A 230,686-nucleotide genomic window follows, 5' to 3' on the forward strand; every position below is an offset into this window, starting at 1 on the left:
GTTCGGTTTTGACAAAAGCCACTTAAATAACAAGGACAAAACAGACTGTGTCCTTAACTTCGGCAGAATCGCAGCATAAACTGTCCGAAGTATTGTAAGAAAACGGCCCCAAAACAGATTTTTTCAGCAGACTAGTAAATAACTTGAGCAGGAAATATGGGGAGTGGCAGAACATTAGGGAGGGTTTCTCCCGTAGAAGCGCCAAACACATTTCCCGCTGGTATCATTGTTTCGGCGCAGCCGATGGGAAATGCCAACATGTTTCTGTTTCTTGTAGACGTTCCCACTGGCCGTTTGCGAAAGGCACAAACAAGCGAGGAGCTTTTCTGAATTCCATGACCGCATCTATACACTTTCTGGTTACATCTCTTTTTAATAAAATAGGCAGGGGCGGGTTGCTGCTGCTTATTGGTTTGTACCTGGTAACTCCCCTGGGAGTCGCCGCCCAGGATGGGTTTGAAACCGAGAAACAGCTGAACTACTTCCGGATCTGGGGCTTCGTAAAATATTTCCACCCGGCTTCGGCCCTGGGGCAGGTACAGGCAGATTCCCTGTTTTTGGCGTATCTGCCCAAAGTAGATTCGGCGGCCAACCAGAAGCAGGCCAACTTGGTTTTCCGGCAGCTGCTACGGGCCGTGGGCGTGCCTCAGGGGGAGAAGGTGAAGGCGCAGAAAAATGAACCTAAGGGAGCCTTCCTGCTCAAGAACCTGGACGAGGCCTGGCGCACCAAAAACAAATTTCTCTCTTCTGAAAACCGCAAACTGCTGGACCAGATCTTTGAGCACCGGTTTACCGGGGAGAAGCATTACTACACCTACGTGCGCAACAACCCCTTCGGCGGCACCATGCCGCATGAGCCCGAATACGCTTATAAGCCTGAGGAGAACCTGCCTTACCCGCTGCGCATGCTGGCCTTGGCCAAACTCAAAGCCTTTATAGATTACCTGTACCCTTACAAGCACTTGCTGGACGAGAACTGGGATGCCGTAGTGGGCCAGTACATCCCGCTGTTTGCCCAGTGCAGCAGCCGTGAACAGTATGAGCGGCTGCTGCTGGCCGTGAACGCCCGGCTAGATGACACGCAGGCATATCCGTTCTTCCGGCAGCTGCACTACCGCGAGAAACTGTTTAAGAACCATTTCTTTCCGCCGTTTGACTACCAGCTTGCCCAGCAGAAGATTATTGTGACCGCAATTATAGACGAGGCGCTCTGCAAACGGTCCAATATCAGGCGGGGAGATGTGATAGAGGCGCTGGACAGTGTGGCGGTGGGCGAGTGGGGGCAGGCGTTGAATGCCGTGCTGTCAGTGTCTAATGAATCAGCGCTGTGGGCGCGGGTGGGGGAGTGGGGAGACAACCTGCTGTTCCGGTCAGAAGACCCGGTCATGCAGGTGCGGCTCACGCGGGGCGAAGAGCAACTGACCACTACCCTTCGGCTGATGGACCCCAGTGCTTCGGCCAAGGCCAAACTCATTGACAGCTACTTTAAGAAGAAGCTGGCACCGCCGGCCAAGAAGAACAAAGGCCTGGTGTATGCGGCCAAGGGCATTGCTTATTTCAGGATTGATGACACGTTCAGGATGATCAAAGACGAAACATCTGAGGAGGACTTCCGCCTGATGGATTCTCTTTTTACCCGGGCGGCCAAGGGCAAGGGTATGATCTTTGACATGCGCGGCGAACCCGACAACAGTGATTTTGTCTACTACTACGCGTTCAAGAAATTTGGGAGGCCTAACCACTATTTTGCCCGGTACTACCAGCTGAACCCGCACCACCTGGGTACGTACCGGCTGCTCACCCAGCCCGAGGTGTATTACCCCACCGAGATTACCCCAGAAGATGTTGTCTACCCTGGCAAGGTGGTGCTCCTGGTGAACGGGGCCACCCACAGCATTGGCGAATGGCATACCATGAGTCTGCAGCGGCTCTTCCCCGGCAGCATCACGCTGGGCCAGCCATCTGCCGGCGCCGACGGGGACGTGAAGAAAATCACCCTGCCCGGCAATTACACGGTTGGCGTGTCTGGCAATGGCGTGTACTACCCCAACAATGCCGTTACCCAGCGCCTGGGTGTGCGGGTAGACGAGGAGGTGCAACCTACCGTGAAAGGTATTCTCCAGCGGCGAGACGAACTGCTGGAAAAGGCGGTGGAGTTGATCAACGGCGAAGGGAAAAACGAAGTGAAGGAGTAATCCTGCTCCGCCTGCAAAAGTACTTCCTGTTTCTGGCCTGTTTTTGCAATAACAGGCCAGAAACAGGAAGTACTTTTTTTAAGCTTTTAACCGTATCTTGTTAGCGGCTGCTCCGCCTTCAGTACATTTTAGATGGGTACAAACGTAAGGTTCTGGCTAGGAGTGGTGGCGAGCAGGTCTCCACGTTGATTTTTTAGGCCGCACCACCTCATGTTACCGGCTCCTAAGAGCTTGTATAAATTTTGATTTTGCAAGCGAAAACGGGGAGCGAAAGGTTCTGGCGTAGCGTTTTTTGAGCAGCATAGCAGCGCGCTATGGTGCGAGTCAACCGCGAAGTCAGGTTCTTTTGATACCCGTTTGCAGCGCAAAAGGCAAATTTAAACATGCTCTAAAGAACGAGACCTAATAAGAGCCATTTTTCTGCCATGGGAGGTCTGTAAAACGTTAAAGGCCTGCCCATCTTCTTTAGGTAAGTCAGTTATTTGAATCATATCCATTAACCTTAAACCTTATCAACTTATGGGTTTCTTTTCAGCCATTATGGGCAATGCGGGTACCGTGCGTCAGGAAGAGTTAGTAAAAGACTATGGTAGGCTTTTAACGCCGGGTGAGGAAATAGAACTGGGTTTCCGGCTGCTGCGCGACACTTTTATATTTACTACCAAACGGCTGATTCTGGTTGACCGGCAGGGGCTCACCGGGAGCAAGGTAGAATACCTTTCTATTGCCTACAAAAACATCTCCCGCTTCAGCATTGAAACCGCTGGCACCTTTGATCTGGATGCCGAACTCAAGATCTGGATCTCCAGTGAGCTGGAGCCCAGCATCAGGAAGAAGTTCAACAAGTCAGTGAATGTCTATGATGTGCAGAATGTACTGGCCCAGCATGTGTTAGGGTAAAAGAAAAACCATTTTTCCCGCCTGGGGAACGTTTAAACAGAAACTCCCAAAACAGATATGCCACTCATTTCCAATAGTGAGTGGCGTATCTGTTTTGGGGCTGTTTTCTGAAAAACAGCCCCAAAACGCACGTGCCGTATTCTGCCGTATCTTTGCCCCCCTGGAGACAAAGTAACGAGAAGCGCTAAAATCCAGTACAAATAGGGAAAGCAATCTACTATCATGACAACCGAAGATAAAAATTACAACGAGCTCACCCCGGAGGAGGAGTATGTGATCCTGCACAAAGGCACTGAGCGCCCTTTCACCGGAAAACTGTACACCACCAAAGAGCCGGGCACCTACATCTGCCGCCGCTGCAATGCGCCGCTGTACCGTTCTGAAGACAAATTTGAGTCGCACTGCGGCTGGCCGAGTTTTGATGATGAGATTCCGGGGTCGGTCACCCGCGTACCAGATGCTGACGGTAGGCGCACCGAGATTGTCTGCTCAAACTGTGGGGGCCATTTGGGGCACGTGTTCCTGGGCGAGAGGTTTACCTCCAAAAACACCCGCCACTGCGTGAATTCCATCTCCATGGCGTTTGTGCCGGCTACACAGGAGTCTTAAGGCGGTTCCCGCTACAGAAAGGGAGAACACGTGCAGGCGGTCATCTTCATAGGGATACAGGCGGCGGGCAAGTCTACGTTTTACCAGCAGCGGTTCTTTCACACCCACGTGCGCATCAGCCTGGACCTGATGCGCACCCGCCACCGCGAAAGCCAGTTCCTGAAAACCTGCCTGCAGACCAGCGCCAGGTTTGTGGTAGACAACACCAATCCGTTGCCGCAGGAGCGGAAGAAATACATTGATTTGGCCAAAGAAAAACGCTATGAGGTGGTGGCGTATTATTTTCACACCAGCCTGCCAGATGCGCTGCTCAGAAACCGGCAGCGGGAAGGGAAGGAGCGCATCAAAGACGTGGGGCTGTATGACTGCCAGAAGAAACTCACCCCGCCCAGCTTTACAGAAGGCTTTGACCAGATTTTCATGGTAAGATTGGCGGGTACTACGTTTGAGGTAGAAGAGTGGGACCGGCCAGAACCCCCAGACCCCAGCCAGAAGCCCTATGTTTGAAAACCGGAAAATAGAGTGGGAGAGGCAGGGGCGCGGGCAGGGCACCTACCACTGCCGCCGCTGCGGAGAGGCGTTGTTTTCGGCGCAGCAGAAGTTTGACTCTAAAACAGGCTTCCCCAGTTTTTGGGCCCACCTGGACGAAAACGTGCAGCAGCAACTGCTAACCACCTATGGCCGCGAAAGGATCCAGCTGCTCTGCCACCGGTGCGGGCTTCATCTGGGGCATCTTTTTCAGGATGAAAGAACGCCCAGCCGGGTGCGCTACTGCATCAATACAGATGCTGTGCAATGCCAGAAAGAAGGGTGAACTGAGTGAAAAAATAGGGGCGCAGGAAGTTCCGAACACAGTCGTCCGGATTTCTGTTTTTGGCCTGTTTTTCAGAAAACAGGCCAAAAACAGAAATCCGGGGGCTTTAATAGTTAATTTTACCCGGTGCAGGGGCAGTGAGTGAAAGCTGCCGCCGCCGTTTAGGGCGGTTCTGAGAAGACTGCCAGGCATTCCCACCAGAAGAGATAGAAGTTGTGCATGAGGAAATCACGAGCTGAAAGCCCCTTTTACAGAGCCGGTAGGGCGGCCGTTATCTGGTTGCAGCGCAAGTTGCCCCGTACGCAGCTGCTGCTGGTATTCAGCGTGCTGGTGGGCATAACGGCGGGGTTGGCGGCGGTTATCCTGAAGAACCTGGTCCATGCCATCAGAGAGCTGGTGTTGACCAACAGGCCCAGCTATTTCCAGAACCAGATCTACCTGCTGCTACCCATGATGGGGATTCTGCTCACGGTGCTGGTGATCAGGGTTTTCTTCCGGAACAGGTTTGAGCGGGGGGTGGCACGGGTGCTGGTGGCTATTTCCAGGAGGTCCAGTAAACTTCGGCGCAGCCAAATGTTTTCACATGTGCTCACCAGCGGCATTACCGTAGGCTTTGGGGGATCTGCGGGGCTGGAGTCGCCCATTGTAGTGACGGGCGCGGCCATTGGCTCCAATATGGGCAAGGCTCCTTTTTTCTCTTACAAAGAGCGCACGGTGCTGTTAGCCTGTGGCGCCGCGGCAGGCATTGCCGCGGTCTTCAATGCGCCGGTAGCAGGCCTGCTCTTTGCGCTGGAGATTCTGCTTACAGATGTGACCATTTCGGCTTTCATCCCGCTAATTCTGGCGTCTGTGTCTGGGGTGCTCTGCTCTACCATTCTAATGCGCGAAGAGGTGCTGTTCAGTTTCAGGTCACTGCAGCCGTTTGACTACCACAACCTGCCGTACTTTCTGCTGCTGGGAATCTTCTGCGGTCTGGTCTCTGTGTATTATGCCCAGGTCACCCTCAAGGTAGAGAGCCTCTTTCACAGAATGGGCGAAGAAAGCAGATTCACCAAAGCGCTGATTGGCGGGGCCATCCTGGGGCTATTGATATTTATATTTCCGCCGTTGTTTGGTGAAGGGTATGAGAGCATCAAAGCCCTCTCCCAGGGCCAGCTGCACACCCTCTTCCAGCCCGAGCTGTATGAGCAGATGCAGGACAACCGGTGGTTTGTGCTGTTCTTTGTGGGAGCCATTGCCCTGGTGAAAGTGGTGGCCACCTCGGTCACCCTGGCCGGGGGCGGAAACGGGGGCAATTTTGCGCCTTCCCTATTTGTGGGTGGCTACGTGGGGTTCTTTTTTTCGCGGCTGGTGAACATGGTTTCTTCTGTGCGCCTGCCCGAAGATAATTTTACCGTGGTAGGCATGGCGGGCATTCTGGCCGGGGTGATGTACGCGCCGCTCACCGGGGTGTTCCTGATTGCCGAAATCACCAACGGCTATGATCTGATTGTTCCCCTCATGGTGGTGGCGGCCACCAGCTACGCGCTGGTGCGCTGGTTTGAGCAGTTCCCCATGGACACCCGGGAGCTGGCCAAAAAAGGGCAGATCCTCACCCAAAACCGTGATCTCAACATCTTGCGCTCCATTTCGCTGGAGCAGCTCATTGAACGGAATTTCCATGAGCTGAGTCCGCAGACTTCTTTGGGGAAAATTGTGGAGGCCGTAACGCATACCAAGCGAAGCCTTTTTCCGGTGGTGTCACCGGAAGACAAACACCTGCAAGGGATCATCCTGCTAGATGACCTGAAGGAGGTCATGTTCAAACCGGAACTCTATGATCAGCTTACTGCCAGGCAACTGATGAAGCTCCCGCCCGAGTTTGTAGACATGCACGAGGAGATGCCCAGTGTAATGCACAAATTTGACCACACCGGCGCCTGGAACCTGCCGGTGGTAGACCAGGGCCAGTATGTGGGGTTTGTCTCAAAATCTGGGGTTTTTATGGCGTATAGAAGGTTTTTGCTGATGCAGTCTGAGAAGTAAGAGGGAGGTTTTTCTGAGTCATCTGATTAATGGAGTGGTGCTGGTTCACTGAAGGTTTAGTTGCTTTTTGATTAGGTGTTTGCTTGGGTAATCTGGTAGTTTTGTCAGGTGATCACATGATTGGTGCTGTTGGAATGCGTGGTTTGCTGTTCCCCTGGCTTTGGTGTTTGCTGCAGTGCCTCACTAGCTGTTTTGTTGAATTGCTGCTGTTGGAATGCTTGGTTCGCTGATCCCCTGGCCTTGCCGTTTGCTCCGGGGCGACATCACTTTTCTGTTTCATCTTTTCCGGTAAGCGCTCACGGCCGCGGGGCCCCGTCGTGGCGATTCGCACTGCTGCTTCTCTAAACCTTCGGTTTTGCTGCTAAAGCAGCACCGATAACCAGAGGCGCTCATCCCCACGACTGGGTTCTGTTCCTTTCCTGATCAGCTTCTCTTGCTTTGTCTGTCTCTGCAAACTGGTGCAGATCCGCTAGCCTGAGACGAGCCCGTGCTGCGCACATCAGTCATGGGCAGAAGTGTTTGCTGCTGATAATCTATTGCTAATTATTTGTTGCCACTTGTCAAGCTGTAGGTGGCTTGAGAAACATAGCAGAAGGATAGATCAGTTGAAGCAAAAAAGAGAGGGTTCCTTTGCGTGAAGGAACCCTCTCTTTTTGACTTAGAAGCTGTTTAGAGTTTAGACAGAAAGATGTTTTGCAGAGAATTTAATTTCTGTTTTCGGGCTGTTTTTCAGAAAACAGCCCGAAAACAGAAACCACTGGAATATGAAATACCTTATCCGGTAGCCTTTGCCTGGCAGTTACCAAAACTCTAAACAGCTTCTTTGTTTTCTCACCAGAAGACTTCTACCGCATGGTCTGCGGTTGGGGCTTGTTTTTTACATACTTCTCCAGCCACTGGTCCATCTCCCAGAGCATGTGCATGATTGATTCTTTGGCTCCGTAGCCGTGGCTCTCAGCGGGCAGTACTACATAGCGGGTGGTGGCGCCATGGCCTTTTAAGGCATTGTAGAAGCGCTCACTTTGGATGGGGAAAGTGCCGGAGTTGTTGTCGGCTTCCCCGTGAATGAGCAGGAGCGGGGTTTTGATCTTGTCAGCATAATTAAACGGCGACATTTTCGCATACACCTCAGGCGCCTGCCAGAACGTGCGTTCCTCAGCCTGGAATCCGAAGGGCGTTAAGGTGCGGTTATAGGCACCGCTTCTGGCAATACCGGCGGCAAACAAGTTAGAGTGGGCCAGTAAGTTTGCGGTCATGAAGGCCCCGTATGAATGACCTCCCACGCCTACGCGGGCAGGGTCAGCAATTCCCATTTTGGTGACTTCATCAATTGCCGCTTTGGCACTGGCCACCAACTGCTCAACGTAGGTGTCATTCGGTTCGGCATTGCCTTCGCCCACAATAGGAATGTCTGTACGGTCTAAAACGGCATAGCCTCTGGTAACCCAGAACAAGGGGGAGCCATAGCTGATGCGGGTAAACTCATACGGTGAACTTTTCACCTGTCCGGCCGCCGCGGCGTCTTTGAATTCCCGTGGGTACGCCCAAAGGAGCATAGGCAGACGGCCCTGTTCTTTTTTGTAGCCTTTGGGGGTGTACAGGGTGGCCGTGAGGGTAACCCCGTCATTGCGTTTGTAGGTGAGCAGTTGTTTCTCTACCCCAATCAATTCTGGGGCCGGATGCGGGAATTTGGTTACCGCTGTCAGTTTCTTAGCGCCAACGGTGCGAAGGAAATAATTGGGCGGGTCATTTTCAGATTCGCGGCGGGTAATAAACAGCCCTTTCTCTGGGTCCAGCACATCAACCGGACGCTCATAGTACGGTGCCTCTGACCGCCATAGAATGTCATTCTTACGGGTATTCAGGTTGAACTTGCTCAGGAAAGGGCGGTTTCCCTGCGGAGAACCTCCCTCACTGATCATGAACAGGTTGCCAGACTTGTCTGTGAGAAGAACGTTGCGGCCGTACTGGTTCTTTACCATGACAGGTGAACCCGGGTCTGTGTAAAGGTCTTCATAGGAGCGTTCCAGAAGCAGGGAGGGCTGGGCATTGGGTTGGCTGGGCTTTATACGGGTGCGGCGCTCCTGGCGGGTTCGCCACCAACGCTCTGTGACAATAGCCAAATCATTGTTGCCCCAGGTAATTCCGCTGTAACGGAGTTTAGTACCCGCAATGGCCACCGGTGCGGCGGTAAACGGAGCGGGCTGGGTGTACACCAGGTCCCTTACAGGCACCTCTTTTTTATCATCACCGCCATCCTGGGCTTCTACCCAGTACAAGGAAGCAGGTTGGTCAGGGCGCCAGGCCACATTTCTGGGGCCGGCCGCCACCGCATTAAAACCTACCGGAATATTTTCCCCCAACGGAATATCAGCGATCTGTTTCACCAGTTTCCCCTGGCGGTCCAGCACCTGAACCGAGTAGGGGAACAGGTAGGAGGGCACCAGGTAAGAGTAGGGGCGGTGGGTGGTAGCCACCAGCAGGTACTGCCCGTCTGGCGACACATCAAAGGACCGGATCACCCCCTGCACGCCCACCGGTGTCTGCTTTCCGTCTAAACTCACCTGCACCAATTGGCTGTTGAGGTAATAGTCAAAGAGGGCTTCATCCTGTCTATTCTTGAGCAGGTCCTGATAGGTGCGGGAAGGGGCAGTCTTGCCCAGGTTTTCCTGGATCACGGGACCTGCCGGGGTGGTGTTTGACTTGGGAGCCTCGCCGCGGGAGGGGTTTACAAGTTTCACCAACAAGGCTTTGCTGTCTGGAGTCCAGGTAAAAGCGTTCCCATAGGCATCATTCACCTGCGCTGCGGTCAGCTTCTTCACGGCTCTGTCCTGCACATTCAACACCCAGAGCTCAATGCCGTTGTGTGCGGTGTTGAGAAACGCCACCTGCTTCTCATCTGGTGACCAGGTGACATCAGAAATCTTGGGGTTGGACGGAAGGCCCTGTACCGGGAACTCCTGCCCCCCCTTTACTTTCTTCAGTAGAAGGCTGTTGAACGAAGATCCCCGGCTGGCACCGTTTACCGCCGGATTGATCCGGAGTCCGCCAATGCGGGCTTCAGGGGCAGCAACCTCTTCTATGGAAGGATAGCCCGGCCGCTCCATGACCAGCATCCATTCGCCTTTGGCGTCAAAGGATACGGACGGGGTGGCGGGGGCTTCAATCAGTTTGGCAATTGCCTCAGCGGGACGCTGGTACGTCACGTTTAAATCTTTGGGGCCTTGGGCTACCACGGGGCTGGACAAGGAGAGCGCCAGCAGCCAAAGAGCCACCTTAGGCCGTTTAGATAAGACTAAGTTTTTCATAAAAGTTTGTTTGTGTTGTAAGTAATAAGGCAGCGTACAGTAAGCGGTAATGTGACTCTCTCGCATTTGCTGAAAACAAGGGTTTCATTTTCAGAGTAAGAAATTCCTTTTCTTTGCTGAGGTACTAATATAGGTATTGGTCCTGAAAGAATTGCAGCCTTCAAATGAAACAGCAGCTGTTGGGAAGTAGCTGCTGCAGGTTCAGAAAGATATAGGGGGGCAACCATGAACGATCTTGTTCGTAACACACCCATCTTCTAAGAGTGGTATAAAGACATAGTAACTTCATTTCTGGCTTTATTCTTGTGTCAGCTACTCTAAAGTAACCGTTTCACCCTATTGGCTTCTATTTATGAAAAAGCAGTTTTACGTGCAGGCAGTGGTTTTAATCCTGTTTCTGGTAAGTACGGTTGGCTGTTCCAGCTCCAGAAATACCAGCAGCTCCCGCACTCCCTCCTCAACCAGAACATCTAAGAGCCAGCACCCCGGAGTACGCACAACAGGAATCTATTTGCCTGGTTCAGAACCATCAACCGCCGGAATGCCCCCGGGGCAGGCAAAAAAAGTAGTAGGTGCGCAGTCTGCCAAGGAGTTTGCCCCGGGGCAGCAGAAAAAGGCTTTGAAAGAAGGGAAGTATAAAGGCAAAAAGGGCAAGAAGGGAAAGAAAAAGTAAGTCTATGATTTACCGGTTCGGCTCCAGCTACGGTTTTCCCTTTTCATTCTTCCGGTAGACCAGCGTGGTGTCTCTACCTCTGATTTAGAACCAGCCTTTCTGCTCTGCGTACATAAACCAGAAACTAACCACTAGAACTATGGACACCAGAGACGAAGATAGGCAAAACCCAGATAGCCCCGGCAATATCCATGATGAGAGCCATCAGCGCAATGCACCCGGCAACCATCCAGACCCTACCGCTAAACGCAACATTGGGCCCGGGGGAGACACCGAACGCAATGACCAGAAAGATAAGCTGGAGAACCTGCACATTGGCGGTAATGAGATCACCGGCTACGGCGCGAATGACCGTACAGACACTGAGTCTTTTGCCCAAGGCCCCGGTTTTGAATTTGAGGGGAGCTATGAGGAGATGGACGGCAGCGTTAACGGCGTGCGAAGCTCAGACCAGCCTTTTGGCAGTGATGAGACAGAACCCTCTGAAAACGATCCCACCCGTATTTAACACTACTGCCTAACAAGAAAGCCGGACTTGCCCAAAAGCAGGTCCGGCTTTCTTGTTTTGTAACTCCTGTTTTCGGGCTGTTTTCAGAAAAACAGCCCGAAAACAGGAGTCTGCTCCAGTACTGCTGGCGCGGTGGTACGTGTGTGTGGGTACGAAAGAGACTTTATTTCTCAGGATACCACTGTAGGAGCCTCACCTCTATTTTTTTCTTCCCGTCTGCCACCAGCTGCTTGAAAGCTGCTACGTCACTTAACCCGTTTTGCCCGCGATAGTGATAGGGAATGACTACGTTAGGTTTAAAAGCCAGCACGGCCGCGGCGGCCTGGTTGATATCCATGGTGTAGGGGAGGTTCATGCACACAAACGCCACGTCAATGTCTTTGAGGGAACGCATTTCTGGGATGTCTTCTGTGTCACCGGACAGATAGATGCGCTTGCCCCCCATTTCCAGCACGTACCCGTTTCCGCGCCCTTTGGGGTGGCGGGAGTCGGCGGTTTCCGGGAGGTTGTACATGGGCACCGCCGTGATGGGGATGGAGAGCTGAGTGGTTTTTTCGCCGTTGGTCAGTACCACCGCCTTGGCCTTCATGCTTTCAGGAAGCTGGTTCACAACTGCCTGAGGGGCTATGATTCTGGCTTTGCTGGTATTCAGGGCTTCCAGGGTTTTCAGGTCCAGGTGGTCCCCGTGAATGTCTGTGATCAGGATGAGGTCCGGGTCGGTCATCCCGGCAAATGCTTTGGCACCGCCTGTAGGGTCTACATAAATGGTTTTATTGTCCCATTGCAGCGCCAGGCTGGCGTGCAGGATAGGCTGAACAGTAAGGGTGCCTTTTTTGGTTTCTATTTTTTCAGCCGGTGCCAGTTGCTGGGCCTGGGCCGTTCCTGCCAGCAGCAGGAGCAGGCAGACAAAGTATTTTTGAATAGTCATAGGTTACTTCTGGTTCTGTTATAAAGACAACTTGTAAGGCATAAGGTTTTTGTGGCTGCTCTGTCTCCTTTAAAAGGGCTCAAACCGCACGTCTGTAAATTTGCCTCCCGTGATGGTTTTGATGGAGGTTTGGCTGTCATTTTCGCCAACAAACTCAAAGGTGCCGGAAATGGTTCTGCTGGATTTATCAAATTTGGTGACATTGATGAGACAGTCTCCGTTCAGGAAAGAGCTCCACTGCTCATTGGAGTTGCCGCTCAGGTAGGTGCCTACCACAATCCCGCTGGAGTTGCCGGTAAAGGTGCCCGTGCCGGTCACATTGTCAATGGCAAGGGAAATTCCTTCGCCGCTGGCGCTTTCGCCCCCTAAGAGCAAGTCCTGGTACGCTTCATTGTAAGCCGCCGACACCCGGACGGCTTTCCAGTCCTGGCCGTTTATCTGGGCCGTGATGGTGCCAGCGGGGCCATTCTCCTCATGGTCATCTTCACTGCAGGCATTCAACAGAAGGCAGCACAGAAGGAGGGAGTGGAGCAGTAGTAGTTTAACTTTCATACGGTGGAAGGGAAGAGATGGAAAAAAGCTTGGGTGATCTTTTTTTGCAGAAAGATCACCCAAACCGGGACTATTTTCTGGAATTCAAAAGACCAGCCGGTACAGAGAGTTCGCCGGTGTGGGGGTCTATCAAACCGTTTCGCTCGTCTTCAATGTTGGTGGCCTGGGTATACACATCACCGGCTATAGGGCGTTTGCGCATCTCCTCCTTGAAGACCCTGATGCGGTCAGCGCGTTCCTCCAGGTCATTGGGCCCGCCGTAGTCAGAGAACCCGAAACCTCCCCATTCGCTAATGATCACGGGGGTCTGGCCCCGGTAGAAATACTGGTCCCCCACCACCAGTGGGAAAGCGGCAACCCCTTCCATCTGGCCTTCGGTGATCTGGTCAAGCACTTCACACCAGCGGTCCACCTCTGGGGTGTACACGTGGGCGGTCAGCATGTCTGACTTCAGCTTGCCTTCATACGAGATGTGCTGCCACCCGTCATTGTCTACCACCAGAAACTGCGGATACCTGATCTTCATGTAATGGAAGGTGTCCATGATGTACTGGCGGGTTTCTGGGTTGGTGGCAATGTCCTGGGCACCCCAGTCTTCATTGTAAAGGGACCAGATGATCACAGACGGGTTGGTCTCAATCAGGGCCAGCATTCTGAGGAGCTCTGCGTAATGGTTTTCCCGGCTCTTCTGGGTGGAGCTGTGCGGACTGGGGACTTCCACCCAAAGCAGGAGGCCAATTTCATCTGCCAGGTTGTAGATGCGCGGGTCAACCCCGGCTATGTGCACCCGCACCAGGTTGCAACCCAGTTCTTTCATGGCGTACATGTGGCGGCGCATTTCCTCATAGGTGGCGGTGCCGGGCTGGTACAGAATTCCGTCAATGTAAATCTCCTGGTTGTTCAGGTAGATATGACGGCCCCGCGCCTCAATTTTACGCATGCCAAAATGGCCCTGAATTTCGGCGGTGTAGCCGTTGGCGTCTATGAGCTGGGCCACCAGCCGGTACAGCTTTGGGTGCTCAGGGCTCCAGAGCTGGGCGTTAGGAATCTGCATGACCACGTTCTGGAGCTTTTGCCCTTCACTGAGCTTTAACAGGTAATCTGAGGTGGCAAACGGTTCAGGGCTGTCACTGTCCTGTTCAAACACCTGCAGCCGGAGCGTGTACATGCCGGGGTCATGAATGCGGGAAGTGAAGGTAAAGCGCACCAAGGAGTCTTCAATAATGCTCTGCACCCCAATGCGTGACCGCAGACGGTTGCGCTCAACGGTTTCCATCCAGACGCTGCGTACGGCACCGGTATAGGTCTGATACCAGATACCGCCCCGTTTGTACACGTGTGACTCCTGCTTTCCGCGCGGTATCTCAGCGTCCATGGTGTCTGCTATGCGTACGGTGAGCCAGTTCACGGGGAGCAGGTGTTCTTCGTTCAGCTCATACGAAAAGGAGGTGTACTCACCGTAGTGCACATCTTCGCCCTCAACTGAGGTCAGGAGCCGACCGTTGAGCCAGACCCTGGTTTCATAGCCGCACGCACCAAAAGTGATTTGGAACATGGTGTTCTCATTCTTTTCACCGCGCTGGGGCCTGGGGAATTCCCGCTCATACCACACCACCACTTTGTCATGCCACGCCGGCCCTTCTTGTATCTGGCCTTTGGCCTGAGCCAGGTGCTCTTCCACAGATCCAGGCCAGTTGGCGGTATGGGCATAGTTGTGGCCCAGAAACCAGGACTCGCGCAGGCCTCTGTCGTCGGTATCCAGCTCAAACTTCCATTCCCCGTCTAGCAGGAAATAGTTGTTGGGCCTGAGGATTGCCCGGGGCAAAGGATTTTGGTCTGGTTTGGCAATAGCGGCTTCTTCAAAGCTTTTGGTGGTGCTTAAATTGGGTTGCTGCGAACTCATAGGTCAAAGGTTTGAAAACAGTTTCAAAACAGGTTTCCTGTCTTTAACGGGAATCTTTGATCTCAGGTCATCAGAAGTGCCGAATAGTGCGGAGGAACAGAAAAGCCCGGGGCCGGGGAGGTTTCTGTACGTTCTGTTTTTGGCCTGTTTTTTCAAAATCAGGCTAAAAACAGAATGTACGGGAAGGGCGGCTGGCTTTTATTTCATATCTGTTTTCGGCCTGTTTTTCTGAAAACAGCCTGAAAACAGAAAACCCTTTTGGACGCATTCCAAAAGGGTTTTCTTGGGGTGACTAGTTGAGAAACTGAGGTCTACTTCAGCTTTAGATCAGAAATGATCTGCTGTATTTTCTGGTCCAGTTTCTGGCCCACCTGCTCAAACTCACCCGCAGTGGCCAACGGCTCCCGCACGCTGAAGTAGAATTTGATCTTTGGCTCAGTGCCAGACGGCCTGGCCGAAACCTTGGTGCCGTCTTCGGTGAGGAATTGGAGCACGTTGGAGCTCTCCAGGCCGGTAGCGGTTTCCTGGCCAGTCTTCAGGTTCTTTCTGAAGCCGGTCTTGTAGTCAATCACCTCCTCCACGTCTGAACCTGCAATGGTCTGGGGCGGGTTCTCGCGCAGCTCCTGCATCATCTCCTGAATTTCCTGGGCACCGCGGTGGCCTTTCTTGGTCAGGGAGATCAGGTCTTCTTTGTAGAAGCCAAACTCCTGGTACATCTGGATCATGAGCTCAAACAGGCTCTTGCCCTGGTCTTTGGCAGACGCCACCATTTCAGCAATCATGGCACAGGAAGAAACGGCATCTTTGTCCCGCACAAAGTCTCCCACCAAGAAGCCGTAGCTCTCTTCACCGCCGCAAATATACTGGGCCTCGCCTTCTTTGTCACGCATGATGGTGGCAATGTACTTGAAGCCGGTGAGGGTCTCATAGCAGTCTACGCCAAAGCCCTCAGCTACGCGGTTGATAAGGTCTGTGGTCACAATGGTATTCACCACGTATTCTTTGCCCGTGAGTTTGCCTGCTTTTTTCCAGGCCTGCAAGATGTAGTAGGTGAGCAGGGCGGCGGTTTGGTTCCCGTTGAGCAGCACCCATTCTCCTTTCTGGTCTTTCACGGCAATGCCCACGCGGTCTGCGTCTGGGTCAGTGGCCAGCACTAAATCAGCATCCAGTTCCCTTGCTTTTTGCATGGCCAGGTTCATGGCGTCTTTTTCCTCGGGGTTGGGGTACACTACCGTCGGGAAATTTCCATCTGGGGTAGCCTGCGCCTCCAGCACGTGCACATTGGTAAACCCAAAACGCTCCAGCGCGCGCGGTACTAAGGTGATACCCGTGCCGTGAATAGGGGTGAAGACAATTTTGAGGTCTTTCTGGCGCTGAATCATGGCCGGGTCTACTGACAGCGTGGCCACTTTGTCCAGGTACGCCTGGTCTACTTCGTCCAGAATGAACTCTATGTTCGCCTCATTGCGCTCAAACTTCACCTGCTCAACGCTCTGGATCTTGTTCACCTCGGCAATGATGTTCTTGTCATGCGGGGCGGTTACCTGCCCGCCGTCATTCCAGTAGGCCTTGTAGCCGTTGTATTCTTTGGGGTTGTGTGAAGCCGTCAAGACAACGCCGCTCTGGCAACCTAAATGCCTGATGGCGAAAGACAGCTCGGGCGTGGGCCTAAGCTCTTTGAAGAAGTACACTTTTATGCCGTTGGCGCTGAACACATCTGCCACCACGTTGGCAAACACATCTGAGTTGTTGCGGCTGTCATGAGCAATGGCCACGCTGATCTGCTGCTCCGGGAACGACTTGAGCAGGTAGTTGCTCAGCCCCTGCGTGGCCATGCCCACGGTGTAGCGGTTCATGCGGTTGCTGCCCACGCCCATGATGCCGCGCAGACCGCCGGTGCCAAACTCCAGGTCTTTGTAGAAGGAATCGGTGAGGGTGTCGGCGTCACCGGCGTCAATGATCTTCTGTAATTCAGCTTTGGTGTCGGCGTCATAGCCGCCTTCCAGCCACGCGTTGATTTTGGTCTGTACCGCCGGTTCCAGTGAAAGATGGTTTTCCATAGTGATAGTAGAGAAAAGGAAATGCGTTTTAGGCCTGTTTTTACGAAACCAGCCCCAAAACAGCTTCGTGTTTTTTGTATTTAATGGTTCAATAATAGTAAATTCTTTTTTCCCATCCGCACAGCGGAATGGAATGCCTGCTTTTAAGGTTTGCCACCCGTCTTCTGCCTGGATTGGCCGGGAGGAGGGTTGCCCGCCAATTACCGGCCGCAGGTAAACGAAAGTGCGTTTTTGGCCTGTTTTCTGAAAACGAGGCCAAAAACGCACCTACTGGTACTACTCAAAAAAGCGGGTACGGGTTTTATAAATTTCCGCGCAGCGCCTGTTCGCGCTCAATAGACTCAAACAGGGCCTTGAAATTGCCTTTCCCGAAGGATTTGGCCCCTTTGCGCTGAATGATCTCATAGAACACCGTGGGTCTGTCTTCTACGGGTTTGGTAAAGATCTGGAGCAGGTACCCCTCATTGTCACGGTCTACCAGAATGTTCAGGTCCTGGAGCGGTTTGAGGTCTTCATCAATGTTGCCCACGCGCTCCAGCAGGTCTTCATAATAGGAGCCGGGCACACTCAGGAATTCTACGCCGCGCCGCCGCAGTTCCCCCACGGTGTGCACAATGTCATCTGTGGCAATGGCAATGTGCTGCACGCCGGGGCCGTGGTAGAAGTCAAGGTACTCCTCAATCTGCGATTTCTTCTTGCCCTCAGCGGGCTCGTTGATGGGGAATTTCACGTAGCCGTTGCCGTTGCTCATCACCTTGCTCATGAGCGCCGAATACTCAGTGGAAATATCTTCATCATCAAAGGTGAGCAGCAGCTGGAAGCCCATTACCTGCGCGTAGAAATCTACCCACTGGTTCATCTCGCCCCAGCCCACGTTGCCCACGCAGTGGTCTACGTGTTTGAAGCCCACCGGCGTGATGGGCATGTTGCTTTTGCGGGCCACATAGCCGGGCATGAAGGCGCCGGTATAGTTCTTGCGCTCCACAAACGTGTGCACGGTTTCGCCATAGGTGTAGATAGAGGCGATTTTTACCTCGCCAAACTCATCTGTGAGGGTCTGTGGCTCCCCCGCCGATTTGGCCCCGCGCCGGGTGGTTTCCTCGTAGGCTTTGTACGCGTCTTCTACCCACAGCGCCATGACCTTTACGCCGTCACCGTGCAGGCGCACGTGCTCAGAAATAGCAGAATCTGGTTGCAAAGACGTGGTGAGCACCAGCCGCACCTTGCCTTGCTGCAACACATAAGAAGCCCGGTCGCGCACGCCTGTCTCTGGCCCGGCATAGGCCACCAGCTCATACCCAAACGCGCTTTGGTAGTAGTAGGCGCTCTGCTTGGCGTTGCCTACGTAGAACTCCAGGTAATCTGTGCCGTTGAGCGGCAGAAAGTCTACGGGGGTGTCTTTTTTTAAATCAGTGGCTGTCTCCATATGGTTGGTTATTTTTGGATGTTTCTGGAATTGAATACGGTAATTCCTGTAAAAATAGAAGAATAGTTGGCAAAAGCAAACAAGTGTTAGGCGGCTGATTTGCCCCGGTTACTTGTAAATTGTGTAAGTTGTTCCCAACTTTGGGAAAAATAAGATAGGCATGAATACCCAAGACTTGAATACTTCCCTTGTGGCCCTTATCCGGAAAAAGCAGGAATTAGGCCAGCTCTCGTACAATGATGACCGCTATGATGATGTAGAAGAGGAGCTGCATGACCAGGAAGACGACTTCAACGACAACTTCGGGGAGTATCTGGAGGAGGTGCTGGGTGATGTGCACCAGAAGCATTGTCCAGACACTGATGTGCTGCTGCCCACGGCTTATCTGCCAGAGGCGCTGAGCCCAGAGGGGCAGGTAGACATTACCGGCAAAGAAGGGGTTTGGGTGGAGGCTGATGCCTACCCGAACAAAGAAGCCCGCCTTTTGCTGGTGCCTAACCCCGCCCGGTTGATTCTGAGCGTGGGCAAGAACGTGCGGGAAGAAGTTTGGAGAGCGGAGTAAATCGTATCAAGTAGCACGTAGCACGTAGCAAGACTTTCATGAAACGGCTCCCGTGCGGGTTTTCCCCGCGCCGGAGCCGTTTCCGTTTTGGCCTGTTTTGGCGAAAATAGGCTTAGAACAGGGGTTTCCTGTAGTTTATTTGGTGCTTGCTGATGAATGAAACGCCAGTTTTAGAGTTGTAGTGCTTAGTTTGTTCTTGCTTTGGCTGTGCGGCCTTTGCCGTTTGCAATGCGTTGTCTGCTGTTTTCTTGGCTGGTTGAGGCTGCCTTGGCTGTTGGATGAGGTGCCTTATAGTCATGCTGCTGCAGGGGTAATGCGTAGTTCGCTGTCCCCTTGGCTTTGGCGTTTGACGCGTTGGTTTAGTAACTGTGCTGTTTCATCTTTTCCGGTAAGCGCTCACGGCCGCGGGGCCCCGTCCTGGCGGTGAGCACTGCTGTTAAAACTAGGCCCTCCGGCCTTGCCGCTGAAGCGGCACCGTATTAACAGAGGCGCTCACCGTCAGGACTGGTTTCTGTTCCCCTCCTGATCAGCTTCTCTTGCTATGACCGCCTCTGCAGGTAACTGTTGCTGATCCGCTAGCCTGAGGCGAGCCCGTGCTGCGCACATCAGCCAGGGGCAGAAGTGCTAATTTAACTGAGGTGCCACTAGCAGAAGTGTTGATTGTTCATTGTTGTTTGTTGGTTTACATATTGCTGCTTGCCTGCCGCTTTCTCTGGTTCAAGTTTCCAACTTGGACCTGTGGTGGCGGAAGCTTTCAGCTTCCATGAGGCGGCAGCCTCACATTACTTCTGCTTCTTCTGCCCCCTATGGCGCGGAAGTTACTTCCGTGCCTTCTAACGCTGCCAGATACTCCCCCTTTGAAGGGGGCGAAGGGGGATGTTTACACAGGAGGACGCGCATTGCTGTAGGGGCGCGTAGCATACGCCCCCACGCATTCCCGAACACCCCCCCTTGGAGGCAGAGGGCTTTTACTTTCTCCGCTTTTCGCGATTTGCAATCCCGAATCAAAACTCCCCGCGGATTTGCAATCCGCAGTAATAGTTGTTCAAAGGCGGCGTAACGGGGATTACAAATCCCCTCAGTAGCTGCTTCCGGATTGTAAATCCGGAAGAGCGGCGTGATGGGCGGTCTCTGGCTGCCCTCGCGGCACGGCTGCGAGATCAGGCAAGGCATTACTGCCTCATTCGTGCTGAACTGCCTAAGAAGAAAAGAAAGGGCTCAGAACTCAAGACTCAGAACTCAGAACTCAGGACTCAGAACTCATGACTCAAGACCCAGGACTCACTCCGATATTCCCCCTTTGAAGGGGGCGAAGGGGGATGTTGACACCTGCCGGTCCACGTATGCCAGATACTCCTCTCCCGGGAGGGGTAGGGGTGGGTTCCACGCATGGCTGATCTTATCTCGGTTACCGGCCAGTCTGGAGCCTCGTCCCATCCTTTGGCGCGAGACGGGAGCCTCGCGCCAGTTCCTTCTTCCAATAAACAGCCACGTACCGTCAGCAATTTTTGGGAGCGTCTGAAGGACCTGGATCGACTGAAACATCTTCTTGGCTACCTCCATCCAGAAATCAATGGAATCTACTAAATCTAAGAGCAGACAGTTATGTGTCTTGACCAAAACCGATAAAAACAGAAAAGCTCCTGTTCTTAGCAAACAGGAGCTTTTTATCTTGATACGTGATACACGCTACGTGATACGCTGCTAAAACCCCAGCTTCTCCCGGACCTTCTTCAATACAGGGGCACCAATGGCGCGCGCTTTGGCGGCACCTTCGGCCAGTTTGGCGTCTAGTTCGGGGAGGTTGTTCATGTAGTAGTTGAAGCGCTCCCGGGGGGCTGCGTATTTCTCCAGAATCAGATCAAAGAGGGCTTGTTTTGCGTGACCGTACCCAAAGCCGCCCGCCAAATACTTCTGGCGCAGGTCCTCCACCTGCTCAGGCGAGCCTAGCAGCGAGTACAGCTTAAAGGTATTGTCCGTTTCAGGGTCTTTGGGCTCTTCCAGGGTTTTGCTGTCAGAAACAACGCTCATGACGCGCTTGCGCAGCTCCTTGTCTGGCAGGAAAATATCAAGGGTGTTGCCGTATGACTTGCTCATTTTGTCACCGTTAATGCCCGGTACCGTCATCACGTTCTCGTCTACCTTCGCCTCTGGCAGCACAAACACCTCGCCGTAGAGATGGTTAAACGTGCTGGCAATGTCACGGGTGATCTCCAGGTGCTGCACCTGGTCTTTGCCCACGGGTACAAACTCAGCGTCATAGAGCAGAATATCAGCGGCCATGAGCACAGGATAGGTGAACAGGCCGGCATTGACATCTGCCAGGCCGCGGCGCGCCGATTTGTCTTTGAACGAGTGAGCGTTGGCCAGCATGGGGTAAGGGGCGAAGCAGCTCAGATACCACGTCAGCTCGGTCACCTCCGGCACGTCACTCTGGCGGTAGAAAATATGCTTGTCTGTGTCCAGGCCAAATGCCAGCCAGGCCGCGGCCACCGCGTAGGTGTTCATTCTGCGTTCCTGCGCATCTCTGATAGAGGTGAGGGAGTGCAGGTCGGCAATGAAGTACAACGATTCGTTCTCAGCCTTCTTAGAAAGCTCAATCGCGGGGAGAATGGCACCCAGCAGGTTGCCCAGGTGCGGGCGGCCACTGCTTTGGATGCCGGTAAGGATTCTAGCCATGGGTTCAGTACTGTTAATTTGTACAAAGTAAGCAATTGCCGCCCAAACCCCGAAAGCCGATGCTGTTTTTGGCCTGTTTTTCAGAAAATAGGCCAAAAACAGCCTACCGCAGGTGCTGGTTGAGCAGGGCGCTTATTTCCGCCGCGCGGCTCATCACCATCAGGTGCTCCCCGCCCTCCATCAGGTGCACCCGGGGGACAAGCGGCACCGGCAAGATCTTGTCGCGGGTGCCGTGTATGATCACCAGCTGCTCAGACGCTTCTGCCCGGTGCTGCCAACCAAGAATGGCGGTGAGGGACCAGCGCAGAAAGTCAAGGTCGGTGTCCTGGATGATAGAGCGGAAGACCTGCTTCTCCAGCGGCGACTTCGCCCCAAAAAGCCATTCGCCGGGTGCCGGGAAGGATTTGGCCCATTGAAAAGGGAGCCACTTCTGTAGGCGCAGCAAGCCGCCCGCGCGGTAGTACCAGGGCAGCTGCGGGGTATGGGCCAGGCTGGAGAGCAGAATAACTTTTTGGGTGGGGATCAGCTTGGCCAGCTCCTGGGCCACCATGCCGCCAAAGCTCAGGCCAATGAGCACCGCCGGCGCTGAACGGTCCTGAATCTGGGGCAAAACCTGCTGGGCGTACTGCGCCAGCGTGGCATGCGGCGCCGGCGTAACCCATTTCACCACCACCGGGTTTGGGTGCTGCAACCGTAAAAACTGGAACAGCCGTTCATCTGCGCCCAGGCCGCTGAGCAGGTACAAAGGAGGGAAAGCCATGCACAAAGATAGCCACCCTTTGTTGATACCCCACTGCGGTTGCCTTGAGCGGTACCTTAGTTTTCTGTTTTGGGGCTGTTTTGAGAAAAACGGCTCCAAAACAGAAACCCCGGAGGGGGAGAAAGCCCACCGTGGCCACCAAACCCAGCGCCTCAGGTGCAGCAGCCATAGGGTTGGGTTGTGTTTCGGCCCAGGGCCGAAAAGAAAATGCCGCCGCGCATCTGCCGGGCCTACGCCAGCATCACTGCCGCGTCACCCACAGCCTTTGGTAGAACCTCACATCTGCCGCCGCAAAGGTTCCTTTTTCTGCTGCGCCGTATCTGCGTTTTTAGCCTGTTTTCAGAAAAATATGCCGGAAACAGAAATTAGTCTTTGGAGATGAAGGTGTCAAAAGGAACGTCTTGGTCGTTGGCCAGGTACCGGTCAATCACCCCGTGCGCCAGGTACAGCAGGGGCGTGAGCAGCACCGCCACCGTAAACTTGTACAGGTAGTTGATCACCGAGACAGACAGCACCAGCGTGAGGCTCCAGTCCCCGAAAAGATAGAACGCAATAAACAGCACCACCACCGTGTCTACCAGCTGGGAGACCAGGGTGGAGCCGGTGGCCCTGAGCCAGATCTTGCGGCTTCCGGTCAGGTGTTTGAGCCAATGGAACACGTGCGCGTCCAGCAGCTGCCCCACCAAAAAAGCGACCAGCGAACCCACTATGATTCCAAGGCCCTGCCGGAAAACCCTGTTGTACGCATAGTCCATGTCAAACGGCGCGCCGTTGGGGCCCTGGCTGTTCACCTCCTGCCAGAATGGTGCGGGTGGCAGCCAGGTGGCGGCTACAATCACTACAAAGGCGTAGGCAATTAAACCCGCCGTCAGGAAACTGATCCGTTTCACCCCGTCTTTCCCGAAGTACTCATTGATGATGTCGGTGGTGATGAACACAACCGGCCAGATGATGACCCCGGCGGTCAGGTTAAAGTCGAACTTGGTGCCGAGCACGGGGATCTGGGCGCCTGCCAGGCCAAACACGCCTTCGCCCGAGAAGATCTTTACCCCAATCAGTTCTGCCAGCAAGGCATTGGTTAAAAAAATGCCGCTCAGCACCATGAACAACTGGCGTTTCCTGAAACCCATTGAAGACTTGAATGTGCCGGAGTTTTGCATAAAGTTTAAATTGTGAACCGGTTGCGTGGTTCCTGTTTCCCTGGTGCCTGGCAAAGTGCCTCTGGCGCAAGCGCCCAGCCCTGCCAGCGTTTTAGGGCTACTTTTTAGAAAACAGCCCCAAAACAGGAGCTTAACATGATGCGCAGAGTTCTGCACCCATTACAAAAGGGAGCTCTCCACTGCTTCTGGCTCTAATCCAGTGCTAAAGTAAACAGGAGCACCGAAAGCAGAAAATTTCTAGCTAGGCGACAACTTTGTTTTCCTTCCCATGAGGAGGAACAGAAGTACCGCCTCTTGTGAGAAGTGGGCGAATGAAAAAGGAGTGGGGGCACGTTAAACCAGAAGGCTATTCCAGTACGCTCACCGTCTTGCCCTCAGTGGCCAGGTTGGTATTGGGGAAAATTGCCTGCGCTTCCTCCAGCAGGGGAGTGAGGTCTTTGTAGCGGGTGGAGAAATGGCCAAGCAGCAGCCGTTTCACCTGGGCTTTTGCGGCCAGGGTAGCGGCCTGGGCGGCGGTGCTGTGAAAGGTGTACTCGGCCCGGGCGGCCATCTCCTGGAGGAACGTAGACTCATGGTAGAGCAGGTCAACCCCAGAGATGTAAGGGAGAATATCTTCTTTGCACCTGGTGTCTGCGCAGTACGCGTAGCTGCGGCTGCGTTTGGGATCAGTGGTCACGTCAGCATTCCGCACCAGTACCTCGCCATTTTCAGTAAAGATGTCTTCTCCCCACTTGAGCCGCACCAGTTGCGGGGGCGTGAGAAAATCAGGCAGTTTGGACTTTAGTAAGTGGCGGGGCTTTTGTTTTTCCCTGAACAGATAGCCGCAGCAAGGCACCCGGTGCTGCATGGGCAGCGAGTGCACCGTCATGAACTTATCTTCAAAGATCTTGGTGAAGGCCGTGGTGTCTACCTCATTGAAATGGATGGGGTAGGTGAGTTGGGTGCCGCCGTACTTGAACTGAAGGGTAAGTATTTCAGCCAGGCCCCTGGGGCCGAAGAGGTGGAGGGGGCCTGTGCGCTGCTGCAGGTGCATGGTGGAAAGCAAACCTGCCAGCCCAAAGTAGTGGTCACCGTGCAGGTGACTGATGAAGATGTTACAAATGCGCTGATGCTTTACTTTGTATCGCATCAGCTGCATTTGTGTACCTTCGCCGCAATCAATCAGATTGATTTGGTTCCCAACCGTGAGCAGTTGGGCAGTATTGAAACGGTCTGGAGAGGGTAGGGCCGAAGCGGAACCAAGAATTTTCAGTTCAAAATCCAAGCTGTCTCCCCCTTAAACCTGAACTATTCTTCCTTGTTGGTAAGATCACTCTCAATCTCGTGCAGGAACACGCGGTCAATGCCTTCTTCAACGGTAGGCAGAATGTTCAACACAGACTCCAGCTTAGAGATGGTGATCAGCTTGGTCACGTGCTCCTGCAGGCCGGTCAGGATCAGAACCCCGCCAGAAGAGTTGCAAAGACGGTTGGCAATCAGGATTGAAGAAAGCCCTGATGAATCTGTATATTTTACGTTGGTAAGATCTAAGATCAAGTTAGTGATACCTTCTGCATTCAACTTCACAAATTCAGACTTCAAATCAGGGGCGATTGTGGTGTCGAGTTTCTTTTCATCTATGGTGATGATAGTGTAATTCTCTTTTTTATCAATTGTGTACTTCATAAGTAACAGCAAAAAGGTTTAGAATGCGAATTTACCAAAAATTGGTGGAATATCTCTAACAAAGTATGTTAAAAAATGTTTACGGCAATGCTCTGCTGCAGCGTATCTGGCTGGCTGGCATAATCTTGGGGAATGAACTTCTCCCCCAGCACCTGCTCGTACAATTCAATGTAACGCTGCGAGATCTCCGTTATTTTGTCATCAGTCATTTCAGGGACCTGCTGCCCCTCTTTTCCCTGAAAACCATTTTCAATCAACCATTGACGTACAAACTCCTTTGAAAGTTGCCGTTGCGGCTGCCCTGCATTTTGCCGGTCTTCATAACCTTCTGAATAAAAGAACCTTGAGGAGTCTGGGGTATGAATTTCATCAATCACCATAATCGTGCCATCGGCTTTGCCGAATTCATATTTGGTGTCCACCAGAATGAGCCCGCGCTCTGCGGCCAACTCAGAACCCCGCTTGAAGAGTGCCCGGGTGTAGGCTTCTAGCTGCAGGTAGTCTTCTTCTGACACAATACCCTGTCTCAGGATTTCCTCCCGGGAGATGTCTTCATCATGGCCTTCGGCAGCCTTGGTGGTGGGGGTGATGATGGGCTCCGGGAACGGATCGTTTTCGCGCAGGCCGTCTGGCATGGCCACCCCGCAGAGCAAGCGTTTCCCCGCGCTGTACTCCCGCCACGCATGGCCGGCTAAATAGCCCCTGATCACCATCTCTACTTTAAAGGTTTCGCACTGGCGGCCAATGGTTACGTTGGGCGCCGGCTGGCTTATGACCCAGTTGGGGACCACATTGGCGGTTGCCGCCAAGAACTTGGCCGCTATCTGGTTGAGCACCTGTCCTTTGTAGGGGATGGCCCGCGGCAATACCACATCAAACGCTGAGATGCGGTCTGTGGCCACCATGGCTAACTTGTCTTTGAAGTAATAAACATCCCGTACCTTGCCTCTGTAAAAGCCGGTCTGCTCAGGAAAGTGGAAGTTGGTTTCTTTTAACGCTTGCATACAAATGGGCTAACCCCGGCAAAGTTAGGAAAGGAACGGCACGGGGCAAGTGCCCTCCCGTCCTGTTTTCAGCGGCTGGGTGCATCTTCTATTTTCCGTTTTAGAGCTGTTTTTGAGAAAACAGGTCTAAAACGGAAGTTGTCGCAAACACCCGCGGTTCCTCCGGAGGCTACGGCGCCTGGTGGTAGTTCTGAGTCAAGTATGTGATTTTAGTTTATTATGGGAAAGCAACTTAATCATCATGAGAATCCACCCCAACAGGAGTATTAGGCATGGGTAGGGAAAGAGACGGGTGACCGAATCTCTGCAATGCGTGCGCTCCTGTGTCAACATCCCCCTTCGCCCCCTTCCAAGGGGGAGTGTCAAAGTGAGTTCTGAGTCTTGAGTTCTGAGTCCTTTCATTTTTTCCTTACGCAAATCAGTACGAATGAAGCAGCAATGCCTGGTTTCGCTGCCGCGCCGCGGGGGCAGCCGGAGACCGCCCGTCATCAGTAGGCACGCGTCTGGGGACTCGCGCCAGCGCGGGAGTATCTGCTGGCGTTAGAAGGCACGGAAGGAACTTCCGCGCCATATGGAGCTATAGAGGGCAGAGGTAATGTGAGGCGGCCGCCTCATGGAAGCTGAAAGCTTCCGCCATTATAGGTCCAAGTTGAAAACTTGAACCAGAGAAAGCAACAATGAACAACAACACTTCTGCCTCTGGCTGATGTGCGCAGCACGGGCTCGTCTCAGGCTAGCGGGGCAGCAGCAGCTACCTGCAGAGGCAGACATAACAGCACAAGCAGTTACAGGAGAGGAACAGCAACCAGTCGTGGGGGTGAGCGCCTCTGTTAATACGGTGCCGCTTCAGCGGCAAGGCCGGAGGGCCTAGTTTTAACAGCAGTGCTCACCGCCAGGACGGGGCCCCGCGGCCGTGAGCGCTTACCGGAAAAGATGAAACAATGCAGTGAGTGAGGCACCGGAGCAAACGCCACCGCCAAGGGGACAACTAACTTCGCATTTTAGCAGCAATGAAAGGAAACAACAGTACCAGCACCAGCTTTGGAACAGACAAAACGCTATCCCGTTCCCTCCCCTAAGATCAAAACAAATAACAACATGCTAATGAATGTTAGTTTCTGCTGTCAATATTGCAACCTTAACAACCCTTGGTTAAAGCCTTCGTAAAATTAATTTGTAAAATTTTTTATAAATTGTTTGCAGATGAACTTTCGGGCTTTACATTTGCAGTATCAAGTCAATTATTCCGGTAGTTGATTTATAAAGAAGAGCGGAGAGACAGGCTCAATGAAGCTCTAGCAACCTACTAAGAGGTAAGGTGCTAATTCCTGATCCCAGCGGACATATTGCCCTGGGGAATATAAATTGATACGAAGATGGAAATTACTATCCAACCCACTTCTAGCAATGCTTTGGCGCGCCAAACGGTGACGCTATTTGGTTACACCCCTTCTTTCTGCCCAACAGAAATGCGAATGTCCATTCAGGACTGTTGTTGCTGTTGTCGCTAATCTGAACCTTCTGGTTTTCTAGGGCTTACCGCGCTGCCGCGGGGAGACGCGCCTACGCGTAAGTTTTCCTAGTATCCTGTTTTTGTTCAATTTTTCAAGTGTAACCTAGAAGTACTATGTCTAATTCATATCGTTTTGAAACCCTTCAACTGCATGCCGGCCAGGAAATAGACCCTACCACCCGTTCCCGCGCCGTTCCTATCTACCAAACCACCTCGTATGTGTTTGAGAACGCAGAGCATGGCGCCAACCTGTTTGCCCTGAAGCAGTTCGGGAACATCTACACCCGCATCATGAACCCCACCACCGATGTGTTTGAGAAACGCATTGCGGCTTTAGAAGGCGGAGTGGCGGCCCTGGCCGTGGGCTCTGGGCAGGCGGCACAGTTCATTGCCCTGAACAATATTCTGCAGGCGGGTGACAATTTTGTGACCACCAGCAACCTGTACGGCGGTTCTTACAACCAATTTAAAGTAGCGTTCAAACGCCTTGGAATAGAGGTCAGATTCACCAAAGATGATGAGCCAGATACGTTTCAGGCGCTGATAGATGAAAATACCAAGGCTTTTTACCTGGAGACCATTGGTAACCCCCGCTTCAATATTCCTGACTTTGAGGCCATTGCCCAGGTAGCCAAGAAAAATGATATTCCGCTGATAGTAGACAATACCTTTGGCGCGGGCGGTTACCTGTTCCGGCCGCTGGAGCACGGTGCCAACGTGGTGACGGCGTCTGCCACCAAATGGATTGGCGGCCACGGTACCAGCGTGGGCGGCGTGATTGTAGACGGCGGTAACTTCAACTGGGGCAATGGCAAGTTTCCGCAGTTCAGTGAGCCGTCTGAAGGTTACCACGGACTGGTGTTCTGGGATGTTTTCGGCTCTGAAGGTCCTTTTGGGAACATTGCCTTCGCCATTAGGGCAAGGGTGGAGGGACTGCGGGATTTTGGCCCCGCCCTGAGCCCGTTCAACTCTTTTCAACTGATTCAAGGGCTGGAGACGCTTTCCTTGCGCGTTGACCGTACGGTGCAGAATGCCCAAGCCATAGCCGAATGGCTGGAACAGCACCCGCTGGTAGAAAGTGTGAATTATCCGGGATTGCCTTCTAACAAATACCATGCGCTGGCGAAAAAATACCTCAAGCGTGGGTTTGGCGGTGTATTAAGTTTTAACCTGAAAGGTGGAAAGGACGAGGCAGAAGTATTTGTCAACAGCCTGGAACTGGTGAGCCATCTGGCCAACGTGGGCGATGCCAAGACCCTGATCATTCACCCCGCCTCTACCACGCACCAGCAGTTGAATGAAGAGGAGCAGCGCGCGGCTGGGGTAGACCCTACCTTGCTTCGGGTTTCGCTGGGAATTGAGCACCTGGAGGATATCAAAGCAGATTTTGAGCAAGCCTTTGCCAAAGTGAAAGTTCGTGAACCGAAGCTGGAGGCTTCCCTAAACTAGTAGCTTGCCATGCTGAAAGGACGCGTCTTTACCTTTTATGATGAATTCCAACTGGAGTCTGGGCAATCTTTGCCCGGCTTCCAGCTTTTTTACACCACTTGGGGCACCCTGAATGCTGATAAAAGCAATGTAGTTTGGGTATGCCATGCTTTAACTGCCAATGCCTTTGTCAATGACTGGTGGGGCGGCCTGTTTGGGGAGGGCAAGGTGTTTGACCCGGCCAGGCACTTTATTGTCTGCGCCAACACCCTGGGCAGTTGCTATGGTTCTACCGGTCCGCTCTCCCTGAACCCAGATACAGGGAGGCCATATTACCACACTTTCCCCACCTTGACCAACCGTGATGTGGTGCGGGCCTTCAACTACCTGCGGGAGCACCTGGAGATTGAAGAGATAGAAGTGCTGGTGGGTGGCTCGGTGGGGGGGCAGCAGGCGCTGGAGTGGGCAGTGAGTAACCCAGAACTGGTAAACAAGCTGGTGCACGTGGCTTCTAACGCCCGCCAGACCCCATGGGGGGTGGCGTTTAACGAGAGCCAGCGTATGGCCATTGAGCAGGATGTGACCTGGCAGTTGAACACAGATGATGCCGGTTTGAACGGAATGAAAACTGCCCGGGCGGTTGCCCTGCTCTCTTACCGCAATTACCAGGCATACAACCGGTCTCAGCGGGAGACCAACATGAATAAGATAGATAATTTCAGGGCGGCTTCTTATCAGCAGTACCAGGGCGAGAAACTGGCCAGACGCTTCAATGCTTTCTCGTATTGGCACCTTACCAAAATGATGGATTCCCACAACGTGGGCAGGGAAAGAGGGTCAGTTGAAGAAGCGCTGGCGCAGGTGCAGGCAGAGACATTGGTCATTGGCGTAGATTCAGATGTGCTGTTCCCGCTCACTGAGCAGCGGCTAGTGGCCCGGCACATCCCAAACTCTACCTTTGAGGTGGTGCGCTCAGAATACGGACATGATGGATTCTTGCTGGAGTTTGCCCAGCTACAGGAAATATTAGAGACATTTTTACAGAAAAAACCAAAGAGAAAGACATGGATTCCAACCGTATTCTAAAGATAGGCTTGTTTGGGTTTGGGTGCGTAGGGCAGGGGCTGTATGATATTCTGGCGCGGGAGAAGAACTTGCCGTTTCAGATTGAGAAGATCTGCGTGAAAGATCCCGCTAAAGTCCGTCCGTTACCGGCAGAAGAGTTCTCTTTCAATCCGGAGGAAGTGTTGGCAGATGATCAGCTTGACCTGTTGGTGGAGGCCATTAGTGATGCCACAGAAGCCTACGGCATAGTGACCGCCGCCTTGCGTAAGGGCAGGCGGGTGGTGACCGCAAACAAAAAACTAGTAGCCTACCATCTGCCTGAATTGCTGGAACTGCAGGAGCAGTTTGGAGGTGTCTTGCTGTATGAAGCGGCTGTGGCCGGCGGTATCCCCATCATAAGAACCGTTGAGGAATATTTTTCAAATGAACCGCTGGAGCGCGTGCATGGCATTCTCAACGGCTCCTCAAATTATATATTAAGCCAGATTTTCCAGAAACAGAAGCCGTACGCAGATGCCCTCAAAGAGGCGCAGGACAAAGGCTTTGCCGAACTGGACCCCTGGTTAGACGTGGCTGGGGCTGACTCCCGCCACAAGCTGTGCATTCTCACTGCGCACGCTTTTGGCAGAACTTTGGCACCGCAGGAGGTGGCTTTCTTCGGGATTGACTCTCTAGGCAACCGGGATCTGGAGTTTGCCCGGCAGAATGGCAGTACCATCAAGTTAGTGGCATCTGTGCACCTAACACCAGAAGGGGAGATTGTGCCCCTGGTCTTGCCAAGCTTAGTAGGGGACGCTGACGACCTGAAAATGGTGGAACAGGAGTTTAATGGGGTGGTGGTGCAGGGTGGCTACTCCGGCCCGCAGCTTTTCAAAGGCAAAGGCGCGGGAGGGCACCCTACCGGGGCGGCTGTGCTGTCTGATGTTATCTCCATCAGCAACGGGTACCGCTACGGCTATAAGAAATTGCAGCAGCGTCAGGCAGAGCCTGCTTTGGCGCTTGATTTTCAGATTGAGGTGTACCTGCGTACCTCTGACCCCAACTTACTGGAGTCGCTGGACTTCTACCGCCAGCGCATTATTGAAAGCGCCGCCGACTCTGACTCTGTGGTAGGCATGGTCACCTTAGAGAGCCTGCTGCGCAACCAGGATAAAATAAGAGAGGCGGGTGCCTTCATCTTAGCTTTGTCTTCTGACTTTGCCTCGCCTAAGAATGTAAAAAAGTATGAGGCCGTGGAGCTTTCCTAGCTGAGAGGCGGCCAATTCTAAAGATAGTAGCTTGTTTAAATTAGTTTGTTTTAATCGCGCAAGACGCCTGGCTTTTAAAGCCGGGCGTTTTCGTTTTTGGGCTACTTTTTGAAAAACAGGCCGAAAACAGGAGTGGGGCTCATTGGTTAATGAAGGGGGCAGTTTTAGAGATTGACTAGAACGGGATAGCTTTTTGACGGCGGCTCCGGGTGGCTGGAGTACTCAGCTGTACCCTGCTATCTGCTGCTGGATTGCACGGTTCGCTGTTTCTTTTGACAATGGATAGTTTGCTGCTGCTGATCAGGTTTTCTTTGTCTGCAGTTCCCTTGGTTGGGTGAAGGTTGCTGTTTCCCTTGGCGGTGTTGCTGCAGTGGGAATGCGCGGTCTGCTGCTCCCGTGGCTGTGGCAGGAAGGTGTAATCTACTGTTTCCCATGGCTTTGGCGTTTGCTCCTGTGCGAAATCCCGTTGCTGTTGCATTGCCTCCGGTAAGCGCTCACGGCCGCGGGGCCCCGTCCTGGCGGCTCGCACTGCTGTTAAAACTAGGCCCTCCGGCCTTGCCGCTGAAGCGGCACCGTATTAACAGAGGCGCTCACCGCCAGGACTGGTTTGGGTTCCTCTCCTGCTACTTCCTTACTTGCTCTGTCTGTTTCTGCAGGTAACTGTTGCTTATCCGCTAGCCTGAGTCGAGCCCGTGCTGCGCACATCAGCCAGAGCAGAAGTGTTAAAAGAGGAGTAGCAATGGCAGAAGTGAGTACTGGGAGCAGAAGTGCCGGCATCTGAAGCAAATAGGAGCAATCTCGTAAGTAGAAGGATTGAAACAGTCGAAGGATTGAAACAGTCATTGTGTTTCTGGCCTGTTTTCAGGAAAACAGGTCAGAAACACAATGGCGTTTTCTCCCCCTATGGCGCGGAAGTTACTTCCGTGCCTTCTAACGCTACCTGATACTCCCTGCGCTGGCGCGAGTCTCCAGACTCGTGCCTACTGATGACGGGCGGTCTCTGGCTGCCCTCGCGGCGCGGCTGCGAGACCAGGCATTGCTGCTTCGTGCGTATTGAAGTGCCTAAAGAAAAAGGAAGGACTCAAGACTCAGGACTCAGAACTCACTCCGATACTCCCCCCTTGGTAGGGGGCGAAGGGGGATATTGACACTGGAGGGCACGCATGCCAGAACATGCTGAATTTTTAGGAGAAGGTTAGGGTAACAAAAATTCCCCTAGAAACTGACGTGGACACTCTTTTCCAATTCATTTCAACACCATTGATCTGGAATAAAGATTAGGAACCATTATCACTCATGGGAGAGATGAATGTGCAATTGGAGGGAGCTGCTAGCGCAATAAGACCTGTGAATTAGATTTTTACGCTTCAATGGCCATTAGAAGAACCTTGCTCACACTTTTCCCGCCCCGTAGCGCAGCTTCGCTATTCAAGAATTGCTTCTGAAGCCTTTCTCTGGTATTTCCGCCAGGGAATTCAAAATGTAAAAATGTTTTTCCCTGTTTTGGAGCTGTTTTTTGAAAAACAGCTCCAAAACAGGGAAAAGAAATAAAATAAGTACTAACTCAGGTAGAAGGACTGAACGGTGTCTCTGAGGTTGTAGTGGTTGGCCATGACTTCGCCGTAGGCACCTGCTGTTCTAATGGCCATGATGTCACCGCGTTTGGTCTCTGGGAGTGTCACTTCTTTAGAGAAACAATCTGTAGACTCGCAGATGGGACCTACCACATCATAAGTTTTCTCCGGAAGGGAACTGGTCAGGTTCTCAATTTTGTGGTACGCCTGGTATAGCGCGGGGCGCATCAGTTCGGTCATGCCGGCATCCAGAATGGCAAAGTTGGTTTTCTGCCCGTTCTTGATGTAGAGGACTTTGGTGATCAGGGTTCCCGCCTGGGCTACCAGCGCCCTGCCCAGTTCAAAATGCACCTGCTGCCCTTCCCGCTTGTCTAGCAGGCGGTTGAAAATCCCGAAGTACTCTTTGAAGTCGGGAATGGGCTGTTCTTCTGGCTGCTGGTAGTTCACCCCCAGGCCGCCCCCCACATTTAAGTGGGGAAATAGAATGCCTTGCTCCTCAAACCACTGCTGAATCTCATTTACCCTCACGCAGAGGTTCTCATACGCACGCAGATCAGTGATTTGGGAACCAATGTGAAAGTGCAGCCCTATCAGTTGCAGGTTGGGCCACTGCGCAAACTTAGGCAGCAGGCTTTCCAGCTCCCATAGGTTGATCCCGAACTTGTTTTCCTCCAGGCCGGTGGTGATGTGCTTGTGGGTGTAGGCATCTACGTTGGGGTTGATGCGCAATGCCACCTGGGCTACCTTCCCCTGGGCCGCCGCCAGCTCCTGAATTACCTCCAGCTCCTGGGTTGACTCGCAGTTAAAGCAGAAAATATTCGCCTGTAGGGCAAAGTTGATTTCGGCATCTGATTTGCCTACCCCGGCAAACACCACCTGGTCAGGGGTAAAACCAGCCTCCAGCGCCCGCTTTACCTCATTCCCGCTCACGCAGTCGGCCCCAAACCCTTGCTGCAGGATCTCTGCCAGAATAGGGGCGTTGGCATTGGCTTTCAAGGCGTAGTGCACGTGATAGCCGTATTGCTCGGCTTCCGCCCGGGCGGAAGAAAGTGTTTTTTTCAGCAGCTCCAGGTCATACAGGTAGAAGGGGGTTGGGTGGTGGGCAAACGCCGGCAGTTGCTCCTTAAGCATTGCTCGCCTCCTTCTTCTCCTGAAACACCCCCTCATTGATGGCGATGAGCGCCTCTTCTTTCTGCGCCGTATTCACCAAAAGGCTGATGTTGTTCTTGCTTCCGCCGTATGAGATCATCCGGAGCGGGATGTTGCGCAGCGACTGTACCACTTTGAGGGCGGCCCCCGGGCGGTCTTCCATAAAGTCACCCACCACGCAAATGATGGTCAGGTCAGAGTCAATCTCTACCGTGCCAAAACGCTGCAGCACCTCGGTAATTTCTGGCAGGAAAGCAGGGTTGTCAATGGTCAGGGACACGGCCACCTCAGAGGTGGTGATCATATCAATAGGCGTTTTAAAACGCTCAAAGACTTCAAACACGCTGCGCAGGAAACCATAGGCCAGCAACATGCGGCTAGATTTGATCTTGATGGCGGTGATGCCGTCTTTGGCCGCCACCGCTTTGATCTGGTTGCCGCTTCGCTTGGAGGAGATGATGGTACCGGCGGCCTCTGGCTGCATGGTATTCAATAACCTTACCGGAATATTCTGCTGCTGGGCAGGCAGAATGCTGGAGGGGTGCAGAATCTTTGCGCCAAAGTACGCCAGCTCGGCTGCCTCGTCAAACGAAAGCTCTGCAATGGGGTACGTATTCTTTACCACCCTGGGGTCATTGTTGTGCATGCCGTCAATGTCTGTCCAGATCTGGATCTCAGAGGCTTTCACGGCTGCCCCAATGAGGGAGGCGGAGTAGTCGCTGCCGCCCCGTTTCAGGTTGTCAATCTCATTCTTGGCGTTCCGGCAGATATAGCCCTGGGTAATGAACAGGTGGGTGTCTGGGTACTGGGCGAGTTGTTTCTGAATGTTTTCCCTGATGAAGGCCATGTCTGGTTCTTCATCCTGGGTGATTTTCATGAACTCCAGCGCCGGAAGCAGGACAGAGGCAATGCCCTGCTCTTCCTGAAAGATATGGAAGAGTTGGGTAGAAAGCAGTTCGCCCTGGGCCAGAATGATTTTTTCTATGGCGGGGGAAAACGGCTGCTCAAGGCATGTTCTAATATCAGTAAAAACGGTAGATAAAACCTGTTTGGCCTTGTCTTTAGATGCTTCCTGTTTATATAACTCGGCAACCACCTGTTTATAGCGTTGCTCCAGTTGATCTGTGAGAGATGCCGCTGGCGCTTTCTCTGCCTGCGCCAGCTGTTGCCCAATCTGCACCAGATGGTTGGTAGTACCAGACATTGCTGACAGTACCACAATCACCGGCTCCCGGGCAGGGATCAATTGTGAGACAGCACCCATCCGCTCCGCAGAGCCTACGGAGGTGCCTCCAAATTTCATGATTTTCATATTATTGAAATAAAACCTGCGAATTTACTAAATGAACTGCTAGTTACCTGACAGGAAGGTGATAAGGAGCGGTATTTTTTTTGCGTTCTTAAGAAACATGTGGTAACTCTATTCTGTCAGGCTGCCCCTGATGGGGGAAAAGGAGGACGCTGTTTCTGTTTTTGGCCTGTTTTTGCGAAAACAGGCCAAAAACAGAAACAAAAAAGGCCGGGAACTCCCGGCCTTTTAAAATTTACCTCCCGTGTTTGTGGGGCTTAATTGGTTTTTATCACTTTCTGCACCAGCCTTAACCCGTTGCCGGTTACATTAAGGAGGTACGTGCCAGCCGGCAGGTTGTCTGTGGTTAGAGGCAGATGGTTGTTTCCTTTTACCAACACGGCTTTTTGAGTTTTTACTACCCGGTTCTGCAGGTCACGTAGCTCAACGGTCACATTCATGGCCGTTTCACTGGTCAGACTGAGCGTGAACTCTTTTACAAACGGATTCGGGAAAACCAATGGTTGGGCAGGGGTTACGGTTTTACCCGCTGCTGCACTGATCACTCTGGAGTACTCAAACTTGCCGTCGTAATCCACCTGCTTCAACCTGTAGTATTGGGTTTTAGCAGTGGTGGTGGCATCTAAGTAGCCGTACTGTTTTACGGTATTGCTGTTGCCGTTCCCTTGCACTTTCCCAACTGCCGTGAACGTTCTGCCGTCCTGGCTACGCTCAATCTGGAAGAAGTCATTGTCTTTCTCAGAGGCAGTACTCCATTTCAGCTGTACACCGGCCACCGTTGGAGTGGCAGAGAAGGAAATCAGTTGCACCGGCAGCACTTCAATGCCTCCAGCGCGTTCGTAACCATCTGCATCGGCATCATTGATGGAGTAGGTCATGTAGGTGGTACGGGTAGCGCCCAACTGATCAGTGGCTAAAATTCTCAGGGTTCTGGTACCAGATTGCAGCGTGCTCATGGTGCTGGTTGAAACATACAGTTTCCCTGTTACCGGATCAACTGATGTGCCAGTCAAAGGCGTTCCTTCTATTACGGTATAGGTAAGGGGCCCGGTATAGGTCCAACCGGTTAAAACAGGCGTAGCGATAACCTCATTGGTGGTATAGGTTACTTTGGTATAGGGCGGCTCCACCTCATACATAATTGGGCATTCCGCCACTATCACTGAGGTCTCTCCCATCTCTGTTGTAAAGCCGCAGGTGCTATTCGTGGCGGTTACTTTTAAGTTATAGGTGCCGTCAACAGTGATGGCATCTGTGTACAGGAAAATCATAGAGCCGTTTCCTTTCACCGGTGTGCCGGTAGGCTCGTTGGTGGACAGATTAACTAGTTGGTACACCACCCCTTGCTCAGAACCAGCAATGGAAATAGTAGCTTTTGAACCTCTGCAAACATTCTGTGTGGCGGCGGAAGCCAATGCATAAGTAGAAGGAGCCTCAGATACCGTAAGAGTTGCCGTGTTGGAGGCCAGGCTTTCACAACCGCTAGAAGTTGCCACCACTTTGTACACACCAGCGGTGTTTACTGAGAAAGTGGCCGTACCGTTAGCGGCAGTGACAGAGAGGTTGGTATACACATTGTCTTTGTACAACTTATACACTACGCCGTTGGCAGGGTTGGTCACAGACAGAAGTGCTGAGTTCCCTTTACAAACAGTAGCGTTGTCTAAGGCAATGACAGGTGTTGCAAGGGTCACAGAAGTAATGGTGACTTCATCAGAAGTGGCGGGGGTACAGGTCCCATTGGTGGCTACCACGGTGAACTTTGTAGTGGCAGCACTTATGGCTGAGGTGAAAGAGATGGCGTTTGAACCGGTGTAAGTGATGGGGCTGTTTTGGGCCATCCCGTCTTTGTACAACTGGTAAGACACCCCGTTTACTAAGTTGCCCACTGTGAAGGTTACGTTACCGGTGCCGCAGAGCGTAGAGGCAGATGAGGTAACAGTTGGCTTGAGCGGCATTGGTGAAACCGTCACTGCGGAGAACCCATCCATGGTGGTATTGCCGCAGGCATTGGCAGATAGGGCTACCACTGTTAAAGTGGCGTTAGCTGTCAAAGCACCGGAGGTTAACGTAATGGCACTTCCAGTTCCTGCTACCTGCGCACCTGTGGCGGTATTCCCATTGTACAACTGATAATAAACTCCGCTCTGAGAACCTGACAGAGACACCTGCGCCGTTCCGTTGGCACAAATATTCTGTGAGGCTGGAGCAACTGTGAAAACGGTATTAGGCGTACCCACCGTAATGGTGTAGCTATTGGTCATGTCTACGTTGCTGCAGCCAGACTGGCTAGCCACTACCTTTAAGGTGGTGGTGCTTGTCAAAGGCGAAGTGGTCAATGAAATCTTTCCACCGTTACCTTGAACGGGTAAGCCTACGGCCACATTGTTGGCATAAATCTGATAGGTCACGCCTAGTTCAGATGCTGCTAAAGAAAGCGTGCTGGTGCTACCAGAGCAGATAGAGGCTGGCGTGTCTCTTGTTACCGTCTGTGCCGTTGGCGAAGCCACGGTTACTGTAAAGGTAGAAGATCCAAAGGCAGGGCAGCCGCTCGGTGTTACCAAGACACGCAGGGTATTGGTGCTGTTGGTGCTGAACGCCGCTGAGGTTAACGTAATGTCTCCACCAGTACCCGTCACTGATGCACCTGTGTTGGTGTAGGTTGGGGTAGTACCGGTTACGGTTTGTAACTGGTATATGGCACCATACTGTGAGTTCAGAATAGTGACTGATGCGGCAGAACCAGCACAGATCTTCTGGGTAGAAGTAGAGAAGGTCACCGTGGTGGAAGATACAGATACATCTACAGTATTCAGCATGTCCTTAGCACATGAACCTGAGGTAGCCACCACTTTTAGGGTAGTGTTGGCTGACAATGCCGGCGCAGTTAAGGTTAAGGCACCGCTTTGGGTGGAGGTATTGGTTTTTGATACCACCGGGCTGAAGTCTACAAAAGTTCTGGTGCCAGGATTGTAGTATTTCAGGGTATAGGTAGTGCTGGCGGTTGAGTTGGCCAGGGTCACGGTAAACGTACTGCCAGAACAGATAGACGCGCTGGTAGGTGATACGGTGTATGCCTGAATGGCGGTCACCGTAACGGCCACACCATTGCTTGTTAAGGTGTTCCCGCAGGTATTACTGGCTCTTACGGTTAAGGTAGTACTGGCCGTTAAGTTGGCAGAGGTAAGCACTATATCACCACCGGTACCCACTACCGCAGAACCGCTGGTATAATTGCCATTGTAAATCTGGTAAGTTACCCCTAATTGTGAGCTATTCACCCGTATGGTAGCTGTACCGCCATCACAAAGTGGGTTGGTGGAGGTGAGCGTGATATTGGGAGTAGTTAAGGCTGGTGTTACGGTTACTGCAAAGGTTTGGGTAAGTTCAACACTACAGGCAGGAGAAGAGGTGGTGCCCACTATTTTGAAGGTAGTAGTGCCTACAGTTGTCAAGGCGCCTGTGGTAAGGGTGAGATCTCCACCTGTACCGGCTACTGCACTGCCTGAGGCTGTGGTTCCGTTGAAAAGCTGGTACGTTACCCCCGCTTGAGACGACTTAATGGTCACCGATGCGGTGGCTCCGTTACAGATAGAGCGGGTGGCAGGCGTAAGGGTTAAATTGTTAGCAGGAACAAACACGGTGAAGGTGTTGCCCATGTCTACTGTACAAGACCCAGAGGTAGCAACTACCTTGAAAGTACCGCTGGTAGATAAAGCTGCGGTTGTTAAATGAATAGCACTACCCGTTCCTGTAACCGCTTCACCGCTATTCACATAAGTGTCAGTATTGGCGTCATACACCTGCACCCGATAGCTTGTGCCAGATTCAGATCCAGAAAGGGAGACCATGGCCGTGCTGCCGTTACACACATTTGAGCTGGTGGGGGTGACGTTAAAGGCAGTAGGCCCTGGGTTGACAGTGATCACTGATGAACCATTCAAGGTTACCGTGCAGGAGGCACTACCTACTCTAAAGGCTCTCACTTTTAAAGTAGTAGTGGCGGCCAGTGGTCCAGACGTTAAGGTGAGGGAAGTGCTGGCGGTCAAGTCACTCACAGCTGAGGGGCCAGTGGCGGTTTCACCATTGTATAATTGGTAAATAACCCCGTCTTCAACGCCTGTGATGGTGACAGTGGCCACATTGCCACGGCAAATGGTCTGGGAAGTGGTAGTGATTACCGGACTGGAGGAGGGAGCATAACAGGTGACCGTTTGAGCAGCTGTCTGCTGGCTTTCACAGATTCCGGCCGGAGCGCTTGGCAAAATAGAAGCCGTTACCTGAATGCCAGGGGACAGGTTCAACTGGTTGGCAGATGAAATGGAAACACTCCAGGTGGCGGCAGTTGTTCCGTTGGAGGAGACCGTTGCCGTACCAGCAATTTTAGTACCGTCAATGTAGAGATACACGGTACCTGTACCATTAATGGTAGAGGTACCCGTAATGGCAGTAGCACCTTCCTTGATAGGATTCAATACCAATCCATAGCTGGCCGCCGTGCCCGGGGTGGAAACTGTGGCCAGGTTGGAGATGGCACTTGCTGTTTTATTGGGAGCAGTAGCTACCGCGTACAAAATGCTCCCGGCAGAAGGGGCAAAACCTGTCAGAATATTGGCAGTCCAGGCACCGTTGACAACTTCTACTGCATTGGTGAGACGGGTGTCTGTTGTTGTATTGGCAGTTGTTCCAACTCTGCGATAGACTGTAACAAACGAACCATTCTCTGTGGAAGTACCAGAAATGCTGGCAGTAGTAGGGCAAGGGGACGTAGTGGTAATGACCGGGGCAGCCGCAGCGCAGGCACCAATTTCAAGTTCTGTGGTAGCCGCAGAAAGCCCTTCATAATTACTGGGATAGTTGGGTTTGTTCCCGTTTCCTACCGAATTGTTTGGAACAGCAGCCCTAAATGAAATTTTATCACCTGCCTGTAAGTTAAAGCTTGAAATATTGACTGTCCAGCTGGCGGTGTTAGATGCATCAGCATTCAAAGGTGTGCCGGCAGCGGTGGTCACCTGAGCCGTATAGGTAATGGGGGTTCTCCCGTTAACAGTTGTTTCACTGATTGTACCCAGGCCACCGTCAGCATTTGCGTTAATGGGGACCCCATTCACATACATGAAAATCAAAGCGCCAGGTTCAGCGGTTCCACTAATGATAGTGGCGCCGGAGCAAAGATTTGTGGTAGACAGCGAAGGCGAAAGGGTGGTTTGTGGTACGGTTGTAGTGTTAGGCGTTGAATGGTCAGCAGAGGTGGAGTTCATGTAGTAACTGTTTGACCGCTTTGACTGACAACCATTCACCGGAGTCACTGTGGCGTTAACCGTTGCATAGTCTTTTGAAGTACTCTCACTGCCGGCGTCTCTTGGATACCCGAAGTCACGCGAATATAGGGTGTTATTATACGTCCAGCTGTAAGTACTGCCGCCCGTGGTGGTAGGAGTGGTGCCGGAGGTAACTGTGGCAAAGTAGATACCATCCTTGTAAATCCTGATCTCTGCGCCAGGATAAATAGTGGTTCCATTTAAAACGTCTTTTCCACTAACACTTGTAATAATAGGTGCCGTGGTTGTGCAGGTTCCATACTGAATGGTGCCAACCGTTACAGTGGCAGAAGACACAGATGAAAGTTCAGGACAAGGAGATGCTGCCGCTCTTGTTACTTTAGCTGTTATTTTATCATTTAAGGCCAAGGAAGTACCGGCAGGCAAGGGGAAAGACCAAACACCATTGCTCACCGTTACTGGGTTAGTTGCAATGATCTCCACCCCATTCCTGTAGATTCTGAGGATACCACCATTCTCAGTAGAAGTACCCGTAATAGTAGTAGTGGTGGTTCTTACGCCACCTGAAGTAGAAATAACCGGCGCCTCAGGAGCGGCAGTTTGGCAAAAGTCGCCATTCTCTAAATCTTGCGGGGAGGTAGGGGGGAAATCAGGAATCAGTTCATTCCAGATTTTAAGTTTATCATTCCCGTACTTCTTGTCATCTACCCCGCCAATATCTGAGATGGTGCCTTCCAGACCTGTTTGGGCACTGGTTACGGTAGAACCACTGATCCGCATGGGAGTGGTAGGGGATATCCCAATGCTTCCGTCTGCACTGAACGCTGAAAGCGGAACATAAAAGTCAAAAAAGTAATCTGCATCCCCCCCAGCGGTGGTAGCTGCCAGTGATTTCTGAAAGAATTTGTTATAGCCTCCGTGCGCACTGCCCCGCCAGATTACATTGCTGGACATGGGGTCTCCCGTGTCGCCACTACCTTTATGACGGTACACAATAACATCAAAGTTCAGGGCAAGCACCACCTCATACTCAAAACCTAAGTTGGTTACCTTAGAGGGCGTGGTGTAATCTACCAGAGTGCCATCGGCCAATTTTTGCTTATTGAAGACACCGTCTGTATCTAACAAAAAGCTGTAGCCTTTTGAAGCCGTAGAGTTACCGCCTAACCTTACCCTGAACATAAGGTTACCATTGCTATAATACATGCCAAGGGGCACATTGGCTAAGTCTGTGTGGCCGCCGCTTGAACCCGTAACAAGGTCAGCTAGTGGCTCGGGCCCTGCCGGAGAGGGCATCTGAGGCAGAAAGCGGTAGGTGATTTCGCTGTGGGTTCCCATGTCATTGGTGCCCACAAAGCCTGTTTTGAATTTAGAAATGTAACCATCTCCGTTGGGATCCAGCACCGTTGGTCCCGGGCTGAGTGCCTTCTGGAAAATAAAGCCGGGGGTTTGGGCTTGTGCGTCTGGGGTGAAGCACAGGCACAGGATAAGCAGAACTACCAGCAAGGGCCATTTGCTGATGCAGTAGTGGTAGGGGGTAAAGGTTTTTCCCTGCATGTTCAAGTATTAGTTTAAAACAATCCCCTAAAATTAAATTGCTATAAACCTGGCACAGGGAGTGGTTCGATGAATGCCTTAATTTGGCAGATGAATGTTTTTTACTATTTGATTGTCTCTGTATAAGAAATATGGAGGTTTTAACATTTTAAATTTATATTTTTATATTAGAGTTTGGTATAATGGCAAGTATAAATTTGGTTCTTAAAATAAGAAGGAAGCCTATGTACCAAAACGTCTTTTTCGACGAATGATACATAGGCTTTCTCTAATTTATAACGCTGCAAACTTTCTGTTATGCTTCTTTTAATGCGCAATAACTATTTTAAGAGTTTGGTTTACACCTGACCCTATCACTCTAAGTAGGTATACCCCAGAAGGAAGCATTTGCCAGTTGCGGGTGAGTTGGTTGGTCCCTTTTTCAAGACGTATTTTCTCTGAATAGTACCGTTGGTTCTGCAAACTGACCAGTTCTAAAGTTACTTCTCCTCCAGAAAGATGTTGTAAACTGATAGTCGCTTTCCCATGAACGGGGTTTGGGGCAACTGTCACGGTGGCTGCACCTTGTGGCAAGTTTACCAGAGCAGATACTAATTTGCTGTATTCCTGTTTTCCGTCTGTATCTACTTGTTTCAGTCTATAGTAGGCTTTGCCCAAAGCGGGGTTATGATCTGTAAACGTGTAATGCTTGAGGGTATTGCTGGTCCCGGCCCCTGCAACTTCCCCAATTTTGGTATAGGTTTGAAGGTCAAGGGTTCTTTCTATCTCAAATCGGTCATTGTTTAATTCAGAGGAGGTACTCCATTTAAGCTGCACATACCCTTTAGAGGCGGTTGCGGTAAAGGCCGTCAGGGTGACTGGCAAAACCTCTGGGTCTAATGGGTGGGCAGCGGCGCTTGGGTTATTATCTGGGCTTACACTATACGTGACAGGCACAGAGATAACTTCTCCTGTTGCCGTGTTCGTGGCTAAAATGGTAGCTGTCCTGGAACCTGAAGTTAAGGTGTTGAGGTCAGAGACATAGATTTTACCAGTCTTAGAGTTAACTGCAGTACCAGGTAATAATCCGGTGCCAGAAAATGTGTAGGTCATGCCGCCAGGGTACACCGGGGTAGCAATCACTTCAGTGAGAAAATAATCACCTTTGCGGTAAGCAGGTTCCACCTGATAGCTTACGGTACAGGTAGACACGGTTGCGTTTTCAAGGTTTGAAAAGGCGCTTTCGCAGGCACCGGCAATTGCCTTCACCTTATAATACGTACTAGTGGTGACATTCACGAAGAACTCTACCGGGGCACTGTCTGCCAATATGCTGGCCACCAGTGTTGTGGCGGTGGTGGGTGAATCTCCGCGGTACAGCTGGTAGGTATAGCCATACACCGCGTTAGAAACAGCAACGGTAGTAGTACCGCTTCCGCAGACCGTGCTGGTGCCAAGGGTGATCACAGGCGTGGCAATACTCTGCCCTACGGTTACCGTGGTGGCACCCGTTAAAGTAATGACACTGCAGGTGCCCCCAACTTTATAAGCTTTCACCACCAGTTCATACACATTGGGGGTGGTGCCGCCCGTTAAGATGTCTGATGTTAACTCCAGCGCGCTTCCGTTCCCAAGTTTGGAAGAACCGGTGTAGGCGCTGGTGGTATTGTTATATAGCTGGTAAATTATTCCATCCTCAGAGCCTGACAGGGAAATGCTAACGGCAGAGCCACTGCAAATACTGCGGGAAGAAGGGGAGCTGATGGTATACGCCGTTGAAGGAGGGGTGCACAATACCACCACTGCTGCCGTTGGGGCACTTTCGCCGCCGCAGGCGGTGGCAGATGCATCCAGTACGGTAATGGTCACACTGGTTCCAGTGGCCAATTCTCTGCTCAGGGCGGCATTGGTGATAGACCAGGTGGTGTCGGTTGGGTACGTCACGGCCACTGGGGCAAAACCGGTGGCAGGGTCCAGCACGGGTGAACCTTCAACATAGATTTTGATCAGCTTGCCACTTGGGCGTTGCCCGGAAACAGTGGTGGCACTTTCATAGATTGGACCGGTAACACTTGCTCCTGTATTAGACGTGAGGGCGTTCACGGTGACAGGGTTTGAAGTGTTGCTGACCAGTTTATTGGCAGCGGTAGCGGTGGCATAGAAAGAAGAACCTGGGGTAAGCGTACCAGCGGGAATACTGGCTGACCATGCCCCTCCGGCCAACACCACCGCATTGCCAATAGCAGCCGTTTGGCCGGTCTTGTAAATTGTGATGGTGGTACCTTGAATTTCAGTAGAGGTACCTGTCACAGTAGTGATAGACGAAGCAGTACAGTACGTACCGGTAATAGCTGGGGTAGCAGTAACAGCCCCGTTGGTAGCCGTAATGGTAGCCGTTGCCTCTGCCACACAGGCACCTGTATTGGTGTTGCTGTACAAACCAACGGCTTCCACCAAGAGAATGTCACCCGCAGAAAAATTAGCAATCTGCGCTGCGGTAAGGGAAAAGGTGCTGGTAACGGGTGTCCCTGAGGCGGGATTGTTGATGGTTGATGAAGCCAGCTGGGTATAGCCGTAATTGGCGCTAGAGGTACCCGTACGTTTAACCAGTTTAAAAGTTAACTGGGTAAAGGTTTGGGCAGCGGGTATAGTAGCAGACACATTGATGTTAACCCAGGTATCAGTGTTCTTGATACTGGTGGGGCTCGTAGACGAGGAAGTAGTATAGGTAAAGGAAGGGGTAGGGGAAGCAATGGTTTTATTGCCTATACAGGCCGGGGCCGAATAAGGCGACTCACAACCCGTTCCCAGTTTAGCAGTGACCACAAAGGAGGCATCATGCAATGCTTGGCCATGCCCACCTCCAATAGAGTAAGAGTAGGAGCCAGTGGTAGAGGATACAGTTTGCGACGTTACGGTTCCCCCGGAAGCATATACATCACTAACCGCTGAACTGTAGGCACCGTTTGACATGACCCGGTACACGGTAAAAGTGATAGGCCCGGTATAGCCGCTGGGGGCAGTATAAGTTCCCTGGGCTCCCTTGTTCCCGCTAATAGAGACTGGGGCAGCAGGGGCGGGAGTGGCGCAAACCCCGGCTATGGTGTTGACAGCGGAAGAATAAGCCGACTCACACCCGGCCGTATACGTCGCTTTCGCCCGTAATACATCGTTTTCCACCAGGGCAGTGGTAAAAGTAGCCGTCCAGACACCGCCAGAGACGGTGGTGGTGGCAAGGAGGGTGGCTCCGGTGAGCACGCCATTTGACAACGTTCCCCCTTTATAAAGATGAATGGTGGTGCCGTTGGGTTCATTTGAAATACCAGAGACAGACGTGTCATAAGCTTTGGGAGCACCTGTAATAATAGGAGCAGAAGGTTTCGCACAGCCAAACTCCCCGTCTTTCAACTGGTTTAACGTTGTTTGGGGAAAGTTAGGAATCACATCTTTCCAGATTTTGATTTTATCATTCCCATACTTTTTATCATCTACCCCGCCCACATCTGAGATGGTTCCTTCCAGACCTGTCTGGGCGCTGGTAATGGTAGAGCCGCTTACTCTGAAAAGGGTTGTGGCGGCATTGATGCCGGGCGCATTATACTGGGCATTGGTGAAGGCAGACAAGGGAACGTAAAAATCATAGAAATAATCAGCGTTACCGCCGGCGGTGGTCCCCGCCACAGACTTCTGAGAATATTGAGTATAGCCTCCGTTGGCTGAGGCGCGCCAGATCACGTTACTGGAATACAAAACGGGGTCATTGTCATCCCCGCTTCCCCTATGGTAATAGACGGCCACATCAAAGTTAGAGGCGAACACAATTTCGTACTCAAAGCCCAGGTTTTTGACCTTTGAAGGGGTTACATAGGGAATAACGTTTCCGTTAGCGTCTGTTCTGGCATTGAAGATGCCATCAGTGTCTAACACAAAGCTATAGCCCTTTGAGGCAGTGGAGTGGCCCCCTAAACGAACCCTGAACATAACATTTTCGCCATCAAAATACATGCCCAGCGGCGCATTGGCTAAATCAGTGTGCCCCCCGTTAGAGCCGGTTGCCAGATCATTGAGTGGCTCTGGCCCCGCAAACTGCGGAAGCATCCTGAACGGGATTTCGCTTTTAGCGCCGGTGTCTTCCCCTAACGCAAAGCCGCTGGGAGAGAGGGAAACATACCCATCATTGTTCCTGTCAAGAATTGCCCTACCTGAACCAGAAGCTTTCTGGATGATCATTCCTCTGGTTTGCGCCACGGCGGAAGAGAAAAAATAGGAAAATGCCAGAAAAACTACAGATAGCACTAAGAGTGGCAGAATTCTAGACCCGTGATGAGGGAAACTTGGACTTGACATAAAGGATATCCAATGAAAATGTTGAATTGATCCAATTTCTTAAAAGGTTTCAGCGGGGATTTGGAAAATCGTTGAAAGGGATAAAAATCACGTTGAATGGCTGGGTTTTGGAGGATGAATAAACCCGTTATTCCTTTTGGAATTTTATATATTGAGAATGTATAATGTAGTAGCTGAAAATTTATAAAGGGAGAGACAGTTGGAAAAGGAGAGATTTGTGCTGGGAAATGGTAAAAGAAAAGGGTTGAAATAAGGATCTTTAGAAGTATTCATACCTTTTAACCACGCCACAGAAGGCATGCAAGAGAAAGCCAGGTGCTAACCAAGTAGCCTTTCTTTGCTAAGGCATTTGGTTAGCCAACTCTTGATTAGAAGAAGCGGTGCCGCCTCCTGTAAGTCCGGTATGGAGCTTACTAAGGATGGGGGCCGTTTTTGGCCTCTTTTTCGGAAAACAGCCCAAAAACAGCAAAGAAGAGGAGAGTAGGTCGCTTTGCCCCAGCAGGAACTGCATTAAAACCTCACCCTGGAGAGAAGTAAGCTGGCACTGTTGCCGCCAAAGCCAGCGCTGTTGATCAGGAGGTGCCGGAAAGGATTGGCCGCGGTAGAAACACCATCTGCCGGGGTAAGCGGTTCAAGGGGAATGTTCTGGAGTAACAGCAGAGCCATCTCAGCAGACAAAGCCCCCGAAGCCCCTAAGCTGTGGCCCATTCTGGTTTTGTTGCTATAAAGGGAAGGGAGTCTCTGGTGAAACACCTGGTTCAAGGCCGTCATTTCTGCTTTGTCTCCCGCTTTGGTACCAGGGGCATGCACCACCACCGCATCTATCTCTGCGGGGGAGCGTTGGGCCAGGGAAAGTGCCTGCTGAATGGCTTTTTGGAAATGTTGGCCATCTGGGGTCAGGCCCGTTTTAGATGGTGTTTGCTCCATGCCCAGACCTACAGCGCTCACTACCACCACTTCAGAGAGGCCTAAGGCCGCTATCTCATTTTCCGTCATCCGTTCCAGCGCAAAAACCGCGGCCCCTTCGCCCAGCACAAAGGTGTTCTGTTCCTGGTTCAAGGGCCGGCAAGGCCTATGTTCAGCGGCCAGCTTGGAATAAATGCCTATCCCTTTCATCTGGGCAACGGTGAACGGGGTCAGCGGAGCCTCCGCCCCGCCTACCAGAAACCTCTTCGCCATGCCTGATTTCAACCACGCCACCCCGTTGGCAAACGCCTGCAAGGCCGTACTGCACGTGACCGAGTGGCTGATGACAGGGCCAGTTGCCTGTAAATCCTGCGCCACCCAGCTGGCCACATTGCCCAGCGTGGTGCTGGGTGAGACGGAAGGGGAGAGCCGCAGCTCAGGTTTTGCCAGAAACTCTGCATGGAACTGCTCAAACAACCCGGTGGCGCCTCTAGAGGAGCCAATATTAATGCCAATAGGAAACTCAGAAGTATCTTCCCAACCTGCTTCCGCTACTGCCTGGCGGGCGGCTACCATGGCCATTTGCACCGTTCGGTCTAGCGTTCCATAGACAGGGTTCTCTTTTTGGAGCGCGTGCAAAGCGGCTTCGCCGGAAGGCGAAAGAGGGGCAACCGGGGTGTATAAACCTAGTTCAGGAAGATACGTGAAAGCGGTTCTGCCAGTGGTATACGCTTCTATCACTTCGGTGCGGGAACAACCTAAACCAGAGATGGAGCCCATGCCCCGAATCACAATCCATTCCTGCTCCTGCTTCTGCTGCATCTGTTTTTGAGCTGTTTTCTGAAAAAGAGGCCTAAAACGCACTATCATGACTGCCTTGCTGGCCCTTCATGTCGGCAAAGGTAAGACACAAATTGACGCAGTGCTTCCTTAAACCGGTTGCACCAAGCAGTCACGTGACTTTACATGAATTTACTGACTTTACCTGACTTTACCACCTACCTAACCTGACCCCCTCTTTGTCATCCTGAAAGGATCTTGTGGGCGAACTGTAATACCGTGATTTCTTTGCTCAAGTACTTGAGCAGTAAAACTGAAACAGCCATCTAATTAGAATGGCTCCAGCTTTTCTAGTTCGCCCACAAGATCCTTTCAGGAGGACAAAAGAGAATTTGGAAATGAAACCAGGCGCGTTCCCTCTCCTCAACAAGTATTTGCCGGTGCTGACTCTGCAGTATGGTAAGACATGAAGACATAAGCGGATACTTACGTCAAGCATTATGCTATTTCCTGTTTTTGACCTGTTTTTCCCAAAACAGCCTTAAAACGCACGGGCCACTATCAGCTGCCGCATGCCTTCCATGGTTTGATATACCTGCGCCAACTGCTCTGTCGTGATGCAATACGGCGGAAGCGCATAGACAATGTTCCCCAGCGGCCGCAGCAGCACTCCGTTTTCCAGAGAGAAGTTGTACAGCACGTCCCGCAGGTTGTGAAAGTAAGACGTCTCGCCCACCTCAAACTCCACGGCCAGAATGGTGCCCGTTTGCCGAACCTCTTTAATGCCTTCTTTCCCTGCCAACTCCTGGGCAAACGCCGCATGAGAAGCGGTAATGCGCTCCAGATTCTGCAGAAACTCCGGGGCCTCCACCAAATCAAGGCTGGCCAGAGAAGCGGCGCAGGCCACCGGATTAGCGGTGTAAGAATGGCCGTGGAAAAGGGCTTTGGTCTTGTCCTGGCTCAGAAAAGCGTTGTAAATTTCCTGGGTACAGGTGGTCACACCCAACGCCATGGTGCCGCCGGTGATGCCTTTGGAGAAACACATCACATCGGGTTGTTCCGTGAGGGAATCCATGGCAAACCGTTTGCCCGTGCGCCCGAAGCCCGTCATCACCTCATCGGCAATGGTCATCACCTTTTGTTTTCGGCAGAGCCGAAGCAATTCATTTAGCACCTCCGGCGAATACATCACCATACCGGCTGTACCTAGCACCAATGGCTCAAAGATGAAAGCGGCTATGTCTTCGTGCTGCAGCAACTCCTGCAAACGCGCTAGGGTTTGTTCTTCCTTTCCGGGCACCGGCACGGGCAGGAATTCCACGTCAAACAGATATTGCTGGAACGGACGCGTAAACACCGACCGCTCACTCACGCTCATCGCCCCGAAGGTGTCGCCGTGGTAGCTGCCTTCGAAGGCTATAATTTTGGTTTTCTCCACGCCTTGGTTGAACCAGTATTGCAGCACCATTTTCAGGGCCACTTCCACGGCGGTGGAGCCGTTATCCGTATAGAAAACGCGCGCTTGGTTGCTGGGCAAAAGCCTCAACAGTCGCTCGGCCAGCTGTACCGCCGGCTCATGGGTGAAGCCCGCAAATATCACGTGCTCCAGGGTCTGCAGCTGTTGGGAAACGCGCTGGGCAATGTGCGGGTGCGCGTGCCCGTGAATGTTCACCCACCAGGAAGAAACGGCGTCCAGATAGGTTTTCCCGTCTTCGGAAAAGAGTAATGCGCCTTCGCCGCGGGTGATGCCAATGGGCAGCGGGGCGGTCTGCATCTGGGTGTACGGGTGCCAAAGAATGGCTTTATCGCGCTGGGCTAAGCTCATGGGCAGACGGTAAAAAATGTTCCCTGAAAGTCTGGGCGTAGCCGGTAATCACGTCTGGGGTGAACTCGTCTTCCCAGAAAATGGTGGGCAGCCGCAGCAGTTTGGTGTAGTACAAGATAAAGTCCTCGGTAGACGCATTTGGCACGCCGTTGAAGATGATGCCCGCCACCGGAATCTTGCGGTACTTCAAGACCTCTACCGCCGACAGCGTGTGGTTGATGCTGCCCAGGTAATTTCTGGACACCAGAATCACCTCCAGGCCCAGCTGTTGAATGAGGTCAATGACCAAATCATTGTTGTTCAGCGGCACCATCAAGCCACCCGCGCCTTCTACCACCAAATGGTTTTTGGTGGCAGGGGCTTGGATCTCATCTAAGGAAATCCTGATGCCTTCGGCGGCGGCGGCCGTGTGGGGCGAAGCGGGCATCTGGAGCTTGTAGGCCTCCGGGTGAAAGGTAGAAACGGGGTTGGTGACCAAACGCTGCACCGCGTGCGTGTCTGAGTCTTCCAGGTTACCGGCCTGAATAGGTTTCCAATAGTCGGCTTGCAGGGCTTGGGTCAGGATGGCGGCGGCCACGGTTTTGCCCACGTCGGTGCCAATGCCGGTCACGAAGTAGCGTTTAGGGTCTAAAGGGTAAGCAGGTTCCATAGTTCTTGTACTTGGGCTTGGGTGTTGAAGGCGTGCAGCACTAACCGGAGCCGTTCTTTTCCGGCCGGAACGGTGGGGCTGAACACCGGGCGCACGTCAAAGCCCGCTTGTTGTATGTGTTGGGCTAACGCCCGAAGTGCCACCGGGTCCGGCAGTTGCCAGGCCTGGATGGGACTTGCGTTTTCGGCCTCTTTTCCAGAAAACAGGCCGAAAACAGGTTTCTCGTTTCGCGTGAGCGATTGGTAATAGTTGGCTAAGTCTTGCACTTGCTTCCGCGCAGCGGAAAGTTGGGGCAGCAGCCGGTACGCGTACTTAATGGCCGCCAATGACGCCAGCGGCAGCGCGGTGGTATAGACAAACGGACGGCTGAAGTTAAGCAGAAACTGCCGCAGTTCATTCGCACCCACCACGGCGGCCCCGTGGCAACCCACGGCTTTCCCGAAGGTCATGACCCGCGCAAACACTTTATCCTCCAGCCCCAGCGCCGACACCAAACCTTCGCCGTTTGATCCATACAGGCCGTTGCTGTGCGCCTCGTCTACCACCAGGTACAGCCCGTGCTCCTGACACAGCTCAGCCAACTCAGTCAATGGCGCGAAATCCCCGTCCATAGAATAGAGCGATTCTACGGCCACGTATACCTCGCCTTGGGCGCGGCCGAGTTTCTTCTTCAAGTCCTCCAGGTCATTGTGCTTAAACGGGAAACTCTGCGCGAAGCTGAGTTTAATGCCGTCTTTCATGGAAGCGTGGCTGGCCTCGTCATAGAAGATGGTATCGCCGCGCTGCGGCACCGAGGAGAAAAAACCGCAATTGGCCGCGTAACCAGAGGTGTACAGCAAGGCCGCCTCGGCGCGGTGAAAAGCGGCAATCTCAGTTTCCAGTTCCTCGGCGTACGCCGAATTGCCGCTCAACAACCTTGAGCCGGTGGCGCCGTGGGCGGGAATGCCGTCCAGTTCTTCTGCAATGAGCCGGGCCAGTTGCGTTGATTGTGCCAGGCCCAGGTAATCATTGGAACTGAAATCCACTAAGCCCGCGGGCGGGCACGTCAGCTGCCGAAGGATGCCGCGCTGGACACGGGTTTCCAGTTGCTGCAACAGACGTTCCGGCACCTTCATGGCAGTAAATTATTGGGCAGCTAGTTCAGCGGGAATAGCTTCTGCAGGGGCGGGCATGGTGCCACCGCAGGCGGTTTCGGTTTTGAAAGACTTGCGCGGGGTGAGGCCCAGCAGCTCAAACATGGCTTTGTCATCGGCGAAGCCAGGGTTGGGCGTGGTCAACAGCTTGTCACCGGAGAAAATGGAGTTGGCCCCGGCTAAGAAGCACAGCGCCTGCTCGCTCACCGGCATTTCCTGCCTCCCCGCCGACAGACGTACCATGGTTTTAGGCATGAGAATACGGGCGGTGGCAATCATGCGTACCATTTCCCAGACGCTCACGCGCGGCTGTTCGGCCAGCGGCGTGCCTTCAACGGGCACCAACGCATTTACCGGAACAGATTCTGGATGCTCGGCCAGGTTGGCCAGCACGTGGAGCATGGCAATGCGGTCATCATCGGTTTCGCCTAAGCCAATAATGCCGCCGCTGCAGACTGAGATACCGGCTTTGCGCACGTTGTCAATGGTGTTGAGGCGGTCGCCGTAGGTGCGGGTGGTGATGATGTTGCTGTAGTTTTCCTCAGACGTGTCCAGGTTATGGTTGTACGCGTAGAGACCAGCCTGTTTCAGACGCTCGGCCTGGTACTCGTTGACCATGCCCAGGGTGCAGCACACTTCCAGCCCCAGTTCGTTCACGCCTTCCACCATTTCCAGCACGCGGTCAAAATCGCGGTTGTCGCGCACTTCGCGCCAGGCGGCGCCCATGCAGAAGCGGGTGGAACCGCCTTCTTTGGCTTCCCGGGCGGCTTTTAGAACGGTTTCATTGCTCAACAGCTTGTGCACCGGCACATCTGTGTGGTAGCGCGCGGCCTGCGGACAGTAAGCGCAGTCCTCGGGGCAGCCGCCGGTTTTTACGCTCAGGAGCGTGCACACCTGCACTTCGCCAGTGGCCTGAAATTGCTTGTGCACCTGGCTGGCTTCTACAATGAGTTCCAACACGGGTTTATAGTAGATGGCGCGGATTTCCTCCATAGACCAATCGGTGCGGATTGGGGCGGTGTGCGTAGCGTCCGTCATAGTCAGTTCATGTCTGGTTTAGACGGCTAAAGTACGGCAGAAAACGCAATGCGGGAAATTTTAGGGCAGGAATCCGCAGGGCGGAAATTCTGTTTTTGGCTTGTTTTCTGAAAATCAGGCCGAAAACCAGAATTGTAGCGGCGTTACCCTGTAACGACGTGGTGCCACAATACAGCGTACGCTTCAATACCTACCAAGCGCCGTTGAGTAGATAATTTTAAGCTTTGAAGATGGTCTGTTCAGGAAGGGGCGGTTTTGTTGCATGGAGACACGGCGTTACAGGGTAACGCCGCTACGGCGTTTTCGGCCTGTTTTGGCCAAAATAGGCCGAAAACAGAAAATCAATCAGCAATTAACAATCAGCAATTCTAGTGCTTCTTCTCAGACTGCACCTGGCCGTTGCGGTACTCCACGGTTCTAAGAAGTTTGCCGCTCTCGTCGAAGAATTTCCAGGAGCCGGTCTCGCGGTTGTTGCGGTAGGCGCCGGCTTTTTCGGTTTTGCCGTTCTCGTAGAGCTGCTTGAACGTCCCGAATTTTAGGCCGTCTTTGTACAGGGCTTCTGACTTGACTTTGCCGCTGGGGTAGTAGGTGATTTCTGAGTTCAGGATTTTGTTGTTGAGGTAGGTGGCGCGGGTGGCTACCTGGCCGTTGTCATGGTAGGTGAGGCGCTCGCCGTTGATGCGGCCGTTCTTGTAGGGTTCAGAGAGCTTGAGCTGCTTGTTCTCGTAGAATTCCTGCCAGGTACTGAAGGGTTTGTTGTCTTTGAACTCCTGCTGCGCGGCCACGGCGCCGGAAGGGTAGTAGCGGGTGATTTTACGGTCCCGTTCGCCGTTGCTGTACTTGATTTCCTCTTTGAGCTTTCCGTTTTCGTCCCAGTACTGGGCCAGGCCTGTTTTAACGCCTTTGCTGAACGTGAGGGCGCTTCGTTTCTGGCCGTTCTCATAGTACGAGGTGGAAGGGCCTTCGGGCTTGCCCGCCAGTACGCTGCCCTCGGTCATGAGTTTGCCGGAGCGGTAGTAGCTTTTGAAGCGGGCGGGCTTGGTGGGGGCGGCGCTGAAGGTTTCGGTTTCCAGCTGGCCGTTGTCATAGTACGTTTTCACGTCGCCAATCAGCATGCCGTTTTTGTAGGTGGCCTCCGTTTCTTTCACGCCGTTGGGGTGGTAGGTGAGGGCCAGACCGCTCTGCTGCTTGTTCTGGTAAGTAATTTCTGACTTCAGTTTTCCGGAAGGGTAATACTCTTTCACCACCCCCTCAGGGAACCCGTCTTTCATGGTGGCCTCCTGCTTGAGCTGGCCGCTTTCATAGTAGTTTTTGAACAGGCCGCTCTGCACGTCATTCACGTACTGGCCTTCCTGCAGTTTGCTGCCGTTGGGGTAGGTGCTCACAAAGGTGCCGTTGCGTTTGCCGTCTTTGTACGGAATGATGAGCGAGGGTTTCCCGTCCTGGGAGAACTCGGTGTACAGGCTGTCGCGCTTGCCGTCTACCACTTTTACCAGGGCCAGGAGCTCGCCGGTGGTGTAATATTTGCGGTAATAGCCGTGCAGCACGGTATCTGGCTTGGTCTTGATGTAGTACTCCTCTTTGATGGCCGACTGCAGCGAGTCATAGTAGGTGACCACCCGCGTCTGCGCCTGCGCGGGGCGGGCAAGCCCGATGCCCAGCATCATACCAATACCTAGAAAGAGAAGTTTCTTCATGTCTGCAAAGCAATAACGGGATTTCATCTTTTCAAAACCAGGGCCGCGCCGTTTCCCGCTGGCCCATGGTCGCTTATGTATTCTGTTTTAGGCCTCTTTTTGCAAAAACAGCTCCAAAACAGAAATAATTTCTGGTAAGTGCTTTAACTGTTCCCCAAATCTGTTTCGTTAAGCCCACGCGTTTTACCCTCGCCTTTGCTGCTTGTGGGTACGCGCCAGCCGAAAGTCTCCCACGTCCGTTTGGTAGAGGAGAGTATCGCCTGGATTTGTAGCAACCAAGGCCGCTCTGATTTCAGGAAGGGCCTTTTCGCGTTTTCGGGCTGTTTTTGGAAAAACAGCCCGAAAACGCGAAAAGATCTGTCCGCCGCGCGGCCGGATTGCACTAAAACACAAAACCCTCGCTCAACTCCAGAAACCCTCGCTCAACTCCATAGATTGTATTACCAGTTGCATGCCGCCCATAATTAAGTTAGCAAAATAGGCGAGAACTCGGCCAGAGGCCGAAGACAGCCCACCTTCACCGGAAGGCGAGGGAGAGAGGTTCTCATTGGTTCCATAAAAAAAGCCTTACATAAAACGTAAGGCTTTTCAGGATTAGTATAGTTCTGCAGGCTGCTACATTTTCTCCAGCACAATGGCCGAGGCACCGCCGCCGCCGTTGCAGATGCCGGTCACGCCAATCTTGCCGCCTTTTTTCTCCAGCACGTTCAAGAGGGTGGTGACAATTCTAGCGCCTGAGGCTCCCAGCGGGTGACCCAGAGAAACCGCGCCGCCGTACACGTTCACGTTGCCGCCTTCCAGGCCTAGTTTCTGGTTGTTGGCCAGTGAAACCACCGAGAACGCCTCATTGATTTCATAGAAGTCTACTTCAGACGCCTCCACGCCGGCTACTTTCAACGCTTTGGGAATGGCCAGGGCGGGGGTGGTGGTGAACCATTTAGGCTCCTGCTCGGCATCGGCGAAGCCCCTGATTTTGGCAATGGGTTTCACGCCCAGTTCCTCGGCTTTCTCTTTGCTCATGAGCAAAATGGCCGCCGCGCCGTCATTCAGGGTAGAGGCGTTGGCCGCGGTCACGGTGCCTTCCTTGTCAAATACCGGACGCAGGCCCGGGATTTTCTCGAAGTTCACTTTGCTGTACTCTTCGTCTTCGGTGACCAGGATAGGGTCTTTTCCGCGCTGCGGAATCTCAACTGGCACAATCTCGTCTTTCAGGAAACCGCCTTTGGCTGCTTCGGCCGCCTTGCGGTATGAGCTGATGGCGTACTCGTCCTGCATTTCGCGGGTAATACCTAGCTCTTTGGCGGTATTCTCGGCGGCGTTGCCCATGTGGTAGTCGCCGTACACGTCCCAGAGGCCGTCTCTGATGAGGCCGTCAATCATCTGGCCGTGCCCCATTTTCGCCCCGAAGCGGGCTTTGTCCAGGTAATACGGCACGTTGCTCATGCTTTCCATGCCGCCCGCCACAATCACGTCTTTGTGACCCAGCATAATGGCCTGCGCCGCGAACATGATGGCCTTGGAGCCAGAGGCACACACTTTGTTCACCGTGGTGCACTCTACCTCGTAGCCCAGTCCGGCAAAAATAGCCGCCTGCCGCGCCGGGGCCTGGCCCAGGTTGGCCGACAGCACGTTGCCCATGATCACTTCCTGCACCTGGCTTTTGTCAACGCCGGCTTTCTCCAGCGCGCCTTTAATGGCAATGGCGCCCAGTTGCGTGGCAGATAAACTGGCCAATGCGCCGCCAAAGCTCCCGATGGGGGTACGCACCGCAGAAATGACATATACTTCTTTTACTTGCATATAAGTAGTGTTTTCTAGTTTGATGGTCTGAAATTACAGGTCTTGCTGTTAAAAAGCAAACGCTTGTTAGGCTGTGTTGGTTCTATTGTGCCCAAGTTTAAGAAAGATGCCCGTAAGGTGTAGCGTCTGTCGAGGTTTTTTCTGGCGGAATTGCCGGAGGAGGAACTTCTGTTTTGGGGCTGTTTTTCTGAAAACAGCCCCAAAACAGAATAGAAACTTTTGCACGGGTAGAGGCGGTGGGTTTTATAGGGCTGCAACAGCTGCTGGCGCAGACACTCCGGTCGCTACGAGGTCTTTTTGAAATAGCTGATTGCGTATGGCTGATTGTTCAAAGTACTGGCGCGAGACTCCAGACTCGTGCCTCCATGTGCCGGGTAGTCTCCAGCCTACCTTCGCGGGAACGCCGCGAAACCACAGATTTAGGGCATTTTTCCTGCTCTCGCTGCTGAACTAAAAAAAAGTTAATCCCGGCCCTGATTCCCGGCGGGTCTGGAGACTTGCGCCACTTCAAGGCACGAGTTGAAAACTCGCGACCGCACTTCTTTTCAGCAATCAACCATGAGCAAACGGCCTTTTCAAAAGACCTCGTAGCGTCTGGAGTGTCTGGGCCAGAAGCAACTGCAACTAAAAGACCTCACAGGTTTTCAAATCCTGTGAGGTCTGGCAAGAACTTCGGCTTTTGCCACTTGAGTAGCCTTTTCCCTCATCCTAACCTTCTCCCAGCGGGAGAAGGGACACCGCCTTTCCGTTTTCGGGCTGTTTTGGCCAAAACAGCCCGAAAACGCACGGAAGCATATTACCAGTCAGGGGAGCCGTCATCTTTTTTGGGGGCTCTGCGACGGGGGAGCTGCTGCAGGTACTGGGTTTCCTCCTGGCGCATGGCATCCAGGAGCTGACGGGCTTTCTCAGGGCTGAGGTTGATTTTCTGGAGGCGCTCGTAACGGGTCTGCAGCAGGGCGTCGTTCTGGCCGCCGGGGCGGTTGCCGCCGCTGCCGCCTGCGCCAGCACCATTCCCCTGGTTCTGGGTTTGTCCGCGTTGGGTGCCGGGGCTGTCTCCCTGGGCCCGTTGCTGATCTTGACCGGTTTGGCCGTTGTTGGCAGAAGCGGTCTTGCCCCCCGCTGGTTCCTGGCCGCTACCGCCCGCCTGTGTCTGGCCTTGTGAGGTGCCAGTAGAGGGGCTTCCGCTCTGCCTGCCTTTGCCGTTTTGGTTGCGCGGAGGCGGCAGCTGCTCCCCTTTTTCTGGGTGCAGCAACAGGTATTTCTGTAGGAGCTCATAATTGAAGCGGGCCTCCTGGTTCAGTTCATCGGCAATGAGGGCTTGTTTGCTGAAGGCCAGCGCCTTGGTGTAGTTCCCCTCTTCAGCCTCAATGACCGCCAGCTGGTTGGCCACCATAGATTTCAAACCCGGGTCTGAGGCGCTTTTAAGCAAGGCGCGGTAGAGGGGGGAGGCTTTGCTGAAATTGTGCAGCTGGAAATAACTGTGGGCAAGGTTCAACCGGACAGGAAGGAGCGGTGCGTCCCCTTCGGCCTTGGCCACTTTCTCATATAGGGCCGCCGCCTGCAGGTAATTTTTTCTTTGGAAGGCTGCCTCTGCCTGCCGGGCATACTGATTGCGGAGCGCAATGCGCTGCAGCCCCTCCAGCGGGGAGAAGGCGAGAAGCAGAACCAACCACCAGTAGCTCATATTTTAAGTACTTGTAACGTCCATAACACATCAACCACAATCAGGAACAGAGCCACCAGCAACGGGTACAGGTATTTGTTGGCCGCCACTTCTACCACCTTGGTCTGGCGCAGTTCGCTCTGGACGGCATTGACCGCACTGACCAGCCTGGGCAGCTCACTGATGCTCTGGTTGATCTCATAGTAGCTGCCGTTGGTTCGCTGGGCTATTTCCTGGAGCGCCTCGGGCACCAGCCTGGTGACCACGGTGTTCCCGTCCTGGTCCTGCTTAAATCCCCGCCCTTCGGGAATTTTGCCGCCTTCATAGGTGCCCGTCCCTACCGTGAACACATGTATTCCCTGGTTCACCAGGGGAGCGGTAGCCGCTTTCGTGTTTTCGCCAAAGGTTTCCCCATCTGTAAAAATGACCAGAATCTTAGACCTTTCTGTGCTCCTGCCGGTATCTGATTCCCTGAACTTTTGCGCGGCCAACTCCAGGGCCGGGGTGAGCCGGGCAGCCTCTGGGGGGGCCAGCGGCGTGCGCAGTGACTGCACAAACAGTTCCAGGGCGCTGTTGTCATAGGTAAACGGGGTGACCATGAAAGCTTCTGAGGAAAACCCGATCAGCCCCACCCGGTCAGCGTTGGACTGCACCAGAAACTCCCTTATTTCCTGTTTGACTTTCTCCAGCCGGGAGGGGGGCACGTCTGTGGCGTTCATAGACGGAGAAAGGTCTACGGCAATCAGCACATCTTTGCCGTTGGTTCTGATTTCTTTGGTCATGGCCCCAAAGGAAGGGCCCAGCAAGGCCACTATCAGCAACCCCATGTACAGGGTTCTGAGAACCGTCTTTACCCACAGCGCATTCGCCTTCTGGTGAAACTGGTGCGCCAGCCGTTTGATTCTGTAAAGATAGCCGCCATAGAGCACCACAAAGAAGAGGAGCAGGAAGAACTCTATAGAAGTAAACGGCAGGTACCAGGTCATTGGCGAAACGGTGGCAAACGTGAAGTGACGGGCTACCCGGGTAAGGGGCAGCTACGGTAAGAACCGGCAAGTTAAAAAGAAACCAGCTAACACAGCGCCCCGTTTGGGCCCGGTATGCCGCCCGCAGGTGTTTTGAGGTAAAACGGCAGGGGGGAAGGATTATTTTGCAAAAATAATTGAGCAGGTAAGCCCCTGGTAAAGAACAAAATGCTGGGGAAACGGGGCGGCGGGTATAAATTTTTTTGGCGGCGGCCTTGTTAAAGTGAAGCGGGTTCACCTATATTTGCACACTCTTTAACCGAAAGAGCTGCCCGGAGAGATGGGTGAGTGGCTGAAACCAGCAGTTTGCTAAACTGCCGTACCTCTAAAGGGTACCGGGGGTTCGAATCCCCCTCTCTCCGCGAAATTTTCCTGAAAATTTATTTTGACAAGAGAATTTCATTTCATATCTTTGCACCGCAATTCACCAGAAAGGTTAGGGTTAGGTTAGTTGGTTAACTGGTAATTGCAGGTTTCGGGGTGTAGCGTAGCCCGGTATCGCGCCACATTTGGGATGTGGAGGTCGTAGGTTCGAATCCTGCCACCCCGACGAAAAAAGATGAGTAATGTTGGATGTAGAAACATTCTCCATTACTCATTTTTGTTTCGATGGTCTCATAGCTCAGCTGGATAGAGCAACTGCCTTCTAAGCAGTAGGTCTTTGGTTCGAATCCAAATGGGATCACACCGGTTTATAAAAAAGCCTCTTCACAAGATGTGGAGAGGCTTTTTTGTTTTTTGACTCCTTGAAATAAACGTTTCTAACCGCTATTCAAATTCTGTTCTGAGGTATGTCCAAGCTTAGAAGTTGGGCAACCGCACCTCCCTTCTAAAATGGCTAATTTATTCCCGTAAACCTTTACCCGAACAGGGAGGAGCTCAAATACCGGTCTCCGCGGTCACAGACAATGAACACAATGAGCCCTTCCTCCAGTTCTTGCGCCAGCTGACAGGCCGCGTGCAAAGCCCCCCCGCTGCTCATGCCCGCCAGAATCCCTTCTTCTTTGGCCAGCCGCCGGGTCATGGTGACTGCTTCTGATTCGCTGATGTCCAGAAGCCGGTCTACGCGGGAAGGTTCATAGATCTGGGGCAGGTACTCTGGTGACCAGCGCCTGATTCCCGGTATGTTGGAACCCTCAGAGGGTTGCGTGCCCACAATCTGCACCTCAGGATTCTGTTCTTTCAGGTACCTGGACACGCCCATGATGGTTCCGGTGGTGCCCATGGCTGATACAAAATGGGTGACCTTCCCGTGGGTGCCCCGCCAGATCTCGGGGCCCGTGCTGGTATAGTGGGCCTGGTAATTATCTGGGTTGCCAAATTGGTTGAGCATATAATAGCCTTCTCGGGCGGCCATGTCTTCGGCTACCTCCCGGGAGTATTCAATGGTTTTGGCGGCAGGGGTTAAAATGAGGTTCGCCCCGTACGCCTCCATAGCCTTAACCCGTTCAGCCGTGGAGTTGTCTGGCATGATCAGCGTGATGTGCAGCCCCAACGTTTGTGCCACCATGGCCAGGGCAATGCCGGTGTTCCCGCTGGTGGCCTCTACCAGCTGGTTCCCCGGCTTGATGTCCCCGCGCGCCAGCGCATTCTTGATCATGGCATAGGCGGGACGGTCTTTAACGCTTCCGGCGGGGTTCTGGCCTTCCAGTTTCCCCAGGATCTTTACCTTGGGGTTGGGGTTTACCTGGCTTATGTCTACCAGCGGTGTGTTCCCTATGAGGTCAAATATATTCATCGTCAAAAATGTTTAGGTTACCGGCTGCGCCCATGGGGCGAAACTCATACATACCGTACAATAAACCAAAAGTTGGGTGGTAACGGTTGAGAAACTGGGTGGGTTTGCAAGGCGCAGGACTTCAAACACTACTATTTAAGTTAGCTGAAGTTTTAAAACACCTTCAAAAGGGATTTTAGCGGCTGGTAAGCGGCTGCCAACGAGGCTGGAGACCCAACCATTTTATGTTACAAGTCCACAGTCCCGCACCAGCATTACCCTTATTGCCAAAAGATAACCTGAGTAAGGCAGATGACAGAAAGATGCTGATTGATGTTTTTGAAACTGGCAGGTAAAGGCTGCCGGGTAAGTTTTTTTCCAGCCAGTGGTTTCTGTTTCCGGGCTATTTTTCTGAAAACAGCCCTAAAACAGAAATTAGAATCTTTGCCAGATGCTGTTCTATTATAACACTAAACAGCCTCTTACTGTGTAAATGTCATTTGCATAGCACTGGCATGAGTTTTCAAACTTGTGCTACAGGATTGATTCAGTCTTCAGGCTCCATGAAACGTTACCAGGTTCTTCATCAGCATGCGCCATAATCAGAGGCTAACGGTAGATGATTGCGGGCGAGAAATTTCCTGGCTGAAATGATGTTGCTCTTCAGGAAAAACTGCCGGATCAGGTGCCGTTATACCAATGGCAGCCGTTTTTTTTGTAACGTTGTAAAATGCGTTTTCGGCCTGTTTTTCTAAAAGTAAGCCAAAAACAGAAACAAGAGTTTTGGGGCAAACGGATGTGTGCTTGTTCCTGTATTTTTTAAATAGATGCAATATGATTACCCGTTCCGCCTGCCATGCCGCAGGAGTTTTCCTGTTGCTGCTTGTCTCTAGCACCAGTGCGTTTTCACAAAAAAACCGCACCTTCACCCGCCAGGACACCCTGCGCGGTTCCATCACCCCAGAGCGGGCGTGGTGGGATCTGGTACATTATGACCTGCGCATCAAAGTGAACCCCCAGGACAGTTCCATGCACGGGACCAACCTGGTGCGGTACAAAGTGCTAAAAGCACAGCAGGTCATGCAGCTGGACCTGCAGCCCCCCATGCGCATTACCCAGGTCACCCAGAACGGGCAGCAGCTGGCGGTAAAACAGGACGGAAACGCCTGGTACATCACCCTGCCCGGGAAGCAGGCGGTGGGGGCTTTGCATGCGGTGGAGGTGCAGTTCGGCGGCAAGCCCAAAGTGAGCCGGAACCCGCCCTGGAGCGGCGGGGTAACCTGGAAGAAAGACCCCGCCGGAAACCCTTTTATTGCCACTTCAGTGCAGGGGGAGGGGGCCAGCCTGTTCTGGCCTAACAAAGACCACATGTATGATGAGCCCGACAGCATGATGATTAGGGTGACGGTGCCCAAGAACCTGATGGATGTCTCCAACGGACGTCTGCGCCAGGTAGAAAACCACCCCGACGGCTCCAGAACCTTTCACTGGGCAGTGACCAACCCCATCAACAACTACGGGGTGAATGTGAACGTGGGGGATTACGTGCATTTCTCTGAGGTCTACCCCGGCGAAAAGGGCAACCTGGACTGTGACTATTATGTGCTGCGAGACAATCTGGACAAGGCTAAAGCGCAGTTCAAAGATGTACCGCGTATGCTCAAAGCCTTTGAGCACTGGTTTGGGCCGTACCCCTTCTATGAAGACGGCTTCAAGCTGGTAGAGGTGCCGTACCTGGGCATGGAGCACCAGAGCTCAGTCACCTACGGAAACAAATACCGCAACGGCTACCTGGGGCGCGACCTGAGCGGCTCTGGCTGGGGGCTTAAGTTTGACTACATCATCATCCATGAGAGTGGCCATGAGTGGTTCGCCAACAACATCACCTACAAAGACATTGCAGATATGTGGGTGCATGAGAGCTTCACCACGTATTCTGAGCCAATTTTTGTAGAATACCACTACGGCAAGCAGGCGGGGAGCGAGTACGCCATTGGGCTACGGCGAAACATTGCCAATGACAAACCTATTATTGGCCCCTACCACGTGAATGCCAGCGGCTCTGGAGACATGTACCCCAAAGGGGCGAACATGCTGCACACGCTCAGGCAGGTGGTACGGGATGACGAGAAATGGCGGAAGATCCTGCGCGGGCTGAACCAGGAGTTCTACCACCAGACCGTGACCTCTGCCCAGATTGAAAACTACCTGAGCCGGCAGATTGGCCGTGACCTGAACCCTTTCTTTGACCAGTACCTGCGTGATGTGCGCATTCCGGTGCTGGAGTACAGGCTGGAAGGCAACAGGCTCAGCTACCGCTGGACCAATACCGTGTCCGGGTTCAACCTGCCGGTGAAAGTGCAGGCCGGGGAGAAGGAGCTATGGCTGGAGCCGGTAACCACCAAATGGAAAACCACCAAAACCAAAGCGGCCGTCACAGACATAAAGGTAGACCCTAACTTTTATGTGAGTCAGAAAAAGGCAGAGTAGCTACCTGCTAACTATTGATTAATGCCCCTGTTTTAGGGCTGTTTTTCTGAAAACAGCCCTAAAACAGGGGCATTATATTTTGGCAGCCGGGCGTGAGGGTTCAGCAACAGATAGCGCCTTGGCTGCCAGCGGCAGCTGCACCACAAATGTGACCCCAGAGGAGGGATGGAGCTCAAACCAGATCTTTCCTTGTTGGGCCTCCACAAATTCCCGGCAAAGCACAAGGCCCAGGCCCACGCCTTTCTCCCTGCTGGTGCCGTAGGTTATTTTTCCGGAGAGCTTAAAAACGTCTGGGGAAAGCTGCAGCGGTTTGCCGTTGCCAGAATCTGTGACCCGCAGCAGGCAGGAACCGTTTTCTTCCGTGGCCGTGACCTGTACCGTGCCCCCGGGCAGAGTAAATTTAATGGCATTGTTTATCAGGTTGCGTACCACCAGCTGCACCATGTCAGTGTCTGCCATGACCACCAGGTGAGGGGCCAGGGAAGAGTGAAGGCTAATCCCCTTCCCAAGGGCAATGTCCCGGAAAAGGTCTACGGTAGGGGGGAGCAGGGAGGAGAGGGGCAACGGGGAAACCGCTATAGACACGCCCTCCATCTGGTTTTTAGACCAGGACAGCAGGTTAGTGAGCATTTCAAGGGTGTTCTGGGTGTTTCTGAGCAACTGGGCCTGAACCTCCCTGCGGGTATCCTGGGGCAGGTCCATCTGAAACAGGAACTGCAGGTAACCCTGAATATTGGCCAGTGGGGCCCTGAGGTCATGGGAGATGATGGAGAAAAGCTTGTTCTTCTCCTGGTTCAGCACCAGCAGATCAGCGGCGGCCTGCTCAGAGGCTACCCGGGCGGCATTGTAGCTTTTCACCAGAGACACCGTGCAGACTCTGACCAGAATGAAAACCATGATGTAGGAAGAGGCCACATCAATAAACTGCCTTTCACGGGTGGCGTAATGGCCGGAGATGCTGGCGGGGAAGAAATATTCCCAGCAGAGCAGCCCCGCCAGCAAAGTCAGGTTGAGCATAGACCAGGCCCATCCCTGCCGCATGGGAGCCACCGCAATAATAGGGAAGTAAGAAAGGGCCAGCAGCAGCAGCGTGGGGCCGTTAATCCCGGCATTGAAAAAATAATTCACCCCAAAGACCACCTGCACCGTGATGGCAGCCACGGTAAAACTGACCTGGTGCCGGTTTCTGAAGCGGGAGAGGTAGTAGGCAAAAGACAGCACCACCACCATGAACAGTGACAGGAAGGAGGACCAGTACAAGCCCACCGCGTAATTAAACGGTATGTTATAGGTGACGGCCAGTAGGGTGATCAGGCAGAACGTGTTGTAAATACGCTGCTCCAGCGAGAATTGGGCAGGAGACCCCACCAATTCCAGCCAAAAATCCTGTATCTGTGCCTTGAATGATTTGAAAAAACCTCCCAGCATGCGTGCCAGCTTTCTCTCTGTATATGGTCAGTAGTAACTTCTTGAGGGGTAGTGGGGGCTACAGAAAGTAAAGATACGGTTGAATCCAGAGAAAAAGGAAGAATGACGGGGACGGGGCAAAGATTTCTGTTTTCGGGCTGTTTTTCAAAAAACAGCCCGAAAACAGAAATCTGGCAGGAGGGGAAGGGTTTCACCGTGAAGTAGGACAACCTCTGTCAGGCAGGAACCCAGTGGTTAAGCCAGTGTTTAGGCCGCCTCTTCCTCAAAGTCATCGGCTTTGGGCAGGGTCAGGAACTGGCGGGCCAGGTCTTCTGGCAGGGCCGTCAGTTTCCGCTTTGCCACATCCATCCAGGCGCCGTCAACGTTGATGATGGCCGCTTTCACCCCATCTGACCGGTAGAGTTCATGCCTGATAGACCAGCGGGAGCCGTCTTTCCTGGTTTTGACCAGTAGCGAGTGAATTTTGACGGTGTCATTGATGCCTACCTCCCGCAGGTACTGCAGCTCTTCCCTAAATAAAATGGGGCCAAGCTGCAGCCGCTTGAGCGCCGAAAAATCCAGCCCCAGATCATTCAGCATGGCAATACGGGCCTGGGCGGCAAAGTCTGCGTAAGCAGAGTGGCGCAGGTGCATGTTGGCGTCTACCTGGGCCCAGATCACGTGCCCCTCATATACAGTACTCATAGTTTTTCCTTTGCAGATGAATTGATTCCCGCTTGCCTCTTTTTTAAGGGCAGGCGTGCCCGTGAATATACTGCGAAAATAGAAATCTGTTCAGAGACGCGCCGCCGCAAAGGGAGCAGGTGGGGCTGTGGCAAAAAAAAACATCGGCTGCGCCGGAATATTTTTGCTTCAAAACCCCCTGAGCGTGAAGAGCAAAGAACATCAGGGGGCCTTTTTGCGTTGAGAAATCTAAAAATAAACGGCACAAACTATATCCGTTTAACGCTATATTGAGTAAAATACCACAAAAAATTCCATCCCATGCCTCAATCCACTTCTGCCTCTCCTTATCTGCTTGAAATTGCCTGGGAAGCCTGCAACCAAGTTGGAGGTATTTATACGGTCATCAGATCTAAAGTACCCGCCATGATGGAATACTGGGGAGACCAGTATTGTCTGATTGGGCCTTATTTCCCTAGCCAGGCGGCGGCCGAGTTTGAGCCTACAGATGACTACTCAGACATTTACGGGCAGGCGGTGCTGGAACTGAGAGCCCAGGGGGTGGAGGTTTATTACGGCACCTGGCTGGTGACCGGTCGGCCGCGCATTGTGCTGATCAATCCGTACAGCGCGTTCAGTGACATTCCGGCTATCAAATATTTCCTGTGGGAGCACCACCGCATTCCTACCTCTAATGAAGACCTGTTGCACCAGGTGCTGGCCTTTGGCAGTATGGTGAAGCGGTACGTGTCTTTGCTGTCAAAGAAAACGAAGAAGCTGGTGGCGCATTTCCATGAATGGATGGTGGGTTCCTGCATTCCAGACTTGCGGCGGGAGCAGGTGCCGGTGAAGATTGTATTTACCACCCACGCCACGCTGCTTGGGCGCTACCTGGCCATGAACGACCCCAACTTCTATGACCAGCTCACCTCAGTTGACTGGCAGCAGGAGGCGCGGCATTTCAACATTGAGCCGGCCGTCTCCATTGAGCGGGCGGCGGCGCATGGGGCGCATGTGTTTACCACCGTGAGCGAGGTGACGGTGCGGGAATGTATCTACCTGCTGGACCGGATTCCGGATACCGTGCTGCCCAATGGATTGAATATCAGAAGGTTCACCGCCTTGCATGAGTTCCAGAACCTGCATTTGACGTACAAGAAGAAGATTCACCGGTTTGTGATGGGGCATTTTTTCCAGAGCTTTCCGTTCAACCTGGACAAAACCCTTTATTTCTTCACCTCAGGGCGTTACGAGTACCGGAACAAAGGCTTTGACCTTACCCTGGAAGCCCTGGCCCGCCTGAACTACCGCCTCAAAAAAGCCAAGTCAGACATGACCGTGGTGATGTTCTTTATCACTAAACGGCCTTTCCACTCTATCAACCCGCAGGTGTTGCATTCACGGGCACTCATGGAGGAGATACAGGAGACTTGCGAGTCTATCACGGAGCAGGTGGGGGAGCGGTTGTTTTATGAGGCGGCCGCCAGCAATGAGCACAAGGTGCCGGACCTGAACTCATTTGTTGAAGACTACTGGAAACTGCGCTACCGCCGTACCGTGCAATCCTGGAAAACCCACCAGTTGCCGCCGGTGGTAACCCACAACCTGGTAGAAGACCAGACAGATGATATTCTGCACTTCCTGCGCGCCTCTAATCTGGTGAACAATGCAGATGACCGGGTAAAGATTGTGTACCACCCAGATTTCGTCTCCCCGGCTAACCCGCTGTTCGGGATGGAGTATGGGCAGTTTGTGCGGGGCTGTCACCTGGGGGTTTTCCCAAGCTATTACGAGCCGTGGGGCTATACCCCGCTGGAGTGTGTGGCCAGCGGGATTCCGGCCGTGACCAGTGATTTGTCCGGCTTTGGTGATTATGTGAAGAAGCACGTGAAGAAGTACACTGAAAAAGGGATTTACGTGATTGACCGCCATGAAAAAGGCTTTAGTGAGTCAGCAGAGCAGTTGACCAATCACTTAATGGAGATTGTGGAGCTCAGCCGCAGAGAGCGAATTAACCAGCGTAACAAAGTGGAGAGTTCCTCTGAGATGTTTGACTGGAAAAAGCTGCTGGTGCATTACGAGCGGGCGTACCAGTTGGCGCTCAGTTCAAATATATAGCACCCTGAAACAGGTTCTGAAAACAAGCAAGAGGGGGCACCAGATGGGCCCCCTCTTGCTTGTTTTCAGAACCTGCTCATACGTACCCTTCCGGCAGCGGCGTGCCATTATTTTCTATTAAAATTTCCCTTAGGAATAGAAATGGGAGAAGGCTGATTTTTGAAACTATCGGCATTTTTATCTTTCCGGCCAATGCGTCTGCCCACATCTCAGGGCTTCTGTTTTTGGGCTGTTTTTCAGAAAACAGCCCAAAAACAGAAGCCCTGAAAGGCCCTTGTCCCAGTCATACACTCACAGGAGAAGAAAAGGGAAAATACGGATTTTGTTCTGGGGGGAGGTTGGTGAGTGCAGGTTCTGACTGCCCAGGGCAAGCTCTGTCTACCGCGTTGCGCCTCCCCTTTGTTCAAAAGAATGGTAGCGGGTTCTTTGGGGTTGCGCAGCGGTGGCATAAAAAACGCCCCATCAGACGTGTGCTGATGGAGCGTTGGGCGTTTTAGGGCTGTTTTCTGAAAAACAGCCCTAAAACAGGAAATTTAGGCAATACCGGTTACCGAGTGCAGGCTTATCTGGGTGAACCCGCTGGGGACGGTGACCACCAGCACACGTTGGTCAGCAGAGGCCTCCCAGACGGTTTCTTCGTTGTCTACCAGCACGGAGGCGGTAGGGGCAGGCAAACCGTGTATGATGATTCTGTAGCGCGGGTACGCGGCCGCCCCGCTGCCTTCTATCTGCTGGGAAATTGAGAAGGAGGCGGCAGAGGGTTCGGTCTGGAAAGTTTTGAGCTGGTAAGCCCCTTCAGTGTAGCCATAGCCCTCGCCGCCGTCTTCATACAGCGTGCTGATGTAGGGGAACTCACTGTAGTACACATGCAGGGTGGCTTCCTGAATCTCCAGCTCCCCCACATACTGCTGTACCGGGTACATGGGCAGCACCGCCCCCGCCCGCACAAACATGGGAATCCGGTCCAGCGGGGCGTCTGCCCAAACCTCCTGGCGGCCAAAGACCACCTCGTCTGACCAGAAGTTGTACCACTGCCCGTGGGGCAGGTAAAGGTTTCTTCCCTCCACACCCGGGGCCGTGATGGGGCACACCAGAAGATGGTCTCCCAGGCAGAATTCAGCCATGCGGTGGTAGCACTCAGGGTCATGCTGGTCCTGCAGAGACAGCGGCCTCAGCATGGGCGTACCCTGGGTGGCATATTGCCAGAAGGTGGTGTAAATGTAGGGCAGCAACTGGTAGCGCAACTCAATGAACTTGCGGGCCAGGCTGGTGAACGGCTCCCCAAACGACCAGGGCTCCTGATCACCGTGGTCACCAGAGGAGTGGGTGCGGCAGAACGGGTGGAACACAGCCAACTGGAGCCACCTGATGTACAGTTCCCCGTCTGGGGTTTCTATGAAACCGCCAATGTCTGAGCCTACAAATGAAATCCCGGAGATGCTCAAGCGCTGGCACTGGATGTTGGCCAGCCAGAGGTGATCCCAAGAGGCAATGTTATCTCCCGTCCAGGCAGAGGCGAACCGTTGCACACCGGCATACCCTGACCTGGTAATGGTGAACGGGCGGTCTGGGTAGGAGAACTGCTTCACCCCCTCATACGTGGCGCGGGCCATCTGCATGCCATACACGTTGTGGCCTTTGCGGTGGCTGCCGGGTTCCCCGTCCATGTGCAGGCGCACATCATTGGGGAACGTGCCAATCTCAAACACTGCCGGTTCGTTCATATCATTCCAGACACCTTTCACCCCCACGTCCTGTATCAGACCTTTAAACAGGCCAGACCACCAGGTACGTACATCTTGGCGGGTGAAATCCGGGAAGTGGCAGAGGCCGGGCCAGACGGTTCCCTTGTAGAGCGGGCCATCAGCGCGCCGGCAGAAATAATCATTTTGCACCCCTTCCTGGTAAACCCAGTAGTCATGGTCAATCTTAATACCGGGGTCAATGATAACCACGGTTTTAAACCCGTCTTCTTTGAGCTCCCGCACCATGCGGGCGGGTTCTGGAAAGTGCTCATTGCTCCAGGTGAAACACCGGAAGCCCTCCATGTAGTCAATGTCCAGGTACAGCGCATCACAGGGAATCTGGCGTTCCCTGAACCCCTGGGCCAGGTTTTTCACCACAGACTCTGGGTAGTAGCTCCATTTGCACTGGTGGTACCCCAAGGCCCACAGTGGGGGCAGCTCTGGGGTGCCGGTGAGCAGGGTGTAGCGCTGAATAACCTGGGTGAGCGTGGGGCCATAGATGAAGTAATAATCCATGCTTCCGCCCTGCGCCCAGAAGCTGGCCACCGTGTCGCGCTCCATGCCAAAGTCATAGAAATTCCGGAACGTGTTGTCAAAGAAGATCCCGTAGGCGTTGCGGTTGTGCAGGCCCATAAAAAAGTTGATGTTCTTGTAGAGCGGGTCTGTGCCTTTGGTATAGCCGTAGGTGTCAGTGCCCCAGTTCTCAAAGCGGCGGCCGCGCAGGTTCATGTTCTCGGCTTTGTCGCCCAGGCCATAGAAATATTCCCGTGGCTGCGCGCGCTTGCTCATCTTGACAATCTCCCCGCCGTACTCTTTGTGGTCTTCCCAGTGAAAGCCCTTCTCATCTTCATTGAGCAGGTTGCCAGATTTGTCCAGAATGCGGGTAAGCAGGCCCTTTTTTGAGATGGTGCAGATTAATTCTTTGGTGGTAAGGCGGTAATGATCAGAAAGTGCCTTAACTTTCAGCTTTACCGGGGTGGAGGCGTTGTTAGGGGCAATGGCGTAAGAAAAATCCCGGCCAAAGGTGCCGTCTGGCGCAAATCTAAAGCGTAAGATGGTCGCAGAAACAGCCTCTACCCGCAGGGCCACCCGGTTGTCACAGAGAAAGGTAGCGTAGCTGTTGTGGGTATCAACCTGAATGACAGAACCCGGAAAGAACTCTTCCCGTTTTGCCCCCAGGTCATTGATCATGTAATTAGTATCCTGAACTGAATTATCCATGCACAAAAGTAAATGATAAAGAAGAACGCACTACTGTAACTTTAAGTGTTTGTTCACCATATAAGCTGCATAAATACGGAAAGTTTAGTTCTTCTTATTTCTTATTGATAAAGTATCAAAAATAAATAGATTTACTTCGCCTATCTTTGTGAAGGCGAGTAGCGCTTTTGGTAATCTATACCTTTGGCCCCTGATAAAGTTGATTACGAGTTAAAAATGAAGAAACTGCGCGTACTAATGTTGGGCTGGGAAGATCAGCCTGTCTTAAATGGAGGTTTGGGGAAAGCCTGCTTTCATTTAGCTGAAGCGTTGGCAAAAGATGTTGAATTGACCATGATTGTTCCCCAGGCAGAAGAACAAGTGCTGGAGGAACAGGCGGAAGTGTTGGGGTTGGGATCATTGGACCTGTCATCTATCAAACAAGCCCCCGTTGAAAGATCTTTTGAACGCTTTGCGGATACGCACAGAGTTCCAGCTAATTTGTTCCCCTACAGTGAGTCTCTGGATCTGGAAGGGCAGGAGTACCAGCCTGAAGGGGAGGAGGAAGGAGAAGGAGTCACCGCCGCCGCCGCCGCCGCCCCGGTGGCAGAGGTAACCCCAGAAGAGGCCCCCAGGCAGCAACCAGAGATTAAATATGTGGCCGGCCCTAAAGGCACCCTGAATTTTGAAGTGATCCAGTTCGCCCGTTTTGCCGCGCGTCTGGCCTCGCACAAAGAGTTTGACGTGGTGTACGCCCATGACTGGATGACGTTCCTGGCCGGAATTGAAATCAAGACCCAGCGCAAAGTTCCGTTGGTGCTACACGTGCACAGCCTGTCTTTTGACCGCCAGATTGGGCACCCGTGGGGGTGGATCTACGAGCTGGAGGTGAAAGCATTGCAGGCGGCAGATTTAGTGATTGCCGTGAGTGAGCGTACCGCCCAGATGATGATCAAACGCTACGGCATCAGCCCTAAGAAAATTCGGGTGGTGTACAACGGCTTTTCGGGCCGGTTTATTCCCGTGTCTTCTGCTGAACCTAAAAAACAAGTAACGTTCCTGGGCCGCCTGGTGGCGCAGAAGGGGACTCTCCAGTTCCTGAAAGTGGCCAAAGAGGTGATGAAGCAGGACCCGGAAGTGAAGTTTGTGGTGGCAGGGCACGGCCCGCAGTTAGAGGAAGCCAAACACCAGGTCCAGAAATTGGGCATTGCCGAATCTGTTACGTTTACCGGCTTCCTTGATTCAGACGCGGCCGTAGATTTACTGAGAACCTCAGGGGTGTTCTGCCTCCCTGCCGTATCTGAGCCGTTTGGTTTAGCGGCGCTGGAGGCTACCCAGGCCGGGCTTCCGGTGGTATTGTCCAGCCAGACCGGGGCCGGAGAGGTCTTGCCCAAAGCCAGTATCAGTGACCCCAATGATGTGGCCGGCATGGCTGAACACATTCTGGAGCTTCTGAGGGATAATGCCTTGCGCCAGGAGATGGTGGAGGCCAACCAGGAAGCCATTCAGGAACTCACCTGGGAGGCGACCGCTGCCCAGGTGTATGAGGCCTTAACAGCTGTGCTCAAGGTGAAAGAAGACTAACACTTACGGACCAATTTTTAGTTTTAAAAGGCAGAGGCCTCCATTTATTGGAGGCCTCTGCCTTTTAAATTTTGTGCAGGTTGTTCAGCCTTCTGGAGGAGTACCCAAGCCTGCGCCAGAAGGGTACCCCTTTGTTTAACTGGAGAGAATAGCCTGCCTCTGGTTTGGGATTGTTTTCAGAAAACTAAGCCAGAAACAGCAGTGGGTCCAAAAAATGCCTGAGCCCTAAAAGTACGTTCAGCTCTGAGTAGGGGAAAGTGAAGCCGGTGCCAACCTGCCTTTGCTAGTACCTGACATGGCGTTTGGTGTTCCTGTTTTCGGGCTGTTTTGGCCAAAACAGCCTGAAAACAGGAAGATGTTAGTCTACCCGCCGTAACACCAGGGCTGTGCGGTTGGGGAGGTAAATGCTTAACCTGGGGCCGTAGGTGGTGGGTTGGGTGAAATATTTGATGCGGGTATCTACGCGGTCATGGCCGCCTGTCTCCGGGCTGTCAGAAGACAGCAGGATCTCATAGCTGCCGGCGTTTTGTACCGGGAACAGATAATCAGGCACTGAATTCTGGACATGGAAATTGAAAAGGAAGATCAGCCCGGCCCGTTCAAAGATCAGTACGTTGTTGAAGTTGTCCTGATGCAGCTTATGGGCTTGCCCCTGCTCCAGTAGGTGGTTTTCCTTGGCCAGGGCCAGCATCTCTTTTTCAAATTGCCACATGTGCCGGTAGCGCAACTGCTCGTTGTCTACCAGAGACCACTGCCGGCGGGCATACTGGTAACTCCAGTTATTGCCTTCCCGCGGGAAATCTACCCATTCAGGGTGCCCAAACTCATTGCCCATGAAGGTGAGGTACGCCTCGCCACCCAGGGCCATGGTAATAAGCCTGATCATTTTGTGGAGCGCAACGCCGCGGTCAATCACGGGGCTCTGGTCTGTGGTGCGCATGTGAAAGTACATGTCTTTGTCCATGAGCCAGAAGGCCAGGGTTTTGTCGCCCACCAGAGACTGGTCATGAGATTCAGCGTAGGCCACTGTTTTCTCCTGGGGGCGGCGGTTGGTGAGCTCGTGCCAGATTTCATCTAGGTTCCAGTCCTCGTCGCGCTTGTGTTTGAGGGTTTTGATCCAGTAGTCTGGGGTGCCCATGGCCAAACGGAAGTCAAACCCAATGCCGCCTTCTTTTATGGGGCGGCAGAGGCCGGGCATGCCGCTCATGTCCTCGGCAATGGAAATGCTGCCTTTTCTCACGGCATGGCTGAGCTCATTGGCCAGCTGCAGATACAGAATGGCATCTTCATCTACCCAGGAGTCAAAGTAGCGGTCATAATGCCCAAAGGCTACGCCTTCGCCGTGGTGGTGGTACAGAATAGAGGTGACGCCGTCAAACCGGAAGCCGTCAATATGGAACTCTTCCAGCCAGTAGCGCACGTTTGACAACAGGAACTGCCGCACTTCTGGCACCCCGTAATTGAAAAGCTTGGAATCCCACCCGGGGTGGTGCCCGCGTTTCCCTTTATGGAAGAACTGCCCCCCGGAGCCGTCAAAGTCTGCCAGTCCCTCTGCCACGTTCTTGACCGCATGGGCGTGAATGAGATCCATCACCACGGCAATGCCCATGCCATGCGCCTCGTTGACCAGGTACTTTAAGTCTTCGGGTGTGCCGAAACGGGAGGTAGGGGCAAAGAAGTTGGAGACGTGGTACCCAAAAGAACCGTAGTAGGGGTGCTCTGCCAACGCCATCAACTGAAGGCAGTTATAGCCCGTCTCTTTGATGCGGGGCAGAATTTGCTCTGCAAACTCCCGGTACGTACCCACCCCGTGCTTTTCCTGGGCCATGCCTACGTGGCATTCGTAGATAAGCGGTTCGGTGACCTCTGTGGGTTTAAAGTTCTTGTCCGTCCACTTGAATTTCTTGTCAGGGCACCATACCTGACCCGAGAAGTCATAGCTTTCAGGGTCCTGGACGGACCGGAAGGCGAAGGGGGAGATTCGGTCCCGGGCAGAGCCGTCGGCGCCTACCACGTGCACCTTGTACCGCTGCCCGTGCTGGATCTGGCACTCAGAAGCCGGAATGAATGCTTCCCAGGTTCCGTTCTCCTGCCGCCGGAGGGGGTGGCGCTGTCTGTCCCAGCCGTTGAAATCACCTATCAGAAAGAGGGCCTGGGCCGCCGGGGCCCATTCCCGGTACCGCCAGCCGTTGTTCTCCTTTTCATAGTGAAGGCCCATGTCGCGGTGCCAGTTGGCATAATTGGTCAGCGTTCCGGCAGACCTTTTAATAGCGGCTCTTTCTTCCTGAAAGCGTTCTAAGCGTTTGGTGAGCTGGGGGGCATACGGCGTGAGCCAGGGGTCTAGCTTAACAAGCGGTAATGAAGGGGATACCTTTGGCATAATCATTCAGTTGGACAGGCTTAAACTACATCTTCTTAGCTGAAGAAGCAATTTCAGGCCCCGTGGAATCTTCTTGTGTTGAAAGTTGATAAAAACACTAGGTATTTGACAGAAAGTTTTGATAATTTAGCAAGGAAATCGTTTTCCTTGATGCAGGGTCATCTTGATCTTTCCATCATCATAACTCTTAAAGCCTATTGCATGAAAACTACGTTCCGAATACTTGGCTTGTTGCTGCAACTGTTGGCGTATACGGCAAAAGCACAGGTTGTGACTTGGTCACCCGCCTATCCCACCCACAATGAAGCGGTCACCATCACGTTTGACGCCTCTAAAGGGACTGGCGGGCTGGCCGGTTTTACCGGTGACGTCTACGCCCACACCGGCGTACTGACCAACCTCAGCACCTCAGTGGGCGACTGGCGCTATGTGAAAGCCGGGTGGACCACCAACCTGGCTGCGGCCAAAATGCAGCCTCTGGGGAACAACCGGTACCAGATTACCCTCACCCCGCGCACTTACTACAACGTGCCGGCCAGCGAGGAAATCAAAGCCCTTATGTTTGTGTTCAGGAGCCCAGATGGCTCCCGTGAAGGAAAAGACACGGGGGCCAAAGACATACAGGTCCCTATTTATGCTGCGGGGAGCCTGAATGTGACCTTCAACCAACCTGTGTTGGGGAGCAACGGGCTTTTTGTAGATCAAAACCAGACCGTTCAGGTGAGTGGTACTGCGTCATTAACGGCTGACCTGGCGCTGTATGTGAATGGGGTGAAAATCAAAGAGGAGGCCCAGGCTACCACTATTTCAGCCTCATTCAATGGTACTACAGCCGGGCCAAACACCGTGAAACTGGTAGCCGTGAGTGGGGCCACCACTGCTGAGACCTCTTTCAATTTTGTGGTGCGCCCCCCTGTGCAGACGCAGGAACTCCCCGCCAATGCCAAAGACGGGGTTACGTACCTGAGCCCCACCAGTGTGCTCCTGAACCTGTATGCCCCCGGTAAGCAGAATGTGTATGCCATTGGTGACTTTAACAACTGGCAGGTAGGGGCCACCCCTATGAAACGTACACCAGACGGCACCAGGTATTGGGTGCAGCTAGATAACCTCACCCCCAGGCAGGAGTACGCGTACCAGTACCTGGTAGATGAAAGCATTAGAATAGGGGACCCGTACACCCAGAAGGTGTTAGACCCCAATGAAGACCGCTTTATCAGTGCAGAGACCTATCCTAACCTGAAGCCTTACCCAACCGGGAAAACCAGCGGCATGGTGTCTGTCTTCCAGACAGACCAGACCCCGTATGTGTGGCAGGTGCAGAATTTCCAGAAGCCCAAGAAAACCGATCTGGTGGTGTATGAGCTGCTGGTGCGTGACTTTATTGAGAAGCATGACTACCAGACCCTCACAGATACGCTGGCTTATTTAAGCAGGCTTGGGGTGAACGCTATTGAGCTGCTGCCCATTCAGGAGTATGAAGGCAACCTGAGCTGGGGCTACAACTCAGTGTATTATTTCGCGCCAGATAAATACTACGGGTCAAGAGAAATGCTGAAACGGTTCATTGATGCCGCCCACGCGCGGGGAATGGCCGTGATCCTGGATATTGCCCTGAACCACTCCTTCGGGCAGTCACCTATGGTACAGCTGTATTATAACCAGGCTACCGGAAAAACCACGCCTAACAGCCCCTGGTTTAACCCTGATCCCACCCATGACTACAACGTGGGGCATGACTTTAACCATGAGAGTGCCGCCACCAAATATTTTGTAGACCGCGTGACAGAGTTCTGGCTACGAGAGTACAACATTGACGGGTACCGCTTTGACCTCTCCAAGGGGTTCACCCAGAGACAGACCCTGGGCAATGTGAATGCTTGGGGGCAGTATGACCAGAGCCGCGTAGACATTCTCAAGCGTATGGCAGACCATGTCTGGAGCGTGAAGAATGATGCCTATGTCATCTTGGAGCATTTGGCAGACAACAGTGAAGAAACCGTGCTGGCCAATTACGGCATGATGCTCTGGGGCAACCTGCATTACAATTACAAACAGGCGGCGTTAGGGTATACCAGCAATGGCAACTTCAACTGGATCTCGTACAAGCAGCGGGGCTGGAACAGTCCGCACGTGGTGGGGTACATGGAAAGCCATGATGAGGAGCGGCTCATGTATGAGGCGCTGACCAACGGGAACAGGGTGAGCACCGCGCCGGGTGCTTACAGCATTAGAAACACCAATACCGCCCTGCAGCGTATGGAACTGGCCGCGGCGTTCTTCTTTACCGTTCCGGGCCCTAAAATGCTCTGGCAGTTTGGCGAAGTGGGGTATGATATCTCCATCAACCAGAATGGCCGCACCGGGAACAAGCCCATCTTGTGGAACTACTATTCGGTGGCCGAACGGCGGGAGCTCTACAACGTTTATGCCGGACTGATCAAGCTGAAAATCAACCAGCCGGTGTTTGAGACAGAAAACTTCACCCTGAACCTGGGAGACAACCTGAAGACCATCCATTTGCAGGATGCCAACATGAAAGTAGCCGTTCTGGGCAATTTCGGGATTACAGCGGGAACCATTGATCCAAGATTTCAGCAGACAGGCACCTGGTATGACTACATTACCGGCGAAGCCCTGAATGTGACCAACGTCAACCAAGCTATTACGCTACAGCCCGGCGAATACCGCTTGTACACCTCCAGCCGGTTGAACAGCAACGGTATTCTCCTGAGTGTGAAGGAAGACGTTGGGGCCGTGGCCCAGCGTCTAAACGCTTTCCCTAACCCGGTAGCCGCCAACCAGATCACCCTGCAGTACGAGCTGAAAAGCGCCACAGACGTGCGGGTACAGCTGTATGACCAGGTGGGTAGATTGGTGAAAGAGAAACATCTGGGGAAACAGGCCGCCGGAAGCCAACAGATCAGCCAGTCCTTAGCTGACAAGGGCGGGCGCTTGGCACCCGGGCTTTACCTGATCAGGCTGATCACGGGGGCCACCGCTTCTACTGCGCAGCTGATAGTGAAGTAAAAAGGAAGAAGTTTTTAGGCAGGAATCCGTTTTCGGGCTGTTTTTGAGAAAACAGCCCGAAAACGGATTCCTGTTTTTTTTAATAGCAATGAGAGCTTCAGAAGAGATTTTATTTCTGCAACACGTACTGGATGCCTCCTAACAGGTGCCGGAGGAAAAGAGGGTCCTGAAAACTTTCATTTGTATGGCCGCCGGCAGTGTAAAAAGCTCTGCCCCCGTCAAAGGCATGGCACCAGGCGACAGGGTGGTAGCCATTGGTGCCTCCCTTGTAACTTTTCTCATCAAGGGTAGCCAAAATCTGGAGCCCCGGCTGCAGGTTCTTGAAGTTGTACCATTCATCCCGGCGCTGCCAACGGTCTGGTAAGAAATGAGTGGCGGGGTGGTTTTTATCTACCACGTCAATGATGGCGGTCTGCACAGCGGGGTGGCTCTCAAAGTAGGCTCCTACCAACTGGTTATACCAGGGCCATTGGTACTCAGTATCTGTAGCCGCATGAATGCCCACAAAACCGTTTCCAGCTTTTATATACTGCTCAAAGGCCGTTTGCTGGGCGGGGTTCAGAACGTCTTGGGTGGTGCTCAGGAAAACCACGGCCTGGTATTTCTTCAGATTCTTCTGGGTAAACAGGGCTGCATTGTTGGTGGTGTCTACTGAAAAGCCATTTTCCTGCCCCAGCTTCTGCAGGGCCGCCAACCCCGCCGGAATGGATTTGTGGTAAAACCCGGCTGTTTTGTAAAATACCAGCAGATGTGCTTTGCGTGTAGCAAAAGGAGCGGCAGAGTGAGACGGGCTGCATTGGAAGACAATTCCACAGATGAATATCAACCCCCAAACGGCAGTAAAATTCTTGAACATGGCACCAGTTGTTTCAGGGAAAGTTACTGGAAATTCTTTTCTAGCAGCGATCTCACCACAAGAATGCCTGAAAAATCTGTTCTGTTTTTGACCTGCTTTCCCCAAAACAGCCCCAAAACAGACGCTGTCTTAAATGGCGCCCACAGACGCTTGCGCCGGTAATTAAAAAGAAAACGCTAAACAGCTTCTTTCCTTTTAGAGAGGTCTTTGGTAATGAATAAATGTTCTCCACCCCTCCTTCATGAGCGGGAATGGGAATGGAGTCAGTTCAGGAGACAGCACATGGCGAGCCCCCTTGGTGCAGGAAGAGGGTGAGCAACTTGTTTTGCAGGGGGTAGGAAAGCCCCAGAATAGGAAGCTCCTCTAGCAGCACCTCTTGCCTGCCTGAACCGCTGAGGAAGCCGTTCACCCTGGTCACCGCAGTAGACTGGTTAAAATCCCCAAAGTTTGGGTAATACTTCTGTAACGCCAGCATGAACTCAGGTGCCCGCCGGAGCTTCCACTTCTGGTGCCGCTCTTCGGCGTCATAAAAAGTCTGGTAGGGGAGGAGCTCCGTCAGCACAGGCAGGGCAAAGGTGGTTTCGGCCTGGGCCAGGGCTTTCTCCATCTGCTCCTTCTGCTGTTCAGAATGAAAGAAGAGGGCTGATGTGTACTGCCTTTTACGGGGAGGTTTGGTGGGAGTATGGTGAGCGAAGAAAACCTCCAGCAGCTGCCCCAAAGCAATCACCTCAGAGTCAAACGTAACCTGAACCGACTCTATATGGTCTGCCAGTTGGCGGTAGGTAGGGGCTGGCGTGGTGCCACCGGCATAGCCCACCTTGGTACGTATAACTCCCTCAAGGGCGCCAAACAGGCTTTCTGCGCCCCAGAAGCAGCCCATGGCCAGGGTAAACGTTTGGGTGGCGGCGCTGGGGTTCAAATCAATCTCCGGTAAATTTTGGTTCAGTAGCGGCTGTATCATCCAGATAGAGGAAGGTTGTAGAAAATGGGTTGAAAGGGGGAAAACAGAAACTGTCTGCGCAAAGGTGCACCCCCCAGATGAGGGCTTGGTGGCGTTTGGCGGGAGCAGTAGGTTTTTGCCAGCCCTCTCCTATATGACATTACCTGCTGCCTCCTGATCTGGTTTCTGTTTCTGGCCTGTTTTTCCAAAAACAGGCCAGAAACAGAAATCCGTTTAGAAGGGGAGACGCTTGCACGTTCCTGGCACCTTCCTTCGGCGCAGCCGAAAGGGAACGGTAGGTTTCTGATGAGGGGCTATTTCTTCTCCAGCCCGGGTCATGATTATATTTCAGGTTTGAAGAGGTGGACTTCATTAACTAATCCAAGGTTCCCGTGCATTCAGCTTAAAGCCACCCTGTTGCATACCTGAGGGAATAAAAGGCCCAGGGCAGCTTTTGCTGCTGGCGGTTGCAGCGTACGGGCACCATAAAACGTGAGAAAAGGACGCCCCAGACCGGTACTGGTTTGGGCGTGTTTTGGGAAAAACAGCCCGGAAACACCCAAAATAGGGAGAGCGGTTCTCACTGCAAAGCTTGCCTAATTAAAGTAGTACCCTTCTGGCGAACCTGCCGCCGCTTTAGGTGTTAGAGCCCGCGCCAGCGTCACAAAAAAATAATTTTCAGGAAGCCCTTGCAGAAGTGGAGATGGTTAGTACATTTGTAGTGTACTATATAACTAATACAGTAAAAGAGGGCTATGATTCAAATCAACAATTTGAGCTTCGGGTACCGGAAAAAGAACCTGCTTTTCCAGAACCTGAACCTGTCGCTCTCCAGGGGGCACATCTACGGGCTTCTGGGAAAGAACGGGGCCGGCAAGTCTACGCTGCTGAAAAACATGATCGGGTTGGCGTACCCCACCGCCGGTACCTGTACCATAGACGGTGCCGATGCCTCCAAAAGGTGGCCGCAGGTGCTGCAGAACCTATATTTCCTGCCAGAGGAGATCTACGTTCCCGCCCTCACCACCACGCAGTATGTTTCCCGCACCGCGTGCTTCTACCCCAGGTTCAGCGAGCAGGAGTTTTACCAGTACCTGGCGGAGTTTGAGGTACCCCGGGAGGCGGTGCTGGACAAGCTTTCTTTTGGGCAGCAGAAAAAAATGATGATTGCCTTTGGTCTGGCCACCAACACAGACCTGCTGGTCATGGATGAGCCTACCAATGGCCTGGACATTCCCTCAAAGGTGCAGTTCAGGAAAATTATTGCCTCGGCTTTGACAGAAGAGCGGTGCGTGATCATCTCCACCCACCAGGTGCGTGATCTGGAAAGCCTCATTGATACGCTGGTGGTGGTGCACAACCGCGAGATTGTGGTGAACCAGGAACTGGACCAGATCTCTGAGAAACTGCTGTTTACCACAGTGCCTTCCGCGCAAGACCATCAGTTGCTGTATGCAGAAGAGTCATTGAGAGGGGTAAATGTGATTTTGCCCAACCCAGAGGGCGTGTACAGCAAAGTAGACATGGAGCTCTTCTTCAACGCCATCATTAGCGGCAACCCGGCTATTCTCCAATTGTTAAACTCAAACCATCTGCAAAATGCAATTTAACCTGACCCGGTTCTGGCGGCTGTTCATGAAACATACCGCTGAGCATTACAAATATTACCTCATGGCTACAGCCGTGCTGATTGGTTTCGTTGCCTTGATCATGGGGTTTGTGATGTATGCCATGAGCGGACCTTTTTCATTACAGGGGCAGTCTGTTATGTTCTCCCTGGTCATGATCATAGCGGGAACAATTTTCACCAGCACCGTTTTTGCAGATCTGGGCGATAAGAAAAAGGCCATTGCCACCCTCACGCTGCCTGCCTCCCATTTAGAGAAATACCTGGTAGGGTGGGTGTACTCGTTCCTCATATTCCAGGTGGTGTATAGTGCCTGCTTTTACCTGGTGCTGTACTCTGTGCTGCCGTTAGATGACTGGGGCACCCAGGAGCCAGAGTACCTGCCGCTGTTCTCAGGGGATTATGACAAACTGGTATTCCTCATGCTCTTTCTATTTCTGCACGCCGTCTCTTTCTGGGGCTCCATCTTCTTTGCCAAATGGCATTTCATTAAAACGGCCTTCCTCTTTTTTGTGATTGCCGGTGTTCTCATGTTCCTGAACAAGCTTTTCATGGAACAGTTGCTGGGGGTGGAGTTAGAGAATGCCTCCCCCTTCTCCAACCTGGGGATCATGGAAGGCGAGCAGTATTATAAGGTGCTCTACCCAGAGGAGAAAGAAGGTTGGCTGGCCATTGTGCCCCTGGGCCTGGGTTTGCTCCTGTGGGCAACGGCCTACTTCAGGCTGAAAGAAAAAGATATTTAAGACCAGGAGGCGTTTCTATGGAATTTAAGAATAATGAAGCCATTTACCTGCAGATTGCCGCCTATGTGAGCGACCACATTCTGCTGGGCAAATGGCCGCCAGATGACAAGATACCGTCTGTCAGGGAGCTGGCAGTTGAGCTGCAGGTAAACCCGAACACGGTCATGCGCACCTATGAGTACCTGCAGAACCAGGAAGTGATCTACAACAAACGGGGGATTGGCTTCTTTGTGGCGCCAGACGCGGTGAAGAAAGTGAAGAAGCACCGCCGGGAGCGGTTCCTGCAGCAGGACCTCCCCGAGTTTTTCCGGAACATTTTCCTGCTGGAGATTCCGCTAGAGGAGCTGCAGGAACGCTATGAGCATTTTAAGACTGAGAATTTCACTTCAAAATAAGAGACCATGAAGAAAAGTAATATGCTGCTGGGGGTGGCCGCGGTGTTTTTCCTCACCTGCCTGCTGGCCTTTAATTTCGCCCTGAAGGCGGAATACGAAAGCGGTGCCTACAAAGACCGTTTCAAAGACTACATCTCCCTGAACTACCAGGGGTTTGAGGCGGTAAAGGTGAACGGGGCCACTAGCATCAGCGTTGACATCACCTCTGGGCCCTATGGTGTGCGGGTGCACAAAGACGCGCCTGCGTATTTAAGGTTCAGGGTGGAGAAGGACACCCTGGTGGTGGAGGTAGACCAGAAGAACGAGGAGGTGCGGTTTCAGGGCGAAGTTCTGATTTCGCTCCCGCGCCTGACCTGCCTCACCACTTCCTCTAACCATACCCTGGCGGGAAAACCGGAGAGCAGGGTGTACTCCAAGTACTATTATAATGAGGTGGAGGTAAAAGGTTTCCGGCAAGACAGTTTACAACTGGTTTTGGACCATGCCAGTGCTGTCAATTTAGCCAACAACCACCTCAACACGTTAAACGTGGTAGCGGGTGCCACTCCCGGGAGTAGCCCCAAGCTGTCTCTCTGGAAGTCAAACACCATTCAGAAGGCAAGCTTTGATATGCGAAATAGAAGCAATCTGGTTCTGAGCCATGTGGTGATCCCGAGTGTTCGCTACCATTTCTCAGACAGCGCCCAGGCCGAACTGTCTGGAGCCTCTCTGCAGTTGATGGGTGAAAAATAAACCAGGGGCTGCAGAAGAACGGCGATTTTTGCTTTTCCTGTCTTCTTCCTGCCAGTTGTAAGCCGTTGCGTTTTAGGGCTGTTTTTACAAAAACAGCCCTAAAACGCAACGGCTTCTCTGTTACCGGAGAAGTTGCGCCTTAACCCTATACCTGCGTTCTTGCGTTAAAAAGCCATCACCTTTACCCCTGCCGCATGAACACCCAGTTCCAGCCCTTGACCATTACCAACATCCGGGAGGAAGCGCCTGGGGTGAAAACGTTTGAGTTTGGGGCAGATGATGGAAAAAAAATTACGTATGAACCCGGCCAGTTTTTGACGCTGGTCTTTTGGGAGGGTGGGCAGGAGGTGCGGCGGTCTTATTCTATCACCTCTGCGCCGGCACTGGGGGAGCCGCTGACCATTGGGGTGAAGCGTATTGCCAACGGGTTGGTTTCCCGTATGTTGATTGACCAGGCCACCGTTGGGGAGCAGCTAATAACGGCCGGGGCTTCCGGTTTCTTTACCCTGCCTGCTAATTTCTCTCATTACCGACAGGTGTACTTTTGGGCCGCCGGGAGCGGAATTACCCCCATTTTTTCCCTGCTTAAAACGCTGCTCTTTACAGCCCCAGAAATATCAGTGGTGTTGGTGTACAGCAATCAGTCTCCTGAGGTGGCCTTGTTCCGGCAGGAGCTGGAGCAGCTGCATCAGCAGCATGGGGAGCGGTTTACGCTCATTCTGTTATTCAGCAATGCCCGCCGGTTAGACCAGGCGCGTCTGCACCGGGACCTGCTCAAGAAGCTGGTGCGGCAAACGCTGAAAGTGTCTGTAGCTGAAATATTATGTTATGTTTGTGGCCCGCTAGACTACCGCAGGCTGTGCCTGTACGGGCTGCGGGAACTGCAGGTGCCGCTGGAGAATATAAAGCAGGAAGTGTTTACCCCGCTAAGGGTGGCGTCTGTGTTGGCTCCCCCAGACACCCAGGCCCATGAGGTGACGCTCCGGGTGCGGGGGCAGGCCCACCAGTTCCTGGTGCAGTACCCGGAAACCATCTTACAGGCCGCCCGCCGGTTTGGGGTGGCCATGCCTTTCAGCTGCGAAGCCGGCATATGCGGGAACTGCTCTGCCCTCTGCGAGCAGGGCGAGGTCTGGATGGCGAACAATGAAGTACTCACACAGCGGCAGCTGGCTCAGGGAAAGGTGCTCACCTGCGTAGGGTACCCGTTGGGCGGGCCGGTGGTTTTGAGCATGTAAGTGCGGGGTAGGAGCCACCGGTACGTTAAATTTACACAGATCACCCGTGCATCTTTGCTATACAGGAGAATCTATCCCAATTTGCACGCGTATCTCTCAAAAACACTTTACCTCATTCTTATGAAAAAACTAGTACTTCTCTTAGTGGTCATATTGACAACGGGAGCCCTGGCGCAGGCCCAAATGTTTACGTTAGGTGTAAAGGCGGGACTCAGCTCGTCTAGCGTAGATTTTAAAGACATCAAAGGCACCACTTCTGATTTCAAAGAAGGCGACAACATCACAGGTTTCCATGCCGGCGCCTTTGCCCGGGTGAGTGTGATGGGTTTTCTGGTGCAGCCAGAGATGGTGTTTTCCTCTTCAGGCGGAAAGATTGAGAGTGCCGGAGATGTGCAGGATGTGAACTTCTCCCACCTGGATGTGCCTGTGCTTCTGGGGTACAGCTTCTTTAAAATTGCTCGGGTGTACGCCGGTCCGGTTGCCTCTATCTTGATTAACAGCGAGTTTGGCAATGAAAAAGCCAGCAAATATTTAGATACCGCAGACTGGGGCTTCCAGGTGGGGGCTGGGGTAGATATTTCGCGCCTAACCGCAGATCTCCGGTATGAGCGCCTCACCCGGTCCTATGCCAACTCAGGCGAAAGCTATGACATTGCCGGCCAGCAAGTGATCTTCAGCCTGGGCTATAAATTCATAGGTAAATAAACTGTCCCGTAGGTTCGGCCAACGGCCGAAGAAGAGGTGCCTGTTTCTCTTTCACTGGAGGAAACGGGCACCTTTTTTTATGAGCGGAAAAGCGGCATTGGGTGCTGCAAAGGATGTTTGCCAAAACCGGCCTTCACCGCTTCCCCGTCCCGGTTGCGCTGCTTATGGTTCAATCTGGCAGGACCAAAAAACTTGCACTGGCCCTTTTCAGGAGCAACTCCAGAAGCTACCCCTGTCAGGCCTTATTAAATCATAGTGTTTACTTGGGAAGGGATTCCCCCTGTTTTCGGCCTGTTTTTGAGAAAGTAAGCCAAAAACAGGATAGAGTTTTTATTCATGCTCTGCATGAGAGAGCTTCTAGTAAGTGAAGCTGGCTCTTAGCTGTTTTCGGCCTGTTTTTCAGAAAACAGGCCGAAAACAGAAATCAAGGTCCCCCATGTTTCTGAAAGGCAACTCTTTAACAGCAGATTTAAGGGAGTTCTCTAATAAATAGTTACTTTTGTTCTTCATGCTTTGCTGGTGTGTCAGGGAAAAGTGTTCACTCTCTGGCGGTTTTGTTCCCCCGCTAAACTGGCCAGCTTCAAATGTACCTTTATCAATATTAGTGACTTTTCCCCGCCGCCCACCACAGGGCTGGAGTGGGAAGCCACTGGTATGGCTGTCTTTTAACTTCCCACATGATACGAATTCTACTTTTCACTTTTGTCTGCCTGTTGAAGATAGGCCAGACAGTCGCGCAGGAGGTGCCGGTGGCGCCCGTACCCGTTGTGCCAGACAGTGCCGCGGCCGCCAAAGCCGCAGAGATAAAGATTCTGGCTGAAAAGATGTTCCAAAGCGGGCTGGTGCAGCTTGCCCAGAAAGACTACCGCGCCGCCTTGGCTGACCTTGATTCTGCCATTGCGGTGAAACCTGACTTTGAGCAGGCCTTGATGGGAAGGGCAACTGCCTGGCTGGAGTTGAAGGAGGTAGACCGCGCCATCACTGACTATGACAAAGTCATCAGCCTGAACAGTGCCCATGCCCAGGCCTACTTTCAGCGGGGCAGGGCTAAAGTGTTGTTGAAAGATAAAAAAGGGGCCGCCCAGGATTTCACCCAGACCATTGCCACAGACGCCAATCACTACCAGGCTTATTACCAGAGAGGCGGCCTGCGGTTTGAAGACGCAGATTATAAAGGAGCCATGGAAGACTTTTCGGCGGTGGTGAAGATCAATCCGCGCAACGGGTATGCCTACCATGACCGCGGCAGTGCCAAACGGCAGCTGAATGACCTGGAGGGAGCCCTGGCCGATTACAGGAAGGCTGTTGAGGTGAACCCTGATATTGCCGTGGCTTATGTGAACCTGGGGAGTCTAAAGCAGGGCAAAGGAGACTGGACGGGAGCCATTGAGGAATATTCAAGGGCCATTGAACGCAAGAAAGACTATTATCTTGCCTACAATAACCGGGGCCGGGCCAAGTTTGAAAAGGGCGATTTTGAAGGTGCCCTGGCTGATTTTACCAAAAGTATCCAGCTGAACCCCCAGTACGCCTTTGCCTTCAACAACCGGGCCGCCGCCAAATACAAACTGAAAGACTTTAAAGGCGCGGTAGAAGACTGCAACTTTGCCCTGCAGATTGATAGCGGCTATGGCTATGCCTACTTCAACCGGGGAAATGCCAAAGAAATGCTGCGTGACGCCACTGCCTGTCAGGATTGGGAAAAGGCCGCCGCCCTCCATGTGCCTGCCGCCAAAGCCTACCTTACCCATTGTCAGGAAAAATAACCCTGGATCAGTCTATCCCTTTCAGATATGAAAAAACACGCATTGTTATTGATCCTGTCCTGCGCCCTGGGGCAGGCAGTGGCCCAGAACGTTGATTTCAACAAAGACAACTTCAAGCAAGACAAAGACGGTTTCAGGGAGGCTAAGAAAAAACTGGACGCCGGTGATGACATCTTTGCCGCCACGTCAAAGAAAACAGATGATGCCTACCGGAAGAAGAACTACCGCAACGCCATAGCGCCCTATGTAGACGCCTATAAATTCAACCCCAACAGTGCCCTGCTTAATTACCGGCTGGGGGTAGCGTATCTTTTCTCTGATGAGAAGGACAAAGCGCTTCCCTATCTGGAGAAGGCGTTAAAACTGAACCCAGCCGTTGACCCAGAACTTGGTTTCTATTTAGGCAGAGCCTATCAGGTAAAGCTGGAGTGGCAGAAGGCCGTGACCGAGTACAGAAAGTACCTGGCCACCTTGCCTTCGGGCAACCATAAAACCAGAATGGAGGTGGTCAACAAGAGCATCAGGGAATGCCTTTCAGGGGAGAAACTGGAGAAAAAGCCTTTACGGGTATTCTTTGACAACGCCGGGGAGCAGATTAACAGCAAGTACGCAGACCTGCAGCCAGTCATTTCAGCAGATGAGACGGTCATGGTTTTTACTTCCCGCCGGCCCGCCGACCAGGAAGCCAAGGCGAAGGTAGACAAGGAGCCTAATGATGATGTGTACATCTCCTACAAGGTGAACGGCAAATGGTCAACGGCGAAGCAACTGCCTGAGGGGATCAACACAGAAAAGAACGAGGCGGCCATGGCGCTGTCAGCAGACGGCCAGCGTCTGATTTTTTCACGTGATGAGAACGGGGGCAACCTCTTTGAAACCGTGTTGAAGGGGAACGAATGGTCTAAGCCGGAGGAACTGGGCAGCGAAATCAATACCAAAGACCGGGAGTCTTCGGCTGCATATTCATATGACGGCAAAACCCTCTTCTTTGTGAGTGACCGGCCTAACGGCATTGGTAAAGGCGATATCTATTTCTCCACCCTGGACAGCAAAGGCAACTGGGGCAAAGCCATAAATGCCGGCCCTAAGCTTAACACCGTCTATGAGGAAGGCCATGTGTTTATGATGCCAGACGGCAAAACCCTTTACTTCACATCAGAAGGGCACAGCTCTATGGGTGGGTTTGATATTTTCAAAAGCGTTTTGGAAAACGGCCAGTGGTCAGAGCCTGAAAATGTAGGGTACCCGTTGAACACGCCAGATGATGACAGCTTTATCTCCTTGAGCGCCAATGGGCGTTACGGGTACATTGCCTCCAGCAGAAACGAGGGGGGTAAAATAGACCAGGACATAGTGCGCGTCACTTTTATTGGAGATGAAAAACCGGTGATCCTGAGTGCAGAAGATGACCTGGTGGCCTTTGCAGAAACGCGGGTGGCCCAGCCTGTGGCCATGCCGGTCATTGAATCTAAAACACCTAAAACCATTTTGGTGCAAGGCGTGGTGCTGGATGCCAGAACCCAGAAACCCCTGGAGGCGAAGGTGGAGTTGATTGACAATGTGAAAAAGGAGGTGATTGCCACTGTGACGTCTAACAGTGTGACCGGTAAGTATTTGATTGCCTTGCCCGCTGGGAAAAATTACAGTGTGTCTGTGCAAAAGAATGATTTTCTGGTGCACAGCCAGAACTTCAACCTGCCTGCCAATACCGCCTTCACTAAAATTGAGAAAGAAGTGAAACTCCAACCCCTGGATGCCGGGAGTGTCTGGGCCCTGCAGAATGTCTTCTTTGCAGAAGGGCAGGCGGTGCTGCTGCCAGAGTCTATGTATGAGCTGGAAACCCTGGTGGAGGTTCTAAAAGACAAAAAAAGCCTGAAGGCTGAAATGATAGGCTACACCGGTGAGCAGGCAGATCAACTTTTAGCGGGGAGCAGGGCCAAAGCCGTCGCAGATTTTCTGGCTTCCAGGGGAATAAACGCCAAGCGGCTTTCGTCAAAAGCCACCGAGGCTACCAGTACCAACGCCCTTTCCCAGGGTCTGGTTGAATTAAAACTGACCGGTAAATAAGAGCGGCCTGCCAGGCGCAGCGTCATGCCCTGCCCTGGTAGTTTATCTGCTGCTGGGAACGTCTTCTGCCTTAGGGCATAATCCTCATTTAGATTCGTCTAAATATATAAAATGCAGATTTTTCTTGACCATGTTCAGCCAGCCGGGTATCTTAGCTAAATCTACCCCCTGTTTTCAGGCAGAAAACCACTGCCTGAAAGTGCTATTGGTGCTTAACTATTGGGTGTAGCAGATGAAAAACCAGACAACCCTATGTTTATTGCGCTTAGTACCTTTACCATTGCCAATGATATGGCACCTGCTGTAAAAGAGGCATTTATGAACCGTCCCGGTTTAGTGAACAATGCCCCGGGCTTTGTGAGGCTGCAGGTAATCTCGCCCACAGACAACCCGCAGGAGATCTGGTTGATCACACAGTGGGTAGATGAGGAAAGTTACAAAACCTGGCACCACAGCCACCTCTACCATGAGTCACATGAAGGCATTCCCAAGGGGCTGAAACTGGTGCCCCGCTCGGCAAAAGTCAGGTTCTTTGAACACATTTGCGAGTAGGGAGGCGGTATGGCAGAAATCAGGAGAAAAACCGCCGCGCTGCTAAAACGCATGAGTGCTGAGCTGGCGCAGGAAACCACCCAGAAGTTCTTCCATCTTCACCCGGAGTTGGAGGAGAAGTACGGTGCCATGGGCCGTGAGAAATGCCGCCAAGACGCCCAGTACCACCTCTCGTACCTGATAGAAGCGGTGGGGGCGGGCTCCATGACCCTGTTCAGTGACTACGTGCTCTGGACGCAGGAGGTCCTGGAAACCCGTAAAGTTCCGGTGAAGGACCTGCATGAACACCTCATTATCCTGAAAGACGTCATTGCCCTGCACCTGCCCATTGACCAGTATGTGCGGGTGGCCAACCACTTGAACAACGCCCTGCAATTGCTGGAAGAGAAGAACGGCCTAGAACCGCAACCCGAGGAACCGTTGGAACCGCTGGCCCAGACCTATCTGGAGCTTCTTCTGGCAGGCAAGCGCAAAGAGGCCAATGATATGATTCTGCAGGAGGTGGCCCAGGGAATGGAGGTGAAGGAACTTTATCTCACCGTGTTTCAGCCGGTCCAGCACCGGGTGGGGAGGCTGTGGCAGACCAATAAAATCACCGTGGCCCAGGAGCACTTCTGCACGGCTATCACCCAGAGCATCATGTCGCAGCTGTACCCGTACATCTTTGGGTCAGAGCGCAACGGGTATAAATTGCTAGCCTCTTGCGTGGCCGGTGACTTGCACGAGCTGGGGCTGAGAATGGTGAGTGATTTCTTTGAGATGGAAGGCTGGGATACCTATTATCTGGGGGCCAATGTGCCCACGGCCAGCATCCTCAGTTCCCTGAGGGAGCATCAGCCAGACCTGCTTTTATTGTCTGCCACCATGACCTTTCACGTACAAGCCTTAAAAGACATCATCAGGGCGGTGCGGGCAGCAGAAGATCTGCAGGAGATTAAAATAATGGTAGGCGGATATCCGTTTAACCTGGAAGAGGAGCTTTGGAGGGAAGTTGGGGCAGACGGCTATGGTGCCAATGCCAAGGAAGCCATGGAATTAGCATTGGGGTTGGTATCTGTGAGGAAGTAAAAAAAGGAGGAAGCTTGGAGGCAGTAAGCAAAGGAATGGTTTGGCGGTGTGACCGCCGCGGTATTGTGCTGGAGGTGATCAGTTCAGATTTCCCTGAAATCAGCCACGCTGCCCTGGGGCAACCGTTTTCTTCTGTCTTAGAGGAGGCCGGCCAGGAACTGGCTGAGGAGTGGCTTCAACAAGTATCAAAGGACTCCCGCCTGCTGGCCAACCTTACAATCAAACAAAACCTTTCACCCCAACCTCTATCTTTAGGCGGAATCAGAAGCAGTGGCGAGTACTGGCTTTTCTGGACTACTGGCCGCGTAGGGCCCGCCTCTAATCTACCACAAATCGAAAAGGGGGAGAGTACTGAGTCTGCCCAGGTCTGGGAGCCAGATGCGCAACACGTAGAACTGCTGGAGGAACTCAGCCGGGTGAACAATGAACTGGTCAACGCCCGCCGCGAACTCATCAGGCAGAACATTGAACTGCACCGTGCGCATCAGAAGCTGACCAATGCCGGAGTCATGTGATAAGCTGTTTTAGACCTGTTTTTCTGAAAACAGGCCCAAAACAGCTCTTTGTATGTTCTTTAGCGGGAGGGAGAACCAGGCGCCTTAAATGCCGCGCTCTCGCATAATGGCCACAATTTTTTGGCGGGTGGTAAACAGCCGGGCCCCCATCACCCCCAGCAGAATGCAGAAGCTGAACGCAGTCAACACCGCCCCGTGCAGCCAAAACCCAAACAACCATTTCTTAGAGAAGGTAAAGACCAGGTAGCAGGCCAGCGTAATGAGGCTCACTTTGTCCATGGGGGCCACAATCAGATCCCTTTCATGGTGCCATTCCAGCTGGGAAAGCCGGCCCACCAGTAACCCTACCGCCAACCCAAACGCTACCCCAGAAAAAGCCAGGGCCATGCCAATATGGTGCGTCCAGAGGTTGTACCCCAGCAGCAGCAGCATACTGGTGGTGGCCATGCTGAACATGAACAGCCGTACCATGAGTTTCAGCTCTAAGTGCCGCCCCACGGGGAGCTGCATCTTTAACTGGTCAAGTCTGCGTTGAATATCCACTTCCTGTCAAAAGAGTTTTCGTGATAGATCAGGGGCCAGGAACCTCCTTCTTCCTGTAAAAAGCACCGGGGTAGCGGTGGCTTCTCCTGCAAAATTGCAAAACCATCTGTTGTGAAACGATGACCAATGGCAATTGGTGCCCCCTTGGGCTAGGGGGGCAGACCCCAAAAAGATGATTCTTGTCATTTTTGGAATCCTGGGGCGAAAATTTGCCCAGAAATTCCAAAAATAGTATGCATGCCAACTAATTTTTACTCATCTTCGTAATCTAAACCCATGAACTTGTTGTAAGCTTGCTGCAGCTCAGCAAAGGCATGTTGCTGACCTTGCTGCCTACTTACCTGCATGCCTTTCTGGTAAGCCTGCTTCGCCAGTTCGGGTTCGTCTAACTGCACATAGAGGCTGGCCGCGTGGTAGTACGTACCCACGTAGTCAGGGTGCTCTGCCAACAGCTTTTCATAGAAAAAGCGGGCTTTTTCTACCTGGGTAGCCCTATATTCCGTAGCAATGGCGTATAAGGTGAACGGGTCTGTTGGGTCCTCCTGGTAGAAGGCCAGGAGTTGGGTCAATCTGCTGTTAGGCGTTTCCATTTGTTCAATTATTCTTTAACTTGCCCACAAAATTAGTCTAAATCCGCTAACCCTAAGTCACATGAAGATCTTAGTTTGTATTAGCAACGTGCCTGATACCACCACCAAAATCACCTTTACCCCTGATGGCAAAGAGTTTAACACCGCCGGGGTACAGTTTGTGATCAACCCATATGACGAGTACGCCCTGACCCGCGCCATTGAGCTGAAAGAAGCCCAGGGCGGAACGGTGACCGTTCTGAACGTGGGGGAGGCAGATACTGAGCCAAATATCAGAAAGGCGCTGGCCATTGGCGCCGATGACGCCATCCGCGTAAATATAAAACCCACAGATGCCTTTTTGGTGTCTCAACAGATTGCCCACTACGCCAAAGAGGGCGGTTATGACCTGATCCTGATGGGCCGTGAGTCTATTGACTACAACGGTTTCCAGGTGCACGGTATGGTGGGTGAACTGCTGGGAATCCCTACCATTGCGCCAGCCATCAAATTAGACGTGAACGGATCTACCGCCACGGTAGAGCGCGAGATTGAAGGCGGAAAGGAAATCATTGACGTTGCCCTGCCGCTGGTAGCCAGTGCGCAGCAGCCCATGACCGAGCCCCGCATCCCTAACATGCGCGGCATCATGACCGCCCGCACCAAACCCCTGAAAGTAGTGGAACCGGTAGGGCAGGAGGCCAAAACCAGCGTGCAGCACTATGAATTGCCGCCAGCCAAGTCTGGCGTGAAAATGATAGACGCTGAGAACGCCGGTGACCTGATTAAATTATTACGTAACGAAGCTAAAGTTCTATAAGCATGTCAGTATTAGTAGTGATAGAATGCGCGAACGGCGAAGTGAAGAAATCCTCTCTGGAGGCAGCCTCGTACGGGAGCAAGGTGGCGGCGGCCCTGGGTACCTCGGCTACCGCCGTTGCCATAGGTGATGTACAAGCCAACGCCCTCTCTTCTCTGGGGGAGCAAGGCGTTACCAAAGTTTTGTTAGACAATGACGCCCGCCTGCATGATTTTGTGGGAGCCGCTTATGTGAAGGTGATTGCCAAGGCCGCTGAACAGGAAAACTCCAGCCTGATTGTGCTCTCCAACTCCAACATTGGGGCAGCCATTGGTTCCCGCCTGGCGGTGAAAATGGGGGCCTCCCTGGCCACCAACGTGGTGTCTCTGCCAGAAATATCCGGCGCTTCTTTCAAAGTGCGCCGCGGGGTGTTCTCCGGCAAAGCGTTCTCTGATGTGGAGCTCACCTCTGATAAAAAAATCATAGCCGTTAAGAAAAACGCACTGGACTTTGAGACCTCTGCCGGGGCTACCGCCACAGTAGAGAACTTCTCAGCAGACCTGTCTGACGCTGACTTCAGCACGGCCCCCAAAGAAACCATTAAACAGTCTGGTGACATTCTGCTGACCGAGGCTGATCTGGTGGTTTCTGGCGGAAGAGGCTTGAAAGGGCCTGAAAACTGGCATTTAATTGAAGATTTGGCTAAAGCGCTGGGCGCCGCCACTGCCTGTTCAAAGCCTGTTGCTGACATTGGTTGGAGACCTCACCACGAGCACGTAGGCCAGACCGGCATCACCGTGAGCCCTAACCTGTACATTGCCGTGGGTATCTCCGGAGCCATTCAGCATTTGGCAGGGGTCAACTCTTCTAAAGTAATTGTCGTTATCAATAAAGACCCGGAGGCGCCGTTCTTCAAAGCCGCAGATTACGGCATTGTGGGTGATGCGCTGGAGGTTGTTCCTAAATTGATAGAAGCCGCTAAAGCTTTATAGACGAATAGAAGAGAAATTGTGAAGAAAATTGAGCTAGAGATTCTGGGTTTGTCCTCCAGTCAGTCGCAGTCCGGTTCTTTTGCCCTGGTTTTGGGGGAGAAGGACGGTAGCAGAAGGTTGCCTATTATCATTGGCATGTTTGAGGCGCAGTCCATTGCCATCCAGATTGAGAAGATCAACCCTACCCGCCCGTTAACGCATGACTTGTTCAAGTCATTTGCGCAGCAGATGAGCGTGAGCGTGCAGGAGATTATGATTTCAGACCTGAAGGAAGGAGTTTTCTTCTCCAAGATTGTCTGCACAGACGGGGAGAAGGAGTTTGAGTTGGACGCTAGACCCTCAGACGCCATTGCCATTGGCCTCAGGTTTGGGGTTCCTATCTACACGGTGGAGTCAGTGCTCTCAGAAGCCGGTATTATCCTGAGCGATCTGGATGAGGAAGAGGCAGATGAGGAGACAGATGAAATTCCCACCTCTACCGGCAGCAGCGCCGGCGCGGCCGCGTCATCGGGCAAAAGCAACCTCAAGGAGGTGTCTGTAGAGGAGTTGAACACCATGTTGAATGAGGCCCTGGAGAAGGAGGACTATGAGCGGGCGGCCAAAATCAGAGACGAGCTGAACAAACGGGAATAAGCTTAATTTTTAATATTTACGGGAAAGTCTTGGGGGAACCCAAGACTTTTTCTTTTTCAATAGAATTTGGCTTATTTTTGACAAATTTGTCATCTATGTTATCTGTGTTCCAAGGCCTTCTCGGCTATATTATCCTGATTGGAATTGCCATTCTCTTCTCTGTGAACCGCAAAGCCATCAGCTGGAAGCTGGTGGGGGCCGGAATCCTGATCCAAATCGTGTTCGGGTTTCTGGTAACTGAGGTGGAAGTTGTAAAAAGAGGCTTTGAGGTGGTGAGTGAGGGCTTTGTGAAACTGCTGAGCTTCTCCAGTGCCGGAGCCTCTTTTCTGTTTGGGGAGTTGGCCAACCCCGCCTCTAAGACCGGGGTAGGGTATATCTTCGCCTTCAATGTACTCCCTACCGTTATTTTCTTCTCTACCGTTACCGCCGGCCTTTACTATCTGGGGGTACTGCAGAAGATCGTGTTCGGGATTGCCTGGATCATGTCAAAGAGTATGCGGTTATCTGGGGCAGAAAGCCTTTCTGCGGCCGGTAACATCTTCTTAGGGCAGACCGAGGCGCCCCTGCTGGTGCGTCCGTTCATTCAAACCATGACCCGCTCTGAGCTCATGTGCCTCATGACAGGCGGCATGGCCACCCTGGCAGGCGGGGTGCTGGCCGCCTATGTGGCTTTTCTGGGCGGCGGTGACCCGGCCCAGCAGGCAATTTTTGCCGCCCACCTCTTAACGGCTTCTATCATGAACGCGCCCGCCGGTATTGTGATGGCCAAGATTCTGGTGCCCGAAACCGAGGAAGACAAGATCAACACCCAGCTGAGTGTAAACAAAGAGTCACTGGGGGTGAACGTGATAGACGCCATGTCTACCGGCGCCGCAGACGGCTTGAAGCTGGCCCTGAACATTGGGGGCATGCTGTTGGCCTTTATTGCGGTAATTGCCCTGTTAAACTCCATCCTGCTCTGGATGGGAGGGTTAACTGGTTTAAATGAAATGATTGTGAGCTCCACAGACGGCCGGTTTGAAGGGCTCAATTTTCAGTACATTCTGGGGCAGATCTTCCGGGTGTTTGCCTTCCTGATGGGTTGCCCATGGCAGGACACCCTGCAGGTGGGGAGCTTGCTGGGCCAGAAAACCGCAGTTAATGAATTTGTGGCCTATCTGGATCTGGCAAATATGAAAGCCCAAGGCACCTTATCGCCTAAGTCAATTGTGCTGGCCACGTATGCCCTGTGCGGCTTCTCTAACTTCAGCTCCATTGCTATCCAGATTGGCGGTATTGGCGGTATGGCCCCAGCCCAGCAGGGTAATCTGTCTAAACTGGGGCTGAGGGCACTGCTTGGCGCATCTATAGCGTGTATGATGACGGCAACCATTGCCGGTATCTTATTTGAATTGTAGGCAGTTAAAAATAGTAAAAGCGCCCTTCCTGTTTTTGGCCTGTTTTTGAGAAAACAGGCCAAAAACAGGAAGGGCGCTTTTAGGCAAAGGGCTGGTTCAAAAGAGCTCAGGCAGCCGTGATATGGAAAAGAGCCTGTTTGTATTTTTTGCGCTGAAAATGAATAGCAAAGAAACCTGACTTCGCGGTTGCCTCGCCCCATAGTGCTGCCATGCTGCTCTAAAGACGCTCTGGACGCCCCATTTTCGCTGCCAGAGCAACGTCTAAACAAGCTCCCCGCCAGAGAATATGCTGGTGTTTTTCTTTCCTGTCAGTAAAGATTTTATGGGCGAGTGGCAATCTTCCCCTTACTATTGGCTTTCCCGGGTACACCGCGTTTTCCTGTGATATGATGAAGGATATGCTATTGTAGTGGATTCCTGAATTGGCAGCCCGTCTAATAGGCGTAGGGGGGACAAGAACAGCTGCATTCGTATTGATGGCGATAGGCGTGTAGAGTGGCAAATGGCCTCTCCGGCAATAGCAGAAGCTATTGCTTCCACTTCCCTCACTCACTCCACCTAGTTACTGCAGAGGCAAAAAAAAAGTCCTGTTTCCGGGCTGTTTTTTGAAAAACAGCCCGGAAACAGGATGATCAGGCAGTGGCAGGGATGGCTTATTTGTTCCGGTTTTTCTCCTCCTCCTGGCGTTGGTCTTCTTCACGCTGCTCTTCTTCTTCAATCTGCTCCACTTTCTTGGCATCACGCATTAAACGGTTGGAGAAGATGAAGTCGTTGAGTTCGCGTACCTTGGTGTCCATGATCTCGCTGCTGTGGCCTTCCCAGAGCTTTTTGCCCTGGTAAAGGAACATCACGTTGTCACCGTACTCCAGCACAGAGTTCATATCATGGGTCACCACAATGGTGGTAATGTCATATTCCTCTGTGATTTCTTTGATGAGCTCATCAATTTTGATGGCGGTAAGCGGGTCCAGGCCGGAGTTGGGCTCGTCACAGAAGAGGTAGGTGCAGTGCGGGGCAATGGCGCGGGCAATGCCTACGCGTTTCTTCATCCCGCCGCTGAGCTCAGAGGGCATCAGTTTTCCGGCCTGCTCCAACCCAACCCGCTTCAGGCAGAATTCTACCCGTTCGCGGCGTTCGGCACGGGTCATGTCTGTGAGCATTTTCAGGGGGAAATCAATGTTCTCGTTCACGTTCATGGAGTCAAAGAGGGCGCTGCCCTGAAACAGCATCCCTATCTTACGCCTAATCTCCTGTTTGATATCCAGCTTGTTGTTGGTGAAGATGCGCCCGTCATAGGTGATGCTGCCTACATCTGGCTTCACCAGCCCCACAATGCATTTGAGGAGCACGCTTTTACCCGTACCGCTGGCCCCCAGGAGCATGTTCATCTTTCCAGACTCAAACACACCGTCTATGCCATCTAGTACCTTTTTCCCGTTGAAGGATTTCTGTATGTTATGAATTTCAATCATGGCTAAATTTTAATGGCCGCCCCTCCGGTTCTGCCCCTCTTCCCTTTCTGCTACAGCAACACCTGGGCACACACGTAGTCGGCAATCAGGAGGGCTATGACACTGTTGGTTACGGCATTGGTGCTGGATTCGCCTACCTCTAACGCGCCGCCGGTGGTAAAATACCCTTTGTACGAAGAGATGGAGGAAATTATGAAGGCAAACACTACTGACTTGATCAACGCGAAGGTGATGTTAAACCCTATAAAGCTGGAACGAAGCCCGGTGATGTATTCCTGCCCAGACAGGGCACCGGTCAGCGTGCCGGCCACATACCCCCCCAGAATGGAAAGAAACATGGCAATGATCACCAGCATAGGGAACACCAGGATAGAGGCCAGCATCTTGGGCAGCACCAGGTAAGAGGCTGAGTTGATGCCCATCACCTCTAGCGCGTCTACCTGTTCAGTGATGCGCATGGTGCCCAGGCCGCCGGCAATGTTTGACCCCACTTTACCCGCCAACACAATTGAGGTGATGGTAGGGGCCATTTCCAGAATGGTCATCTCGCGCACCATAAAGCCAATGGTAGACCGCGGAATAAACGCATTGTTCAGGTTGTAGGAGATCTGCACGCAGGTCACCGCCCCAATAAACGTAGAAACCACCGCCACAATAAAGACCGAGTTGATCCCAATCAGGACCGCCTCCTCCATGGTGCGGTTAAAGAGTATTCTGGGTGATTCTGGCCTTCTGACAAGGCTGAAGAGAAAGAGGAGGTAAGAACCTAAGTTTTTCATGTAGAAGAGTACAAACCGAGTGTGCCGTAGCCCCAATACAGGAAAGTTGGGGCTTTTCTTGGTTTCAAATGCCTATATTACGTTGAAAAAAGAAAAAACATCTAGCGCATGCAAAAATATCTAGTGATCACGGGCGGAACCAAAGGCATTGGCAAGGCCATTGTGCACCGTTTCGCGGCCGAAGGATTCCACATCATCACCTGTTCCCGCCAGGAGAAAGACCTGCGGCAGCTCAAGCTGGACATTGAGCAAACCTACACATTTTCTAAGGTTTTCTACAAGGCCCTGGATGTAAGCCAGGAGGGCGAGGTGCGCCGGTTTGTAGACTATATCAAATCACTGCATGTAAAAGTAGATGTGCTGGTGAACAACGCCGGTTTCTTTATTCCCGGGTTTATTCATGAGGAAAGCGATACCGTGCTGCGCGAAATGATCAACACCAACCTCTACAGCGCCTATGACCTCACCAAAGGCCTGGTAGGGGACATGATCAAACGCCGTGACGGGCACATCTTCACCATCTGCTCTACGGCCAGCGTCACCGCTTACACCAACGGCGGCTCTTACTGCATTGCCAAGCACGCCCTTTACGGCATGACCCGCGTGCTGCGCGAAGAACTGAAAGAGCACCAGATACGCGTCACGGCCGTGTTGCCCGGCGCCACCTATACCGCCAGCTGGGAAGGCGTAGACCTGCCGCAGGACCGGTTCATGAAGCCCGAAGACGTGGCCGCCGCTATCTGGGGTGCCCACAGCGTCTCAAAGCAGACCGTGATAGAAGAGTTGTTGCTTAGGCCGCAGTTAGGCGATATTTAGTTTAGTTGTTGGTTGGTAGTTATTCGTTGTTTGAGATTTGAAGGAAAGTGAAGGATGCCTTGAACCCTGCGTTTTTGACCGGTTTTAGAGAATCTAGGTCAAAAACGGGAAATCAGAATTTCTTAAGGTAAAGCAAGTGGCTCAGTAAACTTTTTCTGTAAAAAGAACTTCTCCCTAACAACGAACAACCCATATCGAATAAGTTATTTATTTAAATTTGAGCAAAATCATTGATATGGAACTAGAAGGTAAAGTAGTTGTGATTACCGGGGCAAGCAGCGGGATAGGGCTGGCAGCCGCTAAACTGTTGCTGGAGCAAGGGGCTACCGTGGTAAGCTGGAGCAGATCCCGCCCTAAGATTTCGCACCCTGATTTCTATTTCTTTGAATGCGATGTGCGCCATGAGCAGTCGGTGCTGTTTGCCTATGAGCAGACGGTGGAGCGGCTTCGGCAGAACATCAGCGTCCTCATCAACAACGCCGGTCTGGGCATTCAGGGGGCCATTGACACCATGAGCCCGCGCGACTGGCACACCATGATGGACACCAACGTGAACGGCATCTTCTACTGTACCCGCCTGGTATTGCCCCAGATGAAAAAACAGCTGGAGGGCCACATCATCAACATCTCCTCTATTGCCGGCCTCACCGGGATAGAGAACATGAGCGGCTACTGCGCCACCAAGTTTGCGGTACGCGGTATTTCCCATTCCCTGTTCAAAGAAGTGCGGCCGCATGGCATTAAGGTTACCTGTATCTACCCGGGTTCTACCGCCACCCACTTCTTTGACGGCTTTGAAGGTACCGGCACCGCCCCAGAGAATATGATGCAACCAGAAGATATTGCCTCTACCATTCTGCACGTTCTTCAGTCTCCGCCCAACTACCACCACGTTGACATTGAGGTAAGACCTTTAATGCCCAAGGGGAGGCCAGAGAAAAAGCAAGCCTAAGCTTTCAGAATGGGAATTGAGATAAAAGACCTAACCAAAGTTTACGGGACCCAGCACGCCGTTGACCACGTTTCCTTTACCGTGGGCACCGGGGAGATTGTGGGTTTCTTAGGGCCCAACGGCGCCGGGAAATCTACCACCATGAAAATTGCCACCTGCTACCTGCCGCCCAGCAGCGGAACGGTGCTGGTGAACGGCCATGACGTGCTGGAGCAGCCCAAGGAGGTACGCCGGCAGGTAGGGTATCTGCCCGAGCACAACCCGCTCTACCTGGACATGTACGTGCGCGAGTACCTGCATTTTGTGGGCAAGCTGCACGGCCTGGGCGGGAGCCAGCTCCAGGCTAGAACCAATGAAATGATTCAGCTCTGCGGGCTTACCCGCGAAAGCCATAAAAAGATTGGCGCGCTGTCTAAAGGCTACCGGCAGCGGGTGGGGCTGGCGCAGGCCATGATCCATGACCCGGCGGTGCTCATTCTGGATGAACCCACTACCGGTCTTGACCCAAATCAGATTGTGGAGATTAGGCAGCTGATCAAGGAGGTGGGGCAGGCCAAGACCGTGTTGTTCTCTACCCATATCATGCAGGAGGTGAGCGCCCTCTGTGACCGCGTGCTGATCATTAACCAAGGTAAACTGGTGGCAGACAGTCCCGTGGCTGAGCTCAAGAACATGGGTCGGCAGGAGACAAGAATCTTAGCTGAATTTGAAGCAGACGTGAACCCGGAACCTATCCTGGCTTTACAGGGGGTGCAGCGGGTAGAGCCGGCGGGCGTGCATAAATACAGAATCATTGCTTCGGCCGGGGCCGATTTGCGATCCTCCATTTTCCGGTTGGCCAGTGACCACGGCTGGCCACTAGTAGGGTTGCAACAGGAAGAAAACACCTTGGAGAAACTGTTTCAGGATTTGACCAGGGCAGCAAAGTAGCCCTGTCCTGTTTTGGGGCTGTTTTCTGAAAAAGAGGCCAGAAACGGAAAAACTCTCTCTTTTCATCCTGAAAGGAACTTGGCGGCGAACGGTGATAATGGGTATTAAGCGCTTTTCTAGTTCACCCACAAGATTCTTACAGAATGACAATTGGGGAGTTGGAAGCTGAAAGATGTTTGCAAACATTTCTACCACATTCAAGTTGCCGCCCTTGTTGGTGTTCTCGCCAACAAGGGCAGCAGGGTGCAGTGAGAAAATGTTCTGTTTTTGGGCTGTTTTGGCCAAAACAAGCCGGAAACAGAGAGCATTAATCAAACCATTACAAGCACACTAGTACTCGCCACGAACAACAAAACACGAATAACTACCAACGAACAATGTTCGCCATACTTAGTAAAGAATTCAACTCCTACCTCAACTCCCTCATTGGCTATATTGTCATTGGGGTGTTTCTGGTGGCCACGGGGCTGTTCATGTGGGTGTTCCCAGACAGCAGCGTGCTGGACTACGGCTACGCCGATCTGCAGAGCGTGTTCGGGCTGGCGCCGTGGCTGTTCCTGTTCCTGATACCGGCCATCACCATGCGCACCTTTGCTGAGGAGCGCAAAGGCGGCACCATGGAGCTGCTGCTCACCAAACCGGTATCTGATGCCCAGCTGCTGCTGGGGAAATATTTTGCGTGTCTGTTGCTGGCGCTGTTTGCGCTGCTGCCCACGCTGCTGTACTACGTGAGCGTGTACCAGTTGGGGGATCCGGTGGGGAATATAGACTCGGCGGCCGTGGCAGGGTCTTACCTGGGGCTGGTGTTTCTGGCGGCGGTGTTTGTGGCCATGGGCGTGTTTGCCTCGTCGCTCACTGAGAACCAGATTGTGGCCTTTATTCTGGCGGTGTTCCTGTGCTACATGGTGTACACCGGCTTTGATCTGCTGGCCTCCATTGACGCCTGGGGAACCGCCTCTTACTACATTGCGCAACTGGGCATCTCGTACCACTACAGTTCCATCAGCAAGGGGCTGATTGACTCCAGAGATGTGCTGTATTTCCTGAGTGTGATCACGGTGATGTTATTGGCCACCAAATTAGTATTGGAGAGCAGAAAATGGTAGAGCAGAACCAACAAACCCCATCGGCGCAGCCGGTAGTGGAGAGCCGCCGCCGCCATGACTGGACCTTCTTTCTGGTGGCCGTGGGCCTGCTGCTGGTGCTCAACTTCGTGGCCAGCCGCTATTTCTTCCGGATTGATTTAACCCAGGATAAGCGGTACACCATCTCTAACCAGACCAAGCAACTGCTGGGCAACCTGCAGGAGCCGGTGCAGGTGACCGTGTACCTGGAAGGGGAGTTCCCTGCCGGTTTCAGGAGGCTGCAGAACAGCATCAGGGAAACACTGGAGGAGTTTAGGCTCTACTCAGACGGCAAGGTACAGTACACCTTCATAGATCCCAATGCCAACACCAATGAGCAGGCTAGGAATCAATTCTATCAGCAACTGGTGCAGAAAGGGCTGCAGCCCACCAACCTCTTTGCCACCGAAGGCGACAAGAAGGTAGAGAAAATCGTGTTCCCGGGGGCGCTGATTTCGGCGGGAAACAAAGAGACGGCCGCCATTCTGTTGAAAGGCAGCCAGGCGGCTACGCCAGATGAACGGTTGAACCAGTCTATTGAGGGGCTGGAGTACGAGCTGGCCACCGCCCTCCGGAAAGTGGCCTCCACCAGCTCCGGCAGGATTGGGGTGCTGCAAGGGCACGGGGAGCTGTGGCTGCCGCAGGCCGCCGACTTTCTGGGAACGATTTCAGAATACTACACGGTGAACCGCGTGCAGATCAGTCAGGTGCCCAACCTGAACAACTTCAACCTGGTGGTCATGATGAAGCCTACCCAGCCGTATTCAGAAGCAGATAAATACAAGCTGGACCAGTTCATCATGCGCGGGGGCAAGGTCCTGTTCCTGCTGGATGGCGTTCGCGCCTCTCTGGACAGTGTGCGGGAGAATGGCCTGCTGGCGTTCCCGTATGACCTGAACCTGCAGGACCTGCTCTTTAAATACGGCGTACGGGTGAACCCAGACCTGGTGCAGGATCTCAACGCCAGCTTTATTCCCATGGTGACCGGCTATATGGGCAACCAGCCGCAGACCCAGCTGGTGCCGTGGCGGTATTACCCGTTGATCAACAGTTTCAGCCAGCTTCCGGTGACCCGCAACCTGGACGTGGTGCAGACCAAGTTTGTGAGTTCCATTGACACCGTGAAAGCCGTAGGCATTAAGAAAAGCCCACTGCTCTGGACATCGCAGTACTCGCGCATCAGGGAGTCGCCGGTGTCCATTTCGCTGAACGACCCGCGCATTGACCGTGACCCTAAGCTGTTTGGGCAAAGCGCTATTCCGGTGGGCTATCTGTTGGAGGGCAGGTTTAAATCAGTCTTCACAAACAGGCCGGTGCCCGAAGGGGTCACAATCCCGTTTGAGGCCGAAGGGAAAGCCACCCAGCTAGTGGTTTTCTCTGACGGTGACCTGGCCGCCAACGATGTTGACCCGCGGTCTGGCAGGCCGTTAGAACTAGGCTTTGACCGCTTCTCCCGCTCCCGTTTCGCCAACAAGGAACTGCTGAAAAACGTGGTGGACTACCTGCTGGATGAGAAAGGACTGATTGAGCTTCGCGGAAAAGAAATTGAGATACGCCCGCTAGACAAGGCCAAGCTGCGCGATGAGCGAACCAAATGGCAGGCCATCAATCTGGGTGTGCCATTGGTGCTGCTGCTGCTGTTTGGCGTGATGAAATTCTGGTGGCGCAAGCGGAAATACGCACGTTAGGATTTTTATCTGGGTCTTTGAATGCCGTTTTTAGCCTGTTTTTCTGAAAACAGGCCAAAAACGGCATTTTTACCAATTCACCATTATTGATAGGGGCGGAAGTATTAAGCTGATGTTGATGTATTAGGATGTTGGTTTTTAATGTAAAGACCAGGCACCGCCTTGTCTCCCCCGTATTCCTGATATTCCCCTCCTGATAGGGGTAGGGCTGGATTTTACGCATCAATGGCTTTCTGCCAAGTATAATGAGATGGCCAGCGCATGGAGACGAGGCGGTGCCTAGTCTCTACCACGTCATCCTGAGCTTGCCGATGGATCTAAGGAAGACCAGTTTTAATCTAACCACCGCACTTGCCAAGCCTCTCCCTGCCCCTGTTTGTCGGGTTGATCCTTGATGCTCAACCTAACCAAAAGAACCGAGAACTCCCTAACGCGCTGCCGCTCAGACAGGAGGGGTTTCACCTACTTTACCACCACGCCGCCATACACAATTCCATAGCATTAGTGGCTACTGCTAAGTTGAGCAGTATATGCGTGTCTCTCTAAGTTCCTCTTCGGCTTCTTCGTTGCCCGCTCCCTCAGGTGAGGCTAAGGAGGAGGCGTTGCGTTTTGGGGCTTTTTTCCGGAAAACAGCCCCAAAACAGAAAGACCTGCTGAAGGGGTTTCAGCAGGTCTTTCTGTTTTTCAAGGAAGGGGAAGGAGCTTAGTGGCCTCCGCCGGCCTCCAGGTTCTCAATGTCATAGCCTTGTTTCTTCAAGATGCCGGAAACCTTCCAGGCGAAGAATGCCAGATACCCGAAACAGGCCACGGCCACCCAGTAAGAGGAATGGATGTCTATAAAATCGGCTAAGCCGCCTTGTAGGGGCGGGATAATGGCACCCCCCAGAATCATCATGATCAGGAGCGATGAACCCTGGCTGGTGTACTTGCCCAAACCGGTGATACTCAACGCGAAGATACTGGACCACATGATAGAGCAGATCAAACCACCGCTGATGAAGGCGAACAAACCCACTTTACCGGCAGTGAACAGGCCAATCACCATGGCAATCATTCCTAACAGGCCAAGGCCCATCAACAATTTGGCAGGTTTGCCCTGTGACCAGAAGTTGATGGCGATCAAGATGGCGATGCAGATGGCATATACAAAAAGGTCTTCAATCACGTTTCCGCTGATATAGTTGACCAACAACACTACCCCAAAAGCCAGGAAGGGAACCACCACGCTCAGAATAGTGCGGGTGCCTTTAGAGACATTGAAAATGGTGACCGCGCTCATCCAGCGGCCAATCATTAAACTACCCCAGTAGAGGGAGATGTACCGGGAGATTTGCGCCTCATTGTAGCCGCCGAACTCCGGTGTCTGTAATAGGGCACCCAGGTTGCTTTGAATGGTTACTTCCACGCCCACATACACAAAGATGGCAATCATACCCAAGGTTAACTGCGGGTACTGCATGGCGCCCCAGCCGCTGCTGTTTTTCTGGGCTGCCTTGGTAGACATAATCAAGATCAGGATCACGCTCACCAGAGCCACCACCAGCAGGATCAGGGTAGTGGTGCCTGTTTCACTTTCAGGCAACAGTTTGCCTATGGCAGACAGCACAATAATTACCCCGGTAATGGCGAGCAATGCCCGGGTAGCCTTCCCGCTACGCTCAGGCTCTTCATCTGAGGTGACCCGTGGCATGTTCCGGATGGAGAAAATACCGGCTACCAGCAGGAAAACACCCGCCAGAATGAGGTACAGGGTATTTATTGAACCAGTAGAGGCGGCGGCTATCTGCTCAGGGGTAGCCACCACGGCTCCAAACAAAACCAGGGTGATGATGATAGGCCCCAGGGTAGTGCCCAGGGAGTTCACCCCGCCCGTCAGGTTCAGGCGGTGCATACCGGTAGCCGGGTCACCCAGGGCCACCGCAAACGGGTTGGCGGCAGTCTGTTGCAACGAGAAGCCCAAGGCTATCACAAAAAAGGCCAGCAAAATGAACACGTACTGCCCGGAACCTACCGCAGGGATCATGAGCAGAGCGCCTGCCACGGAGACTAACAAGCCGTAGATGATGCCTTTTTTGTAGCCTATTTTGTTCAGGAAGTCATACCCTACGCTGGTGGAGTAGAGGTACAGGAGGAGGGAGCCAATAAAATATGCTCCGTAAAACGCTGAGTCAATCAACTGCGACTCAAACTGCGTCAGATCAAAATGGGTTTTGCAGAAGGGGATGAACACCCCGTTGGATGCGGCCAGGAAGCCCCAAAAAAAGAACACCATGGCCAGCGTGTACAATGCTGAGCCGTAACTTTTACTTGACTGTTGCTCCATAAAAGGATGAAAAGGATTAGTTGTAGGTTTGGTTGAAAGGGTAAGGTAATAAATTATTTGAAAATACCTCAAAAACGCTGTTTTTAGATGGTTTTCCTTTTTCAAATCACATGAAAAGAAGCGGGTACCGGTGAGATGGGACTAGCCGGAAAACTAATTGAAAACCAGAAGATTGTCTTAGGGTTTGCTCCTAATCAGCCTTTGTTCCTGCAAACTGCCCCACCCATTACCTGCTTTTGTGGTTTCATTGCCTAAGTGGCACCACCAAAAGGTACAGGAACCACGTTGGCTTTAACTTTCGCTGCTGCCTTTACTTGCGAAGGCAAAATTTAGAACTGCGCTTCTCCTGAAGGTGTACATAAAGAACCACGTCCGTTTTCGGGCTGTTTTTAGGAAAACAGCCCGAAAACAGACGTGGTTGAAAAATATATCCGGAAAAAAATCAGACGTGCTTGCGTTGCGAAGACTCCCTGATCACCAATACAGGGTCAAGGATGATTTTTGTGGGGGCCTCGGTTTCCTCTTCCACTATCTGGCCGTTTCCTTTTTTTGCCATGGCATTCAGGAAAAGTTGGAAAGACTCTTCGCCCATACGGGCCGGTTGCTGGTCTACAGAGGAGAGCGAAGGGGTGACATAGGGGCTGAATGACTCATTCCCGAAGCCGATCAGCCCTACCTGGCCCGGCATCTGGTAGCCTAACTGTTTAATACGCTGCAGCGCCCCCAGAGCCGTGATGTCAACTGCGGCAAAAATGGCATCAGGTTTACGGGGCGTCTGCATGAGCTGCTCGGCACACAACTGACCAGACTCAATAGAGGTTTTGCCATATTGGATCAGGTCATCATCAACGGGGAGATTGTACGCGCGGAGGGCATCTGCGTAGCCGCAAAGCCGGTCGTTGAAAATTTTGACATGCTGCGGGCCAGAGATGTGGGCAATACGGGAATAGCCCTGGCCAATCAAATGCTCAGTGGCCATGTAGGCCCCACGGTAGTCATCTACCACCACAGAAGGCGACTCCAGCTCATCTTTTACCCGGTCAAACAAGATCAGCGGCACTTTGCGTTTCTTCACATCATAGAAATGGTCCAGGTTGGGCGTGTCCTTTGCAATAGAAGCAATGATGCCGTCCACACTGGTCTGTAGCAGGGTTTCCACCCCCTCCACCTCATACTCGCCCGTCTCATGCGACTGGAACAGCAGGATGTTGTAGCCATTGCTCCTGGCAACCTTCTCAATTCCGTGAACCACCGCCCCAAAAAAGCCTATGTCTGAACTGGGAATGATGATGCCTATGATGTTGGTTTTGCCGGAACGCAGGGAGGAAGCCAGTCTGTTCTGCCGGTAATTCAGGTTCAATGCCGCGGCTTTAATCATTTCTTTGGTGGCGGCGCTTATAGAAGGGTGGTCATTCAGTGCCTTAGAAACAGTAGAGGGCGTACTGTTTACTTCTCTGGCAATGTCATGTATGGTTACTCTAGCCATAGGGCATTAAACGGTTTCGTACGCAATTAACTAACAATCTTTGAACCTGCACAGGGTATTGCAGAAACAATAATAATTGACCAAATACCAACGATTTCCTTAATAAAAAAGCAATAGAGGCTAACTTTACCTTAAAGGAATTGGCAGTCGTTTACCCAAAGCTAATTAAACATATCTTAAAAAGAAGCGGCTAAAACTCTATTTTATTGAAAAAGGGGTTTTTCAGCAGGTGCTTTTTAGAAAATCGTTAAAAATTATTCTTCTTTTGTTTGCCTGAAAGCTTTGAGATTTGATTGAAAATTCCTAAATCGCTATGGAAAACGATTTCCTAAAAAGAGTTATAATTTTAAAAGCTTGTTCTGTAGATAGTTACCACCTGGCATCTCTGCAAACAAAATTGTTAACCACTCCTAATTCTTCATCTATGTTAGACGTATTACAAAAAGATTTACCGCCTTCTAAAAAAAGTGCTGGTGAAATTTTTACCAGGAGGTTTTATGCCTGCCTCCTGTTTGCCCTGGCTTTGCTTGTAGCCAGCAGCGGAGCGGTCTCTGCCCAACAGAGGAATGTGAGCGGAACGGTAAGAGGGGAGGGCGGCACTCCCCTGATTGGCGTGACAGTTCTGGTAAAAGGAACCTCTACTGCCACTGCCACTGATGTGAACGGCGGGTTTACCCTGTCCGTACCGGGCAATAACGCCACCCTGGTGTTCTCATACATTGGTTATCTGAACCAGGAGGTGGCCGTGGGTAGCCAATCAAACGTTTCTGTAACGCTGTTAACTGACGCCAAGGCCCTGGAGGAAGTAGTAGTGGTTGGTTATGGTACCCAACGCCGCGAGGATGTTTCTGGTTCTATTGCCACCGTTGATTCAAAGGATTTCCAGAAAGGAAATGTTACAACCCCAGAGCAATTGATTACTGGCAAAGTGGCCGGGGTACAGATTACTTCCAATGGTGGTCAGCCTGGTGCTGGAAGTACAATAAGAATTAGAGGAGGTGCATCACTGAACGCAAGCAATGATCCTTTATTTGTTATTGATGGGGTTCCGCTAACTGGTTATGGTATTTCTGGGGCTACAAATCCTCTGAGCTTAATTAACCCCAATGACATAGAGTCTATGACTATTCTTAAAGATGCTTCCGCTACAGCTATTTATGGCTCTAGAGCATCTAACGGGGTAGTTTTGGTTACTACCAAAAAAGGAACTTCTGGTAAACCAACTGTTAACTTCAATACTCAATTTATTGTTTCTGAAGTAACTAAGAAAGTAGATGTGTTGAATGCAGATGAATTTAGGGCTTATGTGAATGCAAATGGCACAGATGCACAAAAAGCCTTGTTAGGGGGCTCTACTACTGATTGGCAGGATGAGATTTATCAGACAGCCATTGGTACTGATAATAACCTAAGTGTTTCCGGAGCTTTTAAAGATATGCCCTACAGAATCTCTGCAGGTTATCTGAACCAACAGGGAGTGTTGCGCACTGATAAATTTGAGAGAAAATCTGCAGCCATTAGTGTGACACCAAGATTCCTGGACGATCACCTGAAGGTGGATATTAACCTGAAAGGTTCTTTGACCAATACCCGTTTTGCAAACCAAGGGGCTATTGGAGCTGCCGTTGCTTTTGACCCAACCCAACCCGTAAGAACTGAAAACCAATTTGGAAATTTTTATGAGTGGGTAAGTAAAGATGACAAGGGCAATATTTTGTTAAACCCAAATGCTCCCCGCAACCCTGTGTCTCTGCTTGAGTTAAGAAATGATAGAAGTGAAGTACAGAGAAGCTTTGGTAATGCTCAGATTGACTACAGCTTTCATTTTTTGCCTGAGTTACATGCTAACCTAAACCTAGGGTATGATATTGCCAAAGGACAAGGCACTGTTTTTGTACCAGCTGAGGCGGCGCAGAGTTTCTCTGTGCGGGGGGTAAACAATCAGTATTTACAACGGGTGAATAATAAAGTTCTGGAGGGATATCTGAACTATAATAAGGATATAACCAGCATTAAAAGCAATGTAAATGCCACGGCAGGGTATGGTTACTATAACAACCAAACCAAGACGTATAATTACCCAAGTTACAATGCCGCGGGTGAGGTATTAGAAGGGTCTAACCCTAAATTCCCGTATGATATTCCAGAAAACACGTTGATCTCCTATTACGGACGTTTAATCTACACCCTAAATGATAAGTATATTTTCACAGGTACTATCAGGACAGATGGTTCTTCTAAATTCTCTCCAGATGTAAGGTGGGGTGTATTCCCGTCTGCCTCCTTAGCCTGGAGGGTAAGTGAAGAAGCTTTCCTTAAAAATTTCTCTTCACTTTCTGACCTGAAGTTAAGGGTAAGCTACGGGATCACTGGCCAGCAGGAAGGCATAGCCAATTATTCTTACCAGCCAGTGTATGGCTTAGGTGTTGAATCTGCCCAATACCAGTTTGGTGGCAACTACTATTACACATATGCACCCGTTGCTTATGATGCAGACATTAAATGGGAGCAAACCGCTACTACTAACGTTGGTATTGATTATGGTTTCTTCAACAACAGAATCAGCGGGTCACTTGATATCTATAAGAAGAAGACAAAGGATTTGCTGAATATTATTTCTATTCCTGTAGGTTCTAACTTTAGTAACTTGATTCTAACCAATGTTGGAAATATTGAAAACAGAGGGATAGAGTTTGCTATCAATGCTGTTCCTGTACAGAAAGAAAATTTGAGTTGGAGTGTAGGTGTAAACGTGACGGCCAATGAAAATGAGATCACCAATCTCACGGCAAACAATGATCCTAATTTCCCTGGTAATCTTACTGGTGGTATTTCAGGTGCAACAGGACAGAATATTCAAATTAATTCAGTTGGGTACCGCACGTATTCTTTCTATGTGTACAAGCAGATATACAATGAAAATGGAATGCCTTTAGAAGGAGTCTATGCTGATTTGAATGAAGATGGCATTATTAATGAGAAGGATCTTTACCGCTACAAAGCACCTGCTCCTCTGGTTACTCTTGGGTTTAATACTCAGGTTGATTATAAAAAGTGGAGTGTGAGCACCATTTTACGTGCTAATCTGGGGAACTACATGTATAACAACATCTCCTCAAACCTTGGTGTTACACGAAACATCCTGAACCCAGGCGGCTTCTTAGGAAACAGCACTACCGGTTTCTATGATACCAACTTCAATAATAACCAGTACAAATCTGATTATTACATAGAAAATGCTTCTTTCCTGCGCATGGACAACCTCACACTCGGTTACAATGCAGGACGTGTTTTCAATAGAGCCGACCTGCGTGTAAGCCTAACTTGCCAGAACGTATTCACAGTTACTAATTATTCTGGAGTAGATCCTGAGATCAGCAGCGGTATTGATAATAATTTCTATCTGAGACCAAGAACCTTTGTTGTAGGCTTAAATCTAGGTTTCTAATCTGTTTCCTAATTTTAAAAGAGATGAAAAGATATATTATAAAAGCAACAGGTATGTCAGCCATCATGCTAGGCTGTCTTACCTCCTGCCATGATGATTTAGATTTAACCCCCACCAATAGTACTACTTCCGCACAGGTCTATGCTACTCCTCAGGGATATAAGCAGGTGCTCGCAAAAGTATATGGTGCATTTGCCCTCACTGGGAACGGAGGTCCTGAATCATCAGACCTGGGAGGTATTGATGCAGGTACCTCAGATTTCCTGCGGTTGTACTGGAACGCCCAGGAGTTAACCACAGATGAGGCGCATGTTGTCTGGAATGACCCGGGTTTACCTGATTTTCATAACATGAACTGGTCCTCTAGCAATACCATGCTTACCGGGTTATACAACCGTATCTTTTACCAGATCACAATGGCCAATGTGTTCATTAGAGAATCATCAGATGACAGATTGAGCGAAAGAGGCATTACGGGGGCAGATGCAGACAATATCCGTAAATATCAGGCTGAAGCACGTTTCTTACGAGCCTACCAATATTGGGTAGCCATGGACTTGTTCGGAAATCCGCCGTTTGTGACAGAAAAGGATCCTATCGGGAAATACATTCCGCCACAGATTTCAAGAGCAGAGTTATTCAAATATGTTGAATCTGAATTATTGGCCATTGAGCCTTTAATGGTGGCGGCACGTCAAAATGAATACGGTCGTGCTGATCAAGCGGCAGTTCAGGCTTTACTGGCGCGTCTCTACCTGAATGCTCAGGTTTATACCGGTACAGCCAGATATAAAGATGCCGCTACGTATGCCAGCAAGGTGATTGGGTCTGGGTATGTTTTAGAGAACAACTACAAAGATCTATTCCTGGCAGATAACAACGTAGATAACACTGAAACCATTTTGTCTGTTAACTATGACGGAATCAATTCACAGAACTTCGGCGGAACTACTTTCCTTGTAAATGCTGCAATCAATGCTGATATGAATCCAGCTTCTTTTGGAGTGTCAAGCGGTGGATGGGGAGGTATCCGGTCAACGAAGGAGCTACCCTTACTGTTCCAGGATTATAGTGGAGCAACTGACAAGCGTGCTATGTTCTTCGGGAGCAAAATAGAAATTGATGATCCGTTGGCATTTGCAGAAGGTCTGAAAGTTACAAAATTCAAAAATGTTACTTCCAAAGGAGTAGCGGCGCCTTCTGTCAACAATGTATTTGTCTCCACAGACTTCCCATTGATTAGACTGGCTGAGATGTATTTGATCTATGCTGAGGCAGTGGCTAGAGATGCAGCGAACGGTAACATGGGAACAGCCATAGGATATGTGAATACTTTGCGTGAACGTGCCTATGGTAACAACTCGGGGAATGTAACTAGCATCTCACCAGATTTTATTCTAGATGAGAGAGGCCGTGAGCTCTACTGGGAAGCGTTCCGCAGAACTGATTTGATTCGGTTCGGAAAATTCACTTCTTCAACTTATCTGTGGCCTTGGAAGGGTGGTGTAAAAGGTGGAAGAGGGGTAAGCGACATTTATAGACTTTTCCCACTACCTGCTACAGATCTCATCGCCAACAGAAATTTAAAGCAGAATACTGGTTATTAAATAAAAGGTCAGGGCCAGCAATGGTCCTGACTTTCAAAAACTTTGTAATTAAGCAACATATGAAAACAAACTACACAAAGTTGTTGATGTTGACTCTTTTCTCCATGATTCTTTGGTCATGCGATAAAGATGAAGACATGATCATCTTGAAAGATGGTACCGAAGCAACATTAAGTGCCTCTCAGACAAACTTGATTTTAAAAGAAGAGGATAAAGCAAAAGATGCAGTCACTTTTAGCTGGACTAAATCTGACTTCGGCTATGATGCTGCCGTTACGTATTCCTTAGAGTTTGGAAAAAAAGGAGAAAATTTCGCTAAACCAGAAGTGATAGAGGTAGGCAATGTCATGATGAAAACCATGAAAGTCTCTGATTTAAATATGGTTGCCAACAAAATTGGGATGAAAGGATTTGAGGAGGGGGAGATGGAAGTTCGTGTGAAAGCTTCAGTAGGAGCTTCGGTGGCTTCTGTTTATTCAGCAGTTACCACGCTTGCTGTTACACCTTACTTAGCAGAGCCAGAATATCCAGTAATTTATTTAGTTGGGGCTGCCGCTGAAAATGATTGGAATAATTCTAAAGCCACTCCTTTTTTCAGAGATGAGACAGATCCTTTTGTTTATACCCTGACCAGTAAACTGAAAGCGGGAGATTTCAAACTTCTTGGAATGTTAGGGAAATGGGGACCAGCTTGGGGAATGGATGCTAAAATTAATGCTACTTCAGCCACTATAAAATTCAGACCTAAAGAAAGTGATCCAGATGTTCCTAATTTCACAGGTCTTATCCCTGCTGATGGCTATTACACAATTACCGTTAGCCTGAGAAATAACACCTTAACAGTTGAGCCTTATGGTGCTGGGGCAGGTGCCCCTACCTATAACTCTATTGGTATACTTGGAGAATTTAACGGGTGGGGCAATGATGTCATGATGACAAACTCTACTTTTAACCCCCATCTCTGGTATGGCGAAGTTACTCTTCCTGCAAAAGCAGACCCTAAAGCGTTGTCAGAGCTTAAATTTAGGGTTGATAAAGACTGGGGAACCAACTGGGGGGCCGGTGCAGACCAGACACTGTGGTATGGGAAGGGAACGCCCGGTTCACCAAATCTCAAAATGCAGCCCGGTACCTACAAAGTACAGTTCAATGACCTTACCGGGAATTATGTGCTGGTGAAACAAAAATAAGAAACGATGCTTCAGAACAGATAGCGTAGAGTGAAAAGGAATGAACCCGGTGTTTCTAATACCGGGTTCATTCCTTTTACTGCTGTTCATGTTCAATCAATTTCCTCATCACAGTCTGTGATCTATTCCTTAAAACTACATGAGTAAATCCTTTCAATTTCGCTTTACCTGTTGTTGGGCAGTATTATTTACATTGCTTTTTTCTTCATTATTTACAAACGCCCAACCTGCCCAAGCCAGCCAATGGCCCCGCGGCATCACCTATGAAATCTTTGTGCAGTCCTTCGCCGATTCCAACGGGGACGGGATTGGCGACATCAAAGGCATGACCTCCAAACTGGATTATCTCCAAAACCTGGGGGTAGGGGCGGTGTGGCTTATGCCCATCAATCCGTCGCCGTCTTACCACAAATATGACGTGACTGATTATTACGGCATCCACCCCGACTACGGCACCCTGGAAGATTTCAAGGAATTCACCAGGGAGGCGCACAAGCGCAACATCAAGGTGGTGATAGACATGGTGCTGAACCATTCCTCCAGCAAGCACCCTTGGTTCTTAGACGCGGTAAAGAATGAGAACAGCCCCTACCGCGAATACTATGTCTGGACGCACAAAGACGATCCGCAGACGCAGAAAGACGGAAGACCAACGGGTGCAGACTCAGACAATACCCGGCACTGGCACCAAGTGGAAGGCAGTGATTACCTGTACTACGGCTACTTTTACGGCGGCATGCCCGACCTCAACTTTGACAGCCCCAAACTACGGGCGGAGGTGTTTAAAATAGGGAAGTATTGGTTGACGGAGATGGGCGTAGACGGCTTCCGGTTAGACGCAGCCCGACATATTTTCCCAGATGAGCGTCCGCATGACAACCACCAGTGGTGGGTGTATTTTCTCAATGAAATGAAGAAAGCCAAGAAAGACGTGTATTTGGTTGGCGAGGTGTGGGCGCCGGCAGACATTGTGGGGCCTTACCTGAAGGGCTTGCCTGCGCTGTTCAACTTTGACATGGGCTTTGCCATCACCAAGGCGGTGAACGAGGAGCAGGCGGGAGACCTGGTGGCCAACCACAAAAAGATCAGAGCGTTCTACCAGAGCGTAAACCCAGAATACGTAGATGCCACCTTTCTCACCAACCACGACCAGAACCGCATCATGAGCGCCGTGAACGGTGACCTGCACAAAGCCAAAATGGCGGCGGCCCTGCTGCTCACCTTGCCGGGCTCCCCTTACCTGTATTATGGCGAAGAGATTGGCATGACCGGGAAAAAGCCCGATGAGAAGATAAGGGAGCCGTTCCTGTGGGACAGGAAAGCCAGGGATAAAGCCAGAACCTCCTGGATGACGCCCACCTACAACACTGAGGGCACCACCGTGCCTTTGGCGGCTCAACAGAAAGACAAGAACTCCTTGTTCAACCATTATAAATCCTTCATTGCGCTTCGCAACAGGAGCAAGGCGTTAACCTACGGTGAGCTTTCACCAATTGCCACGGAAACGGCCGGTTTGAGCGTTTTTGAAAGAAAGCACCAGGAGGAGTCTGTGCTGGTGTTGCACAATCTTTCCAAAGCTGCTGTGACTTACAAACTACCGCAGGAGGTGACCGGATTCCAAAAGGTACTTTTTAGCACCAACGGCGCCAGGCTAAAGGCAGGCGAAGTCACCATTCCTGCCTACAGTTCTCTGCTGTTAAGCAAATAAAGTTTTCCGTTTTCGGCCTGTTTTGAGCAAAACAGGCCGAAAACGGAACCCTGCTGCTGGCAGAACCCTGCCTGCCAGCTTTCTCTCATTCATCATTTACAACCGCTTACAGAACATGCGAAAACTTTCCATCCTCGCCCTCCTTCTGCTGTGCCTCCTGAACCTAGCCCTGGCGCAGGAGCTGAAATCGCCCAACGGGAAACTCCTCCTGAATTTCTCTTTGCAGAGCGGCGGCGTTCCCACCTACAGCCTCACCTACAAAGGCAAACCAGTGATCAAGCCCAGCAAGTTGGGTTTCGACCTGAAGACCAAGCCGCGCGATGAAGCTTCCGGTGGCTCAGACGCCAACATGGAGCAGAAGAACGTGAACCTGCAGGGCTCCCTGCACAGCAATTTTACGCTGGTCAGCAACCAGACTACCAATTATGATGAGACCTGGGCGCCCGTTTGGGGCGAAGTGAAAACCATCCGGAACCACTACAATGAACTGGCCGTGACCCTGAACCAGCAACAGACCAACCGCCAGATGGTGATCCGTTTCCGGTTGTTTGACGACGGCCTGGGCTTCCGCTACGAGTTCCCTACCCAGAAGAACCTGACTTACTTCGTGATCAAGGAGGAGCGGACGCAATTTGCCATGGCTGGTGACCACACCGCCTACTGGATTGCGGGCGATTATGACACGCAGGAGTACGACTACACCACCTCCAAGCTGTCAGAGATCAGAGGCATCATGGCCAAAGCGGTGACCGCCAATATCTCGCAGACGCCTTTCTCGCCCACCGGCGTGCAGACTTCGCTCATGATGAAGTCCAAAGATGGCCTGTACATTAACCTGCACGAGGCGGCGCTGATCAATTACCCGGTCATGCACCTAAACCTGGACGACAAGAACATGGTGTTTGAGTCCTGGCTCACGCCCGATGCCGTGGGTGACAAAGGCTACATGCAGGCCCCATGCACCACGCCCTGGCGCACCGTGCTGGTGAGCGATGACGCCCGCGAGATTCTGGCCTCTAAGATGACTTACAACCTCAACGAGCCCAACAAGATCAAAGACGCCGCCTCCTGGATTAAGCCTACCAAGTACGTGGGCGTTTGGTGGGAGATGATCACCGGCAAGAGTACCTGGTCCTATACCAATGATTATCCCACCATTCAGCTGGGCATCACAGATTACACCAAGGCCAAGCCGCACGGCAAGCACGGGGCCAACAACGCCAATGTGAAGCGCTACATTGATTTTGCGGCCCAACACGGTTTTGACGGAGTATTAGTTGAGGGCTGGAACCAGGGCTGGGAAGACTGGTTCGGGAACTCCAAAGACTACGTGTTTGATTTCGTGACGCCGTACCCAGATTTCAATGTGCAGGAGATCAGAGACTATGCCAAGTCCAAAGGCGTGAAAATGATCATGCACCATGAGACCTCCAGCTCGGTGCGCAACTATGAGCGCCACCTGGACAAAGCCTACCAGTTCATGAAAGACAACGGCTATGACGCCGTGAAAAGTGGCTACGTGGGCGATATTCTGCCGCGCGGCGAGAACCACTACAGCCAGTGGATTGTGAACCACTACCAGTACGCCCTGGAGAAAGCCGCCGAATACAAAATCATGGTCAATGCCCACGAAGCCGTTCGCCCTACCGGTATCGCCCGCACGTATCCCAACCTCATCGGGAATGAATCTGCGCGCGGCACGGAGTACCAGTCCTTCGGGGGTTCTAAGCCGAACCACGTGACGGTGTTGCCCTTCACCCGCCTGATTGGTGGCCCGATGGACTATACGCCTGGTATTTTCGAGATGGACCTGAGCAAGCTGAACCCCGACAACGGCTCGCACGTGAACAGCACGCTAGCCAATCAGCTGGCCCTGTACCTGACCCTGTACAGCCCCCTCCAGATGGCCGCGGATTTGCCCGAGAACTATGAGCGTTTCCCAGACGCGCTCCAGTTCATCAAAGACGTAGCCGTTGACTGGGACGACAGCAAGTACCTGGAGGCCGAACCCGGCGAATACGTGACTGTAGCCCGCAAGGCCAAAGGCACAGGCCAGTGGTTCCTGGGCAGCGTAGGCGGAGACAATTCCCGCACCTCCAACATCAAATTCGACTTCCTGGACAAAGGCAAAACCTTTGTAGCCACTATCTACTCAGATGCCAAAGACGCGCATTATAAAACCAATCCGCAGGCTTATACCATTAAGAAGGTAGTAGTGACCAATAAGTCTAAACTGTCTCAGTTCGTAGCCCCGGGCGGCGGATACGCCATCAGCTTTGAGGAAGCCACCAAAGACAAAACCAAAGGCTTGCCTAAGTTGTAGCTTTCATTTAACTCAGTATGAAAAAGCCCCGTCACAAAAATGTGGCGGGGCTTTTTGTTACAGATGTGCGCTTCAGCATGTTACCTCTTTACGCATTCCGTCCCCCTTTGAAGGGGGTAGGGGGAAGATTACGTGTGCTGAGTTAACTTTTTGCAGAATTACGCATTCCCGAGAATCTACTTTTCATTTCGTTTAATGAAATCTCACGTTTCCTCTACTGCCTTTGTCATCCCCCTACCCCCTTCAAAGGGGGACAGAATGCGTGCAAATGTACCTTTCTGTTTAGGGCCTCTTTTTCAAAAAACGGCTCCTAAACAGCAACGCCCGAGGGACTCCCTCGGGCGTTGTTTTTTTCAGAATGATCTAAGGTTAAGCTTCCTGCTCATCTACGTCCCGAACCACCAGCGTTAAGAAACCCGCCAGCACGAGGGAACAACCCGCCAGAACCAATGTATAGATAGACTCACCGTTGAAGAAGTGTTTGTTGATGCTATCCAGCACGCCCCCGGCAATGAGCTGCGGAATCACGATGAAGAAGTTGAACACGCCCATGTAGTAGCCCATTTTGTTGGCAGGAAGCGAGCCCGCCAGAATAGCGTAAGGCATGGACAAGATACTGGCCCAGGCAATACCCACGCCCACCATGGAGACCAGCAGCATCTTAGGGTCCTGGATAAAGTAAATCGAAATCAGGCCCAAGCCGCCAATCACCAAGCAGATCAGGTGCGTCATGCGGCGGCTGGTGGCTTTTGCAATTCTGGGGATCAGCAACGCGAAGATGGCAGACACCCCGTTGTAAACGGCAAAGCAGATGCCCACCCAGTCGGCGCCCTCGTTGTAGAGTTTGGAGGTGGTGTCTGAGGTGCCGTACACGTGGCTGGTGAGGGCAGGGGTGGTGAAGATCCACATGGCGTAGAGCGCAAACCAGGTAAAGAACTGCACGGCCGCCAGTTGTAACATGGTCTTCGGCATCTGGAAAATCCCGAAGAACGTTTCTTTCACGCCAGTCAGGAACGTGGTCTGGTTTTTCTCGGCTTCAAACGCAGCTAGGTCCTCCGGCGGATATTCCTTCGTCTTGAGCACGGTCCAGAGCACGGCCAAAAAGAACACTAAGCCACCGCAGTAGAACGCCCACTTCACCGAAGGCGGAATCTCACCCGCCGGAGCCGTGTTGGCCACGCCAAACCAGTTGTTGAGAATCCAGGGCAGGGCCGAGGCCACCACCGCGCCTATGCCAATGAAGAAGGTCTGGAACGCGAAGCCCGCCGTGCGCTGGCTTGACGGTAACAGATCACCTACCAGCGCCCGGAAAGGCTCCATGGAAACGTTGATGGAAGAATCCATGATCCAGAGCATGCCTACCGCCATCCAGAGCACCGAGGAGTTGGGCATGATGAGCAGGGAGATGGAGGCGAGGATGGCCCCAATCATGAAATAGGGCTTTCTGCGGCCAAACGTCGGTGACCAGGTGCGGTCAGACAAGTACCCAATGATGGGTTGCACCAGCATGCCGGTGGCGGGGGCGGCCAGCCAGTAAAGCGCGATTTCGGTGCCGCCAAGGGTTTCAAAAATGCGACTCACGTTGGCGTTCTGCAGCGCAAACCCGAACTGAATCCCCAGAAACCCGAAGTTCATGTTCCAGATCTGCCAGAAACTCAGGCGTGGTTTGGCTTGCGCCTGTATTGTTTGTGCCATGGGCAATTTGTTTGGGTGTAGGTTTTATTTTGGTTTCCGTTTAGGGGCTCTTTTCCGAAAAACGGCCCCTAAACGGAAATGGGTAGTAAGTGAAATTACGCTTTTCTCCTTGATTCTGCTCTTGTATTATTTCTTCTGCAACAGGAACACGTGCGCGCTCATAGGAGCCAATGTGATGCTGGTCTTCACGCTGGGCTGTAAGAACAACGGCGGCGTGTCAAAGAGCAAATCCTGTAGAATGAACGAGCCTTTAGCATCGGCGCCCACGGCGGCCAGCGCCGATGCCGGTAAGGACAACCCGTAGTTGGCGGCTTCGCGTTTAAAGTTGACCAGCACCAGCACCTGTTCCTTCTCTGTATGCCGAAGATACGCATAAACTCCAGCCGGTGCCGTACCAGATTCAGCGGTAAGCGCATAGAACTTTCCTTTCCTGATGGCTTCGCGGCTGGTGCTTAGGTTCAATAATTTGGTGTAGAACTCGCGGAGGCGCTGTTGGTCTTGGGTGAGTTTGCCGCCGTCAAATTTGCCGTTGTTCATCCAGGCCTGGTGCGCGGGAACGCCCCAATAGTCAAAGATAGTGGTGCGGCCGTCTTCGCCCTGAAAACCTTCGTGGCCTTTGCCGGATTCGCCTACTTCCTGGCCAAAATACACCATCACGGGGCCGCTGCCCAGGGTGGCGCTCACGGTCATAGCAGGCACGGCGGCCCACGGCGTACCGGCAAACTGCTCAGAGGCAATGCGCTGCTCGTCATGGTTCTCCAGAAAGCGCAGCATGTGGTGAGAGATGCCGCGGCTTTCCTCGCGCCATACTTTGGTGATGTCGGCGGTGTTGCCCTGGCCGCGGTTTTCCATCAATCGGCGTACGCCGTCATAGAGACCCACTTTGTCATAGAGGTAGTCAAAGCCACCGGTTTTAAGGTAGTTGCGGTACTCTGCCGGGTTGTAAATCTCCGCGATGAACTTGAGGTCTGGGTGTAGGGCTTTCACCTGCGGAATGACCCAGGCCCAGAACTCCACGGGCACCATTTCGGCCATGTCGCACCGGAAACCGTCCACGCCTTTGCCTGCCCAGAAGAGCAGAATGTCGCGCATTTTGAGCCAGGTGTCTGGGGTAGGCGAGAAGTGTTTGCTGCGGTTGCTCTGGTAATCTACCCCGTAGTTCAGTTTCACGGTCTCAAACCAATCGTCTACGCTGGGGCTGGCGCTGAACACATCGTTGCCCGAGGCCTTGGCCGGATTCTCCTGGAACTTACTGTCTTCCTGCGGACCTTTGAAAGCCGCGCTCAAGGGGTTGTACGCCGCCGGAACCTGCAACGGCTGCCCCGGTAGGTAATAAAAGTTGTTGCCGGGTTTGAACGGAACCGTGGTGTCATCCTTCGTTCCGAAATCTTCTACCCCGGCCGGTTTAGCGTCTGAACTGTACTTTCTGGCCACGTGGTTGGGTACGAAGTCAATAATGACTTTCAGACCATTACGGTGGGTGCGTTCTACTAATGCTTCAAATTCCTGTCGGCGCTTATCCACATTCACGGCCAGGTCTGGGTTCACGTCATAGTAGTCTTTGATGGCGTATGGCGAGCCCGCGCGTCCTTTCACCACGTCGGCGTCATCCAACGGAATGCCGTGCTTGGTATAGTCGGTCATGAGGGCGTGTTCCAGCACCCCGGTGTACCACACGTGCGTGGCGCCCAGCTTTTTGATTTCCTGCAGGGCCACCTCAGTGATGTCATTGAACTTGCCCACGCCGTTTTCCTGCACCGTGCCATAGGTTTTGTTCAGCGTCCTCTTGTTCCCGAACAGGCGCGTCATGATCTGGTAAATGACCAGCTTGTGGTCCTGCACTTCCTCCTGGGTAGTGTTGGGGTCAACGGGCGGGGTGGGTGTTTCCATAACGGGGGCCGAGGTTTTATTTTCCTGTACGTTGGGTGCCGTGGTTTTACACGCACCCGCCAGCGCCGCCAGCAGCAGGAAAGACAGAAAAGAACGGTTGGTCTGAGTCATTGTTTGTAATCGGTAGCAGATTTCCTTTTCTACTGGCGCGAGTCTAAAGACTCGTGCCTTGGGATGAATAGAGTCTCCAGACTCCTATGTTCCAACTGGTGGTTCCCGGCGAGTCTGGAGACTCGCATCATCCCTTGTCACGAGACTATAGTCTCGCGCCAGATTTAAACTACTGTTTTTGGCCTGTTTTCTTGAAAGTAGCCCAAAAACAGAACTATGGCTAACTATGACCTGGAAGTTACTTCCGTGACGAAAGATGAACTCAAATATGAAAGTCACAGAAGTAACTTCCGCGCCATAGAAGAAAATGAAGTTTGTTTCTCCTCTTCCGTTTTTGGCCTGTTTTCAGAAAAACAGGCCAAAAACGGAAAACCAGGATTAACCGCCTAAAGCAGTGGTTTACGCCAACTGGTGCGCAATCTCCGCTTTGCTGTGGGCGTCAATGGTCTGGGCCTGGTCAAACACCTGCAAGGTCAGCGGCTGCGCCGATTGGTTCTCAATCTGCACGTTGTCTTTGGTTACTTTGATGTTGAGCAAGTGACCTCTGAACCTGATCTTAAAGGAATAAGAACTCCAACCGGCGGGGATGAACGGATTGAAATGCAGTTGGTTATCGCGCACGCGCATGCCCCCGAAACCCTGCACCACGCTCACCCAGGTGCCGGCCATGCTGGTGATGTGGCAGCCGTCTTCGGTGTCGTTGTTGTAGTCGTCCAGGTCCAGGCGGGCGGTGCGCAGGTAGAACTCATAGGCACGTTCCTCATCGCCTAACTTGGCGGCCAGAATGGCGTGCACGCACGGCGACAGCGACGACTCATGCACCGTACGCGGCTCATAGAAGTCATAATTCCGCCGGATGGTCTCCAGGTCATAGCGGTCCTCGAAGAGGTAGATGCCTTGCAGCACATCGGCCTGCTTGATGAACACCGAGCGCAGGATTCTGTCCCAAGACCATTTCTGGTTCAGCGGTCGGTCAGATGCAGGCAGGTCTTTTACCAAGGTCTGCTCTTTGTCCAGAAACCCGTCCTGTTGCAGGAAAATGCCCAATTCCTCATCCACGGGGTAGTACATGTGGTCAATCACGTGCTGCCACTGCGCGGGTTCTTTTTCCTCGTTCAGGTTCAGTTTGGAAACCAGTTCCGCGTAGCGGGCGGCATTGGTTTCCTGCACGTGCTGGAGGGCTTTGAGCGTGTATTCCAGCGTCCAGGTGGCAATGGTAGAGGTGTACCAGTTGTTGTTGACGTTGTTCTCGTACTCGTTGGGACCGGTCACGCCCAGCATCACGTACTGGTTTTTAGCCCCCGACCAGTTCACGCGCTGCGCCCAGAAACGCGAGATGCCCACCAGCACCTCAATACCATATTCTGCTAAATAGGAATCATCGCCGGTGTACCGGATGTAGTCATGGATGGCGTGCGCGATGGCGCCGTTGCGGTGGACTTCCTCAAACGTGATTTCCCACTCGTTATGGCACTCCTCGCCGTTGATGGTCACCATGGGGTACAAGGCCGCGCCGCCAGTAAAGCCAAGTTTTTCGGCATTTTCAATGGCTTTTGGCAGGTGTTTATAGCGGTAAATGAGCAGATTGCGGGCCACCTGCGGATCGGCGGTGGCCAGGTAGAAGGGCAGGCAGTAGGCCTCGGTGTCCCAGTAGGTGGTTCCGCCGTATTTCTCGCCGGTGAAGCCCTTCGGGCCGATGTTCAGGCGTTCATCCTCACCCGTGTAGGTTTGGTTCAGTTGGAAAATGTTGAACCGAATGCCCTGCTGGGCGGCCGCATCGCCCTCAATCATGATGTCGCTTTCTTCCCATTTGGCGGCCCAGGCAGCGGCTTGTTCATGCAAGAGCTGCTCAAACCCTTTTTCGGCCGCCGCCGAAATCACATTCTTAGTATTGGCAAGCAAGTCTGCTTTGGAGTGATTCTCTGAGGAAAGGTTGGCGGCGTACTTGTACAGCACGGTCTCCTCGCCTTGCTGCACGGCCACGTCAAAGCGGGAGGCGATGTATTTGGTGCGCTCCGTTGGGGTGGCGTTCACGGCTACTTCCTGGCCGTTCTGCGTGACCACAAACTTCTGACCCGTGCACACGTGGAAGAAGGTTTTCTTGGTTTCGGCAATCACGTAGCCTTCGGTGGGTTGGGCTTCCTGCAACACCTCGTTCCAGAACTTCTCGTCATAGTTGGAGTCGGCGTTCATGATGTCAGCGTCCACGTAGGGGGTGAGGGTGAGCGTGCCGCTGAAATTGAGCGGGGTCACGCTGTACCTTATGGCACCCACCTCATCGTCCACGATGCTGGTGAACCTTTTGGCTTCCACGCGCACCTGTTTGCCGCTGGGCAGGGTGGCGGTGAAGCGTCGCTCCAGCCAGCCTTCGCGCATGTTCAGCTCCCGCCGGAAATCAGTCACTTCGCACTGGTGCAGGTCCAGGGTTTCGCCGTCTAATTGCACATCAATGCCAATCCAGTTGGCGGCGTTCAAGACCTTGGCGAAGTATTCGGGGTACCCGTTTTTCCACCAACCCACGCGGGTTTTATCTGGGTAATATACGCCCGCCACGTAGTTGCCCTGCAGGGTTTCGCCGGAGAAAGCCTCCTCAAAGTTGGCGCGCTGGCCCATGCGGCCGTTGCCCAGGCTGAAAACGCTCTCAGAGATTTGGTTATAGTCAGGATGGAAGCCTTCTTCAATGATAGACCACTCATCAACGGTCAGGTATTGTTTCATAGGTTGGTATCAAGTATCAAGACACACGTATCAAGATGGTTTTACTTCTATATTTTCTGTTTTTGGAAAAACAGGCCGAAAACGCGGTTTTCTTTTCAGGTACTCTTTCGTCCCCCTTTGAAGGGGGTAGGGGGATGATTACTCGTGCAGAGTGTAGCATTCCCGAGAATCATTCGGTTTTGGTTTTAGCTAAGGCTTTCGGTTCTTCGTCTGGCTTGGTCATCCCCCAACCCCCTTCAAAGGGGGACGGACCTGCCGGAACGTTTCTCTTTCCGTTTTTGGCTTGTTTTCTGAAAAACAGGCCAAAAACGCATTATCCTTTTTGCTCTAATTCTCTCAGGCGCGCCACCGACATTTGCGTGAGATCCTTTTCCACCACATCTGCCTGGGTGAGTACTTCGGGTTGGCCTACGCCTACGCAGAGCATATCGCCGTTTTTGGCGGCTTCTACCCCGGCCACGGCATCTTCAAAAACCACACATTCCTGGGGGGTAACCCCTAGGGCTTCGGCGCCTTTGAGGAATACCTCGGGGTCTGGTTTGCCGTTGGTCACGTGGCGGCCGTCAATGATGGCGTCAAAGTAGGGCAGAAGCTGGGTGCGCTCCAGAATGAGCTGGGCATTTTTACTGGCGGAGCCTAGGGCGATTTTGATGCCTTCGGCTTTGAGGGCTTTGAGGAAGTCCACCACGCCGGGCAGAATCTCCTCCGGGGTCATTTGGGCCACATCTAGCAGGTACTCGGTGTTTTTCTGTTCGCAGAGGGCCAGCATCTGTTCCTGCGGCAGCGTTTGGCCGCCAATCTCCAGAATGATTTCCAGGGAACGCACGCGGCTCACGCCCTTAAGGCGCTCGTTGTCGTGTTCGGTGAAGTCAATCCCCAGGGTCTGGGCCAGGCGGCGCCAGGCTTTGAAATGGTAAACCGCCGTGTCTACCAGCACTCCGTCTAAATCAAAAAGGCAGGCTTTAATGGTACGCATTGTATTTTGTTTTATGTCTTCGCCCGCTCAAGGGCTTTCTTCTTTTCTGGTTTAGGGCTTTTTTCTGAAAAAGAGCCGCTAAACCCGTTCGTTCTAATTCTCTCTGGGCCATGCTGGTGCGGGTTTCCGTTTAGCGGCTCTTTTTCCGGAATTGGCGCCAAACCAGGCTGCTCTATTTTCAGAAGCCGCCTACGGCTGAAGCTCCAGCACCAGCGCTGTTTTGGCGGGTATTTTAATGGTGGTCAGGGTGTTCAGGTGCTGGTCTGTGAGTACGTTTCTGGCTTTGCTGAACCCTTGCAGGCGCTCCTTATAACGCTCGGTTTTCAGTTCGGCTTCTTTGTCTGTGCTGTTGGTGGCCACCATCACGGTTTTCTTTTCATCATGGCGGAAATAGACGTAGATACCCTCCTGCGGCACAAACTGCGTGAGCTTACCGCTGTGCAGGGCGGGGGTGTTTTTGCGGTACTGGGCCAGTTTCTTTACAAAGTTGAAAGCCTCGTTCTCGCGCTCGGTACGGCCGGCGGCGGTGAATTTGTTCTCTTTGTCACCGGCAAAACCGCCGGGGAAATCTTTGCGCACCTCGGCGTCTGACGGGTCTTTGAAGTTCTTCATCAGAATCTCGGTGCCGTAGTAGAGCGAGGGGATTCCGCGCAGCGTGAGGAGCCAGGTCATGCCCATTTTGTACTTGTTCAGGTCTTCACCGATGACCGAGAAATAGCGGTTCATGTCATGGTTGTCCAGGAAGGTGACCAGTTTCATGGGATCCTGGTACACAGCGTCCTGCGCCAGGGTCTGGTGGATTTTGCTCACGCCCTCGTCCCACCCGAAGTTCTGATTGAGCGCGTCATTGATGGCATTGAACAAAACAAAGTCTAAGGTGCCGGGCTGGTTGCTCTTGAACGGGAAGTTGATGGTATTCTGCACAAAGCGCGCCTGCGCCAACACGTTGTTTACCCAAGATTCCCCGAAGATATGGATAGTAGGATATTCATTGAGCAGCGCCTGGTTGCAGCGGTTCATGAATTCGTCTTCATTGTAAAGATACGTATCAATGCGCCAGGCATCCACCCCGAAATGCTCCACCGTCCACAACGCGTGCTGAATGAGGTAGTTGGCCACGAAGGGGTTGTTTTGGTTCAGATCTGGCATGTGCGGCACAAACCAGCCCTTGCGGAGGACTTCATAGTCTGCCTGGGCGGCGTGCGGGTCTATGGTGGGCTGAAATTTGTGCGAAGTGTTGGTGTAGGCGGGCCATTGGTTCAGCCAGTCTTTAGACGGCAGGTCTTTGATAAACCAGTGGTTGCTGCCCACGTGGTTGTACACCGCATCCTGCACCACTTTCATGCCGCGGGTATGCGCCGCCTGAATAAGTTTTTTATACGCGTCATTTCCGCCCAGGCGGCGGTCTACCTGGTAATGGTCGGTGAAGGCGTAGCCGTGGTAGGCGCTGCGCTGGGTGCCGCCTTCCTCCGTGAGCGGTTGGTCATTTTCGATGATAGGGTTCAGCCAAAGTGCCGTGGCGCCCAGCTCTTCAAAATAGCCCAGGTGGTTCTGAATGCCCTTCAGGTCGCCGCCGTGGCGCAGGAACGGATTGCTGCGGTCGGCCTGGGTGTCGGCCATGTTCTTGAAAGCATCATTCTTGGGGTCGGCGTTCGCGAAGCGGTCGGGCAGGACCAGGTAGATGAAATCTGAGGTGTTCACGCCCTGCGCTTTGGGTTCATGGGTGCGGGCCTTCAGCTCATATTGGCGGGTGAGTTTCTGGTTGCCGTTGCGGCCCGTGAGGGTAAAAGTGCCCGCCTTAGTCTGGGGCGCGAGGGTGAGGTCCAGAAACGCATAGTTGGGGTTCTCCACGGTATGCGTCTTTACTAGCGTCACGCCCGGGTAGTCAATGGAATACCTAAAGGTGCCGGCGTTGGGACCGTACACCAACAGTTGCAGGTTCTGGTCTTTCATGCCCACCCACCAGAAGGTTGGATCTACGCGGGTGATGGCGGCTTTCTGCTGGGCACTGCCCGAAAGGGAAAGGAGAATACATACCAGCAGTGCCAGTGGTTTTGCCAACGAGAACGGAAAGGAATGCTGCTTCATGTTTACTTATGTCTGGTTTAGGAGCGTTTATGGTCTTCTCCTGTGCTTCCTGTTTCTAAATTTAGAAGGAGATACTTTTCTGTTTTCGGGCTGTTTTTTCAAAAACAGCCCGAAAACAGAAAATGCCCTGGATCATGGTTCAACCTCTGTGAGGGGCTTTGGAAATCGTTCGCCTGGAAACTGCTTGGCAACTATCCATGCCTCCTCTTTGAACGGCCTTTCCTGAGCCAATTCAGCCCTTCCGCAGATCAATTTCAGTAGATAATCTTCCACTCTTACAGCTGCTCTTTCTGGTTGATTGTTAATATTGTAAAATCAGTTGCTAAAATAGCTTTTTTTATGATTAGGAAAACGATTTCCCTTTATTTAAAATAAGAATTTATGAAAATATGTGGCAGACAAGCGACAGGATTCAAGTTTCTGCTTCTTATGCTGGCAAAATAAGTCAGGGGCAACTAGCGACTGAAGTAGGAAAGGTCTCGCAGCAACCCCTGCAACAGATACCCTGTTTCTGAAGGGAAGTTGTATTATCTGTACCCAGGGTAGCCTGAACCACGGGCACAGGAAAGTGAAACGCCCGCGGGCACTGGCGCCTTCAGGAGGTGGCGGGCTGGTGGTGATCCATGTCCCCCGTGGCTCCTGGTTTAAAGTTTGGTTATGGCCGGGGCCGTTCCTCCCAATAGCGTCTACAAGAATAAACCTGGGGCAGCTACCGCTTGGCTGGAAGTGATCCCAAAATCAACGTGAACTCGGGAATGGCAGATGGCCTGACAGCAAGGTTCATAAAGCAGAAAACGTCTAGCCACAGGGGTTCTTCCCTTCGCCCTCGTCTAAGAGGGCGAAAGTAGGGGCGTTAGAAGGCGCCAAAGTAACTTCCGCGCCAAAGAGGGTGGGGTAACGTTTGTAAAGTTTATTTATGGATTTGAACTTACCGGTCAGTTTTCCTGAGTTCCAGCAAGTCCCATTTGTTGCCGTAAAGGTCTTCAAACACAGCCACGGTACCGTAGGCTTCCTGTCTGGGCGCCTCCAGGAAACGCACCCCCCTGTTTTGCATTTGGGGATAATCGCGCCAGAAATCATCTGTGTGCAAAAAGAGGAAAACCCTGCCGCCGGTTTGGTTGCCCACCGCGTTTAGCTGCTCGGGGGAAGAAGCCTTGGCCAGAAGCAGGCAGGTTTCAGCTGCGCCGGGCGGCGAAAGCAAAACCCACCTTTTCCCATCGCCCAGGGGCGTGTCTTCTACCAAAGTGAAGGAAAGCTGCTGCGTGTAAAATGTAAGGGCCTCGTCATACTCCCGTACAACCATGGCCACATACCCAATTTTTTGACGGCTCACAGGACGATAGGGGGTGGCAGTTGAAAAGCTGTTTTCGGGCTGTTTTTCTGAAAACTACCCGAAAACAGAAAGACTTATCAATTCATCCAGCGCGGGCAAATCACCTTGGCGCTGTTGAACAGCTTGAGGCCCAGTACTATTTCATGGCTCCCGGAGTTGGCCACATTCAAATTAGAGGTGTTGTAATCATAGGCGTAGCTTACTTCCATAAGGTAGCTGATGTTGACGCCGGCCATGAGGGCAAATGCATCTTTGGTACGGTAGGTGCCTCCAAGCCAGAGGCGGTCAGCATAGACGGCCCGCAGGTTGGCATCTACCGTAGTGGGGCTGGGGGAGGCAAACTTCACCAGCACAGACGGGATCAGGGTGAGGTCCTGCGTAGGCCTGATCTTGTATCCTGCCGTGGCGAAGAAGTGTTTTTGAATGACACCCTCAATGGCCGTGCGTTCCTCTGAGCTTAACTCTGTGTTCAAAAGTTGGGCTCCGGACAACCCCAGGTAAAAGTTGGGGGCGTAAATCCAGGTGCCCAGTCCCATATCCAAAAAATTGCGGTTGGTGTGATTGCTGAATGCCGCCGGGTCTGTGCCATTGCCGCTGGCAAAACTGGCTTCATTGCTGTTGAAGCTGTTCCGTAAAATGCCCCCGTAAGCGCCCACAGACACTGTTACGAATCTGTTGATTGGCAAGTGATACGCGTAAGACAGGTTGACATTGGTGCGGCGCAGGGGACCGGCTTTGTCAGCAATGGCCATGATGCCCACCCCGTGGTGCGGATAAGCCGGCACAAAGCGGTTACGCCCAATGGTGCGGGTTCCTCCCCCTTTTTTCCGGACGCTGGACACCGCTTTGTTCAGCGGGGTGTGGGCGCTGAGGTAATAGGTTTCGGGCGCGCCCTCCAACCCCACCCACTGCTGGCGGGTTCCCAGCTTTACATCTGTATAGTCTTCAATGCCGGTGAGGGCGGGGTTAAGTAAGTACCCATTGATCATGTACTGGGTAAACTGCGGCCGCTGCTGTGCCCACAGCGGGGAAGACAAAAGCAGCAGAACCAAAAATGCGCCTATCTTTTTCATGCTGGGTTATCTGATAATGGTGACGCTGCCTTTCAGCGGGTTGTCATTTTTGTTAAGCCGAATGATGTAGTAGTAGGTGTCTATGGGCAGGGGTTTCCCGTTGAGTTTCCCGTCCCAGGGGGTGGCGTAGCCGTCTGACTTGAACACCTGCTGGCCCCAGCGGTTAAAGATCTCTACCGTGGCTTCTGGGAAGTTGGTGATGTTTTCAATTTCCCAGACATCATTCAGGTTGTCATTGTTCGGGCTGAAAGTGTTGAAGATTCTCACCCTTCCAATTACCGTGACAATCACCTCATCCAGGTCTGTACAGCCAAAGGCGTCTGTTACCTGGAGGGTATAGGTAAACTGTCCGGCCCTGGTGGGGGTCAGCACCGGATTGGCCACATTGGCATTGTTCAGGAACTCAGCGGGAGACCATTTATAGGTCACTCCCCCAGATCCTTTCAAGGTGGTAAACTGGCCTTCAGTGATGGTGATGTCCTCGCCCGCATTGGCCAGGGTAGAAGTAACATCTACTCTTACCTCGGTACGGGTTGGGCTAACGCAGCCGGCGCTAGTCACCGCCTCCACAAAGAAAGAGGTAGCGGCAGGCAGTGACTCGGTGGTGAAAGGGTTGCCTAACCCAACAGGGGTACCCCCAGTGGCCGTTTTGTACCATCTGAACTGGGCTGCTGAAGAAGTAACCTCCAGGGTTACAGATGAATTTACACAGGTGGTCACCTGAAACGCTTTGACGGTTGGCGCAGCAGGGGCGGCCTGGGTCTCTACCTTGACCACATTGGAATAAGAGGGCGAACAGTTGTTGCCGCGGTCAATTCTTCTTCTGAACCACGTTGGGGCCGTTATGGCTGCGGTGGTATAGCTGGCACTGCTGCTATTGCCTGGGGCGATTACATAAGCCGAACCGTTGCTGCTAATCTCCCACACATAGGTCATTCCCAGATCTGAACCGCCAATAGTGGTGCTGCTTCCCTCACAGATGGGCGAGGTGGGCGGCGTAATGGTGTTGTTGGTGACAACTGGTATTACCGTTACTCGTATTGCGGGAGAACTGGTACTAGGGGCGCAGTTCCTATCTTTTGATTCAACCACTCTTCTAAAGGATGCCGATTGATCTAAGTTGGTTAATTCTAAATCCTTTAACGTCCCTACCTCGACAATATCATTGAATGAGCCGGAGTAACTTCTCTGCCATTTATATATATAATTGGCACTCCCCCCACCTCCAACAGGTTCTGAGCCCGTAAACCTGACAGGGGCAGTGGTTGGGGCGCACACAGTTGGCGGGCTATTCAACGTGATGGTATTGTTGGTGATAGGGGCATTGACTTTTACCGCCACAGAACCAGAAACGCTTTCACAGGAACCAGATCTGATGAACCGTCTGAAAAGATAATCTCCCGCTGCCGCTGGTGTGTAAGACTTAGACGTGATGGTGGTTGTTCCACCAGTACCGGTAGAACTCCAGGTGCTGCCCCCGTTGGTGCTCATTTCCCACCTGAAATCAAAGGTTCCATTTCCACCGGCCGGTGCATTTCCTGATAAGGTGATGGCAGTGCCTTGGCAGATAACGCTGGCAGACGTTGTGATGGAACTGTTTCCTGTAATGGCAGGGGTTACCTCAATGGTTATAAAATCGCTGGTATGGCTGGGGCATGTGCCAGAGGTATATTCTACTATTCTCCTGAAGTAGGTGGTCCTGCTTAAAACTCCTGTATAAGTGAAGTTTCTGCTGTTAGAACCAGACAGGTTAGAAAAGCTAGTGCCGGTGGTACTGATCTGCCACGTGTATTTGAGACTGGCATTGGGCACCACCACACCCCCAGCCTTCGGCTCAGAGCCGTTTAATTGAACCGTGGTGCTGGCAGTGGAAGCGCAGAGGCCTGTACCGCTGGAAGTAGAGATCGTGTTAGAGCTAGCATCAATAGGCTCTACAACTGAAACCAATACTGGAGAAGAAACACTTTCGCAATCACCGCCCGTTCTAATGATTCTTCTAAACCAGGTAGATTGGGTGAGGGTGGCAGGGGTAAATGAATTGGTACCAATAGTGCCTACCGCGGTAGTATAGGTGCCAGATGCGCTAGGGCTGCTTTGCCATACAACCGTATAAGACGTGGGATCTCCATTGATGGTTGGGCCAGCAGAACCTTTGCAGACTGGGACGGGGCTGCTAAGGGTAAGTTGGTTGTTACCGGGGTTGGGATAGACCGTAATCATGACCACATTACTTGTGTCATTGTTACAGGCGGCCCCTGATCTTGCAATGCGTCTGAACCAGGTGGTGGCATTCAAGGAACCGGGTGGGTAGTCCTCTACATCTGAATTAGAGATGGTGGAGAAAACGGCGGTTTCACCAATGGTGTTTTTTTGCCAGTAGTAAGAAATACTTCCTGTTCCTCCGGTGGCAGAGAGGCCATTTATTGCTCCTGGTACTGCATTGCCCGCGCAAAGATCCTTCTGGTTAGCAGCCAGAGAAATAGTGTTATTGTTGATCCTGGGGGTAACTTTAATGGTAAAACTCTCCCTCTCACTTTCGCAGCCTTTATCAGAAACAGTGGCTACATAGAAGGTTTTGTCGCCATTTAATGGGTCTGTTTTATATTCCCTGTCAGTGCCAAGCGCTGTGCCTCCAGCTTTGACATCATAAAAGGCGAATTTGGTGCCTGGGCCGGAAGGGCGTATGGTATATTGCTGACCAAAGCAGACCAGCGGGGAAGTGGTGGTGAGGGTAGGCTTACTGGGGATAGGGTTAACTGTTATGGTAGCCTTCGCCATCTGTTGTTCTACTGCGTCTGAAGGACCACACTCGTTACTGACAACTACACTTACCGTATAAGTACCAGGATTTGGGAAACTGATGATAGGGTTACGGCTTGTGAAACTGGTACCATCAATAGGTTGAGCACCAGGGCCCGTTACCATCCAACGGTAAGTGGTAGGGTCAATTGTCCCAAGATTGGCATCATAATCAACTAAATCACCATTAAAGGAAATGGTTAACGGGCCGCAGTGGGTGGTATCAGCATCCAGCCTCACCTCTGGGTAAGCAATCAGCACACTGGAGGTGGCCGTATCCCTTCCGCAGGTGTTGGAGGCTATCATTTTGATAGTAAACCTTCCCATGGTTTTGAAACTAAAGACGGGTTTCTCTGAGGTGTTGGTGGTGCTTTCTAAGTACTCAAAGTCGCTGAAACCTACGTTTTGCCCTCTGTTATTCTGCACAATCCACTCATAGGAAAGGTTGCCCCCCCGGGTGCTGTCAGTGTCAACGGTTACTTTGACAGGAACGCAGGCTCCTGGGAGAATTCTGTCTTTCTGAGGGCTAAAGTGAGCGTACGGTATCCGGTTGACCTCAAAGTTCTTGGTATATACAGAGTCGCAGCCGTTAGCGCCAATGGCCCTGATGGTGATAGGGAAGGCCCCGGTGGTATCATAGGCAATGCTGTTTCTGATGGGGACAGTGGCGGTGAACTCGGCGGGGGTAAAGGTTGTTGGCCCGGCGCCATCGCCAAAGTCTACCACATAAGAAACAATGTCATTGGGCACGGGTGTATTATTCAACAAAGAAGCCTTCACCTTAATGGCTGGTTCACTTTCTGGTACACACACTGAGAAGGAACTGCTGTCTGTGGGCGGCACAAAGGCTGGCTTTTGGCTGACGGTAACCGTTTTGTTGACTACAGGGGAGAGGCAGCCAATAGAGGACCTGGCATATACCGCCACATTGAAACTAGCAGTGCTGGCACCGGTTGAAAAGAAAGAGTGGGAAACATTTGCCCCGGTTGTAGTGGTGCCGTCACCAAAATCCCATACATACTCTTCACTGGCCTGGGGGCTGACAATAGAAAACGCAATGGGGCTGCCGGCGCACCTAATGGTATTGGGATTGAAATTAAAATCAGGGGTGAACGGGTTAATGTTCAGGATAACCGGGTCAGATGTTTTGGTGTTACAGGCCCCGCTTACGGTCACGGTATAACTACCAGAAACTAACGCAGTATATGTATTCGTAGCACTGGGGCCTTGAACAGACACCCCGTCCCTGAACCATTCAAAGGTGGCTCCACCTGGGGCAGCGGTTAAAGTAATTGGCCCTGGTTGGCAGCCTGGCTGGGTGTTGGAGGCAGTTATGGTAGCGGGGCAATCTTGGGCATTAAGCAAAGAGGAGCTGCACAGATAAAGAAACGTTATCAGCAGGTAACTTTTGAGAGAGTGCATCAAGGTAGGTAAGTAAAGTTTTACTTCAGTAAGCAAAAGTGATTAGTGAAATCCTGGATTTTCTGCTGCTTCCTTCCTATTCTGGATAGTTAAACCCGGAAGTAACACAGAGAAGGCCTCTAAGATGTAATAATACAAAAATATGCCCTAACCTAATAGCATCAGAACCAGGTTTGTGCAAATCGTAAACGCTCCTGCCACCAAAAAATTTTATGGGTACTTAACATATTCTATAGTGCACGACAGACGGATAATCTAACGAAGGAAGCGTAATCTGTAATTGAAAAGTACAAGTTGATTTTCTGGGGAAATGGAGTGGGAAGATGAATCTGAATACTTTCTGCTCCGCGTTTCGAGAATTCTTCTGCTCTCTCCGTACAAGCTCAATGATGAGGGGGGAGTTTCTACCTGACCAGCGTGACAGTTCCGCTTTTGGTAATTCGCTGGCCGTTAATATCAATGGCCTCAAGCCTATAGAGATAGCCCCCAGGAGGGGCAGGTTTGCCGCCATAGGTGCCGTCCCAGCCCTGAGTGGGGGTGGTGGACTCAAAAATAATCTGCCCCCACCGGTTAAGGACCTGTAAGGTGAATTTAGAGGCATACGCTGGCCCCACAGCTCTGAACACATCATTTAAGCCATCATGGTTGGGGCTGAAGGCGGTAGGGAAGAAGAAGCCGAAGGGCTGGTCAACCGCCACGGTGTTAGAAAGACTCTGTTGCCGCTGGTCCTGAGACTGGAAAAGCAGCCGGTAGTGTAGCCGTTGAAATTTTTGGGGTGGCTGCAAGTCCAGGTAACTGCGCCCGGTGACTTGGGTGCTCCAGTACACGCTCCCTTGTTCATCCACCAGTTCCAGGGTTTGGCTTCCGTTTCCGGCGGTGAAACCCTCATAAGGTTCCCAGCTCAGTTGCACGCCCCCCTCCGGCTGCAGGCGGGCCGTTAAAATGGCAGGGCAGGCGGTATTGCTGCGGGCAGAGGTAAGGCTGCAGGAATCTGTATAAGTGGTCTGGTAGCAGGGCCTGGGCGAGAAGCTGGATAAGGAGGGATCAAGGGCGTTTCCGGGCTGTTTTTCTGAAATCAAGCTAAAAACGCCGCCCCCTTGGCTCCTGTAAAGCGCTTGTTCTTTAAAGGTTTCCTGGGCCGGGGCAACGGTGGTGGCCACCAGCCGGTTATGGGGGGTAAAACTCACCACCAGTTGGGGAGGTGCGGGCGGGGTGGTGCCCTGTGTTGTCACCTGAACGGGAAGGGAAACACTTTGACTTCCGTTAGGAAGGAGGGCCACCAGTTGGTATGTGTAAATTCGGCCGCAGGCTACCTGCTCATCTGTAAAAGTGGTTTGGGTGCCTGAAAGGTTCTGGTAAGGCTGACCGCCCCGCAGCAGCTGGTAGTTGGTGACTGCCCCCATGCTGGCGTTTAGAGCCCAGGAGAGAAGATTTCTACGGTCACCAGCAGTAACCTGCAGGGGTTGGGTACAGACGGTAGTAGATGTAATGGTTTCTTTCCCAGTGCACAGGTTGGTTACCCTTACCCTGACACAACCAGAAGGGGAAGCAAGCGGCACCGTATGTTCGCTTTGCCCCACGGCAACTGCTCTAAGCGTGGCGATGGCGGTAAAAGCCCCTCCAGAAGAATTTGCCTGCTCCACCACCAGGTCATTGATGGCACCTGATTGGATTTGGAGCTTAAGGCCGGTAGGTTCAAGCGTAAGTTTCTGGAGAACAGGGGCAGAGGCAGGTTCAGCGGCCTTTACGACAAAGGTGCGTTCCTTAAAGTTTCCTACCCCCTTTAGCTGGGTGATCCGGTATGTACCCGGTGTGGTAAAGGTAAAGGCCGTCTCTTTGGCAGAGAAATCAAGCCCGTTGTTCGCGTCAAAATCATAAAACTCGGTGACGTTGGTCTCCCCGGTATTGTCTCTGAACGTGATACGCTGGCCCACGCAAAAAGTCTCTACCACCTGATTCTGTTCATTATAGGCTAAAAAAGAAGGCACCTGCTGAGCCCATACGGCTGCTGCCATTCCTAACCAGGTGAACAAAAAGAGGAGCTGTTTTCTCACGCCATCAAATCTGCAAAGGGGTACTGCTGAATAAACTGGATGCTTTTGTCAATGTCTGGTTGCAACACGCGGTCCTGGTTCAGGGGGGCCACCTGTGAGCGGTATGCCTGCACCAGCTTTTCCAGGGCAGGTGACGTTTGGAGCGGCCTTCTGAATTCAAGCGCCTGCACGGCGGTCATCAGTTCAATGGCCAGGATGCGCTCCACGTTCTGCACTACCTGATACCCCTTGGTGGCCGCATTCGCCCCCATGCTCACGTGGTCTTCCTGCCCGTTAGACGAGACAATGGAATCAACGCTGGCCGGCGTGCAAAGCTGCTTATTCTGACTAACGATAGAAGCGGCCGTGTATTGCGGAATCATAAACCCGGAATTCAGCCCGGGCTCCTGGATCAGAAACTGCGGAAGACCCCGCTGCCCGGAGACCAGCTGAAAGGAGCGCCGCTCAGAAATGCTGCCCCACTCGGCCAGGGCGATGCTCAGGAAATCAAGGGCGAGGGCCAACGGCTGGCCGTGAAAATTTCCGCCAGACAGAATCAGGTCTTCCTCCGGGAAGACATTGGGATTGTCTGTCACAGAGTTCATTTCTGTGGTGAAGACCTGCTCTGCGTAGGCCAGTGCGTCCAGGCTTGCCCCGTGCACCTGCGGTACACACCTGAATGAATACGGGTCCTGCACCTGCGCCCTGGGTTTCTGCTGCATTTGGCTGCCCTGCAGCAACCCCAATATTCTGGCCGCCGACTGCTGCTGCCCGGGGTGGGGCCGCACCTGATGGATGTACGGCAGGAACGGGTCTGAAAGGCCCTCAAAGGCTTCCAGGGAAAGGGCGGCAATGGCGTCTGCGGCAAAGGAGAGGCGGCGGGCTTTGAGGCAGATCATGATCCCGTAGGCCGTCATGAACTGGGTGCCGTTCAGGAGCGCCAGCCCTTCTTTGGCCATAAGCGTGACCGGTTCCCAGCTGAAAATGTCCAGCACATCTTTTCCCTTCAACCTGAAATCCTGAAACGTCACTTCGCCTAAGCCCAGCAGCGGCAGGCAGAGATGGGCCAACGGGGCCAGATCGCCGCTGGCGCCTAATGACCCCTGCTGGTACACCACCGGGTAAATGTCTCGGTTGTAAAAAGCCAGCAGCCGCTGCACCGTTGATAGCTGCACGCCACTGTGCCCATACGCCAGGGACTGTACTTTGAGCAGCAGCATGAGCTTCACCACCTCAGCGGGAACCTCGGCCCCGGTACCGCAGGCATGCGACATCACCAGATTCTGTTGCAGCCTCTCCAGGTTCTCAGACGAGATGGTGGTGTTGCAGAGTGAGCCGAAGCCGGTGTTAATGCCGTACACCGGTTTGGTGGCTTCTTTCAGTTTCTGGTGCAGGTACTGGTGGCTGCGCCCTATCAACTGTTCTGCCTCTTCAGAAAGGGCCAGGGTGGCACCACTGCGCAATACCCGGTCCATCTGGGAGAGCGTAAAGGGGGCGGGGGAGATGAGGTGCTGCTCTGCCATTTTATGCGGGTAGGCTGTTTTGCAGTTCAGAAACAATCTCTGCCAATGGGAGACTCTTCTGCTCCCCCGTGCGCATGTTGCGCAGGTTCAACTGGCCGCTTTCCATTTCCTCTGAACCAATCAAGAGCACGTACGGGATGTTTTTCTGGTCAGCGTAGCCCATCTGTTTCTTCAGCTTGGTAGACTCTGGGAAAAGCTCAGCGGCTATGCCAGCTTTACGTAATGTCTGCAATACGGGCAGTGAATACCGCATTGCGGCATCATCAAAATTAGAGATCAGCACCTGCGTAATGGTCTGGCTGTCTTTCGGGAATAGGTTGAGCTCCTCCAGTACATCAAAAATGCGGTCCACGCCAAACGAGAAGCCCACCCCAGACACGCCCGGCAGCCCAAACATGCCGGTGAGGTTGTCATAGCGCCCGCCGCCGCTGATGCTGCCCATCTGCACGTTGTTCACTTTCACCTCAAAGATGCAGCCGGTGTAGTAGGAGAGGCCCCGGGCCAGGGTGACATCCAGCTGCAGTTTTGCCTTGTTTAGCGAAAAGGAGCCCAGAAACGCCAGCATCTGTCTGATGTCTCTCAGGCCGCGCTGGCCTTCTTCAGAGGTTTGCAGGAGCGCGTCTAGCTGGGGCAGCAGATCTTGCACGTCACCTGAGAGTTCCAGGATTGGCTGCAGCTGGGTCACCGCCTCTTCAGAAATGCCTTTCTCCCTGAGCTCGTTGTTTACGGCCTCCTGCCCAACTTTGTCCAGTTTGTCAATGGCCACGCATAAATCGGCCTCCCGGCCGAAGGCACCAATGGCTTCGGCAATGCCGGCCAACAGCCCGCGGTGGTTGAATTTGATGGTAAAATCGTCCAGCCCCAACGTGCTCAGCACCTCATCCATCATTAAGATGATTTCGGCTTCGCAGAGCAGGGAATTAGTGCCTACCACGTCGGCGTCACACTGGTAGAATTCACGGTACCGGCCTCTTTGCGGACGGTCTGCCCGCCACACCGGCTGAATCTGGTAACGCTTGAAGGGGAAGGAGATGTCATTGCGGTTCATGACCACGTACCGGGCAAAGGGTACGGTGAGGTCATAGCGCAGGGCTTTCTCAGAAATTTTACGGGTGAGCGGCTTGTAGCCCTGCTCCAGGTCCTGGGGGGTGATTTTATTCAGGAAATCACCGGAGTTGAGGATCTTGAAAATGAGTTGGTCCCCTTCGTCCCCGTATTTGCCGGTAAGCACTGAGAGGTTCTCCATGGCCGGGGTCTCCAGCGGCAGAAACCCAAATTTCTCAAAGGTGCGCTTGATGATGGAGAAGATATAATTGCGTTTCACCACCGTGGCCGGCCCAAAATCACGGGTGCCCTTGGGGATAGAAGGTTTGTCTTTGCTCATACTGAAGTTACTAATGCCGCGAAGATAGCAAATTCAGGAAAGACTTACGGTGGTTTGTGAGCAACTCAAACTTTCTGTTTTAGAGCTGTTTTTAGAAAAACAGCTCTAAAACAGACCTGAGGCTTTTTCAAGAGTATCTCTGAAAAACGGCATGGGAATGGGTTCTGTTTTCAGCCTGATTTTGCAAAAACAACCCGGAAACAGAAGGAGCGGGGCTTATACTTCTGAAGGTTTGGCAACAGATGCATGCTGGTTGCTTCTTCTGGGGGCAAACAGCAGGAGGGAGATGAGAAAGGAGAAGAGCAGGCTCCCGTCACGCCGTTGCAGCAGGGACTCTGTGAGGCAGCACAATGCAAAGATCAGGACAAAGCAAAACAGCAGGAAGTTTTGCTGTCTGTATGCCTTCCAGAGGGTGAAGAGGAGAAATAAGAGAAATAGCGCAACGCCAATAACCCCTATTTCCACCCCAAACATAAGGTATTGGTTGTGGGCGTCAAACCTGAAATTTACCCCTTCAGTGAAACCATTTTCTTTATACCTTTTCACCAACGCTTCTTCCCGGTCACCAGCGCCTACCCCCAACAATGGGTTTTCTTTGATCACTTCTAACGCCCCTTGCCACATCTGCCGGCGTTGGTCAACCCCTGCGTTCTCTGTGAATTTTATGCGGAGGTAGGTTACCTTCTGAACCAGGGTGATTCCGGTGACCAACGTGCCCAATAAGATGACCACCAGCATCCCAAACCTTCTTGCTTGTGCCGCCCGGTAGACCATTACCAGCGCTAATACCAACATAGTCACCACTAAAGACGTGCGGGAAGAAAGCAGGGCAAGCAGTGCAAAGAAAAACAAGCAGAAGAGCAGGTGGCCCCCCATGCTTTTCAAGTCACCACTTTTCTTTTTCTGATAGAGGAAATAGCAGTGGATTAAAAGGCTGGTACTTATGTACAGACTGTAATAGGGGGCATGAAAGTCTATTCGCTGGGGTAGAAAGTAAGAGAAATACGTCCAGTCTATCAGCCCCGCCCTGGTCAAATGTTCCGGGAACTTCCCAAAGTACTCTAAGAAGATAATAGTAATGGCGTATACGCTGAGTAAGAAGCAGCCAAAGCTGAAGGCAAACAAGGCGTTTTGCACCTGCTCCCGGGTCAGTTTCCGGTAAAACATGACCGCCAGCAGCGGGAGCGTGGCCAGCAGGTGCACAAAGTTGAGGGCTGCTTTCACATTAGAACTGTACAGCACAGACAGGAGCGTGAGACAGAAAAGGGCAAGCAGGGCCAAAAAAGTTTTTTCCCGTAGGATGGAGGAAAGGGCTGGCCTGGTCTTGACCGTGTGCCAGAGAAAGAAGCCCAGCAGGACAAAGAGAAGAATAGACTTCAGGTTGGTTCTGAGCGGAAGACAAAAAGCATACAAGTACACCAGGAAAGCAAAAAGGCTTTCCCCGGTCCTGATTTTAGTGAGAGAGGCTTTGCTGAAACCCATGAAATTTCTCTGTTACAAACTGCTGTATTTCTTCCTTAAAACGGTTATTGTTAAACCGTTGCACAGAGGCCTTGATTTTATGGGGGTCAAACTGGAACTGCGTATCTTCAAAAGTTGCTATGGCTTCCTGTAGGCTGGTTTTGGTCTGATTTCTGAAAAATAGCCCGGAAACAGGAGTGACCGTTTCAAGGGCGCCGCCCTTGCCATACGCAATGACAGGGGTGCCGCAGGCCTGCGCTTCTACCGGGGTGATGCCAAAATCTTCTTCGGCGGCAAAAATAAAGGCTTTTGCCCGCTGCAGGTAATCTTTCAGGACCTCAAAAGGCTGATAGCCCAGCAGGGTGACGTTCTTAGAGGCTAATTTCTTTATTTTCTGAAAATCTGGCCCGTCTCCAATCACCACCAGTTTTTTGTCAGGCATGTCCCTGAACGCCTCTACAATCAGATCAATCCGTTTGTAGGTGACCATGCGGGAGGCGGTAAAATAAAAGTCGCCATGCTGGGGCACGGTGGCAAAGCTGTCTACGTCTACCGGGGGATATATGACAGTAGATTGCCTTCCGTAGTTTTTAGAAATTCTACGGGCAATATAGTTAGAATTGGCTAAGAAATAATCAACCCGCTGCGTGGAGGCCAGGTCCCAGAGCCTGAACCGGTGCAGGATTATCTTGGCAAAAAAGCCTTTGATCCCCGTTTTCAACCCAGACTCCTGCAGGTACTGGTGGTACAGGTCCCAAGCATAGCGGGCGGGCGAATGGCAGTAGCAGATATGCAGTTGGTTGGCATGGGTCAGTACGCCTTTGGCTACGGCATGGCTGCTGGAGAGCACAACATCATACGCAGAGACATCTAGCTGCTCAATGGCCAGCGGCATCAGGGGCAAATAGTTTCTGTACTGTTTTCTGGCGAAGGGGAGATGCTGGATGAAGGTTGTAGTGGCTTTTTTGTGTAAAAGGTGCTTTCTGAAGGCATCAGGCATAAAGTCAATCACTGAGAACAGGTCTGCCTCCGGGAAAACCTGCAGCAGCTGTTCAATGACTCTTTCTGATCCAGAGAAATCAACAAACCATTCATGTACAATCGCAACTTTCACAAATTAGCCATTAAAATGTGTCCTTACCCATTACGTTCAAGAACCGCTTAACCCACTGTTTACCTCTAAACCGTCTCCAGAAGCTTTTTAAACAACTGAACGTGCTTTAAAGAAGATGCTTCCCAGGAGAATTTCAGACATCTTTCCCGCCCTTTCTGGATTAACTCAGCCTGTAAGGGTTGGTCCTGCAACACCCGCTCCATCTGCTGCCTAAGCTGATCTACATTCAACGCGTCAAAATATAACACGGCGTCTCCGCAAACTTCTGGGATACTGGCAGAAGTAGATGCCACCACTGGGCAGCCACAGGCCATAGACTCCAGTGGCGGCAGCCCAAACCCTTCATAAATAGAAGGAAAAACCGACAAAGATGCGCATTTATAGAGTAACGGCAAAAGAGAATCTGGCACAAAGCCGGTGAAATGAACAAAGTTTTTTAGTTCCGGCTGCCTCTCCAGCTGTTTAAACACCTCCTGGTCTGGGGTCAGAAAGCCCTGTTTCTGACCTACAATTACCAAGTGGAATTTTTGACGTAGCGCCAGGGGCAGTAGGGCATAGGCTGCCAGAAGCGTTTTGAGGTTCTTGTGGGGCTTTACATTGCCCACGTACAAAAGGTAGTCCTGTTTGGGCAGGGCAGGGAGCTGGCTACGCAGTTCTTTTATCTGCGTTGCACTGAAATCTTCATGAAAAATGCTTTTATCTACCCCACTGTGAATGACGGTAACTTTTTCAGGGGCACAATGGGTATAGTGGGTGATCTCTTTTTTAGAGAAATTTGAAACAGTTACCACCTGATCTGCCACCCTTACCGCGGCATTCAAAAACAAGGTAGCATATATTTTTTGCTTGAGGGTTAGGTTTTGCCTGTAGGCCAGGTGGTAGGTGTCATGTATAGTTACCAGCCTTCTTTTGGCCCTTATAGGAAGAAGTGGGGTAGTATAGTGAGGAGACCAGAAGACATCACAAGTTGGGATCTTCCAGCACAACTCCACCTGCTCTTTTATGGAATAGATGGGGGCTGATATAGGTATGATAGTAACTTGCGGGGCCCAGCTAAATTTTTGCAATTCCTCTTTCCTGCCAAGAACTATCACCTTGGCCAATGGGAGTAAGTACGGTATGGTCTGCTTTATGTAAACGCCAATTCCAGATGAGTTTACCATTCTGGCGTCAATTACGATGGAGGGCATTTTTGTTATTTTTAACAATGATCTGCTGAGCTAACAGAAAGCTAAACAGCAACCAGTACAAAAAGAAGTTTACTCTACTGCTCAAGGCAGAATTCAGTAGGCTGGCAGCAAAGAAGTAAGCTGAGAGTCCAATAAAAGTCAGGCAAAGCTGCTTTAGCCGTTGGTCTTCATACCTAAAGAAAAGCAGCAGGGAGTAGGCAACGCTGATCACGAAAAAGAGAAAATAGAGAGACCCTAATGGCAGGCCATTCTCCAGAAACAACTGAAACCAGTAGCCATCTGTGACAATTTTCTTCTCCGGATCACCACTCTGCCCTTGCGTACCTATTCCAGCGCCTGCAACAACGTGCTCTTTGAGGTAATCTATAGAATTAAAAATCTGCCTGAAATGCTCATCTGTAGAACCTATGGTGCCTACTTCCACCCCCGTCACCCTTCTGACCAAAAAAGAATCCTTAAAAAAATTGCCAATGCCAACCAGGGCCAGGACCAAAAGAGAAAAGCCCAGTATCAACTTGATAAGGTAATTCAAGGTAAACCGGCCATAACACAGAACATAGATGATGGCTCCTGACAAAATGGCTCCAAATAAGGCGGCGCGGGTATAGGTCAATACATTGGCCAGTAAAGTAATTCCTATATAAAACAGATCTATCTTTCTTTTCTGGTAGAGGTATTTAGGTAGTAGAATACAAAACAGGATAATGGTGAAGCTGGCGAAAATAATGGTGTTGCCCAATAAAGCGGTAGGCCTGACTATAGAAAATTCTACAAAACTAAAGGTCACTTCCCCTCTAAGTACCAGTAAGCTCATAGGAAGTTTGAAAGAGAAAATAAACTGGAAAATCGCAAACAAACAAAGCAGTATGCCTGCCAGATATAAGAGTCTGATGCTCCTGCCTATCTGTCGTTCTTTTCTGAAAAGAAGCGGGACATACAGTATGCTGGCAGCATATACGAGGTTGTTTCTTATTCCAAAAAGCCTTTCCAGAAGCGGGTTCACATCTAATGTAATGGTTTTAATCAAGGTGAGAACGAACAGGAAAAACCAAAATGCTGCAAAGAAAACATACGAGATGTTCATTTTTCCCGCTTGTAGGGTCAGCTCATAAAGGGTTAAGCCAGTATGGAGTAGTAAAAGGAAAATCAGAAGATCAAATACAATTGTACTTAAGCTTATCTCTGTAAAAGAGAGGAAATTGGTGATAAAACCACTAAACAGAAGCACCAGCAACAGCAGTGTTACCAACCAACTGGAAGCAGATATTTTATAGCTGGGGGCCATCCTTTATCTAGTTGTTAACATTAGGCGTAGCGTTGTCATTGCCCTTGAGAACTGAAACCTGGTCAATCTCAAAATAACAGAGGCCATTAAGAGGGAGAACAGCTGCAGGCGGCGTTCCGGATAAAATTTCTTAAAGAAGATGATTTTGCTTCTGATGCCGTGGTAGTCAGCTAACTCACTTTTTTTCTTTCCTGAAGAACTGGAGCCAATAGAACGTCCTTCTTTATGGAACACCTTACTCTGCCGGGCAAAACCAAGTGTAAAGCCTTTGCGCCTTCCCCTCTCAGCCCAATCCAGTTCTTCAAAGTATAAGAAGTAGCTCTCATCCAGTAAGCCAACCTGCTCAATGAAAGTCTTGCTTACAAACATTGAGGCACCCACAATATAATCTGGGGCTTGGATTCGTTCTGGTATTTCAGCCTCCTTTAGACCTTCTGCAATATGGCTGGAGGTAAAGGTTCTCAATGAAAGTTTGCCTCCTAAGGCCTGAATGGTGTCAGGGGCATGGTAGTACAGGATTTTTGATCCCCAGATGCCCACCTTCTTCTTTTTACTTTCAACTGATAACGCTTCTTTCACCAACTCAGATAGGCAGTTCTTGTCTACAACCGTGTCATTATTCAATAACCAAAGAAAGTCAGCGCTGTTTTGTTGTAAGGCAAATCTGATCCCTATATTATTGCCTGCGGCAAATCCTGCATTTTGATCTGATTGGTAGAAAAACAGCTTTGTTGTTGCTTCCAAAGCAACAGTGTCAACCTCGAGCACTTGCTTACGGGTAAGCACTGCAAAGGCAGAGGGTTCATTTTTAAAGTAAGAATCGGCCCAATTTATAAGATGCTGAAAGGAGTTATCAGGAGATGCATTGTCAACTACCATAATCTTGTTGTGAGGGTAGTCTAGCTTTAACAGGCTCTCCAAACATTCAATGGTGTCTTCCCATCCTTTATAATTCACGAGGACAGTATAAATCTGGGGCAGAAAAGACATACCTGAGTTTTGCTCTGTTAATGTAATATTATGCCCTTGCCAGCACATTAAGTGCTTTTTTGAAAGAGCTTCCAAAAAAGGAGAACTTCAAAATTAGAAATTTTCTCCTGAAGAAGTTTACCTTCTGCAGGGAGATAAACGCTTTAAGCACATTTTTTTTCTCAGGGAAGTAGTTGAGTTTTGAAGAGTACCTGTTATAAAAAACCGCTGCTTGTTCAATTTCAGCACCTAAAAGGGAAAAGTTGTTCCGGGAGATTTTACTTAAAGCGCTCTGGAATTTATTTTTCAGGCTACTTTGCCGGGCACCTACTACATTCTGGGGGTGTTGTCTGTACAGCACTGTTCGCTCTTGTAAAAAGGACACCTTCCCAAAACTGGCAGCCGTTAGAAGAAGCCATGTATCATGCATGAGCGCCTGGTTAGGGATAGGGAGTGCTATTTCAAGCAGTGGTTTATTCATAAGGGCTGTGCAACCCGTCATGACGTTTTCTACCAAAATTCTATTTAAATACCAATTAGAAGGATTAAGCTTCATAAACTCCCAGTAAGAGGGGTAGAGGGGCTGCAACTGTTCATCTACCACCTGCAGATCAGTAAAGACAAGGGCCGGTGTCAAAGGGGAGCTTTGCTTTTCTAGCAGCAGCAGTTTTTGAAGAGAGTTTTCAATTTTAGTGGGAAGCCACACGTCATCCTGATCGGCCAGCGCCACATAGTCACCGCTGGCCATACTGATTGCATTTGAAAAGTTCTGTACCACCCCCAGCCGTTCCCTGTTCACTGTATATTTTAAGTTGTGCGTGAGTGCGTACTGCTGAAGGATATCTATGGTTCTGTCTGTAGAAATGTCATCACAGACCACCACCTCCAGATTTGGGTGCGTCTGGTTAAAAATAGAAGCAAGCTGCTCCTCCAAGAACTTTTCTCCATTATAGGTGGCCATAGCTATGGAAACGAGAGGGGTAGTCATGCTTTTGGTCTGGATGGTAGTATTCTCTGGAGGAAAGAAATTTTAAGTTATTCTAACTCAATCAGAGTAAAGTTCTTTTTTTAACTTATATGTTTGGAGGCAAGAATGTCTTTTATTACCACACATCATTGTGCCTTCCTTTTACTTTTAGCGCTTGTTTAAATTTTGATTTTGCAAGCGAAAAAGGGGAGCGGAGGTTCTTCTATAGCGTTTTTTGAGCAGCATACGCCCCGCTATGGTGCCAGAAAAAGGCAAAGTCAGGTTCTTTTGATACCCGTTTGCAGCGCAAAAGACAAATTTAAACATGCTCTTAAAGCAATCTTAGATTTAGAAGATACTTCTATTCTTGATGTAAGCCCCAAAAATAGAAGCTCTGATGAAAGAAAAGGAATGAGAGCAAAAATACGTTAATAAAAAGAGAGGTTGAGATTGGAAAAGTAGAATCTTACACGGTTAGCAAGTTTTATAAAACTGAAAGCCTCCAACCTGGTAGCGAGTGACACTCTCCTAAATGGGGCCTCAGAAAAACTATTTCTGTTTTTGGCCTAGTTTTACAAAAACAGGCCAAAAACAGAAGCGGGGCCTTCCTGTGTAGAATAATAAAAGCATACCAGAAAGATTTTTGCTTCCCATACCTTTTGGAAAGGAAGCTGTTCAGAATTTTTCTTTCTTTCCCTGGCGCAAGCGTCTGCTAGTTTTTTTAGAAAAAGGAAGCTTCTGTTCTAGGGCTGTTTTTGTGAAACTAGACCTAAAACGTAGACACCAACACCGCTTGCGCCAGCCAAGACACTTTAAATCCAGAAAACAGAAAATTCAACGAAGCTTCTATGATCGGGAGCAATACCTCATAATGGCTTGGAACTATGAAAGAGAGTCCATTCGCAAAGATGCTGATTTCTGTTTTCGGGCTGTTTTTCAGAAAACAGCCCGAAAACAGAAACCAACGAAGGTTGAATAACTTACATAGCCGCCTTTTCCTTCAGTTTCAAAATTCTAAACAGCTCGCTCACTTACTTTCATCTTTCCCCAACTGTTTAAATTTTCAAGAACTTTTGGGGTACACGTGAACCAGGCACAAGTGTCAAAAACAGCCATACCGCCCATCTTTTTATGCTGGAGTTTGCTTGCAGGGCCTTGTAACTGTTCTGGACAGCTTCCTTTTTATTCTTCTCCTGTAAGTTGATCTTCACTAAGTGGAGATAAAACCCTGATATTGTCTGCTGTATGTTTTTATGGTAACTGTAGTTCAGGAAGGCATCCAGAGCCTGAAAGGTGGCAACATTCTTAGTCAACATGGTTTTTACCTTGGCGGTAGAAGCATAAGCGGTGGAGATGGCTCCCCCTGAATGCACTCTATACGTCGCCATTACCTCTGGCAAAAAGCCTATTTTACCTTTATGAGCGTTTAAAATATGGAGCGGCCAGTCACCAATGGCAGCTTTTAAAAGAAAAGCTGGGTAGGGCGCAACCAGATGATTTCTGAAAAGGCAGGTGGCTGTGAAAATGAAGTTTTCTCTAAAGAGGTCTTTTATGGTAGAAACAGGAGGTTGGTCTAAATTAGAGGTCTCTTCGTTGCCACTGGGCTCCATAACAATTCTTGCCCTGTGGAAGGAGATAGAAAAATCAGGGTTTTGATCTAAAAAGTCTACTTGCTTCTGTAGTTTTAGCTCGTCCGTCCAGTAATCGTCACCTTCGCATAAGGCAATGAACTCTCCTTTGCAGGCATCAAGGGTTTGGAGGAAATTTTTCATCATTCCTACATTGGTATCAGGAAGCAGAAGCCTTATTTTTTCCGGGAAAGTTTCTCCATATTTTTTGATAATGGAACGGGTCGCGTCTGTAGAGCAGTCTTCCCCAATGATTAACTCAAACGGAAAATCTGTTTTTTGCATGAGCACCCCTTCAATTGCCTGTACTATAAAGTCTGCATGGTTGTAGGCAATCATGCAGACGCTTACCTTAGGAGCCATTCGCTAGTATTCGTTTTAATTACCCGGGCTGGTACCCCCACCGCTACCGAATGGTCAGGTATGTCCTGGGTAACTACCGCCCCAGCCCCTATTACTACATTTATACCAATCTTCACCTTGGGCAGCACCGTAGAAGCCGCCCCTAGAAAAGAGAAATCACCTATGGTTGCCCCGCCATTTACTATAGTACCGGGTGACAGTTCTGTGTACTTCCCTACCACCACATCATGGTGCACTTGCACGCCAGCATTCAGTAAGGAGCCCTCCCCAATCTGCACACTATTAGAGACTAGAACCTTTGACATAACATTCAATCCCGTGCCAAGGGAAACCCCATACTGGCCAATGTCTGCCTTATGGTCAATAACAGAAACCAAAGAACCGCCTAACTCTGTGAATTTTTGACCTAAGGAGAACCGAATCTTAGGTTGGCCCACCCCCAGCGCAAAACGATTGTCATTCCTGAAAATCTGGCCTACTTCGTCTATAGACCTGAGGATAGGGAAGCGTCCGTAAAGCTGCGGGGGAAGGTCTCTGGTCACATCATCAAAAAAAGACAAGCCAGAAGTTTCGCCATTGGCTGTTAGAACCTGCAGCAGATCTTTTGCATGGCCGTTGGCTCCAATAATGATCATGGGCTAATAGTTTTGGGCTCTTAACAAGGCCCTTGAAATCATGTCTACTTCCTCAACAGAAAGCTCATGGTACAAAGGCAGGCAAAGGACCCGTTTAGAGATATCGCCAGATGTCTGCACCGGATAAGCTGTAGTGATGTACTCCAGTGTCTCCAGAGAAGGGTAGAAGTATCTTCTAGGGTAGACATAGACACCATGTAACGCCTCAATAGCCTTTAGCAAAGCTGGTTCGTCTTCAAAAATGACAGGGTAGTAAGCATGGTTTGCGGTATGGTTAGAAAGAACAGAAGGGCGTTGCACCTTTAGCCTACGAAGCATGTGGTCATACCGCTCTGACAGCTCTTTCCTTTTTTGAAGAATTTCATCAACATATTTTAAATTACAGAGCCCCATGGCGGCATGAAACTCACTGTTCTTGCCGTTGATGCCTATACCGGAGAATTTTTCTGGCCCATTGTGGCCAAAGTTTCTCATGAAGGCTATTTTTTTTGCGGTTTCAGGGTCTTTGGTGACAATGGCGCCCCCTTCAATGGTATGGAATAATTTAGTGGCATGGAAACTCAGCGTTGAAACATCACCAAAGTGGAAGACGGAACCCGTGCCTATTTTTGAACCGAAAGCATGGGCCCCATCATAAATGACGCGCAGGTTGTGTTTTGCGGCCACCGCTTCAATAGCTTCTGCATCACACGGGTTCCCGTACACATGCGTGGCTAGAATGGCAGTGGTACGGGGGGTGATGGCCTCCTCTATAAGCGCAGGGTTAATGTTGAGCGTGCCTGGGTGAATGTCAACAAAGACAGGGGTGCAGCCTTCCCAAACAATGCTACTGGTAGTGGCAACATAGGAGAACGGGGTGGTGATGACTTCCCCGGTCAGCCCTAGTGCTTTGATTGCTATCTGTAAGGCTATGGTGCCGTTGCTTACATAGAACAGATGAGGTACCTCAAAATATTCCTTTAGCCTTAGCTCCAACTCATTGACCAGCGGACCATTGTTCGTTAACCATTCCCTTTTCCAGATGCCCTGTAAATAGGTGTCATATTCTTCCTTAGGGGGCAGAAACGGTTTAGTTACATTAATCATTTTCTTTGGAAACTATGTACAGAACAGAACGTGGGCTGATGCCATTTTTTATAAACTCCTCTGGGGTGAAATCCTTCACCGTCCATTCTCTAACCTTGAAGCCAGCTCCTTTAAGTCTGCCCACGAAACCACTCTTAGAAAACTGGCGAATATGGTCATCCTGTCCAAAGCGTCGCCACCTCTCAGGTATAGACTCAAGGGTGGGTTCTTCATCAATTTGTTCAATAGATAAGAGAACAGGCACCATGGCAATTCCCCAACCCGCAGGTTTCAGGACCCGGTATAGTTCCTTCATTGCTTTTTGATCATCTGGCACATGTTCTATAACATGGGAGCAAATGAACGCATGGAAGCTACTGTCTTCATACAAATGCATATCAGTAAGATCTACCTGATCATCTACGTCATGCATATAAAGATCAGCCGACCTATACGTGATGTTAGGGAAGGATTTGATAAAGCTTCTTAAGGCCGGGGCGGGGGCAATATCCAGCAGTCTGTATGGCACCAGAGGGTCAATTACCTTCTTCATATAGAGCGCATACAGCCTGTCCCTGTCTGAGCAACCACACCGGGGGCATTGGTACTCCTGCACATTGAGAGTTTCAAAATCATCAAAAGAATAAGGCCACCCATACTCCTTCAGCTTTTGGGCGTAATGAGGTGATAAAGCCTTAAATGAAAATATTTTACTGTTGCAAACAATACATTGTCTTCTGGCTGGTAAAACACCTGTTATAACCCTATAAGCAAGGCTTTTTATCTTTTGTAGCATCTTAGCGGGGAGAGTCAGTGTTAGGAGAGGGTTCTTTTAATGAACTTCAAAAATGCTTGAACAAGAAGCAAATGGTGAAGGATATTGAATGTAAAGGTAAATTAGTTTAGGGTTACTTGCCTTTCTGGCTCAGAATATTTGAAAATTTTTCTTTGATAAGTAGTGACGCTTCCGTTCTAAAAATCAAATTAAGCCCTATATAAAGAAAAAGGATGGTAGACGCCTCCAGCCCCAACATTAAGATTCTGGGTAGCAAAAGGTACGTTTTAATCTGCATTGCCGCAAAACCAGAGATAAACGCCAGCAGGAAATAAGGAACAATCATTCTGGCCTGTGTGCCCATAGACAGACTGATATCTCTGCTCACAAACAACATATTCACTAAAACCGAAATAAAGTAAAAGATGACCATCCCGTACAGATAAGCTGTAATACCCATCTGGAACCCGATAATAAAAACCAGAAGCAGAATTGATTTTTTTATCATGTCTAGTTTAAGAAAGGCTGACGAATTTCCCCGGCCACTGATAAGGTTCACCATGATAGAGCTTAACGGGTAAGCAAACCCCCCTAACAGCATAATTCTGAAATAGACAATAGACTGACTCCATTTTGAGGTGAACAGGAGAAGAATGATATGGTCTGCAGAAACATATAAAATGCTTAACAGGATAAACGCTAAAAAGGAAACCGTTACTAGGGATTTCTTATAAACGGAGACCACTTTCCCTATATCATGCTGATGCCTGCTAATTACAGAGAAAAATACTTTTGTAATGCTCCCAGAACTGTAATGCACCACCAGGCTATTCAGGGATTGGGCCCGTGTATAATACCCCAGTGACGAAGCATTAAAAATCTTTCCAATGATAAAGACATCTAAACGGCTAAAGATATTCTCAAGCACCGTGGGCAGAAAGATTTTTGAACCGAAAGCCCATAACTCCCGCACAGAAGAAAGGTTGAAAGTCCATGTTGGCTGCCAGGGGGAGAAAAGCCATAGAAGCAGCGTGAAAATTATTGTATTGAGCAGGCTTTGTGCCACCAGGCTCCATACTCCATACCCCAGGTAAGCCATGGCAATGCCTATTGCCCCAGATACAGCCACTGCTATGCCCCTGTAAATGGCCAGGGGTTTTAAATCAATGGCTTTTAAGAGTTTAGAGGTCTGTATTAACGCAAAGGCATTGAGTAGAAAAACCGGGGAGATTCCTTGAATCAAGGGAGCCAAGGAAGGCTCTCCATAGAAATCTGAAACCATTCCTGAACTTGCAAATATCAATACAGACAGCAGCAAGCCAACCATTAGGTTTAAGTAGAAGACTGTGGAATACTGTTCCTCCGTGATTTCCTGCTTTTGCACAAGAGCGGTACTAAAGCCCATGTCCATAAACGCATTTGCAAAGGTTACAATCACCATGACCATGCTCAGGAAACCGAAGTCTTCAGGTGACAGGAGGCGGGCCAGGATAATTGAAACAATCAAACCAATTCCCTGGTTAAGGACCTTTTCTAAAAAATCCCAGTAAATTCCTTTTAAAAACATTAGAGAAAACGGGACACAAGATCAAAGCCGCACCTAGGCCTATTGGTCTTAATGATAAAAAAGAGAGGTTGGTTCTACTGTAACAAAGTAACCAAACAAATAGGCAACGTCAAAGGGCCAGAGCAACTTTAGCAGGAAGGGTACACCCAGGGAGAGCGGGCCAGGGGGGAGCAATCTGCTGTAGCCGGCTGTTCAGGAGGTCAAAAGCCAAGTACCGGTGAAAGTGTATCAGGGACTATGGTCAAATTTCTCTGTTATACCTGGTCAGCTGGGGTAGAACCACTTTTCTATTTAGCTAAAGCAGGATCAGCTTTTGGTTTTGCAGGCGAAAAAGAGCAGCGTCAGGTCTAGGTTAAGCTCTTTTTGCGCAGCCTAGGTGCGCTTTGGCTGGCAAATTGGAGAGAGGCAGGTGGGCGCTAGATTGATTTGCAGCACAAATGTCAATCTGCGCAATACCAGTACCTGTCACTAACCAAAGATGGGCCCAAGTTCATTTACTTTTGTTCATTTTCTTAAAATCCTCATCTTTACATTAGTTTTCTTCAGCATTTTATGGACAACAGTACTAGGGAGCCGTCTAAGCCCGCTTCCGTTTATTCAGATGAAATAGATCTCAGGTTGGTTTTGATAAAGCTCAACCAGCTTTACCACAGGCTTTTATCTGGCTTGAAACGTACTGCCATTATCAACTTTAACTATTTTTTCCTGCTTGTTCTTACACTCCTTCTTGGGATAGGGGCGGGGCAGCTGGTTTTTCAGGTAAAGCGGAAATATTTTATTAGTACCATGACCTTGGCGCCTGCTGAAATAAGAAATGACTATTTCAAGGGTGAAGTTGAAAGAATGAACAAATTAGTGATGGATGGGAATTTAGATGAGATTTCGGCCAACCTTAACATGAGCAAAGACAAAGCCTCTTTCATCAAGTCCCTCAAATTTTCTAACCTGGATCAATTCTCAGAAGAGGTAGATACCGTGATATATGGCGGACCTTTCAGCATAGAAGCAGAAGTCTATGACCAGACAATTTTTGTTCCTCTCCAGAAAGGGCTCGTGCATTATTTTAACAAAAATGATTTTTTCACCAAAAGTACCGGCGCAAAGAGGGAGTACATGGAACGGGTGCTTGCCAAACTGGAATATGATATTGCGTCCCTTGACAGTGCTAAACAGTCAACCATCTCCCTCAAAAGGCTTAAACAGCCGGTAAACGAACTGGTGAAGGGTGACTTGGTAGATCAGGCAGGTTTGTATGAGACAGGTTTGAATTTAGTTGAAAAGCAGGAATACCTTCGGTCAAGGTTAAAAACCTTGGAGATCGTGCAGGTAGTAGTAGGTTTCGCTCCTATCCAAAAGCCAACAAAGCCCGTTTTAAAAGAACACCTGATTATAGGAGGTATCATAGGCTACCTCATTGGCCTTCTTTTGGCCTTTTGGTATGATAACCATAAAAGAAGCAAGGCAAGTTTGATATAGGAAAAAAACTGGCACCGTGGTTGGCGTTTCAGTTTAACGTTTATAGCTAGTGGCGCAGAGCTAGGCAGGCGACGCTGTATCTGGCTTGTTTTCAGAAAAATAGCCCGAAAACAGCAGCGCCTTTTGTTAAGCAGGTCAAAAAGCTTTCGTTAAAGGAGATGTACCTTCTAAAACGTCTGCCGGTTTAAAATCTAAAGAACTTCCCTGGTATTACTTTTTCCGTTTGTCTTGGGTGGGAAAGGTTGAGCTGGTGGTGCCGTTTTTGGTCTATTTTTAAAAAAACAGCCCCAAAACAGAAGCTTTAGAGACAATCGCAGTCCTTGGCCAAAGATTGAAGTTAATGCACCAGCACCTAGTTCTTTGTTTTTAAGCTTTACCTGTAATACAAACCCCTCTCCACAAGCTCCCCAACGTCTCCTCTTGCAATGAACCGCTCAGAAACAGGAACGGCTGACCACGTGGCCAGCCGTTCCTGTTTCTGAGCTACTTTCTCTAAATCTCAGTTAAATCATCTTCTTTCTGGTGCAGCCAGCTCAGGTTGTAGAGATCCTTCCGGCGGTCACGCAGGTTACGCACGCTGCCGGTGGTGTTCAGGTCCTTCAGAAGCTCCAGGTCCAGGTCGGCGATCAGGGTCATCTCGGTGTTGGGTGTGGCCTCTGCAATGATGGCATCATGCGGGAAAGCAACGTCTGAGGGCGAAAATACCGCTGATTGGGAGTATTGGATGTCCATGTTCTCTACCCGGGGCAGGTTGCCCACGCTGCCGGTGATAGCCACATAGCATTCGTTTTCAATGGCACGGGCCTGGGCGCAGTGCCGTACCCGCAGGTACGCATTCTTGGTATCTGTCTGGTACGGAACAAACAGGATTTTCATCTCCTGGTCAGACAGCATACGGGCCAGCTCTGGGAACTCTACGTCATAGCAGATCAGAATCCCTATCTTCCCGAAGTCGGTGTCAAATACATTCAGTTTATTTCCGCCGCGCATTCCCCAGTAATGGGCCTCGTCTGGTGTAACGTGCAGCTTGTACTGTTTGTCCCAGGTGCCATCGCGGCGGCAGAGGTAGCTTACATTGTGGAGCTTGTTGTCTATGTACTCCGGCATACTCCCCGCAATGATGTTGATGTTGTACGAGAGGGCCAGGTGAATGAGGCGCTCCCGTATGCCGTCTGTATAATCGGCTAACTTTCTGATGGCCGCAGACGGGGTGGTCTCATCTGTGAGTGCCATGAGCGGGGCATTAAAGAACTCAGGGAACAGCACCATGTCTGCCTTGTAAGAGCTTACCGTGTCCACGAAGAACTCAATCTGCTGCTCAAAATCCTCCAGGGAGTTCATTTGGCGCATCTGCCACTGGATTACCCCAATGCGTACCACTTTCTTGGTGCCGCCTACCAGCGTCTCCTTTTCTTCATAGTACACGTTGATCCATTCCAGCAAGGAGGCATAGGCTTTAGACTCCTTATCCTGGGGCATGTAGCCTTTGATAATCTTCCGTACGTGAAAGCCGTTGCTCAGCTGGAACGTTAAGATAGGGTCATAGATCTCCTTGTTGCGCACCTGCTCAATGTACTTGCCCGGCGTCATCTTGTCAGAATGTTCCTTGTAGCCGGGTATGCGGCCGCCCAGGATGATGCCGCGCAGGTTCAGGTTTTCGCAGAGCTCCTTACGGGCGTCATACAAACGCCGTCCCAGGCGCAGGTTACGGTAGTCTGGGTGCACAAACACATCTACGCCGTACAGGGTGTCGCCGTCTGCGTCATGGGTGTCAAACTTGCCACCGCCCACAATCTGCTCATAGGTGTGCTTGTCGCCGTATTCAGAATAATCAACGATCAAGCTCAAGGCGGCTGCCACCACCCGTCCTTTATCCTCAATACACAGCTGCCCCTCTGGGAAGCGTTTGAGCAGGGAGTTGAATTCTTTTTGGGTCCAGGAGCCGCCCAGGTTGGTGTAGACCATTTCCATGATCTGCTTTACCTCTTTATAATCTGCCTGGGTAAGTTGTCTTAGTATTAATTTGTGTTCAGTTGTCTCACTCATATTGCTGGTTGCTTTTCTTTTCTGTGCCATAGCCAACACAGAAGAGGTGAAAAAGGAGGAAATCTTTATACCCAGCCCCCTCCCAGGATGGTTGCTGCTTTCCGCCGCAAGTTAGAGCTTGTTTAAAGAGTTATTGCACCGGCTTTAAAACAGAAGCAAAAGGTTCTGGCAAAGCCAGGTTCTTCTGGTGCCGTTTTAAAGCGCAAAAGACAATTTTAACATGCTCTAAGCACAAATGTAAGCTGGCACTTTTGTTTTAAGAACAAGTATCTATACGCTGTTTTTGGCCTGTTTTCTGAAAAACAGGTCAAAAACACAAAATTAGAGGTACGGCTTGCGCCGAAGTGGTAACAACTCTCAGGCAATTTTAATTTCAGGAATCTCCCCTTCTACCAGCAAACGGCCTTCAGTGGCGGCCTGAATCTGTTCTACCGTTACGCCCGGAGCCCTCTCCAGAAGCTTAAAGCCATCTGCTGTCACCTCCAGTACGGCCAGATCTGTGACTATTTTCTTAACGCACTGTAAACCGGTGATGGGCAGGGAGCACGTCTTGAGTAGTTTTGACTGACCGTCTTTTGAGGTATGCTGCATGGCTACAATGATGTTCTTGGCAGAGGCCACCAGATCCATGGCACCGCCCATGCCTTTCACCATTTTGCCCGGGATCTTCCAGTTGGCAATGTCTCCGCGTTCAGAGACTTCCATGGCGCCCAGCACGGTCAGCTGCACATGTTCGCCCCTGATCATGGCAAAGCTTTCTGCCGAGCTGAAAAGGGCAGAGCCGGGCAAGGTGGTCACGGTTTGCTTCCCGGCATTGATAAGGTCTGGGTCTACCTCACTGTCAGTAGGGAAGGGGCCCATGCCCAACAGGCCATTCTCACTCTGCAGCACCACATTCATTCCCTCGGGTATATAATTGGCCACTAACGTGGGAATTCCAATCCCCAGGTTCACATAAAACCCGTCTTCCAGTTCCTGGGCTATGCGTTTCGCTATTCCGTGTTTATCTAAAGGCATACTGTTCAAAATGAGTACTAGTTAAGACCGAATGGTACGTTGTTCAATGCGCTTCTCATAGTCCTTCCCCTGGAAAATGCGCTGCACGTAAATGCCGGGGGTATGGATCATGTTGGGGTCCAGCTCGCCCACAGGAACCAGTTCCTCTACTTCGGCAATGGTGATTTTGCCGGCGGCGGCCATCATGGGGTTAAAATTGCGGGCGGTGCCTTTGTAAATAAGGTTGCCGGCCGTGTCTCCTTTCCAGGCCTTGACCAGCGCGAAATCTGCCTTAAGCCAGGTTTCCATGAGATACATTTTGCCGTTGAACTCACGGCTCTCCTTGCCTTCCCCCACCTCAGTGCCATAGCCGGCGGGAGTGAAGAAGGCAGGAATGCCCGCGCCGCCGGCCCTGATGCGCTCGGCCAGCGTTCCCTGCGGGATCAGCTCCACCTCCAGCTCCCCGGAGAGCAGCTGGCGCTCAAACTCGGCATTTTCACCCACGTAGCTGGAGATCATTTTCTTAACCTGCCGTTTCTGCAGCAGCAGCCCAATCCCAAAATCATCTACCCCGGCGTTGTTGGAGATGCACGTAAGGTCTTTCACCCCCAACCGAAGGAGCTCTTGGATGGCGTTCTCAGGAATTCCGCAGAGCCCAAACCCCCCCAGCATGAGGGTGGCGCCAGAAGGGATGTCATGGCAGGCGGCAGCGGCGTCTTGTACTACTTTGTTGATCATGTGACTCTAAGTAGAGATGGAAAGTTATCTTATTTGAAAGGGCAGCTAGGGCCCAGTTTTCTCAGAATGTGCGTTTCAGACCTGTTTTCAGAAAAACAGCCTGAAAACAGAAATACCTATGGAATTCTCCTGGAGGACATCATGCCCCCAAAAAATGCCATGGGCAGGTACACCAGCAAAGAAACAATGCTAAACCAGAGTGGGTGCGGAATCACCAGCAGATTGGCAATTCCTGAAAGCATGAGCAGCAGCCCTACTGCCAGCGCATGTACCACCGGTTTTGCGGGGGCATATCGGGCGCCCACCATACCGCCAAACCAGGAACCGAGGGCGTAGGCCAGCAGCACCAGGAGGAGCGCGCCGGTTGGGGCAGTGGCAAGATAGGAGCCCACTGCCTGCGTGTCATCCAGGGAAAGGTTGCCGGGGGTGGGGTACCACTGGTGCCCAAGGTACTGGACCAGACCAATGGTGAAGACACCTACGGCTGCCCCGCCTAACACAGCGAGTATGCTTTTGAACATAGAACAGGAACGTTAGAACTGACAAACCTAATCTGGGCTGCCTTCTTCCCCTTTCTATCGTGAAAGCCCGTGGTGAAGTTACGGAAAAGACTGAATTATCCTAACAGTTGTAAGGCGGTGGCTTTGTCCTGGTGCAGCTGCCGGACCAGTAGGTCCAGGTTCTCATACTTCTCCTCAGGCCGCATGTAGGCAATAAAGGAGAGGGTGATTTCCTGGCTGTAGAGGTCCCCCTCAAAATCAAAGAGATGGACCTCAATGGTCTGGGAAGTGCCGTTCACGGTAGGGTTGGTACCAATGCTGAGCATGCCTTTGAAGCTGCCTGAAGCTGTTTTTACCATGACGGCGTAGATCCCAATGGCCGGGACCTGTTTCAGCTTGTCCTGGGGTTGCAGGTTGGCGGTGGGGTAGCCCAGGGTTCTGCCTAGTTTTTTCCCTTCCACCACCCGTCCTGAGAGGGTGTAGGGGCGCCCCAGGTAGCGGGCGGCGGTTTCTACATCGCCTTTCTCCAAAGCGGTTCTGATCTTACTGGAGCTCACGCCCACCTCGTCAATATCCTGCCTGGGAATCTCCTCTACCTCAAAGCCGTACCGGCGGGCGTTGGCCTGCAGGTAATCAAACCCGCCTTCCCTGTTTTTCCCGAAGCGGTGGTCATAGCCAATGACCAATTTTTTGGTGTGCAGCGTGTTGATCAGTATCTGCTGGATGTATTCCTCAGACGTGAGCTGTGCAAAATCTCTGGTGAACGGGAGTATCAGGAGATAGTCTACCCCAAACTGTTCCAGCGCCTCTATGCGCTCTTCAATGGTGGAGAGCAGACGCAGGGAGTCATCATGAGGGTTAAGGACCGTGCGCGGATGCGGCCAATACGTTATCACCACGCTCTGCCCGGTGCTTTGGCGGGCACTCTCAGTAAGCCGGGCCAGTATTTTCTGATGGCCCACGTGTACGCCGTCAAAGGTGCCAGAGGTCACCACCGCATGCGCAAGTAAAGGAAATTGGTTAAGCTCCCGGATGACGATCATGCTGGGCAAAAAGTTTATCGCGGAGTTCCTGTACTTGTTCCAGGCTCATGGCCTCTTCTAATTTGTAGTCGCCAATACGGGTGCGCACCAACTCAGATAAGTAAGCGCCGCACCCTAGTTTCCCGCCCAGGTCCCGGGCTAAACTCCTGATGTAGGTTCCTTTGGAGCAAACTACCTTAAACGCAATCTGGTTGCCGTCAACAGAGGTGATGGCAAACTGCTTGATGGTGATGCGCTTTGCTTTGATTTCGGCCTCGCCGCCCTTGCGGGCAATGGTGTAGGCGCGCTGCCCGTTTACTTTTACCGCCGAGTAAATAGGGGGCACCTGATCAATCTCCCCTTCAAACGAAGCCGCCGCTTCTCTGATCATCTGCTCTGTGAGATGGTCTGTGGGGGAGGTAGAGTCGATTTCGGTTTCCAGATCAAAGGAAGGGGTGGTGTGGCCCAGCACCATTTTACCGGTGTATTCCTTCTCCTGTGCCTGAATCTCCTCAATGCGTTTGGTGAATTTGCCAGTGCAGAGAATCAAGAGACCGGTGGCCAGGGGGTCTAACGTGCCGGCGTGGCCAATTTTTTTGATGCGCAGGGTGAACTTGGTTTTCTTCACCACGTCAAAAGACGTCCAGGTGAGGGGTTTGTTGATCAACAGGACCGCCCCTGCCTCAAAATCAAAATTGCGTTCTTCCTGCATTATACTACCTGAATGTCTACCCCAAAGGCCAACAGCATTAAAATCACCAGACCCACTATAATACGGTAGTACCCAAATAGTTTAAATCCGTATTTCGTCAGGAAGCCAACAAAGAATTTGATGGCGGCCATGGCCACAATGAAAGCCACCACATTGCCTATGAGAAGCGCCTGCCATTCCTGGGGGGTAATGGCGTTAAAACCCGCCTCAATTTTGGGGAGGTCAAACGTGAGCAGATCAGATATTTCAAGGTGCAGGAGGTCTGTCACCACTTTGTAACCGGCTGCGGCCAGCATGGTGGGCACTGCCATAAAGAACGAAAACTCGGCGGCCGCTTTTCTGGTCATGTTCTGCGTCATGCCGCCAATGATAGAGGAGGCAGACCTGGAAACCCCGGGAATCATGGCCAGGCACTGAAAAAAGCCTATCACCAGTGCGTTTTTATAACTGGGGGTGGTTACAGGGTTGGTCTTCTCCCTAAACCAGCGGTCAATGAAGATCAGGATGATCCCCCCCAGCACCAGGCTAATGGCCACCACCTCTACACGCTCCAGCATGGCGTCTACCACGTCTTTCAGCACAAAACCAATGGCCAAGGCCGGAACCACCGCTACCAGCAGCTTCTTGTAAAAATCAAAGGAGTTGATGAACCGCTTCCAGTACAGCACCACCACTGAGAGAATAGCCCCAAACTGAATGGTGACGGTAAACATTTTAGTAAACTCAAAGGCGCTGATCCCCATAAGGCTGGAGGCAATCACCATGTGGCCGGTAGAAGAAACCGGCAAAAACTCTGTCAATCCTTCTACAATGGCAAGGATAATGGCTTCCCAGATACTCATTAAGCGTCTTTTCTAGGTTTGGCCAGAATGGCAAAGAATTGAATGATAAACCCAACCACCAGTACAAGGGGGCCAAGCGTAAGGCCCAGGAAACCGTAACCGTAAGGTTCAGAATCAAGGGCCATGATGATAAAGCCAATGGCCATCACCAGCAGACCTAACAGCATGATCTGGTAATTTCTTTTTCCGAAGGAGAAAAGGTTGGTGTTCTTAGTATCCATGGGGTGTTGTTAATCCTAGTATAAATCGTCTAAAGAAGCTCTCAGGTATTTTTTTACTGAGCGGTAAGAGCTGAAAAAGCCCAGTAAACCACCCAGCACCAGCAGGGCCGCCATTAAAATCACCATCTGCCGCTCATCACGCAGCACGTACAGCTCACTTATTTCATGGTACGCATACTGGAGCAGGGCAAACAGCAGCAGGGAGGCCAACAGGCCGCTGATAATTCCCTGAAAAACCGCACGGTTCAGGAACGGCCTCTGAATGAAGAAGGAGGTGGCCCCCACCAGCTGCATGCTCCTGATCAGGAACCGCTGGGAGAACAAAGCCAGTTTGATGGTATTGTTGATGAGAATGATGACCACCAGCACCAGAATGCCCGCAAACGAGAGCAGCACAATGCTCAGGCGTCTCAGGTTCTGGTTAATGGAGTCAATCAGACTTTCTACGTACTCCACCTCATACACGCCCACCGTGTTCTGCAGGTCATGCTTTATTTTCTTGAGCTGGGCCGAGGTGGCAAATTCAGGGTTGATGCGCAAAATGAAGGCATCCCGCAACGGGTTCTCCCCCAGAAAGGTCAAAAAATCCTCCCCACTGTCTTCTATGAATTCACGGGCACCGTCTTCCTTTGAGAAAAACGTTACCTGCGCTTTGCCCTCCTGGTAGGCTATGTATTCTTTGCGGGCCAGCGTCTTTTTCAGCTTCTCTATTTCCAGGGGGGTAAGGTCACGGTCAAGGTACACCTGCACCTCCATATTCTCCTTTACCAGATTAGAGAGTTTACCGGCATGTATAAGCAGTAACCCAAACAAACCAATCACAAACAGCGCCAGCGTAATGCTGAAAATCACCATGGTGTGCGGGTAGTTGCCCAGCTTCTTCTTACGGGTATGTTTTAGCGGTTTTGCTGCCATAGGATGTATGCTCGCAAAAATAGCAATTATTTAGAACAAGACCGGATCCCTGAGCGTTTTTAGCCTGTTTTCAGAAAAATAGGTCAGAAACAGAACCGGGAAGTCCTTCTGCCAAAGCCAGATGTAGATACCGGTTCCTTATAAACGAAGCAAAAGGACTGGTATTACAGCAGGCTGGGAACAGGAGATGGGGCCGAAATCATATTGCCAGGAAGGCCAATGCTACTCTGCCTTACCGAGCCTCCCCTGGCTATTATATAACCTGGCATGGCCCATTTCCCTTGACCGCCCCGAACGCCAAAGCTGCTTTTACCTGCACCGCCTGGCGCTTGCCTCAACTGATCAACATGGTTGTTCGCAGTTCTTCAATTCCTCTTAGAAACCAGCATTCCTGTTTTCGGGCTGTTTTCTGAAAAACAGCCCGAAAACAGGAATGCAATTAATTTGGGTTGATAATTGGTACCCGCTCGTCTTCGTCAATAATCTGGCGGGCAGGTTCCTTGATCTTCTTGGGGAAGATGCTGCGCCAGAGTTCCCCCAGGTTGTCAAAGTTGGCCTGGTGCAGCACACTAATGGTTTGTCTGGTGGCGGTGGTGTTGGCCTCAAAATCCCGCGGGGTGGTCTGGTGGGTGACCCGTAACCGCAGCTGGCCGCTCTTGCTCAGGTAGAACTCACCAGAGAGGTCGCCAATGGCGGTGGTTCTGCCGCTGTTGCCCACCTGGTTGTTGTTGATGCTGCCTTCACGGGTAATGCGCAAACGGCCCTCCAAAAAGGTATAACTGAGGCGTAATTGAATGTCATCCAGCACCTGGTCACCGCTGCCGCTCACCCCAATGTCAACCTCCAGGTTGGGGTCTATCTGGGAAAGCCAGTAGCTGAACTGGTTGGAGAAGAGTTCCCCCACGCTGCTGCCCAAATCGCCCACGGCCACCTGGAATTCGTTCTGCGGCGACAGGCGTTTAAAGGCCAAGAGCGAGAAAACCTGCCGGTTTAGTTCCTGTTCGTCATTCCTGATGGTGTTCAGGTAGTTGGTGATCTGGTCTTCCAGCAGACTGGGAGTGTCATTGAACTCCAGGTTCAGCCTGATCTGCGGCGTGGTGAGGGGGCCGTCCAGGTCCATGACCGCCGTTACCGGATACCGGCCCCGGGTAATCCCAGACTGTGTTTGGGCAGATCCCAAGGCCAGAATTGGTTCTAACGACACCCGCTGGGTGTAGGTGGCCGTGATGTTGAGCAGACCTTCCAGTGGGTCTCCGTTCCAGGTCACGGTTCCCCCCGGCCTTATGTTGAATTCTTTGTTCACCAGCCCCAGCAGGGTGAAGTTGTACCGGCCCTGTATGATCTCATAGGTGCCGTACATGGAGAACTCACCGCGGGTATCAATGTCCATCCTGATATTCCCCCTTCCGCGGCCGCGGATGATGTCTTCTGTTTTTTCATCAAAGATGAGTTCCAGGTAGGCGTTTTCATCAATGTCTAGGTTAAAGTTGAGCCTGATGCCTGAGAGATCAAGGCCTTTCTTCTCTGGAGCAACCCCGGTAGCGGCGGCTGTGTCTCTGAGGGCCGGGTTGGTATTGATGAAACTGATAAAGTTCTGCTGCTCCAGTGAGGTGGCGTTGTCTAACGGAATAGAGATTTGGGTGTCTTTCTCACTTTTAGCCTTGATGTCTACCCGCATGTTTGAAGTGGGCCCCAACACGGTGACCTCTCCCGTGGCAAAGGCGGTACCAAAGTACATGGGGTTGTCTTCGCGGGTGGTGTTCAGTACCATGAAGCGGGTGAAGTTGGCTTTCAGATCCAGCACCATGTTGCTGAAGCCGTCATGGAAGACCCCGCCATTCAGAATGGCCGTGTTGTTGTAAATGTCCCGCAGCCGTACATTCCGGAAGGAGATGTCGTTCTCACTGAAGTAGACGCGGTCTGAGAACGTGTACTTGGTTTTGAGGTAGTTGAATACAAAAGAACCGTCTGTCACCATCACAGAACCTTTCAGGATTGGCCCGGAGAGTTTCCCAGAAATCCTAACTCTGCCCGCCATGGTACCGCTCATATCTGTCATGATGGTTTTAAGCAGGGGCTCCACAATTTTAATCTGGGCGTCATCCATGACCGCCATAAGATCCAGTTCCTGCGCCCCCCCGTCTGGGTTGTAGGTACCGGTGAGGGACAGCACTTTCTGGTTGTCGCGGCTAATTCCCACGTCTACATTCAGGAGTTCCCGGGTATTGTCCCAGGCGGTGGTGCCGGTAACGTTTCCTATCAGAAGATTGTCAACCATGAAAGAATCTACCGTCATGCGCGAAGACATGATGATGTTCTGGTAGAGGTCTCTGAGGAGCAGCTCCCCGTTCAGGCGACCGTTGATCTTGTCTGGCAGCAAAGGGTTCAGGTTTTCGAGCTGGAAATCCTGGATAGCAACGGTCAGCAGCTGCTGCGGATTTCTGGAGACCGCCCCGGTGAGGGTGATGCTTTGGGGCCCGTTTGAGAAGATGATGTTGTTGAAGTTGATGTCACTGTCTTCAAACACAATGGTGTTGTTGGGGGAGATGGTCCAGACGCGGTCCAGCACATTGATGTTGGAGCGGTTAAAGACAATCTGAATATCATCCTGGTGAAACGCCACATTTCCGCTGATGTTGGCGCGGTTGGTGGTGCCGGTTTGGGCAATGTTGCTGGAGAAACTGATCAAGCGGTCATTCCACACCCCTTCTACGTACAGGTTTTCTGTGTCACCGGCACCTTTCAGCCTCTGCCGTTCTGATGTCACCACCGCGTTGGCCAATACATCTGCACTGTTCCAAAGCTTAGACGAAGTGAAATCTACCCGGTTCTTGTAGAACTGGTTTTTGCCGTAGTACACCGTGTCAACCGTGCCCACCAGGGAGAGGATGGCGGTTGGCCCGTTTCTGAAGGAGCCTTCCATGTGGGTGAAGTCTGAAAGGGAAACCTCAGGGGCGAAGGCGTGCAGCAAGGGGTTCACCCTCCTGAAAAGCACATCCAGTTCCACCTCATACGGCGCGGGCGGTGTAGCCGGTTTGCGGCGGTAGTAATTGGCCAGGGCCACCGGGTCATTCCTGAAGTTCAGCCGGTACTCTTCATAGAGGGTCTTGAGGTCTGCAAAGAGGGTACTGTATTGAAAATCCCCCCCCGCCCGCAAGGCCAGCAGCTCTGAGCCTACATGCAGTTCCCTGATGCCGTCATGGAAATGGGAGACCACCTCCAGAGAGTCAATGGCCACTTTCTGGTCCTGGTAGCTCAGGAACGTGTTTTCAAAGGTGGCGGTACCGCTTATTTCATCCAGTTTCACACCGGTAAAGTCTACCTTTGCGTCTGTTTCCAGGTAGATCTGTTGATCAGTGAGCCCTAATGTTTTCAGGTTGGCGCGTTTCAACTGCACGCTCAGGTTAAAAATCTGGTTGTTGTTCTGCAGGTTGATCTTGCCATGGGCGGTGAGGGCAATGTTTGGGTCCTTAATGCTCAAATCACCGTTGAAGGTCTCCCGGCTCAGGTCTGCGTCTACTACAATGTTACGGTAGTTGTAGTTGTAGAGGTCAATGGCATTGATAGTGGCATCCAATTGCAGGTGAGCGGTTTCAAAGGAGAATCCGCTGCCTTTCACTCTGCCGTCTAGCGCCACCCGTCTAATGATGCTTCTGTCCCCAATGAGGCCACCAACGTCAAACCCGCCGGTCTTTACATACCCGCTGTAAGAGGAGTGGTTGGCGTTCTGCTTGTCAAACTTCAGGTTGATGTCAGACTGCAGATTTCCCAGCGGCGTCTTAAATGCCCCGTTGGCTACAAAGTCATTGTAGAAACCGGTAAAGTCTCCCTCCAGTTGAATGGTGCCCGCCCGTGCGGCTATGTCATAGGCGGGTTGCGGAATATACCGTTTCAGGTCACGGGCATTGAGGGTGCTGCCCTCCAGGTGCAGGTCAGCAAAGGTGTTCCTGAAATCTGGGAGGCCATCTGCACTTATATCTCCTTTGATATGGGTGTTTTTTCCGTATCTGATGTCAACGTTCTGAGCTCTGAAGCTGTTGGTTTTGCCTTTTACATTACCAGAGAGCAGGACCTTCTCGTCCCAGTCTTTGAGCACTTCGGCAAACATGGAGATGTCATCTGAGGTGACATAGGTGCTGTCAAAGTTGGCGGTGACTTCTATGCTGTCATTGAAGTGCACAAAATTACCGAAGCGCCGGTAATCAAACCGTACAAAGTTGGCCAGATGGCTGTTGTTCACCCGCAGGTTCAGTTTGCCCCATTCCCAGAAGGTGGGGGCGTAAACCATGCGGGTATCCAGTTCTTTGAGGAAGGTGCCGGAGCGCTTGTCCTGGGTGGTGAGGTTGGTGATTTGGCCGTACAAAGTGTCACCTTTGATATCCAGTTCAGAGAACCTGCCACTGATCCGTTCCAGGTCCAGATGGTCATAGTCCACTCCATAGTCAGAAAAAGGCTCATTGTAGTCATGGTAAGTGAAATGACCGTTTTTGAGCACCAGTTCATCAATCTTGAACTTGAACGGGTTCTTGGCCTGGGCGGTGTCTGTGGTTATGAGCTTGCCCAGGGAGCGGATGAACGTGCTCATGTTGAGCGAGTCAGAACCTTTGTACTGGATCAGGTTGGCCTCTGGTTGGGTGAGGGTGAGCGAGGAAATATAAAGGCTGTCTGGGGAGAAAGGGTTGAAGTGGCCAATGTCTGCCTCCAGTTCCCCCACATAGAAAAGGGTTTTCTTCTGGCGGTCCAGCACGCGTACCTTGTTCAGTACCACGCTCTTGAAGAACCTAATGTCAACCCCGCCAATAGTCACCTGGTGGTCAATGATTTCAGAGATGATTTCAGCGGCTTTTTGGGCCACCCGGGTCTGGACACTAGGAATCCGGAGGGCCATGAAGAGCACGCCCACCAGTACCATCACAAAGATTAGCGTGCCCAGAATTATTTTTAACAGAGCTTTTGCTATAACTTGCGGATAGTTTTTCTTTTTTTCTTGCGTCTCTTCTTGGTTTGGCGTCTCCAACGGATTATGAACCCTACAATATTAGCGATAGAATCATCTTGTGATGAGACCTCGGCGTCTGTCATTCAAAACGGCCATGTGCTGTCAAACATTGTGGCCACGCAGGCAATACATGAGCAATACGGTGGGGTAGTGCCAGAGTTAGCCTCCAGGGCACACCAGCAGAACATTATTCCCGTAGTTGCACAGGCCCTGCAAAAAGCAAATATAGCAAAATCAGAGTTAGATGCGGTGGCATTTACCCGCGGCCCGGGTTTGCTGGGGGCGCTTTTGGTGGGTTGCTCGTTTGCCAAATCTTTCGCGCTGGGTCTGGAGATCCCTTTGATAGAGGTGAACCACATGAAAGCGCATATCCTGGCGCATTTTATTGAAGCCCCCCGGCCAGCATTCCCGTTTCTCTGCCTCACCGTGAGCGGCGGACACACCCAGATTGTGCTGGTGCGAAGCCATCTGGACATGCAGGTGCTGGGCCAGACCACAGATGACGCCGTGGGCGAAGCCTTTGACAAATCTGCCAAACTGCTGGGGCTGCCGTACCCGGGCGGCCCGCTGCTAGACAAAAAAGCGGCGGCTGGAGACCCAAACCGTTTTCAGTTCCCCATTGTGAACATGGAGGGCTATGACTTCTCCTTCAGTGGCATCAAGACTTCCATCCTGAATTTTGTAAAAAAGAATTCTGCCGCTGACCCAGAGTTTGTTCAGCATAACCTGGCCGACATTTGCGCCAGCATCCAAAGCGCCTTGATCCAGACACTGATGAAGAAACTGGTGCTGGCGGCCAAGGAGCAAGGCATAAAAGAAATTGCCATTGCCGGCGGTGTCTCTGCCAATTCTGGGTTAAGGGCCACCTTGCAAGACTACTCTAAACGGTACGGCTGGAACGTTTACCTGCCTGCTTTCCAATATTGCACAGACAACGCCGCCATGATTGCCATGGCCGCCCATTACCAATTCCTGGCCGGAGACTTCACTGACCAGTACGCCAGCCCAGACCCAAGGCTGAAAGTATAAGGCATGTTCCTGTTTCTGGCTTGTTTTTAGGAAAACAGCCCGAAAACAGGAACAGCGGCGTTCCTTCCCCTTCAGGGAAAGGGGAGGAGGAGGGTAAGTCCGTTGCTTTTAGAATAGTAAAGGCCAAGCAGAGAAAAGTCACGGAAGTAACTTCCGCGCCATAGAAAAGATTGCGTCTATGCTCAGTCTAATCTGGCGCGAGTCTCCAGACTCGTGCCGATGGGTGGTTGGAGTCTCCAGACTCCTGTTATCACAAATTCCCAACTCTTGGTTCCCGGCGAGTCTGGAGACTCGCAGCACGGGTAGGTACGAGCTGCAAGGTCGCGCCAGCGCATTTATTCTTAACCATCAACAATGCGCAACAGCCATTTCAAAAAGACCTCGTAGCGTCCGGAGGACCTGCGAGCGTCTGGGCCAACTTCTAACCCAATCCTGAAAATTCACCTAATCCCGAAAATCCTGCTTCTGGCAATTGGAACCACCCTCATCCTACCCTTCTCCCAGCGGGAGAAGGGACACCGCTATTTGCGTTTTTAGCCTGTTTTTCAGAAAACAGGCCTAAAACAGCAAGAGCCGAAGGATTTCTCCCTCGGCTCTTGCTGATTTATAGTCCGACTAACAACGAAGAACAAACAACTAGCAACTAATTACACCAGCATGGTCACCGGGTTCTCCAGGAACGCTTTCAGGGTCTGCAGGAACGCAGAACCTACGGCGCCGTCTACCACGCGGTGGTCGCACGATAAAGTTACCTTCATCACATTGCCAATCTGGATCTGACCGTTTTTCACTACTGGCGTCTGCTTGATTCCGCCTACGGCTAAGATACAAGCGTCTGGCGGGTTGATGATGGCAGTGAATTCCTCAATGCCGAACATGCCCAGGTTAGAGATGGTGAACGTGCTGCCTTCCCAGTCGCTTGGCTGGAGTTTCTTAGACTTGGCTTTGCCACCCAGCTCTTTTACTTCGGCAGAGATGGTAGAAAGTGATTTCTGGTCAGCGTTGCGAACCACCGGTACCAACAGGCCTTCTTCCACGGCTACGGCCACGCCAATGTTCACCACATTGTTGTAGCGAATCTTGTCGCCTAACCACGAAGAGTTCACGGCTGGGTGTTTTTTCAGGGCAGCGGCGGCGGCTTTGATGACCATGTCGTTGAATGATACTTTCACCGGAGACACCTCGTTCATGGCGGTGCGCGCTTCCATGGCCTTGTCCATGTCAATTTCCATGGTGAGGTAGAAGTGCGGCGCGGTGAACAAGCTCTCTGACAGACGGCGGGCAATTACCTTGCGCATCTGTGAAACCGGAACCTCAGAGAACGCTTCACCAGACTGAGCCGGAGCGGCTTGCGCAGCCGGGGCTGCAGCTTGCGGTTGGGCAGCTTTAGGAGCGGCGGCGCCAGGGGTGAAGTTCTCCACGTCACGCAGCACAATACGGCCGTTCTCGCCAGAGCCTTTTACCTGAGCTAAGCTGATGCCTTTTTCCTGGGCCACTTTCTTCGCCAGCGGCGAGGCTAAAATACGGCCTTGGTTTTCTGAACCAGCGGGAGCACCTGAACCTTGGCTTGGAACCTGGCCACCGGCGGCTTGGTTTACACCGTCACCAGATTGGGTTTGGGCATCGGTTTTATGGTTTTCGGCGCGGGTGACTTCTTCAATAGAACCAGACAGAACATTGGCTCCTTTGTCTTCGGCTTTGCCGCCACCGTTCAATAAGGCCTGGTAATCTGCCCCGGCTTCACCAATGATGCAGAGCACACCGTCTACGGCCACTGAGGCACCGGCCTCTACGCCAATGTACAGCAGGGTTCCGTCTTCATAAGATTCCAGCTCCATGGTGGCTTTGTCGGTTTCCACCTCGGCCAGCAGGTCTCCGGATTTTACTTTGTCGCCCACTTTCTTGTGCCACGCCACAATGGTACCTTCCTGCATGGTGTCGCTCATTTTGGGCATTTTCACCAGTTCAGCGTTCACTTTAGCGGCAGGCGCCGATGGTGCGGCGGCAGGGGCGGCTTCCTGCTTAGCTTCGGCTTTAGGGGCCTCGGCTGGTTGAGGGGCTTCAGCAGCGGGGGCAGGGGCGCCGCCGCCGTTCACTTCGGCCAACAGGCCGGAAATATCTTCGCCTTGCTTGCCAATGATGGCCAGCACGCCGTCAACGGGCACCGACTCGCCGTCTTTGGGCCCGATGTATAACAAGGTTCCGTCTTCGTAAGACTCCAGTTCCATGGTGGCTTTGTCGGTTTCCACCTCGGCAAGAACGTCCCCAGATTTCACAGAATCACCAACTTTCTTCAACCATGAGGCAATGACCCCTTCGGTCATGGTGTCGCTCATCTTGGGCATTCTAATGATTTCGGCCATAGTATTTGCTCAGTTTTAAGGCTTCAAAAATAGAGGCAAAAATGCTCTAATACAAATATGGTGGTAAGAGAATGTAAAGTCGTTTTTGAGCTATTTTCAGAAAAACAGGCCGAAAACGGAAAAGTTGTTCCTGAAACTCAGCCCAGATGTGAGACATCGTCAAACTTCTCCACCCAGAACATGGTGCCGGTGTGGTTCAGCTCATAGAGGCAGAGGTTGTGGTGGGTGAAGCGGTCCATCTGGTGCAGCGGGTAGTGCAGGAGCCACGCCAGCAATACCCGCATGGCACGGCCGTGCATGCAGATGAGAATGGTTTGTTCCTCGGGCCGTGACAGAATCAATTCCATCACCGGTTTCTGCCGCTCGGCCACCTGTTCCGGGCTTTCGCCGCCCTCAATGGGCAGGTGGGTTTCGCCCTGGTTCCAGCGCTCCAGCATCTCATAGTAATAGGCGTCCTCCTCAGGGGTGATTCTGGTGCCCTCCCGGTGGCCCCAGCAAATTTCGTTCAGACCGGCGTGCTGCTCAAACGGAATGCCCAAGTCAATGAATGGCTGCACACTCTGTACGCTGCGCTGCAGCGCCGAGGTGTAGATTTTATCGAATTTCACGTGCTGGTACGCCTGGAAGAATTTTTCAGCTTGCCAGCGGCCGGTTTCATTGAGGGAACTGTCTACGCCGCTGCCTTGCACAATCCCTTGTAGGTTGAGGTCGGTTTGGCCGTGCCGAATGAGGTATATTTTTTTGAGGCTCAATTTTACGCTAATTTGCGGCCCAAGATATGCCATTATTCCCAATACTACCCATGAAAAAACGCCGCGAGGTCACCCTGGAGCAACTCAACGCCTGGAACAAGAATACGTTAGGAGAGCACTTGGGGATGGAATACACTGAAATTGGCGATGATTATTTAATTGGCCGCATGCCCGTTGACCACCGCACGCACCAACCCATGGGCCTGTTGCACGGCGGCGCCTCAGTGGCCCTGGCCGAAACACTGGGGAGTGTAGCTGCCACCATGTTCCTGGATTTGGAGAAGCAGTACTGCGTGGGGCTGGAAATCAACGCCAACCACATCAAGAGTGTGCGTAGCGGGTTTGTCTATGGCAAGGCCACGGCCGTGCATGTGGGGCGCAAGACCCAGGTCTGGGAAATACGTATTACCTCAGAGGCCGGCGATTTGGTGTGTATTAGCCGCATTACCATGGCCGTTTTGGATAGAGTGAAATAGATTTATGCGTTGCACCATTATTAAGCCTAGCTCATGCAGGAAGAACTGATTAACCGCATTACCATTGACCCGGAAATCTGCCACGGCAAGCCTACCATCAGGGGATTGCGCTACCCCGTGGAGAACATGCTGGAACTCTTGGCCGCAGGCATGACCATTGAAGAACTATTGGAAGATTACCCAGATTTGGAGCGTGAAGATTTTCTGGCGTGTCTGCAGTACGCCGCTAAAGTGTTGCAGGTGAAGGGCGTGTACCGCATTGCCTCATGAAGTTTTTGGTAGATGCTCAGCTGCCTAAAAGCCTTTCTGAGTTCTTTAAGAATCAAGGAGTTGATTCTGTGCATACGCTGGATTTACCCGAAAAGAATGCTACAAAAGACGGCTTGATTGCCCGTTTGGCAAAAGAGCAGGAGCGAATTGTCATCACCAAAGACACCGATTTTCTCAAATCCTATATCATTAAGAAAGAGCCACCAAAGCTACTCCTTTTGAAAACAGGGAACCTAAAGAACCAAGGACTGCTGGCTTTATTTGAGAAGAATCTTGCGTTGCTGCAGAGATTATTAAAACACCATGATTTAGTGGAAATGACCCGTGATGAAATTATTGTACATCAGTAAATAGATGCCGTAGAAACTAAAAATTTCAAAGCGCCTGTGCCCAACAAAACGGGCAGCAGAGCCAACCTTAACATTCCATGCCCGACGATATTTCTTCCTCAATCCACCAATCCACTGCCGGCCTTTCGCCGCAGGAGATTTCTTTTTCATTGTTTAAAGCTGCCGCTCAAACTGAACTCCCCACTGCTCTCTGGCGACTGCCCAATACGCCACACGTACAGGCACTGGTGGCCAAGGAAACGACGCATTCTTTGCCGCCGCTGGAAGGCCCGGCCAAAGGATTTGCTTTCCACCCGTTCCAGGTTTCCCCTACGTCTCCTATTAATTTCCTGCCCGCAGATATCTATTACTGCGGCAAAGCCGATGAAAAAGTAGAAGTCAACGCCGAAGAGTTAATGGAGCGTTTTCGGGCTGTTTTCTCGAAAACAGGCCAAAAACAGGAAATCCGGTCGCTCCAGAACTGGCCGCAGCACCCGGCGGGCCCGGTTTCCGCCATTAGGCGAGATGCGTTTGAGCAGACGGTGGCCACGGCGGTGAGTGCCATGCAGGCGGGCTGTCTGGAGAAGGTGGTGCTGTCCAGAACCAAAACGCTGCCGCTGTTTGAGGGGTTTGACCTGTTGCAGACCTTTGACCACCTCACCCAACTGTACCCCACGGCTTTCGTCTCGCTGGTGGCCATTCCGGGTGTGGGCACATGGCTGGGCGCTACGCCCGAGGTTTTGGTGCAGATAGACCGCCACCGCGTCTTCAGAACGGTGGCCCTGGCCGGAACCCAACCCATTACCGACGGCCTCACGCCCGCCGATGCCATCTGGCGGCAGAAAGAGATTGAGGAGCAGGCGCTGGTGCAGCGCTACATCATCAGCTGTTTCAAGCACCTCCGGCTGCGCGAATACGTGGAGGCGGGGCCCAGAACCATAGCCGCCGGGAACCTGCTGCACCTCAAAACCGAGTACAGCGCGGCCATGGATGAAGTCGGGTTCCAGCATCTGGGTACGCAGATGCTGGAGTTGTTGCACCCTACCTCCGCCGTGGGCGGAATGCCCAAAGCTGCCGCCTTGAAAATGATAAACGAACTGGAGCAGCATGACCGCCGGTACTACAGCGGGTTTCTGGGTCCGGTACAGCTGGGGCAGGAGACCAACCTGTTTGTGAACCTGCGCTGTGCGGAAGTGGGCCAGGATACCGTGACCGCCTACGCCGGCGCCGGCATGACCGCCGACTCCAACCCCGCCAAAGAATGGCAGGAAACCGAACTCAAAATGCAGACCGTGCTGCGCCTTTTCCAAGCCTCTGAATCATGATTCTACAAGCCGTCATTGACATAGCCGAAATCTGCGCCCGCAAAGGCGTGCAGGACGTGGTGCTTTCGCCAGGATCCAGGTGCGCGCCGTTGACTTTGGCCTTCGCCCGCCACCCGCAACTGCGGGTGCGCACCGTGCCAGATGAACGCAGCGCCGCCTTCATTGGCTTGGGCATCGCGCAACAGACGGGCAAACCGGTGGTGCTGGTCTGCACCTCTGGCACTGCCGCCTACAACTACGCGCCCGCCGTGGCCGAGGCTTTCTACCAGAACATTCCGCTGTTGGTGCTCACCGCTGATAGACCGCCCGAGTGGATTGACCAGCTGGACGGCCAAACCATCCGGCAGAGCCACATCTACGGCGGCCACGTGAAGCGCAGCCTGGATTTCCCGGTAGATACGTCGCACGCAGATTCCCAATGGCACGCCAACCGTTTAATCAATGAAGCCTTTAACGAAGCCACCGCTTTTCCGGAAGGTCCCGTGCATCTCAATATTCCGCTGCGCGAACCTTTTTACCCCGAGGAAGGGGAGGTGTTCGCGTTTTCCAGTGATGTGAAAATCATAGAGGAACTGCCTTCTGCTTTCGGCCTGCCGGCCGAGGTTTGGCAACAGTTGGCAACTGAATTGAAAACATACAAGCGCGTGCTGGTGGTGGCCGGGCAAGGCAGGAAAGACGATGCGCTGCACGCCGTCATCCAGAACTTCTGCCGCGCCACCGGAGCTGTGTTTGTGGCAGACACCATCAGCAACCAGCAAGCCGATGGCGAAACCATCAACTACCATGACGTGTTTCTGGGAGCCAAACACCTTCAAACCGAGGAGGCGCTCAAGCCAGATTTACTCATTACGTTCCATAAATCACTTATCTCCAAGAACCTGAAACTGTTCTTGCGCCAGCAGCAGGGAATGGCCCATTGGCACGTGCAACCGGCGGGCATGGTAGCCGATACCTTCCAGAAACTCACCCGCATTATCCGGACGCAGCCGCAGACGTTTTTTGAGCAGTTGACGCAGCAGGAAACAGGGTTGCAAGTAACTCCCGCGTTTACCCAAGCCTGGCATGAACTGAACGCTACCGCGAAGTCGGTTTTGGCGCGTTTTCAGGAAAACAGCCCATTTTCAGAGTTCAACGCGTGTTACCAGGTGTTGCGGAATCTGCCTCAGAACAGTCTTTTGCACCTGGCCAACAGCATGAGCGTGCGCTACGCCAACCTCATCGGCGTGGCCGAAAACCCAGGCGTGGAGGTCTTTGCCAACCGCGGCACCAGCGGCATTGACGGCAGCACCAGTACCGCGGTTGGCTCGGCGTTGAGCACCGACAAACTGGTGACGCTGGTGACGGGAGACATGGCGTTTCTGTATGACCGCAACGCGCTCTGGCATAATGACCTTCCGCAGAACCTGCGCATTGTTGTGCTCAACAACCACGGCGGCGGCATCTTTAGAATGATTGAAGGACCCAGAAGTCAGCCTGAGTTACGGCCCTTCTTTGAGACCGAGCAACGCCAAACCGCCCAGAAAACCGCCGAAGACATGGGGCTGGGTTATTTGAAAGTGACAGACTCGGTTTCACTGCAAGAAGCTTTGACCGGTTTCTTTGACCCATCGGCGGGGCCGCAACTCTTAGAGCTAGAAACCAGCAGCCCGGAGAACTACGAGATTTTTGCGGAGTACCGGAAAGCGGTACAGGGAATAAAGCTGGGATAAAGGTGATTTCCGTTTTCGGCCTCTTTTCCAGAAATGAGGGCAAAAACAGAAACCGTTTCACTAGGTTTTTCAACTATGGCGCGGAAGTCACTTCCTAACCGTAAGTCACGGAAGTAACTTCCGCGCCATATTCTGCTAAACGCTCTTCCGGATTTGTAATCCGGAAGCAAATAACTGGGGGATTTGTAATCCCCGTCTCGGCACTTTTGAACAGCACGCGCCGCGGATTGCAAATCCGCAGGTAATCAAATTCGGGATTGCAAATCCCGAATAGCGCAGAATAGCGGAGACAAAAGCAGATAATTGCGCTTTGGAGCATGACTTTTCCCCTTGTTCCTTCTGGAAGAATCTTGGCAGCAAACGGTAGTAGCGTTCAATAAATGACATCTAGTTCGCCCACCAGTTCCTTTCAGGAGGACAAAAGAAAGAGGGAAGGCGTGGTGAATGTTCAGAAATAGAATTGAAGCGCAGGATGAACGAACGGTGCACTACTTTCAAGGAACTGTTCCCCTGATTCCCGTTTTTGGCCTCGTTTTCAGAAATGAGGCCGAAAACAGAAATGCCCAGCTGCTGGTTTCAAGTTACGAAATGACCAATGCGTTCAATACCTTTGCGCCGGGGCGGCGGAAAACCGTTCGGTTTCGTACGTTCCTCAGAAGAACCAACTGTTAAATTTCGGGCGGGAGCCTGATTTATAAAAAACGAGTTATGGAAAGCAACTACACTTGGAGCACCATCAAAGAATATCAGGAGATTCTGTTCCAGTTCTACAACGGCATCGCCAAGATCAGCATCAACCGTCCGCAGGTGCACAACGCGTTCACGCCGCGCACCGTGGCCGAGATGATTGACGCCATGAACATCTGCCGCGACAACTCAGACATCGGGGTGATAATTTTGACTGGCGAGGGCGGGAAAGCCTTCTGTTCGGGCGGCGACCAGAGCGTACGCGGCCACGGCGGCTACGTGGGCGAAGACACCGTTCCGCGCCTGAACGTGCTGGACCTGCAGATGCAAATCAGACGCATTCCCAAGCCCGTGATTGCCATGGTGGCCGGTTGGGCCATTGGTGGCGGGCACGTGCTGCACGTGGTCTGTGACTTATCTATTGCCGCGGAGAACGCCCGCTTCGGACAGACAGGACCCAAAGTAGGTTCCTTTGACGGTGGTTTTGGGGCGTCTTACCTGGCCCGCATTGTAGGCCAGAAGAAAGCCCGCGAAATCTGGTACCTCTGCGACCAATACAACGCGCAGGAAGCCCTGGACATGGGCCTGGTGAACAAAGTGGTGCCGCTGGAGCAACTGGAGGAAACCACGGTAGAATGGTGCCAGAAGATTCTGGAGAAAAGCCCGCTGGCCCTGCGCATGCTCAAAGCCTCTTTCAACGCCGAACTAGACGGGCAGTCGGGTATTCAGCAGTTGGCCGGAGATGCTACCTTGCTATACTATCTTTCAGACGAAGCCAAGGAAGGCAAAAACGCATTCCTGGAGAAGCGCAAACCGGATTTCTCTAAGTATCCTAAGTTCCCTTAAGCGGAGCAAGTATCACGTATCACGTAGCAAGACTTTTTGTTTGAGTAGAGCGTAATGAGCCAGTGAAGTCATTTTCATGAAAATTAGGCACGCATTCCGTCCCCCTTTGAAGGGGGTAGGGGGATGATTACTCGTGCAGATTTACTCGTGCAGTGCCACGCATTTCCAAGAATTGATTTTCCATTCCGCTTGATTAAAGTTAGAGGGTCTAGAGCGGCCTTAGTCATCCCGGGCCTTCAAAGGGGGACGGAATGCGTGCCTAAAGTTTAGAAATTAGAAAACGGAGCAGTTCTAGGCTAAAACCTGAAAACTGCTCCGCTTTCTTTTACAGGTTTCTGTTTCTTTGCGTATAGCACTTGACAATTGAATTTATTCGTTTGTCTTGCTACTTGATACGCACTACTTGATACCCACCTATGCCAGACCACCTGCTGCTCAACCAGAAGAAGTTTTTCTTAGACGAAATCCAGCACTACTCGTTCCGGGAGAGCATTCCCATTGACGGGTATGAGGCCAAGACGCTGGAGTTCTGCAAAAACTGGCTGCAGGGCGTGCAGGAGTTTGCTATTCAGACGTCGGGGAGCACGGGCACGCCCAAGTGGCTGGAATTGAGCCGTGACCGCATGGAAGCCAGTGCCAAACGCACGCTTCGCCTGTTTGATTTGCAACCTGAAGACCGGGTGCTGGTTTGCCTGAACACTGAATACATTGCCGGCATGATGATGCTGGTGCGCGGGTTTGTGGGGCAGCTGCACATGACCATCGTAGAGCCATCGGGGAACCCGCTGGTGCGCGTGGACCCCGCGTCAGCCTTTGACTTTGTGGCCCTGGTGCCGCTGCAACTGCAGACCATTCTGGAACAGACGCCGGAGAAAGTGGGGCAGCTGAACCGTATGAAAGCAATTTTACTGGGTGGCGCACCAGTTTCAAAGCAGCTGGAAAAGGCGGTGCAGGCGCTGGAAGTGCCGGTGTACCAAAGCTACGGCATGACTGAAACGGTTTCGCACGTAGCGGTGCGGCGCTTGAATGGCGCTGAGAGAACAGACTCCTACACCGCCCCGGCGGAAGTTACGCTCGGCCAGGACGAACGCGGCTGCCTCACCATCATGGCTGATGTGACCGGCGGCGAGGTGCTGGTGACCAATGACCGCGTGGAGATGATAGATGCGCATTCGTTTAAATGGCTCGGCCGCGCCGATAATACTATCAACTCCGGCGGGGTGAAGGTGCAGCTGGAAAAGGTGGAAAGTGCGTTGGAAGATGCGCTGCACCAACTCGGCATGAGCCGCCGGTGCTTCGCCGCTGCCCTTCCAGATGAAAGTTTAGGCGAGCGGCTCATTGCTGTGTTGGAAGGAAGTCCGCTCGCGGATGAGGAGGAGCAGAACCTGAAAGGCATGTTGAGTGAACAGCTGGGCAAATATGAGATTCCCAAGCAGTTTGGTTACTTGCCAAGGTTGCCTGAGACGGCTACCGGCAAAATTGACCGCCGCGGCGGAATGGCATTGTTGTAATTGCCTTTTAAGTATATTTAAAATCTTGTAAGTGCCTTATGTAATAAGAGCCTTAGCTATAAACGCGGCATTACTTTTTTTCCTTATTGTAAACTACCATTGCCTCATAGTATTTCAGTACATTTAATTTTAGTTTTGATTTTTCATTGTCAGAAACCATATCTTTTAGTAATTCTGGAGAAAAAGGTTGGATAGGGCCGCCATCTTTTTGTATAAATTGAAAAAAAACTTCCCCTATTTTGCCTGTAAATGGTTTAGGTAGATAAGAATAAGCATTGATCCTCCCTTTTATGTTTGTGAAAAGCCATCAACTATCATTGGCTATACCTACTGAAGAGGCAACACCAGCGGGATCAACCGCTAAAATGGACAATGTTTGGTTTGGGTAAATACGCAGAGGCTTTTGTAATGTGTCTTTTTTTGCTTTTGACACAGCGGGCATTAGAAATACCTTCTTGTCCTCAAAATTTATCTTAGCGAGAACTTGCTTCTGGGTGCTGTCTTTAAAAGTAATGATGTAGGCTGACTCAGGGTTATAGGCCATTTTCTGCAGGATAGCCGGAAGATTAATTCCAACACCAACAGTAGTATTCATATGAAACTGCCGGGAGGAGTGCGTGGCATGCACCTTTGCCATATCATTTACATATTGCCTTGGAACATTTTGGGCAATTCCTGGTGTCATGGAAAAAAGCCAGGCCATAAAAAGCATCAAGTAGATAAGCCGCATAGCGTAATGTTAAAAGTCAGCCCAAAATGGTTATGCTAAGTAAAGATTTATAAATAAAATCATTCCGTACGTTCTGAATATCTTTTGCTTGTGTTTGATAAATAAATTAAGGTCTTACCTAATGATAGTAACTTTCACCTAATCTTTCATCTTAAAGAACCAGGTGTTAAATCTATTTTATGAGCCTGTTTAGTGTTTTCTGATCATAGGCGTAAGTTTCTGCTTTTTGGTAGTCTTTTGAAGTTGTTTGCTTCTGTTTCTGGCCTGTTTTCGCAAAAGAAGAGCCAAAACAGCGACACAAGCGGGTGCTGTCGCCAGTACAGAAGCTATCTAAAGCTCAGTTTTGGAAATGCTAAACAGGCTCTCTTTTTAATTAATCAACCCATCCTTTTTCTTTCTGTTTCATATCTGCTTTTTCAGGAATAAGATAAAAACACAAAGACCGGAGCAGCCAGGAGGCGGTTTGGTAAATGAGAGCCAATGCGTAATTTACGGCTTCAGACCATGACTGCAGCTATGATTCGCAATTCCCTCTTCTCTTTTCTGTGCCTGTTGGTGCTGGCAGGCTGCACGCCCAAGGTTAGTCCATTTCAGAAGTTTCTTCAGGCAAATTCCAGCAAAAGTTTTGACGTTCTCATTGATAACGGCCAGGTGGTGGACGGAACCGGCAAAGCAGGGTACACCGCTGATATTCTGGTGCGCGGTGATTCCATTGCTTTTATTGGTGAAGTAGACGAAAACCTGGTGCAGGTTGCCAAAACCATTGACGCCAAAGGCAAAGTAGTCACGCCCGGGTTCATTGATACCCACGCCCACGGCAACCCCACCGGCAAAAGAGGCTTCATGAACTTCCTGGCCATGGGTGCCACTACCATTACCCTGGGCAACGACGGCGACAGCCCCAGCCAAGATCTGGAAAGTTGGCTGCAACGGGTAGGTGCCACTGGGTCAGAAGTGAACATGGCCACGTTTGTAGGGCATGGCAGCATCAGAATGGCTTCGGGCATTAAATATGACTCCCTGCCCACCCAGGCGCAGTTGGAGAAAATGGGACAGCTGTTGCGGGAGCAACTGGATTTGGGTGCCATTGGCCTTTCCACCGGATTAGAATACCTGCCCGGTTTGTACGCGCCCGCTTATGAGATGGAGTATCTGGCCAAAGTGGTAGGGGAGAAGGGCAAGTTCATTACCAGCCACGTGCGCAATGAAGATGACAACGCCGTAGAGGCTTCTTTGGAGGAACTGCTCATGCAAGGCCAGCATTGCCCGGTGCACGTGTCGCACATAAAAGTGGTGTATGGCCAAGGCAAGGAACGCGCCGAGCAAATTTTGCAGCAGCTGGAACGGGCGCGGCAGCAGGGCATACGCGTCACCGCAGATGTGTACCCGTACACGGCCTCGTTTACGGGCATCAGCATTCTCTTCCCGGAGTGGGCCTTGCCGCCGCATGATTTCGGGCAGGTGGTCGCCGCACGGCGGAAAGAATTGGCCACCTATCTGCGTAACCGCGTCTTAAAGAGGAACGGCCCCGAGGCGACGCTGCTAGGTTCTGGGCCGTTTGCGGGCAAGACGTTGGCCCAACTGGCGCAGGAAAAGCAGAAGCCGTTTGAAGACGTGCTCATAGAGGACATCAAACCCGGCGGGGCCTCAGCGGCGTATTTTGTGATGGATCAGGAGTTGCAGGCCCGGTTTATCACAGACCCCAGCACCATGATCTGCTCAGATGGTGGCCCAGACATGCGCCACCCGCGCGGCTACGGCTCCTTCCCGCTCATCATTGAAGAATACGTGGTCAAGCAGAAACTGCTCACCCTGCCGCAGGCTATCCGTAAAATGACCTCCCTGCCTGCACAAACCATGGGCCTTACAGACAGGGGCGAGATTGCCATTGGTAAGAAGGCTGATATACTGGTTTTTGCCCCAGAGAAAGTAAAGGCTACCGCTACCTATGAAAACCCATTTCAGCTGGCTGAAGGGTTTGACACCATTCTGGTTAACGGGAAAGTGAGCAAGATGCAAGGCCAGTTTTTAGGGGTTAAAAACGGAGAGATGGTGCAAAGAAACTGATTTTTAGCGGATGATATATTGGTATTGTGCTATCAAAATTTATTTTAAGAAATATGGGGAGATAATGGGCTTGAATTAAGCCAATTCCGTAAGAGATGATTTTCTGTTTAATTTCTCTTACAATGAAAAAACTGCTATTCAAGATTTCTATACTGTTTGCGCTCCCCTTCCTGTTTTCCTGTGAAAAAGAAGTAGTAGATCCTTCAGAAGAGGCCCAGGCGCTTGCCTTGGTTTCAGAAAGCCGGGAAGCCAGCTGCCAGGACTTTTCCTACTTCCATAAATATGACGGCCGGGTTAGCCTGGGGAATGCTTGGGGCAAATTGGTGCTGGTGGGTTTTGCTGAAGGCGTGCCCCTACAGGCAAAAAAGTGGCTTTTATCACTGCACCCGCAGGTGGACAGCATTGAAGGGGAGACCTTCTTAGACTCAGGGGTGCTCACCATTGTTCGGCTAAAGCCAAACAGCACCTGCTTTGACGCCACTAAACTGATGAAGCGGCTGGAGAAGCACCCGAGCGTTCTATTTGCCAATCCCACCTTTTCTACTCCCTCTGAAGACCCGGCTGTAGATGCCTGGCTGGGTGTTTCAAATGAATTTTTGGTTTCTATTGAAGGAAGCGGCACTTTAGCCCAGTTAGAGCAGCTGGTACAGAAAACGAACACCAAAATAGTCTTCTCTTTGTCAGATGAAATTCATATTCTAAGTGCTGATAAAAAGGCGGCAGGCAGTGTTCTAGAGGTGGTTTCGCAATTTAATGAGCAATCTTTCATCACCTTGGCTGAGCCTAACCTGTTGTTCCAGTTCTCCCCCAGCGCTGCTAGCCCTGATAGGGCCCGCGCGGCACGTTCATTTTCTGATTCTAAGCAACGGTTCCTGAAAAAGGCGCGCAGGTAATAGGCAAACTGGCAAGCTCCTTTCAACTGGCAAGCTCCTTTCAATTAGAAAGGCTAGATCCATTTGTCTATAGGGTTAGAAGTGACGGCAGGGTCCCTTTCAGGCCAGATAGTTTGGTGTTCCGTTTCATCTTTAGGAAATGGGGCGGCTCAGTGCTGCATGCCCCTTGTGGGCTGTGGTGTCTATTGTACCAGAATACTTCAAGTTCCTGTTAAAGAAGACCACCTGTTTTAGGGCTGTTTTCTGAAAAACAGCCCTAAAACAGGAACAGGTACTAAAAGCTGGCGGGAGAGCTGAAGTTGCGGTGAAAACTGAAAAGCCGCCCTCGCTGCCGGTGATCAAAAAAAGGGGAGAATGGTGGCGGTGGCGGTAGGAAAAAATCCTTTTTTGGTTAACTTTGCCCTATTAAAGACCTTTCGCTAAACGACTATACCGCATGAAATTCATTGTATCTTCTACGGCGCTGCTCAAGCAGCTTACCAGCATTAACGGGGTAGTGGCCAACAACCCGGTAGTGCCTATTCTGGAAAACTTCCTGTTTGAGATCAACGACGGTGTTCTCACCATCACCGCCAGCGACTTGGAGACATCCATGATTACGGAGATACACGTGGAGGCCCGTGAGAACGGACGCATTGCCGCCCCGGCCCGTATCTTGATAGATACCCTGAAAAACCTGCCTGACCAGCCGGTGACGTTTACCATTGATGAAGAAACTTACACCATAGAGATCAGCTCTTCAAACGGACGTTACAAGCTGTCTGGTGAGAATGCCACTGATTTCCCTAAGGTACCGGTGGTGAGAGGCGGGAACGCCATTGAGATTCCCTCAAACGTGTTGAGCCGGGCTATCACCAAAACCATCTTTGCGGTGAGCAATGATGAGTTGCGGCCCGCCATGACCGGTATCTACATCCAGTTGAACAGCGACAACATCACGTTTGTGGCCACAGACGGGCACCGCCTGCTGCGTTACCGCCGCAAAGATATTGGCAGCGAAAACGCTACGTCAATTATCATTCCTAAAAAGGCATTCAACCTGCTCAAGTCTACTTTGCCAAGTGAGGCTACGGCGGTGCGGGTTGAGTTTAATACCTCAAACGCTTTCTTCAGCTTTGACAACATCAGAATGATCTGCCGTTTGATTGATGAGCGTTACCCAGACTATGAGAACGTGATTCCGGTGCAGAACCCTAACAAACTGAGCATTGACCGGTATGACTTCCTGAGCTCAGTGAAGCGTATCTCTATTTACTCAAATAAAACCACCCATCAGGTCCGTCTCAGAATTACTGGCAGTGAACTACAGATCTCTGCAGAAGATCTGGATTTCTCTAACGAAGCCAGCGAACGTCTTACGTGCCAGTATGACGGCGAGGACATGGAAATTGGTTTCAACGCGAAGTTCCTGACCGAGATGCTGAACAACATGGACTCAGACGAAATCACGCTGGAACTGTCTACCCCTAACCGAGCCGGTCTTTTGATGCCAGCCAACACAGATGAGGAGGAAAGCATCTTAATGCTGGTAATGCCGGTAATGCTGAACAATTACGTATAGTACTACTTCTCCATCCAGAAGAAAAGAAGCCTCCCCAGTGACTCTGGGGAGGCTTCTTTTTTAGGTCACGCCATTCGTGTTTTTTAGTAGCGGGGTACTACCAAAAGGAATGGCTCATCTGTTGGTTGTATAGCTATTTTTTTAAGGCAGGCCTCTTATCTAACCCTAACAGGGAAGGAGTAGGTGTCATCAATTCCCTTCTTCAAGAGCAGGAGCAAAATTGGGCAGCGTGTTCACAACTCTTAATACCTCCTCGTCAATATCTGGGTGAACATACTTTACAATTGACGGAGAATGGATCTTGCCTTCCTTTGTAACTATAAAATGTACGACGGTTGTTCCTGCGACCCTACTTCTACTGGTTTCCTGCGGCATTTTAAAACTGGTCATCACCAGTTTCATGAGGGTGCTTGGGCCTCCCGGAAAATCAGGAAAAGAAAAATGCGGATAATATGGGATGGTTGTTTTACCATCTTCAGCAAAACATTCACCTGTCACCAGCTCCCCTTTGCTGAATATTTCGCGCCTAAGCAACTTTCAGCTGGGTTAGTAGCCAACCGCCTCACCTTCCGGCTTGCCGTTCCTCTTTACACCCCTGTAGTAGAGCTGGCCGTTCTCATGCCATTTGCTTATTTGGACTTCTGCACTGGTATAGAGTTGTCCCTCTTTCACCTGGCCATTTTTATAATAGTACCTGGTAGGCCCTTGCTGTTTATATAAGTCTTTAGACACCTTGACAGCAGCATCTTCATAAAACTTTTGGCCTGACCTATAAAAAGTGTTTTGGAGCCTCCTCTCTTTTTTTGAACCTGTATAGGTGGTAACTCTTTAATAAACAGCCCCCTCTTTTTCTGCTGTAGCCTTGTACTACTGGTTTAAATATACCGTGTCAGTCTGGCTCTAGGCCGTTAAACCTGTAAAAGCCAGAAGAACAGTTAAACCTGGTTGTTTCATGTATAGTATCTTGAGTATAAGTAATCTTCAAATGAAAGATAGTTTTTAATAGAATTTAGGAAATGGTTAAAAGGCCTACTTTTAAATAGCTATGGGCCCGGAGTTTTTCAACTTTCTCCCAGAACTGAGAAAAACAGTTTACCTTTGCGCTTTCAGAAATCAGCGCCCCGGCGCGAAAGAACATGAAGCAGATGAAAAAATCAGAGATACATTTTAGTATTGCCCTGGATGACCAACGCGTACCAGAGGCCATCAGTTGGACCGCCACCGATGCCGGTACTGATATCCATTTCGCTAAGGCCATCAACATTGCCCTATGGGACAGAAATGATTCTGGAACCATGAAAATTGACCTCTGGACCAAAGACATGCCGGTAGATGAGATGAAGTATTTCTACATTGACACCCTTGGTGCTATGGCCCAGAGTTTAGAGACAGCCACCAGTGACAAGGTGATGGCTGAGAAAATGCGTACGCTTTGCCAGGAGTTAATGCAACACGTAGAAGAACAGCAAAAAAGAAACGCAGCCCAGAACCCCCAGTCCTAAATCACCAGATCAGACTTCTATAAAAGCAGAAAGCCGCCTGAATGGGCGGCTTTCTGCTTTTATAAATTAGTTGGCGTCTTAGTTCTTAGAAGGAGAAGCCTCTTTGATCACTGCCACCTCGGCGGCAGGGAAAGAACGTTTCGCATCTTCCTTGTCTTGGGCAACCAGGGTTTTGGCCACCTTGGAGTTCTGCTTCTGCAATTTTACAGCATATTCGCGGTCAAAACTATTGAAAGACTTGCGGGAGCTGTAGTATTGGGAGTACTGGGCAGTGCTCAGCAGATTGGCCAGCTCAACGTCCCGCTCCTTACACACCCCATTGATACATTTCTCCAGTTCAGCTTTGTCATTGGCGTGCTTGGCCTCAAACTCCACCATTTTTCTGGCTTTTTCCAGGTTTATCTGTCTGATCTTACGGGACTGATAGTTGTTCAACTGCAGTTCTCTGATCATTTTATCTGAAAGGTTCTGGGCGCGTTGCTCGGCGGTTCCGGTATTTTGGGCGAAAGAAACCACACTAGCTAACATCATCACTACCAATGCATATGCTAATCTTTTCATCGTCTTCAGGTTTTGGTTTATACTACACAACATCCGTGCCATCTATCTTAGAACAAAACTGAAGGGAAAATAGTTGGCTACCCTGTAAAAAAGAACGGGGGCAAGCGCCTTTTGTTGCTTTCTGCAAAGCGCTTTGCAGCTTTTACCTGAAATTCTTCCCCTGTTGCAACTGCCTTCACAGAATGGTGCAATGAAGATTGTTTGCACAGGGAAACTACGTTAAAAGTTGTTCTTCCACATCATAGACTCAACCGGGTACACGGTGCGGTCATTGTATTTGGCGTTGCTTTTCTGGTTGTAGTAGTTTTCAATACCGCCCTTAACCTCAAAGTAAATGAGCTGGCCAATAGGCATCTGGTGGTAAACCCGCACTTTCTGGCTGACAGAGATCTCTAAGGTCCAGTGGTTGCAGAAGCCTACATCACCTTTCCCGGCGGTGGCATGAATGTCTATGCCCAACCGGCCCACACTTGATTTGCCCTCTAAAAAAGGGACGTGGGCATGGGTTTCGGTGTATTCCTCGGTAACACCCAGGTACAATTTGCCGGGCTCCAACACAAACCCTTCGGCGGGGATTTCAAATGTTTCTATCTGATTGTGCTTGCGGGCATCAAGAACTTCATCTTTATAAGAGGCCAGGTATTTCCCAAGATGAACGTCATAGGAGTTGGTGCCCAGGCAGGTACGGTCATACGGCTCTATCAAAATGGTACCTTTTTCTATTTCTTCCAGTATCTGGCGGTCAGTGAGGATCATGCTGGTTATAAGCTAATTTTGGAGATGCAAGGTACACCTAAATTCTGTTTCTTGCCACGCAGAGGGCGTATTCTGTTTTGGGGCTGTTTTCTGAAAAACAGCCCCAAAACAGAATACGCCCATCAGGGGAAACCGGCATGGTTTACCCCAGACTAGAAGTGGACCAATGGAAAATCTTCTCTGACTGTCTTTCTATAAAAGTTACTTCTTTTGGGAAACTGAGAAGCTGTTTAACGTTTGCCGTTTTCTTCTTTAAAAGACTTTGGCTGGCATAAGCGTGCGCCCCGTTTTGGGCCTGCTTTCACAAAAACAGGCCAGAAACAGAAGCCCAAGTCATAGACGGACCCTCCTGGAGGAACTAGAAAAGAAAGCCCTACACCACATCTGATGATAAAAACCAGAACGAATCAGCAGTAAGAGAAAGAAATAGCTCAGCTCCCGGCAGGAGTTGCGCATTGTCTGTTCTAACCAGTATGGGCTGGGAGGCGCCTTTTAGAAGAACTTCCACTTCATAATAGGCACCGTAAAATACTTTCCCCACAATAGTGCCTCTAAGGCCTGATCTGCCATCCCTCAGGATGGTGAGCTGTTCTGGCCGCAGGAAGAGGGAATTCGCTTGACTATCTGAGACTATACCCTGTAAGAGTTCTGCTGGCACCAGATTGTACTTCCCAAAAAGGCCGGCCACGTATTCATCTTTCGGCTCATAATATACCTGCTGGGGTGAGCCCTGCTGAATAATTTCGCCTTGGCGCATGATCAGCAGGTGGTCTGCCCAGGAGAGGGTGTCCTGCGGATCATGGGAAATCAGGATACAGGTAATGCCCAAGGTTTCCCCCACTTCCTGAATAGTTGTTTTCAAGACGTTCTTATGGAGGGGGTCTAAGTTAGAGAATGGCTCATCCAGCAGAAGCAGGCCAGGGGAGGTGAGGAGGAGCCTGGCCAGCGCAATCCGCTGTTTTTCCCCGCCAGACAACTGGTCTGTGCGTCTCTTCAGCAAGTGCGAAATGCGGCACACCTCAAATAGCTGTTCGGCGTCCTGCGCGTCAAGGGTATTGGCATACCGCAGCACCTGTTCTACCCGCAAAAATTCCGGCAGCTCATGCTGCTGGGAGAGATAGGCAATGCGTTCGTGTCCCGCCACCAACTGCTCTGCTGGTCCAAACACCTTCTCCTTTTCAAAAAAGATGCTGCCTGTATCTGGCTGAACCAGCCCGGCTACCATTTTGAGGAGGGTGCTTTTCCCGGAGCCGGTTTCGCCGGCAATCGCAATTTTTTGGTGCTCGCGCTGGGAAAAAGAAACATCCTTCACCACCCATCCTTTCTCTTCCCGCTTACTGATGCCAGTGACCTGTAAAAAACTCATAGGCCCAAAGATACAACCTAGGGGCATCTAAGACCTTATCTCAACTTTTGTTTTCCTAGGTGATGCGTAAACCAGGTGCTGATGATATAGTTAAAATCAATAATTGAGATGGAGGTGGAGTGGAAAAGAAAGACTGCTTCAAAAGGCTTTAGGGCGTGTTTTTATTTATCTTTTGTACTACAAAGTGGTTTCAGAAGAACCTGTCTTTGCCTTTTCCTCTCACCGTAGCCCTGCTACGCTGCTCAAAAATGGCTTCGCCAGTACCTTTCGCTCCCCATTTTCCGCTGCAAAACAAAAATGTAAACAGGCTCTTAGTCAGTTCTATCCTTGGTTTAATGGGTATGAAATTGAGAAGCTGTTTAGGTTTTTCTTAGAAAGGCATTTTGCAAAGATTTAAGTTTCTGTTTTCGGGCTGTTTTTACAAAAACAGCCCGAAAACAGAAACCACTGGCTGGTGAAAAACCTTACCCGGCAGCCTTTGCCTCCCGGTTTCAAAAACTCTGAACAGCTTCTGACTTAAAACTTCTGACTTAAAAAAGAAAGCCCAGTTGTAGTGACAACTGGGCTTCAGAAATATTAGTTTGAAAAGACTAGCGTTCCATTTCTTTCCAGGCCAAAGCGGCGGCACCCATTACGGCGGTATTGTTTAGGCCAAGGCCTGACGGAAGGATTTTTACTTTTCCTTTGAAGATGCTTAACAGGTTCTTCTCCAGGTGGTATCTTACCGGGTCAAATAGCAACTCCTCGGCCCGTACCAGTCCGCCAAACAGGAAGATGGCTTCTGGGCTCAAATGTGCTACGGTATCGGCTAATTTCATGCCCAGCACCTTGCCCGTGTACTCAAAACAGTCAATGGCAATCTTGTCACCACGTTTGGCGGCTTGGGTGATCATCTCAGCGGTTAGGTCATTGAAGCTGACGCCGCGCAGTTCGCTGTAATCTGTATAATCAGCTAAGAATTTATAAACGGTGCGCTTGATGCCGGTGGCCGAAACATAGGTTTCTAAACAACCCCGGCGGCCGCAACCGCACACGCGGCCAGAGCCCTTCACGTTCACCAGGGTATGGCCTAATTCGCCGGCGTTGCCGTCTGCCCCATACACCAGTTCTCCGTTTACCACAATCCCGCTGCCCAGGCCAGTGCCCAATGTCACCACAACAAAGTTCTTCATGTTCTTGGCCCCGCCGTAGATCATTTCTCCAATGGCGGCTGCATTGGCATCATTGGTCAGGAAAACCGGCAGTTTGAAATATGACTGCAGCAGCTCTACCAGCGGTACTGAGCCATGCCACTTCAGGTTGGGCGCGTTTTCAATGGTACCGGTGTAGAAGTTGCCGTTAGGGGCACCCACGCCTACGCCAATAAGACGCGCCTCGTCTTCTATTTTTTTGAATTTGGCCTGCACCTCCTGGTAGAAGAGGCGGAGAAAGTCATGCACGGTTTCCCCTTCAGCGGTAGAAATCTCACCCTGGGTTAAGCTGATGCCGTCACGGTCTAAGAAACCGAACTTGGTGTTGGTACCCCCAATGTCAATACCTAAAATTACGTCCTTCATGAGTGTTTGTACAGATTGGTGCGATGAGGCGTTTGCGCATGGAATGCGGTATGCCCGGAAGCAATTGATTTTACGAGGTGGAAACTTAACAATAAACCCGCGAAACGCCAAAATATTCCCGCCACCTTACGCGTTTAATCCCATTTTTTGCCCGAGACTTCTGGAATAACCCCCAGCCTCAGCTTAAAAAGAGCGGATTTTCACCACCATTCTGAATTTGGTACTGATGTTTGGGGAGTCATTCTTCTGTTAAAATGTTATGTGGGCAGCCGGTGATGCCTGGGGCTTGGGGAGTAGGGCAGGGGGAAGACATCTGCCTTTCCAATACCCACGCCCCGCAGGTTGCCCCACCTAAACTTATACAATGGCCGCTTTTATTCTGGTTTTGCCCTGAATTCCAAAAAGTAGCCCGAAAACAGCACGGGGAAGTCAGAAATACAGGTATCTACAGGGAATGGAAGGGCTGAGAAATAGGGCTCAGGATCATTCAGCTTCTGCTATATTAATAGGCAAATCATTGGCAAATGCAGATAAAAATGCGTATTTTTGTATGTTAATAACCCACCGAATAAACTAGATGAGTGACATCGAACAAAACAACATGACCGCCTATTCCGCAGACAGTATCCAGGTGCTTGAAGGCTTGGAGGCAGTGCGTAAACGGCCAGCCATGTACATCGGCGATATAGGCATTAAAGGTCTGCACCACCTGGTCTGGGAGGTAGTAGACAACTCCATAGATGAAGCCCTTGCCGGGCATTGTGACGAAATCTCGGTCACTATTCACACAGACAATTCCATTTCAGTTTCTGATAACGGCCGCGGTATTCCGGTTGACTTCCACCAGAAAGAGGGCCGGTCGGCGCTGGAGGTGGTTATGACGGTTCTGCACGCGGGCGGTAAGTTTGACAAAGACTCATACAAGGTTTCAGGGGGGCTGCACGGCGTGGGGGTTTCCTGCGTGAACGCGCTGTCTACTGACCTGCACGTAACGGTTCACCGCAACGGCAAAATGTATGAGCAGCATTACAACATTGGGGTTCCGGCGTACCCGGTGCGTGAGATTGGCACCACTGAGAAAACCGGTACCACGGTGCACTTCCAGCCAGATGCCAGCATCTTTACGGTTACCGAATACAAATACGAAACCGTAGCCAGCCGCTTGCGCGAACTGGCGTTCCTGAACAAAGGCATCAGAATCAACCTCACAGACCTGCGTGAGATGAATGATGCGGGTGAGCCTCTCAATGAGTCTTTTTACTCAGAAGGCGGTCTGCAGGAGTTTGTGGCCTATCTGGAGGAAACCCGGGTGAACCTGATTCCTACGCCCATTTATGTGGAAAGCGAAAAAGGGGGAATTCCGGTAGAGATTGCGTTGAACTACAACACGTCTTACACAGAGAACATCTTCTCTTACGTGAACAACATCAACACCCATGAAGGCGGTACGCACGTGGCCGGTTTCCGCCGCGCGCTCACCCGTACCCTGAAAGCCTATGCAGAGCGATCTGGCATGCTGGAGAAAGCCAAGGTGGAGATTCAGGGAGACGACTTCAGGGAGGGGCTGACCGCGGTTATTTCTGTGAAGGTGCAGGAGCCGCAGTTTGAGGGCCAGACCAAAACCAAGCTGGGGAACTCAGACGTGATGGGCGCCGTGGACACCGTGGTGGGGGAAATCCTGAACCAGTTCCTGGAAGAAAACCCCAAAGAAGCCAAGATCATCATCCAGAAGGTGATCCTGGCGGCGCAGGCGCGCCTGGCGGCCCGTAAGGCCCGCGAGATGGTGCAGCGTAAGAACGTGATGGGCGGTTCCGGTTTGCCCGGTAAGCTGGCCGACTGCTCTGACAGTGATCCTGAGAACTGTGAGCTGTATCTGGTAGAGGGTGACTCAGCCGGTGGCTCAGCCAAGCAGGGCCGCGACCGTAAGTTCCAGGCCATTCTTCCGCTGCGCGGAAAAATCCTGAACGTAGAGAAGGCGCAGGAGCACCGCATCTATGAGAACGAGGAGATCAAGAACATGATCACCGCCCTGGGGGTGAGCTTTGGGACTCCGGAAGATGACAAGGCGTTGAACATGACCAAGCTGCGCTACCACAAAGTCATTATCATGACAGATGCTGACGTGGACGGTTCTCACATCAGGACCTTGATTCTGACGTTCTTCTTCCGGTACATGCGCGATCTGATTGACAACGGCTATATCTATATTGCATTGCCGCCGCTGTATCTGGTGAAGAAAGGCAAGGAAGAGCGTTACTGCTGGACAGAGCAGGACCGTGTAGAGGCCATTGCCGAACTGGGCAAAGGGAAAGACGAGAGCGTGGGCGTACAGCGCTACAAAGGTCTTGGGGAGATGAACCCTGAGCAGCTTTGGGAAACCACCATGCGCCCAGATACCCGCAGCTTAAAAAGAGTATCGGTAGAGTCGGCGGCTGAGGCAGACCACTTGTTCTCCATGCTGATGGGTGATGAGGTGGCGCCCCGCCGTGACTTTATTGAACGCAACGCCAAATACGCCAAAGTTGACGTGTAAGGCAAAATAAGTAACACTGGCTGTTTTCCGTTTTCGGGCTGTTTTTCCTAAAACAGGGCTAAAACAGATACCCATGTGCACCGTTAGTAACTAGAAACCATTAACAGAAAGGCCTGCAGGACGCAGGCTTTTCTGTTTTGAGTTGTGGCAGGCAACAAAAAGCTGTTAACTTAGCAAGGGGATATCCAGTAGGTGAGAATATCCCCGTTGAGGTTGAGCATCTCCTATGAATAACACTACCATCAAGGCATCGGAGCAAATCCGGAGAAGTAATTACATAAGCCGTGACCTGAGCTGGCTAAGGTTCAACTACCGGGTTCTGGACCTGGTACGCAACCCCGCTACGCCTCTGTTTGAGCGGCTAAAGTTTCTGGCCATTACGGCGTCAAATGCAGATGAGTTCTTCATGATCAGGGTGGGCAGCCTGTACAACTACATTGATTACGGCAAGGAGCGCATTGACTACTCCGGGCTGCGGGAACTGCCGTTCCGGAAGAAGCTGTTAGATTTTGCCCATAAGTTTGTCTCTGACCAGTACCAGACCTATGAGGAGCTGCGGCCGGAGTTTGAGAAGCAGGGCTTCAATATCTGCAAGGTGGGGGAGCTCACAGAGTCAGAGCAGTCTAAAGCCGAGGCTTTCTTCATGCACACAGTGTACCCGCTGCTCACCCCCATGGTGTATGACAGCTACCACGGTTTCCCGCTGATGATGAACCAGCTGCTCATCTTTGGCGTGGTGACCAGAACCACTGAGGAGACCAAGCAGCAGAGCCGTATTACGTTTGTGCAGATCCCAAACAACCTTTCCCGGTTCTATGAGATCCAGCGCAAGAACAAGATCATTTTTGTGCCCATTGAAGAAGTGATCAGGCACAACATGGGTAAGCTGTTCCGGAACGTGGAGATTGACTCAGTGAACCTCTTCAGGATTACCCGAAACGGAGATTTCACCCTGGAGGAAAGCGATGACATGGACCAGGACTTTGTGCAGGAGGTGAAGCAGAAGCTCAAGACCCGTAAAAAGGGGCGGGTGGTGCGCCTGGAGACAGAGCAGGCACCGTCTGGGTACATGATGAAGATCCTGAAGGAACGCTGGTCTATTGACAATGCCAATGTGTTCTCTGTTGACCAGCTGCTGGATTTCAAAGGGCTTTGGCAGATCATCAAACACCCGCAGTTCAGCAACAAGATCAAAAAATCTCCCGCGCCGGTGCCATCCCCCAGTCTCCCGCGCGGCGCAAGTGAGAACCTGTTTGAGTTCCTCAAAGACCATGACGTGCTGCTGCACCACCCGTACAACAGCATGGAACCTATTGTAAGCCTGCTGGAGAAAGCCGCCGAGGATCCCTATGTGTTGGGCATTAAGCAGACTATTTACCGGTTAGCAGATAATTCCCGCGTGACAGCCGCCCTGCTCAAGGCCGCTGAAAACGGGAAGCACGTCTCTGCCCTCTTTGAGGTGAAGGCCCGGTTTGACGAGGAGCGCAACATCAAGGAGGGGGAGAAGCTGGAGAAGGCGGGCTGCTTTGTGATTTACGGCATCAGCAAGTACAAGACCCACACCAAGATGATGATGATCATCCGGAAGGAAGGGGAGAAGGTGACGCGCTATATTCACATTGGTAGCGGGAACTACAATGAGCAGACCAGCCGCCAGTACACAGATATCAGCCTGCTGACCACAGATGAGGTGTATGCCCATGACGTGTCTGAGTTTTTCAACGTTATCACCGGCCATTCATATCCGGAGAACTATGAGTACCTGATCACGGCGCCCAAAGACATGCGCCAGCAGCTCATAGAACTGATCAGGAGGGAAACCCACAATGCCGCCCAGGGGCTGCCGGCCGGTATTGTGATCAAGATCAACTCCCTGGAAGACAAAGAGGTGATGGATGAGTTTTACAACGCCTCCCAGGCCGGGGTGCAGATACGGCTGATAGTGCGCGGCATCTGCTGTTTGCGTCCGGGGCGGGAAGGGCTGAGTGAGAATATTCAGGTGAGCTCTATTGTGGGGGAATACCTGGAGCATGCGCGCCTTTTCTACTTCCACAACAACGGGAACCCCACAGTGCTGGGCGGCAGCGCCGATATCATGGTGCGGAGTTTTGAACGCCGTATTGAGGCCCTGTTCCATATTGTAAATGATGAGCTCAAGCGGCAGGCCATCAATATTCTGCGCTACAACCTCATGGACAACCAGAATGCGTACATTATGCGCGAAGACGGGTCCTATATCAAGCGTCAGCCTGCCGAGGGGGAGGCCCCGTTCAACATTCACCGTGAGTTCTACAAGGTAGACCTGGAAATGAGGGAAGAGGTGAATCTTTTTTGATAGTTGTTTCTAAAGCAATCTTACTAACCCGCGCACTCACTCCTAAGCGCTGGTTTACATTTTGCTTTTGCAGGCGAACAAGGGGCGCAAAATTTTTCTATCCCGTTATTAGAGCAGCAAAGCGGCTCTCTGGTGTGAGGTCAGGTTTTTTTGAGGCCCGTTTGCAGCGCATAAGCTACCTGTTAAGATGCTCTAAAAACAGCAATCCCTCCTGCGGTCTACGCAGGAGGGATTGCTGTTTTTGGGCTGTTTTTCCAAAAACAGCCCAAAAACGGGTTTGATTACTCAGACCTGAACAGGTGCTGGGTGGTACCCTGGTGGCGTTCAAACAACATCTGCAGAATGCCGTCTTTCAACCCCACCTGCGGGACCAGCATGCTTTCAACGTGTGCCCATTTCATTGCCGAAAGATAGATCTCTGCGGCGGGAACAATCACATCGGCGCGGTCTGCGTTCAGCAGCAGCACTTTTACCCGTTCCTCCATAGAGAGGCAGGCAATCTGCTCCACTACTTCTTCAATCTGTTTCCTGAAAATGGGTTTGCCCACAGACTTACGGGCCATGTCATAAATCTTGTTGATGTTTCCGCCGGTGCCTATGGCTCTGGTGACGTGGTGCAGCTTGGCATTCTCAGTGACCCAGTTCTGCATGGCCAGCCACATCTCCTGTGAGTCGTCTCCCTGCATGTGCCGGATGGAGCCTTGCTCAAACGAGCGCGACGCCACTTTGAGCCGGTTTACATAGATGTTGAACTCAGTGCTGCCGCCACCAACATCAATGTGCAGGTAGTTGCGGTCATCCAGCTGCTGCCGGATGACCATGTTAATCAAATCAGCCTCGGTGGTGCCGTCAATCACCTGAATCTGCAACCCCAGCCGCCGCTGTACTTCGGCAATGATGTCTGGCGCGTTCTGGGCAGAGCGCATGGCGGAGGTGGCACAGATCATGAAATCATGCACCTCATGTACCTGCATCAGTAGTTTTAGGGCGTTGAGAAACGTGATGAATTTCTCGGCTTTGGGCTTGGAGATGATGCCGGTGGCAAACACATCTTCGCCCAGGCGCATGGGGTAGCGAATGTACTCCACCCGCTTAAACAGGGTGTGGTGCTCAAACTTGAAGACGTTGGAAATCTGGCATCTCACCGCGTTAGAGCCAATGTCTATGGCGGCCAGCTTTATGAATGGTTCAGTTGATTCAGACATAGGTAGTAGAACAAAGATAGCCATTAAATATATAGGTGGTAAAAAAGGGGTTCTGTTTTTGACGTGTTTTCAAGAAAACAGCTTAAAAACAGGAATTATGGGAATGGAACCAGCAGCCTCAGAGCCACCCTCTGCCTTCAAAATATTGGCGGGTTTGCTGTTGGTTCTGAAAAAATGTACTACCTTAGCATAAGAACGGTCTCCAAACGGAAGGCCGTTCTTCTTTTTTATTCATTGTACTAACCCATAAAAAACTATGGCATCAGTATCTTACTACACCCCAGAAGGACTGCAGAAGCTCAAAGACGAGTTACATGAACTGAAGACAAAAGGCCGTTCGGCAGTGGCGCATCAGCTGGCTGAGGCACGTGACAAAGGTGACTTGAGTGAGAACGCCGAATATGACGCCGCCAAAGATGCCCAGGGCCATTTGGAGCTGAAAATTTCAAAACTGGAGGAGGTGATTGGCAATGCCCGTATCATTGATGAGTCAAACCTGGACCTGTCTAAGGCGCTGATTCTCTCAAAAGTAAAGCTCAAAAACCTGAACAATAACATGGAGGTGGTCTACACCCTGGTAGCCGAAGAGGAGGCGAACCTGGCCGCCGGTAAGATTTCAGTCAAATCACCCATTGGCAAAGGCCTGCTAGGCAAATCAGTAGGAGAGGTGGCTGAGATCACCGTGCCTGCCGGTAAGTTACGCTTTGAGGTTCTGGATATTTCCCGCTAAGCCATGGAGACCATTTTCTCTAAGATCATAAGAGGCGACATCAGTGCCTACAAGATTCTGGAAGATGATCGTTTTCTGGCGTTCCTGGACGTGTTCCCTCTGGTGGAAGGCCACACGCTGGTAATCCCCAAAGAGCCGGTTGACTATATTTTTGACCTGGCCCCGGAGACCTTGGCCGACCTGCACAAGTTTGCGCAGAAAGTGGCACTGGCAGTGGGTAAGGCAATTCCTTGCAAAAAGGTAGGCGTGGCAGTAGTAGGTTTAGAAGTACCGCATGCCCATATTCACCTGGTGCCCATCAACCAGGTGGCAGATATGAACTTCGGTAACCCGAAACAGAAGTTTGAAGCCGCACAAATGGAGGAAATTGCCCAGCGCATCAGGCAGGAGCTATAAAACTCCCGCTTGCTGCTATTGGTGGTTTTTCCTGTTTTCGGGCTGTTTTCTCAAAAACAGCCCGAAAACAGGAAAACTTGTTTTAGAGGGGACAGCGGCCATAAGAAGGTTGGCGGTTAGAGGAGGTTTATGAAAATGATGCCCTCTGTAAAGGACCAGAAGTTGAACCTTTCCCTCCCCCTTAGGTTGCCTTCGCGGCCGGAATACAAGGTTCTGCAACCGCATAGGCAGAACCCCACCCAGACGCATTTTGCCTTGTAAAACTAAATTAAACCTGCGCCCCCAGTAAAGAATACTCCCTGGCGCCCTACCCTGTGCAGTTACTTGGACAAACGGTCAGGATTCTCGGTTAGGAAGGCTTTCCAGGATTTAGCGCCGGCTTTTTGGTTTCCGCCCTGGGTATAATGGTGGCAAAGGGCCACGGCCAGCGCATCTGTGGCATCAAGGAACTTGGGGGCTTCTTTAATTTTCAGGATCTGGAGCAGCATGGCGGCCACTTGTTCTTTTGAGGCATTGCCGTTGCCGGTCACTGATTGTTTTATTTTCTTTGGCGCATATTCCACGTACGGGATGTCGCGGGAGAGGGCGGCGGCAATGGCAACCCCCTGCGCCCGCCCCAACTTTAGCATAGACTGTACGTTACTGCCGTAGAAGGGTGCTTCAATGGCCATTTCATCTGGCAGGTATTCGGTGATGAGCCGTAAGGTGGCGTCAAATATCTTCTTGAGCTTAAGGGCGTGGTTTGAGTAACTCTTGAGGTGTAAAACTCCGTACTGGAGCACAGTAATTTTAGAACCGCTCACCTCAATGAGGCCATAGCCCATCACGTTGGTACCCGGGTCTACCCCTAGAATTAATTTGTTATTAGGAAGCGGCGCAGTTGAATGAATCATAAAGTGCAAAATTACGAACAATCCGGCAACATCCGGTTATCCAGACGCATCTTGGTGTGGGTGGGAAAATTGTTCGTATTTGCCTTAACCCTTTACTATCTGCGTCAGGCTGTGCACGATGCCAGCACCAACACGGTGTTTTCTGTTCAGACCTTACAGCTGGTTTGGCACCGGGGCTGGCCGGCGGTGCTGCTGGCGGCAGGGCTCCTGCCGGTCAACTGGGGCGCCGAAGCATATAAATGGCAGTATCTCTCCTCAAAAATTGAAAGAATCTCCTTCCTGAAGGCGTACCGGGCGGTGCTGGTGGGGCTTACGCTCGGCTTTATCACCCCCAACCGCGTGGGCGACTATGCCGGCCGCATTCTCACCATGCAACAACAGAACCGGGCAGATGCCATAGGGGCCATTCTGCTGGGAAGGCTTTGCCAGTTATTTGCCACTGTTTTCATTGGTTCTGCTGCGCTGGCATATTTTATTTACCAATATTACCTGCCGTTGGCCTCGCCGCTGGGGTTGTCTATTGCCCTGGGGTTACTGATGGCGAACAGCTGGGCGCTGGCCCTGCTGTTCAGTTTCAAATGGGCGGTCTCTCTGCTGGACCGTGTGCCATACCTGAGGCGGTGGGTGCATTATTTTGCCGTGGTGGGGCAGTATTCTGCGCAAGAGCTGGTGCAGGTGCTTTGGCTGTCACTGGTGAGGTACCTGGTTTTCATGACCCAGTTTGTGGCGTTGTTGTGGGCATTTGGGGTACAACTTAGCATGGAGCAGTACATCTGGGGAGTAGCCGGAACGTTTCTGATGAAGTCGCTGGTGCCCTCTATCAACGCCTTGGCAGACATAGGGATGCGCGAACTCAGTGCCATGCATTTTTTTGGACTGATGGGGCAAGATACAATGCTGGTATTAGGGGCCAGCCTATCTCTGTGGGCGCTCAATATAGCCTTGCCCAGTGTCATAGGGTTGGTTTTTGTGTTACCTCTTAAACTTTTCAGAACCCGTTGATTCTGCAACTACTGTCTTTGCTGGTGGTACTGGCGTATGGCGTGTGCCTGGTGGTTTGCTGGATCAGTTGGCGTAGAATCCCTACAGTGGAAACGGGGCAGGACGTGCCCACAGCTTTCTTCTCTGTCATTATTCCGGTTAGAAACGAGGCCGCCCATATTGCACAGCTCCTGGGAGATCTGGAACGGCAGCAGTATCCGGCATCAGCTTTTGAGGTAATTGTAGTAGATGACCATTCAGAAGATGACACTGTACGGCAGGTAGAGCAGTTTCAGCAGCAGACACAATTGAGGCTTTCATTCCTGAACCTGGCCTCTTTTCCGGGAGTCAGGCAGAAAAAGGGCGCCGTGGAGGCGGGAATCAAAGCAGCGAAAGGCGAGTGGATCGCTTGTACTGACGGCGATTGCAGGCTTCACCCTTCCTGGCTGGCGCTGCTTAACCAATTAAAGCAGCGGGAGAACCCTAAGATCATCTGCGGCCCGGTAGCATTGTCACCCTGCCAGAATCTCTTTCAGAATTTACAGGCGCTGGAGTTTTCAGCGTTGATAGGAGTAGGGGCTGCCACCCTGCAGATGGGCAGGCCCACCATGTGCAACGGGGCTAACCTGGCGTATGAAAAAGACGCTTTTTACGGAGTGAATGGTTTTAAGGGGAATGAACACGTGCCTTCAGGCGATGACGAATTCCTGCTCCACAAAATACAGCAGAAGTACCCAAAGCGGGCTGTTTTTTTAAAAGCGGAAAATGCAGTTGTGAAAACCGCCCCCGCCTCCCGCCTGAGCCAATTTATTCACCAGCGGGTACGGTGGGCCAGCAAGTGGCAGCACTATGAAGCGTGGGGGCCTAAAGTGTTGGCAGTGTTGGTGGCGGGAGCCAACCTACTTCTTTGGTTCACCTTCTTTATGGCCGTGGCAAACGTTTGGAGCTGGTGGTTTTTTGCCCTTTGCTTGCTTGTGAAACTGGGGCCAGACCTGCTTCTTTTCAGTTCAGTTTTGCCCTTCTTTCAGAAAAACAGGCTATTTTCGCTCATCCCTTTGCTACAGGTAGTTTATGTGCCGTATGTGCTGTATACCGCCTTATCTGGCTTAAAAGGCAGGTACCGGTGGAAGGGGCGTGAACACGAAACATCATGACAGATCAGGAATTTGATATTTTAGACGAGCTTTACTTTGTGACTTCCTTTCAGGAACTTCAGCAAAAGCTGGAGATGCCAGAGGGGGAACTCCGGGAGGCGCTAAGAGGGCTCATCAGTATGAATTACGTTAAGTGCCTGTTCCCAGACCAGGACACAGAGGTACCGTATGACCCCGGACATTTTGAGGTTGAGGGGCACCGGTATTTTTTCTTAGCCACCAAAGCGGGCCTGCTTTCGCACAATACTTTATAACAGCTGTTAATTGCCTTGGCGATGGCAATGCCCGGTAGGAATCAGTTCTCTTTTTGCTTGCCGCTGGCTGCTCCCTGGCTCTGACCTGTTGAAACGTAGCTTTTCATAAGCAGAAGGTTTGAAACATGTTGTTCTGTTTTAAGCCTACTTTCAGGAAAACAAGCCAAAAACAGAGAGAAGTTCCTGCCTGCGCAGAACCTTTTTCCCTGATCAGGCATTTATGAGATAACTTTAAGAACCTTCCTGTTTGCCCGTTCAGCCTAAAAATTTAAACAAAAATAAACACTTAGGGCAGGCCTTTCCTGCAGGGGCGGTTGATCAGATAACTTTTTTTTTAGTTCAGGTGTTTCAGATGAAGGTGAGTACTCTTAGCAATCCCGGGTCTTTTAGTTAAATTGCCTTTTGATTTGCTATAGCACCCAGATAAGATAAATTCAAGAAAACGGCAGTTGTCAATGTCAGAATTGAAGTTCCCCACAGTAGAGCAAGAGTTGAACCTGAAGAAGCTGGAATTGGCGGCTCTGCTGGAGATCACAAAGGCTATCAATAACAATCTGCCTGAAGAAGCTCTTTATAAGATTTACCATTTCACCCTGCTGGCCCAGTTGAACATACGGCGCCTCTCGCTGTTTCTGCTAGACGAGCAATGGGAGTGCAAGGTCTGTTTTGGCACAGACTACAACTTCAGGGAACTTGCGCTTCCGCAGGAGATAGCAGAGCTGCGGGAAATCACGTCTCTGTCAAAACTCAACATTGACCGCCGGTGGCATGACTTTGAAACCGTCATACCCATTATACACAATAGCAGGATACTGGCCTTTGTGATGATTGGGAACGTGCATGCCTATTATACCACCCTGGGGGCCCTGAGCTTTGTACAGACGCTGAGCAACATCATTCTGGTGGCCATGGAGAACCGAAGGCTGGAAAGGCAGCGGTTGGCCCAGGAAGCAGTGAGAAAAGAAGTGGAGATTGCGCGCGAAGTGCAGAACATGCTGTTCCCCAAGTCGCTGCCCAACAACCAGCAGGTTTCTGTACATGCCACCTATATTCCGCATTCTTCTATAGGCGGAGATTACTATGACTACATTCCCATTGACAAAGACCAGTTTCTTTTCTGTGTGGCAGATGTTTCTGGCAAGGGAGTGCCTGCCTCGTTGTTGATGTCTAACTTCCAGGCCGGCCTGCGTACCATTTTACGGCAAACCACCAACCTGGACACCATTGTCTCTGAGCTGAATGACCTCATCTACCGCAATGCGGTGGCAGAGAAATTCATCACCTGCTTTCTGGGCATTTACAACCGAACCACCCGTGAGCTGAGTTATGTGAATGCCGGGCACAACGCCTCTATTCTTCTTTATGAAAACAACACGTACCAGCTGTTGGAGGAAGGGTGTACCATGCTGGGCATTTTTGACGTTCTCCCATTTTTGAAGGTGACCAAAGTGCCTGTGCCGCCGCAGTCATTCGTCTTTTGCTACACAGACGGCCTGACCGAGGTTTTTAACCAGGAGGAGGATGAGTTTGGCGTAGAGAATACCATCAAGTTTCTGCAATGCTGCCGCTTTGTAAGTTCCCGCAACATCCATACCCAGTTGCTGCAGGAGATTAATGCCTACAACAGCGGCAACTCGTTCCATGATGACATCACGCTCCTTTCCTGTCGGTTTAAATAATCCATTCATTTACTTTCCTGTTTTCGGGCTGTTTTCAGAAAAACAGCCCGAAAACAGGATGCCGAACGGCGTAGTGCTTCTGTAGCAGATTGAGAGACAACAACAACTAAGAAATGAGGTTTCACCAGACTCCGGCATTGTTGAGGTGGCTTTTCCCAAGGATCTGGTGGAAGAAATCTGTGCAGGAAAAGGTCATCTTTCTCACCTTTGATGATGGCCCCATTCCAGAGGTGACAGACTTTGTGCTGGGGCAGCTGGACCAATATCAAGCGAAAGCCACTTTTTTTTGGGTGGGCGACAATGTGGAGCGGTATCCTGAGATAGCAAAAAGAGTACTGGCTGCGGGTCACAGGGTGGGAAACCACACATATCATCATGTGCAGGCCTGGAAGAACCGGGGGGAGACGTATGGCCAGGAGGTGCAGCAATGCCAACAGGCCCTTGAAAGGGCAGGGGCCCCGGCGGCAGAGAAGCTCTTCAGGCCGCCCCACGGCCAACTCACCTTCGCGCATCTGCGTAAGCTTCAACCTGAGTACCAAGTGGTGATGTGGAGCAGCCTTACCTATGATTTTGACGCGTCCTTGCCGGCAGAAGAATGCCTTAGCAGGTCAATTGCCTCCATCAAGCCGGGTTCTATAGTAGTGATGCATGATAGCCTGAAAGCAGAAAAGAATCTGCGGTATGTATTGCCCCGCTTGCTGCAGCATTTCTCCTCACTGGGCTACTCGTTCAAAACCCTGTAGCAGATGCTGTTTTCTATTGGCTTTCTAACGCTGTACCTTTTTGTTTTTCTGCTGTTGCTGCTGCTCTGGGTCTTCAGGGCACCCCCAGAAAGTTCTGCCGCGCAAGAATTCCCCCCAGTAAGTATTCTGATTGCTGCCAGAAATGAACAGGAGCATATCTTAACCTGCCTGGCCGCCATTGACCGGCTGGCCTACCCCAAAGATAAGCTGGAAGTACTGGTAGGCGATGACCGCTCCCAAGACAACACCCGTTCTCTGGTAGAGCAGTACAGCCTGGGCAAACCGTACGTCACCTGTGTTCCCATCTCCTATGATATGGCCGGTACCAAAGGAAAGGCCAATGTGTTGGCCCAGTTGGCAAAAAAAGCTACCTCTGAGTTCTTTTTCATTACTGATGCAGACATTGAGGTGCCGCCGCAGTGGGTGCATACGCTTTTGCAACGGCTTACCCCTACCACAGGCATAGTGACGGGAATCACCACCACTAAGGGCCATTCCCTCTTTGAGCGGCTTCAGGCACTTGACTGGCTCTATAATCTGGGGCTGATGCAGGTGGTGGCAGACAGGGGCGTCTCTGTTTCTACCATGGGGAATAACATGCTGGTGACCCGGGAGGCCTATGAACAGGTAGGTGGTTTTGAGGGAATCCCTTTCTCTATTACAGAAGATGTGCAACTGCACAAGGAAATAACCGCGGCCGGTTTCCAGACCGCCCATGTTTACAGCCCCTCGGCGCTAGCCCTTTCTAAACCGATTGGAAACCTGAATGACTTTTTTAACCAGCGGCGGCGCTGGATGCGGGGTTCTGTAAAACTGCCCTGGTACATGCTGCTGCTCTTCATTTTTCACTCCTCGTATTATCCCGTGTGGGTCCCTTTCTTCCTGCATGCGGGTTGGGCCGTCTGGGGGGGTGTCTTTGCAGCAAAGCTTCTGCTGCAGTCGGTTTTTGTATCTTTCTGTTGCCAGCGGGTGCATTGGAAGGTTCAGGGGAGGGATCTGTTTCTCCTGGAGCTGTACCTGCTCTTTACCTCGCTGGTTTTAATTGTTTACTTCTTCCTTCCTACCAAGATCAGATGGAAGGGCAGACAATATTAACCTTCTGCAGGTAGAATGCATTATCTTTGCTGTTTCTGAGCTGTTTTCTGAAAAACAGGCCAAAAACAGCACGTTCGTTATTGAAGTAAATGACCTTTATAGATACACACGCCCATGTCTTCTCCCCAGAGTTTGATGAAGACCGGGAGGAGATGCTGCAGCGGGCACAAGCGGCCCAGGTGGCACAAGTTTATATGCCCAATATTGATGTGGCTTCCATTGACGCCATGTTGCAGGTAGAGGAAAAGCATGCGTGGTGCCATGCCATGATGGGGCTGCACCCGTGTTATGTGAAGCAGGAGTTTGAAAAAGACCTGGCAGTGATAGAAAAATGGCTGGAAACCCGCAGTTTTAAAGGAATAGGGGAGGCGGGCCTGGACCTTTACTGGGATAAATCATTACTTGACCAGCAGCGGGAGGCGTTGCGGGTACAGTGTGGATGGGCTAAGAAATACCAGCGCCCCATCATTCTGCACACCAGAGACGCCTTTCAAGAGACCTTAGAAATTGTGCAGGAGCAGCAAGACGGCACCCTGAGAGGTATTTTTCACTGCTTCTCAGGCACGGTAGAAGAGGCACAGGCTGTGCTGGGGGTAAATTTCCTGCTCGGGATTGGCGGGGTGAGTACGTTTAAGAATGGCGGACTGGAGCCGGTGTTACAGCAAATTGACCTGAAACACCTGGTGCTGGAAACCGACAGCCCGTATCTGGCACCGGTGCCCAGGCGTGGCAAACGAAATGAACCGGCCTACCTGCCCTACGTGGCCCAGCGCATAGCAGAAATCAAATCAATGACAGTAGAAGAGGTGGCAACGGCAACTACGGCCAATGCGCTAGACTTATTTGCCTGAGACAATGAAGTTTTTAAAGGTTGACATAAACACGGCCGCCCCCCGCCACCCAGAGGCCTCTATCTTGCTCATCTATACCGGAGGGACCATCGGGATGGTTTCTGACAAGCAGGATGAATCGCTGGTGCCGTTTGATTTCAGTGAAGTAATACACCGGGTGCCTGAGATGCGGCAGTTCAAAGTAATGCTGACCGTGTTAAGCCTTGACCCACCCATTGACTCCTCTAATGTGGGGGTGGAGCACTGGGTGAAACTGGCGCAGCTTATCCAGGTGAACTACCATGAGTATGACGGGTTCGTTATTCTGCACGGCACTGACACCATGGCTTACAGTGCCTCTGCCCTTAGCTTTCTGTTGGAGAACCTGGGGAAACCGGTCATCTTCACCGGTGCCCAGGTGCCTATTGGCAGAATGCGGACTGATGCGCGCCGTAACTTGATAACGGCCTTAGAGATTGCCTCAGCCCAGCGCATGGGGAGGCCTTTGGTGCCAGAGGTCTGTATTTTCTTCAACACAGTTTTATTGCGTGGCAACCGGTCTACTAAGGTGGAAAGCCGTCATTTCAATGCTTTCCACTCCGGTAAATATCCGCCGTTGGCCCAGGCGGGCATTGATATAGAGTTCAATCCCTCTATGATTCTGCCGCCCCCGGCAGAACCCTTGCGCGTTTACGGTGATTTAGAGAGCAGAGTGGGTGTTTTGAAGCTTTTCCCAGGAATCACTCCCGCCATTGTGAAGGCTATCCTTAATTCTGAGGGCTTGAAAGGACTTGTATTGGAGACGTTTGGTGCCGGAAATGCCCCTACCTACCCCTGGTTTTTAGATTTGCTGAAAGACGCTGTGCACCGTGGCATCACTATTTTAAATGTTTCCCAGTGTGAGGAAGGGGAGGTGAGGCAAGGAGAATATGAAACCAGCAAGTACCTGAAAGATATGGGTGTGATTGGCGGCGCCGATATCAGCACAGAGGCTGCCCTCACGAAGCTCATGTTTGTACTGGCTCAAAATGTAAGTGTAGAGAAAACAGCTCAATTACTGCAGCAGAACCTGCGGGGAGAAATGAAAGCGAGAAAGTAGCCGCAATTCTGCTTTATTATTTGTAAAAGAAATCTATTTTGCGTTATTTCGCATTCCCAAACGGGTGACCACGGAGAGGTGTCAGAGTGGTCGAACGAGCACGCCTGGAAAGTGTGTATACTGGTAACGGTATCGAGGGTTCGAATCCCTCCCTCTCCGCTCCATTTAAAAAGAAGTCCCTTCAGTTTTAAACTGGAGGGACTTCTTTTTTTGCCTTTAGTTTTTTTGATGCTATATAGAGTCTCATGTTCAGCTTTATCAAAAGATAGCCAGCGAAGGCTTTGCCTGTAATTCTGTTTCTGGGCTACTTTTTGAAAAACAGTCCGAAAACAGAAAGTCACCACACCCATAGGTAAAGGAGAGGCTTGCGCCAGAGATGATATAATACCTTCTTAAGTTCTGTCTCTCTAGCCCTAATACGGTTACCACACGTGAGCTCAGGAGTCATTGAGCATAGATCCCTTCTTCGCCAGTAATACTATCTGGTGCCACTACCTGATTTCAAATTTACCTATCAAACCACTAGTTCTGTTTTTGGCCTGTTTTCAGGAAAACAGCTCCAAAACAGCGTTCCAGCAGCAGCTTGAAGGTTATAAAGCGGGCAATAATTAATTCCAAAAAATAGAATCAGAGGGTATTCCCGCTATCGCACAATTGGGCATTGTCAGACACATGTACCATGAGTTTTAGTTTTTGGAAGAAGTGAATTACATGTGAAGTAGGTAGGCGCTGTAGTTGTTGAATCTACCTGGTAGCCCCTCTTCTTTTCTATGATTGAAGCTTCCTTTTAGCTTAGCAAAGTATGGAATTATGTTTTTGTCAGGAACCAGCAAGGAAGAGGTTTGAACAGGTCCTCGCAGAAGCTGATTTCATCAGAGCCCCATTTGCTTGAGACACTTAAAAGAAGCGGGAGCTATCAAAAAAAATGCCTGCCGGTGACAAGTCGGCAGGCAGACAGACAAACAACAAAAAACTAAAACAAGTAAACTAACTTCCGCATGGGGGGCTACGGAAGACAACCAAATATCAATATCTAATTCCGGGGTGACCGGTAAGGGATTCAAAATCATAGGTGCTTATGAAAAAGCTCTCTGTCTTAAATCCGCCAACAAATTCAGATGGCATAAAGTCTACATAGGTAGTTGACCAAGCCAATGATGAATCTTCTACCTGTTGTGGCGTGCAAAAGGTAGTTTGTCCGCCAGGATGGCTTATTATATTATAACTCATGGCTGGCTGGTACTGACTGCCCAAACTAGTGGGCAGGCTTTGTTGCTGTACCTTCATCTTCTTTGTCTTTATTGTTGATACAATATTAAGGCAGATGGTGATGAAAAAATAGGAAACTTTGTGACTTAACGTAACAAGGAGAAAATAAGGTGGAATTGATCTTGAAGGGCTTTAAAAGGCTTTAATTGGTCGAATAATGAACCTTTAGGATATGGTAAATTTAAAATGTAGACTAACAAAGTGGAATTTGTAACAAAATTAGTCCCTTCTTTTGAAAGAAAGTCTGCTGCCAATCACTTGTAAAGACAAGACACTGAGGAGCAGGAATACAGCCGGAAATGCAAAAAGCCACCACGCCTCCAGTGATAAACGGGCCACTGAGAGCATTTTTCCCCATGAGGGAACAGCCGAAGGCAGGCCAATGCCAAGAAAGGAAAGAGTGGCGCCAACCCCTAGAAGACCGGAGGCCGTAAAACAAAAATTGACGAGCAATGACCCTTTCAAAGTTGGCCACAGGTGCCTTCTAAAAAGTGGTAATGGTGGGGTGCCTAAGGCTATGGCCGCTTCTATATAAGGTTCCTGCCGGAGAGAAAGTAAGGCCGTTCTGGTGAGTCTACCCGGATAGACCCAATACGAAAGGCTAATCCAAACTACCATTGAAGCCAAAGAAGGGGCGGCAAAAACAGAGAGTAATACAATAAGCAGAAGCTTAGGCAAGGTTGACCACAGGTCAGAGATCTTCTGAAAGCATGAGTCAACGGGAATGGTACTCTTCTTTCGGAACAAAGGAAGCAGCAAAAGGATTTTGTAAAGTACATAAGACAGGACCCAAGACACTAACAGGGACAGTAGAAAACTGTAATTAGAGAATTCTGCAGACAGTAAGGGTGATAGCAATTGCTGCCGTTGCAGCTCCCAGCTGTACCAGACCAGAAAGGAAAATAAAAACCACCTTACCAGCGAGGCAATTGTACATTTGAGATGGTGATTGCCTAGTGTGGCGGCGGCTGCCCCTAACGATACCCCTAGTATGTTCGCCAACAGAAGAGGCGGAAAGGTCAGCCACCAGGCTGTCTTACAGCTAAGTAAAAGGCTGGAAAGGACATCCCTGCCTAAATGATCTGTGCCCAATACATGGGCATTAGAAACAAAAGGTGGTAAATAAGTCTCCTGTAGGTTAGAGGTGACACTGTCCTGATCAAAGAAATAAGCGAGGCATGCAATTATAAAAAACGCGAATTGCCACCACAGAGCCCATATAATCTGGGGGATATAGCTCCCTTTCTTAAAGGGAAGTAAGTAGGCTTTTAGATCCATTTTTACCTTACTCTTGGGTCAGCCCAACTATGCGCCACATCGGTTAGCCACACAACCACTGTTCTAAACGCTAGAAGAAAAAGGGTCACACCTATTAAAACCGGATAATCTCTATTCAAAACTGAGTGCGTCAATAGGCTTCCAATTCCAGGCAACGAAAAAGTGATTTCTACAATAAGAACACCTGCCAAAAGGCCAATGACAACTTCACTCAGAAAGGTTATAACAGGCATCAAGGCATTGGGCCAGGCGTGGCGATTGATCATTTTAAACTTATTTACACCTTTTGCTTTGGCAGTTAAGAGGTAGGGCTTTGACATCTCCTGGGAAAAGCTTTGGTAGATTTGGATAGAGAGATGCGGTATCAGAATAAGTGCTATACTGACACCCGCCAACAATAAGGTGCTGTTAGTAAAAAAAGATGCCCACAGAGATTCAGAAGCGGCCATCACTGGGGAAGAAAGAGTGCCTCCTGCTAGAACAAAAGCGGCAAAAAGAACCAAGGTCAGAAGAAAGGCAGGAATGGAATCTAACAGATACAGGGCTGCTTTGAGGAACTTGCTGCCAAAGCTCTCCGCATAGAGTGTAAGCAGTACTCCGGTGGCATAGGATAGAAACCCTGCCAGAAATAAACCAAAAAAGCTAATGGGGATGGTCGTTTTCAGTGCCTCCGTCAGTTTCTCCTGCACTGGTCTGAAATCCTTGACAGATGTACCCAGGTTTCCGATCAAAAGCCCTGTGAGCCAGCGGTGGTATTGGGAATTGGCTCCATGCCAATGGAAGACAGGAATTAATCCACTGAAAGCTGCCTTACTGGCAACCATTTTGGTCCAGGAATTTTTTAAGTTACGTAATGAAGGAGAAGGCTGTTTATGGCCTGTTTTTGCTAAAACATGCTCAAAACGCAATCCATAAAACTTCTTACTTTCTGAACTTTGACTTTCTGAATGTCCTAACAAAGCTGCTCTCGCCTGTAGCAGCGCTTCCTTTCCAAATGTTTTTTCAGTTGAGTTCCATTCTCTCCAGGACTTCAAGAATTCACCAACCGTTTCCTTGTTGTACCATTTTATGTATTGTGAAAGCCAGGGTTGCTCCTCTAGCGTTTCCTTAGAATACTGATTTAATACTGTGCCTACTGCTGTAGGTGAAATAGTGAAATAGAAAACCGGGAGATCAAGCCCCATTCTTTGCCGGTACTCCTGAATCACCTTTGCCCTGACATCTCCATTGGTTGTGCCATAAATGGTCGTATCTGCCTCTGTCATTCCCGCAGGAGTATAGATATTGGGAATTATCCTGCTCAGTAAGAAAATGACGGTGGCCATTGCCCATAAAGAAAATGGTAAGCTTAGCGATTTCCGGAAAAACGTACTCCAGACCATTGGCTACTCCTTCTTGATGATTAACTTACTGAGGTCATAGTTAGGTTTAATACTGGACACTACCACTGAGTCTATTCTTTTTGAGATGGCAATTTTATTCTGCAGGAAATAGAGGAAGACAAAATTGCTTTCTTCCTGCATGCGCTCTTGGAGTTGTTTTAGAAGTTCTCCTTGTTCAGCGGGGCTTTCTGTTTTTGCAATTCTCTCCAATAGACGGTCTGTCTCCTTATTCCCGAAATGAGTGACATTCGCGCCCCCCTCTTTTGCGCTGGAGGTATGAAGCAGAGGCAGTAAGTTATACGAAAAAGGGCTTGTGGTTAAGGTTCTGAAATACAACTGAAAATTACCTTGGTTTAACCTTTCGCTAATTTGGCTGCTTTCTAAAGTGCCAATGGAAATAGGTACGCCAATAGACCGAGCGGCTTGTTGCAGCAGTAGTCCCATATTCTCAAAGTCAGAATTCCCTGCCCGGTGTATTAATTCCAGCGCAAGTTTTATTTCACGCCCACCTTTATGCTTTGTCCATCCAGAAGGCTTTTTTTTCCAGCCTGCAGCTTTTAGAAGCTGTACCGCTTTAGAGGTATTATAGGGTATTGGTTGTAACTGATGATGGTAGAAAGCGTTCACAGTGGGGTGTACAACTCCTATTGTAGCCGTTGCATACCCCCCTTGAAGAGTTTTTATTATTTGAGGTATGTCAAAGAGGTGGGCAATGGCCCTTCTTGTTTTTTTGTCTTCAAGAACAGGAGAGGCCCCGTTCATTCCTAAAAAAACCAGGTCATAGGTAGCAGGCGAGAAAAACTGTATTTTCTCTTTCGTGTCTCTGTCCCGTTTCATTTCCTGGTAAGCAACAAGAGGGATATTGTCCATTAAGTCTATCTGGCCAGCTTTCAAAGCCAAGGTTGCAGCGGCGTCATCAGGAATAATTTGAAATAGTAGCTGGTCAGGTCTGGCTATAAGGGGAGTGGGAATAGGGTTCACCTGATCGCCCCACCAATTATTTTTCCTTTGGAGTAATACGTGTTGCCCGCTTGACCAGCTTATGAGTTTATAAGGCCCGCTTCCTTTTACCTCGGCTGTATTCCGGCTCAAGGTAGGGTTTTGTAAGGCGTTAGAAAAAGATTTAAAAGTGGTTGTGCGCGCCAGAGAATCAAAACGGTCTCTTATGAACGGCAATGAAAAGGAGGTGAGAATATTTTGAGGATCAAACCTATATTGAGGAAGAACAAAAAAATCCCCCACCATTATTCGCATCTCGGGAGCATACCCAGAGCAGATGATGGTGAAGGAATGAGGGTCCTTCTGATCTACTTTTATATCTTTTATAAAATGATATTGTGCCCGCCACCTGTCATTTTCTAACGCAGGGCTCTGTAGCACTTTCAGAGAAAACGCCACATCAAGGCCCGTGACAGGATTGCCGTTATCCCATTTAGCTTCAGGTCTGATTTTAAATCTGAAGTAGGAGAGAGAGTCTTGAACCTCTACGGTAGGAAGAGCCTCAACTAATAGAGGTTGGGCAGAATGATCTTTTAGATTAACCGTTAGCAGACTCTGATATAAAAGGTTTAAGAGTTGCAACGAATAGGCATTTGCGTAGTTAATGGGATGCAGCGACTCAGGGTCCTGTGCCAATCTTATTCTTACGGCTGGGTTGTTGTTAGTAGAGTTTCCGCAGGAGGTTACAAAATACAAAAGCAACCACGAGGTATAAAAGGCAAGTTTTCTCATAAGGGGGCGGTTCTGGTGAAGACCCTCCCAATATTACTAAACTTGACTGAATAACCCTTAGGTTGCTACCGTATGTGAAGAATAAAAAGAAATGGTGGGGGTACCATTTCTTTTTTAATTAGTCTTTTGTATCCCAGTTACCAACACCGCCATAATTTGTAGTGCCATCATCATTAGAAGAGCCACTAGTAGTAGAAGAAGTAGTGGTGCTGGTGGAACTTAGAGTAGTAGCAGAGGCACTGCTTGTTGATTGGCTTGTAGCTGTAGTGTTAGAATTGTTTCCAGAATCAAGGGTGGAAAGCTGAAGGAGCAGAGCAAGTATTAATTCTATCATGGCGTTTTATGTTTTTGTATAGTACAAAGATGGTGGGTAGAGGAGCCAGAGAAAAGGAAACTATGCTCTAATATGTAACTAGTATTATATATTTAAATAATATAATAAAATGAAGGAAAAAGCCTAAAAAAACCCTTAATTTGTTTGTTATTAGATTAAATATTCGCAAAATTTACTTTGTAGGTAACAAAACGCTAGAAAAAAAGATTCATAGCTTTAGCGGCACAAGGTACAAACACAATTTGTTTCTGTGCAACAGTTAGATACTGAGAAGGGTCATGAAATGTTATAATGGAAGAATTAAAGAAGTTAGCCCAAATCATTCATAAAAGAGGTATTGCCGAAGATTCTTTGGTTGATTTTAAACGGCAAAAACCTACCAAAGAATGGCTCCTCTTTGACGCATTGATAAAGGGTCTTGTATCCTCTGAAAGTGAGGCATTGAAGTATTTATATCCTGATTCACCTTCGGCCAGTGGATTGAAAATGGTTAAGTCCAGGCTCAGAAAAAAGCTTTTAAACCAGCTTTTCTTCCTTGAATTTCAGGGCCAAAGTTTTAAAGCGTCTCACGCGGTAGAACAGGAGTGTTTTGCAAAATTATATCAAGCTAGGATTTTAGTCAACTCAGGTGCTTATGAAGTTGCTCTTCCGTTGCTAAAACAAGTATTAGGCACCTCAGAAGAATATAGTTTTAATGATGTGGCTTACCTGGCACTTAGATCCTTGTTACATATCTATGTTAACTTAGGTAAAAAGAAAGAATTTGCTAAAGCATCATCACAGTTAAAGAAAATCAGTGCTTGTATGTTGGCGGATCAGGAATCTGAAAAATTAATTTTGGAATCTACTTTAGAATTAAATTCTTCTGTGGCTGCCCGAAAGAAGTATCTAGATAGAATTGATGTCATTTTGGAGGAAATGCATTCCCTTTGGATCAATGCACAAACTTATGATACGTTTGACAATTATTATAGGCTATCTATTTGGGCCCAGGAACTGAAAGGAAATTTCCAGAGCATTGTAGAACTTAGTGACAATTCTGAGGATCTGTTAAAAACTGAAAAAATACATCCACAACGCTTTGATCATCGGTTTAATAAATATATACAAGTATATGCGCACTTAAGGGCAAAGAAATTAGAAAAAGGTTTGCAATTAGCCAAATCATACGAAGAAGCTTTTAACCCTTCTAGTAACAACTGGTTTGCCTTTATGGAAAATTATCTGCTACTGGCGCTTCACTCTAAACGTTATACAGAAGCTCATTATCTGCTGGAAAAAATTCTAAGCAATCCTTTCTTCAATAAAATCAATAAAATGGCTCAGGAAAGGTGGTATTTGTTTGAAGCATATGTCCACTTTGTTGATCCATTAAAGAAAAAGCCGTTTAAACTACAGGAACTTGTACAGAATGCACCTAGCTATAGTAAAGATAAAGAAGGGTTTAATGTTGCCATTCTCATTCTCCAGGTGATGTATTATTTGGAGAAACATGAAATAGAAACTCTTGAGTACCGGATGGAGGCTTTAAAAAAATATGCCCATAATCACTTTAAAGATAGTTTCAGTGACAGGAGTCGCACTTTCTTCCGGTTATTAGGAGTGATGGTGAGAACAGATTTTGACCCCTGGGAGACTTCCAAGAAAAGTTATTACCTGTATCAAAAACTGCAGCGTATCCCCACTCCTGGTGATGCCTATGCTGAAACGGAGATAATACCATATGAACACCTTTGGGAATTGATTCTAAAGATGTTACACGGCCTTTCCAAAGCTAGAGCTAAGGCATAGAATTCTATTTTGAAGCCTTGCTGTTGAAAAGCATAAGACGTAAGCTATCTTACGTCAGATTGGCATAGTTATTTATTAACTATCTGGATTAAATATTTTCTGAACTATTGAGAGTTTTTGAAACTGCTCGGAAAAGGGGGGACTTTTACCATTTTAATTATCTGTTATCGATCTCTCTGTTTTCGGGCTATTTTAAGAAAAACAGCCCGAAAACAGAGATAAAAACCTCGGTGGAGAAGCTGCCTCCTAAACGCGAAATGGAGAAATTACTTTTTTGTTTTTGGCCTGATTTTCTGAAAATCTTAATAAATATTGTTTTTTGTTCCTTGTAAATTTAATAAACTGTCAAGGTATTTGAGTTATCCTATTTGGGTTTCTTTAGGCACCCTAAGCAGTTTAAGTAAATAGGCTCTTTCTTTAAAACATTCAGGTTTCTTTCGCTAGATTAACTTATTAATCAACTTAAATAATAAAATACATCTTCGTTATTTCATAATGCTATTATAGAAAGGAGAGGGATAAATTATTCTGATCTTTTGCCTCAAATGATCTGGAATTTGTAAACTAAAATTGAATTCTATAGCCTAAGTAGGGATAGATACCTAATTGGTAATAAATCTTGGCTTTGTTTTCCTCTAGATCCCAGCTGTAATACAATTCATTTCTGGTATTAAGAAAGTTATCTGCTGCAGCAAATATCCAATGGGTGGTTTTGCGGGTATTTAATTGATAAGAAAACCGGAGGTCGGCTCTAAAGTAACTTTTCAGTTGAGGAATGAAAGCATTGGCAACATCATAATGGATCTTATCTGTTGGTTCATTACGTGTTCGCTCTTCATCAATGGGTATAAATCTTCTACCGCCTGAGTAGTTGAGCCTGACATCTAGTGAAAGCAGGTGCCTTTGGTCATTGTCTAATGCCATCTCTTTGCCAAAGAGAATATTAGAGACGTAACCCACACTGAATGCGGTGGGTCTTTTCACCTGGTCTGCACCGGTAAACCAAGACTGCATGAGAGACAAATTGGCGAGAGCGTAGAACCCATTCTTTAAAAAGCGTTCGGCGGTGAGTTCCACGCCATAATTTTGGCCGGTTCCTTTGCTTACTACACTGTCTACCGTGACAAAGCTATAGTCAGTGCCCAAGTTGAGCATGGAAAAAGCTTCATCTCCCTCGCGTTCACTTACAGGCACGCGGTAATGCTGTTGATAATAGGCTTCAGCTTTAACTCGCCAATTTGAGCTGATATTGTAATTATAACCGGCCACTAGCTGCCTGCTCCGGGTAAAATCAAGCTTATTGTAAGGCTGGCTAAATTCTGCCTTTTCAGGGGAGAAAAACCTGTATTCATAATAAACCAGGGGCTGTGTCTGGCTGTGTAACCCGGCTGAGAGATAAATGCGTTGGGCATCTGTCAGATAATATTCAGCGGAAAAACGGGGCTCAACAGCTACTCTGTTTCCTATTGAAAAACGCTGGCTGTACAGGCCCGCCTGAATTTCAAGCCTGGGAGTGACGGAGTATTTACTCAGCAGGTAGTACTGAAACAAGTCTGCCCCTCCGTTCGCATCTAAAGGTATTTCATATACATCACGTAGGTCCTGGTAAATAATCTCCTGATTATTATAGTAGTACTGCTGCCAGGTAACTCCGCTTTTAAACAGTAATCTGTTATTAAATTTATGAGTAACATTTAAGCGGGTAACAAACTGCTGTTCATAATTCCTCAGGTAGTAAGAGAGTTTTTTTGTTTGGTTTCTAAAAGTAGCCTTACTGGTTGCCTCTACCTGACTTCCGGAGGTGGATACAATAAACTGAGAAACGGTTTTTTTAGTAATTGAGTAGGTATGGCTTAAGCCAAAAGCATACATTCTGTTTTTAAGGGTAGGTTCTACCCTGTATCTGACCTTCCCCCACGTGGTAGTATCTGTGTCAACGTCAAACACAGTGATATTGCTGGTGCCTCCAATGCCCCAAATTGAGAATTGACCTGCTTTGGGAGTGGGCAATTCAACTTTAAAAGCCCCATCCTGGTATTGAGGCACTCCTTGGTAGCCAATGTCCAGCCCTATTTTTTCTAAGGGTCTAAACGTGAAAAGCCGCATGCTTCCAAGAAACGAACCACCCCACTTTTTTACCAGCGGACCTTCTGTGACCACCTCTAGCCCATTTAGTCCTAACTGAAGGGTATTCTCTAACTTCTTACTATTGCCGGTCCGCATTTTGACATCCATCACGGCCCCGATTCTGTTTCCGTATTCGGCCGGAAAAGCCCCGGTTAAAAAGTCGGTATTAGCCAACAGGTTGTTGTTGAGCAGGCTGAATGCCCCGCCGCTGTTTGGGGTGAAGGTAAAGTGATTAGGGTTAGGGATTTCAACACCTTCCAGTCTCCACAGAACCCCTAAAGGGGAATTGCCCCTTACAATTAGATCGTTTCGTTGATCAGAGGCGCTGACCACGCCCGCATAATTGGCAGCCATTCTGCTGGGGTCTTGCCGTGAGCCGGCAAACCTGTTGATTTCTTCAGTCCGTAAGGTGTGCACTGATGAGGAGATGAGCGGGTTTTGGGGCAAGGATTTATCCCGTTCGCCCACAATCAATACTTCGGCTTCTTGTACAAAACTCTCCTGGAGTAAGATAGTGGTTACCGTTTCCTTGCCGGAAACTAGTAGAATATTGCCCATCTCCTTCTCTTCATAGCCTAAATAGGAAACCTTGATGGAGTGTCGGCCTATGGGCAGTTGTTTGAAGTCAAAAGAGCCGTCTGCCCCAGTCTGTACCGCTCTGGCAGGGTCTGCTGAGGTAACCACCACTGTGGCTCCAACCAGAGGAGTATTCAAGGCCCCATCTAATACATAGCCTCTGAATGTCTGCGAAAATGGTTTGGCAAGCGGTGTGCCGGCAGAAACAGTTTCAGCTTTAAGTACAACCTGATCTCCTATCATAACATAAGATAAGCCAGCGCACGCACATAACGCCTTTATTGCTTTTTCTAATGGAAGAGACGTGGCTTTACATGTAATGGGGGTGGCAAGGGGTAACTGGGTGGTGCTGTAGGAAAAGTTAATGGAATATCTTTCCTCCAAATCCTGCAGTACATTTTTAAGAGGTTGCGCTTTGTAATTAAATGAATAATTCTTCTCTAATGTATTCTGTGCCTGCACTTGTACGCCCAAAAATAGGAGGAACAAGACACAAAGAAGAACATTTAGAGACTTGGGCAAAGCCATTTAGTTGGGACGTGGTACTTTTCTTGCGATTTAATTCTAAATGCTAAATTCCAGATTTATACTGCTATTAACAAAATATTAATGCGAAATATAATTATTCTAGCCTGTTGCGGGAGTGGCGCCGGTGAGTCAAACCTAATATAAAAAGTACCGCTCCCTCAGAACCTGTTCAACCTACAGCAGATATGAATTAAATGAATATTTCAGATAGATGGAACGCCTTTACCGTTTTTGACCTGTTTTCAAAAAAATAAGTCAAAAACGCTTTGAAAGCTTGGCTTAAAGCAAAATTTGATTCCTATGCTGTATCCTACTTGACTAGGCTTTAGAGGTCTATTTTCTAAAGAGCTCATTTTACATTCAAAGCAGAGTAGGAAGTCAAAATGCACAGTGCCTGCCCAACACGGTAGGCACTGTGCATTTTGACTTCCTAATTTTGATTGATGAGCTTGCCTGAACCAGAGGTGTAAATTACTATGGAAGGAGGAAGGCCCCTATAGTAGAGGTTCCCGCTGCCGGTGATAGATACATCTAATACCTGTGAAACCCACACCTGCTGATAACCAGATCCTGCTATTACAGTCTTGGCAGTATCTGTCATCATAGAATACCCTTGTATTCTCCCAGAACCACTTAGCAGGGTTTCTATATATCCCACGTTCCCCACTAAGACAATGTCGCCAGAGCCTGAGTGAAGCAAATTGAGGCTGTTGGTGCTCCCGGTATAGTAGATGGTACCAGAACCTGACAAGTTTAATCTAAGTTTATTCTTGGAGGGGACCGTCACTATGCGAACCTCACCAGAGCTTTTGAGCTCCACATTCTCAATTTCTGGCATTGAGACATAAAAGGTGGCCTCATTACTAAAATACTCAAGGCACGCATCTGACCTGATGACAAGGGTATTGTTGACAACTTCAGTAATAATTTCTGGAAGCAAATTATGGAAGGTCTCAACTGTAAGGGAATGAACCGGGCCTTCCACCACGTGTACATTTCCCGGAAGACGCATATCTATGCCTGTAAAGGCAGAAACATCACGGGTTACTGCTTTTACATCCCCTTTTCCCTCCAGACAAGGCCCGTCTCCCAGAATATCACAGGCACTCAGAAGCAGGAATACTGCAAGAAAAGCAATTGAGGAGAAAAAGCGCGTAAAAATCATAGAACTGGGCCTCTGCTAAAGCGAGACTATTGACAGCTGTTGCGTAAGATGGTGTACTGGGAAGATGTCTGCTTTGTAATCTCTAACTCATTAGAGGCGGCAAGAACCTGCAGAATTTCAGGTAAGCGGGGTGTTTCAAAGGTGCCTGTAAAGGTGCAAACAGCAGATTTTTTCCCTATTACCTTTATTGAAACGTTAAAGTAGCATTCTAATTGCAGCGCCACCTCATCAATAGTTGCACCATTGAACGCCAACGTACGCCAGGCAGGAGCATTGGCTGCGGTTTCAACTTTTGTAATGTTTCCGTTAGCCGTTAACGTTCCGGTGAAACCCGGTGTTAAGAAAACTTCTTTGCCAATTTTGGGTGAGGAGAGGGAGACCCTGCCGGTTTCCACGGCTACGGTAACCTTTTGTTCAGAAGAAAGGGCTCTCACATTAAAGGAGGTGCCCAGCACCTTGGTCTGCGCCTCGCCGCTGCGAATGATAAAAGGTTTTTCAGGGTTCTTTTTCACATCAAAGAAGGCTTCTCCGGTCAGCTCTACCCGCCTCTCCCTGCCTTTAAAATCAGTTTGGTATTTGAGGGTGGAGTTTCCGTTGAGGGTCACCTGGCTGCTATCAGGTAAATAGATCTGTTTTCTTTCTCCTGAAACGGTGGCCACCTGCTCCCACTCAGGGGAGCTGTTGAACTGGAGGTAACCAATCCAGGCAAGACCGGCAGCCAGTACCAAAGCAGCCGCAAATTTGTATACCTGGTTCCATGGGAAGAGGGCGACTAGGAGTGCATCCTTTTCAGGAGCCTCCATCTCTGAAGGCTGGTTGTGGGGAAGGTTTGCCTGGGCACAAACTTTCTCCCAGGCAAGATCTGCGTCAGGGTGAAAGTGTAGGTGTTGATCCGTTCCCGTTTGATCCCAAATTTCAGAGGCTTCCGCCCATAATTCCATATGGGTTTCATCTTCCTTTAACCAGGAAGAAAACTCCACTTGCTCTTGCTCTGTCAATTCTCCTTTCAGGGCTTTGGCTATCAAAACCCACTCAGGATTTTCTTGTTGCACGAGTGTTGTCTGTGTCATGTTGCCTATAAGACAGGTAAAGCGGGCGTTACCCCTATCTTTACTTAAAGAATTTATTAAACTAATGTTTTACTTGCAGTGCAGCTGTGTAACTACAGTAGAATAAAGAATGTTATGAGAATTAACAAGAGTTTTTCTCTCAAGATTCTGAGAGCTTTCCCCATTTGATTCTCTACCGTTTTAGGGGAAAGATCAAGGCTTTCAGCAATTTCTTTATACGTCAGCTCCTCAAACCGGCTCATCTCAAAGATTAACCGGCACTGTGGTGGAAGAGCCTGCAGAGCTTTCTGCACCCTGGTCTCCATCTCAGTGCCTTCCATGATTTCCATAGTGGTATTGGCAGAGAAGGAAGATTCAAAAGAGGTGGTGTCTTCAGTGAGAACCAACCTTTTTTGCTTTTCAATATAGTTCAGCGCCTGATTGGTGACAGAGCGTACAAGGTAGGCTTTGTAAGAAGTGCTCACTTCAATCACCTCCCGGTTTTGCCAGATTTTGCAAAAAACTTCCTGCACAAGATCCTCGGCGGCCTCTGTGTCTTTGGTAAAACGCACAGCTGTACGGCAAAGCAATCCGTAGTACTGCTTGAACAGCGTTTCCATAAACTTGGCTTCGTTGGCTTTGAGCAGGAGATGCAGTTCCTGATCAGAGATAGGTAGGGTTGTACCCATAGGCACAGAGAGTTAAAGTGTTATGCAAAGATAAAAGAACCTAGGGTTCATCCTATTGCCTTGCCTTAAAATCAGACAGTAATGCCCGTATATTTCGCTTTTTTGCTTAACTAGTCAAATAATAACACTATTAATGCGGCTCTTGCCTTATGGAACACGCCTTTCCCAAAAATGACCCTATTGTCACCCGCGCCTGGTGCTTTTATGATTGGGCTAACTCAGTGTACTCGCTGGTTATCACCACTGCCATTTTCCCAATTTACTATGTGGCCCTGACCAAGCGGCCAGAGGGGGATTTGACCAGATTCTTTGCGTGGGAAGTGTCGGCTTCTGTGTTGTACAGTTACGCCCTGACGGGCGCCTTTCTGATCATAGCATTTCTCAGCCCTTTGCTTACTGCCATTGCTGATTACGGCGGTAACAAAAAGAACTTCATGCGTTTCTTCTGCTACATGGGGTCCCTGGCCTGCATGGGGCTTTTCTTTTTTACGGAGCAAACCTTCTCCCTGTCTGTCCTTCTTTTCATGATAGCGGCCATAGGGTACAGCGGGAGTATTGTGTTTTATAACGCGTACCTTCCTGAAATTGCCACCGAAGACCAATTTGATAAGCTCAGTGCCAGGGGGTTTTCATTGGGCTACATTGGGAGTATGATTCTCCTGATCCTTTCCCTGGCGTTGGTGCTGTTCCCTGATTTGGTTGGTATTGAGGACAAGGGCCTTCCCGCCAGAATCTCCTTTCTAATGACAGGCCTCTGGTGGTTCGGGTTTTCGCAGTATTCGTTTGCCCATCTTCCTGAAAACCCTTACCACCAGAAGGCGAAAGGGGGGTACCTGTTCAACGGTTTCAAGGAGCTGGGTAAGGTTTTCAGGCAGTTGAAGTCCCTGCCTTTGCTTAAGAAGTTCCTCATTGCCTTTTTCTTTTACAACATGGGGGTTCAAACCGTCATGTATGTGGCCTCTCTCTTCGGCTCTAAGGAACTAAGCCTGCCAGATGAGTCATTGATCACCGTTCTCTTGATTATTCAGGCAGTGGCCATTGGAGGGGCTTATTTCTTTGCCTGGCTGTCTGGCCGGATAGGCAACACCAAAGCTTTGGCGGTGGCAGTGGTGGTGTGGGTGGGGATTACCATAGGGGCGTATTTTGTCACCACGGGTACGCAATACTACATGCTGGCCTTTGTGGTGGGTGCGGTGATGGGAGGGGTGCAATCTCTTTCCAGATCTACCTACAGCAAATTGCTGCCGGTTACCAAAGACCATGCTTCCTTCTTCAGTTTCTATGACATCTGTGATAAGGTGGGGCTGGCGCTGGGGAGCCTGGCCTTTGGGCTAACGCAGCAGATCTTTGGATCTATGCGCAACAGTATCCTGACCCTGCTGGTGTTCTTTGTTATTGGGCTGCTGGTGCTGCTCACTATAAAATCAAAGAAGTTGGCGGCTACTGAAGAGCTGGCTGCCTAGCAAATGAGAAGAGAAATTTTTGATCAGGCGAAGGAAATACACTCGCTGTTTTCGGGCTGTTTTTCAAAAAACAGCCCTAAAACAGAAATACACAGCATCTCCTTCGTCTGCTTTTAAGAGGGTAATGATTGCTTGCAGCCGCGTGAAGTTTAAATGGAGGTGGCAGGTAGTAAGGTGTTGATTTAATGTTGGTTGGTGATAAACAAAATCGCCCTGGCTAAAGAATTTAGCCAGGGCGATTTTGTTTACTTTTGCCCTGTTTTACGAAAAACAGGCCAGAAACGTTATGGTTTCCCAAACACCTTCTCGCCGCTGAGATAGGTGCTGAGTACCTTCACGTTTCTGATGGCTTGGGGTGGAATGGTCATGATATCCTGATCCAGGATCACAAAATCTGCCACCTTGCCGGCCTCAATACTACCTTTCTGCTTTTCTTCAAAGTTGGCATAAGCAGCCCAGATAGTGGTGCCTTTCAAAGCTTCTTCCCGAGTGAGGGCGTTTTCCATCTGGAAGCCCCCGGCCGGGTAATTCTTGGCGTCTTGCCGTGCTATGGCTGCGTGAAACCCATATAAGGGGTTGATGTGCTCCACCGGAAAATCTGACCCCAGCGGAATCATGTTGTTCTGCTGCAACAGCGCTTTGAAGGCATAGGCATGCTTCACCCGGTCGGTACCCAGGCGTTCTCCGGCCCAGTACATGTCTGAGGTGGCGTGGGTGGGTTGCACCGAAGGGAGAATGCTAAACTTTCCGAACAAGGGTACGTCTGCCGGGTTCACTACCTGGGCATGCTCTATCCGCCAGCGGCGGTCATTTTTGCCTTGCAGCAGGTTGCCATAGATCTGCAGAATCAGGCGGTTGGCAGAGTCTCCTATGGCATGGGTGTTCATCTGGAAATTATGTTGATACAGTTCGGCGGCCAGGTCTTTGTACTCCTGCACTGTTTGCAGTAAAAAGCCAGTTTCCAGCGGACGGTCTGCGTACGGGTGGAGGAGGCAGGCACCTCTTGAGCCCAAAGCACCATCTCCATACACCTTGAAGGAGCGCACATTCAACCTGTCTGTGGTATAAGGGCCATTCTTGAAGTAGTGGCTCTTGTTCTCAAGCGAGGGGCTCAGCATGGCATACACCCGCACCTTCAGTTCCCCTTTCTGCTGCAAAGAATCAATGAGGTCTACGGCCTCTTTAGGCAGACCTGCATCAACCACCGTGGTCAGCCCTACAGAGAACAAGTCCTGTTCAGCCTCTTTGAGTGCCTGGGTTAGTTCAGCAACCGAGGGCGACGGCATTTTGGCATACACCAGTTCAGAGGCGCGGTCAATCAGGATCCCGGTCAGTTTACCATTGATTACTTCTACCTTTCCGCCTTGCACCTGGGTGTTACCGGTGGTGATCCCTGCCAGGTCTAATGCCTTCTGATTGGCCAGGGAAGCATGACCGTCTACACGCTCAATAATAACTGGTACGTCTGGGAAAAGCCTGTCTAAGGTGTCTTTAGTGGGGAATTGCTTAGTAGACCAATCGTTCTGGTCCCAGCCGCGCCCTGAAAGCCATGCCGCCCCGGGGTGCTCCTTGCGGTGGGCCTGCAGCCGCTGCACTACTTCTGCAAATGATTTGGTTCCCACCAGGTCTGCTTCCCGTTGGTTCACGGCATAGCCGTAGAAATGGGCGTGCGCATCTATCAGGCCCGGGTACACCGGTTTTCCGTTGGCGTCTACCTCTTCCTGCGCGCTGTACTTTTCCCTTAGGGCCTCAGATGTTCCCACTTCCATAATCTTGCCGTCTTTCACCGCAAAGGCTTGCGCTTTGCCAAACTGGGAGTTCACCGTGTAGACGTTGGCGTTGTACACCAAAAGATCTGCTTTCTCCCGCTGGGAGCAGGAGGAGAGGAGCGCCAGCCCCAAACAAGCTGACGCGCCAAATTTATACAAAGGTTTAGTCATAGCGCAGGTGCTTCACAGATTCTCCGGAGTCGCGGAGTTCCAGAAGGGAATCAATGCCAATTTGCAGGTGCTTGGTCACGTAATCAGCCGTGACGCGCAAATCGCTGTCGGCGGTTTTTACCCCGTCTGGCGTCATGGGGTTGTCAGAGACCAGTAACAGCGCACCGTGCGGAATGTCATTCATAAAGCCCACCACAAAGATAGTAGCCGTTTCCATGTCTACCCCCAGGGCCCTGATGGAGCGGAGGTAGTCTTTGAAATCTTCGTCATGCTCCCACACCCGCCGGTTGGTGGTGTACACGGTACCCGTCCAGTAGTCCATCTCATGCTTTTTTATCATTGATGAAACTGCACGCTGCAACCTGAAGGAAGGTAACGCGGGTATTTCAGGCGGAAGGTAGTCGTCTGAGGTTCCTTCGCCCCTGATGGCAGCAATGGGAAGGATCAGATCCCCCAATTTTGATTTTTTCAGGCCACCACACTTGCCCAGGAACAGCGCAGCCTTTGGCTTAACGGCAGAGAGTAAATCCATGACGGTGGCCGCCATGGCGCTCCCCATCCCGAAGTTGATGATGGTGATGTTTTCGGCCGTGGCCGTTTGCATGGGCTTGTCTGAGCCTTTGATCTCCACCCCAAACTGGTCTGCGAACATTACCACGTAATTGAGGAAGTTGGTGAGCAGAATGTATTCGCCAAACTCATTCAATGGCCTGCCGGTGTACCGCGGCAGCCAGTTCTCCACAATCTCTTTTTTTGTCTTCATAGTCTATTTTTGTTCTGTTTTAGGAAAAACGGCCCGGAAACGGCTTTTTAGGGATTCAACTTCTTACCTTTGCCGTATGGAGCAGCTTTCTTTGCCAGCGTTTTCTTACAAACTTAAGGAATCTGACGGTAAAACCTTTATCTATGATGCGGTACGCCGCAAGTGGCTGGTCCTGACTCCTGAAGAATGGGTAAGGCAACATCTGCTCCATTTCCTGCATGCCTATCTGCAGTACCCAAAGCCTCTCATGAGCGTGGAGCGCGGCACCCGCTACAACAGACTTCAGAAGCGTACAGATATCTGTGTATACGGCGGAGACGGGAAAGTTTTACTTCTGGTGGAGTGTAAAGCCCCCACCGTGCCTATCTCCACCCAGACGCTGCAGCAGGCGGCGGTGTATAACCAGACCATCAAAGCGCCTTACCTGCTGCTCAGCAACGGGCACCATCACTACTGCTGGCGGGTAGCCGAAGACGGGGTTTCCTTAGAGCCCCTGGCCGAATTACCTCCCTTTGACCAGTTAAAGAAGGACGGGGTACGGTAGTCTCCCTGCGTGGTTACTTTTTCTGTTTTCGGCCTGTTTTTCAGAAAACAGGCCGAAAACAGAAATTTATCAAATAGCTTCCTTCTTCTGCTCTTAGGGTTTTGGCCTATTCTGTAGCAGAACTTTTTAGGTTTTTACCATGCTCTTCAATCAGCCCAATAGTATTCCTGCTTATCATGCAAACAGTAAGGAACCGGTTCAGGTTGTAAAGGGGCCGCAAGCCACCGAAGAACCTTCCGCGCATTAGAGAATAGGAGAGGGGGTAAGGCTACTGCCTCATGACAGGTGCCAGCTGCCGCCATTCTGGGGCCAGGTCCCAGACTTGAACCAGTGCCTTGTGTTTAGCTTCTGCTGTTGCTGTGCACTTCTGCTTCTGCCATTCATTTTTTTATAGCCACTCACTTACGCTAATGGTCCTCACTTCTGCTACTGGTACTCCTGCTTTCATCACTTCTGCCCTTGGCTGATGTGCGCAGCACGGGCTCGGCACAGGCTAGCGGATCAGCAGTAGTTACCTGCAGAGGCAGACAAAAGAAGTGAAGCTGATCAGTAATTGAACCCAAACCAGTCCTGGGGGTGGGCGCCTCTGTTAATACGGTGCCGAAGGCAACGCCAAAGGCGTAGTTTTAACAGCAGTGCGAGTCGCCAGGACGGGGCCCCGCGGCTGTGAGCGCTTACTGGAAAAGATGAAACAATACCGCCAGTGAAGCACTGCAGCAACCAGCCCAGCCTAGGGAACAGCGGACTACGCATTGCAGCAACAACAGCAACAACAGCAGCACTGGAACAATGTACCCTATGAGGCACTGTATTAACGCCACAGCCAAGGAAATAAAGGACTATCCTATTACAACAGCAAAGGCACTGCCTCAACCAGCCTGTCAGGGGAAAAACAGACAACACTTGCCAGCAGCATAAATAAAAAAGCCTTCTGAGAAATCAGAAGGCTTTTAAAGAAGATGAAAACAAGCTCTTAGGCAAGAACTTCAGCTACATCAGTCAAAGGTAAATTAAACGCCTGGGCAACGCCAGGATACACTACTTTTCCATCTACCACATTCAAGCCAAGTTTCAGCTCATCACGCTCCTGGCAAGCTTGCTTCCAGCCTTTGTTAGCCAGCAACAGGGCGTAAGGCAGGGTAGCGTTGGTTAAGGCAAGGGTAGAGGTGTATGGCACCGCCCCCGGCATGTTGGCCACGCAGTAATGCACTACATCATCAATGATAAAAGTAGGGTTTTCGTGGGTGGTAGGCTTACAGGTTTCAATACATCCTCCCTGGTCTACGGCCACGTCAACCAATACCGTACCCGGACGCATGTCTTTCAGCATGTCACGGGTAATAAGGTGAGGTGCTTTGGCACCTGGGATCAACACGGCTCCAATGATCAAATCAGAGGTTTTGATAGCCTCTTTGATATTGTAGTGGTTTGACATGACGGTGGTTACGTTGGCTGGCATGATGTCATCTAATTCTCTCAGACGCTTCAAGCTGATGTCCATGATGGTGACATTGGCCCCGAACCCGGCAGCAATTTTAGCCGCCTGCGTACCTACAATACCACCACCCAACACCAATACATTGGCTGGCTTTACACCGGGTACGCCACCCAGCAGAATACCGCGGCCTTTTAAAGGCTTCTCCAGGTATTTAGCCCCTTCCTGGGGTGCCATGCGGCCCGCCACCTCACTCATGGGAATCAGCAAAGGCAGAGAGCGGTCTTTCAACTCCACTGTCTCATAGGCAAGGCAGGTAGCTTTGCGCTCAATCATGGCACGGGTCAACGGCTCATAAGAGGCAAAGTGGAAGTAGGTGAACAGCAGTTGGCCCTCTTTGATCAGCGCATATTCCTGCTCAATTGGTTCTTTTACCTTTACAATCATTTCGGCAATGCCGTACACCTCCTCAATAGTGGGAAGGATAGTGGCACCGGCAGCCGAGTATTCAGCATCAGAAAAACCGCTTCCTTCACCGGCTGTAGCCTGTACATATACGGTGTGGCCGTTTTTTACAAACTCCGCCACGCCACCAGGGGTGAGGGCCACGCGGTTTTCATTGTTCTTTATCTCTTTGGGCAGACCAATAATCATGGTGTTACTTTTTATATAGAGTGGTGAAAAAGTGCGCAAATATACATGAACCCACTGCCAAATTTGCAACAACCGTTCGTTTTTTAATTTGGTGATGGTAAGGTTCGTCAGGAATTGTTTAGCATTTGGAAACGGGCCGGCAATGGCAGCAGTGATTGGGCATAAAAAAAGGCAGTAGCTGCGCCACTGCCATTAGTACAAAATAAAACTATGAAAAAACTATTTGAAAGGCACTGACGCCTTATTAACCTTAACAGAACTTTGTTTTGCGAGATTTTCAACCACATTTGCCTTGAGGGTGATAGTGGCTGCAGAACCGGTGATATCATTAGAGGCTAATGTCACGGTCTCTACTCTGTTCTGTAACACCTGTGGGTTGTAAATAAGTTCCAACTTGGCAGATTGTCCTGGTTTTACAACAGCCGGAGTCAATTTGTGCACTACGCAGTTGCAGCTAGACTGCAGCCCGTTTACTGTCAGGTCCTGCTTTCCGGTATTTTTAATATTGAATTTGGCGGTTACTTTCTGGCCTTTTTCAACTTTGCCAAAATCAAAGGCGGTAGTGGTAAGCTCCAGTTTAGCAGAGTTGGCCACTTCCTGGGCACTTGGGGCAGGGGCGGCGGCCTCTTTGGCGGTCACTGTGCCCTTTATAAATAACATCTGGGTCTCAGGGGTGGCGTTTGACGTGATTGTCAGCGCTTTATTAAAAGCACCCGGACGGCCTGAAGTATTGTAACCTGCTTTCACCACGGCCGTTTTACCAGGAAGAATGGGGTCTTTAGACCACTCTGGAGTGGTGCAGCCGCAAGAAGCCTGCACATTGGAAATCACTACCGGTTGGTTCCCCGTATTTTTCACTTTGAACTCATAGGTGATAACCGGGCCTTCAGCCACTGTGCCAAAGTCATGGGTTTCTTTTTCAAAAGAAAGCACGCCTTGTGCAGATACCATTCCCTGGGTAAGCACAACTAGTGCCAAGGCAAGGAAAAAATAGATTTTTTTCATAATACTGGTTGGGTTTATTCCTTTTTACGGTCCCTTCATGGGCAAAAACAAAATTAGGAAAAAATAGTTCGTATTTCCAGTATTAATGTGGGGACATAGACTAGCCCGCGCTGGTGAATTTGAAATTGGGCTAAAATCTATGTAGTTTTGACTTTAAAAATCCTTTTCGGACCTTATCCTATACCGCATGCAAACCGTTGAACGGACGAATCAGCTTTCGCTCACCAAAGAAGAGATGTTGCAGGACTACCGCATTGCCTGCGAAAGTAGACAGGCTAGCTTGACTGGCCGTAAGGAAGTGTTCATGGGCAAGGCCAAGTTCGGGATCTTTGGAGACGGCAAAGAGGTGGCACAGCTGGCAATGGCCAAGTTTTTCCGCAACGGGGACTTCCGCTCTGGGTACTACCGGGACCAGACGTTTATGCTGGCCATTGGGGAGTTGACAGTTCAGCAGTTTTTTGCGCAGCTGTACGCCCATACAGATGTAGAGCAGGAGCCTTCTACGGCCGGCCGCAGCATGACGGGCCATTTTGGCACCCGCCTCTTAGATGATGAAGGAAAATGGAAGCCGCAAACTTCCGCCAAAAACTCAAGTGCAGATATTTCCCCCACCGGGGCACAAATGCCCCGTCTGCTGGGCTTGGCCTATGCCTCTAAGCTTTACCGCCAGAACCCGGAACTTCACCAGTTCAAAGACTTTTCAATAGACGGGAATGAGATTGCCTTTGGCACCATTGGCAATGCCTCTACCTCTGAGGGGGTTTTTTTTGAAACCATCAATGCCGGCGGGGTGCTGCAGGTGCCCATGCTTGTCTCTGTCTGGGATGACGGGTACGGCATCTCGGTTCCGGCCAAATACCAGACCACCAAGGAAAGTATATCAGAAATCTTAGCCGGTTTTCAACGCAATGCGCCGGGGGAACAAGGGTATGAGATCTTTAAAGTGAAAGGCTGGGATTACTACAGTCTCTGTGAGGTGTATCAGCAGGCTACTCAGGTTTGCCGGGAACAGCACGTGCCGGTGCTTATTCACGTGGAAGAGATGACGCAGCCGCAGGGCCACTCTACCTCCGGCTCTCATGAACGTTACAAAACAAAGGAGCGACTGGCCTGGGAAGAGGAGTATGACTGTATCAAACAGATGCGGCGCTGGCTGATAGAGAACCAGTATGCCACCCATGAGGAGCTGAACCAAATAGAGGCTGAGGCAAAAGAGGCGGTCCGGATAGCCCGCGCCAATGCCTGGAGTTCTTTCAATGCAGGCATTCAAGAAGATCATAGCCAATGCCTTGTGCTGTTGGAGAAGCTGGCCGAGTCTTTGAATGAGAACGCCTCAGAAATTCTCTCTATTAGGGAAGAACTGAATAAAACGCTCAACCCGCTGCGCTCTGATGCCATCAGGGCAGCCCGGAGAGCCTTACGGTTTGTGCGGCGGGAGAAGAGTGCCGCCAAAAGGGACCTGTTGAAATGGTTAGAGACGGTACAGGGGGAGAACGCTGAACGGTATAATTCTTACCTGTACAGTCAATCAGATGAATCTGCCCTGCTGGTAGAGGAGGTGAAGCCCCAATACCTGGAGGATAGTCCCCTGGTAGATGGGAGAGAGGTGCTGCAAGCCTGCTTTGACGCTGCCCTGGCCCGGGAGCCCCGCTTATTTGCCATAGGCGAAGACGTGGGCAAGATTGGGGATGTGAACCAGGCGTTTGCCGGGCTGCAGGAAAAGTACGGCGAGCTACGGGTTACAGATGCCGGTATCAGGGAATGCACTATAGTGGGGCAGGGCATAGGCGCAGCGCTGCGCGGTTTAAAACCCATTGCCGAGATCCAGTACCTGGACTATCTGCTATACGCCATCCAGATCCTGAGTGATGACCTGGCCAGCCTCCAGTACCGTACCAAAGGCGGTCAGAAGGCTCCGGTCATTGTGCGTACCCGCGGTCACCGTTTAGAAGGCGTATGGCATTCAGGCTCCCCCATGGGGATGATCCTGCACAGCCTCAGGGGCATGCACGTGCTGGTGCCCCGTAACATGACCCAGGCAGCCGGGTTCTACAACACCCTGTTGCAGGCAGATGAACCGGCGCTGGTAGTGGAGTGCCTGAATGGCTACCGTTTAAAAGAGAAGCTGCCTGCCAACGTGGGAGAGTTCACGGTTCCGCTGGGGATGCCTGAAATCCTGCGCAAAGGGACAGACATTACCATTGTGACCTATGGCTCTATGTGCCGAATTGTTTTAGATGCGGCCGAACAACTGCAGGCGGTAGGTATCTCTGCTGAGGTGATTGACGTGCAGACGCTGCTTCCATTTGACCTTGAGCACATGATCAGTGATTCTATCAGGAAAACAAACCGGGTATTGTTCACAGATGAGGATGTCTCTGGCGGTACCACCGGGTTTATGATGCAAAAAGTAATAGATGAGCAGGAGGCCTGGCGCTGGCTGGACGCAAAACCCACGGCGCTTTCTGCCCATGACCACCGCCCTTCCTACTCCACAGATGGCGACTATTTCTCTAAACCAAACGCAGAAGATGTGTTTGAGGTGGTGTATGGCATCATGAACGAGGCAGACCCTGAAAACTTCCCTAGTATCTACTAACAGAAAAAGTAATCCTGTTTCCACTAAAAAGGGCTGCTTGTAGAGCAGCCCTTTTTAGTGGAAACAGGATTAAAGAGCCTTCTCTCTCCTAATAGTTGATGACTATATCTGACGTAGACACTGTATTGCTCTCATTCAAGGCCCGGTCCACTATGAATACATCAAACCGAATAGTATCACCTCTTTGGATAAACGAGCCGGTTGATTTTTTGTTTATTTCAATGGTGTACCGGATATCTCCTTCTAACGGCTCCTGACGATCTTCAGAATCGATTCTTGGGAAACGACCATTATAGACAAGGGGAGTGTTGGATATCTTAAGAACCTCATATTTACCGTTCACTTTTTTATAAGTGGTTGCAAACCAGTTATAGTGGTATTTCTGATTATCAGCGAATGGCCCTTTAAAATCACCGGGATATTTTTCCCTGTTAGGTGACAATCCCAAATTACCATCTCCATCCTGAAACCTGAGTACCAGTATCAATTTCTCATATACCCCCACTGAAGGGTTATTGGTCACAGTAGATTGCTCCACTTCCCTAAAGGAAAGACTTGGCTCCATAGGAAAGTCCGGGTCTTTCACACAAGAGGAGAGCCCAATGGCAAAAGCCATTGCAAATGGCAGGAAAGTTTTCTGACGTTTCATGGTGTAAGAAATAGCACCTAAGTTACGAATCATAACGCTCAGGTGTTTACTTTGTTGTAGAATTATGCGCTCAGACTACATGTCTTTTATATCTGACTTCAAAAATAGCCTTTCCACTTTAGATGCGCATGCTTTTGAAGAAGCCGCCTTGCTGCTTTTCCGGTTTCAGGCTGGCCAAAACCCCGTCTACAGAGACTATCTTTCTTACCTGAGAACCAATCCGGAAAAAGTAGGGAGCCTGGAGCAGATTCCGTTTCTACCCATAGAGTTCTTCAAAACGCATCAGGTGGTCTCCCATTTCTTTCAGCCAGAAACGATCTTCTTGAGCAGCGGTACCACGCTACAGCAGCGCAGCCAGCATCTGGTGGCTGAAACCGCCTTTTATAAACACCATGCGCAGCTTTTGTTTGAAGACAGCTTTGGCCCGCTGGCCGGCTGTGTGGTGCTGGGGCTGCTACCGTCTTACCTGGAACAGGGCAACTCGTCATTGGTGATGATGGTAGACCATTTTATTCAGGCCACGGGCCAGCAGGAGGAAGGTTTCTATTTAGACAACCATACCGCTCTGAGAGGGGCGGTGGCCGGAGCCCGAAGGGCAGGGAAGAACGTTTATCTGTTTGGGGTGACCTATGCCCTGTTAGATCTTGCTGACCAACTGGAGCCCGGTGAGTTCTCCAATGTCACTGTGTTTGAGACGGGTGGAATGAAAGGCCGCCGCCGTGAAATGGTACGGGAAGAACTGCACCAACAGTTGACAAGGGCTTATGGGGTGGGGGAGATTCATTCTGAGTACGGCATGACCGAACTGCTCTCCCAGGCCTATTCCAAAGGCCACGGGCTGTTTAATCCCTCCAGAACCTTGAAAGTACTGGTGAGAGATGTCAACGATCCATTTGCGGTGACTACTGGCCCAGGTTCAGGCGGAATCAATGTGATAGATCTGGCCAACGTTGACTCGTGTGCCTTCATTGAGACCAAAGACCTGGGCAAGCTACATGAGAACGGCACTTTTGAGGTGTTAGGCCGTTTTGATAATTCTGATATCAGAGGCTGTAATCTATTGGTAGGGTAGAGAATCCTGTTTTCGGGCTGTTTTTCAGAAAACAGCCCGAAAACAGGAAAGCCTCCCCTGTAACAAAGGAGGCTGTCCTGTTAAACTAGCAGATATTATTTGGCAAATTGCCTGGCGTCTTCCTCTGTGATGGTGTCATCGCTCATGATCACCAGCCGTTCTACTACGTTTCTCAGTTCCCGCACGTTCCCGCGCCAATCCAGCCCCTGCAGATACGTCAGCGCCTCTGGGGTGATGGTTTTGGGTTTGTTGCCGTAGTCGCGCGCCACGTCCTGAAGAAACTTGTGGACAAGGTCAGGAATGTCTTCGCGGCGTTCGTTCAAAGGGGGGACATGGATCAGAATCACGCTCAGGCGGTGGTACAGGTCTTCCCTGAAATTTTTAGCTTCAATCTCCTCCAGCAGGTTTTTGTTGGTGGCGGCCACTACGCGCACATCTACTGAGATATCCTTGTCGCCGCCTACGCGCGTAATTTTATGCTCCTGCAACGCCCGCAGCACCTTGGCTTGCGCCGATAGGCTCATGTCGCCAATCTCGTCCAAAAAGAGGGTGCCGCCGTTGGCTTGTTCAAACTTGCCAATGCGCTGTTTTACGGCAGAGGTGAACGAGCCTTTCTCATGGCCAAAAAGCTCACTTTCAATTAATTCACTGGGAATGGCGGCGCAGTTGACTTCTACCATGGGGCCCTGGGCGCGGTTGCTTTGCTCGTGCAGGGCCCGGGCCACCAGTTCCTTGCCGGCTCCGTTGGGTCCGGTTACCAGCACCCGTGCATCAGTGGGGGCTACTTTCTCAATGGTAGATTTCACTTTGCCAAGGGCAGGGGAGGAGCCCACCATCTCGTAGGTCTTTGAAATCTTCTTCTTG

General features: G+C 50.9%; 168 protein-coding genes, 4 tRNA genes and 1 riboswitch (1 of these 173 cut by a window edge). Of the genes, 77 read left to right on the forward strand and 95 right to left on the reverse strand.

Annotated elements, in window-relative coordinates; translation table 11 throughout:
• Positions 1-335: 335 nt before the first annotated feature.
• From FHS90_RS11720 to FHS90_RS11745, 6 genes are all read left to right on the forward strand, one after another.
• The gene (locus FHS90_RS11720; protein WP_182513188.1) at positions 336-2,195 is read left to right on the forward strand and encodes a S41 family peptidase; all 1,860 of its coding nucleotides are present in this window, start codon (positions 336-338) and stop codon (positions 2,193-2,195) included.
• Positions 2,196-2,714: 519 nt separating this feature from the next.
• Entirely contained in the window at positions 2,715-3,095 is a 381-nt protein-coding gene (locus FHS90_RS11725) for a PH domain-containing protein (protein WP_066831993.1), read from the forward strand.
• A 222-nt stretch (positions 3,096-3,317) separates the two neighbouring features.
• A complete protein-coding gene (locus tag FHS90_RS11730) occupies positions 3,318-3,704 on the forward strand; it encodes a methionine-R-sulfoxide reductase (protein WP_182513189.1) in 387 nt (128 codons plus the stop codon).
• 30 nt (positions 3,705-3,734) lie between these two features.
• On the forward strand, positions 3,735-4,211 hold the full coding sequence (locus tag FHS90_RS11735; RefSeq protein WP_182513190.1) for an AAA family ATPase: 477 nt from the start codon (positions 3,735-3,737) through the stop codon (positions 4,209-4,211).
• Positions 4,204-4,518, forward strand: a complete 315-nt coding sequence (locus FHS90_RS11740) for a peptide-methionine (R)-S-oxide reductase (protein ID WP_182513191.1) — start codon at positions 4,204-4,206, stop codon at positions 4,516-4,518. The genes FHS90_RS11735 and FHS90_RS11740 overlap by 8 nt, the downstream gene beginning before the upstream one ends.
• 219 nt (positions 4,519-4,737) lie before the next feature.
• A complete protein-coding gene (locus FHS90_RS11745; protein ID WP_182513192.1) occupies positions 4,738-6,543 on the forward strand; it encodes a chloride channel protein in 1,806 nt (601 codons plus the stop codon).
• Positions 6,544-7,388: 845 nt separating this feature from the next.
• Here the strand turns inward: FHS90_RS11745 and FHS90_RS11750 are convergent.
• Positions 7,389-9,851 carry an alpha/beta hydrolase family protein gene (locus FHS90_RS11750; RefSeq protein WP_182513193.1) on the reverse strand — a complete coding sequence of 821 codons (2,463 nt, stop codon included), beginning with the start codon at positions 9,849-9,851 and terminating at the stop codon, positions 7,389-7,391.
• Positions 9,852-10,663: 812 nt separating this feature from the next.
• Between FHS90_RS11750 and FHS90_RS11755 the strand changes: the two genes are divergently transcribed.
• Complete coding sequence (locus tag FHS90_RS11755) at positions 10,664-11,032, forward strand: hypothetical protein (protein ID WP_182513194.1); 369 nt, start codon at positions 10,664-10,666, stop codon at positions 11,030-11,032.
• Between the two features lie 163 nt (positions 11,033-11,195).
• On the opposite strand, the gene FHS90_RS11760 is transcribed toward FHS90_RS11755, so the two are convergent.
• The 5 genes from FHS90_RS11760 to hppD all read right to left on the reverse strand — a co-directional run bounded on the left by FHS90_RS11760 (position 11,196) and on the right by hppD (position 17,901).
• Complete coding sequence (locus FHS90_RS11760; RefSeq protein ID WP_182513195.1) at positions 11,196-11,960, reverse strand: MBL fold metallo-hydrolase; 765 nt, start codon at positions 11,958-11,960, stop codon at positions 11,196-11,198.
• Positions 11,961-12,029: 69 nt separating this feature from the next.
• Positions 12,030-12,512 carry a DUF6252 domain-containing protein gene (locus tag FHS90_RS11765; RefSeq protein WP_182513196.1) on the reverse strand — a complete coding sequence of 161 codons (483 nt, stop codon included), beginning with the start codon at positions 12,510-12,512 and terminating at the stop codon, positions 12,030-12,032.
• A 70-nt stretch (positions 12,513-12,582) separates the two neighbouring features.
• A complete protein-coding gene (locus FHS90_RS11770) occupies positions 12,583-14,415 on the reverse strand; it encodes a glycoside hydrolase family 2 (protein ID WP_066829419.1) in 1,833 nt (610 codons plus the stop codon).
• A 311-nt stretch (positions 14,416-14,726) separates the two neighbouring features.
• Entirely contained in the window at positions 14,727-16,475 is a 1,749-nt protein-coding gene (locus tag FHS90_RS11775) for a phospho-sugar mutase (protein WP_182513197.1), read from the reverse strand.
• 301 nt (positions 16,476-16,776) lie between these two features.
• Positions 16,777-17,901 (reverse strand): 4-hydroxyphenylpyruvate dioxygenase, encoded by a 1,125-nt coding sequence (gene hppD / locus FHS90_RS11780; RefSeq protein WP_182513198.1) that lies wholly within the window; start codon positions 17,899-17,901, stop codon positions 16,777-16,779.
• Between the two features lie 160 nt (positions 17,902-18,061).
• Between hppD and FHS90_RS11785 the strand changes: the two genes are divergently transcribed.
• Positions 18,062-18,463 carry a hypothetical protein gene (locus tag FHS90_RS11785; protein ID WP_182513199.1) on the forward strand — a complete coding sequence of 134 codons (402 nt, stop codon included), beginning with the start codon at positions 18,062-18,064 and terminating at the stop codon, positions 18,461-18,463.
• Positions 18,464-20,167: 1,704 nt separating this feature from the next.
• Here FHS90_RS11785 and trpS read toward each other — a convergent pair.
• The 6 genes from trpS to FHS90_RS11815 form a co-directional block, all read right to left on the reverse strand.
• Positions 20,168-21,142 carry a tryptophan--tRNA ligase gene (gene trpS / locus FHS90_RS11790; RefSeq protein WP_182513200.1) on the reverse strand — a complete coding sequence of 325 codons (975 nt, stop codon included), beginning with the start codon at positions 21,140-21,142 and terminating at the stop codon, positions 20,168-20,170.
• Between the two features lie 103 nt (positions 21,143-21,245).
• Positions 21,246-21,902, reverse strand: coding sequence for an alpha/beta fold hydrolase (locus FHS90_RS11795; protein WP_182513201.1), 657 nt, complete (start codon positions 21,900-21,902; stop codon positions 21,246-21,248).
• Between the two features lie 365 nt (positions 21,903-22,267).
• Positions 22,268-23,062, reverse strand: a complete 795-nt coding sequence (locus tag FHS90_RS11800) for a queuosine precursor transporter (protein ID WP_246386955.1) — start codon at positions 23,060-23,062, stop codon at positions 22,268-22,270.
• 346 nt (positions 23,063-23,408) lie between these two features.
• Positions 23,409-24,326, reverse strand: coding sequence for a ribonuclease Z (locus tag FHS90_RS11805; protein ID WP_182513202.1), 918 nt, complete (start codon positions 24,324-24,326; stop codon positions 23,409-23,411).
• A gap of 23 nt (positions 24,327-24,349) precedes the next feature.
• On the reverse strand, positions 24,350-24,727 hold the full coding sequence (locus FHS90_RS11810; RefSeq protein WP_066624636.1) for an STAS domain-containing protein: 378 nt from the start codon (positions 24,725-24,727) through the stop codon (positions 24,350-24,352).
• 68 nt (positions 24,728-24,795) lie between these two features.
• On the reverse strand, positions 24,796-25,731 hold the full coding sequence (locus tag FHS90_RS11815; protein WP_182513203.1) for a phosphoribosylaminoimidazolesuccinocarboxamide synthase: 936 nt from the start codon (positions 25,729-25,731) through the stop codon (positions 24,796-24,798).
• Between the two features lie 1,255 nt (positions 25,732-26,986).
• A riboswitch (SAM riboswitch) is annotated at positions 26,987-27,098 on the forward strand.
• A gap of 260 nt (positions 27,099-27,358) precedes the next feature.
• Here FHS90_RS11815 and FHS90_RS11820 point away from each other — a divergent pair.
• From FHS90_RS11820 to FHS90_RS11830, 3 genes are read left to right on the forward strand one after another with little or no spacing between them, the layout of a single operon-like run.
• Positions 27,359-28,693 carry an O-acetylhomoserine aminocarboxypropyltransferase/cysteine synthase family protein gene (locus FHS90_RS11820; RefSeq protein WP_182513204.1) on the forward strand — a complete coding sequence of 445 codons (1,335 nt, stop codon included), beginning with the start codon at positions 27,359-27,361 and terminating at the stop codon, positions 28,691-28,693.
• A gap of 9 nt (positions 28,694-28,702) precedes the next feature.
• Positions 28,703-29,758 (forward strand): homoserine O-acetyltransferase MetX, encoded by a 1,056-nt coding sequence (gene metX / locus FHS90_RS11825; RefSeq protein ID WP_182513205.1) that lies wholly within the window; start codon positions 28,703-28,705, stop codon positions 29,756-29,758.
• The gene (locus FHS90_RS11830) at positions 29,737-30,984 is read left to right on the forward strand and encodes a homoserine dehydrogenase family protein (RefSeq protein WP_066829391.1); all 1,248 of its coding nucleotides are present in this window, start codon (positions 29,737-29,739) and stop codon (positions 30,982-30,984) included. The genes metX and FHS90_RS11830 overlap by 22 nt, the downstream gene beginning before the upstream one ends.
• A gap of 1,559 nt (positions 30,985-32,543) precedes the next feature.
• Here the strand turns inward: FHS90_RS11830 and lysA are convergent.
• The 13 genes from lysA to FHS90_RS11895 form a co-directional block, all read right to left on the reverse strand.
• Positions 32,544-33,689 (reverse strand): diaminopimelate decarboxylase, encoded by a 1,146-nt coding sequence (gene lysA / locus FHS90_RS11835; protein ID WP_182513206.1) that lies wholly within the window; start codon positions 33,687-33,689, stop codon positions 32,544-32,546.
• On the reverse strand, positions 33,682-35,019 hold the full coding sequence (locus tag FHS90_RS11840) for an aspartate kinase (protein ID WP_182513207.1): 1,338 nt from the start codon (positions 35,017-35,019) through the stop codon (positions 33,682-33,684). Before FHS90_RS11840 ends, lysA begins: the two co-directional genes overlap by 8 nt.
• Positions 35,020-35,273: 254 nt before the next feature.
• Positions 35,274-41,855, reverse strand: a complete 6,582-nt coding sequence (locus FHS90_RS11845) for an Ig-like domain-containing protein (protein WP_182513208.1) — start codon at positions 41,853-41,855, stop codon at positions 35,274-35,276.
• Positions 41,856-42,161: 306 nt separating this feature from the next.
• Positions 42,162-46,064 (reverse strand): T9SS type A sorting domain-containing protein, encoded by a 3,903-nt coding sequence (locus FHS90_RS11850; RefSeq protein ID WP_182513209.1) that lies wholly within the window; start codon positions 46,062-46,064, stop codon positions 42,162-42,164.
• 627 nt (positions 46,065-46,691) lie between these two features.
• Positions 46,692-47,909: a beta-ketoacyl synthase N-terminal-like domain-containing protein gene (locus tag FHS90_RS11855; RefSeq protein ID WP_182513210.1), complete on the reverse strand. Its 1,218-nt coding sequence runs from the start codon at positions 47,907-47,909 to the stop codon at positions 46,692-46,694.
• Positions 47,910-48,408: 499 nt separating this feature from the next.
• Positions 48,409-49,692: an adenosylmethionine--8-amino-7-oxononanoate transaminase gene (gene bioA / locus FHS90_RS11860; protein WP_182513211.1), complete on the reverse strand. Its 1,284-nt coding sequence runs from the start codon at positions 49,690-49,692 to the stop codon at positions 48,409-48,411.
• Positions 49,670-50,341: a dethiobiotin synthase gene (bioD, locus tag FHS90_RS11865; protein WP_066836737.1), complete on the reverse strand. Its 672-nt coding sequence runs from the start codon at positions 50,339-50,341 to the stop codon at positions 49,670-49,672. Before bioD ends, bioA begins: the two co-directional genes overlap by 23 nt.
• Positions 50,320-51,456 (reverse strand): aminotransferase class I/II-fold pyridoxal phosphate-dependent enzyme, encoded by a 1,137-nt coding sequence (locus FHS90_RS11870; RefSeq protein ID WP_182513212.1) that lies wholly within the window; start codon positions 51,454-51,456, stop codon positions 50,320-50,322. The genes bioD and FHS90_RS11870 overlap by 22 nt, the downstream gene beginning before the upstream one ends.
• Positions 51,457-51,465: 9 nt before the next feature.
• Positions 51,466-52,512 carry a biotin synthase BioB gene (gene bioB, locus FHS90_RS11875; protein ID WP_182513213.1) on the reverse strand — a complete coding sequence of 349 codons (1,047 nt, stop codon included), beginning with the start codon at positions 52,510-52,512 and terminating at the stop codon, positions 51,466-51,468.
• 368 nt (positions 52,513-52,880) lie between these two features.
• Positions 52,881-54,209: a toxin-antitoxin system YwqK family antitoxin gene (locus FHS90_RS11880; RefSeq protein WP_182513214.1), complete on the reverse strand. Its 1,329-nt coding sequence runs from the start codon at positions 54,207-54,209 to the stop codon at positions 52,881-52,883.
• A 615-nt stretch (positions 54,210-54,824) separates the two neighbouring features.
• Positions 54,825-56,009, reverse strand: a complete 1,185-nt coding sequence (locus FHS90_RS11885; protein ID WP_182513215.1) for an acetyl-CoA C-acyltransferase — start codon at positions 56,007-56,009, stop codon at positions 54,825-54,827.
• A 796-nt stretch (positions 56,010-56,805) separates the two neighbouring features.
• Positions 56,806-57,693, reverse strand: a complete 888-nt coding sequence (locus FHS90_RS11890) for a tetratricopeptide repeat protein (RefSeq protein ID WP_182513216.1) — start codon at positions 57,691-57,693, stop codon at positions 56,806-56,808.
• The gene (locus FHS90_RS11895) at positions 57,690-58,658 is read right to left on the reverse strand and encodes a VWA domain-containing protein (RefSeq protein ID WP_182513217.1); all 969 of its coding nucleotides are present in this window, start codon (positions 58,656-58,658) and stop codon (positions 57,690-57,692) included. Before FHS90_RS11895 ends, FHS90_RS11890 begins: the two co-directional genes overlap by 4 nt.
• 313 nt (positions 58,659-58,971) lie before the next feature.
• On the opposite strand from FHS90_RS11895, the gene FHS90_RS11900 reads away from it, so the two are divergent.
• The 3 genes from FHS90_RS11900 (at position 58,972) to FHS90_RS11910 (ending at position 59,382) form a co-directional block, all read left to right on the forward strand.
• Positions 58,972-59,059: transfer RNA gene (locus tag FHS90_RS11900), tRNA-Ser, on the forward strand.
• 114 nt (positions 59,060-59,173) lie between these two features.
• Positions 59,174-59,247 (forward strand) — tRNA-Pro (locus tag FHS90_RS11905).
• A gap of 61 nt (positions 59,248-59,308) precedes the next feature.
• Positions 59,309-59,382: transfer RNA gene (locus FHS90_RS11910), tRNA-Arg, on the forward strand.
• 174 nt (positions 59,383-59,556) lie between these two features.
• On the opposite strand, the gene cysM is transcribed toward FHS90_RS11910, so the two are convergent.
• Positions 59,557-60,435, reverse strand: a complete 879-nt coding sequence (cysM, locus tag FHS90_RS11915) for a cysteine synthase CysM (protein WP_182513218.1) — start codon at positions 60,433-60,435, stop codon at positions 59,557-59,559.
• Positions 60,436-61,248: 813 nt separating this feature from the next.
• Here cysM and FHS90_RS11920 point away from each other — a divergent pair.
• On the forward strand, positions 61,249-62,904 hold the full coding sequence (locus tag FHS90_RS11920) for a M1 family metallopeptidase (RefSeq protein WP_182513219.1): 1,656 nt from the start codon (positions 61,249-61,251) through the stop codon (positions 62,902-62,904).
• A gap of 72 nt (positions 62,905-62,976) precedes the next feature.
• Here the strand turns inward: FHS90_RS11920 and FHS90_RS11925 are convergent, their stop codons facing one another.
• Positions 62,977-64,332, reverse strand: coding sequence for a sensor histidine kinase (locus FHS90_RS11925; protein WP_182513220.1), 1,356 nt, complete (start codon positions 64,330-64,332; stop codon positions 62,977-62,979).
• Between the two features lie 246 nt (positions 64,333-64,578).
• Positions 64,579-65,016, reverse strand: coding sequence for an acyl-CoA thioesterase (locus tag FHS90_RS11930; protein ID WP_066837078.1), 438 nt, complete (start codon positions 65,014-65,016; stop codon positions 64,579-64,581).
• Between the two features lie 300 nt (positions 65,017-65,316).
• Between FHS90_RS11930 and FHS90_RS11935 the strand changes: the two genes are divergently transcribed.
• Complete coding sequence (locus FHS90_RS11935; RefSeq protein WP_066837080.1) at positions 65,317-67,113, forward strand: glycosyltransferase; 1,797 nt, start codon at positions 65,317-65,319, stop codon at positions 67,111-67,113.
• Between the two features lie 101 nt (positions 67,114-67,214).
• Positions 67,215-67,610 (forward strand): hypothetical protein, encoded by a 396-nt coding sequence (locus FHS90_RS11940; protein WP_182513221.1) that lies wholly within the window; start codon positions 67,215-67,217, stop codon positions 67,608-67,610.
• Between the two features lie 36 nt (positions 67,611-67,646).
• Here the strand turns inward: FHS90_RS11940 and FHS90_RS11945 are convergent, their stop codons facing one another.
• Positions 67,647-70,079 (reverse strand): glycoside hydrolase family 31 protein, encoded by a 2,433-nt coding sequence (locus FHS90_RS11945; RefSeq protein WP_246386958.1) that lies wholly within the window; start codon positions 70,077-70,079, stop codon positions 67,647-67,649.
• A gap of 333 nt (positions 70,080-70,412) precedes the next feature.
• On the opposite strand from FHS90_RS11945, the gene FHS90_RS11950 reads away from it, so the two are divergent.
• On the forward strand, positions 70,413-71,642 hold the full coding sequence (locus FHS90_RS11950) for a glycosyltransferase family 4 protein (RefSeq protein ID WP_377047723.1): 1,230 nt from the start codon (positions 70,413-70,415) through the stop codon (positions 71,640-71,642).
• Between the two features lie 358 nt (positions 71,643-72,000).
• Here the strand turns inward: FHS90_RS11950 and FHS90_RS11955 are convergent, their stop codons facing one another.
• Positions 72,001-74,022 (reverse strand): alpha amylase C-terminal domain-containing protein, encoded by a 2,022-nt coding sequence (locus tag FHS90_RS11955; protein ID WP_182513223.1) that lies wholly within the window; start codon positions 74,020-74,022, stop codon positions 72,001-72,003.
• 201 nt (positions 74,023-74,223) lie between these two features.
• Here FHS90_RS11955 and FHS90_RS11960 point away from each other — a divergent pair, with 201 nt between their 5' ends.
• Positions 74,224-77,052, forward strand: coding sequence for an alpha-amylase family glycosyl hydrolase (locus tag FHS90_RS11960; protein WP_182513224.1), 2,829 nt, complete (start codon positions 74,224-74,226; stop codon positions 77,050-77,052).
• Positions 77,053-77,161: 109 nt separating this feature from the next.
• Here FHS90_RS11960 and FHS90_RS11965 read toward each other — a convergent pair whose 3' ends face one another.
• Both FHS90_RS11965 and msrA read right to left on the reverse strand, forming a co-directional pair.
• Positions 77,162-77,908 carry a ThuA domain-containing protein gene (locus FHS90_RS11965; protein ID WP_182513225.1) on the reverse strand — a complete coding sequence of 249 codons (747 nt, stop codon included), beginning with the start codon at positions 77,906-77,908 and terminating at the stop codon, positions 77,162-77,164.
• A gap of 268 nt (positions 77,909-78,176) precedes the next feature.
• Positions 78,177-78,869 carry a peptide-methionine (S)-S-oxide reductase MsrA gene (msrA, locus tag FHS90_RS11970; RefSeq protein ID WP_182513226.1) on the reverse strand — a complete coding sequence of 231 codons (693 nt, stop codon included), beginning with the start codon at positions 78,867-78,869 and terminating at the stop codon, positions 78,177-78,179.
• Positions 78,870-79,603: 734 nt separating this feature from the next.
• Here msrA and FHS90_RS11975 point away from each other — a divergent pair.
• The 11 genes from FHS90_RS11975 to FHS90_RS12025 all read left to right on the forward strand — a co-directional run bounded on the left by FHS90_RS11975 (position 79,604) and on the right by FHS90_RS12025 (position 90,253).
• A complete protein-coding gene (locus FHS90_RS11975) occupies positions 79,604-80,458 on the forward strand; it encodes an ABC transporter ATP-binding protein (protein WP_182513227.1) in 855 nt (284 codons plus the stop codon).
• Positions 80,448-81,218: a hypothetical protein gene (locus FHS90_RS11980; RefSeq protein WP_066837101.1), complete on the forward strand. Its 771-nt coding sequence runs from the start codon at positions 80,448-80,450 to the stop codon at positions 81,216-81,218. The genes FHS90_RS11975 and FHS90_RS11980 overlap by 11 nt, the downstream gene beginning before the upstream one ends.
• A 17-nt stretch (positions 81,219-81,235) precedes the next feature.
• Entirely contained in the window at positions 81,236-81,613 is a 378-nt protein-coding gene (locus tag FHS90_RS11985; RefSeq protein WP_066837107.1) for a GntR family transcriptional regulator, read from the forward strand.
• Positions 81,614-81,619: 6 nt separating this feature from the next.
• Positions 81,620-82,345: a hypothetical protein gene (locus FHS90_RS11990; RefSeq protein ID WP_182513228.1), complete on the forward strand. Its 726-nt coding sequence runs from the start codon at positions 81,620-81,622 to the stop codon at positions 82,343-82,345.
• 194 nt (positions 82,346-82,539) lie between these two features.
• Complete coding sequence (locus FHS90_RS11995; RefSeq protein WP_182513229.1) at positions 82,540-83,580, forward strand: flavin reductase family protein; 1,041 nt, start codon at positions 82,540-82,542, stop codon at positions 83,578-83,580.
• Positions 83,581-83,700: 120 nt separating this feature from the next.
• Positions 83,701-84,285 (forward strand): porin family protein, encoded by a 585-nt coding sequence (locus tag FHS90_RS12000; protein ID WP_182513230.1) that lies wholly within the window; start codon positions 83,701-83,703, stop codon positions 84,283-84,285.
• A gap of 677 nt (positions 84,286-84,962) precedes the next feature.
• A complete protein-coding gene (locus FHS90_RS12005) occupies positions 84,963-86,051 on the forward strand; it encodes a tetratricopeptide repeat protein (RefSeq protein ID WP_182513231.1) in 1,089 nt (362 codons plus the stop codon).
• A 27-nt stretch (positions 86,052-86,078) separates the two neighbouring features.
• Positions 86,079-88,118 (forward strand): OmpA family protein, encoded by a 2,040-nt coding sequence (locus FHS90_RS12010; RefSeq protein ID WP_182513232.1) that lies wholly within the window; start codon positions 86,079-86,081, stop codon positions 88,116-88,118.
• 252 nt (positions 88,119-88,370) lie between these two features.
• Positions 88,371-88,670 (forward strand): antibiotic biosynthesis monooxygenase family protein, encoded by a 300-nt coding sequence (locus FHS90_RS12015; RefSeq protein WP_066837139.1) that lies wholly within the window; start codon positions 88,371-88,373, stop codon positions 88,668-88,670.
• Positions 88,671-88,679: 9 nt separating this feature from the next.
• Entirely contained in the window at positions 88,680-89,738 is a 1,059-nt protein-coding gene (locus FHS90_RS12020; protein ID WP_066837116.1) for a cobalamin B12-binding domain-containing protein, read from the forward strand.
• 14 nt (positions 89,739-89,752) lie between these two features.
• Positions 89,753-90,253, forward strand: a complete 501-nt coding sequence (locus tag FHS90_RS12025) for a hypothetical protein (RefSeq protein ID WP_153042801.1) — start codon at positions 89,753-89,755, stop codon at positions 90,251-90,253.
• 84 nt (positions 90,254-90,337) lie between these two features.
• Here FHS90_RS12025 and FHS90_RS12030 read toward each other — a convergent pair whose 3' ends face one another.
• Positions 90,338-90,796 (reverse strand): hypothetical protein, encoded by a 459-nt coding sequence (locus tag FHS90_RS12030; RefSeq protein ID WP_153042802.1) that lies wholly within the window; start codon positions 90,794-90,796, stop codon positions 90,338-90,340.
• 251 nt (positions 90,797-91,047) lie between these two features.
• Positions 91,048-91,386, reverse strand: coding sequence for a hypothetical protein (locus FHS90_RS12035; RefSeq protein ID WP_066837120.1), 339 nt, complete (start codon positions 91,384-91,386; stop codon positions 91,048-91,050).
• A gap of 61 nt (positions 91,387-91,447) precedes the next feature.
• Here FHS90_RS12035 and FHS90_RS12040 point away from each other — a divergent pair, with 61 nt between their 5' ends.
• From FHS90_RS12040 to FHS90_RS12055, 4 genes are all read left to right on the forward strand, one after another.
• Positions 91,448-92,185: an electron transfer flavoprotein subunit beta/FixA family protein gene (locus FHS90_RS12040; RefSeq protein ID WP_066837122.1), complete on the forward strand. Its 738-nt coding sequence runs from the start codon at positions 91,448-91,450 to the stop codon at positions 92,183-92,185.
• Between the two features lie 2 nt (positions 92,186-92,187).
• Entirely contained in the window at positions 92,188-93,156 is a 969-nt protein-coding gene (locus FHS90_RS12045; protein ID WP_182513233.1) for an electron transfer flavoprotein subunit alpha/FixB family protein, read from the forward strand.
• 18 nt (positions 93,157-93,174) lie between these two features.
• The gene (locus tag FHS90_RS12050) at positions 93,175-93,789 is read left to right on the forward strand and encodes a bifunctional nuclease family protein (RefSeq protein WP_066837127.1); all 615 of its coding nucleotides are present in this window, start codon (positions 93,175-93,177) and stop codon (positions 93,787-93,789) included.
• Positions 93,790-93,884: 95 nt separating this feature from the next.
• The gene (locus FHS90_RS12055; RefSeq protein ID WP_182513234.1) at positions 93,885-95,186 is read left to right on the forward strand and encodes a NupC/NupG family nucleoside CNT transporter; all 1,302 of its coding nucleotides are present in this window, start codon (positions 93,885-93,887) and stop codon (positions 95,184-95,186) included.
• A 653-nt stretch (positions 95,187-95,839) separates the two neighbouring features.
• Here FHS90_RS12055 and FHS90_RS12060 read toward each other — a convergent pair.
• Together FHS90_RS12060 and FHS90_RS12065 are read right to left on the reverse strand one after the other, a co-directional pair.
• Positions 95,840-96,658: an ABC transporter ATP-binding protein gene (locus FHS90_RS12060; RefSeq protein WP_066839491.1), complete on the reverse strand. Its 819-nt coding sequence runs from the start codon at positions 96,656-96,658 to the stop codon at positions 95,840-95,842.
• Between the two features lie 50 nt (positions 96,659-96,708).
• A complete protein-coding gene (locus FHS90_RS12065; protein ID WP_066839493.1) occupies positions 96,709-97,437 on the reverse strand; it encodes an MlaE family ABC transporter permease in 729 nt (242 codons plus the stop codon).
• Between the two features lie 108 nt (positions 97,438-97,545).
• On the opposite strand from FHS90_RS12065, the gene FHS90_RS12070 reads away from it, so the two are divergent.
• The 5 genes from FHS90_RS12070 (at position 97,546) to gldG (ending at position 102,947) form a co-directional block, all read left to right on the forward strand.
• The gene (locus FHS90_RS12070) at positions 97,546-98,253 is read left to right on the forward strand and encodes an SDR family NAD(P)-dependent oxidoreductase (protein WP_182513235.1); all 708 of its coding nucleotides are present in this window, start codon (positions 97,546-97,548) and stop codon (positions 98,251-98,253) included.
• Positions 98,254-98,488: 235 nt separating this feature from the next.
• Positions 98,489-99,205: an SDR family oxidoreductase gene (locus tag FHS90_RS12075; protein ID WP_182513236.1), complete on the forward strand. Its 717-nt coding sequence runs from the start codon at positions 98,489-98,491 to the stop codon at positions 99,203-99,205.
• A gap of 9 nt (positions 99,206-99,214) precedes the next feature.
• Positions 99,215-100,135 (forward strand): gliding motility-associated ABC transporter ATP-binding subunit GldA, encoded by a 921-nt coding sequence (gene gldA / locus FHS90_RS12080; RefSeq protein WP_066839485.1) that lies wholly within the window; start codon positions 99,215-99,217, stop codon positions 100,133-100,135.
• A 377-nt stretch (positions 100,136-100,512) separates the two neighbouring features.
• Complete coding sequence (gene gldF, locus FHS90_RS12085; protein WP_066839483.1) at positions 100,513-101,241, forward strand: gliding motility-associated ABC transporter permease subunit GldF; 729 nt, start codon at positions 100,513-100,515, stop codon at positions 101,239-101,241.
• Entirely contained in the window at positions 101,235-102,947 is a 1,713-nt protein-coding gene (gene gldG, locus FHS90_RS12090) for a gliding motility-associated ABC transporter substrate-binding protein GldG (protein ID WP_182513237.1), read from the forward strand. Before gldF ends, gldG begins: the two co-directional genes overlap by 7 nt.
• 703 nt (positions 102,948-103,650) lie before the next feature.
• Here gldG and FHS90_RS12095 read toward each other — a convergent pair.
• Both FHS90_RS12095 and FHS90_RS12100 read right to left on the reverse strand, forming a co-directional pair.
• Positions 103,651-105,270 (reverse strand): MFS transporter, encoded by a 1,620-nt coding sequence (locus tag FHS90_RS12095; protein ID WP_182513238.1) that lies wholly within the window; start codon positions 105,268-105,270, stop codon positions 103,651-103,653.
• Positions 105,271-105,712: 442 nt separating this feature from the next.
• Positions 105,713-106,756 (reverse strand): LacI family DNA-binding transcriptional regulator, encoded by a 1,044-nt coding sequence (locus FHS90_RS12100; protein ID WP_066832164.1) that lies wholly within the window; start codon positions 106,754-106,756, stop codon positions 105,713-105,715.
• 313 nt (positions 106,757-107,069) lie between these two features.
• On the opposite strand from FHS90_RS12100, the gene FHS90_RS12105 reads away from it, so the two are divergent.
• From FHS90_RS12105 to FHS90_RS12125, 5 genes are all read left to right on the forward strand, one after another.
• Positions 107,070-110,204, forward strand: coding sequence for a SusC/RagA family TonB-linked outer membrane protein (locus FHS90_RS12105; protein ID WP_246386961.1), 3,135 nt, complete (start codon positions 107,070-107,072; stop codon positions 110,202-110,204).
• Positions 110,205-110,227: 23 nt separating this feature from the next.
• Positions 110,228-111,811 carry a RagB/SusD family nutrient uptake outer membrane protein gene (locus FHS90_RS12110; protein ID WP_182513239.1) on the forward strand — a complete coding sequence of 528 codons (1,584 nt, stop codon included), beginning with the start codon at positions 110,228-110,230 and terminating at the stop codon, positions 111,809-111,811.
• A 59-nt stretch (positions 111,812-111,870) separates the two neighbouring features.
• Positions 111,871-113,001 (forward strand): SusE domain-containing protein, encoded by a 1,131-nt coding sequence (locus FHS90_RS12115; RefSeq protein ID WP_182513240.1) that lies wholly within the window; start codon positions 111,871-111,873, stop codon positions 112,999-113,001.
• 193 nt (positions 113,002-113,194) lie between these two features.
• Positions 113,195-114,709, forward strand: coding sequence for an alpha-amylase family glycosyl hydrolase (locus FHS90_RS12120; RefSeq protein WP_246386964.1), 1,515 nt, complete (start codon positions 113,195-113,197; stop codon positions 114,707-114,709).
• A 115-nt stretch (positions 114,710-114,824) separates the two neighbouring features.
• The gene (locus FHS90_RS12125) at positions 114,825-117,032 is read left to right on the forward strand and encodes a glycoside hydrolase family 97 protein (RefSeq protein WP_182513242.1); all 2,208 of its coding nucleotides are present in this window, start codon (positions 114,825-114,827) and stop codon (positions 117,030-117,032) included.
• A gap of 369 nt (positions 117,033-117,401) precedes the next feature.
• On the opposite strand, the gene FHS90_RS12130 is transcribed toward FHS90_RS12125, so the two are convergent.
• Positions 117,402-118,727, reverse strand: a complete 1,326-nt coding sequence (locus tag FHS90_RS12130) for an MFS transporter (protein WP_246386967.1) — start codon at positions 118,725-118,727, stop codon at positions 117,402-117,404.
• Between the two features lie 126 nt (positions 118,728-118,853).
• Positions 118,854-120,617, reverse strand: a complete 1,764-nt coding sequence (locus tag FHS90_RS12135) for an alpha-amylase family glycosyl hydrolase (RefSeq protein ID WP_182513313.1) — start codon at positions 120,615-120,617, stop codon at positions 118,854-118,856.
• A gap of 327 nt (positions 120,618-120,944) precedes the next feature.
• Between FHS90_RS12135 and FHS90_RS12140 the strand changes: the two genes are divergently transcribed.
• On the forward strand, positions 120,945-121,118 hold the full coding sequence (locus FHS90_RS12140) for a hypothetical protein (protein WP_182513243.1): 174 nt from the start codon (positions 120,945-120,947) through the stop codon (positions 121,116-121,118).
• A 9-nt stretch (positions 121,119-121,127) separates the two neighbouring features.
• Here FHS90_RS12140 and FHS90_RS12145 read toward each other — a convergent pair whose 3' ends face one another.
• The 15 genes from FHS90_RS12145 to FHS90_RS12215 all read right to left on the reverse strand — a co-directional run bounded on the left by FHS90_RS12145 (position 121,128) and on the right by FHS90_RS12215 (position 145,084).
• Complete coding sequence (locus FHS90_RS12145) at positions 121,128-123,446, reverse strand: glycoside hydrolase family 65 protein (RefSeq protein WP_182513244.1); 2,319 nt, start codon at positions 123,444-123,446, stop codon at positions 121,128-121,130.
• 313 nt (positions 123,447-123,759) lie between these two features.
• The gene (pgmB, locus tag FHS90_RS12150; RefSeq protein WP_182513245.1) at positions 123,760-124,422 is read right to left on the reverse strand and encodes a beta-phosphoglucomutase; all 663 of its coding nucleotides are present in this window, start codon (positions 124,420-124,422) and stop codon (positions 123,760-123,762) included.
• 189 nt (positions 124,423-124,611) lie between these two features.
• Positions 124,612-126,510, reverse strand: coding sequence for a glycoside hydrolase family 13 protein (locus tag FHS90_RS12155; protein WP_182513246.1), 1,899 nt, complete (start codon positions 126,508-126,510; stop codon positions 124,612-124,614).
• A gap of 928 nt (positions 126,511-127,438) precedes the next feature.
• Positions 127,439-127,843, reverse strand: a complete 405-nt coding sequence (locus tag FHS90_RS12160) for a VOC family protein (protein ID WP_182513247.1) — start codon at positions 127,841-127,843, stop codon at positions 127,439-127,441.
• 77 nt (positions 127,844-127,920) lie between these two features.
• Entirely contained in the window at positions 127,921-128,916 is a 996-nt protein-coding gene (locus FHS90_RS12165) for a PorP/SprF family type IX secretion system membrane protein (RefSeq protein WP_182513248.1), read from the reverse strand.
• A gap of 6 nt (positions 128,917-128,922) precedes the next feature.
• Positions 128,923-132,891 carry a DUF8696 domain-containing protein gene (locus tag FHS90_RS12170; protein WP_182513249.1) on the reverse strand — a complete coding sequence of 1,323 codons (3,969 nt, stop codon included), beginning with the start codon at positions 132,889-132,891 and terminating at the stop codon, positions 128,923-128,925.
• Between the two features lie 650 nt (positions 132,892-133,541).
• Positions 133,542-135,152, reverse strand: coding sequence for a T9SS type B sorting domain-containing protein (locus FHS90_RS12175; RefSeq protein WP_182513250.1), 1,611 nt, complete (start codon positions 135,150-135,152; stop codon positions 133,542-133,544).
• 35 nt (positions 135,153-135,187) lie between these two features.
• Positions 135,188-136,693 (reverse strand): histidine ammonia-lyase, encoded by a 1,506-nt coding sequence (gene hutH / locus FHS90_RS12180; RefSeq protein ID WP_066832134.1) that lies wholly within the window; start codon positions 136,691-136,693, stop codon positions 135,188-135,190.
• A 1-nt stretch (position 136,694) separates the two neighbouring features.
• The gene (hisS, locus tag FHS90_RS12185) at positions 136,695-138,077 is read right to left on the reverse strand and encodes a histidine--tRNA ligase (protein WP_182513251.1); all 1,383 of its coding nucleotides are present in this window, start codon (positions 138,075-138,077) and stop codon (positions 136,695-136,697) included.
• A 216-nt stretch (positions 138,078-138,293) separates the two neighbouring features.
• The gene (locus FHS90_RS12190) at positions 138,294-139,559 is read right to left on the reverse strand and encodes an O-antigen ligase family protein (RefSeq protein WP_182513252.1); all 1,266 of its coding nucleotides are present in this window, start codon (positions 139,557-139,559) and stop codon (positions 138,294-138,296) included.
• A complete protein-coding gene (locus tag FHS90_RS12195) occupies positions 139,531-140,652 on the reverse strand; it encodes a glycosyltransferase (protein WP_182513253.1) in 1,122 nt (373 codons plus the stop codon). Before FHS90_RS12195 ends, FHS90_RS12190 begins: the two co-directional genes overlap by 29 nt.
• A 65-nt stretch (positions 140,653-140,717) precedes the next feature.
• Positions 140,718-141,842, reverse strand: coding sequence for a glycosyltransferase family 4 protein (locus FHS90_RS12200; protein ID WP_182513254.1), 1,125 nt, complete (start codon positions 141,840-141,842; stop codon positions 140,718-140,720).
• Positions 141,823-143,127 carry an O-antigen ligase family protein gene (locus FHS90_RS12205; protein WP_182513255.1) on the reverse strand — a complete coding sequence of 435 codons (1,305 nt, stop codon included), beginning with the start codon at positions 143,125-143,127 and terminating at the stop codon, positions 141,823-141,825. Before FHS90_RS12205 ends, FHS90_RS12200 begins: the two co-directional genes overlap by 20 nt.
• 3 nt (positions 143,128-143,130) lie before the next feature.
• Positions 143,131-144,192 (reverse strand): glycosyltransferase family 2 protein, encoded by a 1,062-nt coding sequence (locus FHS90_RS12210; protein WP_182513256.1) that lies wholly within the window; start codon positions 144,190-144,192, stop codon positions 143,131-143,133.
• Positions 144,146-145,084 (reverse strand): glycosyltransferase, encoded by a 939-nt coding sequence (locus FHS90_RS12215; RefSeq protein WP_182513257.1) that lies wholly within the window; start codon positions 145,082-145,084, stop codon positions 144,146-144,148. The genes FHS90_RS12210 and FHS90_RS12215 overlap by 47 nt, the downstream gene beginning before the upstream one ends.
• A gap of 165 nt (positions 145,085-145,249) precedes the next feature.
• Between FHS90_RS12215 and FHS90_RS12220 the strand changes: the two genes are divergently transcribed.
• Positions 145,250-145,495 carry a hypothetical protein gene (locus FHS90_RS12220; protein ID WP_182513258.1) on the forward strand — a complete coding sequence of 82 codons (246 nt, stop codon included), beginning with the start codon at positions 145,250-145,252 and terminating at the stop codon, positions 145,493-145,495.
• 623 nt (positions 145,496-146,118) lie between these two features.
• Here the strand turns inward: FHS90_RS12220 and FHS90_RS12225 are convergent.
• The 5 genes from FHS90_RS12225 to FHS90_RS12245 all read right to left on the reverse strand — a co-directional run bounded on the left by FHS90_RS12225 (position 146,119) and on the right by FHS90_RS12245 (position 151,096).
• Positions 146,119-147,030, reverse strand: coding sequence for a glycosyltransferase (locus tag FHS90_RS12225; RefSeq protein WP_182513259.1), 912 nt, complete (start codon positions 147,028-147,030; stop codon positions 146,119-146,121).
• Between the two features lie 8 nt (positions 147,031-147,038).
• Positions 147,039-147,689, reverse strand: a complete 651-nt coding sequence (locus FHS90_RS12230) for a NeuD/PglB/VioB family sugar acetyltransferase (protein WP_182513260.1) — start codon at positions 147,687-147,689, stop codon at positions 147,039-147,041.
• Between the two features lie 3 nt (positions 147,690-147,692).
• Positions 147,693-148,775 carry a DegT/DnrJ/EryC1/StrS family aminotransferase gene (locus tag FHS90_RS12235; RefSeq protein ID WP_066832121.1) on the reverse strand — a complete coding sequence of 361 codons (1,083 nt, stop codon included), beginning with the start codon at positions 148,773-148,775 and terminating at the stop codon, positions 147,693-147,695.
• Positions 148,768-149,550 (reverse strand): methyltransferase domain-containing protein, encoded by a 783-nt coding sequence (locus tag FHS90_RS12240; RefSeq protein WP_182513261.1) that lies wholly within the window; start codon positions 149,548-149,550, stop codon positions 148,768-148,770. The genes FHS90_RS12235 and FHS90_RS12240 overlap by 8 nt, the downstream gene beginning before the upstream one ends.
• Before the next feature lie 112 nt (positions 149,551-149,662).
• Positions 149,663-151,096 (reverse strand): lipopolysaccharide biosynthesis protein, encoded by a 1,434-nt coding sequence (locus FHS90_RS12245; RefSeq protein ID WP_246386969.1) that lies wholly within the window; start codon positions 151,094-151,096, stop codon positions 149,663-149,665.
• A gap of 843 nt (positions 151,097-151,939) precedes the next feature.
• Here FHS90_RS12245 and FHS90_RS12250 point away from each other — a divergent pair.
• Positions 151,940-152,572, forward strand: a complete 633-nt coding sequence (locus FHS90_RS12250) for a hypothetical protein (RefSeq protein WP_182513263.1) — start codon at positions 151,940-151,942, stop codon at positions 152,570-152,572.
• A gap of 492 nt (positions 152,573-153,064) precedes the next feature.
• On the opposite strand, the gene FHS90_RS12255 is transcribed toward FHS90_RS12250, so the two are convergent.
• The 10 genes from FHS90_RS12255 to FHS90_RS12300 form a co-directional block, all read right to left on the reverse strand.
• The gene (locus FHS90_RS12255; protein WP_377047721.1) at positions 153,065-154,618 is read right to left on the reverse strand and encodes a GNAT family N-acetyltransferase; all 1,554 of its coding nucleotides are present in this window, start codon (positions 154,616-154,618) and stop codon (positions 153,065-153,067) included.
• 357 nt (positions 154,619-154,975) lie between these two features.
• Positions 154,976-155,635, reverse strand: a complete 660-nt coding sequence (locus FHS90_RS12260) for a 3-oxoacid CoA-transferase subunit B (RefSeq protein ID WP_182513264.1) — start codon at positions 155,633-155,635, stop codon at positions 154,976-154,978.
• A 21-nt stretch (positions 155,636-155,656) separates the two neighbouring features.
• Entirely contained in the window at positions 155,657-156,352 is a 696-nt protein-coding gene (locus tag FHS90_RS12265) for a CoA transferase subunit A (protein ID WP_066832111.1), read from the reverse strand.
• 116 nt (positions 156,353-156,468) lie between these two features.
• A complete protein-coding gene (locus FHS90_RS12270) occupies positions 156,469-156,873 on the reverse strand; it encodes a hypothetical protein (protein WP_153042612.1) in 405 nt (134 codons plus the stop codon).
• Positions 156,874-156,968: 95 nt separating this feature from the next.
• Positions 156,969-157,895 (reverse strand): bifunctional riboflavin kinase/FAD synthetase, encoded by a 927-nt coding sequence (locus tag FHS90_RS12275; protein ID WP_182513265.1) that lies wholly within the window; start codon positions 157,893-157,895, stop codon positions 156,969-156,971.
• Entirely contained in the window at positions 157,873-158,586 is a 714-nt protein-coding gene (gene truB / locus FHS90_RS12280) for a tRNA pseudouridine(55) synthase TruB (protein ID WP_066832104.1), read from the reverse strand. The genes FHS90_RS12275 and truB overlap by 23 nt, the downstream gene beginning before the upstream one ends.
• Positions 158,586-159,428 (reverse strand): undecaprenyl-diphosphate phosphatase, encoded by an 843-nt coding sequence (locus FHS90_RS12285; protein WP_066832102.1) that lies wholly within the window; start codon positions 159,426-159,428, stop codon positions 158,586-158,588. The genes truB and FHS90_RS12285 overlap by 1 nt, the downstream gene beginning before the upstream one ends.
• Complete coding sequence (locus FHS90_RS12290) at positions 159,428-159,649, reverse strand: DUF3098 domain-containing protein (protein ID WP_066832100.1); 222 nt, start codon at positions 159,647-159,649, stop codon at positions 159,428-159,430. Before FHS90_RS12290 ends, FHS90_RS12285 begins: the two co-directional genes overlap by 1 nt.
• A 15-nt stretch (positions 159,650-159,664) precedes the next feature.
• Complete coding sequence (locus tag FHS90_RS12295; protein WP_066832098.1) at positions 159,665-160,564, reverse strand: cell division protein FtsX; 900 nt, start codon at positions 160,562-160,564, stop codon at positions 159,665-159,667.
• Positions 160,565-161,003: 439 nt separating this feature from the next.
• A complete protein-coding gene (locus tag FHS90_RS12300; RefSeq protein WP_446692747.1) occupies positions 161,004-165,581 on the reverse strand; it encodes a translocation/assembly module TamB domain-containing protein in 4,578 nt (1,525 codons plus the stop codon).
• 6 nt (positions 165,582-165,587) lie between these two features.
• On the opposite strand from FHS90_RS12300, the gene tsaD reads away from it, so the two are divergent.
• Positions 165,588-166,592, forward strand: coding sequence for a tRNA (adenosine(37)-N6)-threonylcarbamoyltransferase complex transferase subunit TsaD (gene tsaD, locus FHS90_RS12305; protein WP_066832092.1), 1,005 nt, complete (start codon positions 165,588-165,590; stop codon positions 166,590-166,592).
• Between the two features lie 647 nt (positions 166,593-167,239).
• Here the strand turns inward: tsaD and FHS90_RS12310 are convergent.
• Positions 167,240-168,955: a pyruvate dehydrogenase complex dihydrolipoamide acetyltransferase gene (locus FHS90_RS12310; RefSeq protein WP_182513267.1), complete on the reverse strand. Its 1,716-nt coding sequence runs from the start codon at positions 168,953-168,955 to the stop codon at positions 167,240-167,242.
• A gap of 137 nt (positions 168,956-169,092) precedes the next feature.
• Complete coding sequence (locus FHS90_RS12315; RefSeq protein ID WP_182513268.1) at positions 169,093-169,707, reverse strand: histidine phosphatase family protein; 615 nt, start codon at positions 169,705-169,707, stop codon at positions 169,093-169,095.
• Between the two features lie 50 nt (positions 169,708-169,757).
• Between FHS90_RS12315 and FHS90_RS12320 the strand changes: the two genes are divergently transcribed.
• The 5 genes from FHS90_RS12320 to menD all read left to right on the forward strand — a co-directional run bounded on the left by FHS90_RS12320 (position 169,758) and on the right by menD (position 173,816).
• A complete protein-coding gene (locus FHS90_RS12320; RefSeq protein WP_182513269.1) occupies positions 169,758-170,183 on the forward strand; it encodes a hotdog fold thioesterase in 426 nt (141 codons plus the stop codon).
• Positions 170,184-170,216: 33 nt separating this feature from the next.
• The gene (locus FHS90_RS12325; protein WP_182513270.1) at positions 170,217-170,453 is read left to right on the forward strand and encodes a DUF433 domain-containing protein; all 237 of its coding nucleotides are present in this window, start codon (positions 170,217-170,219) and stop codon (positions 170,451-170,453) included.
• Positions 170,450-170,803 (forward strand): DUF5615 family PIN-like protein, encoded by a 354-nt coding sequence (locus tag FHS90_RS12330; RefSeq protein WP_066832079.1) that lies wholly within the window; start codon positions 170,450-170,452, stop codon positions 170,801-170,803. Before FHS90_RS12325 ends, FHS90_RS12330 begins: the two co-directional genes overlap by 4 nt.
• A gap of 77 nt (positions 170,804-170,880) precedes the next feature.
• Positions 170,881-172,107, forward strand: a complete 1,227-nt coding sequence (locus FHS90_RS12335) for a chorismate-binding protein (protein WP_182513271.1) — start codon at positions 170,881-170,883, stop codon at positions 172,105-172,107.
• Complete coding sequence (gene menD / locus FHS90_RS12340) at positions 172,104-173,816, forward strand: 2-succinyl-5-enolpyruvyl-6-hydroxy-3-cyclohexene-1-carboxylic-acid synthase (protein WP_182513272.1); 1,713 nt, start codon at positions 172,104-172,106, stop codon at positions 173,814-173,816. Before FHS90_RS12335 ends, menD begins: the two co-directional genes overlap by 4 nt.
• 135 nt (positions 173,817-173,951) lie before the next feature.
• Here menD and FHS90_RS12345 read toward each other — a convergent pair whose 3' ends face one another.
• Positions 173,952-174,203, reverse strand: coding sequence for a hypothetical protein (locus FHS90_RS12345; protein ID WP_182513273.1), 252 nt, complete (start codon positions 174,201-174,203; stop codon positions 173,952-173,954).
• A 321-nt stretch (positions 174,204-174,524) separates the two neighbouring features.
• Here FHS90_RS12345 and menB point away from each other — a divergent pair, with 321 nt between their 5' ends.
• Complete coding sequence (menB, locus tag FHS90_RS12350; protein WP_182513274.1) at positions 174,525-175,349, forward strand: 1,4-dihydroxy-2-naphthoyl-CoA synthase; 825 nt, start codon at positions 174,525-174,527, stop codon at positions 175,347-175,349.
• A 416-nt stretch (positions 175,350-175,765) separates the two neighbouring features.
• The gene (locus FHS90_RS12355; protein WP_182513275.1) at positions 175,766-176,860 is read left to right on the forward strand and encodes an AMP-binding protein; all 1,095 of its coding nucleotides are present in this window, start codon (positions 175,766-175,768) and stop codon (positions 176,858-176,860) included.
• Positions 176,861-177,167: 307 nt separating this feature from the next.
• Here the strand turns inward: FHS90_RS12355 and FHS90_RS12360 are convergent, their stop codons facing one another.
• Positions 177,168-177,590, reverse strand: coding sequence for a hypothetical protein (locus FHS90_RS12360; RefSeq protein ID WP_182513276.1), 423 nt, complete (start codon positions 177,588-177,590; stop codon positions 177,168-177,170).
• A 516-nt stretch (positions 177,591-178,106) separates the two neighbouring features.
• Between FHS90_RS12360 and FHS90_RS12365 the strand changes: the two genes are divergently transcribed.
• The 3 genes from FHS90_RS12365 to dnaN all read left to right on the forward strand — a co-directional run bounded on the left by FHS90_RS12365 (position 178,107) and on the right by dnaN (position 182,111).
• On the forward strand, positions 178,107-179,657 hold the full coding sequence (locus tag FHS90_RS12365) for an N-acyl-D-amino-acid deacylase family protein (protein ID WP_182513277.1): 1,551 nt from the start codon (positions 178,107-178,109) through the stop codon (positions 179,655-179,657).
• A 122-nt stretch (positions 179,658-179,779) separates the two neighbouring features.
• Complete coding sequence (locus tag FHS90_RS12370; RefSeq protein WP_182513278.1) at positions 179,780-180,550, forward strand: hypothetical protein; 771 nt, start codon at positions 179,780-179,782, stop codon at positions 180,548-180,550.
• Positions 180,551-180,986: 436 nt separating this feature from the next.
• Entirely contained in the window at positions 180,987-182,111 is a 1,125-nt protein-coding gene (gene dnaN / locus FHS90_RS12375; RefSeq protein WP_066832063.1) for a DNA polymerase III subunit beta, read from the forward strand.
• A 189-nt stretch (positions 182,112-182,300) separates the two neighbouring features.
• On the opposite strand, the gene FHS90_RS12380 is transcribed toward dnaN, so the two are convergent.
• On the reverse strand, positions 182,301-182,645 hold the full coding sequence (locus FHS90_RS12380; protein WP_182513279.1) for an energy transducer TonB: 345 nt from the start codon (positions 182,643-182,645) through the stop codon (positions 182,301-182,303).
• Positions 182,646-183,247: 602 nt separating this feature from the next.
• Between FHS90_RS12380 and gldC the strand changes: the two genes are divergently transcribed.
• Entirely contained in the window at positions 183,248-183,613 is a 366-nt protein-coding gene (gene gldC, locus FHS90_RS12385; protein ID WP_377047720.1) for a gliding motility protein GldC, read from the forward strand.
• A 78-nt stretch (positions 183,614-183,691) separates the two neighbouring features.
• On the opposite strand, the gene FHS90_RS12390 is transcribed toward gldC, so the two are convergent.
• The 4 genes from FHS90_RS12390 to FHS90_RS12405 all read right to left on the reverse strand — a co-directional run bounded on the left by FHS90_RS12390 (position 183,692) and on the right by FHS90_RS12405 (position 187,852).
• On the reverse strand, positions 183,692-184,174 hold the full coding sequence (locus FHS90_RS12390; RefSeq protein ID WP_153042609.1) for a DUF4890 domain-containing protein: 483 nt from the start codon (positions 184,172-184,174) through the stop codon (positions 183,692-183,694).
• A gap of 219 nt (positions 184,175-184,393) precedes the next feature.
• A complete protein-coding gene (dcd, locus tag FHS90_RS12395) occupies positions 184,394-184,930 on the reverse strand; it encodes a dCTP deaminase (protein WP_066832055.1) in 537 nt (178 codons plus the stop codon).
• Positions 184,931-185,303: 373 nt separating this feature from the next.
• Positions 185,304-186,296 carry an ABC transporter ATP-binding protein gene (locus FHS90_RS12400; protein ID WP_182513280.1) on the reverse strand — a complete coding sequence of 331 codons (993 nt, stop codon included), beginning with the start codon at positions 186,294-186,296 and terminating at the stop codon, positions 185,304-185,306.
• Between the two features lie 590 nt (positions 186,297-186,886).
• Positions 186,887-187,852 (reverse strand): ROK family protein, encoded by a 966-nt coding sequence (locus FHS90_RS12405; protein ID WP_066832051.1) that lies wholly within the window; start codon positions 187,850-187,852, stop codon positions 186,887-186,889.
• A 577-nt stretch (positions 187,853-188,429) separates the two neighbouring features.
• On the opposite strand from FHS90_RS12405, the gene gyrB reads away from it, so the two are divergent.
• Both gyrB and ppk1 read left to right on the forward strand, forming a co-directional pair.
• Entirely contained in the window at positions 188,430-190,385 is a 1,956-nt protein-coding gene (gene gyrB / locus FHS90_RS12410; protein WP_182513281.1) for a DNA topoisomerase (ATP-hydrolyzing) subunit B, read from the forward strand.
• 226 nt (positions 190,386-190,611) lie between these two features.
• Positions 190,612-192,720: a polyphosphate kinase 1 gene (gene ppk1 / locus FHS90_RS12415; protein WP_182513282.1), complete on the forward strand. Its 2,109-nt coding sequence runs from the start codon at positions 190,612-190,614 to the stop codon at positions 192,718-192,720.
• Positions 192,721-193,001: 281 nt separating this feature from the next.
• Here the strand turns inward: ppk1 and FHS90_RS12420 are convergent, their stop codons facing one another.
• A complete protein-coding gene (locus FHS90_RS12420) occupies positions 193,002-193,925 on the reverse strand; it encodes a Ppx/GppA phosphatase family protein (RefSeq protein WP_220483053.1) in 924 nt (307 codons plus the stop codon).
• Between the two features lie 256 nt (positions 193,926-194,181).
• Between FHS90_RS12420 and greA the strand changes: the two genes are divergently transcribed.
• Positions 194,182-194,655: a transcription elongation factor GreA gene (gene greA, locus FHS90_RS12425; RefSeq protein ID WP_066832043.1), complete on the forward strand. Its 474-nt coding sequence runs from the start codon at positions 194,182-194,184 to the stop codon at positions 194,653-194,655.
• Between the two features lie 3 nt (positions 194,656-194,658).
• On the forward strand, positions 194,659-195,051 hold the full coding sequence (locus FHS90_RS12430; protein ID WP_066832041.1) for an HIT family protein: 393 nt from the start codon (positions 194,659-194,661) through the stop codon (positions 195,049-195,051).
• 320 nt (positions 195,052-195,371) lie between these two features.
• Here FHS90_RS12430 and ruvC read toward each other — a convergent pair whose 3' ends face one another.
• A complete protein-coding gene (ruvC, locus tag FHS90_RS12435; RefSeq protein WP_182513283.1) occupies positions 195,372-195,944 on the reverse strand; it encodes a crossover junction endodeoxyribonuclease RuvC in 573 nt (190 codons plus the stop codon).
• On the opposite strand from ruvC, the gene FHS90_RS12440 reads away from it, so the two are divergent.
• The 9 genes from FHS90_RS12440 to FHS90_RS12480 all read left to right on the forward strand — a co-directional run bounded on the left by FHS90_RS12440 (position 195,936) and on the right by FHS90_RS12480 (position 203,938).
• Positions 195,936-196,946: a lysylphosphatidylglycerol synthase transmembrane domain-containing protein gene (locus FHS90_RS12440; protein WP_182513284.1), complete on the forward strand. Its 1,011-nt coding sequence runs from the start codon at positions 195,936-195,938 to the stop codon at positions 196,944-196,946. The two genes, ruvC and FHS90_RS12440, sit on opposite strands and share 9 nt — an antisense overlap.
• Positions 196,943-198,079, forward strand: a complete 1,137-nt coding sequence (locus tag FHS90_RS12445; RefSeq protein WP_182513285.1) for a glycosyltransferase — start codon at positions 196,943-196,945, stop codon at positions 198,077-198,079. The genes FHS90_RS12440 and FHS90_RS12445 overlap by 4 nt, the downstream gene beginning before the upstream one ends.
• On the forward strand, positions 198,076-198,333 hold the full coding sequence (locus FHS90_RS12450) for a hypothetical protein (protein ID WP_066832033.1): 258 nt from the start codon (positions 198,076-198,078) through the stop codon (positions 198,331-198,333). Before FHS90_RS12445 ends, FHS90_RS12450 begins: the two co-directional genes overlap by 4 nt.
• A 455-nt stretch (positions 198,334-198,788) precedes the next feature.
• Entirely contained in the window at positions 198,789-200,012 is a 1,224-nt protein-coding gene (locus FHS90_RS12455; protein ID WP_066832031.1) for a PP2C family protein-serine/threonine phosphatase, read from the forward strand.
• Positions 200,013-200,125: 113 nt separating this feature from the next.
• Positions 200,126-200,755, forward strand: coding sequence for a polysaccharide deacetylase family protein (locus tag FHS90_RS12460; RefSeq protein WP_182513286.1), 630 nt, complete (start codon positions 200,126-200,128; stop codon positions 200,753-200,755).
• Positions 200,756-200,758: 3 nt separating this feature from the next.
• Positions 200,759-201,850, forward strand: coding sequence for a glycosyltransferase (locus FHS90_RS12465; RefSeq protein WP_182513287.1), 1,092 nt, complete (start codon positions 200,759-200,761; stop codon positions 201,848-201,850).
• Positions 201,851-201,939: 89 nt separating this feature from the next.
• Entirely contained in the window at positions 201,940-202,701 is a 762-nt protein-coding gene (locus FHS90_RS12470) for a TatD family hydrolase (RefSeq protein WP_182513288.1), read from the forward strand.
• 4 nt (positions 202,702-202,705) lie between these two features.
• The gene (locus FHS90_RS12475; protein ID WP_066832025.1) at positions 202,706-203,779 is read left to right on the forward strand and encodes an asparaginase; all 1,074 of its coding nucleotides are present in this window, start codon (positions 202,706-202,708) and stop codon (positions 203,777-203,779) included.
• 72 nt (positions 203,780-203,851) lie between these two features.
• Positions 203,852-203,938, forward strand: a tRNA-Ser gene (locus FHS90_RS12480).
• A gap of 1,329 nt (positions 203,939-205,267) precedes the next feature.
• On the opposite strand, the gene FHS90_RS12485 is transcribed toward FHS90_RS12480, so the two are convergent.
• From FHS90_RS12485 to FHS90_RS12500, 4 genes are all read right to left on the reverse strand, one after another.
• Entirely contained in the window at positions 205,268-206,326 is a 1,059-nt protein-coding gene (locus FHS90_RS12485) for an ABC transporter permease (protein ID WP_182513289.1), read from the reverse strand.
• Positions 206,327-206,328: 2 nt separating this feature from the next.
• On the reverse strand, positions 206,329-207,651 hold the full coding sequence (locus FHS90_RS12490; protein WP_182513290.1) for an ABC transporter permease: 1,323 nt from the start codon (positions 207,649-207,651) through the stop codon (positions 206,329-206,331).
• A gap of 60 nt (positions 207,652-207,711) precedes the next feature.
• A complete protein-coding gene (locus FHS90_RS12495; protein WP_182513291.1) occupies positions 207,712-209,439 on the reverse strand; it encodes an ABC transporter substrate-binding protein in 1,728 nt (575 codons plus the stop codon).
• Between the two features lie 118 nt (positions 209,440-209,557).
• On the reverse strand, positions 209,558-209,773 hold the full coding sequence (locus tag FHS90_RS12500; RefSeq protein WP_182513292.1) for a hypothetical protein: 216 nt from the start codon (positions 209,771-209,773) through the stop codon (positions 209,558-209,560).
• A 291-nt stretch (positions 209,774-210,064) separates the two neighbouring features.
• Here FHS90_RS12500 and FHS90_RS12505 point away from each other — a divergent pair, with 291 nt between their 5' ends.
• Positions 210,065-211,564 (forward strand): hypothetical protein, encoded by a 1,500-nt coding sequence (locus FHS90_RS12505; RefSeq protein ID WP_066832020.1) that lies wholly within the window; start codon positions 210,065-210,067, stop codon positions 211,562-211,564.
• A 564-nt stretch (positions 211,565-212,128) separates the two neighbouring features.
• Here the strand turns inward: FHS90_RS12505 and FHS90_RS12510 are convergent.
• From FHS90_RS12510 to FHS90_RS12525, 4 genes are all read right to left on the reverse strand, one after another.
• Positions 212,129-214,795, reverse strand: coding sequence for a TonB-dependent receptor (locus tag FHS90_RS12510; RefSeq protein WP_182513293.1), 2,667 nt, complete (start codon positions 214,793-214,795; stop codon positions 212,129-212,131).
• 430 nt (positions 214,796-215,225) lie between these two features.
• On the reverse strand, positions 215,226-215,960 hold the full coding sequence (locus tag FHS90_RS12515) for a head GIN domain-containing protein (protein ID WP_066831900.1): 735 nt from the start codon (positions 215,958-215,960) through the stop codon (positions 215,226-215,228).
• 26 nt (positions 215,961-215,986) lie between these two features.
• Positions 215,987-217,030 (reverse strand): FecR family protein, encoded by a 1,044-nt coding sequence (locus tag FHS90_RS12520; RefSeq protein ID WP_182513294.1) that lies wholly within the window; start codon positions 217,028-217,030, stop codon positions 215,987-215,989.
• Positions 217,031-217,122: 92 nt separating this feature from the next.
• A complete protein-coding gene (locus FHS90_RS12525; protein WP_182513295.1) occupies positions 217,123-217,698 on the reverse strand; it encodes an RNA polymerase sigma-70 factor in 576 nt (191 codons plus the stop codon).
• A 149-nt stretch (positions 217,699-217,847) separates the two neighbouring features.
• Between FHS90_RS12525 and FHS90_RS12530 the strand changes: the two genes are divergently transcribed.
• Positions 217,848-219,161, forward strand: coding sequence for an MFS transporter (locus FHS90_RS12530; RefSeq protein ID WP_066831906.1), 1,314 nt, complete (start codon positions 217,848-217,850; stop codon positions 219,159-219,161).
• Positions 219,162-219,445: 284 nt separating this feature from the next.
• On the opposite strand, the gene FHS90_RS12535 is transcribed toward FHS90_RS12530, so the two are convergent.
• Both FHS90_RS12535 and FHS90_RS12540 read right to left on the reverse strand, forming a co-directional pair.
• Positions 219,446-221,101: an amidohydrolase gene (locus tag FHS90_RS12535; RefSeq protein ID WP_182513296.1), complete on the reverse strand. Its 1,656-nt coding sequence runs from the start codon at positions 221,099-221,101 to the stop codon at positions 219,446-219,448.
• Positions 221,094-221,864, reverse strand: a complete 771-nt coding sequence (locus FHS90_RS12540; protein WP_066831912.1) for an AMP nucleosidase — start codon at positions 221,862-221,864, stop codon at positions 221,094-221,096. The genes FHS90_RS12535 and FHS90_RS12540 overlap by 8 nt, the downstream gene beginning before the upstream one ends.
• Before the next feature lie 76 nt (positions 221,865-221,940).
• Between FHS90_RS12540 and FHS90_RS12545 the strand changes: the two genes are divergently transcribed.
• The gene (locus FHS90_RS12545) at positions 221,941-222,408 is read left to right on the forward strand and encodes a type I restriction enzyme HsdR N-terminal domain-containing protein (RefSeq protein WP_182513297.1); all 468 of its coding nucleotides are present in this window, start codon (positions 221,941-221,943) and stop codon (positions 222,406-222,408) included.
• 973 nt (positions 222,409-223,381) lie between these two features.
• Here FHS90_RS12545 and ald read toward each other — a convergent pair.
• Together ald and FHS90_RS12555 are read right to left on the reverse strand one after the other, a co-directional pair.
• Positions 223,382-224,497, reverse strand: a complete 1,116-nt coding sequence (gene ald / locus FHS90_RS12550; RefSeq protein ID WP_182513298.1) for an alanine dehydrogenase — start codon at positions 224,495-224,497, stop codon at positions 223,382-223,384.
• Between the two features lie 219 nt (positions 224,498-224,716).
• Positions 224,717-225,502 carry a DUF1573 domain-containing protein gene (locus tag FHS90_RS12555; RefSeq protein ID WP_066831919.1) on the reverse strand — a complete coding sequence of 262 codons (786 nt, stop codon included), beginning with the start codon at positions 225,500-225,502 and terminating at the stop codon, positions 224,717-224,719.
• Between the two features lie 187 nt (positions 225,503-225,689).
• On the opposite strand from FHS90_RS12555, the gene FHS90_RS12560 reads away from it, so the two are divergent.
• Positions 225,690-228,101 carry an alpha-ketoacid dehydrogenase subunit alpha/beta gene (locus FHS90_RS12560; RefSeq protein WP_182513299.1) on the forward strand — a complete coding sequence of 804 codons (2,412 nt, stop codon included), beginning with the start codon at positions 225,690-225,692 and terminating at the stop codon, positions 228,099-228,101.
• 88 nt (positions 228,102-228,189) lie between these two features.
• On the opposite strand, the gene FHS90_RS12565 is transcribed toward FHS90_RS12560, so the two are convergent.
• On the reverse strand, positions 228,190-228,783 hold the full coding sequence (locus FHS90_RS12565) for a hypothetical protein (RefSeq protein WP_066831923.1): 594 nt from the start codon (positions 228,781-228,783) through the stop codon (positions 228,190-228,192).
• 46 nt (positions 228,784-228,829) lie between these two features.
• Here FHS90_RS12565 and FHS90_RS12570 point away from each other — a divergent pair, with 46 nt between their 5' ends.
• Positions 228,830-229,822 carry an acyl-CoA synthetase family protein gene (locus FHS90_RS12570; RefSeq protein ID WP_182513300.1) on the forward strand — a complete coding sequence of 331 codons (993 nt, stop codon included), beginning with the start codon at positions 228,830-228,832 and terminating at the stop codon, positions 229,820-229,822.
• A 95-nt stretch (positions 229,823-229,917) separates the two neighbouring features.
• Here FHS90_RS12570 and FHS90_RS12575 read toward each other — a convergent pair whose 3' ends face one another.
• Positions 229,918-230,686, reverse strand: the 3' portion of a protein-coding gene (locus FHS90_RS12575; protein WP_066831927.1) for a sigma-54-dependent transcriptional regulator. Its footprint extends 386 nt past the window's final position; 769 of the gene's 1,155 nt are visible here — the last part of the coding sequence; its start codon lies beyond the right edge, outside the window — the gene reads right to left on this strand; it ends in the stop codon at positions 229,918-229,920.

The sequence above is a fragment of the Rufibacter ruber genome, from assembly GCF_014138425.1.
Classification (GTDB): Bacteria; Bacteroidota; Bacteroidia; order Cytophagales; family Hymenobacteraceae; genus Nibribacter; species Nibribacter ruber_C.

Excerpts from the sequence above, each read along its gene's own strand:
- FHS90_RS11720 (WP_182513188.1), top strand. The coding sequence starts at position 336 with ATGACCGCATCTATACACTTTCTGGTTACATCTCTTTTTAATAAAATA.
- FHS90_RS11725 (WP_066831993.1), top strand. The coding sequence starts at position 2,715 with ATGGGTTTCTTTTCAGCCATTATGGGCAATGCGGGTACCGTGCGTCAG.
- FHS90_RS11730 (WP_182513189.1), top strand. The coding sequence starts at position 3,318 with ATGACAACCGAAGATAAAAATTACAACGAGCTCACCCCGGAGGAGGAG.
- FHS90_RS11740 (WP_182513191.1), top strand. The coding sequence starts at position 4,204 with ATGTTTGAAAACCGGAAAATAGAGTGGGAGAGGCAGGGGCGCGGGCAG.
- FHS90_RS11745 (WP_182513192.1), top strand. The coding sequence starts at position 4,738 with ATGAGGAAATCACGAGCTGAAAGCCCCTTTTACAGAGCCGGTAGGGCG.
- FHS90_RS11750 (WP_182513193.1), bottom strand. The coding sequence starts at position 9,851 with ATGAAAAACTTAGTCTTATCTAAACGGCCTAAGGTGGCTCTTTGGCTG.
- FHS90_RS11755 (WP_182513194.1), top strand. The coding sequence starts at position 10,664 with ATGGACACCAGAGACGAAGATAGGCAAAACCCAGATAGCCCCGGCAAT.
- FHS90_RS11760 (WP_182513195.1), bottom strand. The coding sequence starts at position 11,960 with ATGACTATTCAAAAATACTTTGTCTGCCTGCTCCTGCTGCTGGCAGGA.
- FHS90_RS11765 (WP_182513196.1), bottom strand. The coding sequence starts at position 12,512 with ATGAAAGTTAAACTACTACTGCTCCACTCCCTCCTTCTGTGCTGCCTT.
- FHS90_RS11770 (WP_066829419.1), bottom strand. The coding sequence starts at position 14,415 with ATGAGTTCGCAGCAACCCAATTTAAGCACCACCAAAAGCTTTGAAGAA.
- FHS90_RS11775 (WP_182513197.1), bottom strand. The coding sequence starts at position 16,475 with ATGGAAAACCATCTTTCACTGGAACCGGCGGTACAGACCAAAATCAAC.
- hppD (WP_182513198.1), bottom strand. The coding sequence starts at position 17,901 with ATGGAGACAGCCACTGATTTAAAAAAAGACACCCCCGTAGACTTTCTG.
- FHS90_RS11785 (WP_182513199.1), top strand. The coding sequence starts at position 18,062 with ATGAATACCCAAGACTTGAATACTTCCCTTGTGGCCCTTATCCGGAAA.
- trpS (WP_182513200.1), bottom strand. The coding sequence starts at position 21,142 with ATGGCTAGAATCCTTACCGGCATCCAAAGCAGTGGCCGCCCGCACCTG.
- FHS90_RS11795 (WP_182513201.1), bottom strand. The coding sequence starts at position 21,902 with ATGGCTTTCCCTCCTTTGTACCTGCTCAGCGGCCTGGGCGCAGATGAA.
- FHS90_RS11800 (WP_246386955.1), bottom strand. The coding sequence starts at position 23,062 with ATGCAAAACTCCGGCACATTCAAGTCTTCAATGGGTTTCAGGAAACGC.
- FHS90_RS11810 (WP_066624636.1), bottom strand. The coding sequence starts at position 24,727 with ATGAAGTACACAATTGATAAAAAAGAGAATTACACTATCATCACCATA.
- FHS90_RS11815 (WP_182513203.1), bottom strand. The coding sequence starts at position 25,731 with ATGCAAGCGTTAAAAGAAACCAACTTCCACTTTCCTGAGCAGACCGGC.
- FHS90_RS11820 (WP_182513204.1), top strand. The coding sequence starts at position 27,359 with ATGTCTAATTCATATCGTTTTGAAACCCTTCAACTGCATGCCGGCCAG.
- metX (WP_182513205.1), top strand. The coding sequence starts at position 28,703 with ATGCTGAAAGGACGCGTCTTTACCTTTTATGATGAATTCCAACTGGAG.
- FHS90_RS11830 (WP_066829391.1), top strand. The coding sequence starts at position 29,737 with ATGGATTCCAACCGTATTCTAAAGATAGGCTTGTTTGGGTTTGGGTGC.
- lysA (WP_182513206.1), bottom strand. The coding sequence starts at position 33,689 with ATGCTTAAGGAGCAACTGCCGGCGTTTGCCCACCACCCAACCCCCTTC.
- FHS90_RS11840 (WP_182513207.1), bottom strand. The coding sequence starts at position 35,019 with ATGAAAATCATGAAATTTGGAGGCACCTCCGTAGGCTCTGCGGAGCGG.
- FHS90_RS11845 (WP_182513208.1), bottom strand. The coding sequence starts at position 41,855 with ATGCAGGGAAAAACCTTTACCCCCTACCACTACTGCATCAGCAAATGG.
- FHS90_RS11850 (WP_182513209.1), bottom strand. The coding sequence starts at position 46,064 with ATGATCATCCAGAAAGCTTCTGGTTCAGGTAGGGCAATTCTTGACAGG.
- FHS90_RS11855 (WP_182513210.1), bottom strand. The coding sequence starts at position 47,909 with ATGCAGCAGAAGCAGGAGCAGGAATGGATTGTGATTCGGGGCATGGGC.
- bioA (WP_182513211.1), bottom strand. The coding sequence starts at position 49,692 with ATGAGCTTAGCCCAGCGCGATAAAGCCATTCTTTGGCACCCGTACACC.
- bioD (WP_066836737.1), bottom strand. The coding sequence starts at position 50,341 with ATGGAACCTGCTTACCCTTTAGACCCTAAACGCTACTTCGTGACCGGC.
- FHS90_RS11870 (WP_182513212.1), bottom strand. The coding sequence starts at position 51,456 with ATGAAGGTGCCGGAACGTCTGTTGCAGCAACTGGAAACCCGTGTCCAG.
- bioB (WP_182513213.1), bottom strand. The coding sequence starts at position 52,512 with ATGACGGACGCTACGCACACCGCCCCAATCCGCACCGATTGGTCTATG.
- FHS90_RS11880 (WP_182513214.1), bottom strand. The coding sequence starts at position 54,209 with ATGAAGAAACTTCTCTTTCTAGGTATTGGTATGATGCTGGGCATCGGG.
- FHS90_RS11885 (WP_182513215.1), bottom strand. The coding sequence starts at position 56,009 with ATGCAAGTAAAAGAAGTATATGTCATTTCTGCGGTGCGTACCCCCATC.
- FHS90_RS11890 (WP_182513216.1), bottom strand. The coding sequence starts at position 57,693 with ATGAGCTACTGGTGGTTGGTTCTGCTTCTCGCCTTCTCCCCGCTGGAG.
- FHS90_RS11895 (WP_182513217.1), bottom strand. The coding sequence starts at position 58,658 with ATGACCTGGTACCTGCCGTTTACTTCTATAGAGTTCTTCCTGCTCCTC.
- cysM (WP_182513218.1), bottom strand. The coding sequence starts at position 60,435 with ATGAATATATTTGACCTCATAGGGAACACACCGCTGGTAGACATAAGC.
- FHS90_RS11920 (WP_182513219.1), top strand. The coding sequence starts at position 61,249 with ATGATTACCCGTTCCGCCTGCCATGCCGCAGGAGTTTTCCTGTTGCTG.
- FHS90_RS11925 (WP_182513220.1), bottom strand. The coding sequence starts at position 64,332 with ATGCTGGGAGGTTTTTTCAAATCATTCAAGGCACAGATACAGGATTTT.
- FHS90_RS11930 (WP_066837078.1), bottom strand. The coding sequence starts at position 65,016 with ATGAGTACTGTATATGAGGGGCACGTGATCTGGGCCCAGGTAGACGCC.
- FHS90_RS11935 (WP_066837080.1), top strand. The coding sequence starts at position 65,317 with ATGCCTCAATCCACTTCTGCCTCTCCTTATCTGCTTGAAATTGCCTGG.
- FHS90_RS11945 (WP_246386958.1), bottom strand. The coding sequence starts at position 70,079 with ATGGATAATTCAGTTCAGGATACTAATTACATGATCAATGACCTGGGG.
- FHS90_RS11950 (WP_377047723.1), top strand. The coding sequence starts at position 70,413 with ATGATTGTTCCCCAGGCAGAAGAACAAGTGCTGGAGGAACAGGCGGAA.
- FHS90_RS11955 (WP_182513223.1), bottom strand. The coding sequence starts at position 74,022 with ATGCCAAAGGTATCCCCTTCATTACCGCTTGTTAAGCTAGACCCCTGG.
- FHS90_RS11960 (WP_182513224.1), top strand. The coding sequence starts at position 74,224 with ATGAAAACTACGTTCCGAATACTTGGCTTGTTGCTGCAACTGTTGGCG.
- FHS90_RS11965 (WP_182513225.1), bottom strand. The coding sequence starts at position 77,908 with ATGTTCAAGAATTTTACTGCCGTTTGGGGGTTGATATTCATCTGTGGA.
- msrA (WP_182513226.1), bottom strand. The coding sequence starts at position 78,869 with ATGATACAGCCGCTACTGAACCAAAATTTACCGGAGATTGATTTGAAC.
- FHS90_RS11975 (WP_182513227.1), top strand. The coding sequence starts at position 79,604 with ATGATTCAAATCAACAATTTGAGCTTCGGGTACCGGAAAAAGAACCTG.
- FHS90_RS11980 (WP_066837101.1), top strand. The coding sequence starts at position 80,448 with ATGCAATTTAACCTGACCCGGTTCTGGCGGCTGTTCATGAAACATACC.
- FHS90_RS11985 (WP_066837107.1), top strand. The coding sequence starts at position 81,236 with ATGGAATTTAAGAATAATGAAGCCATTTACCTGCAGATTGCCGCCTAT.
- FHS90_RS11990 (WP_182513228.1), top strand. The coding sequence starts at position 81,620 with ATGAAGAAAAGTAATATGCTGCTGGGGGTGGCCGCGGTGTTTTTCCTC.
- FHS90_RS11995 (WP_182513229.1), top strand. The coding sequence starts at position 82,540 with ATGAACACCCAGTTCCAGCCCTTGACCATTACCAACATCCGGGAGGAA.
- FHS90_RS12000 (WP_182513230.1), top strand. The coding sequence starts at position 83,701 with ATGAAAAAACTAGTACTTCTCTTAGTGGTCATATTGACAACGGGAGCC.
- FHS90_RS12005 (WP_182513231.1), top strand. The coding sequence starts at position 84,963 with ATGATACGAATTCTACTTTTCACTTTTGTCTGCCTGTTGAAGATAGGC.
- FHS90_RS12010 (WP_182513232.1), top strand. The coding sequence starts at position 86,079 with ATGAAAAAACACGCATTGTTATTGATCCTGTCCTGCGCCCTGGGGCAG.
- FHS90_RS12015 (WP_066837139.1), top strand. The coding sequence starts at position 88,371 with ATGTTTATTGCGCTTAGTACCTTTACCATTGCCAATGATATGGCACCT.
- FHS90_RS12020 (WP_066837116.1), top strand. The coding sequence starts at position 88,680 with ATGGCAGAAATCAGGAGAAAAACCGCCGCGCTGCTAAAACGCATGAGT.
- FHS90_RS12035 (WP_066837120.1), bottom strand. The coding sequence starts at position 91,386 with ATGGAAACGCCTAACAGCAGATTGACCCAACTCCTGGCCTTCTACCAG.
- FHS90_RS12040 (WP_066837122.1), top strand. The coding sequence starts at position 91,448 with ATGAAGATCTTAGTTTGTATTAGCAACGTGCCTGATACCACCACCAAA.
- FHS90_RS12045 (WP_182513233.1), top strand. The coding sequence starts at position 92,188 with ATGTCAGTATTAGTAGTGATAGAATGCGCGAACGGCGAAGTGAAGAAA.
- FHS90_RS12055 (WP_182513234.1), top strand. The coding sequence starts at position 93,885 with ATGTTATCTGTGTTCCAAGGCCTTCTCGGCTATATTATCCTGATTGGA.
- FHS90_RS12060 (WP_066839491.1), bottom strand. The coding sequence starts at position 96,658 with ATGATTGAAATTCATAACATACAGAAATCCTTCAACGGGAAAAAGGTA.
- FHS90_RS12065 (WP_066839493.1), bottom strand. The coding sequence starts at position 97,437 with ATGAAAAACTTAGGTTCTTACCTCCTCTTTCTCTTCAGCCTTGTCAGA.
- FHS90_RS12070 (WP_182513235.1), top strand. The coding sequence starts at position 97,546 with ATGCAAAAATATCTAGTGATCACGGGCGGAACCAAAGGCATTGGCAAG.
- FHS90_RS12075 (WP_182513236.1), top strand. The coding sequence starts at position 98,489 with ATGGAACTAGAAGGTAAAGTAGTTGTGATTACCGGGGCAAGCAGCGGG.
- gldA (WP_066839485.1), top strand. The coding sequence starts at position 99,215 with ATGGGAATTGAGATAAAAGACCTAACCAAAGTTTACGGGACCCAGCAC.
- gldF (WP_066839483.1), top strand. The coding sequence starts at position 100,513 with ATGTTCGCCATACTTAGTAAAGAATTCAACTCCTACCTCAACTCCCTC.
- gldG (WP_182513237.1), top strand. The coding sequence starts at position 101,235 with ATGGTAGAGCAGAACCAACAAACCCCATCGGCGCAGCCGGTAGTGGAG.
- FHS90_RS12095 (WP_182513238.1), bottom strand. The coding sequence starts at position 105,270 with ATGGAGCAACAGTCAAGTAAAAGTTACGGCTCAGCATTGTACACGCTG.
- FHS90_RS12100 (WP_066832164.1), bottom strand. The coding sequence starts at position 106,756 with ATGGCTAGAGTAACCATACATGACATTGCCAGAGAAGTAAACAGTACG.
- FHS90_RS12105 (WP_246386961.1), top strand. The coding sequence starts at position 107,070 with ATGGAAAACGATTTCCTAAAAAGAGTTATAATTTTAAAAGCTTGTTCT.
- FHS90_RS12110 (WP_182513239.1), top strand. The coding sequence starts at position 110,228 with ATGAAAAGATATATTATAAAAGCAACAGGTATGTCAGCCATCATGCTA.
- FHS90_RS12115 (WP_182513240.1), top strand. The coding sequence starts at position 111,871 with ATGAAAACAAACTACACAAAGTTGTTGATGTTGACTCTTTTCTCCATG.
- FHS90_RS12125 (WP_182513242.1), top strand. The coding sequence starts at position 114,825 with ATGCGAAAACTTTCCATCCTCGCCCTCCTTCTGCTGTGCCTCCTGAAC.
- FHS90_RS12130 (WP_246386967.1), bottom strand. The coding sequence starts at position 118,727 with ATGGCACAAACAATACAGGCGCAAGCCAAACCACGCCTGAGTTTCTGG.
- FHS90_RS12135 (WP_182513313.1), bottom strand. The coding sequence starts at position 120,617 with ATGGAAACACCCACCCCGCCCGTTGACCCCAACACTACCCAGGAGGAA.
- FHS90_RS12140 (WP_182513243.1), top strand. The coding sequence starts at position 120,945 with ATGGCTAACTATGACCTGGAAGTTACTTCCGTGACGAAAGATGAACTC.
- FHS90_RS12145 (WP_182513244.1), bottom strand. The coding sequence starts at position 123,446 with ATGAAACAATACCTGACCGTTGATGAGTGGTCTATCATTGAAGAAGGC.
- pgmB (WP_182513245.1), bottom strand. The coding sequence starts at position 124,422 with ATGCGTACCATTAAAGCCTGCCTTTTTGATTTAGACGGAGTGCTGGTA.
- FHS90_RS12155 (WP_182513246.1), bottom strand. The coding sequence starts at position 126,510 with ATGAAGCAGCATTCCTTTCCGTTCTCGTTGGCAAAACCACTGGCACTG.
- FHS90_RS12165 (WP_182513248.1), bottom strand. The coding sequence starts at position 128,916 with ATGAAAAAGATAGGCGCATTTTTGGTTCTGCTGCTTTTGTCTTCCCCG.
- FHS90_RS12175 (WP_182513250.1), bottom strand. The coding sequence starts at position 135,152 with ATGGCAGCAGCCGTATGGGCTCAGCAGGTGCCTTCTTTTTTAGCCTAT.
- hutH (WP_066832134.1), bottom strand. The coding sequence starts at position 136,693 with ATGGCAGAGCAGCACCTCATCTCCCCCGCCCCCTTTACGCTCTCCCAG.
- hisS (WP_182513251.1), bottom strand. The coding sequence starts at position 138,077 with ATGAGCAAAGACAAACCTTCTATCCCCAAGGGCACCCGTGATTTTGGG.
- FHS90_RS12190 (WP_182513252.1), bottom strand. The coding sequence starts at position 139,559 with ATGGGTTTCAGCAAAGCCTCTCTCACTAAAATCAGGACCGGGGAAAGC.
- FHS90_RS12200 (WP_182513254.1), bottom strand. The coding sequence starts at position 141,842 with ATGCCCTCCATCGTAATTGACGCCAGAATGGTAAACTCATCTGGAATT.
- FHS90_RS12205 (WP_182513255.1), bottom strand. The coding sequence starts at position 143,127 with ATGGCCCCCAGCTATAAAATATCTGCTTCCAGTTGGTTGGTAACACTG.
- FHS90_RS12215 (WP_182513257.1), bottom strand. The coding sequence starts at position 145,084 with ATGACTACCCCTCTCGTTTCCATAGCTATGGCCACCTATAATGGAGAA.
- FHS90_RS12225 (WP_182513259.1), bottom strand. The coding sequence starts at position 147,030 with ATGATTGCCTACAACCATGCAGACTTTATAGTACAGGCAATTGAAGGG.
- FHS90_RS12230 (WP_182513260.1), bottom strand. The coding sequence starts at position 147,689 with ATGATCATTATTGGAGCCAACGGCCATGCAAAAGATCTGCTGCAGGTT.
- FHS90_RS12235 (WP_066832121.1), bottom strand. The coding sequence starts at position 148,775 with ATGATTAATGTAACTAAACCGTTTCTGCCCCCTAAGGAAGAATATGAC.
- FHS90_RS12240 (WP_182513261.1), bottom strand. The coding sequence starts at position 149,550 with ATGCTACAAAAGATAAAAAGCCTTGCTTATAGGGTTATAACAGGTGTT.
- FHS90_RS12245 (WP_246386969.1), bottom strand. The coding sequence starts at position 151,096 with ATGTTTTTAAAAGGAATTTACTGGGATTTTTTAGAAAAGGTCCTTAAC.
- FHS90_RS12250 (WP_182513263.1), top strand. The coding sequence starts at position 151,940 with ATGAACAAATTAGTGATGGATGGGAATTTAGATGAGATTTCGGCCAAC.
- FHS90_RS12255 (WP_377047721.1), bottom strand. The coding sequence starts at position 154,618 with ATGAGTGAGACAACTGAACACAAATTAATACTAAGACAACTTACCCAG.
- FHS90_RS12260 (WP_182513264.1), bottom strand. The coding sequence starts at position 155,635 with ATGCCTTTAGATAAACACGGAATAGCGAAACGCATAGCCCAGGAACTG.
- FHS90_RS12265 (WP_066832111.1), bottom strand. The coding sequence starts at position 156,352 with ATGATCAACAAAGTAGTACAAGACGCCGCTGCCGCCTGCCATGACATC.
- FHS90_RS12270 (WP_153042612.1), bottom strand. The coding sequence starts at position 156,873 with ATGTTCAAAAGCATACTCGCTGTGTTAGGCGGGGCAGCCGTAGGTGTC.
- FHS90_RS12275 (WP_182513265.1), bottom strand. The coding sequence starts at position 157,895 with ATGATCGTCATCCGGGAGCTTAACCAATTTCCTTTACTTGCGCATGCG.
- truB (WP_066832104.1), bottom strand. The coding sequence starts at position 158,586 with ATGCAGGAAGAACGCAATTTTGATTTTGAGGCAGGGGCGGTCCTGTTG.
- FHS90_RS12285 (WP_066832102.1), bottom strand. The coding sequence starts at position 159,428 with ATGAGTATCTGGGAAGCCATTATCCTTGCCATTGTAGAAGGATTGACA.
- FHS90_RS12290 (WP_066832100.1), bottom strand. The coding sequence starts at position 159,649 with ATGGATACTAAGAACACCAACCTTTTCTCCTTCGGAAAAAGAAATTAC.
- FHS90_RS12295 (WP_066832098.1), bottom strand. The coding sequence starts at position 160,564 with ATGGCAGCAAAACCGCTAAAACATACCCGTAAGAAGAAGCTGGGCAAC.
- tsaD (WP_066832092.1), top strand. The coding sequence starts at position 165,588 with ATGAACCCTACAATATTAGCGATAGAATCATCTTGTGATGAGACCTCG.
- FHS90_RS12310 (WP_182513267.1), bottom strand. The coding sequence starts at position 168,955 with ATGGCCGAAATCATTAGAATGCCCAAGATGAGCGACACCATGACCGAA.
- FHS90_RS12320 (WP_182513269.1), top strand. The coding sequence starts at position 169,758 with ATGAAAAAACGCCGCGAGGTCACCCTGGAGCAACTCAACGCCTGGAAC.
- FHS90_RS12325 (WP_182513270.1), top strand. The coding sequence starts at position 170,217 with ATGCAGGAAGAACTGATTAACCGCATTACCATTGACCCGGAAATCTGC.
- FHS90_RS12330 (WP_066832079.1), top strand. The coding sequence starts at position 170,450 with ATGAAGTTTTTGGTAGATGCTCAGCTGCCTAAAAGCCTTTCTGAGTTC.
- FHS90_RS12335 (WP_182513271.1), top strand. The coding sequence starts at position 170,881 with ATGCCCGACGATATTTCTTCCTCAATCCACCAATCCACTGCCGGCCTT.
- menD (WP_182513272.1), top strand. The coding sequence starts at position 172,104 with ATGATTCTACAAGCCGTCATTGACATAGCCGAAATCTGCGCCCGCAAA.
- FHS90_RS12345 (WP_182513273.1), bottom strand. The coding sequence starts at position 174,203 with ATGTCATTTATTGAACGCTACTACCGTTTGCTGCCAAGATTCTTCCAG.
- menB (WP_182513274.1), top strand. The coding sequence starts at position 174,525 with ATGGAAAGCAACTACACTTGGAGCACCATCAAAGAATATCAGGAGATT.
- FHS90_RS12355 (WP_182513275.1), top strand. The coding sequence starts at position 175,766 with ATGCCAGACCACCTGCTGCTCAACCAGAAGAAGTTTTTCTTAGACGAA.
- FHS90_RS12360 (WP_182513276.1), bottom strand. The coding sequence starts at position 177,590 with ATGCGGCTTATCTACTTGATGCTTTTTATGGCCTGGCTTTTTTCCATG.
- FHS90_RS12365 (WP_182513277.1), top strand. The coding sequence starts at position 178,107 with ATGATTCGCAATTCCCTCTTCTCTTTTCTGTGCCTGTTGGTGCTGGCA.
- FHS90_RS12370 (WP_182513278.1), top strand. The coding sequence starts at position 179,780 with ATGAAAAAACTGCTATTCAAGATTTCTATACTGTTTGCGCTCCCCTTC.
- dnaN (WP_066832063.1), top strand. The coding sequence starts at position 180,987 with ATGAAATTCATTGTATCTTCTACGGCGCTGCTCAAGCAGCTTACCAGC.
- gldC (WP_377047720.1), top strand. The coding sequence starts at position 183,248 with ATGAAGCAGATGAAAAAATCAGAGATACATTTTAGTATTGCCCTGGAT.
- FHS90_RS12390 (WP_153042609.1), bottom strand. The coding sequence starts at position 184,174 with ATGAAAAGATTAGCATATGCATTGGTAGTGATGATGTTAGCTAGTGTG.
- dcd (WP_066832055.1), bottom strand. The coding sequence starts at position 184,930 with ATGATCCTCACTGACCGCCAGATACTGGAAGAAATAGAAAAAGGTACC.
- FHS90_RS12400 (WP_182513280.1), bottom strand. The coding sequence starts at position 186,296 with ATGAGTTTTTTACAGGTCACTGGCATCAGTAAGCGGGAAGAGAAAGGA.
- FHS90_RS12405 (WP_066832051.1), bottom strand. The coding sequence starts at position 187,852 with ATGAAGGACGTAATTTTAGGTATTGACATTGGGGGTACCAACACCAAG.
- gyrB (WP_182513281.1), top strand. The coding sequence starts at position 188,430 with ATGAGTGACATCGAACAAAACAACATGACCGCCTATTCCGCAGACAGT.
- ppk1 (WP_182513282.1), top strand. The coding sequence starts at position 190,612 with ATGAATAACACTACCATCAAGGCATCGGAGCAAATCCGGAGAAGTAAT.
- FHS90_RS12420 (WP_220483053.1), bottom strand. The coding sequence starts at position 193,925 with ATGTCTGAATCAACTGAACCATTCATAAAGCTGGCCGCCATAGACATT.
- greA (WP_066832043.1), top strand. The coding sequence starts at position 194,182 with ATGGCATCAGTATCTTACTACACCCCAGAAGGACTGCAGAAGCTCAAA.
- FHS90_RS12430 (WP_066832041.1), top strand. The coding sequence starts at position 194,659 with ATGGAGACCATTTTCTCTAAGATCATAAGAGGCGACATCAGTGCCTAC.
- FHS90_RS12440 (WP_182513284.1), top strand. The coding sequence starts at position 195,936 with ATGAATCATAAAGTGCAAAATTACGAACAATCCGGCAACATCCGGTTA.
- ruvC (WP_182513283.1), bottom strand. The coding sequence starts at position 195,944 with ATGATTCATTCAACTGCGCCGCTTCCTAATAACAAATTAATTCTAGGG.
- FHS90_RS12450 (WP_066832033.1), top strand. The coding sequence starts at position 198,076 with ATGACAGATCAGGAATTTGATATTTTAGACGAGCTTTACTTTGTGACT.
- FHS90_RS12455 (WP_066832031.1), top strand. The coding sequence starts at position 198,789 with ATGTCAGAATTGAAGTTCCCCACAGTAGAGCAAGAGTTGAACCTGAAG.
- FHS90_RS12460 (WP_182513286.1), top strand. The coding sequence starts at position 200,126 with ATGAGGTTTCACCAGACTCCGGCATTGTTGAGGTGGCTTTTCCCAAGG.
- FHS90_RS12465 (WP_182513287.1), top strand. The coding sequence starts at position 200,759 with ATGCTGTTTTCTATTGGCTTTCTAACGCTGTACCTTTTTGTTTTTCTG.
- FHS90_RS12470 (WP_182513288.1), top strand. The coding sequence starts at position 201,940 with ATGACCTTTATAGATACACACGCCCATGTCTTCTCCCCAGAGTTTGAT.
- FHS90_RS12475 (WP_066832025.1), top strand. The coding sequence starts at position 202,706 with ATGAAGTTTTTAAAGGTTGACATAAACACGGCCGCCCCCCGCCACCCA.
- FHS90_RS12485 (WP_182513289.1), bottom strand. The coding sequence starts at position 206,326 with ATGGATCTAAAAGCCTACTTACTTCCCTTTAAGAAAGGGAGCTATATC.
- FHS90_RS12490 (WP_182513290.1), bottom strand. The coding sequence starts at position 207,651 with ATGGCCACCGTCATTTTCTTACTGAGCAGGATAATTCCCAATATCTAT.
- FHS90_RS12495 (WP_182513291.1), bottom strand. The coding sequence starts at position 209,439 with ATGAGAAAACTTGCCTTTTATACCTCGTGGTTGCTTTTGTATTTTGTA.
- FHS90_RS12500 (WP_182513292.1), bottom strand. The coding sequence starts at position 209,773 with ATGATAGAATTAATACTTGCTCTGCTCCTTCAGCTTTCCACCCTTGAT.
- FHS90_RS12505 (WP_066832020.1), top strand. The coding sequence starts at position 210,065 with ATGGAAGAATTAAAGAAGTTAGCCCAAATCATTCATAAAAGAGGTATT.
- FHS90_RS12510 (WP_182513293.1), bottom strand. The coding sequence starts at position 214,795 with ATGGCTTTGCCCAAGTCTCTAAATGTTCTTCTTTGTGTCTTGTTCCTC.
- FHS90_RS12515 (WP_066831900.1), bottom strand. The coding sequence starts at position 215,960 with ATGATTTTTACGCGCTTTTTCTCCTCAATTGCTTTTCTTGCAGTATTC.
- FHS90_RS12520 (WP_182513294.1), bottom strand. The coding sequence starts at position 217,030 with ATGACACAGACAACACTCGTGCAACAAGAAAATCCTGAGTGGGTTTTG.
- FHS90_RS12525 (WP_182513295.1), bottom strand. The coding sequence starts at position 217,698 with ATGGGTACAACCCTACCTATCTCTGATCAGGAACTGCATCTCCTGCTC.
- FHS90_RS12530 (WP_066831906.1), top strand. The coding sequence starts at position 217,848 with ATGGAACACGCCTTTCCCAAAAATGACCCTATTGTCACCCGCGCCTGG.
- FHS90_RS12535 (WP_182513296.1), bottom strand. The coding sequence starts at position 221,101 with ATGACTAAACCTTTGTATAAATTTGGCGCGTCAGCTTGTTTGGGGCTG.
- FHS90_RS12540 (WP_066831912.1), bottom strand. The coding sequence starts at position 221,864 with ATGAAGACAAAAAAAGAGATTGTGGAGAACTGGCTGCCGCGGTACACC.
- FHS90_RS12545 (WP_182513297.1), top strand. The coding sequence starts at position 221,941 with ATGGAGCAGCTTTCTTTGCCAGCGTTTTCTTACAAACTTAAGGAATCT.
- ald (WP_182513298.1), bottom strand. The coding sequence starts at position 224,497 with ATGATTATTGGTCTGCCCAAAGAGATAAAGAACAATGAAAACCGCGTG.
- FHS90_RS12555 (WP_066831919.1), bottom strand. The coding sequence starts at position 225,502 with ATGAAAAAAATCTATTTTTTCCTTGCCTTGGCACTAGTTGTGCTTACC.
- FHS90_RS12560 (WP_182513299.1), top strand. The coding sequence starts at position 225,690 with ATGCAAACCGTTGAACGGACGAATCAGCTTTCGCTCACCAAAGAAGAG.
- FHS90_RS12565 (WP_066831923.1), bottom strand. The coding sequence starts at position 228,783 with ATGATTCGTAACTTAGGTGCTATTTCTTACACCATGAAACGTCAGAAA.
- FHS90_RS12570 (WP_182513300.1), top strand. The coding sequence starts at position 228,830 with ATGTCTTTTATATCTGACTTCAAAAATAGCCTTTCCACTTTAGATGCG.